This window comes from Streptosporangium sp. NPDC002544 (genome assembly GCF_040295965.1).
GTDB lineage: Bacteria > Actinomycetota > Actinomycetes > Streptosporangiales > Streptosporangiaceae > Streptosporangium.
On sequence record NZ_JBEOWJ010000001.1, the window covers coordinates 21,069 to 248,511 of the forward strand.

A 227,443-nucleotide genomic window follows, 5' to 3' on the forward strand; every position below is an offset into this window, starting at 1 on the left:
CTCACGCCCCCGCCAGGGCATCGTGACGCTGGAGCACCGGGGCCTCAACCAGGACGGCACCGTCGTCTGCCGCCCCCGCCGTTTCCGCTCAGGCCCGTGCGGCCTCGTCCTCGGGAGCGAAATTGACCAGCGCGGTCCGCCGGGCGCGGCAGACGACGGTGCCGTCCTGGTTGAGGCCCCGGTGCTCCAGCGTCACGATGCCCTGGCGGGGGCGTGAGGCGGAGGCCCGCTTGTCGATGATCTCGCTCTCGCAGTAGAGGGTGTCACCGATGAACACCGGCGCGGGGAAGGAGATCTCGCCGAAGCCGAGGTTGGCCACCGTCGTCTTCTGGGTGAGGTCGCCGACGCCGATCCCGCACACGATGCCCAGCGTGAGCAGGCTGTTCACCAGCCGCTGGCCGAACTCGCTCTCGGCCGAGCGGACCGCGTCCAGGTGCAGGGACTGGGCGTTCAGGGTGATGCTGCAGAACAGCACGTTGTCGGCCTCGGTGATGGTGCGGCCGGGCTCGTGCTTGAAGACGTCACCGACGTGCATCTCCTCGAAGTAGAGCCCGCGCCGGGTGTGTACGGTCACCGTTGATCCCTCATTTCGCTGTGGTCACTGCTCCGGACGCGGACATCAGTCCGGCCCGGTGGTCGGGGTGGGCGACGGAGGCGAGTGACTCCGCGCGCTCGGCCCGGGTCCTGCCGCGCAGCCAGGCGACGCCGTATTCGGTCACGACCACGTCGGGTGTGTGCCGGGGGACGGTCACCACCGCGTCGGACGCCAGCGCGGGGACGATCCTGCTGTGCCGGCCGTCGGCGGTCCTGGAGCCGATCGCGATGACGGACAGGCCGCCGGGTGACCCGTAGGCGCCCTCGACGAAGTCGATGCTGCCGCCGATCCCCGAGACCTGGATTCCGCGTACGGTCTCGGAGTTGACCTGGCCGAACAGGTCGACCTCGACGGCCGAGTTGACCGACACCACGCCGGGCAGGCCGCCCAGGTGCCAGGGTGTGTGGCCGGTGCGGCTGTCGAAGACGCCGATCGCGGGGTTGCGGTCGGCGAAGTCCATCAGGATCCGGGTGCCCATGAGCTCCACCGCCGAGATCGCGGGGGAGGGCATCACGCTCAGCGGGCTGAGCACGCCGCGCTCGAAGAGCGCCACCATGGCGTCGGTCGCCATCCCGATGACCTGGGCGCCGCGCAGGTCACTGTGTGCCAGGCCGTGGATGAGGGACTCCGGGATCGAGCCGAGGCCGAACTGCAGCACGGGCCGCTCCGGCAGCAGGTCCAGGACGTGCGCCGCGATGCGGTCGCTGACCTCGTCGCGGGCCGCCTCGTGGAACTCGCACATCGGGGTGTCGGCCTCGACCAGCGCGGTGATCTCCGAGACGTGCAGGGTGGTGTCGCCGTACGTGCGGGGGACCAGCGGGTCGACCTCCGCGAGCACGACCCGCGCCCGCGTGACGGCGGCCCTGACATAGCTGGCGGACGGGCCCAGGCTGCAGTATCCGTTCCGGTCCGGCGGCGACACCCGCACCAGCGCGGCGTCGGTGTTCCAGTGGTCGAACAGGCCGGGGACGGCGGAGGCGCGGGTCGGCACGTACTCGCCGAACCCGGCGGCGACCGAGCGCCTGGCCGGGCCGTAGGGGTGCCAGGTGAGGTAGCGCAGGTGGCCCTGCCGTACGGCGTCGAGGAACGGGTAGCCGCCCAGTTGGAGCCCTGAGTAGAGGGTGGGGGCGTGGAGCAGGTCCGCGGTCTCGCCCAGGGCGCGGAGCAGGGTCTCCGGTGTGCCGCAGCCTGGGGCGCCCACGATGTGGGCGTTCTCCGGGAGCAGGCGGACGGCCTTTTCTGGTGGGAGCGTGCTGGGAGGTGGCATGGAAGCGCAGCCAATCGTCGTGCGGGGAGGCCGGCACAGAACGCGCGCCGAACCCGCGAGGGCACTCGCGCAACGCTTAACCGTAATGCCGCCGAGACTGTGAAGCAAGTGCTTGATTAACGTTGACATGGCAGGCAGGAGGCCGATAGCGTCAAGTAAAGCGAGCGCTTGATTTACGTTTCTCCTGGAGGAAGCGGTCGTGACACTCGTCATCCAACAACTCGTGAACGGCCTCGCCCTCGGAGCTGTCTATGCGCTGTTCGGCGTGGGGTTCGCACTGATCCTCACAAAGATGGGCGTGCTGAACGTCGCCCACGGCACCTTCGCCACCTGGGGTGCCCTGGTGGCCTACCTCGCCGTGGTGGACCTGGGTCTGCCCTTCCCCCTGGCCCTGCTGGCGGGGGCGATGGCCGCCGGGCTCATCGGAGTTCTGGCGGACATCGTGGCCTTTGAACCGCTGCGTCGTCGCAATGCGGGCCATTTCGCGCCGATCATCGCCAGCATCGGTGTGTGGATCATATTGCTCACCGCCGCTCAGGCGGTGAGCAAGGACTCCGCGACCAGCTTCCCCGACCGCGCGGTCCAGGCGAGCCCGATCCGGCTGGGGGACCTGGTGATCCTCCCGGCGCAGTTGCTCAACATCGTCGCCGCGCTGCTCGTGGCCATCGGGCTGCACCAGGTGCTCACCCGCACCCGGTTCGGCGCCGCGGTCCGCGCGGTCTCCGTCGACCCGAGGTCAGCCACCGTCGTGGGGGTCAACTCGGCCCGCACGCTCCGGCTCGTCGCCTTCACCGCGGCCGCCATCGCCGGGCTCGCGGGTGTCCTGGCCGGTCTGTCCTCGAACAACGTCTCGTTCGACCTGGGCGAGGCGCTGCTGCTCAAGGGCTTCGCCGCGGTGGTCGTCGGGGGCTACGGGGACATCCGGGGGGCAACCCTGGCCGGTTTCATGATCGGCATCCTTGAGGTGGTCAGCGCCCAGTACATCTCCTCGGGCTTCCGCGACGCGATCACATTCGGCGTGCTGCTCGTCATCCTCGTGGTTCGCCCACAGGGGATGTTCGGCGAACGCCGACTGAGCCGCGCCTAGTCCACGCTTCATGGCTGAAGAGGTCGAGAGCACATGAACATCGCTGCCTGGAGCACGACTCTGCAGTTCGCGGGAGTCAGCGCGCTCTTCGCGCTCAGCATCTACGCCTCCCTGTGGACCGGCGTACTCAGCCTGGCGCCGGTCTTCTTCGGCGCGGTCAGCTCGTTCACCTTCGGATGGGCGGTGCTGACCTTCGGGCTGCCCCCGGTGGCGGGGATCGCCATCGGCGCCGTGGGCGGAGGGCTGCTGGGGATCCTCACCGCGTTCCTGGTCCTGCGGCTGGACAGCCACTACCTGGCGATGGCCACGATCGCGCTGGTCCTCATCGGCCGCGTCCTGGTGATCAACCTGGAGGGCTTCACCGGGGGCGCGGCCGGCATGCTGGTCCCCGGCGACCTGGGCACCTGGTTCTGGTGCCTCGGTTGCCTGGCGCTCGCCACCTTCGTGCTGGCCCGGCTGCGCGGCTCGCGCTTCGGGCTGGCGGCGTCCGCGGTACGGGAGGACCCGGCCGTGGCGCAGTCCCTGGGGATCGCTCCGCGTACCGTGCAACTGGTGGGCTTCGTGCTGTCCGGGGTGTTCGGCGGTGTCGCGGGCGTGCTCCAGTCGAGCTTCCTGCAGTACATCGGGCCGGACACGTTCTACACGCACATGGGCTTCGTCACCCTGGCCGCGGTGGTCCTCGGCGGGGCCTATCACTGGTTCGGCCCGGTCATCGGCGCCGTGGTCTTCACCGCTCTGCCCGAGCTGCTGCGCGGCCCGCTCGGCGAGTTCGACGACATCGTCACCGGCCTGCTGCTCATCCTCATCATCGTCTACCTGCCCCGCGGGCTGGTCGACCTACGGAGGTTCCGCATGCTGCGGAGGAGTCCGGGCGCCAGATCCGAGACCGCGCACGAGAAGGCAATCGGCAAGGAGGCGGTGGTCCCCGAATGAGCACCATGCCGGTCCAGGACAGCCCCGGTGACGTCCTCGCGGTCGAGATCGAGGGCCTCGTCAAGACGTTCGGCGGCCTGCGCGCGGTGTCCGACGTGAACATGCGGGTTCCGCAGCGGAGCATCTACGGCCTGCTCGGCCCGAACGGGGCAGGCAAGACGACCGTCCTGAACATGATCAGCGGTTTCCTGTCGCCCGACAGCGGCGCGATCCGGGTGCACGGCAAAGAGACGCACGGCCTGGTCCCCTACCGGATCGCCCGCGAGGGTGTGGCGCGCACCTACCAGAACATCCGGCTCTTCCCCGGCATGACCGTCCTGGAGACGGTCGCCACCGGCGCGTACACCCGGCGGCGCTCCACCATCCTGGGCGCGATCACGCTGAGCCGCGCCGAGCGCAGGGAGCGGGCCGAGGTCAAGGAGAAGGCGCTCGGCCTGCTCGAGCAGGTGGGTGTCGAGGCATCCCCCGACGCGCTGGCCGAGACCCTCTCGTACGGCGAGCAGCGGCGGGTGGAGATCGCCAGGGCGCTCGCCACCGAGCCGAGGGTGCTCCTGCTCGACGAGCCGACCGCCGGCATGAACGACGCGGAGTCGCAGCAGATCGGCGAGCTGCTGCTGCGGCTCAGGAGCGAGGGCCTGACCCTGGTCCTGATCGAACACAATATGCGGCTCGTCGAGGAGTTCTGCGACGAGGTGACCGTCATGAACTCCGGCGCCGTGCTCGCCGTGGGCACCCTCGCGTGGTGCCTGGAACAACCCGATGTCAGGGAGGCCTACTTTGGCAAGCGATCCGATGCTCGGCGTATCGAGACTCTGCGCCGCGCACGGCGTGGTTGAGGCCGTCCGGAACGTCGACATCCAGGTGCCGAAGGGTGCGCTCGTCGCGCTGGTCGGGGCCAACGGGGCCGGCAAGACGACGACCTTGAACTCCATCGCCGGGCTGCACCGGCCGGCGTCGGGCACGGTCCTGGTCGGTGGCAAGGACGTCACCGGCTGGCCCTGCCACCGGCTCGTCCGGGCGGGCGTCGCCCTGGTGGCCGAGGGGCGCAGGATCGCACCCTCGCTCACCGTGCTGGAGAACCTGGAGCTCGCGACGTACGCCAAGCGTAGGGACAAGGCCGACTTCCAGCAGCAGATCGATCGGGTCTACGACCTGTTCCCCGTCCTCGCCGCCCGGCGGACCCAGTACGCCGGGCTGATGAGCGGTGGGGAGCAGCAGATGCTGGCGGTGGGCAGGGCCCTGATGACCCGGCCCGATGTGCTGCTCCTGGATGAGCCGTCGATGGGGCTCGCCCCTTCGATCGTCGACGTCCTGTTCACCACCATCTCCACGCTGCACGAGACGGGCTCGACCATCCTGCTGGTCGAGCAGAACGCGGAGTTGGCGCTCGCCGTCAGCGACTACCTCTACGTCATGCACCGCGGCGCGATCGTCGCCGAGGGGGACCCGGACTCGCTCAGGTCGCGCCCCGAGGTCATGACCGCCCTGTTCGGTTAGGACATGACCCGGCCGGATCAGCGCCCCCATTCCACCTGGAGCCAAGGAGCCAAGGAGCCAACTCAGTGAGCGAAATCAGATTGGACGGGCAGGTCGCCGTCGTCACCGGTGCGGGCCGCGGGCTCGGCCGCGCGCACGCGCTCCTCCTCGCGGAGCGCGGAGCGGCCGTCGTGGTGAACGACGTCGGCGCGGCACTGGACGGCGCCGGCGCGGAGCTGACCCCCGCCGAGCAGGTGATCAAGGAGATCACCGAGGCGGGCGGGCGCGCGGTGGCCGACGCCACCGACATCAGCACCCCCGAGGGCGCCGCGCAGGTGGTCGCCCGCGCGGTCGAGACCTTCGGCCGGCTGGACATCCTGGTCAACAACGCCGGGATCCTGCGCGACAGGACGATGGCCAAGCTGAGTCCGGCCGAGGTGGACCCGGTGCTCGCGGTCCACCTGGGCGGGACCGTGTGGATGACGAAGGCCGCCTGGCCGCTCTTCACCGAGCAGCGGTACGGGCGGATCATCAACACCACCTCCGCCGCCGGCCTGTTCGGCAACTTCGGCCAGACGGCCTACGCGGCGGCCAAGGCGGGCATCATCGGCGTCACCAAGACGCTGGCCCTGGAGGGTGCCCGCCACGGCATCCAGGTCAACGCCATCGAGCCGGGCGCGCGCACCCGGATGACCGAGGACCTGCTCGGCGATCTGGCCGACAGCCTCGACCCCGCGCTGGTCTCGCCCCTGGTGGTCTGGCTCGCCGACCGGGAGTGCACGGTGAGCGGTGAGGTGTACAACGTCGGCGGCGGGCGCGTGGCGCGGGTGGTCGTCGCCCAGGCGCCGGGCTACTTCTCCCGCTCGGTGTCGCCCGAGGAGATCCGCGACAACTGGGACCAGGTCAACGATCTGGCGGATCTGTCCGTCATCGAGGACTTCAAACAGGAGCTCGACCTGCTGGTACGGCGGCTTTCCTGACCCACCCGACCCCGCCGGGGCAGGCGGCCGCGTCCAAATAGTAAAGCAAGCGTTTGATTTATCAAGCAAGCGTTTGATAAGCTCCGGGCGGGCTGAACTCTCCGGCCAACTCACTGCAGAAGGACAAGCGTGAAGTTCACTTACTTTCACCTGATGCCCTTTGACGGGCTTCCTGAGGACTTCGCTCAGAAACACCGGAGCGTCTGGGTGGACATCGACCCGCGCCTCATGGATGTGCAGCGGATCCACCATCTCTACAACGACTACCTGGACGAGCTTGAGCACGCGGCGCGAATGGGCTTCGACGCGATCGGCGTCAACGAGCACCACAGCAACGCCTACGGCCTGATGTCGAGCCCGAACATGATGGCCGCCTCACTGGCCCGCCGCACCGCCGACACCGACGCGAAGATCCTGGTCATGGGTGACGCGGTGCCGCTGTACAACCCGCCCATCCGGATCGCCGAAGAGCTCGCCATGCTCGACGTGATCAGCGGCGGCCGGCTCATCACCGGGTTCCCGCTCGGCAGCAGTCAGGACACCAACTACGCCTACGGCATCAAGCCCGCCACCGTGCGTGAGCGGTACTACGAGGGCTTCGAGCTGATCCTCAAGGCATGGCAGTCCCAGGAGGTGTTCAGCCACAACGGCCGGTTCACCAAGCTGCGCTACGTCAACCCCTGGCCCAAGCCGCTCCAGCAGCCGCACCCGCCCATCTGGGTGCCCGGCAGCGGCTCCCTGGAGACCATGGACTTCGCCATCAGGCGCGAGTTCCCGTTCTTCTTCCTCTCCTACTTCGGCACCGAGTTCTCCAGCTCGATGCTGCGCCGTTTCTGGGACCGCGCCGAGGCCGCCGGCGTCGACGACAACCCGTACCGGGTGGGCATGTTCCAGCCGATCCTGGTCGCCGACACCGACGAGGAGGCCAAGCGCCTCTACGCCGACCACGTGAAGTACTTCTACCGCCGGTGCACCCACACCTACCCGGGCTTCGCCGAGGCTCCCGGCTACAAGAGCGTCGAGTCCCTCGCCGCGGTGCTCCCGCCCCCGGGTGCGAAGTCGACCGCCAGGCCGGACAGCTTCCGGGCGGCGAAGGAGTACGAGTGGGAGGACTTCGTCGACCTCGGCATCATCATCGCGGGCAGCCCCAGCACGGTCAGGGAAAAGCTGGAGCACCTGTCGACCACGATGCGCATCGGCAACTGGATCGCCCTGATGCACATCGGCGACATGCCGCGTGACAAGGCGATGAACAACATCGAGCTGTTCGCCACCAAGGTGGCGCCCGGCCTGTCCGGGGTCTTTTCCGATTACGAGCACAGATGGTGGCCCAAGCCGATCCCCGGCTTCGAGCCGGCGCAGGTGGCTCCCGTGAAGGCGGTGGCGAAGTGAGCATCCGGCACGACTTCGAGGGCCCGCACCAGGGCGACCTCACGATCGTCGACGAGTACGGCACGGCCGACGGCCCCGTTCTGGTCTACCTGCACAGCGAGTGGGGGGCGTTCGAGGAGCCCCCGCTCTCCGGCGAGCTGCTGGAGACCGGCCGGGTCCTCGTCGTCCACCTGCCAGGCTGGGGTGCCTCCACCTCGGTCCGCCCCGCCTCCAGCCTCGCCGACATGGCCCTGGCCGTCTGGTGGGCGCTGGACCGGCTGGAGACCGGTACCGTTCGCCTGGTCGGGCACGGCATCGGGGCCACGCTGGCCGCCGAGATGGCCGCGGCCCAGCCCGGCCGCGTCGAGTCCCTCGCGCTGATGGCGCCGTGGGGCATGTTCGACGAGGCCGACCCCGGAGCCGACATGTTCGCGCTGTTGCCCCGGGACCTCGCCCCGCTGGTCTACACCGACCCGAACGGCCCGGTCGCCGCCGCGCACCTGCCGAAGCCCGCCGACGCCCACGAGGCCGGGCTGGCCGTCATCCGCCGGGTCCAGGTGCTGGGCGCCGCGAGCAACTACCTGTTCCCCATCCCGGACACCGGGATCGCCGAACGGCTCTACCGGCTCGCCGACGTACCGGTGCTGCTGCTCTGGGGCGCGCAGGACGGCGTGGTGCCGGCCTCCCTCGCCGGCCAGTGGACCGAGCACCTGCCGCACGCGCGCAGCGTGGTCGTCCAGGACGCCGCGCACATGCTCCCCTACGAGTCCGCCGACGCGCGCAAGCTCATCCTGGAGTTCACCGGCGCCGCGAACCCGTCGGCCAGGTCGGCATGAGGCGTGAGTACGCCGACCCCGACCACGAGCTGATCGCCTCCGCGATCCGCGACCGGTGCGCCGAGTTCCCCGATGAGTACTGGGCCTCCTGCGACCAGGAACACCGGTTCCCGTGGGAGTTCTTCAACGCCATGGCGGAGGGCGGCTGGCTCGGGATCGCGCTGCCGGAGGAGTACGGCGGCGCGGGCCGGGGCGTCACCGAGGCGGCGATCCTGCTGCGCGAGGTCGCCGCGTCCGGGGCGGCCATGAACGGCTGCACGGCGCTGCACATGAACCTCTTCGGGCTGCAGCCGGTGCTCAAGTTCGGCAACGAGCGGCTCAAGAAGACGTTCCTGCCCCCGTCGGCCGAGGGCAGGCTGCACGTCGCCTTCGCGGTCACCGAGCCGGACGCCGGCACCGACACCTCCCGGATCAAGACGATGGCCGAGCGCGACGGCGACGGCTGGGTGATCTCCGGCCAGAAGATCTGGACGAGCAAGGCGCTGGAGTCCGACGTCGCGCTGATCCTGGCCCGCACCTCCCCCGCGCCCGACGAAGGGCGGCGCCGGTTCGAGGGCCTCAGCCTGTTCCTGATCGACCTGGACCGCGACCACGTCGACATCCGGCCCATTCCCAAGGTGGGCAGGAATGCCGTCGCCAGCTGCGAGACCTTCTACGACCGGCTACCGGTGGAGGGCTGGCGCCTGGTCGGCGAGGAGGGCAAGGGCTTCAAACACATCCTGTCCGGCATGAACCCCGAGCGGATCCTGATCGCCGCCGAGGCCATCGGGATCGGCTACGCGGCACTGCGCCGCGCCACCGAATACGCCAAGGTGCGCGAGGTCTTCGACCGGCCGATCGGCAGCAACCAGGCCATCAGCCACCCGCTCGCCGACGCCTACGCGCGCCTTGAGGCCGCCTGGCAGATGACCATGGTGGCGGCGGGCCGCTATGACGCGGACCTTTCCTGCGGCGCCGAGGCGAACATCGCCAAATATCTGGCCGCGCAGGCCGGGTACGACGCCGCCGACCGGGCCGTACAGACCCACGGCGGGCTGGGGTACGCGCACGAGTTCCACGTCGAGCGCTACTGGCGCGAGGCACGGATCATGCGGCTGGCTCCGGTCAGCCAGGAGATGTCCCTCAACTTCATCGCGCAGCAGGTCCTCGGTCTGCCGCGCAGCTACTGAGCCGTGATGGCTGGAACAGGGGGGAAGGTGTCGATCCAGGGCCGGCTGGCCGGCCGGGTCGCGTACGTGCTCGGCGGCGGCAGCCACGGGCCGGCGCGTCCCGGGGAGTCGTTCCCGATGGGCAACGGCAGGGCGATCGCCCTGCGCCTGGCCGCCGAGGGCGCCACCGTCGTGGTCGGTGACATCGACCTCGGCCGGGCCCAGGCGACCGTGGACGCGCTGGCCGTCCCCGGCCTCGCGGTCGAGGTGGACGCCGCCGACGCGGAGTCCTGCACGGCGGCCGTGGCGGCGGCGCTCGACACCTATCACCGGCTCGACGTCGTCGTGTGCAACGTCGGCGTCTCGGGCCGGGAACCGATCAAGGCACAGAGCGTTCCGGAGTGGGAACGCTCCGAGACGGTCAACGTCCGGTCGCACTGGCTCACCGCCCAGGCGGCGCTGCAGCCGATGCTCGATCGATCGCAGGGCTCGTTCGTCTTCGTCGGCTCCACCGCCGGCCTGCTGAGCAGCCGCCGCTCCCTGTCCTACGAGGCCACCAAGGCGGCACAGCTCGCCGTCATGCGGCACATCGCCGTCCGGTACGCCGCGCGCGGCATCCGCTCCAACGCGGTCGTGCTCGGCAACATCGACTCGGCGCTGGTTCGGCGCGAGTTCGGCGAGGACCCCACCTCCGCACGCGCCGCCGTGGTCCCCATGGGCCGCGAGGGCCGTCCCGAGGAGGCCGCCGCCGCCGTCGCCTTCCTCGCCTCCGACGACGCCGGCTATGTCACCGGCCAGAGCCTGATCGTCGACGGCGGCGTCAGCGCGGCCTGGCCCACCCCACCGTCCGCCCTACAGAGGGGATAGACGACTCTCATGCAGAGCGACGCAGTAATCCGCGGGGTCGGCATGACCCCGTTCGGCAAGTTCCTCGGCTCCTCGATGAAGGACCTGGGCAGGGCGGCGGTCAACGCCGCGCTGGACGACGCCGGTGTCCGGGTCGGCGACATCCAGGCCGTGTTCTTCGCCAACGCGCTCGCCGGCCTCATCACCGGTCAGGAGTGCATCAGAGGCGAGACCGTCACCTACCCCCTGGGGTTCGGCACGATCCCGGTGCACAACGTGGAGAACGCGTGCGCCTCCGGGGGCAACGCCCTGCACCTCGCGTGGCTGGCGGTCGCCTCGGGGATGTACGACACCGTGCTCGCGCTGGGTGTGGAGAAGGCCAACCACGAGGACCGCGTCCGCACCTTCAGCGCGTTCGGCTCGGGCATGGACGTCGAGGACGGCTTCGCGGTGGGCGACGACGCCGGGCAGGATCGCAGCCCGTTCGTCGACCGCCAGGCGCGCCTCGCGCGGACACTCTTCGAAGACCGCGGCGTGACCATGGAGGGCCTCGCCCGGGTGGCTTCGCGGTCGCTGGAGAACGCCCGGCTCAACCCGATGGCCCACCGCAGGTTCGGTGGATCGCCCCAGGACGTGCTGCAGGCCCGTGTCGTGGTCGACCCGATCACCGTGCTGATGAGCTCCCCGATCAGCGACGGTGCCGCGGCCGTCGTGGTCACCCGGCGCCCGGACCCCGAGCGCTCGGGCCGCGACGTCAGGATCCTCGCCTCCCGGATCGCCACCCGCCCGCCCAAGGGCCTGGCAGGCGCCCCCGGCGCGGCGAAGGCCGCGGGCCTGGCGGCGTACGAGCAGGCGGGGCTCGGTCCCGGTGACATCGACTTCGTCGAGGTGCACGACGCGTCCGTCGCGTACGAACTGCTCACCTGGAGCGAGCTGGGGCTCTGCGAGCCCGGCCAGGAGCAGGAATGGGCGATGAAGGGTGGTACCGAGCGCTCCGGGGCCATGCCGGTGAACGCCTCCGGCGGCCTCGTCGGCCGGGGACACGCCCTGGGCGCCAGCGGGCTCGCCCAGGTCTTCGAGCTCACCCAGCAGATCCGCGGCGAGGCGGGCGACCGTCAGCTGCCCCGGGCCCGGGTGGGCCTGGCCCAGATCGGCGGCGGTGTCATCGACTGGGAGACCGCCGTCTCCTCCGTGCACATCCTCGCCGGGGCGTGACCCGTTGCCCGGCACCCCCCTCGTGGTCGACGGCCACATGCACATCCTGGACGCGTCCTGGCTGCCCGAAGGGCTCCGCAGGGCGTGGGCGCGGCAGGCCGCGGGGCGCACCCACCCCGAGCGGGACCCCGCGGACATCCTCTGCCGCGTCGGGAAGGGGCAGAGCGACCCGGACGGCTCGCTGACCATCGCCGCCTTCGACACCGCCGGGGTGGCCGCCGGGGTCATGCCGGTCGTGGACTGGACGATCGTGGGCCGCCCCGTGGGGGAGCACCTGCCCATCCGCGACCTGCACGCCCGCTGCCAGTCTCTGGCCGACGCGGCGCCCGGCAGGCTCTTCTTCTGCGCGGGCATCGACCCGCGACACCCCGACGCCGCGCAGATCCTGGAGCACGCGGCCGGGATGGGGAACTGCCGCGGCGTGAAGCTCTACCCGGCGGCGGGCTGGGCGCTGGCCGACCCGGCCCATTCCTGGCTGTTCGAGCGGCTCGTCGAGATGGGCCTGCCCGCCGTCGTCCACACCTCGCCATTGGGCGGTGACCCGCTGCAGACCGTACGCTCGCGGCCCGCCGAGGTGGCCGCGCTGCTGGCCAGGTACCCCACGCTGACCGTCGTCTTCGCGCACGCGGGCATCGAGGCATGGTGGGCGGAGGCGCTCGACTCGGCCACCGGGTGGCAGCGGGCCTATCTGGAGCTGTCGCTGTGGCAGCGGTGCGCGTTCGCCGACTACGCCGAGTTCCGCAGGCGGGTCGCCAGGATGCGGTCCCAGCTGGGGGCGCACCGGCTTGTCTTCGGCTCCGACATCATCCGCGGTACCAAGGAGGACCCCCGGGGCGAGGAGCTCGTGACCTGGATCGATAGGGTCATCAGCCTCGCGGAGCCGTTCGGGGGAGAGCCACCGGTGCTGTCCGCGGAGGAGCTGGCTCTGTTTTTGGCCGCTAACGCGGTCCGTGTTTTCGATCTCAGGGAGCTTTCATGAGCGACACGATGGGAGAGGTCTTCGAGAAGGCCGGCAGGCGCTTCGCCGCACGCGTCGCGGTCGAGTCGCAGGGCGTCAGCCGGACCTTCGCCGAGGTTCTGGAGGCGGGCAGACGGCTGGCCAACGCGCTGCGCGACCGCGGGCTGGAACCGGGTACCCACGTGGCCGCGCTCCTGGAGAACCGGATCGAGTCCCTTGAGATCTACGTCGGGCTGGCCCTCGGTGGCTACCCCGTGGTGCACGTCAACGACCGGCTGACCGCCGACGAGATCGACTACGTGCTCACCGACTCCGGGGCGCAGGCCCTCGTGCACACCGACGGGGTCGCCGCCACGGTGCGGCGGACCCGGTCGGCATCGAGGCTCAAGGCGTGGTTCGCCGTCGGCTCCCCCCTCCCCGACGGCGCCGAGTCCTACTCCGAGGCGTTGCGGCGGGCGAGTGACGCGCCGCTGCCGCACACCGCCGCCCCGGAGGACATCGCCATCATCGGCTACACCAGCGGTACCACGGGTTTCCCCAAAGGGGCGCTCGCCTCGCACCGCGCCGTGGTGGGCTGCACCAAGCTGGTGCCCTACGCCTATCGGCTCCCGCTGCACGGGCACTGCGCGTTTCCCGGCGCCTGGTCCTTCGTGTCGGGCATCTGGGGCGTCATCTTCCCGCACTTCTACACGGGTGGCACGGTCTCCTTCATCCCGGGTGCCACCCCCGAGGAGTGGGGCAGGCACATGGTGGAGCGCGGCTCGACCTTCACCCTGGGCCTCACGCCACTGATCCCCGGCCTGCTCGAAGCGCTGCGCCTGTACCCCGAGGTGCTCGACACCCTGCAGACCGTGCTCCACTCCGGTGGCCCGCTCCCGCCGGAGCTGGCCGGTGAACTGGTGGACGTGATCGGCGACCGGCTGGTGGAGACGTGGGGCATGACCGAGGTCGTCGGCCCGATCACCATCACCAACCGCCAGGACTGGACCGGCCGAACCCAGGCCAAGGACATCTTCGCCTCGGTGGGCCGTCCGCTGCCGACGGCCACGGTCCGGGTGGTGGACGGCGATCGTAAACCCGTCCCCGTGGGCCAGGTCGGCGAGCTCGCCATCGAGTGCGACACCATGTTCTCCGGGTATCACGGGCGGCCGGAGAAGACCGCGGAGGTGCTCGTGAACGGCGAGTACTTCACCGGCGACCTGGGCTACCAGGACGAGGCCGGATATTTCTACGTCACCGGGCGTTCCCAGGAGCTGATCATCAGTGGCGGCGCGAACGTGTACCCGGCGGAGGTCGAGCGGGTTCTGCTGTCCATGGACGAGGTCGCGGACTCGGCGGTGTTCGGCCTGCCCGACGAGCGGTGGGGCGAGGCCGTCTCGGTCGCCATCGTGGTCCGGAAGGGGCACACCCTCACCGAGTCGCAGGTCGTCGAGTACGTCCGGGAGCGACTCGCCGGATACAAGAAGCCGCAGAAGATCTTCTTCGTGGACGAGCTGCCCCGCAACTCCAGCATGAAGATCATGAAGCATGTGCTGCGCGACTCGTTCTTGAACAGCGAAGGGACCGCATCGTGAAGATCGGCATCAGTGAGTGGTACCCGGGAGCCGGCCACCGCGCCGGACGCTGGTCCATCGAGTCGGCCCAGCTCATCGAGGAGCTCGGTTTCAACTCGGTCTGGCTTCCCGAGCACGTCGTCTTCATGCCGCGCTACGACTCCAGGTACCCGTACGAGGAGTCGGGCGCGACCGAGGTCAACGCCACCCGGGGGGTGCACGACCCGCTCGTCCTGGCCGGCGCGATCGCCGCCGCCACCGAGCGCGTCCGCATCGGCACGTACGTGATGGTGATCCCGCAGCGCAACCCGATCGTCACCGCCCGGCAGATCGCCAGCGTCGACCAGCTCTCCAACGGCCGGTTCAGCGTCGGCGTCGGTGTCGGCTGGTCGGCCGAGGAGTACGCGGTGCTGGACGTGCCGTTCGAGCGCCGCGGCGCGCGCATGGACGAGTACCTGCGCGTGATGAAGGCGACCTGGGCCGAGGACGAGCTGACCGAGTTCCACGGCGAGTTCGTTGACTTCCCGCCGCTCTACGCCTTCCCCAAGCCGGTGCAGCGCCCGCACCCCCCGATCATCGTCGGCGGCAACAGCCCGGCCACGCTGCGCCGCATCGTGGAGCTGGGCGACGGATGGGCCGGCTACAGCCAGAGCTACGACGACATCGCCCGCTTCACCGAGGAACTGGAGAAGCGCCTGACGGCCGCGGGGCGCAGCCGTGCCGAGGTCTCCCTGCGCGTCGGCCGGCGGGCCAAGGGGAAGACGGAGAAGGACTGGGAGGACGACGCCGTCTACATCCGCCGCTGCGCCGAGCTGGGGCTCGACGAGGTAGTGGTCTCCCCGCGCATCGGCGACGAGAACTACGAGCGCGACATGACCCGCTACGCCGAGATCGTCGGCCTCCGCTAGGGCGGGGAGTGTCGACTTGACGGCTCTGGCACGCCTGCGGCCCCTACCACCTGGGACCGGCTTCGGTGATCACAGGAGGCCGGGGCGGGGCCGCGGGGGTCCGGCCGCCTCCGTCCGCGCATGCCGTGGTGGTCAGCGGTACCCCCGCGAGGCCACGACGACCGCCCTCATGGCGCCGCCACCGGCAGCAGCCGCCGCTCGGCGAAGACGCGTTTGGCGACGGACACGGCGTTGAGAGCCTTGGGGAAGCCGCAGTACACCGCGCTGTGGATCAGCGCTTCGACGATCTCGGTGGCGGACAGGCCCACGTTCAACGCCGCGTTGATGTGCACCTCCAGTTGTGCCTCGCATCCGCCCAGCGCCGTGAGCATGCCGAGGGTGACCAACTGGCGCTGGTCGGGGCGCAGGCCGGGACGGGAGTAGACCTCGCCGAAGCCGTAGGCCACGATGTGCCGGGCCAGATCGGGGGCGATGTCGCGCAGCGAGTCGATGACCCTGGCGCCCGCTTCCCCGTCGACCGCGTTGAGGACCTCCAGGCCGTGCCGGTAGCGGGCCTCTGCTCCGTTCACTGCTCCTCCAACAGGTTTCGGTAGTGGGAGATCTTCCTGTCCAGCGCGCGCAGGTTCGCCCGAAGGTCACGGATGCGCCGGTCGACGATCTGGCGGTGCTCGCTCAGCAGGTCCAGCCGAGCGGGCACACTCTCGTTCCCCAGTCGGCGCAGGTCGGCGAAGAGCCGCATGTCGGCGATCGACATGCCGGTGTCGCGCAGCCGGAGCAGGAAGGCGAGCCAGTCCAGATCGGCGGCCGCATAGCGGCGGACCCCCGCGGGAGTGCGCCGTACGGCGTCGATCAGTCCGGCCTTCTCGTAGTAGCGCAGGGTGTCGGCCGACAGGCCCGTCCTGCGGGCCACCTCCGCGATCGGCAGGGCCTCCACCTGAGCGTCTCCGGCGACAGGCGGTTCCGATGTCGCTTTCATGCGAACGAGGCTAGGACTTGGAGCGCGCTCCACCGCAAGCATGGCTGTGAACTGCGAGAACCTGCTTTTCTGTCGAGGTCATAGCGTACCGAATGCCGTTGAAATCGCCTTCGCAGGCCAGAAGCAGTACATCTTCTTGGTTGACGACCACGTGGCGGATCCTCATGCGGCGAGTTCCTTCGCGGCGGCACGGATCTCGTCCAGCAGGACCACGAGATCGTCCTCGGTGGCGGCCGGGGGGAGGACGCAGGCGCGCAGTGCCGCCGTTACCCCCCGGGCCGCCGCGAACAGGGGTACGCCCCTGTGATTCGGCCTTTCGAAACGCGCCATTACAGGATGTTGTAATTCTTGTAAAGAGCGATCGTTTACGAACACCCATGCCGATCTTGACGAAGATCCGTTCCGGCATATCAGGTTATTTCGTTTCATTGTTAGGCGATGGCAGAAACCTGCCATGAGAGGCATCCCCCAGACAAAGGCAGAGCCCATGGTCAAACGAGCCCTCGCAGCCATCGCCCTCTCCCTCGTCACATTACTCGGATTAACACTGCCCGCCTACGCGGTGACACTGGAGCAAAAGCTCGCCGCACTTTCCGGTTTCAGCCAGCCCACGGCGTCCAGCGCCGCCAGTTGGCGCTCTGCCTGGCAGAACCAGGCGGGCTGGGCGGACTACGCCTTCGACTGGTCGACCGACCTCTGTTCGAGCAGCCCTGACCAGCCACTCGGCTTCGACTTCAGAATGCCGTGCCGACGTCACGACTTCGGCTACCGCAACTACAAGGCGGTGAGCCAGTTCCCGGCGAACAAGGCGCGCATCGACGACGCGTTCTACTTCGATATGAAGCAGGTTTGCGCGGGATATTCCACTATCCCCAGGAACACCTGCAACGGCCTCGCCTGGACCTATTACCAGGCGGTCAGGGAATTCGGCACCCTCAACGTCACCGAGGCGCAGATCGAACGCATCCGCCAGACCGCCGAGCAGGCCGCCCAGACCACCGAGATGTGACCCGTCCCCGCGGGATCACTCCCACCCGCTGACCGCCGCCGGGCCGGTTACGTGCTGGCCCGGCACGCCCCGGGGGCAGCCGTGGCGACGGCCGGCTCGAACTCCCCGCGTACGGCCGGACTCCCGGTGAATGTTCGCATCGGCCGGGCTTAATCCATGTCGACGTTGTCGAGGAGTCGAAGGAGGCGCGAGAGCACTTGGACGCAGGCGGTGACCTCGGCGTCGGTCAGGTCGCCGCCGACCTGGCGCAGCACCGTGCGCTCGCGGTCGATCACGGCGGTGATGGCGGCCTGGCCCTCCTCGGTCAATCGGATGAGGGAGGACCTCTTGTGCGCCGGGTTGGGGACGAACTCGACCAGGTGTCGCGCGGCAGCATCGTTGATCATGCGCTGCACGAACTGACGGCTCAGCGCCTGGGCCCGACCCATCTGGGGGACGGTCATGAGCCCGTGCTCGCGGAGCATGTTAAGCACGGCTCGCACCCCGACTGACAGCCCCTCGATGGGCGCGTCCTGTTCCACCTTGCGCTGGGCGCGCCGGTACAGCGGCCCCACCAGGTCGAACACCTCGATGAGCCGGTCGGCCAACTCTTCGGACGCCAGGCCGCGGTCTGTTTCGCTCACCTCACCATGATGACACCTAGGTTGTCATCTTTGGCCAATAATGACACCCTGGTTGTCATGAATGATCTGTTCTGGCTCGACACCGGCACTGGCCGACCCCTCGTCCTGCTACACGGCGGCTTCGTGGACCACGGCATGTGGGGTGACCAGATTCCGGTCTTCGCCTCGCGGTACCGCGTCATCGCGCCCGACGCCCGCGGCCACGGCCGGTCCGCCAACGCCACCGAGTCGTTCCGGCTCACCGACGACCTCGCCGAGTTGCTGCGCCACCTGGGCACCGGCCCCGCGATCCTGGTAGGAGTCTCCATGGGGGCGAGCGTCGCGGTCGACACCGCGCTGGAGCACCCGGAGCTGGTCAGCGCCGTGGTCGTCAGCGGCGCCGGGACCAGCGAACCGTATTTCACCGACCCCTGGACCACCCAGGCCATGGCCGTGTGGCACTCGGCGATGGCTGCTGGTGATCTTGATGCCTCGGTCGAGGGGTTCATGCTCTTCGCCGCGGGCCCGCACCGCACCCTCGACGATCTCGACCCCGAGGTTGTGAGCCGCCTGCGCCGGATGGCCCGGGGCACCATGTCCAAGCACACCGGCGACGAACCCAACCTGCTCGTCCCGGTGCGCGACACCTGGGACCGCGTCGCCAGGATCGACGTTCCCGTGCTGGCCGTCAACGGCGCCATCGACTCGCCCGACCACATCGGCATGGCCGAACGCCTCGTCCGCACCGTTGCCGACGGCCGCGCGATCTCGGTCGACGGGAGCGCCCACTACCCCAACATGGAGCGCCCGGACATCTTCAACGAGATCCTCGAAGACTTCCTGCGCACCGTGTGACCACACCGCCGGCAGTTCCGATCAGCCCGTTCCGGAACGCATCCGGCGCGGAAACGAATCACCGTGCGGTCGCGTCGATGACGGTGACTCCAGCGGCGAGCAGGCGGCTGGGCCGGAGTCCGAACATTTCGCCACCCTGGTGTCCGGTGGGCCATCGGTCGCCCCCGGCCAGTAATACCGGCTCCGGTTGGTGTCGCCGGTACGAGAAGATGCCGAGCGCGATTTTGTGACAGGCTTTCGCGCCAAATCTTCGGCGTCCCCTCGCCCGTCGAGACCTGGGCCGTAAGGCTTTCATTCTCCCCAAAAGCTTTCCCCCTTATTAGGAGACGTATAGCGTTATTTATCGGACCAAAGGTGGCTGGGTTCGTCCGCCTGTGAGGCCAGGGGAAGGGAATGCCGTGTCCGGTCCGCACCCGCTGGCCGAAGACGACCCCCGGCAGGTCGGTGACTATCGGCTGACCGGAGTGCTGGGCGAGGGCGGCCAGGGGGTGGTCTATCTCGGCCAGGCGCCCTCCGGACAGCCGGTGGCGGTCAAGACGCTGCACGCCCGGATGGTCGCCGATCCCGCGGCCAGGGAACGTTTTCTGTGCGAGGCCGAGATCACCCGCCGTGTTGCGGCCTTCTGTACCGCACGGGTCATCGACGCGGGGATCGCCCGGGACCGGCCCTACCTGGTCAGCGAGTACGTCCGAGGCCCTTCTCTGGATGAGCTCATCGCCCAGGACGGGCCGCGCACCGGCGGCGGGCTGGACCGGCTGGCGATCACCACCTTGACGGCACTGGCCGCGATCCATCGGGCCGGCATCGTCCATCGGGACTTCAAACCGAGCAACGTGATCATGGGGCAGGAAGGGCCGGTGGTCATCGACTTCGGCATCGCCCGCCTGCTGGAACACTCCACCACGGGATCCGCCCTGATAGGGACCCCCGCCTACCTGTCGCCCGAACAGCTCAGCGGACATCCGGCCGGTGCGGCCTCGGACGTGTTCGCCTGGGCCGCCACCATGGTCTACGCCGCCACCGGGCATCCGGCCTTCTCCGGCGCGATCCCGGTAGTGGTGATCAACGCGATCGTGACCCGCGAACCCGACCTGGCGGGCGCGCCCGACCGGCTGCGCCCGCTGCTGGCCGCCTGCCTGGCCAAGGATCCCGCTGCCCGGCCTGGCATCACCGACCTGTTCACCGCTCTCACCCACGAGACGCCCATAAAGGACCACTCCGGCCCGTCTTTCGAGCCTCCACATGCCCATGATCCGGTACCGCAGGCCGGTGCGTCGCCCGCAGGCTCCCGCGAAGTCAGGGCCGGGCCGGGCGCACCGCTGCTGATCTCCGCGTCATCTGATCGCCGGTCCTCCGCGGCCATCGGACACGGCGGGGCCGGCCGGATACCCGCCGCGGGGCCGAAACCGGACCCGCCTTTGACCGATGAGCCCCGTACCGCCGATCCCGGCCTCCCCATGGCGGTGCTCACGGCCGGGAGGCGCCACACCAGGCGCCGCCTGGGGACGGTCCTCGCGGCGGCCGTCGTTGTCATCCTGATCTCCACCGCCTTCTGGCTGAAGCCCGTCTTGACGGACATTCCTTTCGGCACCCTTATCCGCGAAACCTCCACCGGTCATCAGAAGTGGGTCCTGTCGGTGGCGGTGGGGCAGTTGGACGGTCGCCCGGTGGTGGTCTCCGGCGGCGGCGACGGCACGGTGCGGGTGTCGGATCTGGCCACCGGCACTCCCATCGGCGAAACCCTCACCGGTCACGAAGGGCCGGTCGAGTCGGTGGCGGTGGGGTGGTTGGACGGTCGCCCGGTGGTGGTCTCCGGCGGCGGCGAAGGCGATCACACGGTGCGGGTGTGGGATCTGGCCACCGGTGCACCGATCGGCAAACCCTTCACCGGGCACCAGAGCTGGGCCCTGGGCCTTGCGGTGGGGCAACTCGACGACGGCCGCCCGGTGGTGGTCTCCGGCGGCTACAAAGATCACACGGTGCGGGTGTGGGACCTGGCCACCGGTGCACCGATCGGCAAACCTTTCACCGGCCACCGGGGCTTGATCGAGTCGGTGGCGGTGGGGCGGCTGGACGGCCGCCCGGTGGTGGTCTCCGGCGGTGACGACGGCATGATGCGGGTGTGGAGTCTGGGGCCACCGTACCCACTGCCCGCTCCGTGACCAGGGTTCGGCTGGGCGGAGCCGAAGGCGTTCATTCCCGCCAAGCCGGGCCCGCTTAACGCCTGCGGAAAAGGGCCTTGAGCCGACCGAGCCGTGTGGGAGTTCCGGCAGGCATCGCGGACTTCCCGCTCACTCACACGTCCAGGGTCACCGCGCAGGTCCAGCCGCGGGGTTCACGAAGGAAGCGCAGGTCGTGCAGGGCGACTGCTTTGGGGAGAGCGCCGATCTGGGAGATGGTGGCGACATCGGCCATGTCCAGCCGCAGCCACAGCCCGCTCTGATCCTCACCCGCTTCGACGCCGCAGGGGATCCTCGCGGTGGTGTCCATGCGGTAGATCACCTCGTCGAGCGCTGTCACGAGCTGGTCCTCGGGGAAGCCGGGGCCGATGCGTACCGTCTGGACGGCGTCGCTTTCGGCGTGGCCGAGATCGGCGAAGCCTTCGATCATGGCGCGGATCGCTTCGGCGATGCACTCGGCGGCGGTGGGCGCCCACGCCTCGATGCGGGCGTCGGCGGTGTGGGGCAGGGCACGGTGGCCTTTCACCGGGATCAGCCCTTCACCACGCCGAGCGGGACCAGCCGGGCGACCCTGCGGCACAGGCCGGCTCCGACGCCGGCGGCCACCACGGCGTCGACGTCCTTGTAGGCGCTCGGAGCCTCCTCCGCCAAGCCGCGCCAGGACGAGCCGCGCACGGCGATGCCCTGCGCCTCCAGCAGGTCGCGAAGCCGGCGTCCGTCGATGGAGCGGGCGGCTTGGTGGCGGCTACGGGTGCGGCCGGCACCGTGGCAGGTGGAGTGGAAGGCATCTGCGCCGGTCACGCCGGTGAGTACGTGGGAGGCGGTGCCCATGGTGCCGGGAATGAGCACCGGTTGGCCGTAGGGTGCCAGATCGGCCGGTAGGTCGGGGTGGTGCGGCGGGAGTGCCCGGGTGGCGCCCTTACGGTGTACGCACAACCGCATCCCCTCGTGTACCTCGATCTTGGCGAGGTTGTGCGACACGTCGTAGACCAGGTCCACGGTGGCGCCGGTCACGTGGCGGAACGCTGTGCGGGTGGCCTCGGTGAGCAGTTGCCGGTTGGCCCTGCCGTAGTTGGCCGCGGCGGCCATCGCGCCCAGGTAGGCACGGCCCTCGCGGGATTCGACCGGGGCGCAGGCGAGCTGCCGGTCCGGGACGCTGATGCCGTAACCCGGCATGGCCTTTTCCATGACGCGGACATGATCGGTGCAGATCTGGTGCCCCAGGCCACGCGACCCGCAGTGGATCATCACGCATACCTGGCCGAGCCGGAGACCGAACGCGGCCGCCACCGCCGGGTCGTAGATCTTCTCGACCGCCTGGACCTCCAGGAAGTGATTTCCGGAGCCGAGGCTGCCGACCTGGACCAGGCCTCGTTCGATCGCGCGGGGGCTGACCTGTGCCGGGTCGGCGTCGGCGACCGCCCCGAAGTCCTCGCAGCGGTCCAGATCGCGGGGCAGGCCATGGCCGTGCTGTACGGCGTAGCCCGCACCGCCGTACAGCACCCCTTCGAGTTGCCCCTCGGAAAGCCGCCACAGCCCGCCTTGGCCGATCCCGCGGGGTGTGGTCCTGTCCAACTCGTCCATGAGCCGATTCAGCGTGGTGGCGAGTTGGTCGCGCTGGAGAGCGGCGGTGAGCAGCCGTACTCCACAGGAGATGTCGAACCCGACTCCGCCGGGTGAGACCACTCCGCCCGCGGCGATGTCGGTGGCGGCCACGCCGCCTATCGGGAAGCCGTACCCCCAGTGGATGTCGGGCATGGCGTAGGAGGCGCGCACGATGCCGGGCAGCATGGCCACGTTGACGACCTGCCGCAAGGCCTGCTCTTCGGGAAGCAGGTCACCGGAGGCGAACACGATCCCGGGGACCAGCATGTGCTCGTGCCGGTCGATCCGGAACCGGAAGGGCGTCTCCTGGATGAGTCTCGTGGAGGTGTCGTATCGCGTCATGTCTCGACCCGGCGCATCGGGGTGGCCGCCGCGAGTCCGTCGCCGATCCGCGTCACCGGCCGGTGCCTGCGACGGAACCGCGGCCGATCACCTGCTGGGGGGATGTGGAGGCGTGCCGACGGCTCATGCCGTGTCAACCCCCGCCCTTGACGAGGCCGGCGGCGAGCAACAGTTCGTGAGCGAGCCGCGCGGCCTGCTCGGGGTGCATCTGCCCGGGCTCCTGCATGGGGCCGGCCTCCATGCCCCGCGCGAGGACCAGATTGGCCTCGGCCAGCACCTGGATCTGCTTCTCGATCCTGCTGACCCGGGCCTTGAGAAGGTTCAGTTCGACCTCGAGCGAATGCGTTTCCCCGGACGCCGGAACCGTACTGGGTTTGGCCTGAGACATCAGATCCACCTCCCAGGAAGTGTTCTCCTTCTCACCCTTGCCGGGGCCGATACTCGCGGCACAGGGACTTACGTCCTTCGTTGGCCGGTCCTTAGGTCCCATCGACGAGGACCGTTCCGGTGCCGCCGGAGCCGGCGTGAGGGACGACGACCACTTGTCGATCATCTTCATAGATGATCCTGGTGCAGATTTCACCGGGAGCCGGCGATGTGCCCTCCTGATCGTCACGCTCCCCGGAGGTCATTGTGCACATGTCGCGCGACCCCGTGATCGCATCGCCTCCATGGATCTTCCGGCTCGGGCGTCCGCACCACCGCCGGATTGCCGCAACGCCGGCCTCAGCGGGGAGCCTGTGAGAGCGCGAGCTGCCGGAGGAAGACGGCGTTGGACGGTGACGTGCGCAGACCGTCGAGTATCCCGGTGAGCGCCTGCTCGTGGTTCAGGCCCGCGAGCACCTGCCGGAGCTTCCAGATGATCTCTCGCTCGTCGTCGGCGAGGAGCAGTTCCTCCCGCCGTGTGCTGGAGGAGGTCACGTCCACGGCGGGGAACAGGCGCTGCTCGGCGAGAGTCCGGTCAAGCCGCAGTTCCATGTTGCCGGTGCTCTTGAACTCCTCGAAGAGGTAGTCGTCCATCCGCGAGCCCGTCTCGACGAGCGCGGTCGCGAGGATGGAGAGCGAGCCGCCCTCCTCGGTCGCGCGGGCCGCGCCGAACAGCCGTTTCGGCTGGTGGACGGCGTACGCGTCGACCCCGCCCGTCAGCGTCCTGCCGCCTTTCGGGGCGATGACGTTGTACGCCCGGCCGAGCCGGGTCAGGGAGTCCATGAGGACGACGACGTCCCGGCCACGCTCGACGAGCCGTTTGGCCCGCTCGATCGCGAGTTCGGCGAGCGCCGTATGGTCACGTTCGGGCTGGTCGAAGGTCGAGGCGATCACCTCGCCGCGCACCTGCCGGCGGAAGTCGGTGACCTCCTCGGGGCGCTCACCCACAAGTACCACCATGAGGTGGACAGTGGGATGGTTCGCCGCGATGGCGTCGGCGATCGCCTTGAGCGCCATGGTCTTCCCGGTCTTCGGCGGCGCGGCGATCAGGCCGCGCTGCCCCAGGCCGACCGGGGTGATGAGGTCGATCAGGCGGGTGATCGGTGATCCCGTCTCCAGAAGCAGGCGGCGGCGGGGGTGGACGGGCGTCATGTCGGCGAAGTGCGGCCGTGCGCCGCCCGGCTCCGCGCCGTCGATCGACACCACCTCGGCCGGCTTGCCGTACGGCTTGCGCAGGAGTGCCGTGATCAGGTCGCCCGGGCGCAGGCCGAGTGCCTTCACCCGTGCGGCGGGCAGGCAGGCGTCGTCCTCGCCCGGGAGGTAGCCGCTCGCCCTGAGGTAGGCCCTCCCGTCGCGGACGTCGAGCAACCCGGTCACCTCCCGTTCTTCGGCGGGTGGGCGTGTGCCGTTCCGGGCTACCGGGGCGGTGGTCGTGGTGTTTCTTTTCGAGGGCTTGTCGGTGGTGATGGTCATGGGCGTGTCCTTAAGACCGGAAATGGGTGATGGAAAGGGGGATGCGCGCCTATTCGGCCCGATGGCGGGCATGGCGCGATGAAGTCCTGGCAGGCGGCGGGCGGTTCACGCGTACAAAGAGAGGTGCGTGATGACGCCGTCCGGTTGCCGAACGGGAAGTGACGCCCTCAGCAGTGGGCGAAAGCGGAATACCGACGCTCAGCGGCGGCTGGAGAAGGGCTCTGAATCGGAAAAGGGATCAGATCGATCACATCGACGAGCCATTTACACGGTAACACCATCCCCGGGGTCGAACGCAACCCAGGATCCTGGCGTACCACCTGCCGAGGACGAGAGACCCTCAGGCGGATGTGACGCTGGAGCGGCCCAAGCCGCGCGGCGCCACCGCCGCGGTCGAACTGATCGACCACCGGCTGAGAGTTCGCCGAACGGTACGCCGCCACCTATGAAGCCGGAACCCGCGCATCACCGATTTGCGCCGGCCTCCGGAGGCCACCGGGTGGCGTCGAGGAGGCGGGTGCCGAGTGTGCGCAGGTGTTCGATGAGTTCGGGTGGTTCGTGCACCTCGAAGGCGACGCCGATCTGCGCGACCCATATTGCGAGTTCGTCGAGGGAGTTCGAGCCGGCGTTGAGCACGCACGCATCGTCGCCGTCGGGTTCGACGGTCGCGACCGTCGGCGGCATCCGCGCGGCGATGACGTCGGCGGGGGCGTGCATCGTGAACCGGGCGCGGTAGCGGTATGGGCTGACCGAGATCCGCTCGGCGACGTAGCGGGCCAGGTCGCCGCCGGGTGGCTGCCGGGGAGTGAAGCGTGGCCCGTTCGGCGAGCACAGGCGCATCCGGTCGACGCGGAAGGTGCGCCAGTCGGACCGGGTGGTGTCCCAGGCGACCAGGTACCAGCGGCGGCCCGAGCTCACCAGCCGGTGCGGCTCGGCGGTGCGGCGGGCCTCGGTCCCATCGTGGGCGCGGTAGTCGAACCGCAGGCTGTCTCGGTCACGGATGGCCGCGGCGATCGCGGTGAGCACCGTCGGGTCCACGGCATCGGCCGTGTTCGCCAGCGGGAGGGTGGCCGTGCGCAGGGCGCCGACGCGGTGCCGGAGCCGGGGCGGGAGCACCTGCTCTAGTTTGACGAGTGCACGGACCGAGGTGTCCTCGATCCCGGCCACGCCGGAGACGGCGGCGGTGCCGAGTCCGAGGGCGACCGCGACCGCCTCGTCATCGTCGAGCAGCAGCGGTGGAACACCCGTGCCGGCGCCGAGACGGTATCCGGCCGTTCCCGCGGTGGCGTGCACGACGTACCCCAGCGCGCGCAGCCGGTCCACGTCGCGGCGGATGGTGCGGGCCGAGACGCCGAGGCGCTCCGCGAGCTCCGTGCCCGGCCAGTCCTTCGGCGTCTGCAACAGCGACAGCAGCCGCAGTAGCCGGGCCGATGTCTCCAACATGACGACCATCCTAGGACAGGACCTGACCTAACCGGCTCCTATCGTGGCAGACATGAACGGCGACACACAGATACACCGGTTCCGGATCGACATCCCGCAGGAGCGGCTGGAGGACCTGCGCGCCCGGCTGGCGGCGACACGCTGGCCGGACGAACTGCCCGGAGCGGGCTGGTCCTACGGGGTCCCGGTGGGCTACGCGCAGCAACTGGCCGAGTACTGGCGGACCGGTTTCGACTGGCGCGCCGCTGAGACGCGGCTGAACACTTTTCCGCAGTTCACGACGCGGATCGACGGGCAGGACATCCACTTCCTGCACGTCCGCTCGCCCGAGCCGGACGCGTTGCCGCTGATCATCACACACGGCTGGCCCGGCTCGATCGCCGAGTTCATGAAGGTGATCGAGCCGCTGAGTGACCCGGTCGCGCACGGTGGCGAGCCGGCCGATGCCTTCCATGTCGTCGCACCGTCGATTCCCGGATTCGGCTTCAGCGGGCCGACCACCGAGCCCGGCTGGGACCTGAACCGCGTTGCGCGAGCGTGGGCGCAGCTGATGAGCCGCCTCGGCTACCGGCGCTACGGCGCCCACGGCGGCGACAGCGGCGCGGTCATCTCACCGATGCTGGGCCGCGCCGACTCCGCGCACGTCGCGGGCGTGCACGTCAACGGCGCCCTCGGGTTCCCGACCGGCGACCCGGCCGAGTTCGAGGGACTCACCCCGGCCGAAATCGCCCGGCTCGGCCAATACCAGGACTCCGACCGCAGCGGCTATGCGATCATCCAGGCGACCCGGCCGCAGACCCTGGCGTTCGGCCTGCACGACTCACCCGCGGCCCAACTCACGTGGATCACCGAGAAGTTCAAGGAGTGGACCGACCCGGCCCACGAGCTCCCCGAAGACGCCGTGGACGTCGACCAGATGCTCACCGACATCAGCATCTACTGGTTCACCGGGACCGCCGCCTCATCAGCCCGCCTCTACAAGGAGACACAGGAATCATGGGGCGCCGCGTCCGGATACTCGGCAGTGCCCCACGGCGTCGCCGTGTTCCCCGGCGACGCCGGAGTCCGGAGCATCGCCGAACGCGACCACAACGTCGTGCACTGGTCGGAATACGACCGGGGCGGCCACTTCGCCGCCATGGAAACCCCCGACCTGCTCATCCAGGACATCCGGACCTTCTTCCGCCCCCTGCGATGACACGCGAAAACGTTCGCCGTTCGACCTGATCACGTCCGGGCCGGCCCACACCGAGCCGGCCCGGACGCGATGAAACGCAGGTCAGAGGGTCTCGTCGGTGGGGGCCACCGTGAGTTGCCGGCCGGAAGTGGCTGGCCTGGGAGCCCGGATCACTATCCAGGCCGCCGTCGGCGGTGGTAGGTCAGAAGGGGAAGGTCCGGTCCTGGTCGCGTACGGTGACCCACTGGAGCTCGCAGAACTCCTCGGCGGCGAAACCTAGCCCGAAACGTCCCCAGCCGCTGTCCTTGACGCCGCCGAACGGCATGTGCGGCTCGTCGTTGACCGGCTGGTCGTTCACGTGGACGATGCCGACGTCCAGTTTCGCCGCCAGTCGCAGGCCGCGGCGGCTGTCACCCGTGATGATCGAGGCGGCCAGGCCCAGATCCGACCGGTTGGCCCGGACGACCGCCTCCTCGGCCGAGGCGACGGCCTCCAGGATCACGACCGGCCCGAAGGTCTCGCCGTGGGCGATCTCGGCCTCGTCGGGGACGTCGGTGAGCACGGTGGCCGGATAGCAGGGCGGCCGGGGGACTCCGCCGGCCAGGATGCGGGCGCCGAGTTCGACGGCCTCGTTGACGCGGCGGTCGAGGAGGGCCAGGGCCCACTCGTTGATGACCGGCCCGACGACCGTCGCCGGATCGCGCGGGTCGCCCGTCGGCAGCGCCGCCACCTTGGCCGCGAACCGCTCGGCGAACTCCTCGGCCAGCGGGTGTTCGACGTAGATCCGCCGTGCGCACATGCACACCTGTCCTTGGTGGACGAAGGCGCCGTAGGCCGCGGCGTCCACTGCGTAACCGACCTCGGCGTCGCCCGCGACGATGAGCGGGTTCTGGCCGCTGAGCTGGAGCACGACGCGCTTGAGGTGCCTGCCCGCCTTCTCGGCGAGGCGCCGTCCCGTCGGCGTCGACCCGGTGAAGTTGATCCGCTTGACCAGGGGGTTGGTGAGCATCGCGTCGCCGATGTCGCCGGCCTCGCCCGGGGCGTGGGTGACGACGTTGAACGCGCCGGGGGGCAGGCCGGCCTCCTGGAGGAGCTCCGCCCAGAGCGCGCCGCCGGTGTAGGGGGACTCCTCCGAGGGTTTCAGCACCACGGTGTTGCCGAGCGCGAGCGGCCCGATGGCCGCCCGTCCCGCCAGGGCGAGTGAGGCGTTCCAGGGGGCGATCGCGCCGACCACTCCCACCGGGCGGCGTACGGCCATGGCCTGGGTGCCCTCGATGTCCGACGGGAGCAGTTCCCCGGTCGGCCGGTACGCCAGCTGCGCGGCCTGGCGGAGGAGCTTGAGGGCGAAGTCGACCTGGACGCCGCCGAAGTGGCACCCGCACCCGGTCTCCACCGCGAGGGCGTCGAGGATCTCGGCGCGGCGCCCCTCCAGGAGGTCGGCCGCGCGCAGGAAGATCTGCTGGCGTCGCCAGGGCGACTCCCCGGCCCAGCCGCCGAACGCCGCGGAGGCGGCCTCGATCGCCCGGTGCGCGTCCTCGCCGTCACCGGCGGCGATCTCGCCGAGTACCTCGCCGGACCAGGGGGAACGGTTCGGATACCAGCGTCCGGATCCGGCCGGCGCCCAGTCGCCACCGACGAAGTGCTCGACGCGCGCCTTCCGGCAGCCGCTCGCAGCACGGATCGCCCCGCTTCCGGTGCCCCCCGCTCCGGCCATATGGCTCGATCCTCTCTTTCGCCTCGTCTCGTACGGCCACGCCGCCGGACGCGGGGAGGCCACCTGTGCCACCCGGTCGAACAGCGTTCACCCGATCGAGCCTGTAGTCAAAATGGTTCGAACAGGTGGAACGAAGTCACCATATGCTGACCCCCGTGACCGATGACGAGTCCCCCCGCCCGCGCGGCCGCGCAACATCCGACCCCTCCGGTTCCTTCTCCGTGTCCCTGGAGCGGGGGCTGAGCATCCTGTCCGCCTTCACCGGGAACCGCTCGGTGCTGGGGATCGCCGACCTGGCACGGGCCGTCGGCCTCAACAAGAGCACGACGCACCGGTACGTCGCCACCCTGACCAAGCTGGAGTACATCCAGCAGGACCCGGAGACCAAAAAGTACTTCCTCGGCCCGCGGGCGATCGACCTCGGGTTCGCGGCGATCGACTCCATGGAGCTCACCCGCGTCGCCGGACCCCTGCTCCAGACCCTGGCCGACGAGACGGGGTTCACGGCCAGCATGGGGCTGTGCGACGGACCCGACGTCGTCTACGTGGACCGCAGGCGAAGCGGCCGGCGCAGTTCCCTGGCCATGGACCTCAACCTGCATGTGGGCTCCCGGCTGCCCGCCTACTGCACCGCGATGGGCAAGGTGCTGCTGGCGTACCGGGACCCGGCGGCGCTCAGGCAGATCCTCGACCGCACGGACATGGCACGCCGGGGGCCGAAGACGATCACCAACCGGGAGCAGCTGACCGCCGCCCTCGCCAAGGTGCGGCAGAGCGGCGTCGCGGTGAACGACGAGGAACTGGCCCCGGGGCTGCGCTCGTTCGCGGCCCCGGTGCGGGATCGTTCGGGCGAGGTCGTCGCGGCGGTCAACGTCGCCGTTCACCTCACCGTCGCGCCGACCACCGTCGAGGCCCTGGCGGGACGGGTCGAACCGCCGCTCCGGCGCGCCGCCGCCGAGATCTCCAAGCGCCTCGGATACCGCCCGCAGTCTTGAGGCGTTCCAAACACGCAAATCGCGTTCGAACTTCCGGAACACAGTGTTGCTCTGGTGTTAACGGGACCGTACGGTCGGCTCAACTTTCCGCCACCCGGATGTCCGTGCCGTCTCCCAGTCGCGAGGTGGCCGAACGAGTTCCCCCCAAGGCAACACAGAGCAACGCGGTGTCCCACAAAGAGCGCCTCCGCTCGGACACCGTCAAAGAAGGAGTTTGGCGTGAGCGACATCTCCATGGACGGCCTGGGCCGCCGTTCCTTCCTCAGGGCGGTCGGTCTCGGTGCCGCGGCCCTCGGCGGCGGCTCGCTGGTGAGCGCCTGCGGCGGGCTGAAGGGCACGGGCGGTTCCTCGTCCGACGTGCTCAAGATCGGATATGTCAGCCCTCAGACGGGCCCGCTGGCCGGCTTCGCCACCGCCGACAACTTCGTGGTCAAGCAGATCCAGGAGGCGTTGCGGAACGGGTTCACCTCCGGCGGCAGGAAGCGCACACTCGAGATCGTCGTCAAGGACACGCAGTCGAACCCCAATCGCGCCACCGAGGTCACCCGGCAGCTGATCAACAGCGACAAGGTCGACCTCATCGTCGGCTCCTCCACGCCCGACACCACCAACCCCGTGGCCGATCAGTGCGAGGCCAACGGCATCCCGAACGTCACCACGATCGCTCCGTGGGAGGCGTGGTTCCACGGCAGGGGCGGCAAGCCGGGCGAGGGTTTCAAATACACGACGCTGTTCTTCTTCGGCATGCAGGAGTTCGCCGACTGCTTCTTCCCGATGTGGGAGCGCATGGACGTCTCGAACAAGAACGTGGCGTCCCTGTGGCCCAACGACACCGACGCCAACGCGTTCCGCCGGGGGCTCGGCCCGATGATGGAGAAGGCCGGCTACACCGTGGTCGACGGCGGCGCCTACCAGGGCGGCGCGACCGACTTCACCGCGCAGATCGCGAAGTTCAAGGAGTCGGACGCCGAGCTGTTCACCTGCACCCCGATTCCCCCGGACTTTCAGACCTTCTGGAAGCAGGCCCGGCAGCAGGGCTTCCGGCCGAAGCTGGCCACCGTCGCGAAGGTCATGCTGTTCCCTTCGGAGGCCGAGGCCCTCGGTGAACTCGCGAACAACATCGCCACCGACTTCTGGTGGAGCCCCGCCCACCCGTACACCTCCACCATCGACGGCAAGAGCGCCAGGCAGCTCGCCGACGGCTTCGCCGCGGCCACCGGCAAGCAGTGGACCCAGGCCCTCGGCTCGGTCTACTCCCTGTTCGAGATCGCGGTCCAGGCGTTCAAGGAGGCGAGCGACCCCAAGGACCGCGACGAGGTGGCCGCCAAGCTGCGTGGTATGAAGATCAACTGCATGAGCGGGAACCTCGACTTCACCGCGGGCCCGCAGCCGGGCATCGCCATCCAACACCCGGTCGGCGGTCAGTGGCGCAAGGGCGAGCGCTTCCCCTGGGACGTCGTCATCGTCGACAACTCGGCGAACAAGGACGTCCCCGTCGGCGGCGACCTGATGCCCACCAACGCCTGATGGCCTCGCCACTGCTGCACCTCGACGGCGTCACCAAGAGCTTCGGCAAGGTGACCGTCGCCAGGGAGCTGACGCTTTCCGTCCAGCCGGGTGAGGCGCTCGGGATCGTGGGGCCGAACGGAGCCGGAAAGTCCAGCCTGTTCGCCATGATCTCCGGTGACCTGCGCCCCGACAGCGGCGCGGTGTGGTTCGAGGGGCGGGAGGTCACCGCCGTACCGCCGCACGCCCGCACCCGGGCCGGCATCGGCCGCACCTACCAGGTGCCCCGGCCCTTCGAGCACCTGACCGTGTTCGAGAACGTGCTGGTCGGCGCCCACCAGGGCGCCGGGCTCAAAGGCAGGCAGGCCTGGACGCACAGCATGGACGTGCTCGACGGCACCGGCCTGGCCGACCTCGCCAACACCCCCGCGGGACGGCTCACCCTGCTTCAGCGCAAGCGCCTGGAGGTGGCCCGCGCCATCGGTACCGCGCCCCGGCTGCTGCTGCTGGACGAGGTCGCCGGCGGGCTGACCGAGCCGGAGGTGGTCGAACTGGTCGAGGTGGTGAAACGGCTGCACACCGAGGGCCTCGGCATCGTCTGGATCGAGCACGTCGTGCACGCGCTGGTGAAGACGGTCGGCCGGATGGTGTGCCTGGCCGGCGGCGACGTGGTCGCGGACGGCGAGCCGATGGCGGTGCTCGCCGATCCGAAGGTACGCGAGCTCTACCTGGGCGGCGGCCCGGAGACCGGCCTGACCGACGAGGAGGGCTCATGACACTGCTGTCGATCCGCGACCTCACCGTGCACCACGGCCGGCTCCGCGCCGTGGACGGCCTCAGCCTGGACATGGAGAAGGGCGAGGTGCTCGCGGTCATCGGCGCCAACGGCGCGGGCAAGTCCACGCTGCTGCGCGCCCTGGCCGGGCTCAATCCCCCGACGTCGGGGAGCATCCACTTCAAGGGGCGTGACATCACCCGCTTCCCCGCGTACAGGCGCGTGCCGGAGGGGATCGCCCTGGTGCCGGAGGGGCGGCGGCTGTTCCGCTCCCTCACGGTAGAGGAGAACCTGCTGACCGGGGCGTACCGCAGGCGTCCCGGCCCCTGGACCGTGGCCCGGGTCTACGAGCTGTTCCCCTGGATGGCCGACCGGCGCAGGCAGAACGCCGCACAGCTGTCGGGCGGCGAGCAGCAGTCGGTGGCCATCGGCAGGGCGCTGCTGTCCAACCCCGACCTCCTGCTCATCGACGAGCTGTCGCTGGGCCTGGCGCCGGTGATCGTACGCCGCATCTACCAGGTGCTCCCGGACATCGTCGCCGGCGGCACCACCACGCTGATCGTCGAGCAGGACGTCTCCCAGGCCCTGCGGGTGGCGGACAGGGTGCACTGCCTGCTCGAAGGCCGCTCCGTCCTGCACGGACGTCCCCAGGACCTGACCTCGGAACAGGTCGAGCACGCGTATTTCGGGATCGGAGCGGCGCCGGCCGAGACCGTAGGAAAGGGACGAAACTGACATGGGTTGGCTCAACGCCGTTATCCAAGGGCTGCTGCTCGGCGGGCTCTACGCGCTGTTCGCGACCGGGTTGTCGGTGATGTTCGGCGTCATGCGGATCGTGAACCTCGCACACGGCGACCTCGCGGTGGTCGCCTCGTTCCTGGCGCTGGCCCTGATCGGCGGAACCGGGCTCCCCCTGTGGTTCGTGCTGGTCGTGACCGTGCCGCTGTTCGCCGTGCTCGGCTACCTCACCCAGCGGGTGCTGCTGCAACGCAGCCTGTCCGCGGGGCCGCTGGCGACTCTGCTGGTCACCTTCGGCCTGTCCATCGTGCTGCAGAACGTCCTGCTGGAGATCTTCTCCGCGGACACCCGCACCCTCGACGGAGGCTCCTTCGCCACGGGCTCGTTCGAGCTCAGCGGCTCGATCTCCGTCGGCTACCTCTCGCTGACGACCTTCCTGCTGGCCTGCCTCGCCCTGGCCGGTATCCAGCTGTTCCTGTCGCGCACCGGCCTTGGCCGGATGCTGCGCGCCTCGTCCGACGACCGGGAGACCGCGAACCTGGTGGGCGCCGACAGCCGGCACGTCTACGGCATCGCGACCGCCATCGCGTTCGCCACCGTCGCACTGGCCGGCCTGATGTTCGCGATCCGCTCCTCGTTCGACCCCGCGATCGGCCCCTCGCGGCTGATCTTCGCCTTCGAGGCGGTCGTCATCGGCGGTCTCGGGTCGCTGTGGGGGACACTGCTCGGCGGCATCGTCCTCGGCGTCACCCAGTCCCTGGGGGCACAGATCGACCCCGCGCTGACCCTGCTCGCCGGCCACCTCGTCTTCCTCGCCGTGCTGGCTTTCCGGCCGCAGGGCCTGCTCGCAGGACGGACCGCATGACCATCTCCCAGATGCTGACCGCACGCGCGGCGGTGGCGGTGGACGTGAGCCGCGCCGCCCGTTCCTCCCACCTGTCGGCCGTCGTGATGCTGATCGCCGTCGCGGCGCTCGCGGCGCTCCCGTTCCTGGTGTTCAGCACGGTCACCGACACCCTCGTCAACCTGTTCGTGCTGGTCGCGCTGGCCGGCATGTGGAACCTGCTCGCCGGGTTCGGCGGGCTGGTCTCGGTGGGGCAGCAGGCCTACATCGGCATCGGCGCCTACAGCGTCATCGCGCTCGCCGACCTGGGCGTGCAGCCCTACCTCGCGGTGCCGCTGGCCGCGCTCACCTGCGCCGTCTTCGCGCTGCCGACCTCGTGGCTGGCCTTCCGGCTGCGCGGCGACTACTTCGCCGTCGGGACCTGGGTGATCGCCGAGGTCTACCGGCTCCTGGTCGTACGGGTGGACAGCCTCGGCGGCGGTAGCGGCAAGGGCCTGACCGGGCTCTCCGGCATCGACCAGGTCCTGCGCGGGGCGCTGACCTACTGGACCGCGCTCGTCCTGGCACTGGCCACGATCGCCGGATGTTATCTGTTGCTGCGGGGCAGGCTCGGCCTGTCGCTCATGGCCGTACGCGACGAGGAGACCGCCGCGAGCTCCGTCGGGATCGACGTACGGCGGGCCAAGCAGGTGGTCTACCTCGTCTCGGCGATCGGTTGCGGCGCGGCCGGCGGGGTCATCACGGTGAGCTCGCTCAGCGTCAACCCCGACGCCATCTTCAGCGTGCAGTGGTCGGCGTACATGATCTTCATTGTCGTCATCGGCGGCATCGGCTCCATCGAAGGTCCCCTGATCGGGGCGGTCGTCTTCTTCGGGCTGCAGCAGCTGCTGTCCGACCACGGCTCCTGGTACCTGGTGCTCCTGGGCGCCATCGGCATCGCGGCGGCGCTCCGGCTCCCGCGGGGGTTGTGGGGGCTGGTGCGTGACAGGACCGGTCTGAGCCTGTTCCCCGTCGGCTACTTCGTCCGGAAGCGGGACACCGATGTCGTCTCCGGTTGAGACGGTCGCCCGTACGGCGACCGCCGCCTCGGCCGCCATCGCCCGCGGTGAGCTGTCGCCCGCCGAGTCGTGGCTCAACGCGTACGCGACGGTGACGGCCGGCGAGGCCCGGGCGTGGGTGTCGGCGCTCGCCGCCGACGGTCCGCACGGTAGAGCGGCTGATCCCGCCGCTGTCTTCTCCCAACGTCCCCCCGAGTCTTGAGGAAAGAACGCCATGAAGGTGACCGCCGCCGTCGTCGACGAGCTCCACGGACCGTTCCGCATCGAAGAACTCGATCTCGACGAGCCCGGGCCGGGCGAGGCGCTGGTGAAGATCGTCGCCTCGGGAATCTGCCACACCGACGAGATCACCCGGCACGGGGACCTGCCGATGCCGTTCCCCGGCGTGCTCGGCCATGAGGGAGCCGGGGAGGTCGTGGCCGTGGGCGACGGCGTCACCCGGGTGCGGCCGGGCGACCACGTGGTAATCGGCTGGCCGTCGTGCGGCGCCTGCCGTAACTGCCGCGACGGCGAGCCGCGCTACTGCGCCCGCCTCGGGGAGGCCCTGTGCGGAGGCGGGCGGCTGCTCGGCCCGCGCGCCGGGCAGACCGCCCTGCGCCGCCCCGACGGCTCACCGGTGCACAGCCACTTCTTCGGCCAATCGTCGTTCTCGACCTACTCGCTCACCTGGGCCGACGCCCTGGTCGTGGTCCCTCGGGACGCGCCGCTGGACCTGCTCGGCCCGCTCGCCTGCGGCATCTCGACGGGCGCGGGGGCGGTGTTCAACACGCTGAAGCCCGGCCCGGGGTCGAGCCTCGTGGTGTACGGCGTGGGCGCGGTCGGGCTGGCCGCGGTGATGGCCGCCCGGCTCTCCCCGGCCACGACGATCATCGCGGTGGACCGGCACCCGGCCCGCCTCACCCTGGCCGAGGAGTTCGGCGCCACCCACACCGTCCACGTCTCCGAGGCCGACCCGGTGGCGGAGGTGCACCGGATCTGCGGCGGGCCGGCCGACTACGCCATGGAGTGCACCGGCGTCATCCCCGTTGTACGCCAGGCGGCCGACAGCGTGGGAATGCTCGGGACCTGCGTCCTCATCGGCGGCGCGCCGGCGGGCGCGGAGTTCGGCCTCGACCACCTGTCGACGCTGTGGGGCAAGCGGGTCGTCGGCACCCTGGGCGGCAGCGGCCGCAGCGAGACGCTCATCGGCACCCTCGTCGAACTGCATCGCCAGGGACGCTTCCCGTTCGACCGGCTGGTGCGGTTCTACGACCTGGCCGACATCGACACAGCACTGCAAGACAGCCGCCAGGGCGACGTGCTCAAGCCCGTCCTGCGCATGAGCCACTGAGGACAACAGGAAAGGACACCCGCTGTGGGACTTCTCGACGACGTCGACTGGCAGGGGAACATCTTCAAGAACGGCGTGTGGACCACCGGGCGGGGAGGCGACTACGCGGTCGTCGAACCGGCCACCGGTGAGGAACTCAGCCGGATGGGGCTGGCGACCCCCGAGGACGTCGCCGAGGCGGGGGAGACGGCCACCAGGGCCCAGCGGGAGTGGGCGGCGATGCCGCACACCGCGCGCGCGGCCGTCCTGCGCAGAGCCGGAGACCTGTGGCAGCGCCACGCCGAGGAGATCAGCGACTGGAACATCCGTGAGGTCGGCGCGGTCCCGGGGATGGCCGGGTTCGCGCTACACGTGGCGGCGGAGGAGTGCTACGAGGCGGCCTCGCTGCCGAGCCGGGCGATCGGCGAGGTCCTGCCGTCGGAGCAGCCGCGGCTGTCCATGGCGCGGCGGATGCCGGCGGGCGTGGTCGCGGTGATCTCACCGTTCAACGTGCCGATCATTCTCGGCATCCGGTCGGTCGCCCCGGCGCTCGCCCTCGGCAACGCCGTCATCCTCAAGCCGGACCCACGCACCGCAGTCACCGGCGGCACGCTCATGGCGCGCGTCTTCGAGGAGGCCGGCCTGCCGCCCGGTGTCCTGCAGATGCTGCCCGGCCGCGCCGATGTCGGCGAGGCCCTGGTCACCGACCCGAACGTCCGGGTCATCTCGTTCACCGGCTCGACCCCCGTGGGCCGCCGTATCGGCGAGCTGGCGGGGCGGCATCTGAAACGGGCACATCTGGAGCTCGGCGGGAACTCCGCGCTGCTGGTGCTCGACGACGCCGACGTGGACGCGGCGGTGAACCTGGCCGCCTGGGGGTCGTTCTTCCACCAGGGGCAGATCTGCATGACGACCGGGCGTCACCTGGTCTCCGCGCGGCTGTACGACGACTTCGTGGAACGGCTCGCGGAGAAGGCCGGCAGGCTTCTGGTGGGTGACCCGAAGTCCGGCGCGGTCGCGCTGGGGCCGGTCATCGACGCGGGACAGCGAGACAAGATCCACCGCATGGTCACGGCGAGCGTGGAGCAGGGCGCGAAACCGGCGTCCGGCGGAACGTACGACGACCTCTTCTACCGGCCGACCGTGCTGGCCGACGTCCCCCTCACCGCGCCCGCCTTCGCCGAGGAGGTGTTCGGTCCCGTCGCGCCGGTCACCCGTGTGTCCTCGGCCGAGGAGGCCGCCGAGCTTGCCGCGGCGGGCGAGTACGGGCTCTCGCTGGGCATCGTGACACGTGACGTGATGCACGGGCTTGCCGTCGCGGAACGCATCCCCACCGGCATCGTGCACATCAACGACCAGACCGTGAACGACGAGGCCAACGCGCCATTCGGCGGCGTGCGGGCGTCCGGCACCGGGGCCCGCTTCGGGGGCGCCGCGGCGAACATCGAGGCGTTCACCGAGACCCGCTGGATCACCATGCGCGGCGAGCCCGCGCGCTATCCCTTCTGACGGCCTCCCCACCACGCGGCCGGCTGGACCCGGGCCGGCCGCGTGCCGCGCCACTGCCTGGCCTCCGGCGGAGGAGTATCTGCCCGTTTGGAGGCGATGTGGGAGGCTCGCGAGTAGGTCATTTGTGGTGATTTGACTACTTTTCGTGGGGAGCGCCGGCGCAGGCATCGCTGACGAGTCAGCGCTCGGGCGCCGGGCGGCGTATGGCGGTGCGGAAGGCGACCGGGGTCGTGCCGGTGCGGTGGTGGAAGTACTTGCTGAAGTTGGTGGGGCTGGAAAAGCCGAGTTGGGCAGCGATGTGGGCGGCCGGTTGGTCGCCGTGGGCCAGCAGACGTTTCGCCTCCAGGATGATGCGGCGGTCGATGAACTCCTTGGCGCCGATGCCGGCGGTGGCCAAGGTGGCGCGGGAGAGGGTCCGCGGTGAGTAGCCCAGTGCCCGGGCGTAGTCCTCCACCTTGTGGCTGTGCGGGAAACCGCGCTCCACCGCGTCGCGGAAGCGCAGGTAGGTCTCCTCCGTCTCCGGGGCGAGGGCGCCGGCGGGTGAGGTCAGGTGAGTCAGACGCAGCAGCAGTACGGCCAGCAGGTGACGGAGCACGGCGATGTGCGCCTCCAGGGGCAGCCGTCCCAGGGCGTTGAACTCGTGCCGCAGGTGATCCGTGGCGGCGGTCAGTGCCCGCAGGTCCTCGCCGGTCGCGGTCCACACCGGCGAGGTGTGGACGTCGTCCAGGCGAGCGATGTCGGCGGTGGCCGGATCGGGGAAGTCCGGCTCGAACAAGATCAAGGTGCCCTCGGCCTGGGTCAGGTCACCCCACTGGTGGACCTGCCCGGGCCGGAGCCAGAGCCACATCCCGGGTGTGAGGGCGTAGTCGGTGAAGTCGACGATGTGCCGCAAGGAGCCGTCGGTGAGCGCCAGCAGGTGGTGGAAGGCGGGCCGCTGCGGCTGACCCGGATGTCGCCCGTCGATACGGGTCCGTAGATCGGCCAGCGACATCACCTCGATGGTGGCAGGGGTGCCGACCGGTGCGGCGAAGGCGACCTCGGGGATCCTCCGCCTGGCGACGTGTCGATTTTTCACCATCATCAGTCACCAGCGTACTCACCATCACCTCAGATCAATCCCTAGTTTTGAAGGTGTCGCCGCGTATCGGAAACGAACCGGTGACGGTTATAGGCAAGACCGTAGGACAAGCGGGTGGGGCACGCGCGGTTGGCGTCCGCCTCGGCACCCGCCGCGACCTTCATCCGGTACGGGAGTCGCATCCCGTCCCCGGCTGTTCAGGCATCCGGCAGCCCCGATAAGAGCCTCCACCGACGACCGTCAATCCCCCAACGACAGGGAGCACATGTCATGACCACCTTGAACGACGCCAAGGCCATCGTGCTGGCGGCCGCCGGCCGGCTGTTCGGTGACAAGGACCCGTCGGCCGTAGACCGCTGGGTCGCCCCCGGCTATGTCCAGCACAGCGCTCTGATCGCCGACGGCCCCGAGGCGCTGCGACAGCTGGTGGCGGACCTGCCTCGGGAGTTCCGCTACGAGGGCGCTCGCGTCATCGCAGACGGTGACCTGGTCGCCCTGCACGGTATCTACCATGGGTTCGGACCTCAGCCGCTGGTCGCCTTCGACATCTTCCGGGTGGAGAACGGCAGGCTCGCCGAGCACTGGGACGGCCTGGCCCCGGTCGCGCCCGCCACGGTCTCCGGCCGGTCCCAGACCGACGGCCCGGCAGAGGTCACCGCGCCGGGCACGACCGAGGCCAGCCGCGCTCTGGTCGGCGAGTTCGCCGAAAAGGTTCTCGTCGGTGCCGACTACACGGTGCTGACCGACTACATCTCCACCGACACCTACAACCAGCACAACCCCGAGGCGGGGGACGGTCTGGACGGGTTCGGCGCGGCCGCGGCCGGTTGGGCCGAGCAGGGCAAGAACCTGGTCTACAAGAAGATCCACAAGGTCATCGCCGAGGGCGAGTTCGTGCTGGTGCTCTCCGAGGGCGAGTTCGGGGTGCCGGTCGCCTACTACGACCTGTTCCGGGTCGAGAACGGGAAGATCGTCGAGCACTGGGACGTCATCGCCCCCATTCCGGCCGAGCTGCCACACGGCAACGGCCTGTTCTGACCCGAGCCTGACGTCCCTTCCCCGCGGTGTGCGTGGGCGGACGGCAGCGTACGTCCGCCTCGTCATCTTCCACAGGAGTCGCCCATGGCCACCAGTCGCCTGCTCGACCTGGCCGGCTACCGGCAGCCGATCGATCTCGACCGGCCGTTCCACCCGGCCGCCGTCCCCGCGCCGGCCGCAGGGCTCGGCGCGCTCGCCCGCACCGTGCTGGGGCTGCTGGAAACCGATCCGGCAGCCGGGCGGCTCGGGCTGCCACCCGGCCGGGTCGAGCACCTGGATGATGGCACCAGCCGCCGGTTGCTGCGGGCGGTGCTGACCGTCCGCGCCCCCGGCCCGCTGCCGGAAGCGGCCGTGGCGCCACTCGACGCGCTGCTGGGCGGTGAGCGCACGATGCGGGGATCGGTCGACGCCTCGACGCTGCCGGTCATCGCCGAGCAGGTACCGCGGACGGCCTATCCGGCGGCCAGGTGTACCGAACTATGGCGAGGCGACATCACCACCCTGGCCGCCGACGCCATCGCCAACGCCGCCAACAGCGCCCTGCTGGGCTGCTACCGCCCCATGCACCCGTGCGTCGACAATGCCATCCACAACGCCGCCGGGCCTCGGATGCGCGACGACTGCGCGGTCATCATGACCCTGCAAGGCAGTCCCGAGCCGACCGGCACCGCGAAGATCACTCGGGGCTACCACTTGCCCGCCCGCTACGTGCTGCACACCGTCGGCCCCGTCGTTGACGGCCCGCTGGGCGCCGGGCACGCGGCCGATCTGGCCGGTTCCTATCGTTCCTGCCTGGAGGTGGCCGCCGCCGTCGACGGTGTCCGCACGGTGGCGTTCTGCGGGATCAGCACCGGTGTGTTCGGCTATCCCAAGCCGGCGGCCGCACGGGTGGCCCTGAACGCCGTCGCCGATTGGATGGAAGCGCATCCAGGCCGCCTGGACCGAGTGGTCTTCAACGTCTACGGCGCCGACGACCACACCGCCTACCTGCGGGCACTCACCGACTGGACCCGGCGATCATGACGCACGGTGGTCCCACCCTGACGGACCTGCGCGCCGCCGCGGACACGCTGCGTTCCTGGATCGGAGAGGCCGACCGGGTCCTCATCGGCGCCGGCGCCGGGCTGTCCGTCGCCGCAGGCTACGACTACGCCGACACCCGGCGGTTCGCCGAACTGTTCCCCGCCCTGCACCGCCTCGGGTTGCGGGCCCGTTACCAGCTCATCGGCCTGCGGCTGCCCCCCGACCTGCTGTGGGGATACTGGTCGGTGCACGTGACCGACATCCGCTTCGGCCCCGGCCCGCACCCCGTCTACCGGGGGCTGCGCGACCTGGTCGGCGACCGGCACCACTTCGTGATGACCTCCAACGTCGACGCGCTGTTCTCCCGTAACGGCTTCGACGCCGGTCGGATCTTCACCCCGCAGGGCGACTACGGCCGCTATCAGTGCGAACGGCCCTGCGCCCGCGACACCTGGCCCAGCAAACCGATCATCGATGCCGCACTGGCCGCCTACGATCCGGCCACCGGCCGCGTCACCGACCCCGCCGCCATCCCGGCCTGCCCCAACTGCGGCGGGGAGGTGTTCCTCAACGTGCACAAAGGGCCGGAGTACATCCCCGATCCCTACCTGCCCGCCGGTCGGCGGCTGCAGGCATGGCTGGACGACGGCCCGGCCGACGAACGCCTGCTCGTCCTGGACATCGGCAGCGGTTACAACACCCCCACCGTCGTCCGCCTGCCCATGGAGCGCATCGCCCGCAGCCGCGCGCACGGCCGCCTGCTGCGCGTCAACCCCGTCCAACCAGAGGTGCCGGCACTACCCGGCGGCCGGGCCCTGGGCATTGCCGCCGGTGCCGGCGACCTGCTGGCCGCCGTGGCCGGTCACTGAGGCCCGGCTGCGATGACCGTGCCGGACGCCTGTCCCAACATCCGGCCCTGATCCAGCCGACGGTGTACTACTCCGCTTGTACTACGTCGTGCTTGTTGTGGCGGGACCCCGAGAAGTGATCCAGACGCGGTGAGAGCCTGCTTCGCCCCGAAGCCCGGCGGCCGGGGTGTGCTTTGGCCAGGTGCCGCGCTGGTCAGCCGGAACCGGTCGGTCTGGGAGTGTCGATCCAGCGGGCGGCTGCGTCGAAGGTATCCGTCGGGGTGCTGTTGAACGCGATCGCCGCGTTGGGAGCGTGTCGTCGTACCAGGTTGACGACCTGCTCGAACAACTCAAGCTGATCTTCGGGTTTCCGTACGCCGCCGCCGATGACGACGCATTCCCAGGGCCGCGCGCGCAGGGTACGGCTGACGATCGTTTCCACGTCGTCGCTGCCGTCGAGGCCGAACAGGCAGGTCTCGACGCCGACGCCGTGCTCGGCGAATCGAGCCATGCCGGCCTCGATTGCGTCGGCTACCGGCTTCGGGTTCCAGGGCCCGGGAACCCGATACGGGTCAAGGCCGATCACGAGGACGCGGGGTACCGGGGCTGTTGTGTCCACACCTGGGACCTTACGTCACAGGGGTTGCCGCGCGTGGCCATGTGGGCTGAGGTCGACAACGGACGACTCATCGGTGGGTGCACGACGCGGCGTAGGCCGCTGGTGCGTAGTTCCACCGATGCTGATGGCCGCTATGACTCACACTGGTAACCGTCCAATGTTTTCTGACATCCGTCATTGATCGGCAGCCGCTTACGGCTGGGTCCGCTTCACCCGGTCCGACGACTCCGTAGAGGCGTGAGTCCACGTACGAACGCGCCGAAGCCCTCGGCCAGGACGTGCAGGGCTCGTTGGGCCAGTTGTCGAAGGGCGCCGATAAGTCGATCACGGATGCGATCGCCCGGCACATCAGCGGCAGCGACGAGGGCTCAGCCGGGATCTTGGTCCCCTCGTGAGCCTCGGCGGAACTTCTCCGGGCAGATCGGATCAGGCCTGCGTCCCGGCGACGCGCTCGACGGCACGCTCGATGAGTGATCGGAGGGCGCGGGGGTCCTCCCCCTCGGCCCAGGTCTGCATCGCGACGCGCATCGCTGCGAACAGGACGGCCGCCGCGAGCCTGGCCTCGTCGACGCGCTCGCTCTTCAACGACCCCTGACGCCGCGCGAACACATCGGTGGGCACGAGGTCGACGAGCGCACGCTCGAAGTGGAGTGCCTCGTCGAGCCACACGGGTGAGAGCTCCGTTGTCGTGAGCAGGAGCCGGTACGCGCGGTGACCTCCCAGTAGTCCACCGCGGAAGACGTCGACACCCGTGATCACGGCCTCGCCGCACCGCCGCGGCAGCGGCAGCCCTTCCGCCGCCTCGAACTGGGCGCACGACGCGATGCGCGCCGCCTCGAGCAGCGGGCGGAAGACGTCGCGCTTGCTCGGAAAGTAGCGGTGGAAGGTACGGGTGGACAACCCGGCAGCCGCCGCGAGCTCGGCGACGCCGATCGCCTCCCACCCGTCCCGCTCGAGCAGGACCAGAGCGCTCTGGGCTGCCTCGAGCCGGGACGCGCGGATCCGTCGCTGGTTCAGCGACAGCCCACGGTCCGGCTCACGATCATCACCTGTAACCACACCGTGTATCGTACACAGTACGCCAAACTGACAGTTCCTGCCACTGTGGCGTACTGTGTCATCACGTGGATCGCCGCCGATGTTGATCCACCCAGGAACAGGAGCGCAGATGTCACCCAACCTCTCCGGCAAGGTCGCCATCGTCACCGGAGCCGCCTCCGGAATCGGCCGGACCACCGCGGCAACCCTCGCCCGGGCCGGCGCCGCCGTCGCCATCGCCGACCTCAACCTGACCGGCGCCCAGCAGGTCGCCGACTCGATCATGGCCGACGGCGGCCGCGCCATCGCCGTCGGCGTCGACATCGCCGTGGAGGACCAGATCAAGGCCATGGTCGACACCACCGTCCGGGAACTCGGCCGTCTCGACATCGTCCATGCCAACGCGGCACTCACCTCCCCCGCCGTGATCTCCCGAGACGGCGGGATCGCCGACATCGATGCCGCCCTGTTCGCGAAGGTGCTGGGCGTCAACGTCATCGGCAGCGCCCTGACGGCCAAGTACGCCGCGGCACACATGGCCGGCCACGGCGGAGGCGTCATCATCTTCACCACGTCCCAGGAGTCCGTCCTCGGCGAGATCGTCCGATCGATGTACTCGGCCTCCAAGGCCGCCATCGAGTCGATCATGCGCGACACGGCGACCCAGTACGGCGCAGCCGGCATCCGTGCCGTGAGCGTCTCCCCCGGCCTCATCCTCACCGAAGGCATGCACTCAGTGCCCCAAGACTTCATCGACCGCCTGACCCGACACAACCTGCTGCCGCGGCTCGGCGCGCCGGAGAACATCGCCGACACCGTCGCCTTCCTCGCCTCCGACGCCGCCGGCTACATCACCGGCATCTCGATCCCCATCGACGGCGGCATGCTCCAGCACTTCCCCAACTTCGCCGACGAACGTGACGCCGCGACCAACACTCGGCACTGACCAGAACCAGCGGACGGCGACCACGCGACAGGCCCCTGCCCCCTCCCCAGATCCGGGGCCTTCGTCGCGCCCGACCGGACCGGGAGGGCGCTTCATAGACGGTGAGCATGGAGCGGTGTCGATGGCACGTGAAAGCTGACCTTAGGCCGACGGCCGGGCGAAGTCATCGATGGACGCAGTCTGCAAGATCAGACATGCTGGTTCCCCCATACGGAGGATCAGATGACGATCGGTTTCACCGAGATTCTGCTCTTGCTGGTGATATGGGCCGTTCCGGCCGTGCTGGTGTTCTTCTTTCTTTACTGGACGATCCGCCTGGCGATCAGACATGAGAAGCGGCGGGTGCCGAGCCCCCAAGAGATCCTGACTCAGGAGCGACGGGAACGTATGGCGGCAGAGCGTGCCGATCACTATCGCACCAGGCGGCGCCAGCCCGAATGAGCAAGCGCCCGAAGGCCTCTTGGCCCAGAGGATTACTTTAGAAGCTGACGAAGACCCATGGTCGGGAATCTCTTCCTGACCTGGGCCTTGGTGATTGGAGCGGGTGACGGGAATCGAACCCGCGCTGTCAGCTTGGGAATTGTAGGGATCATGACGCCGGACGTTGGCGACTTGCCTACTTCGCATCCGAGTCCCGAGGATGTTGTTGAGGTGGCAGAGCAGATGGTTGCCGCCATCGTCAGACATGGCCGCGCGGTGGCCAAGCGATCGACGCCATGAGATTGCCGCATGCATAGGCAGATCGCGGCGCCCGATCAGGCGGCGCGGGCGCCCGAGACCGCCGACAGCAGGCGCGTGCCGGCGTTCCGGGCGGCGATGCCGTACCTGGTGGCCGGGATGAGCAGCCGAGACGCCGGGGAGACGAAGCGCTGCTTGGGGTTGGTCAGCAGGCGGTGCCGGGACTCGTAGGCACGGAACGCCGCCGCATGATCGTCCCGGTGTACGGCCAGCGCGTCAGCCAGGGTCGCGGCGCCGGCGATGGCCAGGGTGGATCCGTCACCGAACAGTGAGACACAGGAGGCCGCGTCGCCGAGCAACGCGATCCGCCCGGTCGACCAGCTGTCAAGGCGCACCCGGCTGACGGAGTCGAAGAAGAGGTCGTCCGCCTGCGGTACCTGATCAAGCAGCTCGGGGATGCGCCAGGAACCCCCGGCGAAGGCATCGGCGAGCAGCCGCTTGTGCTGGGCGGTGTCACGGTGGTCGAAACCGGGCACGGCGGGACTGCGGAAGAAGAACGCGGCCCCGCCCTGACCGGTGCCGGGGTGCAGGGCGACGGCCCGGCCGGGGGTGTTGTGCAGGAGCACCTCGTGCGGGTCGAGGGCGAGGCCAGGCAGGGGCAGGGTGGCCACGTAGATGCCCAGATGGTCGATGAACCGCTGCTCCGGGCCGAAGGCCAGGCGGCGGACCGCCGAGTGCAGCCCGTCGGTGCCGATGACCAGGTCGAAGCGGCGGGGTGCGGCGTTCTCGAAGGTGACGTCCACGCCGCCGGGGTCCTGGTGCAGGGCGGTGATGGTGTCGTCGTAGAGGTAGTCGGCGGCCACCGTCGAGGAGAGGACGCGGGCCAGGTCGGCACGGGGCAGTTCGAGGTCGTCGGAGGGCATGGGTATGCCGCCGACCCGCTTGCCGTGGTCGTCGACGAAGCTCAGCCGGGTCACGCGGGTCGCCGCAGCGCGCAGCTGGGGCAGAACACCCATGCGCTCGACGACCTCACGGGCGGGACCGCGCACGTCGACGGGGTTGCCGCTGGAACGCTGGCCGCGGGCGCGCTCCACGACGGTGGGCTCGAACCCGTGGCGGGTGAGCCAGTAGGCGAGGGTGCTTCCGGCTATGCCGGCTCCTGAGATCAGCACGGTCTTCATGTCCTGGACGATAGCTGCACTCAATGCGGATTTGCAATAAGTGCCGATCGGCATTCCGTGCGATACCATCTGCGGCATGGCTGAGCTCACCCTGCGCGAACGGAAGCGGCGGCGCACCCGCCAGGCGATCGTCGAGGCCGCCGTGGAACTGTTCGAGGAGCATGGCTACGAGGGCACGACCGTCGCCGACATCGCCGAGGCGGCCGAGATCGGCACGCGTACCTTCTTCAGCTACTTCGCCAGCAAGGAGGAACTGCTCTTCCCGGAGAGCGACTCGCGGATCACGGCCGCCGTCGAGGCCATCGCCACGCGCGGGCCCGACGACCGGCCGGCCGACGTGCTGCTGCGTGCGCTGCGCAACGTGAACCGTGACAGCGATGAGATGGTGAGCAGGGTGGCCGCGCTCCGGCTGCGGCTCACCCGGAGCGTGCCCGCGGTGCGGGGGCGCGGCTTGCAGCTCCAGCTCGACGCGCAGCGGGAGATCGCGCGTCACCTGTGTGCGGCCTATCCCGATGAGCTGGATGAAGTCGGGGCGGCGGCTCTCGTGGGGGCGTTCGTCGGGGCAGTCACCGGGGCTTTGCAGGTGTTGCTGGAGACAGCGGGCGACGATCCCGCCGCCATGAGCCGCCGCTTGCAGGAGGCGACGGACACCGCACTGCGGCCCTGGCTACGCGAACAGGACAAGCTGCACGCACAGGACAGGTCGCGGGAACAAACACCGTCGTGACCCGAGGGCACGACAGATCATCCGGTACGGCACAGTGGCCCGTCACCGGCTCAGCCCAACCCGCTCAGCCCCGCTGCGAAAGTATCCACAGCCGCCGTGACCCGCGCCAAATACTCCACCGACCCCACCGGATCGCCCGGCAACTCCATCCGGCCATGAGCGGTCGCCGGTGCCGCCGATCAGCAGGGTGGGCGCGATCGCCCCGGCGAGCGTGGTCGCCAGGCTAGTCGGAGCTCCAACTTTCTACTGCAAGCCCGCTTGGTGCACTGTGACTATTCAAGCGGCCTGGCCAAGGGCATACCGGCTGCTGCGCGGCATCCTCAACACCACCGTTGAGGACGAGCTGATCAAGAAGAACCTGCAAGATTAAGAACGCCGGGGTCGAGCGTCCCGAGGAACGGCTCGTCCTGACCGTGCCCAGGTGTTCGAGCTGGCGTCAGCCGTACCGCCTCGCTTCTGCGCGCTGGTTCTTCTCACAACTTTCGGCAGTCTGAGGTGGGGTGAGCTGGCGGCCCTGCGGCGGCACAACCTCGACCTTGACGCGCGGACGGTCCGGGTCGAGGAATCCGTCTCCGAGATGAGAACGGGCGAGCTCGTGACGGGACAGCCCAAGACCGATGCGGGCGTGCGCGTCGTCACCCTGCCCGAGGTCATCATGGGTGACCTGGCCTGGCACCTTCAGCGTTTCAGCGAGCCCGACCCTGGCGGCCTGGTCTTCGTCGGCGAGCAAGGCGCTCAGTTTCGCCGTAGTGCCTTCACCAAGATCTGGGCCAAGGCGATCAAGAAGGCGAATCTTCCGGCAATTCACGTCCATGACCTTCGCCACACCGGCAACACCCCTGCCGCGATGACTGGGGCCTACCTCAAGGAGCTGATGGCGCGGACGGGCCACACAAGCACCAAGGCAGCGACGATCTATCTGCACACCGCCAAAGACAGAGACCGTGCGATCGCCGACGTCCTGGGGGAGATCGTCAAGGAGGGGCTCAAATCCAAGGATGACAACGGCGATGATCCGCCCCTTGTCGGGGGCAAGATCAACTGATCTGGCACGAATCTGGCACGCGAGTGAGAATCAGCTCCGAAAACAACGAAGGCCCAGGTCCGGATTCACATCCTGACCTGAGCCTTTGAGCGTGGAGCGGGTGACGGGAATCGAATCCGCGCTGTCAGCTTGGGAATCGTATGGATCACGCCTTGTTGGGCGGCTGACCTGGGCTTCGGGCCGGTCGTGAGTGACCGCGGTTGACCCCTCGTTACCCCCTAATGGCACGACGATCAACAGATGAGGTGTTGCGGATGGCGTTTACCTACGCCGATGTTGCCTGGCTGGCCGAAGACGACGAGCTGGGCGACCTGTGGTGCCTGACCTTCGTGCGTGGAGTCAGCGAGGTGCAGGCGCTTCGCCGACTGGGTGCCGACCAGGAGAGCATCCGGCCACTCACCTATGACGAGTTGATAGACGATGGCCTCTTTCCTGAGACGGTGCTCGTGGGGCGAGTGGGCGACTGGACGGTGCTTATCGAGGAGAGCGGGTGGACGTGCACGGAAGCCGACAAGGCACAGGCCCTCTCGGCCGGGACCGTGGCCGTGGCGGTGCTGCGGCACGACTACGCATCCGACGACTTCGTCTACGCGGTGGACGGGGAGTTGGTCACGCACTTCAATCCCAAGATTCCCAAATGGCGGCACGGGAGTGATCCCGATCGGCTCAACGACCTGATGAGGCAGGCGGGCCTTGATCCCGACGACGTACCCGGAACCGGTGCTGAGGCACCGTCGTCCGCGTCCGGAGCACTTCTCCTCGCAGCCCGGTTGACCGGCGTGGTGCTGACCCCGGAGATCGTCAAAGGGCCACTCATGAGTGGCGTCGTTGGCTGATCCGTCCACGATGCCACGTCCGACGGCCAGCCTGGAGAGGCTCGCACCACATTCCGCTGCCCGGAATCTGCCCGCGCTGCAGCACGGCTCGAACTCAAAACCTGCGGATTAAAAGATCGATCTTCGGCCGTTCTGGACAGTTCAATGCAGACCGGAGGGCGTGTGCAGTCCATCCTGAACGGTGTGGAACGGTCTCGAACTGCAACGGAAACTGCAACGGGTCAGGGAGCCTGGCGGATCTGGTCTGCCAAGTTGGACAGTGATCCAAGTGGAAGCTCGGCCTCGGTCCAGGGAGGTGTGAGGTCAGTGACGGTGTAACGCGGTACCACGTGAATATGGAAGTGGAAGACGCTCTGCCATGCGCTCTCACCGCTGGCGTGCCAGAGATTGATTCCCGGGGCCTGGAGTGCATAGGTGAGTTGCTTGGACACCTGGACAGCGGCACGCATGACCGCTGCCGCCTCATCGGCCTCGATGTCCGTGAGGTCATTTCGGTGCTTTCGTGGCACGACGAGGGTGTGCCCCTTGGTTGCCTGGGCGATGTTGAGAAAGGCGATCGAGTGGTCGTCTTCGTAAATGGTCTCTGCAGGTTCGCTTCCGTCAACGATCCTGCAGAATACGCAGGGGGCGGAGCTGTTCACGTTTGGTCCTTGACTGTAGGGCTTTGCCAATTTAGCCGCTTGTAGATCACCGGCAGTCTGGTATGTGCCAATGCGGCTGGTCAAGCGCATGAGCCAGGGCTTGCATCTCTGGGACGTTGGCGGACCGGATCTTGTTCTCGTCGATGTGCCACAAGTTCCAGTGAACAGCAAAAGGCCAGGTCACCGAATATCGGTTGACCTGGCCCTTTGTATTCGAGCCGGCGAGGGGAATCGAACCCCTGACCTACAGTTTACAAGATCTCGGTACGCGGCTCCCTGAACTGCTACGGTGCAGGTCGGAGACGGTCTTGCCCTGTCCGTGAGTCCCCGTGATTCCCCCTCTTTCCCTGGCCCCGGTCTGCTCGGCTTGTCCTGGGACGACGGCGACGGGAAGATCCGGCCCCAGCCACCCACGAACCCGGCTCTTGCTCCTGGCGACCATCCCGGAGCCGGAGTGCCCCCGCCGGAGGCACAGTGCTGTAACGGATCTCAATTACTCAATACGTCCCCTATTTAGGGTGCTATCCCTCGAAGGGGATGGGCGGTGTCGAGTTTTCGGAGGTCCTGTGTCCGAAGCGTTGTGGGGCAAGCTGATCGACATGGTTCCAGCTGCGCTCTGGGTGGTTTTTGCATTCGTGGTGTATTTGGGCTTACGGAAACCACTCAGGGAAGCCCTACCGCGAATGACGAGGATCGGGGCGTTAGGTGTTGTCGAGGTCGAGTTCACGGAGGTTGAGCGACTGCTGACCAAGGCTGTCGAAAGCAGCGATCAGGAGGAGACGGGGTCGCTGGTCAGTCGTGCAGATAGTCAGGCGGTTATCCGAAGGCTGGACCATGCGGCCGTGTACCTCAAGGGTGGCCGGATACTTTGGGTGGATGATCTCCCAGAGGGTAATTCATATCTGACCGCACTGTTCAGGCAGCTGGGCATGGTGGTAGACGAGGTCACTTCAACGGATGAGGCTTTGGCACACCTCGATCGAAATGCGTACGACCTCGTGATCAGCGACATCCATAGAGAGATAGATGGTCAGGCTGGGATCAAGATGCTCCAGACCTTCCGCGCGAGAGGTATCAACCTGCCGGTCGTAATTCACGCGGCGCGGTTTGATCCCACGTTGGGCGTCGACCCCATGATCTTCGGCGGCACGAATCGTGTCGATGATGTCGTGCACTACGTGATTGATGTTATGGAACGAGTACGGTAGGGCTTGATTAGGTGGGGACGGGCTGGGCGTGTCTGGGTAACCCACGGCGACAGGCGGGGCAGACCCCGGCCCAGCAGGCCAAAAGAAGCTGCAACTCGGCGATGACCTGGTAGGTGCTCAAGCCCTGCCAGGAGATGGCTGATGCGGTGGGCGGCCCAAGTGGCGGGCCGCGCGCGAGAACGGCCCCCAGGCCGCACGCGCAGCGTGCGGCCTGGGGGCGCGGGCCGCACGGCGGCGCGGAGCGCCGCCGCCTTGATACCTCATGAGAACAATTCGGCAGTGACTCAGATCGTGATCGGCTGGTGTGCCGTCGCTCAGGACTTCGTGAAGAGATCCAGCACGTCACCGAAGCTGCTGGCAAGGCTGTCGAGCACGGCTTTGCCTTTTTCGGCAGTGGCCAGGGAGGGGCGGCCGATGACTCCGCTGGCGGTGTATGCCTGCATGCCCTTGGTCAGGAGATGACGGCGGTCATCTGCGACCCAGTCGGCGAAGTGGTAGCCGGGGCGGATCACTTCGGGGCAGGCGTGGAGTAGGAGGGAGGTTTCCAGTTCTCCGGCGTGCATGTCCTCGTGCATGGTGCTGGTGAGCTGGGCGGCGGTTCGGGCTTCGGTCCAGTCTTCGCGGGAGGGGAACAGCGCCATGTTGCGGCCTTCGGCGTTGCCTTCTTGGACGACGTTGCTCAGGACGTAGTTGCCGCCGTGGCCGTTGATGACGACCAGGGCCGTGGGGCCGGAGCGGGTGACGGAGTCGTAGATGTCGGTGACGATCGCGTGCAGGGTCCGTGCGGAGATGCTGACGGTTCCCGGTCAGGCGCTGTGCTCATGGGAGCAGGAGATCGTCACGGGTGGGAGCAGCAGGACGGGGTAGGCGTCGGCGATCTGGCGGGCTATCAGGGTCGCGACGATGGTGTCGGTGCTGAGAGGCAGGTGGTCGCCGTGCTGTTCGAAGCTGCCGACGGGCAGGATCGCGACCTGGGCGTTGCGCTGTCGCTCCTCGGTGGTGGTCGCGGTGGGCAGCAAGGGGGTCACCGGTCTCCTTGTGGCTGGGATGCTGGCAGGGAGAAGGACTCAGAGAGGATGTCGAGCCTGGTGAGCAAGTCTGCCACGTAGGGGTCTGTTGACCATCGGGCCAGGTGAGCGCGTAGCGCTGTGAGCTGGCCGGCGACTCGGCTGGATCGAAGGGCCTGCATGCGAGACAGGGCGTCTTCGGTCACTGTGCAGGCTTGTTCGCGTTCGCCCGCTATGGCGTAGGCGGTGGCCATGCGGGTCAGGAACAGCACATGGTCGCGCGTCTGGCTGGATTCGGGCCATTGGGATCTGCCGGCTTCGAATATCGGGATGGCCGCGGTGGCCTCGCCCAGCAGTACTCGGGTCGCGCCGGTCTCCATGTGTACGTCAGCTGGTAGACGTTCCTCGGCCATGGGATGCCAACGGTCACAGATGGCCTTGATCCAGAGGAGTCGAGATGTTGGGCTTGCCTGGGGCGTGGCAGGCGGGAAGATCTGGCTTCCACCTCAACTACTTATGGCCTTCGTGCTGGAACGTCGATCATCCCGGAGCCGAGTACCCCCGCCGGATGCGCTCTTTTAGCAATGGCTCTTTGATGGGAGAGTTCGCAACATGCAATGGCAGCGATCTATCTGGTTCAGGCTTGGGGCTGCTTTCTGGTTCGTCTTCCATGGGTGGACTGGTGCTGGCGTGGTTTTTGGGCTCTCCGGATTTCGCGGTCCGATGCCTGCCGGGTGGTTGTTCGGCATGTTCGTGTTCGGGTCGCTCGGGATACTGCTCCAGATCGTGGCCGTGGTCGTGCACGTCTGGCGGGAGCGGAGTGGCCAGCGGGATCCGAAGGATGTCAAAGGCGCCGCGTAGTAGCCAGGCCAGCTGTCGGAGCGACCTGGCGGCGGCGTGCCGGTGGTCGGCGCGTTGGCCTGGTACGGCGCGGTGTGCCTACGGCGATGCCCCGCGCGGTGCTCGCGCCGTGATCGGGCCCCAGGCCGCATGCGCGGCGCGGGGGCGCCGGCGCGGGGCATACGGCGGCGCGGCGCGCCGCCGTATGACCACGCGGGCCGCGCTGATCTATCTGCACACCGAGAACGGGCGGGATCAGATGATCGCCGACGGTATGGGGAAGCTCGCCGAAGCGGCCCTCAAGAAAGAAGATCCACGGGGATCGGGCACGTAACGGGCACGGAAGATCGAAGAGGCTCGGAAAACAACGAAGGCCCGGGTTCGGAAACTATCCGTGACCTGGGCCTTCATAAGTGGAGCGGGTGATGGGAATCGAACCCGCGCTGTCAGCTTGGGAATCGGCTGCTGGTGTTGGTGGGCTGAGCCGGGAAAACAGATGTGCAGGTAGGCGGGATACGGTTCCCCGTGAGTGACCGTGGTTCCCCGCCTGTTCTGGCACGTGATCAACGTTGCGTGGGAAGCCGGACGACTGCCCTCGGGGCAGAGCGTGCTCATGGGCCTCCCGCTGCAGACCTTTCTCGGCAGGAAGAGCAGGAGCGTTTCCAGGGCGTGATACTTGCCGTCGCTATAACGTCCGTGTTATGAACTGGGGAGAGGTGGAACTGGAGCCAGAGGTCGATGAGTGGTTCGACACGCTTGATCAGGAGGGGCAGGAGACGGCGGCGTTCTACGTCGACCTGCTGGCCGAGCGTGGTGTCCTGCTGGATGAGCCCTACACTCGTCAGCTCCGCGGCAAGTTACGTGAGCTGCGTTTCCACCTCGACCGGGAGGCGGTACGGATCACCTACTGGATCGCACCGGGTCGGCGGATCATCATGCTGACGGTGTTCCGCAAGCAGCGGATGCGCGAGTCCGCTGAGATCGAGCGGGCGTGGCGGGCCATGCAGCGGTGTATCGCCGAGGCTCACGCGGCAGACGAGGAGTGAGCGGTATGGGTGAGCGCAAGAGCTGGGGTGCCAAGCGGGCTGAGATCATGAGCCGTCCGGGGGCCGGAGCGGCGTATGAGGCCGCCAGGATCCGGTTTGAGCTGGGGGAGGCGGTACGGCTGCGCCGTGAGCAGCTCGGTCTGACCCAGAGCGAGTTGGCTGAACGGACAGGCTTGAAGCAGCCGGCGGTGGCACGGTTCGAGGCGGGCGGGACGATGCCGACCATCCCGATGCTGGAGCGGCTCGCGGAGGCTCTGGAGATGCGGCTGAGCGTTCAGTTCCAACCCCTGCGCGAGGCGAGCTGATCTTCCGATGTGTTTCCGGAGCCGCAGATCACCGAAGTGGGAGCAGCCGAGCCGAACGACCCTGAAAACAGGGCCCAGATCGGGAATCCATCCCTGAGCTGGGCCTTCGCTCTTGGAGCGGGTGACGGGAATCGAAATCGCTAACGGTTCCGGGAACGACGTCGATCCGGTGCAGAACTTCACGAGGGGGTAAGCCTTGCACGAAGCTGACACAAAGCCAGGTATCGCCGGCATCATCAGTGAACTCTTGATAGAGCCATTCGTACTCTCCTGCCGCTGCACCGCTCATCAACATGCCTTTCCTGAAGGATTAAACCTGCGATGATCTTCGCAGAGGAGACCGACAACTACCCGGTCTGGGGGTGTTCCGCCCTTGAGCTGCCAGCTTGGGAAGTCTCTAACGCTCTTGGCCGATGAGCTGGCGAAACGCTGACCTGCGGGGGAGCGGGGCGAGTGACCGTGATTCCCCGTGAGTCCCCCTTGATCCCTCTGCCGGCGGGCACGCAACGGGCACGACATCCGGACTCGGAGTGCTCCGTGGTAGATCCGCCCCTGCCTCTCCTATGACTTACGACTGCCGGTCAGCTCCCCTCCCGATGATGATCGTCTGTGAAGTGAGTGCCGGTTCGTGCCCGCCCCTGTGCCCGTCCGATCACCGTGACCCGAGATGAACGCCGGTGGCTGGAGACCGTGGCCTACTCTCGCACCAGCCCCTACCAGCAGGTGATCCGCGCGGATCGTGCTGGACGCCGCCCGCCGCCTGTCCAACGCCGAGATCGCCCGCCGCCACCGGATCACGGTGGACACGGTGTGGACGCGGCCTGCGCGCATGACCAATCATGGGGCAATGTCGCTCCGCACGCACGAGGCCGATCTGTTCGAGAGCTCTAGGGGCCGCTTGGAGGCGATCGCCTACCGGCTGCTGGGATCGGCCGGTGATGCGGAGGACGCGGTGCAGGATACGTACCTGCGCTGGCATGCGGCGGACCGGGAACGGATCGAGACGCCCGAAGCGTGGCTGACGAAGGTGCTCACCAATCTCTGCCTCAACCAGCTCACCTCGGCGCGGGCCAGGCGGGAGACCTACGTGGGGCAGTGGCTTCCTGAGCCGGTGCTGGACGGAGATCGGATGCTCGGTCCCGCCGACACCTTCGAGCAGCGTGAGTCGGTCTCCATGGCGATGCTCACCCTGATGGAGCGGCTGTCCCCCAATGAGCGCGTGGTGTATGTGCTGCGCGAGGCGTTCGGGTACGCGCACCGCGAGATCGCGGAGATTCTGGACATCACCGAGTCGAACTGCCAGCAGATCTACCGGCGTGCCAGGCAGCATCTGGCTGTCGAACGATCCCGCACGGAGATCGATGCGGTCGCCGTGCGGAAGATCGTCGAGGAGTTTCTCGCCGCGGCCCTCAGCGGCGACACCGAGCCACTGATCCGGCTGCTCGCCGACGACGCGGTCAGCATGGCCGACGGCGGCGGCAAGGTTCATGCCCGCAGGACCCCGGTCATCGGAGCGATGGGCATCGCTAAGTACCTGCGTGCTCTGTTCCAGCCGAGCGATGCCAAGCGAGCCCTCGTCGGTGGCAGTCCCGCCTTCTACGCCGCCGTCGTCAACGGCGGTCCTGCCGTGCTGGCCGAGGTCGACGAGCAGGTCATCGGCGTGTTCTGCCTCGATGCGACCCCCGACGGTCTGGCGTCGATCCACATCCAGGTCAACCCGGACAAACTTCAGCGCATCGCGCGCCAGTGGGCGGCCGCTGGACCCCATCGCCCGCTAGCGGTGAATTGGTGACCCGGATCACACTCGTTCGCTGTCAGGGATCGCGCGCCTGTCCGGTTCAGGAGGTGAAAGCAACCAGATAGGAGCGAGCCATGAAGCACCGCATCGTCGTCCTGGGAGCCGGGTACGCCGGAGCCAACACCGCCGGTCGCCTCGCCAGGCGGCTGCACCGCGACGACATCGAGATCACCCTGGTCAACGGCGACCCGGAGTTCGTCGAACGGATACGCATGCACCAGCTCGCGAGCGGGCAAGATCTGCAGCCTCGCCCACTGCGCGACCTCTACGCGGGCACCGGCGTACAGGTCCGGACCGCGCGGGTCACCGCTGTCGATGTGGAAGGCAAGACCGTCGATCTCGGCGGTGAGACCCTCGTCTATGACACCCTCGTGTACGCCCTGGGCAGCGCCATCGCCGATCACGGCGCCCCTGGTATCGCAGAGCACACCTACAACGTGGCCGGCAAGCAGGCCGCTCTCCGACTGCGGGCGCGCCTGAGCGAGGTGAAGCCCGGTGGGACCGTGCTGATCGTGGGCGGCGGCCTGACCGGCATCGAGGCAGCCACCGAGATCGCCGAAGCCCACCCGGATCTCGAGGTCGCGATCGCCGCCCGCGGCCGCGTCGGCGGCTGGCTCAGTGACAAGGCCCAGCGCCACTTGCGCGGCGCCTTGGACCGGCTCGGCATCACGGTCCACGACCATGCCGACATCACGCGTGTCGAAGCGAACGGCGTGGTCACCGGTGCAGGCAGAAAGATCCGGGCCCAGGTGACCGTGTGGACCGCGGGTTTCACCGTGCACCCGATCGCGGCCGCCACCACCCTTGAGGTGTCCGACACGGGCCGGATCGTCGTCGACGCCAGCATGCGATCGGTCTCGCACCCCGATGTGTACGCCGTCGGCGACGCCGCGCTCGCCGAAGGAGCGGGTGGCAAGCCGCTGCGGATGTCCTGCGCCTCGGGAAACCCGATGGCGTGGCTGGCAGCCGACGTCATCGCCGCGCGCTTGACCGGTCGCAAGGTTCCCGAGACCACGATCGGCTACTCCTTGCAGTGCATCAGCCTCGGACGCCGCGATGGAATCATCCAGCGCGTGACCCCCGACGATCAGGTCACGTCCACCGTCTTCACGGGCCGGACCGCCGCCCGCATCAAGGAGATGATCTGCGCTAGCGCAGCCTGGAGCATCTCCCACCCGACCCTGATGATGCCGAGCCGCCGCCGCCACCTCGCGGTCACCGGCGCAGTGGAGACCCGACCCCTCACCCGGTCATGACGAAGAGCGTTGCCGGGCGAGCGTGGTTGCCCGTTCGCCCGGCCGCTGCATACGAGCGAACTGCTCGGGCGTCCCCTGTCGCTGATGCGGCTGCGCTACGGCGGATCCGCCCCCGCTGGGGCACAGCCGTCTACGTGGCCAGCACCGGTGAGTACGAAGATCAGGTCTGGTTCGACGGCACCACCGAGGACATCTGCCACCTTCACCTCACCAATGCCTGATCGCATACCGGTGGGATATCGGCAGTCGAACCGTCAATCCCTGAAGAACTTACGATTGCGACCACTGAATCGATCGTGGCATGGTGCGATGAGCACGCTGATGTTCCTATCCGCCTCGCGGAGATCGACACGGCCGAGATTATTCAGCGGAATCTGGCGTGGAACCCCGGGCGTTCACGCCCAGTAATGGCACGACGGTCAGCTTGCGGCCCAGTGGTCTACCACCCCTTGCCCTCGGCCAGGCGTTGTTCCTTCATCGCCTCGATGGAGCCGCTGATTGCGCGCAACACTGCGCGGGCCTGCTCTCGATCGACACCCAGGTGGGTATGGAAGTGCCTGTCGTCGATGTGCCCGCCGTTGCAGATCTCGTTGAGGGCGTTGTTGATCGCGAGAGCATCGTCTGGCCCGAGATTTATGGTGATCACGTCAGCTGTTACCCGAATGATTTCCACGGTGAGAATTCTGCGGGTAGGGGCGCACCTGCGCACACCCCGCCCGCCTGATCGTCCCGTTTGCTTCGTCCCACCCCGGAGGGGCAACAGCCCAGGGACGGAGGAGCAAGGCCGTCTTCGCGTGTACGCCAGCCGGTAGGCGTTCCTCGGGCATTGGACGCCAACGGTCACCGACGGCCTTGATACGGAGGAGTCGGGCTGTTGGGCTCGCCTGGGACGTGGCAGACGGGAAGATCAGGTTTCCACCTCAGCCATCTATGGGCCTAGTGTTTGAACGTCGATCATCCCGGAGCCGAAGTGCCCCCGCCGGAGGCTGGTGTTTACGCTCACAAAGTTGAGCGAGGGTGAGTTGTGTGAGGTGGATATGTCTGCTCGTGATCGGCGATTGGCTCGGGGGGCTTCTTGGCCTTTGACTCGGTCGGATCTGAGTGAGGTGCTCGGGGAGCACTTCCAGCATGTTCCTGAGCTGGATTTCTTAGGCGATGTGCCGCAGCACTTGGTGCTGGAGGTTAGATGGCGTCCGGGCCGTGCGGGCGGTATCCATCCGGACGTCTATGGGATTGCGCTGTCGGTTTATCCTGTCCGGTCTGCGGATCGTGCTGAGATCAGGGAAGAGCTACGCAGGGCTGCTCTGCCAGAGTTGCGGGACTGGGTAGCTCGTGCGGTGGCGGCTACTGAGACGTGGAAGGCGGCGTCTCACCGGCGTTCGTGGCATTGGACTGAGCACGGGGTGTTGGAGTCGCAAGAGACGTCATGAGGTGCTCAACGGCGATGCGTCGCTGAGGTCGGCGGGTTCGTTGGGTGCGGCGGGTGCGCGGTACGGCTACGGCCCGGGTCGCCGCCGTTCGGGACCGGCGCCCACGCCGCACGCCCGGCCGGCGGGCGGCAGAGGGCCGGGTACGGCGGCGCGGCGCGCCGCCGCTTGGCAAGCTCTCCACCGCGATGATTCGGCAGTGGCGGGCCGACCTGCTCGGCAACGGGGTCTCGGTCAGCATGGCGGCCAAGGCGTATCGCCTGTTGCGGGCCGTGCTGATGACGGCGGCCGAAGAGGATCACCATCATCTCGCGCAACCCGTGCCGGATCCGCGGGGCCGGCGACGAGCACGCTCAGGAGCGCCCGGTGCTCACCGTGGCCCAGGTCTTCGAGCTGGCCGACCTCGTGGGTCGTCGTCCGGTCGGCAACGTCCGCAAGCTCAAAGACAACGCCTATCGGCTGCGCTTCCAGCGGCACGGCGAGATGCGCACCCATCCGGAGGTCTTCACCACACGGGCGGACGCCGAACGGGCACTGTGGAAGATGGGCACGGACGGTCGGGCCGACTGCACCCATGACCGGCGTTTCCACGCCCTGGTGCTCCTGGCTACTTTCGCCAGTCTGCGATGGGGCGAGGTGAGCGCGCTCCGCCGCAGTGACATCGACCTCAATGCGGGGACGGTGCGCATCCGGGCAGCCTTCGTCGAGCGCTCCACGGGTGAGCTGGTCCTTGGCCGGCCCAAATCCAAGGCCGGGCGTCGCGTGGTCGGTATCCCCCAGGGCGTCATTTCGGTGCTGCGGGAGCACCTGGCCACCTATGTCCAGGAGCATCCCGGCGCGCTCGTCTTCCCCGGTGCCAAGGGCGGCCCGCTCCGGCGCAGCGGGTTCGACACCCGCACGCGCTGGGTGGATGTGGTCAGGGAGATGGGTCTTCCCGGTCTCCACCTCCATGATCTCCGTCACACGGGCAACATGCTCGCCGCAGAGTCCGGCGCGGGGCTCAAGGATCTGATGGCCCGGATGGGTCACGACAACGTGCGCGCCGCGATGATCTATCAGCACGCCGTGCGGGGTGCCGACAGAACGATCACGGACGCGATCGATCGGCAGATCATTGGGCGCGACGACGAGGAGGACGGCTCGGCGGGGATGCTGATCCCGGTGTACTGATCGAGAGCTAATGGCACGCGAAGATCAAACAGTTTTAGAAACAAACAAGGCCCAGGTCGGGAATCCATCCCTGACCTGGGCCTTGAAGCGTGGAGCGGGTGACGGGAATCGAACCCGCGCTGTCAGCTTGGGAAGTCTCTATCACGACTGGTCGCTGAGCTGGGAAGACGCTGACCTGCGGGGGAGTGCTTCGGTTGCCCGTGGTTCCCCGTGAGTTCCCCTTGCTCCCTCTGCTGACGGGCACGCAACGGGCACGGCCTGAGAACCCCGTGCGGACGCACCCACTTGATCCGGAGGAGTCGAGATGTTGGGCTTGCCTGGGACGTGGCAGGCGGGAAGATCCGGCTTCCACCTCAACCATCTACGGCCTTCATGGTGCGACGTCGATCATCCCGGAGCCGAAGTGCCCCCGCCGGAGGCTTAGCGGTTTTCAAGACCGCCAGGAGCTATCAGAACAGCAGCCCATGACCTGGACTTATTGCCCTGCGATCAGCCTCGAAGCGGAGATCATCGCGTAGATATCGCGCAACCCGCGCATGACCCCTCGACTGCCGCGCCTTCCCACATCGATGCGCGCGCAAAGACACCGGGTTTAGGAAGCGCACCCTCACACGTCCGGAGAAAAGTCTCTGACCAGCGGATACGTCATTCGTAATCGGCCCTGGGCTGTCGGTTGGGCGAGCATTGGGCAGAGACACACTTGGGGCGAGATCTTCCTCCAAGGTGACAAGCCTGTGACCTGTCGGCTGTGATGGTTACAGGCGCCTTCTGATGGCTGCAGTCGGCCCCGTGCGCTCCTACTGTCGGTGCCTCGATGAGCAGGTCACGGGGGCGGAAATGCGAGCGTGTGCAGCACAGGTCGCTATGGATAAGTTGATCGCGCTCCCGGAGCGGCACGTTTCTGTCGGCGGCGACTGCCACCATGACGACATGATCATGCAGCCCATCGATGTCTCCTGGCTCTGCGGCGAATACGGCGAGGAGTGCTACGGCTTCATCTACCTCCGCATCACACCCGAACAGGCCATTGCCCGCCTCGGCGGCCACTACGCAGACTTCGAACCCGCCCGCCTGCCCGACGAACCCGACGACTGGCCACGCCCGGGGGAACCCCTCGGAGTCGCCTCCCTAGGTGACTGGAGCATCATCTTCTACCCCGATTGGATCGGCATCGAGGAAAAACTGATCACCCGGCTCTCCGAAGGCACCCGCCTCGTCTTCCACACCGCCCTCGGCGTCGAGGACACCGACGACTTCTACTGGTGCGAAGACGGCGAGATCAAATACCTCTACGGAGGCGACGACGCCTTCGTCATGGATCCCCCGGACGAACTCGCCGACGCCATGGAGGAGATCGACAAGCTCTATCCGTCGATTCCCCGTCTCTACAGAGGGCCGGCATTCCTCCTCATCGAATACCTGACCGGAATCAGGCCGACCGAGGAACTCCTGAAAAGCCTCACCTTCAGGTGGGGCACCGTGAAGCGGTCCGGGTCTGATGGAGGCTTGATCCCCTGAGAGGATCGAGTCATACGAAAATCAGCTCATGATCGACCTCCTACAATTTCTCCACGCCCGTAACCAGGCGGACAACCACGCCTATGCCGAGGTGGCCTACCGCTTCGGCGGTGACGCTCTCCTCGACAGCCACCTCCCGATGCTCGACCTGATCGACATGCTGGCACGGGAGTACGCGGCAATGGATCCCGCAGACGCGCGCTTCGCCGGTCTCACATACACCCTTCGAGTGCTCGCCCAGTCGTACTTTGAGCACCCTGAATACCGTGAGGAGTGGCGACCCTAGAACCTGTTCATTGCCACGGCTGTCTTGGTGATGCGATCCCTGTGCCGATAGGTAAGCCGTGCTTATCGGTGAGCCGGGGTGAGGAACGAATCCCGGATCTTCGATCGCCCCCGACCACGGCAGACTCGGCCACCCCGTGGCGATCGTCGTGCTGCATGAGGGCGGCGGCGCGACCAGTGGCCGGCGGATGACGTGGGTGCGGCGCAGCGGGCGTGCGGCGACGGCCCGGAGTCCTGCGCGCGTGCCGGGACCGGCCCCCAGGCCGCATGCCCGGCATGCGCTGGTAGGCGCAGGGCCGGGCGACGGCGCGCAGCGCCGCCGCCTCTTGATCCCTACAAGGCTAATTCGGCAGTGCTCTTATCCCGCAGTCTGTCTTATCCCGCAGTCGACGTGAGGTCGATCAGATGGTGGCCGTACGCTGGCAGACGAGTGTGGGGGATTCCCTCCAGCAAATTTTCTAGCATGGCGGGATCCTCGCTAGTCGCGTAGATGATTTGCCCTAGACCGATATCTCGTTTCAGCCTTTGAAGGTAAGCGGCAAGGCTCTTTCGATCGGTTTCCTGTTGGCGTGGCTCATCTAGGGCGAGGACGCCCAAATGATGCCCGCTAGCATAAGAGGTGGCTGTTTCCATTAACGCGGTGTGATACGCCCATTTCGTGCGGATAGTATCTGAAGCGCTTATCCCCATTGCCACATCGAAACTAAGCTCGAACCCATCGTTGACTGGCAGGAGCGTACGTTCATCGATGGTGACCTCTTCGGGTGCGATGCTCCTCAGGCCATAAGCCGATAATTGTTGTTGGAAATTACTTCTGAAGGAGCTGAGCAAAGCTCTGTCGGCGGGATTGCTGCCATCGGAGTCCAATGCTGCACGTCTAGTCCGTACATCATCCAAGCGAATTGCTAGATCGTCTAATTCATCTTCAACCGCTAGCAGTACGGCCTGAACTCGTTCCGCTCCTCTGAGCCGATTGTCAAGGCTGAGTCGTTCTTGTACTTCAGCCAGACTGGGAGCATCCGATGGGCCTGCAAGTTCATCGCGAAGCATCCGCACTTGATCTCGGGCGCCACCTAATGCGGTCTCAGCAGCGGACAGTGATGCACTGAAGTTTTGAATGCGGTCTTCGCTTGCTATACGCATTGACAACAACGCAGCTCGCTCCGCGTCAAGTAAAGCCACGTTGTCTTCTATGCTGGCTACAGCATGTGTCTCTATCTGCCGGTTATCCACTTCTTGCTGGCACGTAGGACAGCGCCCTTCGGAGATTAAAGGTAGTGAGAGCTCTCCTCCAAGGACTCGGATTCTCTGGACGTCCCTTAGGTGCTTTTTGTCCGCCTCGATGCTTGCCAGCCGAGAGACAAGTACATCTAAGTCGGACTGAGCAAGTGACATCTGCTCATAAATATTTCGAACAATGGCTCCAAGCCTACGAACTTCTCTTTCCGCAGCTACTAGATCGGCTCGGCTGCGATCGGTTCTGTCTCCTGCAATTGTAACCTCTCCCATTAGTGCATTTAAACGATCGCGCCAGACGGGCTGGGCTTGCGAGAGAGGAATCCATGTCTGCCCGTCGCCTGCTTCCAACACTGCGGATCTTCTCTGGCTTGATCCCACTGGATTAGTCGACAGAAGGGTCACTCGCAAGTTCTCGGAAAGTGCTGCTTCGTTGATACGCGCGACAGCTCCGGCCCATGTCTGGCCTATCGCTACTTCCTCTTCTCGTAGCGCTTCTCGAATTTTTAGAGCTTGAAGTGTTGAGAGACCTAAGACATACTCTACTGCCCGCCGTAATGGATCGCGGATGCCATAATGTGTTGGGACCCGTGGAGCAACGCCCGACCAGCCGAACTTTTGCTCGATATAAAATAAGGGAAAAAGTGTTTCTAAATATAATTTCGTTTCCCCGCCTGAAAAGCTAGGGACCTGAGGGAGTGACCACCCAAGGAACTCTTCAAGTACCCGATGGAAACCGACGTCGCTAAATGTTGCGCCCGGTTCCCGAACAAACATATCTTGGCGCGGTGCAGTATTGAGCGCTCGCTCATTGTCTGCTAGCCAGACGTGAACTAGAGTTCTGGCAATATCCTGATTTACCGCCCAGCGTTTTACGCGCAAATACTTGCCGTGGTTGTTCGATAGCGTGACGGTAACGGAGGAATCGATCACCCCACCTCTACCACGCAATGTATCAATCGCCTGCGTCATTGCTGGTCCCAGTGGCGACCGTCTAGAGGCAGATAAAGCTCCCTCTAGTCCTAGGGCGTATACGATGCTCTGCAATAAAGTGGATTTTCCCCAGCTATTGGGAGCATTGAGCACGTTGAGGCCAGCAGATAGTCTGGCTTCATAAGACGCAGGGCCGAGGGTACTAAGTACATCAAGCCTCACTGAGGCTATCCGTATAGTCATCGGGAACTCCTCTGCGATCTATTTTTAGGTACTGATGGGCGCTTCCCCAGTCGGTTCCACATGCCCGCTTCAGTAATCGGAGAGATACGCGTTAGTCCTTGACGTTCCGAGAGCATTAGTTCACTGTCAGCGGCGCGTATCGCATTTACCAAATCCAGTCCTCGGGCTGCCAAAAACTGGCGACCATTGTTGCGTTGCCCGATGAGCTCCGCTGCCCTAGCGAGTTGTAGGGTATCGTCTAAACTCGAATCCCATACTCTAACAATCCCTGGCGAGGATGAAGGGCGATTCCAAGCAGATAGCAGTTGTCGCAGGTTCTGCTCATCACGCAACGCCCATGAGAGAATATGAAGCTGCTCAACCGTTGCGGACTGGCCTCTACAGTAAGAAAGGCAGAGCAGTATGGACGCTACTCGCCAAGCTATGCGATCTCTTCCTGGTAATGGAAGGGGCGTTTCTTCAAATGTCAGGCCTCCTGCCGGTAATGGCAGTCGGTGTCGCCTCGATTTTGGTGCCATTTCCAGGATTCCGGAACGTGCCTGAGGGCCAGGCTCGCCGGCAATCACGATTCCTCCGTAAACCGCAATGGACACGCAATAAGCCAGGTGGCGGTGTAGTGACGTGCGAAGTCTTCACACGCTATCGCTGTTAGACTTGGAATATCTGCAGAAAATCCGCTTGCAAGTTGTTCCACTAGTTTTTCAAGGTGTGAAGTATTGCCGGTGCTGGGTTCTCGACGACGATGGAGGCTGCGAGAAACTAATCTGGCTCTTCGTGTTACGGCATCGTATGCAAGGCTATACCTATTCTGCAATGCCTCTAGTTGATTCATCCCATAAACGTAATCGAGCAAAACTTCTGAGCGATAACCCGAAAGATACTCGTCATCAGCTGCAAGCTGCTTATTCGTGCGTAGTTTATGCGTGAGTCGTCGTATGATGTCTTCGCTGACTGCTGTATTGATCTCTTCTTCTGTGGGTTCGTCTATGGTTAAACGTATGGCGCTTGCTGCAATGCCATGTAGCGATGCAAGTTGAGGGCCAAACAATTCTCTGTCGGTGCTAATCACAATTTGAAAGTCGCTATGACACCAAACAGGAGGTTCTTGTGTGCGTATCTTAGCGCTTTTCTTGCGAGCATATTTCACAAGCTCTTTGTCGTCATACTCAGGAGTTAAAAGAACCCAGCGCCTTATGAGGTAACCTTCACCGAGTAGTGCGACGGTCTCGTCTATTTTTGCGACGAGCTTGTTGAGGTCGTCATTAATTTTGCTCTTTTGTCCATCGGTCTGAGCTTGGACGGTGAATGCGTCTTTAGGGGCGTAGCATTGGTAAACGATCCCGTCGTCTAGCCGATAGGCTTCTAAGCCCCCATCACCACGAACGCGATCGGGGATAAATTGAATGTCTTCACCATGTTTCATGCTGAGAAGTTGGCAGCAATGTGACTGCCATTCCCCGCCGTCCCACTGCTCGCGGACACTCATCGTAACCCTTTTAGGATGCGCATAATTTATGATCCCGCCTAGTCCGAATAGGGGAGACCTTCCGGACGGATCAACACTGTAAGCGTCCAGTTGTCGCACCACAATGCCTTGTGCTTCCCGGAGAGGTGATGGGCAATTGGGACGCAGGGGACGTATGGTGACGATTTTTCGCCCGCGTGCTGCGGCTAACGTGGCTACCTGACGCCTTGAAATGGCTCGATGAGGTGCCGCCAGGGGGCTGGCAGTGTCTTCGAGCTGGTCAGACGCTCAATCAAGAAGGTTTGGCTGATGAGTTACTAGGGCGCGCCGTGCCGCCACATAACGGTCACAAAACTCTTCGGTAAGTCTTTCGCGGGGATGACGTTGACGTAGTACGCGTGCGAGGTCTCCGGCACGATTGACTAGGTCGGTAAGCGACTTGCGTTCGATGTCAAAGGCGCTCATGCCTTGTTTGACGGCCGCATCCAGGTCTCCGCGCCGCGCATGGACGATTCCGAGATCTATGTGCGCGTCTGCCACTCGCATGGGGGCATTGGACGTGCCGTCTGGGCGGGTGTGTATCCGGATGGTGTCCAAGGCATGCTCTTCGGCGCGGTCGTTGTCTTCGAGCCAGGTGTACGCAGTGGCGGCGTAGAAGATCCATTTGGCATGGTCGAACACGAAGTGATGGTCTGAATTTTCCGGGATGGGAAGCTTGGCGAGGATGTCGGCCCCGCGAGTGAGGGCCTTGTCTGCTTCGCGGCGGTCGCCAATTCGGGCCAGTCCGCGGGCCTCTTGCAGGGTGAGCTGAACCTGAGCGCTGGATTGGCCGGCGACGGCCTGGCCCATGCGAGCGGAGGTGACGACGTCTTCATAGCGACCTTCGACCAGGGCGAACCACGCAGACATCTCATGTGCCCAGCCCATGAGTTCGCCGTGCCCGACCTGGCGGCCCATCTCGTAGGCGGCGCGGCGGGCGGTCTCAGCCTCCTCACGCTCTCCCAGGTCGTAGTGAACGCACCCGAGCAAGGCCGTCAGCCATCCGGTGATGACAAGCAATTCGCGGTGCTGGGCGAGGGTGATCCGTCCGCCGAGTAGGCCATTGACCTGGGAGAGACGCTTTTGGGTCCGGTCGCGCAAGGTGGCGGCCGAAACGACAGGGTAGGCGCGGCAGAGTAGATCGACGGCCTCGGCGAGGGCTTCGAGCGTGCCGGTTCCGACGTCGGACGCCTGGAGTTGCTGGGCGAGTTCCATGGTGCCGTACAGGTCGGCCTCGGCTCGCAGCGCGTCCATGGGGATGATGCTGGTGGCCTCGATGAGTTGGCCGGCCCCGCGTCTGTTCGGCCGGAATCCCAAGTCTTCGGGTTGAAGTCCGGTCAACTGGGTGATGGCGAGCCGGTACGGAGAGTGGGGCCATCTGACCTCTCCGGCCTCCCAGCGCCGAATGCGCTCCTCATCGCACGCCAGCGATTCCTTGATGCCGACCGGCGTCGCATTGATCCGGTGGGCCAGTTCGGCGCGCGTCAGACGGTGCTCGTTACGCCACGCCCGGAGCTGGACGTTGGGGATGTTGTCGGGCATCTGGGACCTTCCTCCCGGCTGGGGGCTCAAGAGGGGGGATTCAGGGGGGCCGTTTGGGGGTCCTGTCGTTCTCGAATTGCCGGTGGACTTGCCATCAAGCAACACGGTACGTCAGCCCGCTTTCCGCCGCAGGGAACGCGGATCAAATTCGAGGAGATGGCGACGGTGACCCGGCCAGAGGAGACCAGCGAGACACGCCCCTGCCCCGCGTGCCGGGGACGTGGAACCAAGCTGCGCAGCTCGCGCCGTGCCCTTCTCGTCGGCGAGAGCGGTGGTGATCCCGAGACGCAGGGAGAACAGGAATGTCTCGACTGCCTCGCAACCGGCCGGGTCGAAAGGAACGTGAGATGAACCCGATCATGCAGACCGCTGCGGCCTGCCTACAGCAGGAACGCCAGGAGAACGAGGCGCATGCCCTCACCCGACTGCGGAACGCGTTGCTGCGGCTCGGCGTACGGGCCGAACTGCGCGACAACGACAGTGCGCTGATGATTCCCCGCCCACAGGTCGGCCTGCCGGTGTGGGTGTTCGTCGGCTACGGCGGAGCCTTCTACTCCTGGCAGTCGGCCGAGAAGCGCCACCCGATCGGCGACGTGGCGGGCGCTGCCCAGGTTCTGGCCGACTACGTCGGTCGATAGGCGGACGCGGCGGGGTGGTGTCCTTTGGTGCGGAGGGCACCGAAGAGCGTTACCGCTGCCCCGTCGCGTCTGATCACGTCCCGGCAGGTAGCAGAGACGGCGTATGCGGCCCCACCCGTGTAACCGCGGCGCCCTTCTTCCCTCTCTCTGCCTGCCGGGACCTTCTCTGTTCTCGTTCCCCTTGCCTTCCGGTGACGTGACAGGCGGGGGAAGCCAGGTTACGCTCTGACTTGGTCAAACAACCTGTCGGGTGATGGACGGTCGTAATGTCACTAGAGTCCGTGCCTCCGAAGTACGCCCAGCTTGTTCAGGCACTTCAACGGCGCATCGAGTCGGGGGACTACCCTCCGGGCTCACTCCTGCCCAGTGAGAACCAGCTCATCAACGAGTTCGGTGTCTCCCGGCCCACCGTCGTCGCCGCACTGCGCGTGCTGCGCGAACAGGGCTGGATCGACTCCCAGCAGGGTAAGGGCCGCTTCGTGCGCGGTCGTCCGGCGATGACCTCGATGGAACAACCCCGTCCCGGACAGGCGTACCTGATCGCTCCGGAGAGCGCATCGCAGGGCGAGGTCATCGAGGCGGCGGCGATCACCGCCCCCAACCGCGTCGCCTCGTTGCTTGGTCTGACTCCGAAGAGCAAGGCGTTCCTGCGCCGACGACTCGTCAGCCGGGACGGAGAGCCGACCGAGATGGTCTCACTGTGGGTGCCGATCGAACTGTCCCAGGGCACCGACCTGACCAGCGCCGATCCCCTCCCGCAGGGCCTTCGCGAACACCTCCAGTCCCGCAAGGGCGTACGGTTCGACCACGTGGTGGAGCAGATCACCGCACGCATGCCCACAACCGATGAGATCAAGCGACTCGGCATGCCGAAGAACGCGCCGCTGCTGGCCGTTTACGGTGCAGTCAAGGATGCTTCAGGCGCGGCTCTGGCTGTGGTGGAGGTTCTCCTCCCCGCCGATCGGCACGAGCTGGAGGATGCCTACCCGATCGGGTGAATCGTGAGAGTCCAAGGTTCGTGCTAGTTGCTTGGCGTGTAGACGAGCGCGACACCTCGGCCTAGTCTCGTGCGGTCGTGTGCAAGGACGCGAGTGATCTTTCCCTTGAGGTCAATCACGACGATCTGTCGAGCGCCATCCCTATCGACCTTGCTGACCAGGTGGCGGTCATCCCACCACCCATACGTGCTATTAAATTTGATCTTTACTCGTGTGGCCAGCTTGCCGGACTTCACGTTCCAGAGGCAGTAGCTGGATTCGTTGTAGGTGGCCGGGCAGACCGTGAGCAGTTGCTTGCCCGAGGGGGAGAAGGAGTCGTCGCCGATGATCCAGCCGACCTTACGCAGCGTGCGATGCATGCGTCCGTCTGTCCGATACAGCCGTACCCCTTGGTAGGGGTCTGCGTACCCGGCGGCGAGGTGCTTGCCGTCTGGTGTCCATTGAAAAGTTGCGAGCCCATCGACTCCGCGAACCGTGGCGACCTTCGCAGCGCCTGTGGCGATGTTGACCGTCGCAAAACCAACCGTGGTGAAGTGCTCCTTCTCAACGGTTAACACCAGCTTGCGACCATCGCGCGACCACTGGATGCCTCTGGTCTGCAGTGGTTTGCGCACTGTGCGAATACGTGTGGCCTTGCCCTTGGCGTCGAAAATCACAACCGAGTCGAACTCGCCTGGAGAGGACTGAGGCACGCCGGCCACCCTGCCGCCCTTCGGCGCGGGGACCAGTTCTGTGTAGTCCTTCTTCTCCGCGAATCTGCCCTTGTCCGAGACGCGAAGGTAAGCGTTTATTCGTGAGTCGCTCACGGCCCGGGAGAAGGCGGTGACCTTCACGGGATCGTGGACGCGCTCATGCAAGGTCACATCAGCGTCGGGCAGCTTGATGTCGACCTCGTCGGGCTGCTGTGCAGACACAGGAGAAGCCGCGAGCGTGGCTAACACAACACCTATAGCTAGAGCGTTGCATAAGGCGCGAGACCTGATCATTCCGGCAGCATAGGTGGTTTCAGTCGATTCGGTGTAGACGTTCTGGATGGGCGGATCTACCGGCTTCCTTGTGTCGCCTCACCCTGAGCCTACTTAGGCACTTGACCTACCAAGTAAGCCGTCGTACTCTCAAGCAAGTTGATAGGTTAAGTGCCTGCCACTCAACAGAAGGAGCTTGTCATGGCTCTGCAAGGCCCGATCCCCGTCAGCTTCGCCCAGGTCTTCCCGCACGGCTGCTACGTCGTCGGGGAGGTCGAGGCGGTCAAGGACTTCGACGCCTCCACCAACGGTCGCTTCGTCCAGTCCCGCGACAAGACGACCGGAGAACTCGTCTGGCAGGTCGCGGTCATGGACGCCGACCCGACCGTCAAGCCCGGACAGAAGACCGTGGCCGTCAAGATCCTCTCCCCGGTCCAGCCCGTTCCGCCGGCCCCGATGCCGAACCTGCCCTTCACCCCGGTCGAGTTCGATCACGTCACTGCCACCCCGTACGTCAACGGCGCTGGACGTCTCGCTTACTCCATCAAGGTCCGCGAGATGCGTGCCCCGCGCACCGGTCCCGTCGCCTCCGCACCCGCCAAGCACACCTCCACCGCTGGAAAGGACGTCGCCTGATGACGCGTCGCAGGACTCACCGCATCAGCACCATCACCCTCAACACCGGCCGTGGCGCCCGCGCCACCAACCACCCCTACCCGGCTCGGACCCCGGTCCTGGCGCTCGACTTCGGCGCCGTCTCGCTCCTGGTCACCACCTCGGCTGGCGACCTCGTGACGGCCTCCGACGTCGAGTTCGCCCGCCAGCTCGCCCACGAGGCCGACCAATTCGCCCGCTCGGTCGAGAGCAAGTTCACCACCCCGGCCAACGAGTCCGACCAGGGCAAAGCGGCCTGACACGTAAGCGGGGCCGCTGGAACTGGCATTCCGGCGGCCCCTCGTCTCCCCAGACAGCAAATCAAGAGAGGGCTCAAGCCTATGTTCAAAAAACTGCCCGGTGACGAGGCGCAACACCTCGTCACGACGACCCCCGACACGGCTGTGGTGTTCCGCCCGGCCGTTCTCAAGACCCCCGCCATCGTCACCATTGTCATCTTCACCTGGCGGCTGCTGGCCGGTGCCGTGCGGCTGCTGTGGCGCTACCCGATCGCCTCACCCGTCGCCGTCGCTCCCGGCGTGCTGAGCTGGCTGTACGGCTGGCAGTGGGGCATCGCGCTTCTCGTCCTGGTGCCCGTCGCTCTCACCACGTGGCGGCTGGTCGATCGGGCCTCGTTCCTGCGCCTGGTGGGCTGGCGGCTGCTGGCCTGGTGGCGACGGGTGTGGATCTACCGGCGGCACTGGCAACCGGTGATGATCGTCTCCGGTCTCGGCCGTCACCTGCGGGGCCGTGACTACCTGCCTCGCCTCGTCCGCGTCACCTGCACCTCGTGGGCGGACCTGGTCACGGTGAAGATGCTCGCCGGACAGTCGGTCAAGGACTGGTCCGACCGCATCGAGAACCTGGCCCATGGATTCGGCGCCACCTCGTGCCGGGTGACCGTCGCCCGGTCGGGCCGTCTGCTGCTGGCCTTTCCTCGACGCGATCCGCTGGCCGTCCCCTTACCCGCGCTACCGATTCCCGCCGTGGCGTCGGTGGGGCCGGTCGAGATCGGCAAGCAGGAGGACGGCACCCCGTGGCGGCTCAAGGTCCACGGCACTCACGTCCTGGTCGCCGGTGCCACCGGGGCGGGCAAGGGCTCGATCATCTGGTCCACCATCCGGGGTCTGCTGCCTGCGGTACGGGCGGGCCTGGTCGAGATCTGGGCGTTGGATCCCAAGCTCATGGAACTGTCCTTCGGCCGTGACCTGTTCGACCGCTACGCCGCCGACCCGGCCACGTGCGCCGATCTGCTGGAAGCCGCCGTGAAGATCATGCAGGAGCGGGCGGGCCGGTTCGCCGGAGTTCAGCGCAACCACGTCCCCACCGTGGATGACCCGTTCGTCCTGGTCGTGGTCGACGAGGTGGCGTTCCTGACGGCCTACCAGTCCGACAAGGGGCTCAAGCTCCGCATCTCGGCAGCGCTGGCGACCTTGACCACGCAGGGCCGTGCGGTGGGGGTCGGCGTCCTGGCGGCGTTGCAGGACCCGCGCAAGGACGTGCTGAGCATCCGCAACCTGTTCCCCGACAAGATCGCGCTGCGGCTGGACGAGTCCGAACAGGTGGACATGGTCCTCGGTGACGGCGCTCGGGATCGGGGCGCGCTGGCTGACCTGATCTCACCTCAGCCGGACCTCGGCGCGGGCATCGCCTACACCCGTCTGGAGACCTCACCCGAGCCGATGCGTGCCCGTGCCGCCTACGTCTCCGATGCCGATATCCGCGACATGGTCGCCGTGTTCACCGCTGACACGCTGCCGCTGATGGTCGAGGGGGCCTGATGAGAGTCATCCTGCACGGCACCCCGGCCGAGATCGAGAGCCTGCCCTTCCGGCGGCTGCGGACGTCCAACGGCTCCGACCTCGCCGAAGTGACGGTGATCGTCGATCTCGACACCGCCCGGCTCCGCAAACACCCCTACAGCGACGCCTGCCGGATCGCCGCTGACGTGGTCAACCGAGAGGAGGCCATGTGACCGACACCCCTCCTGCTCCACCGTCCGCCACCCCGCCCGATGGCTCCGACCGCACCTTGCCCCGCCTCGTCCGTGACACCCTGCCGTTCGCCCTGGACGTCGCGATCGAGGTCGCCAAGAACAACGGCGTTCTGCATCCGCCCGATCGAACTGCGGCGCCTCGACACCCACACCGGCACTTCCGAGTCGTTCAACATCCCCTGCGGTGCTACGCAGGAGGCCAAGTGTCCGCCGTGTGCCAACCGCAACCGCCAGCTCCGCCGGGCACAGTGCCGGGAGGGCTGGCACCTCGACCACGAACCGATCGCCGAACCCAACCCCTCCACGGAAGACCAGCGGTGGCTGATCGAGTTCCGGGCCGACGTGCAGGCCAAGCGAGACGAGGCCGAGAGGGACGGGGAGGACACCCTTGACTGGGACGAGGCCATCGCGGGCATTGACGCCGAGATCAACGCCGCTGGGATGCGGGGCAACGTCCTGGGCGGGCGGACTGCTCCCAAGCGCTCTCGCTCGACGAGGCGGCGCCAGGACGCCCCGGACCTGCCCAAGCGGGCCAAGCAGGACACGACCCTCGGACGGACCTTCATCGCCTCCGACGGCAAGGTCTACCGGCCGTCCCTGTTCGTCACGCTGACCCTTCCGTCCTACGGACGCGTTCGGAACGGTGTCCCGGTCAACCCGAGCACGTACGACTACGCGGCGGCTGCTCGTGACGCCCTGCACTTCTCCAAGCTCGTCGATCGGTTCGTGCAGAACCTGCGGCGGGTGGCGGGCTATGACGTGCAGTACTTCGCCTCCGTCGAACCACAGAAGCGGCTCGCCCCGCATCTGCACATGGCGATCCGCGGGACCATGCCGCGTGCGGAGGTCAAGGCAATTGCCGCCGCGACCTACCACCAAGTGTGGTGGCCGTCCATCGACGAAGTCCGCTTCGACGGTGGCCATCTACCGGTCTGGAGTGAGCGGGCCGAACGGGCTGAGCCCTACCCGGACGGGCAGGCCGGCGACTACCTCGACCCGGCGACTGGGGAACTGCTGCCGACGTGGGACGAGGCGCTCGACCAGCTCGGCACCGACGAGGCGGCCGAACCTCTGCACGTGGTGCGCTTCGGTGCTCAGGTCGCTGTTCAGGGCGTGCTCGCCGGATCGCCGGACGCTGACCAGTGCATCGGCTACCTGTCGAAGTACCTGACCAAGAGCCTCGGTGACCCCCTCGACCCGGAGGACCCGGACAACCACGCCCGCCGCGACCACGCGACCCGGATGGTCGAGGCTCTCCGCTACGAACCGTGTTCGCCCACCTGCCCGAACTGGCTGCGGTACGGCGTACAGCCCAAGGGCGCCAAGGCGGGCATGCTGCCGGGCCGGTGCAAGGGCAAGGCGCACAAGGCCGAACACCTCGGCTACGCGGGCCGTCGCGTCCTGGTCTCGCGTAAGTGGTCGAACAAGACCCTGCGCGAACACAAGCAGGATCGCCGGGCCTGGGTGCTCGACATGCTCGGCCTCCCCGACGACACCGTGACCGACCCGCACCGCTACGTCTGGCGGCCGGTCTCCTCCAAAGACCCCAACCGCACCCCACTGGCCAAACGACTGCTGCGCGAGGTCGCCAACCGTCAGCGCACCCGCGCACGCCTGATCGAACTCCAGGCACGAGCGGACGGCCTCCCTGTTCCAGATCTTTCGGCAACTCCGGGACTGGAGGTGGCGGCATGACCAGGAAGACCAGGCAAGAGCCCACCTCGCCTCTCCCGGAACTCGCGCAAGGCCGGTTGCTCACCGTCGAAGAAGCGGCCGAACGGCTGAACACCTCGGTCCGCTTCCTCCGGCGCCTGATCGAGGAACGACGGATCGCCTTCATCCACGTCGGACGCAACGTCCGCATCCCTGAAGCGGCCCTTGAGGCGTTCATCGCCGCCGGGCTGGTCGAACCGATCACCACCACACGACGCAGGAGGGCCGCGTAATGGCCAGGACCACACTCGCCACCCCTGAGGAAGAGCCCCGGAACTCCGCCAAGGGCAAGTCGGCCAAGAGGCGCTTCGGGCGCGTTCGGCAACTGCCCTCCGGCCGGTTCCAAGCTCGCTACCGGGGACCGGATGACATCGATCGGGCGGCCCCGGAGACCTTCGCGACCAAGCGCGACGCGGAGGTCTGGCTGACCAAGAAGGAGGCCGAGATCCTCGTGGAGGACTGGAGCAATCCGGACCTCGGCAAGGTGGCCTTCAAGGAGTACGGCTCCGACTGGGTGAACGAGCGTCCCGGCCTGCGGCCCAAGACGGTACAGCTCTATGAGGGTCTGCTCCGCCTGCACCTGGTCCCGACTTTCGGCAATCTGGCCGTGAGTGAGATCAAGGCGGCTCACGTGCGCAAGTGGCGCAAGACGCTCTTGGACGGGGGAGTCGGGCCGGTCACTGTCGCCAAGGCGTACCGGCTGCTCAAGGCGATCATGAACACGGCGGTGGAGGACAAGATGATCAAGTCCAACCCGTGCCAGATCAAGAGCGGCGGTAAGGAGGAGTCGCCCGAGCGTCCGACGTTGACCATGGAACAGGTCTTCACGCTGGCCGGTGCGATCGAACCGCGTTTCCGGGTGCTGGTGTTCCTGGCGACGTTCGGCAGTCTGCGGTGGGGTGAGCTGGCGGCGCTTCGGCGCAAGAACCTCGACCTGGATGCCCGGACGGTCCGGGTCGTGGCCTCCACCACCGAACTCAAGGACGGATCGGTGACCGTCGGCCTGCCCAAGTCAGTGGCCGGTACGCGGACGGTGGCTCTTCCCGAGGTGGTCGTCTCGGAGCTTCGCGCGCACCTCGACAGGTACACCGAAGAGCATGACGAGGCGTTCGTCTTCCTCGGCGCGAAGGGTGCGATGCTGCGTCGGTCGGCCTTCAGCCGGATCTGGGCCAGGGCTCTGAAGGAAGCGAACCTCTCGGGTGTCCACTTTCACGATCTTCGCCATACGGGCAACATGTTCGCCTCGCAGTCGGGTGCGACGCTGCGGGAGCTGATGAACCGGATGGGGCACTCGACCACGCGGGCGGCGCTGATCTATCTGCACACCGAGAACGGGCGGGATCAGATGATCGCCGATGGCATGGGAAAGCTCGCCGAAGCCGCCCTCAAGAAAGAAGATCCATCGAGATCGGGCACGTAACGGGCACGGAAGATCGAAAAGGCTTCGAAAACAACTAAGGCCCCGGTCCGGATTAACATCCTGACCTGGGCCTTTATAAGTGGAGCGGGTGACGGGAATCGAACCCGCGCTGTCAGCTTGGGAAGCTGATGTTCTGCCATTGAACTACACCCGCAGCGGTGTGCCGCCCCACCACTGTAGCGGAAGTTGGGTGGGTCTCGTCCACTGTGGGAAGCGGGATCGGGGTCTGTGCCGACGCTCCCGGGAAGGCGTGGCGTTGGTAGGTTGCCTCACGTGCTGCTTTCCGATCGTGACATCGTTGCCGAGATCGAGGCGGGGAGGGTGAGGATCGATCCCTTTCAGCCGGAGATGATCCAGCCGTCCAGTGTCGACGTATGCCTGGACCGCTACTTCAGGGTCTTCGAGAACCACCGGTACCCGCACATCGATCCGGCTGTCGAGCAGCCGGACCTGACGCGGATGGTCGAGCCCGACAAGGACGAGCCGTTCATCCTGCACCCGGGGGAGTTCGTGCTGGCGAGCACGTACGAGGTCGTCACACTGCCGGACGACATCGCCTCGCGGCTGGAGGGGAAGAGCTCGCTGGGCAGGCTCGGTCTGCTGACCCACTCCACGGCCGGGTTCATCGACCCGGGCTTCAGCGGGCACGTCACGCTTGAGCTCTCCAACGTCGCGACGTTGCCGATCAAGCTCTGGCCCGGAATGAAGATCGGCCAGCTCTGCATGTTCAGGCTCAGCTCGCCGGCCGAGTATCCCTACGGTTCGGAGAAGTACGGATCCCGCTACCAGGGGCAGCGGGGACCGACGCCGAGCCGTTCGTACCTCAACTTCCACCGGACGCCGATCTGAGGTCCGGGATCAGGTCCCGGAGGAGGATTCTCCACCAAAGATGAACTGACGGTGAATTCAAAGTGAACTTTCACGCCGGGGCGGGTTCTCGTGGCGGGGTGACCCCTCCGAAGAAGGGGAGCGCCCGGGGGCTCCGAGGGGCGAGAGGCCGCGGGAACGGGTCCGCGAGCAGGGCTGCCGTGAGCAGGCAAAATCCGGGTTAACAGGCGATCGTGATGGAAATCACCCTGACTTTTCGCGGGAGGCCGACGAGCCCTGGCGACCTTGGTGAACCGTGCGGGAAGGGCACCGGACGCGGGGGTTTCCGAGGGAAGTACGGGGAAGGTGCCGGATGGCGTTCAGGGGTAGAGAAGTCCCATACTTGGCCTGTCTTCGTCATACTGTGGCCGAAAACCAGCAAAACGGTCAGCGGAAAGATGCCCTCAAGGCTGCCTCAAGCTGTGTGTCGCCGGGTATGCGCCGGGTAGCGACATCGGGAAGAGTGCATGTCTAGCGGGTGAAGTTCGCATTTCCGCTGGTAACCCGTACCCTTCTCTGCGGACCATCCCCGCACATCTGGAGAACGACGTGCGCCTCCGTCTCACACCAAGTGAGGACAGCTACTACGACTTGTTCGCAGACTCGGCGAACAACCTCGTCACAGCGTCCCGTCTGCTGGTAGAGATCATCAGTGACGGATCGGACAGGGAAGCTCTGGCCGAGAAGATGCGCGCATGTGAGCACGCCGGTGACGAGCGTACTCACGCGATCATGAACCGGCTCAACGAGAGCTTCATCACCCCCTTCGACCGCGAGGACATCTACCGTCTCGCCTCGAACCTCGACGACGTGATGGACTACATGGAGGCGGCCGCCGACCTCATCGTCCTCTACCAGATCGACCACCTTCCCAAAGAGGTGGTCCGGCAGGTCGAGGTTCTGGAACGTGCCGCCGAGCTCACCGCCGAGGCCATGCCGCGGCTGCGCTCGATGAAGAACCTCAACGAGTACTGGATCGAGATCAACCGGCTTGAGAACCAGGCCGACCAGGTCTACCGCCGCCTTCTCGCCAAGCTCTTCGGCGGGGAGTACGACGCGTTGACCGTCCTCAAGATGAAGGAGGTCATCGATCAGCTCGAGATGGCCGCCGACGCCTTCGAGCACGTGGCCAACACGATCGAGTCGATCGCGGTCAAGGAAAGTTAAGTGGATCTCACGCTCGCACTCGTCATCGGCGTGGTGGTCGTAGCGTTGGTGTTCGACTACACCAACGGCTTCCACGACGCCGCGAACGCGATCGCGACCTCCGTCTCAACGCGCGCGCTGACGCCGAGGGCCGCGCTCTTCATGGCCGCGGCCATGAACTTCCTGGGTGCGCACCTCGGCACGCAGGTGGCCGCGACCGTCGGCAAAGGCATCATCGACGCTCCACAGGGAACCCACGGTCTCGTCATCGTCGGCTCGGGCCTGATCGGCGCGATCACCTGGAACCTCATCACCTGGTACTTCGGCCTGCCCTCCTCCAGCAGTCACGCGCTGATCGGCGGTCTGGTCGGCGCCGCGCTCGCCTCGGCGAGCAACGTCCACTGGGACGGGGTGCTGGAGAAGGTCGTCATCCCGATGATCCTGTCTCCGGTGATCGGCTTCACCCTCGCCGGGCTCATCATGATCGGCATTCTGTGGGGCTTCCGGCGCTCCCAGCCGTCGAAGACCAACCGGGGCTTCCGGCACGCGCAGACCGTCTCCGCGGCGGCGATGGCGCTGGGGCACGGTCTCCAGGACGCGCAGAAGACCATGGGCGTCATCTTCCTGGCCCTCGTGGTCGGCGGCTACCAGCATGACGGCGACCCGATCCCGCAGTGGGTCATCCTCGCCGCCGCCACGGCCATCTCGCTCGGCACGTACGCGGGAGGCTGGCGGATCATGCGGACGCTCGGCCGCCGGATCATCGCGCTCGACCCCCCGCAGGGATTCGCCGCGGAGACGGCCGCGGCGACGGTGCTCTACACCGCGGCCATCGGCTTCGGTGCCCCCATCTCGACCACCCACACGATCACCAGCGCGATCATGGGCGTCGGCGCCACCAAGCGCCTTTCCGCCGTGCGCTGGGGCGTCGCGGGCAACATCGTGACCGCCTGGGTTCTCACGATCCCGGCCGCCGCGTTGGTCGCCGCGCTGTCCTACTTCGCGCTCCACTGGATGATCGAGTAGTACTCCAGGTGGACCAGATCCCTCGGGGGGGACCTGGTCCACTTCAAGTCCGTCAGGCACTGCCCTTCCGGTACATCACGTCGACGTCCCACCGGGTGAAACCCAACCCCTGGTACAGGCGGATCGCCGCAGAGTTGCTCTCGTCGACGTACAGCATCACGTTGGTCAGGCCTCGCGAGCGCAGGTGGGCCAGGCCCGCCAGGGTCAGTGACCTGCCCAGGCCGCCGCCCTGCTCGGCGGGGTCGACGCCGACGACGTAGACCTCGCCGATCGGCTCGTGCGCGTGGTCGCCGTCGCCGTGCACCTTGGTCCAGTGGAAGCCCACCAGCCGGTCGCGGCCCTCGGGACCGGGCCGTACGGCGAGGAAGAACCCGGCCGGGTCGAACCAGGGCTCCCGCTCGCGCAGCTTGAGGTCGTCAAGCGTCCACGCGCCCTGCTCGGGGTGGTCGGCGAAGGCCTTGGCGTTGAGGGCGAGCCAGGCCTCCCGGTCTGAGGTGCCGGGCTCGAAGGTGCGGAGCCGTACGCCCTCGGGGAGGTCGAAGCCGCCGATGTCGGCGGTGAGGGGGCGGCGCATCTGCCACAGCGACCTCGCCCTTTCGAACCCCTCCGACAGGGCGAGGGCATCGGCCGCCGGGTGTCCGCCGTGCGCCCACAGCCGCAGGTGCCCGCCGGCGCGGTCGAGCACGGCCCGCAGCAGCCGCCGTCCGTATCCCCGTCCGCGGAACGCCGGGTGGACGACCAGCTCCCCGCTGGGCCCCTCGACGGGGTCCGTCGGGTCCAGGTGGGCGTAGCCCGCGAGGTCGTCCCCGGCGTACAGGAGCACGGCTCCGGCCCGCTCGTCGCCGCCGTAGCGCAGGTGCAGCATGACATGTTCGTTGAGTGGCCGGACCCCGTCGGCCTTCGTGGCCGCATCCACCACCGCAAGGACCTCGGACACCTCTTGTTCGCCGAGTAGTCCCCGGTGTTCAACACGCACATTCATGTTCTGGACTCTAGGCGGGTACACGTCCTGGGAGAGCACCGGGGACTGGCAAAAGCCGCCAGCTACCGGTCGGGTGAATCGTTATCTCTCGGACATTCCTTGCACAGATAGTCCCCTTAGTGTCGTGGACCATGATGTCTCGTTCCTTCCTGCGGCTGACCATGGCGTGCGTGCTCGCCGGGGCCGGTGTCACGCTTGCGATGGGGCCGGCCGAGGCGGGCAACAAGCCCGCAAAGACGGTGCCGGTCCGCCTGCTCTCCCTCAACGATTTCCACGGCAACCTTGAGCCGCCGACCGGTTCCTCCGGCCGCATGGTCGACGAGACCGGCGCCACAGTCGACGCGGGTGGCGCCGCTTACGTCGCCACCCACCTCAAGCAGCTGTCCGACAAGAACACGCTGAAGGTCGCCCAGGGCGACCTGATCGGCGCGACCCCGCTGATCTCCGCGGCCTACCACGACGAGCCGTCGGTGGAGTTCCTCGGCAAGATCGGCGTCACCGCCTCCGCCGTGGGCAACCACGAGTTCGACGAGGGGTACGCCGAGCTCAGGCGGATCATGAACGGCGGCTGCCACCCGGTGGACGGCTGCTCGCCCGCGGGCAAGTGGAAGGGCGCGGCCTACAGCTACCTCGGCGCGAACGTCGTCTTCAAGCGGCCGGCGCAGGGCGCGGAGAAGCAGGCGCTGGACGCCCTGGGCGGGACGAACACCCCCTCGCTGCGCGCTCTGCTCAAGGACTACGGCATCCCGGCCCTGCCCCCGGTCGCGATCCGCTGGATGAACGGCGTGCCGATCGGGTTCATCGGCCTGGTCACCGGGAGTACCCCGAGCATCGTCACCTCGGAGGGCATCAAGGACCTCGACTTCATCGACGAGGTGAAGGCCGCGAACGTCGCGTCCAAGCTTCTCAAGATCGTTGGAGTCAAGGCCCAGGTCGTGCTCGTCCACGAGGGTGACCAGGTCACCGCGGGCCAGTCGCCCGACAGCTGCAGCGCCCAGCCGGGCGCGGGCAACCGGATCGCCACGCAGGTCGACGCCGAGATCGACATGATCCTCAGCGGCCACTCCCACCAGGCCTACCTGTGCACGGTGGCCGACCCCAAGGGCGCCAGCCGCCTCTACAGCCAGGGTGGTTCCTTCGGCCGGGTCATCACCAAGGTCGACTTCCAGGTGGACGTCAAGACCCGCGACGTCGTGCGCTCCTCTGTCGTGGCCGACAACCAGGTCGTGACCAGGACCGTCACCCCCGACCCGGAGATCAGCGCGTTCGTCCAGACCTGGAAGGACCGCGTCGCGCCGGTGGCCAACCGGCCGATCGGCAAGATCACCGCGGACATCACCAACGCCGCGTCCGCGTCCGGCGAGTCCTCGCTGGGCAACCTGATCGCCGACGGCCAGCTCGCCGCGACCAGGACCGGCGGCAACGCCCAGATCGCCCTGATGAACCCGGGCGGCGTGCGGGCCAGTCTCACCTACGCGGGCTCGCCCGCCGGTGAGGGCGACGGGGTGGTGACGTACGGCGAGGCGTTCACGGTCCAGCCGTTCAACAACCTCATGCAGGTGGTCACGCTCACCGGTGCGCAGCTCAAGACCGTTCTGGAGCAGCAGTTCACCGGCGGCCCCAACGCCCAGGCGTTCACCAAGATCCTGCAGCCCTCGTCGAACTTCACCTACACCTACAGCGCGAGCGCGCCGTGGGGTTCGAAGATCTCCGCCATGAAGATCGACGGTGTCGACGTGACGGACACCCAGACGATCAGGGTCGCGGCCAACAACTTCCTCGTCGGTGGCGGTGACGCGTTCGCCGCCTTCACCGGTGGCACCGACCTGTGGAGCGGCCCGCTCGACATCGACGCCTTCGCCGCCCACTTCGCGGCGAACCCGTTGATCACGCCCCCGGTTCCCAACCACATCACGGTCGCTCCGTAACAGGGGCGAAAGGCACGACGCGCGCGTCAGACCTGCCGGACACCTCCGGTGGGTCTGGCGTGATGCCGGGAACCCGTGCCCACGGGGCGCGCAGGCACCGGTACGACCGCGGACGCGCGAACTCACCGGTCGGCGGCTGACCTGGCACCTTGGAGAGAGGCCAGTGCCGATCGCCGCGGGGTGGGAACCGCTCGCCCTACTGGTGGGCGGGCTCGCGCTCCTCGACGGCTTCGTTGCCGCGCTCGGGGACGAACCGGTAACCGACGTTGCGGACCGTTCCGATCAGTGCCTCGTACTCGGCGCCGAGCTTGGCGCGGAGCCGCCGGACGTGGACGTCCACGGTACGGGTGCCGCCGAAGTAGTCGTATCCCCAGACCTCCTGGAGGAGCTGGGCGCGGGTGAAGACCCTGCCCGGGTGCTGCGCCAGGTATTTCAGGAGCTCGAACTCCTTGAAGGTCAGATCCAGCGCGCGGCCGCGGAGCCGGGCGGTGTAGGTGGCCTCGTCGATCGACAGGTCACCGTTGCGGATCTCGTCCGGCACCTCCTCGGCGGCGGCCAGGTTGAGCCTGCCCACGGCCATCCTGAGCCGCGCCTCGACCTCGGCGGGACCGGCGCTGTCGAGAATGACGTCGTCGGCACCCCATTCCGCGGTCAGCCCGGCGAGACCGCCCTCGGTGACGATCACCACCAGAGGGCAGGAAACGCCCGTGGTGCGGAGCAGCCTGCACAGGCTCTTGGCCTGGACGAGCTCGCGGCGTGCGTCCACCAGGATCGCGTCGGCGGGCGGGGCGTCGAGCAGGGCAGACGCCTCCGCGGGCACGACACGTACCGAGTGCAACAACAGCCCCAGCGCCGGGAGCACCTCAGTCGAGGGCTCAAGGGCGTTGGTAAGCAGTAGGAGATTGCTCACAATGCCTCCTTCCCGCGTCATGTCGGCGATAGCCGTACAAACACGTAAGGACCCGGGGGCTACGTTGCCCAGGTCCCGTAGTACGTGAGGATAACCCACGAGGAGTAAGCGTCCAGTGAAGGTCCACCTGGTGAACACCGGTTCTCCGAGTGGATTCGCCGTAATGATGTGGTAACCCTGTGTGTGTTCGAGGAGTTGATTCACAGGTGGCGACGGGCACTGTCAGATATTGGGCCGCGGCCAAGGACGCGGCGGGCATCGCGGAGGAGCCTTTCGAGGCCGAGACCCTTGCCGAGCTGATGACGAAAATCACACCGGGCCGTGAAGAGCTGGCCCGCGTGCTGAAGCGGTCGTCGTTCCTGGTCAACGGGGATCCGGTGGGCAGACGGGCACACGAGACGATAGTCCTGGTCGAGGGGGCGACGGTGGAGGTGCTCCCGCCCTTCGCGGGGGGTTGATCGGGTGCTATCGCCGGCACGGCGTTTCGTACAGGATTGCAGGGGGAGGGCACGCGAACGGGCCTCCCTCGGGCCGGAGAATGAACAGGGAGTCGGATGCGCAAGCTGATCGCTTTTCTGGTCCTGCTGCTCGCTCTCGTCGCGATCCTGGACAGGGTCGCCGTCGCCGGAGTCCAGCGTGAGATCGCCACGCAGGCGACGGCCAAGTACGACCTGGAGTCCCCGCCAGAGGTCACCATCGAGGGCATCCCCTTCCTGACCCAGGCGATCGCCGGGCGCTACGAGGAGGTCAAGGTCGCCGCGGGCGCGATGACCGTCTCGGGTGTCGCGCTGTCGAGCGTGGACTTCACCCTTTACGGTGTCACCGCGCCGCTTGCGGATCTGGTGCTCCGCCCCCAGCAGGTCGACATGCGCGCCGAGCGCGTGGTGGGGTCGGTGGTCGTCCCGGTGAAGACGCTCAGCCAGCGGGCGCCCCGCGGGATCAAGGTCGACGTCGTGGGCGACGCGCTCAACGTCAGCGGGGAGATCACCGTGCTGGGGCAGAAGGTGCCGGTGAAGGCGGCGCTGAAGGTCGAGATCGTCGAGGGCGGCCTGAAACTCGTCCCCGGGAAGGTGACCCTGGGCGGCGGCATCCCGGTGCCCGATCCCGAGCGGTTCATCAACTTCCGGATCCCGATCGGGAAGCTGCCGTACGACGTCAAGCTGACCGACATCAAGGTCGAGCCCGAGGGCCTGCGCATCTCGGGTGAGGCCTCCGATGTGCCGCTGAGAGGCTGAACGTGCCCCGTGTCTGAACCGGATCGTCCCGCCGTACGTCGTGGGGATGTGAGTCAAGCCGGAACCGCCGACGAGCAGCTTGTCAGAGCGCTCTTCGACGAGCACGGCGGGCCACTCTACGGTTACGCGCTGCGGCTGACGGGCGACTCGGGGAGAGCGGAGGATGTCGTGCAGGAGACGCTGTTGCGGGCCTGGCGCCATCCGAACGCGTTCGCCGGCCGCTCCATCCGCGCGTGGCTGTTCACGGTGGCCCGCAATCTCGTCGTCGACCAGCACCGGGCACGTAAGGCGCGCCCGCCGGAGACGGGCGACGAGGCGCTCGCCGTGGTGCCCGCCGATGACGAGCTGGAGCGGGCGGTGGAGTCGTGGGCGGTCGCCGAGGCGCTGGCCGCGCTGCGGCCCGAGCACCGTGAGGTGCTGGCCGAGGTCTACTACCAGGGGAAATCCGTCGCGGAGGCGGCCGCGTCGCTCGGTATCCCCGCCGGAACGGTTAAGTCGCGCACGTATTACGCGCTTCGGGCGCTCAAGCTGGCGCTGGAGGAGCGGGGGCTCGCGCCATGATGACCTGTGACGAAGTACGGATGTCGCTCGGGGTCTACGTGCTCGGAGCCCTGGAGCCGGACGAGCGCGTGCTCGTCGAGGCCCATCTCGCCGAGTGCGCGGAGTGCGCGGCGGAGCTCGCCGAGCTGAGCGGGGTGGCGACGTTCCTCGGCAGGGTGTCCGAGGACGATGTGGCGCAGGTGGCGAGCCCGCCCACGGCGGTGCTGGAGCGGCTGCTCAGCGCCAAGGTCAAGCGGCGTCGCATCACCCGGCTGATGCTCCTCCTGGCGGCCTCGGTCCTGGTGGTCGGGCTCGGTGGCGGGACCTTCTGGGCCGTCATCCAGTCTCCGAGGGATGTCATGACGGTCGCCGGGTCCGCCGCGCCCGAGTCGTCGGCGGCGGACCGGAGCGCCCAGGAGTATGCCGAGCCTCTCTCGGCCTCGGCCTCCGAGCCCGATGCCAGGGCCAAGGCCTCTTCCGCCCCCGCGCCCAGCGCCGACTCGCAGCTCCTGCTCGCCCCAGGCGACCTGCGGGTCACCGGGGGGGACGACACGATCCGCGCGGTGGTGACCGCGTCCGCCGGGCAGGGGGCGACCACGGTCAAGGTCGTGCTCACCGGCGTGGCCAAGGGCACGCGCTGCCGGCTGGACGTGATCGGGGACGGTGGCGTCAGGGAGACGGCGGGCAACTGGACCGTCAACCGGGCCGCCTATGACAAGTCGGGCGCCTTCACAGCCACCACGACGATCCCACCGGAGCGCATCACGTCGTTCGAGATCGCCACCGCCGAAGGACGGGTGCTGCTCACGGTCGACGTCCCCTGAGCCTGTCCGGCGTCGCCGGGGCCGCGCGGCAGGCGAGAGCGTTCGGTGCGGGGTGTTCGGTGCGGGGCGTTCCGGGTGTGGAAACGGCGCCGGATAGCCGAGCGGCGCGGGAATGGCTCGGAGCGCCCGCCTGTTGTCGTGTTCCGTGACCGGATTGACGGTGGTGGTCGTCACTCTCGCCCTCGCCACGCTCGTGGGCGTGGTGGCGCGGCGGCGGAACGGCGTGGCGCGAGAGGTGAGGGGCGAGGTGGAGCGGCTCACGTCCGGCGACATCCACGCGGAGCTGGGGGAGCGGGCCACGCTGGTGCAGTTCTCCAGTTCCTTCTGCCAGCCGTGCCGGGCGACTCGGCGGATCCTCGACGAGGTGGCGGGGATGGTGCCCGGCGTCGCGCACGTGGAGATCGACGCGGAGTCCCACCTCGATCTGGTCCGGTCGCTGAACATTCTGCGCACCCCCACCGTCCTCGTCCTCGACGCGTCGGGGCGGGTGGTGCGGCGCGCATCCGGCCAGCCCAGGAAGGCCGACGTGATCGGCGCTCTAGGTCTGGTGATCGACGGATGAACGGGTCACCCTATCGTTCCTCAAATGATCACGTCTCAGAAATTGGACAGGGATGTGACAGATGGCGGGACGCCGGGGTACTGTCGTGGACATGAACCCCACGACAGAGCTGCTCACAAAGCGGCGCGCGGTTGATTTCTGCCGCGTGACCACCGCGCTCTGTCGTATTTCCTAAAGGGCGATCTCAAGCGGCCGTCGAGCCGCACCGATCTGCACAACCCTTCAGGAGCATCAAGCGATGCAAGCTGATCCCCGAGCTCTCCGCTTCACCGCGGCCGTCACAACAGTCGTGCTCGCGCTCGTCCTCGTGACGGGCAGTGCGTGGCTGCTGGCCGCACAGGCCGTGGCGTTCGCACTGGGCACTCTCGGCCTCTCGCCGTACGGGATGGTTTTCAAAGGGATAGTGAAAAGCCCTCCGAAGGAGTTGGAGGACGCCGGCCCGCCGCGCTTCGCGCAGGGAGTCGGCCTCACCTTCGCCCTGGTGGGCTTGGTCGGATACGTCGCACAGATCACGCCGCTGGCCCTCGGGGCCACCGCGGCGGCACTTTTCGCCGGATTTCTCAACGCCGCTTTCGGCTTCTGTCTCGGCTGCGAGATGTTTTTGATCATTCGCCGCCTACTACCCGCCGCACGATGATCCTGGAGGATCAAAATGAGCCGCTCCGCCGTCCTGGTCGATGCTGACTGGGTCGAGGCCAACCTCGATACCCCCGGTGTCGTTCTCGTTGAAGTGGACGAGGACGCCAGCGCATATGACAAGGGCCACATCCGTGGCGCCGTGAAGGTCGACTGGAAGAAGGACCTGCAGGACCCGGTCCGCCGCGACTTCGTCGACCGCGAGGGCTTCGAGGCGCTGCTGTCCGCTCGTGGCATCGCGGGCGACGACACCGTGGTTCTCTACGGTGGCAACAACAACTGGTTCGCCGCCTACGCGTACTGGTACTTCAAGCTGTACGGCCACGAGAACATCAGGCTTCTCGACGGTGGCCGCAAGAAGTGGGAGCTTGAGTCCCGCGAGCTGGTCAAGGACGTTCCCAGCCGCCCCGCCACGGACTACAAGGCCAAGGAGCAGGACCGGTCCCTGCGCGCCTCCCGCGACGAGGTCGTCGCCGCGATCGGCAAGCTCAGCCTGGTCGACGTGCGCTCGCCCGACGAGTTCACCGGCAAGCTGCTCGCCCCCGCGCACCTTCCGCAGGAGCAGGCGCAGCGTGTCGGCCACGTGCCCACCGCCCGCAACATCCCGTGGTCCAAGGCTGCCAACGACGACGGCACCTTCAAGTCCGACGAGGAGCTCAAGGCCCTCTACGAGGGCGCGGGTGTCGACTTCAGCAAGGACATCATCGCCTACTGCCGCATCGGGGAGCGCTCGGCTCACACGTGGTTCGTGCTGCACGAGCTCCTCGACCAGGCGGGTGTCAAGAACTACGACGGTTCATGGGTTGAGTACGGCTCGCTGGTCGGCGTGCCGATCGAACTGGGAGAGGCTCGATAATGACTCAGGGATGCGCTGCTCCGGAACAGACGATTGCCCTTCCGGCCGGGATCGATCTTACGAACCAGGCCGTCATCCAGGGCGTGGTCACGGGCGCGGGCACGGCCTACGCCCGTCTGCTCGACCACTCCGGTGAGTTCACCGGTGAGGTCGTGGTGTCCGAGGAGGGAATCTTCCGCTTCTTCGCCGCCCCCGGTGACTGGACCGTCCGCATCATCGCGGGCGGCGGCGTCACCAAGGACATCCCGGCCCAGGCCCGCCTGGGTGAGGTCACCCAGCTCGCGGTGTCCGTCTGACCCTTCGGTCCGACGCCCGCCGGGCCGGCTCGGTAAAAAGGACCGGCACTCCCACGAGGGAGTGCCGGTCCTTTTGGTCAGGCCAGGTCAGCCGGCCAGCCGGTGCTCGACGCGCCGGAGGGCGTCGAGGTAGTCGGGCTCTGGGGACATGGCCGCGGCCAGGCGCAGGTGTGGCAGGGCCTCGGGATGGCGGTTGGCGCGTTCGAGGGTCCTGCCCAGCAGGAATCGGGCGTAGTGGTCACCGGGGGTGCGCTCCAGCAGCGACTCCAGCGTCTCGCTCGCCCGGCCGAGCTGGGCCGAACCAAAGTAGGCACGGGCCGCCAGCAGACGGACGGCGGGGTCCTCGCCGTGCTCGGCCATCAACGGCTCCAGGGTCCGCAGGGCGCCGAGGGGATCTCTGACACCCAGCAGGGCCTCGGCCTGGCGTAGCCACCTGACCTCGTCGGGGAGTTCCCGCCGGGGAGCGGCGTGCCGCACCAGGTCGGCGAGGACCTCGGGCGGCTGCGCGCCCGCGACCGCCGTGTCACCCACCACGAAGGTCGGCGAGGTGGCGATGCCGACGGCCTTGCCGCGCAGCAGCTCGGAGCGGACCTCCGCCGCCCCCTCGCCGCGCTCCAGCGCCTCGGTCATGCCCCCGAGTCCGGCCTCGGCGGCGAGCGCTGCCAGCGTGCCGCGGTCTCCGATGTCGGAGCCCTCGACGAAGTGGGCACGCAGGATCCGCTCCACGACCGCGTCCTGGAGCGCCGCGCCGCCGCGGCCGTAGGCGAGGGCGATGACCCGGTGGGCGTCGAACGTGTTCGCCCGCCAGACCGCTCCCCAGCGCCGCCCGCCGTCGTCGGCGTGCTCGCCGATCCGCTCCGCGGCGGCGACGCGCGAGACCCGGGCCCGGTTCTCGGCCGGGGTCAGGGCGGGGTGGCAGGCCCGCAGGGCGCCCTCGGCGACCGGGTCGCGAAGGGCGTCCTGCAGCGGCTCGGACCGTGCCGGAGCCATCGGGTCGATGAGGTACGGGCGCCAGACGATCTCCACGTCCTCGCCGAGGTCGGCCTGCTCCAGCCGTCGCTTGCCGATGTAGGCCCACGCGCAGACCATGTCGGCCCAGACTTCGATGCGCTTCATGGCCGCTACAACAAACGACAGGTGTCGTTTATTCGACAGGTGTCGTTTAAAGTTGACGGCGTGCCCGGAGACGATCCCAGAATCCGCAGAACCCGCGCCCGGCTGCGGTCCGCCGCCCTGGAGTTGACCGCCGCGCGCGATCCCGACTCGATCACCGTCGCCGAGATCGCCCAGCTGGCCGGGGTGAACCGGGCCACGGTCTACGTTCACTACCGTGACCGCGACGACCTCGTGCTCGATGCCATGGAGGCCGCGGTCAAGGAACTGGCCGCCGAGGCCGCGCGGTGTCCCTACCGGGAGCCGGGGCCGGTGCCGGCGTCGCTGGTCGCGCTGTTCGAACACGTCGGTGAGCGAGCCCCGCTCTACCGGCGGATGCTCGGGCCCTCCGGCAGCGCCCGCTTCTGCGCGCGGCTGCGCGAGGCGTTGGTCGCGGAGCTGCGCGGCCCCTTCGCGGCGGGCTCCCGGCCCCCCGGGCACGACGAGGTGCCACCGGAGATCCACGCCCATCATGTGGCGGGCGCGCTGGTCGGGCTCTTCACGTACTGGCTGGAAGAGCATCCGCCGCGTCCGGCCGAGGAGATCGCGGCGGTGACGTGGAACCTGATCCGCTGATGTGGACCCCGGCGGCCGGGAGTGGACGACGCCGGTCCGGCGATCCCCGGCGTCGTCGGGAAGGTCGTCACTTCCGGGGAGGCCCCTCGGGGAGGGAGGGGGCGACGACGGCGATCGGTGACGTCCATCCCATCCGACCCATCGATCCCTTAAGTGGTGGTAAAACTGGGGAAAATGCAGCGGATTGACGGGAACGCTGCCCGAATATGATGTCGAACTCTTACGCTGTCTCAGAGGCTTCCGATGAGCCCGATGGCGGAGGGGTTCCGTGGCGGACGTGCATCCCGAGCATGCGCAACTCCAGGCGGACCGGATCTACCTGGGCTGGCAGTATGCGCTGTTGCACCCGGATCCAGGTCCGGCTCCCAAGCGACCCTCGCCGGTGGAGAATCCCGCGGAGCCCGTCGACCCGGAGTGGGTGCGCAGGGAACGCCTCAACGAAGACCTCCTGAACCGGCCGGTCAAGATCGTCCGTGCGTTCATGGCCGCGCTCGCCACGCTGATCCTCGTCCTCGGCCTCACCGAGATGCTGAGCTGGTCGTTCGCCGTCGTCGGGGTGATCGCCGCCGGTGGCATCGCGGTGTTCTGCAGCTACGCCGTCCACCAGGGCGACCGGGCGGTCCGCCACCGCATCAGGGAGCGGGAGGTGGCCGGTGACCGGCTACGGGAGGAACGGGATCGGGAGCTCTTCGCCGCCCAGGAGGAGCACGCCGCCCGCTACCGGGAGTGGGCCGAGAAGAAGGAGCGCCACGACCGCCAGCTGACCTGGTACGCGGTGGCCGTGCCCGACGAGATCGACCGGATCGACGTGGCCGGCGGCACGCTGCCCGGCTGGTCGGCGCTGATCACACTGCTCGGCGCGACCCGCCTCTACAGCGGTGGCCACCTGACCGTGCTCGACCTGTCCGAGGGCGCGATCGCCAAGGACCTGATCGAGCTGGCGCGCAGGGGCGGTGACGACCCGCTGGTCTGGGTGCTGCCGGTCGACCTCCCCAAGCTCGACCTGGGCGCCACGCTGGCCCCCGAGGCGTTCGCCGACGTCCTCGCCCACGTCGTGAGCGTCAGCGAGGAGCACCGCACGACCAGGGACCTGTCGTTCGACAACGCGATCCTGGAGCGGGTGCTGGAAGTCCTCGGCGAGAGTGCCACGATCAACCAGGTCACCGCCGCGCTGCGCGCCCTGGCCCAGGTCGGCGACCCCCGGGAGGACCTGCGGTGCGGCCTGATCACCGCCACCCAGCTGGAGCGGATCGGTACGCTCTTCGGCCGTGGCGTCAGCGACCGCGTGGTGATCGAGCGGGCCTGGGCGCTGGAGTCGCAGCTGCGCAAGCTGGAGACCCTCGGCTCGGAGGCGGTGCGCCTGCCGCCCGCGCGCCTGCGGGTCGTGTCGATGGACCGCCAGGCGGGCGTGTTCGGCAACCGCGTCCTGGGCACGTACGTGGCCACCGCGCTGACCCACATCCTGCGCCAGTCGCCCGCCTCCGAGCGGCCCTGGTACCACACGATCATCGTCGCGGGCGCGGACAAGCTCCGCGGTGACGTGCTGGACCGGCTCATGGACGCCTGCGAGACCTCCAGGACCGGGCTGGTGCTCACCTATCGCTCGCTGACCCCGACCGTGCGGGAACGGCTCGGGCGCGGGCACGCGGCGGTCACGTTCATGCGGCTCGGCAACGCCGAGGACGCCCGGATCGCCAGCGAGCACGTCGGCACCGAGCACCGCCTGGAGCTCGCCCAGCTCACCGAGACGATCAGTGCCGCCGGGGCCGGTATGGACGGCGGCTACATCTCCACGGTCGGTCAGGCGGAGGAGGGTGACGACGAGCGCGACGTGAGCCGCGCGGACCTCAAGGAGGACATCACCTTCTCCACCGAGTGGGGCCGCCGCGCGACCAAGGCGATGGGGGAGACGGAGCGGGTGTTGCACCGTTCCCGGGAGTTCCTCGTCGAGCCTCACCAGCTCCAGCAGCTTCCCACCACCTCGGTGATCGTCACCGATGCCACCGCCGAGGGGCGCAGGGTCCGTCTCGCCGATGCCAATCCGGCCATACTGACCTTCCCCAAGACGACGCTGGGCGAGTTCGACGAGATCAAGGAAGCCGTGCTGGAGCGCGTACAGGAGAGCAAGGCGGAGCCACGCGAGCCGAGTCCGTTCGAGGACGCGCCGCCCAACCTCGGCCCGCCCCCGGCCAGGCTCGACTGGCGCCGCCGCCAATGAGGTCCGGGCCCGTGCCGCCGACGAGCCGGTGGGCGGGGATTCGGCCGGTGGGGATCCGGGTAGCGATGATCCCGTCGGGGACGGTATCGCCGGGCATGCCAACGGGGCGTCCGTATGTCGTAATGGGATGGTCAATGTGGAGGTGCGAGCCCCGAGTCAGGTTCGACCGTGGTTACGGGGGTGACCTACCCCCGATTACGCGTCGGCCGGTATGGCGGAGTGATCCGTGAAGCGTCAACCCTCCGGCCTGGAGCCGGGTCCCTCGGGTGGAGACCAAATGCAGCCAAGTGTGTCCCGTCCGCCCAACGCCCTGACCGGTCCCTGGTACAGAATCCAGGCGATCACAGCGCCCTCGCGCAGTTCCTCCGCCGAGTGGGACTTCGTCACGGTCCTGCCCGCCGTGCTCTCCACGGCCCAGCGCAACCGGCCCTTCGTGGTCGGCTGGCTCTCCCGGGGGTCCGGCGCCCCGCTGGAGCTGATCACCAATGCGGGGCCGCTGACTCCGCCGCGCCCGCCCCGCAGGGCCGCCACCGAGGTCGAGCACGCCCCCGGCGGCCCCGAGCCGTTGCTCTTTCCCAGCGGCGCCCGCGGCGTCCGGATCGGTGACGAGTGGCTCCGCGACCTGTCCGACCTGGTGTGGACCGTCTGCCCCGGCCGGCAGGCCCCGCCGCTCGGCGGCCGTCGCGAGCCGGACGCCGACGAGATCAGGCGGCCGACGCTTTTCGAGTCGACGCTGGTCACGCTCATGTCCCGGCCGTTCGCCTGGCTGGTGGTGGCTGAGCAGACCGACCTGCTGGACGCCGAGGTCGCGCACCTGCGCACCCAGCTCAACGTGTTGCGGCAGTACGGCGACGCCTCCGAGCGCTCCCGCTACGACGCGGAGCGGGCCGAGCGGCGCATGCAGGAGCTGGACGCCTTCCGCGAGGCGGGGCTGTGGAACGTCCGGTTGCTGGCCGGGGCCGCCGGTCCCGAGGAACTGCGCCAGATCGCCCCGGTGCTCGTCGGCTCCGCCGAGATGAGCCATCACCCCTACCGCCTGCGCAGCGCGCTGTCCGGCCCCGTACACGGTTTCGCCGAGGCACTGGCGGTGACCCTGCAGGATCCGGCGGACGGTGCCGCCGCCCCGTTCGCGGCCACCGCCGGGGCGCTCGCCGCCCTCGCCGGGCTGCCGCACCGGGAGGTGCCGGGGGTACGGGTGCTCGACGCGGGCTTCTTCGACGTGACCAGCGAGGCCGACACCGCGCCCGGCACGCCGGCCGTCGAGCTCGGGGCCATCCTCGACGGCCAGGACAGGCCGGTCGGCTCGTTCAGGGTCCCGCTGTCCACCCTCAACCGGCACGCGTTCGTCACCGGCGCCACCGGCTCCGGCAAGTCCCAGACCGTCAGGCACCTGCTGGAACAGCTCACCGGCGCGGGCGTCCCGTGGCTGGCCATCGAGCCGGCGAAGTCCGAGTACGCCTCGATGGGCGGCCGGATCGAGCACCTCGCCCCGGTGACCGTGATCAACCCGTCCGCCCCGGAGAGCGTGCCGTTCAGCGTGAACCCGCTCGCTCCCGAACCCGGCTATCCGGTCCAGGCCCACATCGACATGGTCCGGGCGCTGTTCATGGCGGCCTTCGACGCCGAGGAGCCGTTCCCGCAGATCATGTCGCTCGCCCTGCAGCGGGTGTACGAGGCCAACGGGTGGGACGTGGTCACCGGCTGGGCCGCTCCCGGCGCCGCCGTGCGGCCCGCCGTGCCGACCCTCGAACAGCTGCAGCGGCACGCGATGGAGGTGATCAAGGAGATCGGCTACGGGCGGGAGGTCCAGGCCGATGTGGAGGGCTTCATCTCGCTGCGGCTGCGGTCGCTCCGGGTCGGTTCCGCCGGCCGGTTCTTCGAGGGCGGCCATCCCGCCGACATCGGCGACCTGCTCCAGCGCAACGTGGTGCTCGCGATTGAGGACGTCGCCAACGACGAGGACAAGGCGTTCCTGATGGGCACGCTGATCATCCGGATCGTGGAGCACCTGCGGATGCGGGCCAGGAAGGAGCGGAGCAGCGGGCTGAAGCACGTCATCGTGATCGAGGAGGCGCACCGGCTGCTCCGCGACCGGGGCGCGGGGCGGGCCAGCACGCACGCCGTCGAGCTCCTGGCGGGCATGCTCGCCGAGATCCGCGCGTACGGCGAGGGCATCGTGGTCGCCGAGCAGATTCCCACGAAACTGGTCTCCGACGTCGTGAAGAACACCGCGCTGAAGGTCATCCACAGGCTCCCCGCCGAGGACGACCGCCGGCTGGTCGGGGCGGCGACGAATCTGAGCGAGGAGCAGTCCCGGCAGGTCGTCTCGCTCCCGCCTGGCGTCGCCGCGGTCTTCGCCGACGGCATGGACCGGCCGCTCCGCATCCAGGTGCCGCTGGGCGAGGATCGCGAGCGCCCGGTCCCCGGCCACACGCCGCCCATCTGCGGTCGCCGCTCGGCGGCGTGCGGGCAGGAGTGCCGCAACGGCCGGGCGTGCACGCTGGTCGAGCTGCGCGAGGCGGACCTGCTCGCCGAGGCGCCCGAGTGGGCCTGGCTGCGGATCTGGACGGACACGCTGGTGCTGGCGTTCTGTACCAACAGGCCGGCGCCCGGGGTGCCCCGGGCGCTGGCCGACCTCTGGGCGGAGCTCCCGGCACGGCGGCGCGAATGCCTGCTGGCCACGACCGCCGAACGGTGCGTGGGCCGCCGCGCGTGGTCGTTGCGGACCGTTCACGACCCGGCCAAGCTGACCGAGCAGGTCGCCGCGATCGCGACCAGGCTGCTCGGTCCCGACCGCGACCCCGGCGAGCGGCCCGGACCCGCCTGGGTCATCCCGCAGGTGCGGTGGCTGCATGAGGTGGACCGGCTCTTCCCGCACGGCCAGCCCGCGCCCAACCCGCGCGGCTCCGCGCCGGTCATGGAGTACGCCCTGTTCAACCGTCCCGCGGGCGGCTCCGAGCTGCTCGGCCACCGGGCCAAGGCGCTCCGCCACCACCCGCTCTCCATGGAGGTGGACCGCAACCGGGAACTGGCCTGGCGGGTGATCCTCGGCGACGACGAGCGCGAGAGTGTGGAGCGCGACATCCTCACGGTCACCATCGGCATCGACCCGGCCGAGCGGCTCCGGCACGTGGCCCAGACGATGGGGGCAGGCTGGCTGGAGAGCGTGCTGTCGTGGCCGCACCGGTTCGTGCTGCCGTTCGACGCCGATTCGCAGGAACCCGTCGAACTCGCCTTCGCCGAGCAGTGAGGCGTGGCCGGGAGGGATATCCGGCCACATCTCCCGCTGTGAAGCCTGTGGAGTTCGTTCCCGCCGTATGGTGAGAGCGGTCTGGTCTGCGGCCTTTACGCTTGACCATCACCGGCCGGGGTGTGTGACGTGCCGTCCGGGGGTGGGGGTGCCGAAGCCCGGCTAAGATCTGCGGCATGAACGATTCGGCGATTCCGGCCCCGCGGCCGGGCCGGCCGGCCGCCGGGTCGTCCCGCGAACGGTCGCCAAGCGAGGAGACGGCATGACTCAGCTTCCGCTGCGGGCGCAGCTCGCCACCGCTCTCGGCCGGACGGCCGCGACCCTGTCCCGGGTCACCGGACGCGGAGACGGGTCGGTGATCGGAGGCCGGGTCAGCATGCTCCTGGAGCCCGACCTGCTGCGCCAGCTGGCACGCGACCGCAAGCTCGCGCTGGTGAGCGCGACCAACGGCAAGACCACGACGACCCGCCTGATCACCTCCGCACTGTCGGATCTCGGCGACGTCGCCACCAACGCCTTCGGCGCCAACATGCCCGCCGGGCACGTCTCGGCACTGTCGTCGGCCAAGCACGCCCCGTACGGGGTGCTTGAGGTCGACGAGAAGTACCTGCCCGAGGTGATCGACACCACCGGCGCCGGGGTCATCTGCCTGATGAACCTCAGCCGGGACCAGATGGACCGGGCGGGCGAGATCTGGCTGCTCGCCCAGAAGTGGCGGCGGGCGCTGGCCGGCAAGAACACCCATGTGATCGCCAATGCCGACGACCCGCTGGTGACCTGGGGCGCCTCCACCGCGGCCTCGGTCACCTGGGTGTCGGCCGGGCAGCCGTGGAAGGAGGACTCCTGGTGCTGCCCCGAGTGCGGCGGCCCCCTCGACCGCAAGGGCATGGAGTACGTTCCGCCGGGCAGCCTCGGCTCCGGCGCCTCCTCGCAGGCCGGGGAGAACGACTGGGCCTGCCGCGAGTGCACCTTCCGGCGGCCTGAGCCGTCCTGGGTGCTCGACGACGACGCGGTGATCGACCCGCGCGGGCAGCGCTGGGTGCTGGACATCCAGCTCCCCGGGCGGGCCAACCGGGCCAACGCGGCGATAGCGCTGGCCACCGCCGAGGCGTTCGGGCTGCCCGTCGAGCGGGCGCTGCCCCGGCTGCGCGAGGTCAGGTCGGTCGCCGGCCGCTACACCACCGTGGAGCGCGGCGGACGGCACGCCCGGCTGCTGCTGGCCAAGAACCCGGCCGGCTGGCTGGAGGCCTTCGACGTGCTCGACTCCTCGCTGCCGGTGATCCTCTCGGTCAACGCCCAGGGCCCCGACGGCCGCGACACCTCATGGCTGTGGGACGTCGACTACCGCGTGCTGCGCGGCAGGCCGGTCTTCGTGACCGGTGAGCGGCGGCTCGACCTCGCGCTCCGGCTGGATGTGGCGGACGTGCCGTTCCAGCTGGCCGGATCGTTCGAGCAGGCGCTCGGCGCGCAACCGCCGGGCAAGGTCGACGTGATCGCCAATTACACCGCCTTCCAGCAGATTCGATCGGAGTTCGGTCGTGCAGTCTGACAGCGCTCTACGCCTTGTCTGGATTTATCCGGACCTGTTGAGCACGTACGGCGACCAGGGCAATGTCCTGGTCCTGGAGCAGCGCGCCCGGCGCCGCGGCATCCCGGTCGAGACCGTGCACGTGCGCTCGGCCGACCCGGTCCCGGAGAGCGGTGACATCTACCTGATCGGCGGCGGCGAGGACCGGCCGCAGATCCTGGCTTCCGAGCGGCTCCGGCGTGACGGCGGCCTGCACCGGGCCATCCAGCGGGGCGCGGCCCTGCTGGCCGTGTGCGCGGGCTACCAGATCATGGGCACCACCTTCGGCGGCGAGGAGGGGCAGCCGGTCGACGGCATCGGCCTGATCGACATCTCCAGCGGCCGTGGTGCGGGCCGGGCCGTCGGCGAGCTGGCCGGGGAGGCGGACCCGGCGCTCGGCATCTCGACGCTGACCGGCTTCGAGAACCACATGGGCGTCACCCGGCTCGGGCCCGGTGTCCGGCCACTGGCGCGTACGGCGGTCGGCACGGGCAACGGCGACGGCACCGAGGGCTGCTACACCGGCAAGATCGTCGGCACCTACCTGCACGGTCCGGCGCTCGCCCGTAACCCCGGCCTCGCCGACCTGCTGCTCACCTGGGCGGTGGATGCCCAGTTGCCGCCGATCGACGACTCCTGGTTCGAGCGCCTCCGCGAGGAGCGCCTGGCCGCGGTGCTGCCCGGCTGACGCCGGAAACCGGCCGTCCGGCCTTGCCGGGCGGCCGGAGGGCGTGCCTCACCAGGCGGCGTTCAGTAGACGAGAGCCTGGACGCCTTCGCCCAGGACCTCCTCGACGAACGTGGGGGCGCCCGCGATGCGAATGCCCTCGATCACGTCGTTGACCGTTATGTCGCGCCGGGCCGCGCACTGGGTGCACAGCGTCACCCTGCCGCCGGCGAGCACCGCGTCGAGCAGGTCGCCGAGCTGGGCGGCGTGCGGGAGGGTGAACTCCTTCGCCCGTCCGGGGAGGGCGAACCACGCGGACTCGCCGGTCAGCCAGAGCGAGACGGGGACTCCGCTCGCCAACGCCGCCGCGGCCACCGTGAACGCCTGGTTGCAGCGCTCGGGTGAGTCTTCGCCGGCGGTAACCTTGATCACCAGTGATCGTGCCATGCCCGAAGCCTATGCGGGTCCGCCTCGCGGGCGCGAACCATATCAGGGCGGTTCCAGGTCCTGTTTCCTGGATCTTTTGCCCACCGCGGTAGGTCGGGCGGCGCCGCTTCCTCCTCCGTCCTGCCGGTGCTGTGGCCGGAAACGATCAACGGGTTCACGGGTGGCCGTTCGCACCGGCTGGATGTGCGGTGGTGGAACCGGTCGGGAAGGGCAGAGGTCGCGGCGGATCGTGCGCCGTTGGGGCGGCCGGTCACTCTCACCCACAGCCTGACGGCGCCCGGTCCGGGAACCGTTTCGGTGACGGCACCGGCGACGCGCGGCCGCCGCGTTCCGCGCGAAACGCGTTGAACAGGTGGTACGCGCACAATCATGATGAACTTCATGGACCTCATCTCCTCCCTGCCCGCCTTCATCCTGGCCGTGGTGCTGATCTCCGCCTCGCCGGGGCCGGCGATGGCGCTGATCCTGCGCCGTGCGGCCCTGCGCGGCTTCTCCGGCGCGGTGCCCACCGTGCTGGGCCTGGAAGTCGGTCTGTACCTGTGGGCGTTGCTCGCCGCCGCCGGGCTCGCCGCCCTGGTGGCCGCCTCCGAGGTGGCCTTCCTCGTCCTGCGCGTGGTGGGCGCGGGTTTCCTGCTCTACCTCGGGATCAAGGCCTGGCGCTCGGCGTGGCGCGGGCGGGAAACCGGCGGGGTGGCCGAGGAGGTCGCGGTCGGGGAGCCGGTGCCCGGCTCGGCGCTGACCTGGTGGAAGGCGTTCGGCGAGGGATTGGTGGTGATGCTGGCCAACCCGAAGGCCGCCGCCTTCATGATCGCGTTCTATCCGCAGTTCGTACCGGCCGACCAGCCGCTGTTCGCCACGACCGCGCTGCTCGCCGTGCTCCAGGTGGTCATCGAGATCGTCCTGTATCTGGCGCTGGCGGCCGTGGTCGGGCGGGCCGGCGCGTGGTTCCGCCGCCCGGTGATCCGGCGTCGGCTGGACGCGGTCAGCGGTACGGTCCTCGTCGCGCTGGGGCTGCGGGTGGCCGTCGAGGGCCGTTGACGCGCCGGAGCCGAGCGAGCGTCTGCCAGGCCCTCACCACGGCGAGCGTCGCGTGACAGGGCCTAGGCTCGGACCCATGGACGTTCCCGAACTGCATCCCGACCTTGAGCCGATCGCCTTCCTCGTGGGCGTGTGGGAAGGCGCCGGCGTCGGGGGATATCCGACGATCGAGAGTTTCAACTTCGGCCAGGAAATCGTCTTCGGCCACAACGGCAAGCCGTTCCTGACCTACAACAGCCGCACCTGGCTGCTTGACGAGGCGGGCAACAAGGTCCGCCCGCTGGGCGTCGAGACCGGTTTCTGGCGCCAGCTCCCCGGGCGTCAGCTGGAGGTGTGCCTGTCACATCCCACGGGCATCGTGGAGGTCTACGTCGGTGAGGTGGTCTTTCACAAGATCGAGCTGCATACCGACGTGGTGGCCCGTACCGCCACCGCCAAGGAGTACACCGGAGGCCACCGCCTCTACGGCCTGGTCAACGGCAACCTGATGTGGGCGTACGACATGGCGGCCATGGGCCAGCCGCTTCAGTCCCACATCTCGGCCGAGCTCAAGCGGGTCGGTGACTTCGTCCCCGACGCCGGGTGAATTCCCGAAGGGGCGCGAGCCGGGTACCGGATGAGCGCTCCTGCTCGCACCCGGGGGCGACAGAGGCAGGGCGCTGACTACGCTCTGTGGGATGAGCACTCCCTTCACCCCCGAAGCGGTCGAGGCCATCAAGCGCCACATGAACGACGATCACGCTGACGACGCGCTACTGATCTGCAAGGGCCTCGGCGGACAGCCCGAGGCCACCGGCGCGACGACGACCGGTGTCGACGCCGAGGCGATCGAGTTCGCCGCCGTGGTCGGCGGGCTTGAGATTCCGGTCCGGGTCCCGTGGAGCACCACGCTGACCGAACGCGCGCAGGTCCGTACGGAGGTCGTCCGCCTCTATCGGGACGCCTGCGCGGCCCTCGGCGTCCCCGCCCGCGGCGAGCACTGACCGGGAGCCTCCCCGATCCGGGCCCCCGCCGACCGGCGTCGAGCGCGACGGCCGTGAGGATCGGCGACGGACCGGTCACCGGAGCCGAGCCCGGTCGCGGACCTTCGCCTTCCACTGCCCCGGGGCACTGTACGGAGCCTGCCCCGGGGCACCGCTCTGGAGGCGCCGGCCGGAAGCCGGGGCCGGTGATTACGGCGCTGGCCGGAGGTTTTATTCGGATGACCTTATTCGTTGGCTTTTTCCGGCTTTTCATACCTTGAATGCATTTTCGCGCGGAACTTCCCGCTAGAGGAGGCCACGAAGGGACAAGTCCGAAAACAGGAGAGGCTGATGGGGCCGTTGGTGACAGTCAGGTCAATGTCGGGACTGATCACGGCATTCGTGGAAAGCTCCCAGATGCTGAAATTTCCTGAAATAAGGAGGCGCGGTGAAACCGCGAGCCCTTGTGCTGGCGCCAATGCGAGGTCCGGAGTGGGACCGTCTGAGAGAGCTGATCGACGTCCACTACGACCCGGCTGAGCACGGTCCGTACCAGGCTGCCGACCTCGCCCGGCGGCTCGCGGACGTCGGGGCGCGCATCCTCATCACCGAGTCCGACGAGGTCGCGGGCCCGGTGCTGGATCTTCCCCTGCTGGTGGTGGGCTGCGCCCGCGGCGACGCGGGGAATGTGGACCTCGGCGCGGCCACCGACAGGGGCATTCCCGTCGTCTGCGCCCCGGGGCGCGACGCCGACGCGGTGGCCGAGCTCACCCTCGCCCTGATCCTCGCGGTGACCCGCCGGGTGGCGGTCGGCGACCGGGAGATCCGCTACGGCATGGTCTCCTACCGGCGGCACCGCGCGTGGGAGCTCGCGGGCCGGACCGTCGGCCTGATCGGCTACGGGGCGGTCGGCCACGCGGTGGCCTGGCGGATGAGGGGGCTGGGCATGCGCGTCATGGTCTACGACCCCGAGGCGGCGGAGAACCGGTACGGTCTCGACGTCCTGCTGGCTCAGGCCGACGTCGTCTCCGTACACGCCCCCGCGTCCGCGAGGCCGCTGATCGGCGCTGTGGAGTTCGCCGCGATGAGGACCGGAGCGATCTTCGTCAACACCTCCGACGCGGCCCTGCACGACATGGACGCCCTCGTCGGAGCGTTGAAGGCGGGCCATCTGGGCGGCGCGGCCCTCGACAGGTTCGCCGGGGACTGGCTCGACCCGTCCCACCCGCTCGCCGACATGGACAACGTGGTGCTCACCCCGCACCTGGGCTCGGGGACCTACGACACCGAGATCAACCACACCCGGATGATCTGCGAGGACATCGTCAGGATCCTCGGCGGGGAAAGCCCGCTGCACTGCGCCAATCCTGGTTTCCAGGGGTGACCCCCAGACCCTCGGCCCCGAGGGTGTCACGGTCCCGGATCCGTGCGCCGCGGCTTGACGGGAGGCGGCCGCGACACGATCCGGAGTCGTACGGGAAAGGCGCGTCCCGGCCCGGGGCGGAGGGCCTGGAAAGAGGAGTGCCGGAAAGGGAAGAACCCCGGGCCGCTTCCTCCTGGCTGAGCAGGAGGGCCGGTGGACCAAAGGCGGGAGTGCCCGCCCCCGGCGGCCCGGGGTTCCGGTGATTGTCGTGGATTCGCCGAACGTCGCCAGACGCCCGGACAGAGTCCGGTCGCGGCGTCCTAGCGGACAGCCACCTCGCTAGCCCAACTATGATCAACCATTGTTCGGACCACCTCCTTTCGGCGTGCCTGTACGTTACGAAATTCCGCGCCGTCAAGGCAAGCGAATATTCGCAGCCCCACGCAACCGATGGCTCCAGCCCTGAGGTCGCCCCCTGACCAGGCCCGATATGGCCTGATGGAACGGGGGGCGCGAGTAACAGACAAATGATCACGCTCTTATCGCGGGGGCCGCGGACGACGATGAGCTCTACGACGCGGCGCGCACGGCTGAGCGAATCCTTGGCCGTGAGGTGAACATCAGCCGGATCTCCTCGGCGTCGTGGACCGATGACACGGACAATCCCTTCGTGCTGTCCCTGCGGAGCAGACCTCTCCACCCGCTGATTCAGAAGCGGACCACTCCTCCAGCCTCCAGCGAGGCTGGAGGAGATCTTCGGCGGGAAGGGTTGGGCGTGTGGAGCCCCGATGCTCATAGACTCTTGGCATGACCGAGACGTCGTGGCATGAGGAACTGCGGGCGCGCGGTTACCGGGTCACTCCGCAACGCCAGCTGGTGCTTGAGGCGGTCAAAGCCTGCGAGCACGCCACCCCGGAGGAGATCTGCAACCGGGTGCGGGAGACCGCTCGCGGGGTGAACATCTCGACCGTCTACCGGACCCTTGAGCTCCTTGAGGAGCTCGGCATGGTCACCCACTCCCATCTCGGGCACGGTGCCCCCACCTACCACCTGACCTCCGAGGCCGATCACGTGCATCTGGTCTGCCGCGGCTGCGGGGAGATCAGCGAGGTCAGTCCGGATCTGGTGGAGAGCTTCGTCGACAACCTCGACCAGAAGCTCGGGTTCGTCACCGACGTGCACCACCTGACGGTCTTCGGCCGCTGCCGGAACTGCCGCTAGCGGCGGGAACCCGGCCGCCACCTTCGCGGACACGGCCTGCCGGGGACCGCGCCGGCGCCGCGGCGGAGGCGCACCCGGCCGCGGGGAACCCGGATCGAGGCGTGATCAGTGGAGCGTCGGCACCTCGCCGCCCTCTGCCCACTCGACGCCGACTCCGCGCAGGCCCGCCGCCCACGGACCGGCCGTCTCGGCCAGCGCGGCCGCGTCCGGCGGCGTGCGGCCGAGCCCTATCGCGAACCGGGCCATTCCCGGCCCGGTCTCGAACGGCCGGGGCCAGGCGTGCGCGTCCCGTGCCCCCGCGCGTTCCAGGGAGGTGAGCAGCGCACGCACCCGGCCCCGGACGCGGCCCAGCGTCACGGCGAACCTCTCGGCCCGCTCGTCCCGCACGGTCACCACCGCCCACGCGGCGTGCCGCCGGTGCGACGGCGGCGCCGAGAACAACTCCTCCCGGGGGCTCCGGCCGGTCCGCGCCGCCTCCTCCACGATCTCCCAGGCGGTGTAGAGCTCCTGTGCCAGCAGATCCCGCCCGCCGGCGCCGACCTGTTCACTGCACAGGCGGACGGGGGCCGTGGGGGTCGTGACCGACACGGCCGCGCCGGACCCTCCGTCCGGCGGCCCGTCCGGCGGCCCGTCCGGTGCCTCCGGCCACAGGCCGACCGGCCGGCGCCAGTCCCATGCGGCCCAGGTACCGAAGAAGCGCCGGAGCAGGTCGCCGGGAGGAAGATCCCCGGATTCGCACACCGTCCGCGCCGCGAGGATGGTCCAGGCCAGGCCCGGCAACCCGCCGAACGGGGCCGAGTCCAGCCCGCGCGCCCTCGCCCATGCCTTCACCTCCCGGGCCAGCCCGGCGAAGGCGGCGCGGTGCGCGCCGACCGCGGCGAGCACGGCGTCGGCGTCGCTGACCGCGCTCAATGCGATCGCCGAGGCCTCGTCCAGCTCCGTACGGCGCGGCACCGCCTCGGCGGGGGTGACGCCCGTGACCGCCACGACGGCCAGATCGACGTCCAGACCGTCGATCCGCAACCGGAGGCCGGGCACCCTGGCGCCGATCACACTCCGCAGCCCGATCGCCTCCGGCAGTGCCGCCCGCACCCGCGCCTCGACGTCCGCGGGGGCGACCGCCGCGGGCAGCGCCACCACCAGGTCCAGGTCCGCGTCGGCCAGGGCGCAGCCCAGGCGTCGCGACCCGGCGACGTGCACGACCCCCTCGGCCAGCGAGACCCGCAGCCGCGCCACGACCTCCCGTGCCACGGCGGCGCCGTTCTTTCCCGATCCCGGGGCGTCCCCGGGGGTGCGCGCCGGCGCCGGTGGGCAGTCGGGCGCGCGTGTTCCGTGGTCGAGCCAGCGCACCTCGCCCGTTCCGAGGGCGACGGTCGCCCGGGGCCGCATGGGCTCCTCGCCTCGGCGGGACAGCAGGACCAGCTCGCCGACCCGCACCGACCCGCCGCCCAGCCGCGCCGCGCAGTCGGCGACGAGCCGTTCGGGATCCCGGACCCTTCCCAGGGTCAGGTGCGGGGTGTAGCCCGCGGCGCGGCCCCGGCAGCGGGGGAACCCGCGCTCCAGCGCGCCGCGCAGCGCGGCCCACGGTTCGGCTCCGCCCGCGGCCGGGTCGAGCCAGACCGTGGAGCCGTCCCGATGGGAGAAGGCGTGCACGCCCTCCAACCGGGCGGTGAACGGGGGGATCGTGGCCGCGGCGGCGGCCAGCAGGGGGGCCGCCTCCTCGAAGTCGGACTCCGGTACGAAACCGAACAGCACCGTGACGTGCGGTGGCCACCTGCGGATCTGCGGGTCGTGCTCCCGGCGGATCTCCTGGATCGCCGGCCAGAGCTCCCGCGGTGGGATCCAGACCAGCGCGGTCCGTGCCGTCGGGCGCGCGTCGAGGACGCCGGAGACGCCGGAGACCTCGTGCCCGCTCCCGCCGATGGCGACGTCGGCGGCGACGGCGTAGTGGTCCGACACGAACAGGCCGTCCGGCGCCGGAACGTCACCCCGTACGGCCGCGGTCGTGACGCGCAGGTCGTGGCCGCGCAGCAGGACCCGGTCGAGCCGGGAGGCACGGCCGGAGAGCGAGGAGAGGGCCGCCAGCGGATTGACCCGCGGATCGAAGGTGGCGGTCGCGTCATCGGGGCCGTGGGCCTCGGTCCAGGCGTCTCGCAGGCCCAGCACCTCGGCGGGCCGGCTCCCGCCGTCGTTGAGATCGCCTAGAAGGATCACATCCCCGTCCACGCCGAGCAGCACCTCGGCGAGCCGGGCGAGCTCGGCCTCGCGCCGGGCGGGGCCGTTGTCGGTGTGGTCGCTGGTCAGATGCGTGGCGGCCACCACGACCGGCCCGGCGGCGGACTCCACCGTGACGGCCGCGACGGCCTTGTGCGGGCCGAGGACGTGCAGGCCCGCCTCTCGAACGGGCAGGCGGGTCAGCAGGAGGAGCCCGGCGTCGTCGACGTCCTGGCCGGCCGGGTCGGTGCTCAGCGTGTAACCGGAGCGGATCCACGGGGTCCGCAGCAGCATGCCGAGCAGCTCGGCCTCGACCTCCTGCAGCGCGATGACGTCCGCGTCGGCCCGCTCCAGCTCCTCCAGCAGCAGCGGCCGGCGCCGCGCGGTGTCCAGCCGGTCGCTGTCGTAGCGGTCCCACAGGGTGTTCCAGGTCAGTACGCGCAGGTGTGCCGTCGTGGACGCGGCTCCGGCCGGTACGGGGGGCGCGGGACGCCAGCCCGCGACCGGATCCCACGCGAACGGCGTCCTGGCCGCGAAGAACGGTGCCCGGAGCCTGCGCGGATCCCGTACCCGGCCGGCCTGCGACGAGTCGATGCGGTCCAGGCCCGCCGACCGGTCCCAGACCGTCTCGCCGTCGGCCTCGACGAACAGGATCCGGTGCCAGGGGATGTCGCCTCCCGGTACGAACGCGGGCAGTGGCATGCGCTTGGGCGAGGCCCCGCGCACGTTGATGCCCAGGACGAACCGCGCCGGGTCGAACCGCGGATCCCAGCGGATCCGGTGGAAGATCTCCTCACTCGTCCGCATGATCATTCCTCATCGCTGTCAAGGGCTCCGGCGACGTCGAGGACGTTCCCCTCCGGCCCGATGTACCACGTGCGGTGCGCCTCTCCCGGATAGGGCGGGGAGAAGCGGCGAAGCTGGGCGGAGAGCACCTCCGGCGGCACCGGGTGCGCACGGCCCACGTTACGCCGGGCCAGCACGTCGCCGGGGACCAGCATGACCGCCTGTGTCGTCAGCGCGTCGCGCCCGCGGGCCACGGTGTGCACCAGGGAGCGCTGGTGCCGGTTCAGGGCCGTGGCGTCCCACACCACGGTTCCGCCGCCGGCCAGGAGCGCGTCGAGCCGGTGCAGGCCTTCGCGGAGGATCGCCGGGTTGGCCCGCTGGTCGGACCGGGACCCCCGGGCCTGGCGCAGGTCGTCGAGCGCGACGACGGCCCCGGCGTCCGGGAGGCCGCGGGCGAACGTGCTCTTCCCGCTGCCCGACGGGCCGACCATGACGACGAGCCGGGGAAACCGGCCGGACCGCCAGCGCCCGCTCACCGCCAGGCCCTCCTCGGCCGTGGCGATCCGGCCCAGCGCGTAGGATTCCCGCGTCTCGGCCCAGCACCGGTCCGCCACGTCGGGATCACATCCGTCGAGCGCCTGGCGCAGGCCCAGGCGCAGCGGCTCCAGCGGCGCCTCGCCGAGCAGCCCGGCCTCGTCGGCGTGCAGCTCGGACCAGCCGACCTGCTCGCGCGCGTCGGCGGCGTCACCGTCGGCGCGCCCGGTCAGGGCCGCGGCGGCGACCGCGTGCAGGACTCCCAGGTCGGCCGCGGCCGTCAGCCGTACCAGGCCGGTCCTGCGCTCCTCGTCGGGGAAGGGGCGGTGCAGGCGGGTGCTCAGCTCGGCCAGGTCGGCGACCCGCCGGGCCAGAGGCATGCCGAGGGGAGCCGCCAGGGCGGACGCCAGCCAGGCCCGGCGGGTGCCGTGGAACAGGGTGGCCAGGACGCCCGCCAGCCGGGCGTCCCCAGTGCGGCCGAGCAGGTCGAGCCTGGCGGAGACGTCGGCCACGGCCGCCTCGACGCGCTCGGCGGCGGCCGCCGGGATCACCGGCCCCGCCGGGTCACCGGTCGCCGTGGTCGGCCGTCGCGCCGCTTCCGGGGAGCCTGCCCCCGGCCCCGCCGGGTCACCGGCCGTCATCCCCGTCGCCGCGATGAGCGCCGGCACGTCCGGATCGGCTCCCGAACGCACCTCCCACAGCGCGGCGGCCGGTCCCAGGCCGTTCTCGACGACAGGCGCGAGCATCCAGTGCTCGGTCGTCCGGACATGCCGTGGGCGCACCCATTTGGCGATGTGGTGGGCGAACTCCTCCCGGTGGAATCCGGCGGCCGTTCGTACGACGTACCCTTCCCGCCGCGCCGTGTCCAGGCGCAGGGCCCGCAGCGCCCGCTCGTCGAAGGTGCCGCGCCACAGCACCGGCGGAACCGGAATCCCCAGCCGCCGGGTCAGGCGCACCGTCCTGTCCCAGTCGAGGCAGTGGTCACCGTCCCAGATGGAGAAGGCATAGAACCAGCTCTCCAGGTCCCGGTACTCGATCGAGTGCCGGGCGTAGAGGTTCTCGCCGCATATCCGCCGGCCCGGTGGGAGGAACCGGGCGATCCTGCCGTGCAGGGCCTTGACCCACGCACGGGACGGATGGTGCGCCGAATCCAGCGACCGGGCGTGCACCCCGTCGGGGTACACGGTGGTGTTCTCCCCGTCGAGCTTCTCGGTGACGACGACCTCCCGGCCGGCCAGCCCCGACAGGCCGTCGGCGCGTACGTCGTCCGAGGTGGCCCCGGGAGACCAGGGCAGGTGAGGGGTGCGGGGGTAGTGCACTCGCATGATCCGCTCCCGATGACGACGTCGCGCTCCGGCGACTGTAGGGGGAGAGGGAGGGGCGGATCCACAGGATAAAGGCGTGGCCCGCGCCCGGATCGTGACGAGCGGCGCGGGTCGGCCTCACCGCCGGGGGAGGCGCGCACCCGTTGATCCTCCGGAGGCGCTCCGCCCCTGAGCCGCCGCGATCCGCGGGCGCCTCCGGAACCCGTCCCGGGAGCGTGGCGGAGTCGCCGCCGCTCTGCCTGGCGCGGCCTCGTAGGCTGTGTACATGCGAAGCCCTCTGCTGGACACTCCCGGCGCGGTCGCGGCCGACACCCCCGACGCCGATGTCGCCGGACACTACGGTGACCCGTTCGCCGAGCAGCGCGCGCTGCTCGCCGGAGAGGCGATGGTCGACCGGAGCAACCGCGAGGTCATCCGGATCTCCGGACCCGACCGTCTGAGCTGGCTCAACAGCCTCAGCTCGCAGAAACTCGACGACCTTGAACCTGGTCGGCCCACCGAGACGCTGCTGCTGGACGCCCAGGGCAGGGTGGAACACCACCTCGTCCTCGTCGACGACGGTGCGGCCGTCTGGGCGCATGTCGAGCCGGGCACCGGCGCGGAGCTGGCCGCGTTCCTCGACAAGATGCGGTTCATGCTGAGGGTCGAGGTCACCGACGTGACGGATCGCTACGCCGTGGTCTCCGTGGCCGGACCGGCGCGGCCCGACCTACCGGCGGGGGCCGTCGCCGTGGGGCGCGACATCCTGCTCCCCCGCGAGGAGCTGGCGGCGGGGCTCGGGCTGAGGCTCGCCGGGCTCTGGGCGTACGAGGCGCTGCGGATCGAGGAGCACCGCCCCCGGCTGGGTTTCGAGACCGACCACAAGACAATCCCGCACGAGGTGGGCTGGATCGGCACGGCCCTGCACCTCAGCAAGGGCTGTTACAAGGGCCAGGAGACCGTGGCCCGTGTCCACAACCTGGGTCACCCCCCGCGCCGCCTGGTCTTCCTGCACCTGGACGGCAGCGTCGACACCCTGCCGAAGCACGGTGCCCCGGTGACGTACGACGGCGCGGAGGTCGGCTCCGTCGGCAGTGCCGCGCGCCACCACGAGCTGGGCCCGATCGCGCTGGCCGTGGTCAAGCGGACGGTGCCGGTGGACGCCACGCTGGAGGCCGGCGGGGTGGCCGCGTCCCAGGAGGTCATCGTGCCGCCGGACGCCGGGCGCAACGTCCAGATCGACCCCGCCCTGCGCCGCCGCATCCGCTGACGGCACCGCTTCCGGTCCGGGGTCGGCGTGGTCGGGCCACCTCTCCGGGCCACCTCTCGGGTGATCTCTTCGGGGCACCGAGCCCCGGAGAGATCGGCTTACCGGGCAAGTCCCGATCCCGGGGCTCAGACGTCCAGGATCAGGGTGATCGGGCCGTCGTTGGTCAGCCCGACCTTCATGTCGGCGCCGAAGACCCCCGTCTCCACGTGGGCGCCCAGCCCGCGCAGTTCGGCGCAGACCGTCTCGACCAGCGGCTCGGCGACCGGACCCGGCGCGGCGGCCTGCCAGGTGGGGCGGCGCCCCTTGCGGGTGTCGCCGTACAGGGTGAACTGGCTGACCACCAGCAGGGGCGCGCCGATGTCGGAGCAGGACTTCTCGCCGGAGAGGATCCGCAGGCCCCAGAGCTTGGCGGCGAGCCTGGCCGCCTGCTCGGGGGTGTCGGTATGGGTCACGCCGACCAGGACCAGCAGTCCCGGCTCGTCGATCGCCCCGACCGTCACGCCGTCCACCACCACTGACGCGGAACTCACCCGCTGCACGACCGCACGCATGCCTCCCATCATCCCGTGCCTCCCGACCTCCCTAGACTCTGGGCGAAAGGAGACAAAGGTGTCTGCTGAGTCATTGTTCGTCGAGGTCGTCCGCTCGGGGTTCGTGGAGTCCACCCATCGGGCGCGGATGCTCGCCGTCGCCGCCGACGGCTCCCTGGTGAGGGTGCATGGGGCGGTGGACGCGCCGGCCTCGCCGCGCTCGTCGATGAAGCCCCTACAGGCGCTCGCCATGGTCCGCGCCGGGCTCCTCCTGGAGGGGGAGTTGCTCGCGCTGGCGTGCGCGAGCCACGCGGGTGAGCCGTTCCACGTGGACGGGGTACGCGAGATCCTGGCCGGGGCCGGGCTGGCCGAGAGCGCGCTGGGCTGCCCGGAGGACCTGCCCGAGCACGCCGCCTCCCGGGAGGAGGTGCTGCGCTCCGGAGGGGGCCGGGCCAGGGTCTACATGAACTGCTCGGGCAAGCACGCGGCGATGCTCGCCACCTGCGTGGTCAATGACTGGCCGGTGGAGACCTACCTCGACCAGGCCCATCCGCTGCAGCGGGCGATCCGCGCCGCGGTCGAGGAGCTGACCGGCGAGCGTGTCGCGGCCGGCGGGGTGGACGGCTGCGGCGCCCCGCTGTTCTTCGTCTCGATGCTGGGCGTGACCCGGGCGTTCCGCGCACTGGTCCTGGCCGAGCCGGGCACTCCGGAGCGCCGGATCGCGGATGCCTTCCGGGCCCACCCCGAATGGACGTCGGGCACCATTCGCCCCGAGGCCCGGCTGATGCGGGCGATTCCCGGGCTGATGGTCAAGGTCGGTGCGGAGGCGTTCGACGCCTTCGCCTTCGGCGACGGGCGTTCGGGGACCGTCAAGATCGAGGATGGCGGCCAGCGCGCCCGGGTTCCGGTCACCGTCGCGGCCCTGCGGGCGCTCGGCTTCGAGGGCCCCGAGCTCGATGAGCTGGCCACCGGGGTGCTGCTCGGCGGCGGGCGTCCGGTGGGGGAGATCCGCGTGCGGTAGTGATCAGCACAGGTCTCCCGGTGCTCCGCCGACGAGGTCAAAGGGAGCGGAACTGGCGGGTGCTGGAGATCGCGCCGGAGGTGGTCATGGTGAAGGTCCGCATCGAGTCGGCGAACCTGGACAGGTCCCACTCGGCCGGGCCGTGGTACCAGTACAGGTTGTCGGCCTGCTGACCGTTGCCGGTGACCGAGGAGACCACGCGGGCCCAGCGGTCGACGCTGTCGAAGATCACGGCGTAGGGCAGGTAGCGGGAGAACAGCTCCACCCGCTGGGCCGTCGGCACGTCGTCGGTGATGTCACCGCCGGACAGGTACTCCTTGAACCCCAGGGTGTGGGCGAGCGCTCCCGCACCCTTGGCGGTCTTGGCCGGCATGTACTGGCCGCCCACCGCCAGGGCGGCACCGGCGATGATCAGGGCCAGGCCGAGCAGCCCGTACGTGGTGAGCCAGGCCAGCGCGAAGGTGGTGAGGACGCCGAGCACGGTGAGGAGCACGCCGAGGGTCGTCCAGCGGGTGCGGACGGTGTCGGGGCGGCGGGCGAACCAGCCCTGCTTGACCACGTCGCGGTAGAGCGCCTCGCGGACCTTGCCGAGCTTGGCGCCGAACGATCCCCGGAGTTCCGAGAGCAGCACCGTGTCGCGGCCGTCGAAGATGGCGTCGTAGAGCTCCAGCTCGTAGGCCATCAACGAGGAGACCTGGGCGGCGGGCAGCCGTACGAGCCTCCAGTCGGGTGTCTCGTACGTCTGCCGGGGCTGCTCGTCGATCCTGAGGTAGCCCCGGACGGCCAGGTCGACGATCGTGGCGGTCACGTCGATCACGTCGGCCTGCTCGTCCATGAGGGTGCCGATCTGACCGGGGCGGACGCCGTCCGGCGGGGCGAAGTGGCCGTTCTCGACGCCGCTGAGCGAGCCCGACTCGTGGCCGACCACGCGGGCGTCCCGGCCTCGTGTCCAGTAGAGGAGGGCGAGGCCGCCGAGCATCAGGAGGAGCAGGGCGGCCAGCGCGCCGCCGGTCACGGTGTTGAGGGTGAAGGCGTTGGACAGCTCGAAGCGGCGCGCCAGGATCGGCGCGCCCTTGGTGGCGGCGGCGGGGTAGCCGATGACCACGGTGAGCACCTCGCCGGCGCCCAGGCCCTGCTGCCCGAACTCGGCGGCGACGCCCGTGTGGCCCATGGACGCCTCGGTACAGGCGATCGCCGAGGTCAGGGGGCCGGCGAAGCACGACAGGTGCTGCAGCGCGGCCGGGCCGCTCACGGTGACCCTGGCCTGCTCGACCGGGACGGACCAGCCGCCCACGGCGTACCAGCGCAGTTCCTGGGCGTCGGTGAGCGGAGTGATGGTGCCCCTGACGTCGTACTCCAGGACGGCGCTGCCCGTGCCCTTCAGGGTGATGGTGCCGCCGGTCAGAGTGGCGTCGCCCTTCAGGTCGGTGACCTGGTAGAGCCGGTCGCTGCGACTGTCGTAGCGGGTCCGGTCGACGAGGTCGCGCGACGGTGCGTCGCCCTCGAAGGTGACCTCTTCCTTGACATGAAGCACCCCGTCCTGCCGGAGCTCCATCTGGACCGTCGTGCTCGTCACCTTGTCGTCCTGGGGGGGCTGGGGGGACGCGGAAACGGTCGCGAGGGCAGGGGAGGCGCTGACCAGCAACGCGAGGATGGCCGTCGCGGCCAGGCTTCCGGCTGCTCGGTGCGAGAAAGATGCCGCCATGGGTCGGGAGCCTATCGAGAAGCACCGAGCCGCGATGATCGGCCCCATATCCATTTCTTCACGCCCATAAACCCATATGTGTGTGTATCCGCTAGATTGCCGCCCGAAGATCCACTCTTTGGAGAGGCGGTCGCATGCGCCCACGAAGGTCGAACCCGCTGGCCTTTGGCGTTCTGGGTATTCTCGCCCTGGCGTTCGCCGGGGTCGTGGTGATCGCCGGCCTGGCCGGTGGCGAGGAGGCCGAGAGTCCGGCCGGCCCCGGGACGGCCCCGGTGGCGACCGGGAAGGCCGTCCCCACGCAGGCCGGCGAGGTCGAGATCACTCCGCCGGCCTTCACCCCGCCGCGGAAGCTGAACCTCGGCTCGCTGGGGGACACCGAGATAGCGCCGGCCGCCGCGGAGCGGAGCATGGCCGTCGACCTCCGCTACATGCGCCGTTCCGACACCGCGGCCCGGCTCAAGCGCAACCCGCTGTACGGCACCGGCCTGATGCGCCCCACCTCCTGCCGCGCTCCTCGGCCCTCGACCGACCCCGGCGACATGCTCGCCTACCTCAACGCCGTCACCGGCTGTCTGGACCGGGCGTGGAGCGCGAAGTTCTCCCAGGCCGGAGCGGTCTTCCTGCGGCCGAGCAAGGTCTACTGGTCCCGTGCGGGACGCGGGCCCTGCGGGGTCTATCCCAACCCCGACGCCTCCGCCTACTACTGCCCGGCCAACCGGGGCATGTACATCGGCCTGAGTCATGTGATCCAGCAGAGCGGTCAGGTCGACCCCGCCCGAAACCATGTGCCCTACCTGACCGTGCTCGCCCATGAGTACGCCCACCACGTGCAGTCCATGGCGGGCATCGGCGGGGCCTGGTGGTGGGAGGTCTCCACCAGGTCCCGCGAGGCGCAGGACGCGCACTCCCGTCGCCACGAGCTTCAGGCGCAGTGTCTCGCCGGGGCCTTCGCCCGAACCGTGCGGGTCCCGCTGGGCATCACCGGCGCCCGCTGGCAGCAGGTGCTGCGGACGGACTACGGGCGTGGCGACGACCGGAACGGCAACCCCCGGCGCGACCACGGCAACGGCGAGCACTACGCCGCCTGGCTCCACCAGGGCTGGAAGTACGCCCGGATCGCCTACTGCAACACCTGGGTCGTCCCTCCCTCCCAGGTCAGCTGACCCGCTCCCGCCGAACGGGCAGGCCGCTCGGAAAGGCTTCCGGACCCCGTGACGCCACCGGGTCCGGCTTTTCCGCTTTCCGAGTCCGGCTACCGGTGGACATCTACAATCAGTCGGCAGTCCGACGTCCCCCGAGGTGGCATGCGCACGCCCGCACGTAGACGACCGTGGGCGTTCGCGGTCGCGCTTGTTGTAGCGATTTCCTGTCTTATTTCGGGATGTGTCCCTGAGGGGGGCACGGTCGTACCGGTGACGCTGGGTGCCGAACTCCCCGCCTCGGCCACCCCGTCCCCCCCGAGCCAGACGCCACTCGTCATGATCATCGGTGACAGTTTCACGGTCGGGTCGGGGCCGGTACAGGGATGGGACGGCTACGCGGCACATGTCGCCCGGCAGCTGGGCTGGCAGCTGATCACCGCGGGCGCCGCGGGAACGGGCTTCGTCAACCCGGGCAAGGTGGGCCGGACCTTCCAGCAGTCCTTCGTCAAGGAGCTCTCCTGGCGTCCGGAGCCCGACCTGCTGATCATCTCCGGCGGGCGTAACGACCGCCGGATCGGGGCCGCCAGGATCGAGGGAGCGGTGGTCCGCCTGCTGGAGCTGGTCAGGCGGCAGTGGCCGCACACCAGGATCGTGCTGGTCGGCCCGATCTGGATGACGAGGGCTCCCCGATGGGCCTACCGGGTGAGGGAGGCCGTCTCGACCGCGGCCGACCGGCTGGAGGTGCCCTTCCTCGACCCGTTCGAACCGCTCGGCCCGCACGGCCGGGGCTGGGGCAGAGGGGCGGTGCTGCCCGACGGTGTCCATCCCACCCTCGTGGGCCATCTGCGCCTCGCCCGCTGGATGGTCACCAGGCTGCACGAGTACGGCATCGATGCCCGTCCCCTCTGACCCGTACCACCCGCTGCCCTGGCCGGCGGTGCGAAGAGCGGTCCGTCCGTTCCCGGTGGCGGGACCGGGGGCCGCGGGTTCGGTGGCTCGCCCGGTCCTCGTGGATTGCGGCTCCTCAGGGTGCATAAAGGACATTCCATCACAAAGCGACTCATAATAGTTTAATGTCCGCCATAACTAGACAAGAATAGTGTAAAAGCCTTGAATCGTTGTTTGTGGGCAGACATGGCAGGAAACTATGACAATCAGGGATGGCTCATATCTGGTCATCTCAGGCGATTTTCGGCCGATCTAGGAAAAGCCGGAAATTGGGGTAACTGAACCTTTCGAGGGGAAACACAATGCCCAAGTCCAAGAGTGTTATCGCAGGGCTCGCGATCAGTGCAGCGCTGACCGGTGGGGCTGTCGGTATGGGTGCGGCGACCACCGCCACGAGCGCCGGCGCGACCACCACCACGGTCACCGCCGCGGCCTTCCCGACCTGGGGCGGTGGCTGCGGGCGCGGCTGCGGCTGCCGCGGCGGCGGCTGTGGCGGCTGGGGACGCGGCAACCGCGGCCACAGCCGGGTCAGGGTGATCATCAACAACCACAACAACAACGTCAACCGGCTGAGCAACAGGAGCGGTGGTTCCGGCTTCCGTGGCTTCGACGATGAGGACTAGGCCTTCCGGCCGTCCAGCCGTGGCCGCGCTCTGATCGGGGTGCGATGCGGGGCCGGGGCATCCGGGATGTCGAAGACATTCGAGATGTGAGGCCACTCGCGGCCGGATCCGCGATTTCGTGTGGCTCCGGACGCGTCGCCAAGAGATAGGGATCCGGTATTCACCGGGACCGTGTTTTTCCACAGAGAAACGCCGCCCCGAACCGAGGGCACGGAAACCCGGAAAGAATCTCTTCGGGATCCTGACTCTCAACACAGTGCGAGTTGTTGTTTCTCACAGGATTACCGGCGGCGGCGCCGCGGTTTTCGAACCGCGGTGTCGCCGCCTCGCGCTGTCCGGCTTCCTTCGCGTCATCATCGATCTTGAGATGGGAAGCCCCGTGACGCGGTGTGAACCGGCCACGGGGCCCGTGAGACCGACGCTGGACCGCCGGTCCGCGTACGGCTAGGAGATGGTGGGGGTGGGTGGGGTGCCGCTTCCGCTCCAGCTGCCGATGAAGCCGAAGGTGGTGGATCCGCCGGCGGGGATGGAGCCGTTCCAGGCGGCGTTGGTGAAGGTGAAGGCCGGGGGAGCGGCGGACAGGGTGGAGCTCCAGGACTGGGTGATGTTCACGCCCGAGGGGTAGGTCAGGACCGTCTTCCAGCTGGTGACGGCGGAGGGGCAGCTCACGGTGACCTCACCCTGGAAACCGCCCTGCCAGGAGTTGACCGTCTTGTAGGTGGCGGTGCAGGGGCCGCCGGGCTGCCCGGCGAGGGTGGTGAAGGTCACCGCCGCGGAGGCGGTCGAGGTGTTACCCGCCGCGTCACGGGCGACGACGGTGACGCTGTAGGCGGTCTGCGGGCTGAGGCCGGTCAGCGTGATGGAGTTGGTGGCCGACGAGCCGAGCCTGGTGCTTCCCTGGTAGACGTCGTAGCCGGTCACCGCGCGGTTGTCGGTGGAAGCGGTCCAGTTGAGGGTCGCTCCCGAGGAGGTGATGGCCGAGGCGACCGGAGTGCCCGGCCTGGTCGGGGCCTCGGTGTCCGGGGTGGTGGTGCCACCGGCCAGCGCGTCGTGCACCGCCGTGTAGGAGGGCTTCTTGGCGTAGTTCGCGTCGTAGATCAGGGCCGCGCCCTCGCTGGGGAAGGTGTCGGGGACCCAGGAGTACTTGTCGGTGAAGCCCCAGAGCGTGATGCCCGCGCACTGGGTCACCGCCAGGCAGGCGTTGACGACGTCGCGGTAGTAGGTGGCCTGCTGGGCGTCCTTGGCCGCGTCGCGGGGCATCTGGATCCGGACGTCGATCTCGGTGAACCTGACCTGGACGCCGAGGTCGGCGAAGCGCTGGAGGTTCTGCTGGACCTGGCCGGGGAAGCCGTACTGGGTGGCCAGGTGCCCCTGGAACCCGACGCAGTCGACCGGCACGTTCTGCGCCCGCAGCGTCCGCACCAGGTTGTACATCGCGGTGCTCTTGGCGTTGACGCCCTCGACGTTGTAGTCGTTGATGCAGAGCCTGGCGTCAGGGTCGGCGGCCCGGGCGGCCCGGAAGGCATCGGCGATGTAGGTGTCGCCGAGCTTCTGGTACCAGAACGAGTTGCGCATGTTGCCGTTGTCGTCGAAGACCTCGTTCACGACGTCCCAGGAGACGACCGTGGGGTTGGCGGCGTAGCGGCCGGCGACCTTGGCGATGTGGTTCTGCATCGCGGAGCGCATGTCGGTGGCGCTGAGATTCTGCACCCAGCTCGGCGTCTGGCTGTGCCAGACCAGCGTGTGCCCGTGCACCTGCTGGTTGTTCTGCGTGGCGAAGTTGACGACGGCGTCCGCTCCGGTCCAGTTGAACTGGTTCTGGCTGGGTTCGGTGGTGTCCCACTTCATGACGTTCTCGGCGGTGATCTGGTTGAACTCGGTCGCCGCGATGTTGCGGTAGGAGGTCTCGTTCGCCAGCGGGGAGGTGGCGACCGCGGCGCCGATGAACTTGCCGCGCGCGGCGGCGTGTTCGCGCAGGGAGGCGGAGGCGTGGGCCGGGGTGGCGGGCAGGACGGCGACGGCCGCCGTGACGAGCGGGAGCAGGGCGATCGCCCCTGCCGAGATCGCTTTGCGGAGGCTGGACATGGGGGGTCCTCTCTGAGGGCCGGGAAGATCCGGCCCAGTGATTAGAAAATTTGCGAGAAGGTACCGAAACTTTCGGAAGCGGTCCGGGGAGAGGGGGCACGGCAGGTGAGCCGTACCCCCTTGCCCCGGCCGCACCGGGTTCTCGTACGGGAGGGTCGCTCGCGCGGGAGAACTCCGTGCGGGTGGGGACTGTGGGTGGGCTAGGAGATGGTGGGGGTGGGTGGGGTGCCGCTTCCGCTCCAGCTGCCGATGAAGCCGAAGGTGGTGGATCCGCCGGCGGGGATGGAGCCGTTCCAGGCGGCGTTGGTGAAGGTGAAGGCCGGGGGAGCGGCGGACAGGGTGGAGCTCCAGGACTGGGTGATGTTCACGCCCGAGGGGTAGGTGAGAACGGTCTTCCAGCCGGTGACTGCGGCGGTGCACTTGACGGTGACCTCACCCTGGAAACCGCCCTGCCAGGAGTTGACCGTCTTGTAGGTGGCGGTGCAGCCGCTCGGCGGGGCCGAGGTGGTGGTGAAGGTGGTGGTGTTGGAAGCGGGGGAGGTGTTCCCGGCCGCGTCCCTGGCCACCACGTGGACGGTGTAGGAGGTCTGCGCGCTGAGCCCGGTCAGGGTGATCGAGTTCGTCGCCGAGGAGCCGAGCCTGGTGGTGCCCTGGTAGACGTCGTAGCCGGTGACGGCGCGGTTGTCCGTCGAGGCGGTCCAGGTCAGCGTGGCGCCGCTCCCGGTGATCGCGGAGGCGGTGGGCGTGCCCGGCTTGGTCGGCGCCTCGGTGTCGGGGGTGGTGCTCCCACCGTAGATCTTGGCCTCGACGGAGGTCTGCGCGATGCCGTTCGCGCCGTTGAAGAGCCGCTGGCCCCAGCTGGTGAGGCTGGCGGCGTTGAAGTTGGTCACCTGGTCGAGGTACTCGACGCCGCCGCCGTTGCCGCTCCACGACCAGCCGAGGTAGCCGATGCCCCTGGCCTGGGCCTGGGCCATGATCGTGTCCTCGTCGGGGTTGCCGTCCGAGTGGTCGAAGCCGAACTCGCCGACGACCAGGGGCAGCCCGGCGGTCTGGAAGCTCTGCATGTAGCCGGTGACCTCGGCGGCCGTGTCGAACACGCCGTACATGTGGATGGAGAAGACGGTGTTGCGCTGCGAGTCGGCGGCGAAGACGGTGGCCGCGTTGTCGCGCATGGTGAAGCTCCAGTCCTGGCCCCAGTTGGGCGCGTCGACCATGATCAGGTGCTGGAAGCCGTTGCTCCGCAGCCGGGAGATCGCGGACGAGGTGGCCTGGGTCCAGCCGGGGGTGGTCGCGTTGTTGCCGAAGGGCTCGTTGCCGATGTTGAGGACCACGTAGTCCTCCTGGCCGACGATCGCGCTCTTGACGCTGATCCAGTAGTCCACGGCCTGGTCGAGGGTGTAGGCGCCGCTCTGCTCGCCGTACCCGGTGGTGTCGTGGTTCTCCAGCACGCAGATGAGCTTGTTCTGCTTGCAGAGCGAGACCACGTTCGCCACGTCGGAGACGCCGTTGGCGGTCCACCGGCCGCCGCTGAGCACCACCCGGACCGTGTTCGCGCCGAGCGACTTGATACCCGCGAACGAGGCGGTCTGGGACGGGTACCAGGTGTGCGCGTGGCTGGTACCCCGCATGACGAACGTGTTGCCGTTCGACTCAACGATCTTCGTGCCGCTCACGCGGAGACCGACGGCGGCGTGGGCGGGTGGGATCGAGACGAAGAACGAGAGCAGGAGCGCCGCGAGCAGCGCCAGGCTTCTGAAACGCATGACCTACCTCGGTTGGGGAGTGCCCGGCCGGGCGGAGGGGTCGTCACGCCCGGCCGGGGCAGGGGGCGCCGGCTGAGTGGACTCGGGCGCCTGGACATTGGAGGGACGAAGGTGTCAGCTCGCGGTGCAGGTCACCGGAGTGGGGATGCCGCCCGCGCCGCTCTGGCTCGCGGTGAAGCCGAAGGACGCCGACGCGTTCGGGGCGAGGTTGCCGTTCCAGGCCACGTTCCTGACCGACACGTCCGCCCCGGTCTGGGTGAGCGTGCCGTTCCAGAGCTGGCTGATCGTCTGGCCGTTGGGGAACTTCCAGGTCACGGTCCAGCCGGAGATCGCCGAGGCGCCCTCGTTCTTGACGGTGACCTCGCCCTGGAAGGCGCCCTGCCAGCTGTTGCCCACCGTGTAGGTGGCGGTGCAGCCGCCCGCCGGGGCCTGGGTCGTGGTGAACGCGGTGCTCTCGGACGCCTCGGAGGAGTTGCCCGCCGCGTCCCTGGCCACCACGGACACGGTGTACGCCGTCGCCGGGGTCAGGCCGGTGAGGGTGTACGAGGCGGCCGCGGAGGTGGCGACCTTCGTCGTGCCCCGGTAGACGTCGTAGCCGCTGACGCCCACGTTGTCCGTCGACGCGGTCCAGGTCAGCGTGGCGCTGCTCCCGGTGATCGCGGAGACGACGGGCTTGCCGGGCCGGGACGGGGCGACGAGGTCCTCCTGCGGCGGCGGCTCGTCACCGGGGGGAGTGCCCCAGATCTTCGTCGTGCCGGAGTAGAGCGTCATGTTCTGCACCCGGACCGGGGTCGCGCCGGGGGTGGTGGCGACGCCCACGTACGACCAGTCGTTGGACGGGTCCCACGTGCCGGTGCTCGCGAGACGGAACTGCACCTCGCGCCGGTGCTGCGACTGGCCTGCGGGGGAGATGGAGGTGCCGGAGCAGTCGATGGTGACGTAGTAGGTCTTACCGGACAGCAGGGTCGGCCCGGTCGGGGCCTTGCACTGGTTGTAGGCCGACGACACGGTGATCTGGTTCGCTGTCGTGGTGCCGTCGAGGGTGAAGTAGTAGCGGAACGAGCCGTTGGTCAGCGGGCGCGCGGGCCAGGCCGACTGGTTCCTGACGATGGCCTTGATCTCGGTGAACGTCGAGCCCGAGGCGTTCACCCCGGCCTCCAGAAAGATCTCCGGCCCGTCGGGGGCCTCGGCGACCGGGAAGTTCGCGGCGGGGGCTCCGCCGTACTCCCGGTAGAGCCGGGCCAGGGCACTGGTGAAGCCGGCGTTGTAGTCGGTGGCGACCTCGTTCATCACGTAGTCGTCGCGCTTGTCGGTGTACTTGTCGTCGGGGTCGGGCGGGCCGCCGACGAGGGCGCCGTACAGGGTGTGGCGGGTCTCGACCGGGTTGGTCATCTGGTCGGTCCACGAGCCGTGCGCGGTGCGGTGGTGCGGGTTCTTCGGCGGGTTCGCGCCGAACCCGATCACGTACGAGGAGTTGCGCGGGTTGTCGCCGAGTGCGTAGTTGATCTGCCTGACCGCGAAGTCGTGATATCTCGCCTTACGCGTCGCGTCGGTGATCGAGTCCGAGTGGACCAGGGCCGCGAACGAGGTGTTGGCCGCGTAGCGCAGCGATCCCCACCGGTCGAGCACCGCCTGGCCGCCCGGTGAGTACTTCACCCGCTGGCCGTTGACCCCGACGGTCCAGTAGTCGAGCCAGCGGTTGGCGTCGTCGAGGTACCTCTGCTTGCCGGTCAGCTTGCTCAGCAGCACGTAGGTGCCGTACGACTTGTCGTCCCAGGCGATCGTCCACTTGTAGGACTTCGTGGTGGACTGCGGCTCGGTGCCGAGGTTGTCGTAGTACGACTCCGCCTTGGCCAGGTAGGAGGCGTCCTGGGTGGCCCGGTGCAGCCAGATCGCGCCCCAGACCAGCTCGTCGTTGTAGCCGCTCCACGACTGGTAGTAGCCCGACGCGTCGGTGATGCAGTCGCTGTACTTCTTCCGCACGGTGTCGGCGAAGGTGTAGAGCTGCTTGGCGTGCGTCACCAGCGTGTCGGCATAAGTCGGATTTGTCGGACGGAAGACGATGGATGACGCCGCCATCGCCGCCGCCGTCTCCCCGGCCAGGTCCGCTCCGCCGCAGGAGGCGTCGATCTTGTAAGCGGGCCGCTCCATCTGCATCGCCTCGGCGGGACCCCACCAGGCGTGGTCCTTGCCGCCGTTGCCGACCTGCCCGTACAGCACGTTCGCCGACGGGTGGGCCTTGATGAAGTAGTCGTTGACGAACTTGAGGTTGTTCAGCAGGTGGGTGAGCTGCCCTGAGGAGACGTACGCGTCGCGGTACTCCACCGCGCCCCAGGCCAGCATCGTCGCGCTGGCCGCCATCGGCAGGCCGAACTTGACGTGGTCGCCCGCGTCGTACCAGCCGCCTGTCAGGTCGAGCCCGACGTCCTGGCCGTCGGTGAGCCCGGAGTCGCCGCGCCAGCCGACGCGGTTCCAGCTCGGCAGCTTCCCCGACTGCTGGGCCTCGTAGAACCAGATGGACTTCTGCAGCGCCTCGCCGTAGCTGAACTGCGGCGCCGCGGCGGCAGACGCCGCGGGCACCGGCACGGCCGTCAGGCCGGACAACGTGAGAACCGCCATGGCGAGAACCGCCAAGGTTTTCCTCGTGACTCCTCCGCTCCTCGAAGGAAGCGGCTTCTCGCCTTCCCCGGTCGGGGTAGGCGACGGACAAGCCCTGCCCGGCTCGAACGGAGAAAGACCAACGCGGGAGCGATTTCCCCGCCGGACGAATCCGGTAGTCCCCTCACTGGATTTCATAAGGTGCCTCTCGGAGGTGGTGCTCGGGGCGTGACAGCAGGTCAGGGGTGCCGTCACGCCCCGAGGTCTCGGGGGAGGTGGATCCCGGTTCCCGGTCCGGCTCAGACGGGAGCCGGACCGGGAACCGGGGTCAAGGTCGGAATCGGGATCGGGGAAGGTGCCGGATCAGGGGAAGAGCCGGCCGTACTCGGCCAGGGCGACGGCGACGTCCACCTGTGCCCAGAACCGGTGGTAGTTGAAGGACGGGGCGGGCCCGGTGCCCTTCAGGAAGGCGTCCACCTTCGGCCAGTCCGGGTCGTTCTTGTAGAAGGACCGGATGGACAGGAAGGTCGAGCTGGAGTTGATCACGTCGCCGTTGGGCATCTTGCCGCTCCAGCCCGCGGGGACGTAGACCGGGTCGTTGAGGCGCCGGTAGTCGGCCTTGGTCTCGGGGACCGAGACACCCTTGGCGTCCTGGTTGTTCTTCCACATGCCGTCGAGCAGGCCCTTGGCGACGTTCTTGGCGGTGGCGTTGCCGGACTTGGCCGCGTAGTACATCAGCACCTTGGCGTAGGAACCCGCCACGCCCACGTCCGTCGTGTAGTCCCTGATGCTCACGTGCAGCCCGCTGTTGCTGCCGGGGTTGTTCGCGTTCCAGGTGTCGGGCTGGCCGGTCCACACCAGGGTCGAGGGGATCTGGTAGGTCCCGTCGGCGTTGACGGTGGTGTTGTCGGTGGCCCACTTGACCCACTTGTCGAGGATCAGCTTGGCGTCGGCGTTGCCGGTCGCGTAGTAGAGCTCCGCGACCCGCTCCATCGTCCAGGCCTGGAAGCCGAACCACTGGTTGGACGGCGGGTCGTGGTAGACCGGCTGCCAGTCATAGGCCATGCCGTAGAAGGTGGGCAGTGTCGACGGCGGGGCCGCGTAGTGACCCTGCCAGCTGTTGGTGGCGCCACCGGCGATCGCGCCCTCGCTCGACTGGAGCCAGCGGTAGAACTCAAGCTGTCGCTTGGCACTGATGGTCCAGTCCGCGACGGCGGTCGTGCCCTTGGGCTTGAGCACGTCCACGCTGGACAGCGCCCAGGCGGCCATCGGGTTCTGGTAGCCGGAGTGGTTGTGGCTGGAGCCGATCCGCCAGGCCCAGCCGGCGGAGCTGTCGTTGGCGCCGCCCCAGGCGTAGTACCAGCTCAGCAGGTAGGAGGCACTGTCCTTGCCGGTGCCCGCCGCACACGAGGTGCTGGTGCAGCCCTGCTTCTTGAAGTACTTGTCGTACATCGCGTAGCGCAGGTAGTCGCCCATCTTCGCGGCCTTGGCGACCGTGGCCGAGACCTGCGACGCCTTGTTCTGCTCGGTGGCCCAGGTGTGCGCCCAGTAGGCCACCTGGACGGCGCGGGCGTCCGCGTCGGGGGCGTTGGTGTACTTCCACTGCTTGGCGTAGCTGCTGTCCCCGGTGAACAGGTCCAGGAAGCCGTTCGGGCCGCCGTGCTTGAAGGTGTCGCAGGACGGCTGCGGAATGGTCTCGAAGACCGACTCCTCGGGGCCGCGCTGGTAGGTGTTGATGTAGGCGGGCCTGGTGGTGCCGTCCCCGCAGCGGCCGAAGCCGTAGGTGTTGTCCACGTCCAGCAGCCAGTGCATGCCGTAGACGTCGCTGGTGCCGTAGGCGGTCTTCAGCTCGTTCGCGATCGGGTCGACGCCGACGCTCACGCCGTTGTCCAGCTTGGAGGGGTACTGCTTGATGTCGTCCCACTCGCCGGCGTACGTGGCGGGCTTGGACGGGTTGTAGAAGGAGTTGGTCGGCTGGTCGGCGGTGGCCGGGATGATGTACTTCTCCATCGAGGCCCAGGCGGCGTTGAACCTGCTCCAGTCGCCGGTCACCTTGCCGTAGGCCGCCTCCAGCCACAGGTAGTAGCTGTAGGCCTCGGAGGTGGTCTCGTGCCCGTGGTCCGGTGCCTCGACCATGAAGGTCTCGACGGAGTGGTAGGGCACGCCCTCCGGCGAGAAGTAGCCGTTCGCCGGGTCCTTGAGCTTGTTGTACATCGCGACGAAGCGCTTGATGTACTCGTTGTCGCCACCGCTGACGTCGTTGTCCACCTCGGTGGCGGTCACCTTGGCCGAGGTGTGACCGGGGGCGGTCGAGGTGAACTCCGCACTGCCGGAGGTCTGGTCGGCGTCCTCGGCGGCGGCGATCCGCACCGTCTGGGCCGTGTTCCAGTTGGCGGTGGTGAAGGTCAGCGACGCGCCGGAGGAGACGGTCAGGTCGGTGTCACCGCTCGTCCTGGCGGTCGTCACGGTGACGTTCGAGGTCGGGGCCTTGGAGAGCTTGACCGAGAAGTCGGCGGTGCCGCCCTCGGGGACGGCGATGGTGGACGGGGTGGCGAGCACCGCGGCGGCGGAGTCGGCGGTGACGGTGATCCCCACCGGGGTGGAGGTGGTGACCGCCCCCGCGTTGTCGGTCGCCCGCGCGGTGAGCGAGTAGCTTCCGGCGGCGACGTTCGTCCAGTTGAAGGCGTACGGCGCGGTGGTGTCGGTGCTCAGCACCGTGCTGCCGTTGAGGAACTCGACCTTGGAGACGGTGCCGTCGCTGTCGGCCGCGTCGGCGGTGATCGGGACCGTCGCGGGCGCGGCGAAGGTGGCCCCGGCCGCCGGAGCGGTGATCTTCACCGTGGGCGGCTGGTTGACGGGGGTGGTCCCGCCACAGGCCACGCCGTTGACCGTGAAGGAGGTCGGCTTGGGGTTGGTACCGGACCAGCTGCCGTTGAAGCCGATGCTGGTCGAGGCACCGGTGGCCAGGTTGCCGTTCCAGTCCAGGTTCTTGGCGGTGACGGCCTGGCCGCTCTGCGCCCAGGTGGCGCTCCAGCCCTGGGTGACCTTCTGGGTGGTCGTCGGGAAGCTGAACCCGAGGGTCCAGCCGGTCAGCGGGTCACCGAGGTTCTTGACGGTCAGGTTGGCGGTGAAGCCGCCCTGCCAGTCGTTGGTCGTGTAGGTCACGTCACAGGCGACGGCGGCGAGCGCGGGCGAGGCTGCCAGCGCGGTGGTCGTCCCGGCCGCCAGGCTGAGCAGCGCCAGCGCGGCGACTCGTCTCCGGAAGCGTGGGAGCGCTCCCGCTTTGATGGGATATCGATGCATGAAGTGGGCCTCCGGGGGTGAGATCAGCACGAATTTGCTGGTAGTGGCCTCGCGCAGGATCAAGCAAGGGAGAGAGGGGGTGGGAGCGCTCCCATAAGGGATTCTGGGGACAGTCCCAGGGATGTCAATGGCATGTGTCCTCGGTTACGTCGATGTTTCACGGCCCATGCCGCCAGGCTGCTACGATCCGCGCCACTTTTTTCGCAGGCCGTGAAAGTTTCAGGCTTCCCGATCTTTGGGGTCGAGCGCTTGCTTGCGAGGCCGAGTCCGGCCCCGGGGCCGCCGAACACCGGAGCTCGTGCCGGGATCCGTTTCAGGATCCGGAAAGATGCCACGCGAGGGCGTGCCGCTCGGCGGCACGCCCTCGACGATGCCGGCGGGCGGGCACCCGCCGGGGAGATGTCGATCAGGAACAGGTGATGTTGGACGGGCCTGGGGTGGCGGGCCCGGTGGCGGTGAAGCCGACGACGACGGACTGGCCCGCCCCGAGGTTGGCCGCGTAGCTCGGGGCCTTCGCGGTGAAGGTGGTCCCGCTCTGGGTGACTGTGGCGTTCCAGCCGCTGCCGAGCGTCACCCCGGACGGCATGGTCCAGCTCGCCGACCAGTTGTTCCAGGTCGACGTCCCGGTGTTCTTCACGGTCAGCTCCGCCTGGAAGCCGCCGGACCAGGAGTTCGTGATCGCGTAGGTGGTCTGGCAGGTGGTGGCCGTCGGTGTGGGGGTGGGCGTGGGGGTGCCTCCGCCACCGCCGCCGACCGGTGGGATCAGGTACGGCTGGAGAATGTCCTGCTTGTCCTGATTAATGGAGATCCAGTCGTCCTTGGCGATGCCACCGGTGTCACCCGAGTTGGGATTCCACGACCAGTAGGTGAAGGACATGCCGTTCACCCCGGTGCCGGTGTACTTCATCAGTTCCTGGAGCCAGACCTTGTCCACGGCCGCCTGGAGCGTGGTGCCGAACTCGCCCATCATGATCGGGGCGATGTTCTGCTTGTAGAGATAGCCCCAGTACCTGTCCCAGATCGCGGGCATGTTCGCCGGATAGTTCGGCGCGTCGAACCAGGCCTGGTGGTAAACCGAGGTGGCGTATTCGTGGGGCGAGTAGACCAGCCGGTTCGCCACGTTCAGCCGCACGGGGAACTCTCCGGCCTTGGAGAGGTTGCCGCCCCACCAGCCGCAGTCCTCGTCGTTGCTCGGGTCGTTGTCCCAGACGTTGGACAGGCCACCGCTCGGGCAGCTCACCCCCTCGACGAAGATCAGCCAGTTGGGATTGACCGACAGCACGGCGTTGCCCGCGCGCTCGGCGGCCAGTCGCCAGTCGCGCGCGGTGTCGCCGCACCCCCAGCACGCCCCGGTGGCCGCCGGGTTGGTGCCCTCGGCGTGCGGCTCGTTGTGCAGGTCGGCGCCGATGACCGTGGTGTTGCCCGCGTACCGCTGGGCAAGGGCCTTCCAGTCGTTGATCCAGGTGCTCTCCGGCGTCGAGGCGACGTACCACAGGGCCGACTGCCCGGCGGCGGTCGGCCGGTGCCGGTCGAGGATGATTCGCATCCCCTTGCTTCCCGCGTAGGCGATGACCTTGTCGAGGATCTGCAGCGGGGTGTTGCCGACCAGATCGGGATTGACGTAGTCGTTGATGCCGCTGGCGACCGCGCCCGGCTTGAGCGCGTCGTTGGAGAACGGCACGCGCAGGGTGTTGTAGCCGAGCGAGGCCATCTTGTCGATCTGGCCCTTCCACGGGTTGCTCGACCACAGCCCGTGGAAGGTCTTGTTGTCGGTCTCCATGCCGAACCAGTTGATGCCGGTCAGCCGGACCGTCGCGCCCGTGCTGTCGACGATCTTGTTACCGGAGGTGCGCAGGTAGCCGGTACCGGTTCCGCCCGCGGCACCCGCGGGGGAGGAGCCGAGCGCGACCGCCAGCGCCGAGGTGACCACGAGCGCCGCGAGCGCCGCCGGCCACCTGCGAACACGCAGGACTTTCATCAAGAACCCTTCGGGGACGGGATCTGTACGCGGGGAGAGGCCCCCGCGATCGAAGGTGCGGCCGGTCGCGCTCGCCATGGTTCGGCGCTCACCCCGCTCCCGTCAACCGTGTGCGGGACCGTTCCCGCCCCCTCAGGGGCGCCCGCGACCCCTCCTAGCTCGCTCGGTACGCTTCCCGTCCCGCCGATCACCAGGTGAAAGTTTCACCCGTCGCGCCACCCGCCGGTCTGTTCACCGGTGGTGGGGTACCACCGCGGCAGGCCGGCGCGACGGGCTCAACCGGTCAGGGCCACCGACACGAGCAGGAGCTGTGCCTCCAGCGCGCGGCGGAAATCGTCGGGCAGGGAGCCCTCCCGGTTCCGGTCGGCGATCTTTCCCCGGATCGAGGTGAGGTCGCCGGAGTCCCGGACGCTGTTGGCCAGCACCTGCCGCAGGTCCAGGGCCACGTCCGGGCGGATCCTGCCCTCGTCCTCCCCCTTCGCCAGCACGGCGTTGAAACTCCGCAGGCTCTGGTTGAGGTTCGGGACGGAGGAGCGGACAGCCTCTGTCCAGGGCGTCTGCTCCACCTCCCGCCCGCCCCCCTTGCGGACGGCGGGAGCGGAAGGGGAGGGGCTGGGGCTCGGCGTCGTGCCCGGTTCGGGGAACGCGGTGGCGGGGTCGAGGGCGGCGGCCGGGAGCGTTCCGCGCCCCTGAGGGCCGGCCCCCCGGCCGTCGGGGTAACCGGTGAGCTGGCTCCACACCAGGCCTCCCACCAGCAGCGTCGTCGCCGTCGCGGTGACCATGCTCCAGCGCGTCAGGGTGCTCCTGCCGGTCGAACGGGGCGGCATCAGGGCTTCTGCCAGGCCGTCGGCCACCTCCTGTGCCTTCGGCCGGACCTCGGGCCGAGGTGACAGGCATGTCTGGCAGAGAGTGCTGATCTGTGCGGGCATCCCCGGCACGTCCGCCATCGGCGGGGGGCCCTCCCGCCGGACGTTCTCGATCTCCTCCCAGGTGCGTTCCGGATACGGGGGGTTGCCGGTGAGCATCTCGAACAGCAGCACGCCCAGCGCGTAGACGTCGCTCGCCGGGTCCGCGACGGTGCCGGTCAGCCGCTCGGGCGCCACGTAGGGAGGTGTGCCGTAGTCGGAGGCCCGGTCGTCGCCGTCCTCCCCGATGAACGCCGCGATGCCGAAGTCGAGCAACTTGGCGCCGGTAGCGGTGAGCAGCACGTTGTCGGCGGTGACGTCCCGGTGGACGATCCCCCGCTCGTGGGCGGCGGCCAGCACGGTGGCCAGCCTGGCGGCGATCAGCGCCGCCTCCGCCCACGGCAGCGGGCCCTCGATGATCCGGTCGGCGAGCGGTCGCCCCTCCAGCAGGCGCATCACCACGTAGGCGGCCAGGCGACCGTGCGAGGTCACGGTCTCCCCGTAGTCGTAGACCTCGATCGCGTCGGGGTGGATGAGGCGCGCGGTGGCGCGCGCCTCCCTGCGGATGAGCTCGCGCTCCCCGTGGTCGACGCCGAGTTCGCCGTCCAGCAGCTTGACCGCGACCATCCGCTGCAACGACTGGTCGAAGGCGCGCCAGATGACGCTCATGCCGCCCCAGGCGATCCGCTCCAGCAGCAGGTACCTGCGGGTGAGCACGTCTCCCGCACGGAGTCCGACAAGGTCAGGCGGACTCACGGACCACCAGCTCAGTGGGGAGTACGGGGTTGTCACGGGATGCGCCTGCCGAGCCCATCGAGAGCAGCAGCAGCCTGGTGGCCAGCGCCGCGAACTCCTCCACCGGCTGACGGACCGTGGTGAGCGTGGGGGAGGTCCGCCGGGCGGCGGGGGCGTCGTCGAAGCCGATGACCGCCACGTCCTCAGGTACCCGGCGGCCGGCCCGGCGCAGGGTCTGCAACGCGGCCGCGGCCATCACGTCGGAGGCCGCGAAGACCGCGTCGAGGTGCGGCATCCGGCGTAACAGCCACTGCATGCCGTGCACCCCCGACGCGTGGCTGAAGTCGCCGTACGCGACCGGCACGCCGGTCATCCCGGCCAGGGTGAGAGTCCGCAGGAATCCGTCGAGCCGGTCACGGGCGGCCGGCAGGGCGGGCGGCCCCGCGATGACGCCGATGGACCGCCGGCCGCCGAGCAGCAGGTGCTCCGCCGCCTGCCTGCCGCCGTCGCGGTTGTCCATGTCGACATGGGGGAGGTCGATGCCGTCCGGGGGACGGCCCGCGCTGCGTACCGGGATGCCCGAGGCGGCCAGGGTCACCACGAGCGGGTGCCTGTCGCGCGCGCCGATCAACAGCACGCCGTCGATGCCTCCGGCGACGAGCGGGGGCGTGGCGATGGTGGAGGTGGCCGCCGTGGCGGTCATCACGGCCAGGGGAACGCCGTGCCCGGTGAGAACCTCCTCGGCAGCGGTGATCATTCTCGCGTAGAACGGCTCGGTGAACAGCCGGTGCGCGGGCTCGCAGACCACTACGGCCACGACTTGGTCGGATCGGCGGCCGGAGCCGCCACGGGGAGCGCGATGCCTTACGTAACCGAGACGCGAGATTGCGTCATGCACCTGCCTACGAGTCGATGTGCTGACTCTGACTGAACCGGTGAGTACCCGGGACGCTGTGGCGGGGGAGACCCCTGCCTCTGCTGCGACCTGGGCAAGTGTGGGTAGATCCGTCATAACTTCCTCCACACCAAGATTCCGCACAGGTGGGAGCGCTCCCAGTGAACCTAGCATTGTTTCGGAAGTGTCAAAAGATGTTTCCGAAAAATCACCATGTGTATGTCAAATTTCCCTGACAACCCAGTCAGAGGCAAGTATCGCCATGATTACGGAGTCGTACCATTCGCCGTTCATGCGCAGTGCGTCACGGCATACCCCCTCCGGAGTGAAGCCGATCTTGCGGTAGACGTGAGCGGCCCGCTCGTTGAACGCGTAGACCTCCAGGCTCACCCGGTGCAGCGGTGTGGAGGTGAAGGCGTGGTCGAGGGTCAGCCGGATCGCCTCGGTGCCGTACCCCTTGCCGTAGACGCGCGGGCCGATCAGCGCGATGCGCAGGTTGCAGGAGAGGTTCTCGGCGTCGAGCTGGTTGAGCACGATCTCGCCCACGTAGGCGTCGTCCTCGGCGGTGCAGATCGCCAGATCCAGCCGGTCGCCGTGGTCACCCCGCGAGCCGTACCAGCTCTTGATCGACTCGAACTCCGGTTTGCCGTGCGAGCCGGTCAGCCGGACGGTCTCGGGGTCGTTGACCAGCTCCCAGAGGCCGTCCACATGCTCGGGGCCGACAGGCCGGAGCGTCACGTGCTCTCCGGAGAGCGTGGGTTTGTGCGCGAACATCATTCGGTGTGTCTACCGGCCGAAACCTCGCAGGGCAACCGGATCGCCGGAGGCGCCGGTCCTCAGCCGGAGGGAGAGCGCCTCACCAGGGGCCGTACGGCCCCTGGTTGCCGCCCTTGCCGATCTCCCGCACGGCGGGGCGCACGTCGGCGAGGTAGATGCCCGAGGCGATGACGGACGCGATCGTGAAGATGCTCAGCGTGCTGAGATAACCCACCGCGGCGGCGAAGCCGAACAGGGCCGCCAGCCCCAGGATGACCAGCCACAGGTTCTTGCTCTGCTTGCCGGTGACCGCGAACGCCCGTGCGGGGGTCCTCACCGCGTGGACGAGTGCCCAGCCCGACAGCGCGAACACCCCGACGGCCAGGATCCAGAAGACCAGGTCCAGGGCACCGTGGATTTGGATCATCGTCTCTCCAGAACGCTCGCCTCACCGGTTTCCCTCAGCCTAATGCCGAAAGTCCCCTTCGCGGCGTCATCGGCCTCCACATGCCCGCTCCGGTCGAACACGCTCGGCCGGGGAACGGCCCCCGAACGCCGCAGGACCCGCCCCGGCGGCGCCGGAACGGGTCCTGGAGCCGGTTGCCCGGCCGCGACCTCGCTTGACGAGCCCGCGACGGGCTCAGGACTTGGAGGTGCCGGACCTCGAGGTGCGGGTGCCCTTCTTCTGGGTCGTGGGCCGGGCGGCCTCGGAGAGCTCCTCCAGCTCCAGAGCGGCCTCGCTGCTCGTCTTGGAGACGACCTTGCGGCCGCGGTTGGCGAACTCCTCGTAGAGCTCGGTGGCCCTGCCCGCGAAGTGGTCGGCGTAGTCGCGCGCCTTCACGGGAAAGTCCTTGGCGTAGCCCTCGGCCTTGCCGGCGAGTTCCCTGGCCTTCTCCGGGAGGTCCTTCGCGGCCTCGCGGATCTCCTCGCGGCGGCCCTGCAGCCTATGGATCCGCTCCGGAAGCTTCATGAGCTTCTCGACGGCGAAGTCGCCGGCCCCGGCGACGGCGTAGAACGGCTTGGACTCGGCGATCTTCTTGACTTCGGTGGTGATGGGCATGGGTTAACCTTCCTTGGTTTCCTTTGTGATGTGGCCGTTGCTCGGGGGCGCCGCGTAGGGTTTCAACGCGGTGAGATATTCCCCGGGCAGCGGTACCTCGTCGTCAGGCGAGGAGCCCGCGTCACCCTGCCGGGGCTCCGGTGCGGGATGCGCTTTCTGGGAGGTCTGCGCATCCTCGTCCGGAGCCTCGGCCCGGTTCTCCTTGCGAAACGACTCATAGATGTCGATCAGCACCTGGCGCTGGCGCTCGGTGATGAGGTGGTCGGCTCTGATCGCGGTCAGCACGTCGCTGTCCGGCTCGCGCTCCTCGATGAGGCCGGCCTGGACATAGAGCGCCTGCGACGAGATGTGCAGGCCCTTGGCGATCTGGTTCAGTATCTCGGCGCTGGGCTTGCGCAGCCCGCGCTCGATCTGGCTCAGGTAGGGGTTGGAGACCCCCGCCGCCGCGGCGAGCTGACGCAGGGAGATTTTCGCGTGCGTGCGCTGCTCGCGGATGTACTCACCGATCGAGCCGACCTTGGGTAGTGCCATACCTTGAGTCTGCCCCACCATGCTTGCAATTGCAAACGCCATGGCTAACACTTGCAAGCGTTTTGGGGTGAAGTTGTATCAGGATGGCCGATACGCCGAGGTGAGGTCAGTGCGGGATCAGCCAGAGCAGCGGGGCCGAGGCCGTCAGGGTGACGGAGAAGGCGACGATGGCGTAGCGGACCCCGAGCGGCAGGATCGGGCCCGGTGTCACCAGGCGCTCGACTCTGGCCATCACGGCGGCGGACGACGAGGTCGCGGCGCCCAGCGCGCCGTGCGGCGCGGGGACGGCGCCCGCCGTGCCGAAGCGCAGCAGGGCGGTCGCCAGGCGGCGTGGTGAGCAGTAGCGGCGGGCGACGTCGTCGGCGGCCATTTCCACCAGCAGGCTGACCTCGCTCTGCGCGTCCTTGACCACGCGTGACCAGGGCAGGGCCCTGCGCAGCGCGGCGAAGGGCAGCAGCACCAGGTCGTGCCGCTCGCGCACATGGGCGGTCTCGTGGGCGAGCACCGCGGTCAGCTCGTCGGCGGAGAGCAACTTCAGCGCACCCTCGCTGACCACCACCTGGGAGCGGAGGCCGGGCACGCAGTAGGCGGTGGCGCCCGGGTGGTCGAGCACCCGTACGCCGGGGACCACCGGGTCCTCCCTGGCGATCAGGGCGAGCAGGGTGCGGTGGCGGTGCCGGGCGCGGAACGTCTGCACGCCCGCGGCGAGGAGCACCATGATCAGCACGGCGAGCGCCGTCAGCCCGGCGATGAGCGCGACGATCCTCGGCAGGTCGTACGGCTGGGGTAATCCCCGGCCGCCACCGAACGCGGAGGCGGCGAAGCCGGCCAGGCCGTGCAGCACACCCTGGCCATAGGGCTCCAGCGCGTAGCCGAGCAGAGCGCCCGTACCGGCCAGCCCCCAGGTGACCCCCAGCGCCTGCCACAGCACGATGGCCACGTGCGGAGCGCGGTAGGTCCACCGTGCCCTGGTGAACCGCCAGGCGCCGACCGCGCAGGCCAGGGCGAGCGTCGCCAGGGCTGCCGCGGTCATTTACTCGTCCTCCAGCTCCTCCTCAAGGCCGGTCAGGGCCCTGCGCAGGATGTCGGCTTCGGTGCCGGTGACGGCCTGGGCGAACCGGGTGAGGGCCGCCGACCGGTCACCGGTCAGATCCAGCGCCTCCAGCATAAGCTCCGCGACGTAGGCGTCGCGGCTCTCCGCGGACGCGTACCGCCACGCGCGCCCGTCACGGGTGCGGACCAGGAAGCCTTTGCGGGTGAGCCGGTCGAGCACGGTCATCACGGTGGTCGGCGCCAGGTCGCGGTCGGATATCAGGCGTCCGACCTCCCGTGCCGTCACGGGGGATGATTGTGCCCAGATGATGTCCATGATGCTGCGTTCAAGCTCGCCGAGACCCTTCACACCGTCAAGACTAACCCCCGCACCACGAGGGGTAGTACTACGGGTTGTCGAGTGATGCGTTTCACGGCGTACCCGCTCGTCTCACGCGCTTCGCTCAGGACGCGGCGGAGTCCAGCCGGTCATCTCGGGGCGACCGCGGCCCAGGGGAGGGTGATCTCACCGAGCCGCCAGCGCGACCGGCCGCCGAGCGGGGGGCGCGCGGCCAGCGGCCAGGTCGCGGCGAGCGTCTCCGCGGAGGCGATCCAGCGCTGGCGGGAACCGTAGGAGCCGAAGGGCGCGTTGACCGCCCAGGCGTGGTCGAAGTCACGCAGGAAGGCGTGGACGGGCTCACCGGGGACGTTGCGGTGGATGAGCGTCTTGGGCAGCCGGTCGGCCAGATCCGAGGGGCGCTCGAAGGAGTCGAAGCGGGCCGAGAGGGTCAGTGTCCGGGGACCCGAGCGGTCGAGCCCGACCCAGACCGCGCGGTGGCCCACCTCCGAGCAGGTGCCCTCGACGATCACCCCGCCCGGCGCGAGCCGCTCGCGGAGCATCGCCCAGTATTCCCACGCCTGCGCCTCGCCGTACTGCCGCAGCACGTTGAAGGCCCTGACCAGCACGGGCGGCCGGTCCACCGGCAACTCGAAGCCGCCAAGCGCGAAGGACAGCCCCGGGCGCTCGTGGGGTCTGGCCGCCGCGACCCTGGCCGGGTCGATCTCGACGCCGACGACCTCGACCGAGGGGCAGATCCGGCGCAGCCGCAGGAACATCTCCAGGGTCGTGGTGTGCGAGGCCCCGTAGCCGAGGTCGACCACCAGCGGGCGGTCGGCGGCGCGCAGCAGGCGGCCGTGCGCGGCGACGACCCACCGGTCGGCCCGCCGCAGGCGGTTGTGACCGGTGGTCCCCCTGGTGATCTCCCCTATCGGCTTGGACATGGTTCAGACGCGGTGGAGCTTGTGCTGGGCGGCCTGGGCCCGGGGGCGCATGACGAGGCGGTCGATGTTCACGTGGGCCGGCCGGGTCACGCACCAGGCGATGGCGTCGGCCACGTCGTCGGCGGTGAGCGGGCCGGGCACGCCCCGGTAGACCTCGTCGGCGGCGGCGGAGTCGCCGCGGAAGCGGTTCAGCGAGAACTCCTCGGTACGGACCAGCCCGGGGGCGATCTCGACGACCCTGACCGGCTGGCCGACCAGCTCCAGCCTGAGCACCTCGGTCATCGAGGTCTGCGCGTGCTTGGCCGCGTTGTAGCCGCCGCCGCCCTCGTACGAGACGAGCCCGGCCACCGAGGTCAGCATCAGCAGCACGCCGTCGCCGGACTCGATCAGCCGGGGCAGCAGTGCCTGGGTGACGCGGAGCGTGCCGAGCACGTTGACGTCGTACATCCGCTGCCAGTCCGCGATGTCCCCGCTCGCCACGGGCTCCAGGCCGATCGCGCCACCGGCGTTGTTGATCAGCACGTCACAGCGGTCGAGCGAGGAGGCCAGCTCGTCCACCGACTCCTGCGACGTCACGTCCAGGGTGACAGCGCGGATGCCGGGCACCTCGGCGGCCAGCGCCTCCAGCCGCTCCCGGCGCCGTGCCGCGGCCACCACGTCGAAGCCCTCCGCGGCCAGCCGGCGGGCCGTCGCCTCGCCGATCCCACTGCTGGCCCCTGTCACCACAGCTGTCCTCTTCATAACCCTCCATCCTGCCAGGACCACCCCACACGGACCCTTCTGCGGTGATGTGTCGGGAATGTTGCGGATTCTCAGGTGGTTGAGCCCACTCGGAGGTGGTGTCGGTGAGGCGACGGCGGGTCAACCGAGTCGCGACGATCAGCATGCACACGTCCCCCCTGGACCAGCCGGGAACCGGGGACGCGGGCGGTATGAACGTCTATATCGTCGAGGTGGCCAAACGCCTGGCCGAACTCGGGGTGGAGGTGGAGATCTTCACCCGGCAGACATCCCGGGACCTGCCACCGGTCGCGGAGATCGTCCCGGGCGTCTCGGTCCGCCACGTCACCGCCGGACCGTATGAGGAGCTCGACAAGGGCGACCTGCCAGGCCAGCTCTGCGCCTTCCTGTCGGGCGTGCTGCGGGCCGAGGCCATGTACGAGCCGGGCCGCTACGACGTCATCCACTCCCACTACTGGCTCTCCGGCCAGGTGGGCTGGCTGGCCAAGGAGCGCTGGGGCCTGCCGCTGGTGCACACCATGCACACCATGGCCAAGGTGAAGAACCTCCTGCTGGCCGAGGACGACAAGCCCGAGCCGACGGCCCGGGTACTGGGCGAACAGCAGGTCGTGGACGTTGCCGACCGCCTGGTGGCCAACACCCCCGCCGAGGCCAGTGATCTCGTTGAGCTGTACGGGGCGGCCCCCGCCAGGGTCGAGGTGGTCAACCCCGGCGTGAGCCTCAGGGTCTTCCAGCCCGCCTCCAAAGGCGCGGCCCGGCACAGGCTCGGGCTGCCGCAGGATGCCCACGTGCTGCTCTTCGTGGGCCGCGTGCAGCCGCTGAAGGCCCCGGACGTGCTGCTGCGCGCCGCGGCCAGGATGCTCCTCGAAGATCCCTCGCTCAGGTCGAGACTGGTCGTCGTCTGCGTCGGCGGCCCCAGCGGCAACGGCCTGGCCAGGCCCTCGTACCTCACCGACGTGGCCGCCTCGCTGGGGATCTCCGACGTGGTCAGGATCGTTCCACCGGCGCCCCAGCACGAGCTGGCCGACTGGTACCGCGCGGCCGATGTGACGGTCGTCCCCTCGCACAACGAGTCGTTCGGCCTGGTGGCCCTGGAGTCCCAGGCATGCGGCACCCCCGTGGCCGCCGCGTCCGTGGGCGGGCTGCGCACCGCGGTGCGCGACGGCGCCTCCGGGGTGCTCGTCGAGGGGCACGACCCCCACGACTGGGCGCGGGTGCTCGGCCGCTTCGTGTACGCCCCCGCCTGGCGGGAGGCGCTGTCCGCGGCCGCGGTGGCCCACGCGGCGGCCTTCGGCTGGTCGGCCACCGCGGCCAGGCTGGCGGATGTCTACGCCGGGGCGATGGCGAACCTGCACCGGGTCCCCATCGCGGTCAGTTCATGAGACCCGCTCGTAGGCTGGGCCCATGCGCGAAGTGATCGAGGCGGCGCTGAAGAGCGCGGACGTCTCCTACGAGCAGCCCAGGCCGGGGGCCTTCCTGGCGAAGCTCCCCGGCCAGCACAAGCTGGCCACCATGACCTGGCTGATCGTCGGCGACCAGGCCCTGCACGTGGAGGCGTTCTTCTGCCGCCGGCCGGACGAGAACCACGCCGAGTTCTACCGCTGGCTGCTCACCAAGAACGGCTCCATGTACGGGGTGCACTTCGCCCTCGACCCGATCGGTGACGTCTACCTCGTGGGCCGGGCCCCGTTGGGGGCGATCACCGAAGAGGAGATCGACCGCCTTCTCGGGTGCGTGCTCACCTACTCCGACGAGGGGTTCGACCGCGCCCTGGAGCTGGGTTTCGCCACCTCGATCCGGCGCGAGTGGGAGTGGCGTGCCAAGCGCGGTGAGTCGCTCGCCAACCTCCAGGCATTCGCCCGCTTCGCCGATCCCGAGCGCTGAGGGGCACCGGGGGACGCCCACTAAGCTTGTCGGTATGTCGACTTTGGTGCTGCTCCGGCACGGTGAGAGTGAATGGAACGCCAAGGGTCTGTTCACCGGATGGGTGGACGCGGGACTCTCGGCCAAGGGCGAGGAGGAGGCACGGCGCGGAGGAAGGCTGCTGCTCGACGCCGGGGTGCGACCCGACGTGGTGCACACCTCGCTGCTGACCAGGGCGATCCAGACGGCCAACCTCGCGCTGGGCGCCGCCGACCTGCTCTGGCTGCCGGTCTCCCGGTCCTGGCGGCTCAACGAGCGCCACTACGGCGCCCTGCAGGGCAAGGACAAGGCGCAGACGCGGGCCGAGTTCGGAGACGAGCAGTTCATGCTCTGGCGTCGCTCCTACGATGTCCCGCCGCCCGCGATCGCCGACGACGACGAGTTCTCCCAGTCCGGCGACCCCCGCTACGCGCTGCTGCCGAGCGAGCTGCTGCCCAGGACCGAGTGCCTCAAGGACGTCGTCGAGCGCATGCTGCCCTACTGGTACGACCAGATCGTGCCCGACCTCGCGGCCGGTAGGAGCGTGCTGGTCGTCGCGCACGGCAACTCGCTCCGGGCGCTGGTCAAGCACCTGGACGGGATCGGCGACGACGAGATCGCCGGGCTCAACATCCCCACCGGCATCCCGCTCCAGTACGAGCTGGACGCGGACTTCCACCCCGTCACCAGGGGCGGCCGGTACCTCGACCCCGCCGCCGCCGAGGCCGCCATCGAGGCGGTGGCCAACCAGGGCAAGTAGCCCCGGTCTCATCCGCAGGAACACCAGGAGGGCCCGCCGGATCCGGCGGGCCCTCCTGACGTTCCGAGGGGCTGAGGAGATCGACGGGGGGAGTCAGAGGGCGCTGGTGTCCTGCGGCCGGGAACCCGTCACCAGATAGACCACGTCGTGCGCGACACGGACCGCGTGGTCGGCATAGCGCTCGTAGTAGCGGCCGATCAGCGTCACGTCGATGGCCGGCTCGACGCCGTACTTCCAGTCGGGGGCCATCAGGACCTTGAACAGCCTGCGGTGCAGCCTGTCCATCGCGTCGTCGTCGGCCTCCAGCTCCAGGGCGGACTCCACGTCGCGCGAGGCGATGCAGCTGCCGGTCTTGGTGATGAGGCGCTCGGCGATCTGGCCCATCTCCAGGATGGTGGCACGGATCTCCGGCGGGATCGCGGAGTCGGGATGGCGCAGCCTGGCGACCTTGGCCACATGCTCGGCGAGGTCGCCCATCCGCTCCAGGTCGGTGCCCATCCGCAGCGCCGCGATGATCATTCTGAGATCCACGGCCACCGGCTGCTGCCTGGCCATCAGGTCGAAGATCGTGGCCTCGATCTCCGCGAAGATCCGGTCGACCTCCTCGTCCTGGGAGATGACGCTCTCGGCGAGATGAAGGTCCGCGTCCAGGAGGGCTGTGGTGGCCCGCGATATCGCCGACCTCACGAGCCGGGTCATCTCGACCAGCCGTTCGGTGAGGGCGTCGAGTTCTTCGTGATAGGCGTCGCGCATGGAACTCACCGTATGAGGGGACCGGTGAACGAACCTCGACCGCAAAGTGAACTTTGCGGGAAAGGCCGCTGTCACCACCCCCGGGCCGTCCCCAACATGGAAACCCCCACCTACCATCGAAAACGTGAAGCCTACGGGAGGACCACGTGAGTGAGCTGATGGCGAGCCTGGCCGCGCTGGCCGGCTTCGTCGTGGGAGCGCTGGCCGTGATGGTCGTCCGCCAGCAGAGCCACGGACGGCGTGGCGGGATGACACCGGTGGACGACGTCGAGCCCGGCGCGCTCCCGCACGGGGTCGCCTCGGTGCTGGCCGTGCTGCCGTCCTCGGCGGTCGTGCTCGACAAGGAGGACCGGGTGCTGCGCGCCAGTTCGGCGGCGCGCGCGTTCGGCCTGGTCAAGGGCGAGCACCTGATGGCGGCCGAGCTGCTCGCGCTGGCCAGGAAGGTACGCAGGGACGGCGAGATCCGCGAGAGCGAGATCGAGGTGGCCGGCCACAAGTTCGGCCAGGAGTCGACCAACTTCGCGGTGCGGGTCGCCCCGCTCGGCTCCTACGGTCAGGTGCTGGTCCTCGCCGAGGACCAGACCGAGCACCGCCGCGTCGAAGCGGTCCGCCGCGACTTCGTGGCCAACGTGAGCCACGAGCTCAAGACGCCGGTGGGCGCGATGTCGTTGCTGGCCGAGACCATCCAGGACGCCGCCGACGACCCCGAGGCGGTCACCCGCTTCGCCGGGCGTATGCAGCATGAGGCGGCCCGGCTCACCTACCTCGTCCAGGACCTGATCACCCTCTCCCGCATCCAGGGCGCCGAGCCCATTCCCACTCCGGGCCCGGTGCTGATCGACGAGGCGGTGCACGAGGCCATCGACCGCTGTAACACCACTGCGGCGGCCAAGGACATCACCCTCGTCTCCGGCGGCGTCGAGGGCCTGCGGATATGGGGCGACGACGAACTTCTCGTCACCGCCCTGCGCAACCTCATCGACAACGCGGTCGCCTACAGCCCCGAGCACACCCGGGTCGTGGTCAGTGCCCGCGGGGCGGGCCCCAACACCGAATACGTCGAGATCAGCGTGAGCGACCAGGGCATCGGCATCCCGGAGAGCGCCCAGGAGCGAATTTTCGAGCGGTTCTTCCGCGTCGACGCGGCACGCTCGCGCGCGACCGGTGGCACGGGCCTCGGCCTGGCCATCGTCAAGCACGTGGCCGCCGCCCACAACGGGGCGGTCACGGTGTGGAGCAAGGAAGGCTCAGGCTCCACCTTCACCCTCCGCCTGCCCGCCTTCGGCGGCATGGCGGTGGCAGTACCAGCTACCACCACGATCCCCCTGGAGGCCGCGCAGTGACTCGCGTGCTTGTCGTCGAGGACGAAGAGTCGTTCTCCGACGCTCTGTCATACATGCTGCGCAAGGAGGGCTTCGAGGTGGCCGTGGCCACCACCGGGCCGGAGGCGCTGGAGACCTTCGACCGGAACGGCGCCGACCTGGTGCTACTCGATCTGATGCTCCCCGGCCTGCCGGGGACGGAGGTCTGCCGCTCGCTCCGCCAGCGCTCCAACGTGCCCGTCATCATGCTCACCGCCAAGGACAGCGAGATCGACAAGGTGGTCGGGCTGGAGCTCGGCGCCGACGACTACGTCACCAAGCCCTTCTCCTCCAGAGAGCTGGTGGCCCGCATCCGCGCGGTGCTGCGCCGCCAGGGCGATGTGGAGGAACTGGAGTCGGCGGTGCTGGCCGCCGGCCCGGTCCGGATGGACGTGGACCGCCACATCGTCGCCGTGCGGGGCGAGCCGGTGCAGCTGCCCCTGAAGGAGTTCGAGCTGCTGGAGGTGCTGCTGCGCAACGCCGGGCGGGTGCTCACCCGGGGCCAGCTCATCGACCGGGTCTGGGGTGCCGACTACGTGGGCGACACCAAGACCCTGGACGTGCACGTCAAGCGGCTACGGGCCAAGGTCGAGTCCGACCCGTCCAACCCGCGCTGCATCCTCACGGTCCGGGGCCTGGGCTACAAGTTCGACCCCGCGGAGGCCTGAGCCTTCGCACGCGCCTCCGGACGGTCCGAGGGGCCGTACGGCGTGCCCGCGCCGTACGGCCCCTCGGCGTGTCCGGAGGCGGTCACCGGGGGCCGGGCCTCACCCGATGACCGGCTCCCGGGGATTCGGATCTCCCGGGAGTCGTGGTCGCCCGGAGGCCTTCCGCATGGTGAGGCCGCCGGGAGTGGTCAGTGGCCGTGCCCCTGCCCGTCCTCGGTGGAGGCGGAGGGGGTGGGGGTCGGCGTGGGAGCCGCGGAGGCGCCGGGAACCTGCGGGTAGGCGGTGAACTCGCGGCTGCGGGTGATGACCGGGATCGTGAGCTGCACGACCCCCGCGTTGGCGAACTGCAGCTGCACCGGGATGGACTCGCCGCCCCTGAGGGGCTTCTTCAGCCCTTCGATCAGGATCGTGGGTGTCGGCTTGCCGACGTTCACCCGCTGGTTCTGGGGGAGCGGTACAGGCGCGCTCACCTTCGCCGTGCCGAGGGCCGGGTCGACGCCGAGGCCGACGAGCTGGTCAGGGCCGTTGGTGTTGACCAGGGACAGGTAGAGCGGCGTGGCCGTCCCAGCCGGTAGCGTCCCGCCGGAGTCGGGGCCGAGGAAGAAGGCCTGGGAGATGTCGATGCCCTTTGTCTTGACCGACAGGGCCTCGGTCGGCGAGTAGGGCTTGTTGGTGATCGCGTCGGATCCGGCGCCACAGCCGGCCAGAGTCAGGGCGGCTGCGAGGAACGCGGCGGCGGCGATCGCCCGGTGACGGCTGTTGCGGGTCACGGTGCGAGTTCTCCTTGTCACACATGAGGTAGGGCAAGGCCAACCCTATCGGCGACGTTTACCGGCTTCCGCCTCGCCCTGCCTGATCATTCGGAGGTGGGGAACGCAGGTCATAAGTGCTTTTTGCCCCCTTGATTCACACACTTGAGCACTTGTCAAGTCATAAGACGCGGCTTTGACCTGCAGTTATGGTGATTTCACTGTTCCGGGAGGCTGTGGATACGTGGTACTCTTGAGTACAGCGGAAGGGGTACTTGTCACATGACTTTCCAGGTCGGCGACACTGTCGTCTACCCCCACCATGGGGCTGCTCGGATCGAGGCGATCACGACCCGGACCATCAAAGGTGAGGAAAGGACCTACCTGGTTCTTAAGGTCGACAAGGGCGACCTTACCGTCCAGGTGCCGGCTGACAACGCCGAACTCGTGGGTGTTCGCGACGTAGTCGGACAAGAGGGCCTTGAGCGCGTTTTCGACGTGCTTCGAATGCCTCACACCGAAGAGCCCACGAACTGGTCCCGCCGCTACAAGGCGAACCTTGAGAAGTTGGCGTCCGGTGATGTCAACAAGGTCGCCGAGGTCGTTCGCGACCTGTGGCGACGAGACAGGGAACGCGGACTTTCCGCGGGAGAGAAGCGAATGCTGGCCAAGGCCAGGCAGATCCTCGTCAGCGAGCTCGCGCTCGCGGAAAAGACCAATGAGGACAAGGCCGAGGCCCTGCTGGACGAGGTTCTCAACTCCTGAACAAGACATTTCCACGGGTGGGCGTCGGCGTCGACGTCCACCCGTTCGCTTCCGGCCGCGAGCTCCATCTCGCCGGCCTGCACTGGCCTGGGGAGACCGGCCTGGCCGGGCACTCCGACGGTGATGCCGCGGCTCACGCGGCCTGTGACGCTCTGCTGTCCGCGGCCGGTCTCGGCGACCTCGGGGGCCTGTTCGGCACGTCCGATCCCCGCTGGGCCGGTGCCTCGGGTGCCGCCCTGCTGGAGGAGACCGCTCGCCAGGTGCGGGCCGCGGGCTTCGAGATCGGCAACGTGGCCGTCCAGGTGATCGGTAACCGGCCCAAGATGGCCCCCCGCCGCGTCGAGGCCGAGAAGGCCCTCAGCGCGGCCGTGGGCGCCCCCGTGAGCGTCAGCGCCACCACGACCGACGGGCTGGGCCTCACCGGCCGAGGCGAGGGCGTCGCGGCCATCGCGACCGCGATCGTGGTGAACCTTTAGCGGTTGCCGGACGTCTTCTCATGCGGAACGTGGAAACGTTCCGGCGGGCGGCGCGGAATGCCCGTCAGTCCACATCGAGGCGGTGGCCCGTTTCCTGGCGCGGTACGGGCCACCCCTTTTTGGGATGATCTATGAATGCGCTGGGTAACTCCCTGATGACTGTGTCTCGTGACAGGGGGAGCCGGACATGATCGGATCGATTGTCTCCGCAATCATCATCGGCGCCATCATCGGCGCGCTGGCACGCCTCATTCTTCCCGGGCGCCAGAACCTGAGCATCGGCCTGACGCTCATCGTCGGCATCATCGCGGCGCTTATCGGCACCGCCATCGCCGCATCGGTCGGCCTGACCAACACGCGGGGGATCAATTGGTGGGAGCACATCATCCAACTCGCGCTCGCCGTGATCGGAGTGCTCCTCGTCGTTCAGATGCAGGCGAGAAAGTCGCACTGACCGAATTTTTGCCGTTTACAGGAATATCCATGGCGTAGGGGGTAGCCGCCTCCCTGTGAGAGTGAAGATCTCACCCTCACTGGGAGGTTGAAATGACTATTGAGTCCATTCTTGGAGCAATCGTCATCGGCGCTGTCATCGGTGCCATCGGTCGTCTGCTGCTTCCCGGTAGGCAGGCGATCGGATGGATTCTGACCATCGTCGTCGGCATTGTCGCGGCGCTCGTCGGCACCGCCATCGCCCAGGTTCTCGGCGTCGCCACCACGGACGGGATCGACTGGATCGAACTCGTCATGCAGGTGGGTCTGGCCATCGTCGGTGTCGGCCTGGTCGCCGGTCTCAAGCGCTCCAGGGTCTGACGAACGGCCTCTGGTGGACAGCGTCTAGCGGACGGCGGGGCGGACCACTCCGGTGACCTCGCCGAGGTTCAGCTGACCCCCCTCCGGGCCGGAGGTGCTCGCGGTGACGCGCACGATGTCGCCGTCCTCCAGGAAGACCCGTTCGGTTCCGTCCGGCATGCCGAGCGGGTCTCGGCCGTTCCAGGTCAGTTCGAGCAACGTGCCGAACTGGCTTCTGGCCGATCCTGACACCGGCCCGGAGGTGAGCAGATCGCCGGTCCGCAGCGGGGCGCCGCTCACACCCGTGTGAGCGAATAGCTGCGGGCCGGTCCAATACTGGGTGGCGAACGGCGGTTCCGACAGGAGCCGGCCGTTCAACTCGACCCGCAGGGTGAGGTTCAGGCCCCACTGCCGCCTGGCCAGCAGGTAGGGCGGCGGAGGTGGGTCCTGGGCGGGGGGCACCACCCGGGCCGGCTCCAGCGCCGCGAGCGGGACCACCCACGGAGAGATCGAGGTGGCGAACCGTCCGAGAAACGGCCCGAGCGGCGTGCTCTCCCAGGCGATGATGTCCTGGGCCCGCCAGCTGTTGACCACCACCACCCCGAAGACGTGGTTCTCGAACGCCTGGGTTCCCAGCGCGTGCGGCGGGGTTGAGGGGACGCCGACCACGTAGCCGATCTCGGCGGAGAAATCCAGCTGAGTGGACGGCCCGAATACCGGGTCGGCTCCTCCCAGGCCCCGGAGCTGACCCGACGGGCGCACGACCGGAGTGCCGGAGACCACCACGCTCGACGCCCTGCCGTACTGTCCGATGGGCATCCGCGGCCAGTTGTGCGGCAGCGGATCGCCGGGCGGCCGGAACATCCGGCCCAGGTTCGTCTCGTGCTCGATGGACGACTGGAAGCGGATCAGGTCCGCCACATGGAACGGCAGGTGCATCAGCACCTCGACCATCGGGATGAGCGCGGGCATCACCGCCGGGCGGCATGACGGCTCGGTGAGCAGATGGATCAACCGCTCCCTGACCTCCTGCCAGATCCGCGGTCCCGCGGACAGAAACGCGTTGAGGGTGCCGGAGGCGAACCAGGGGGAGCCCTTCAGCACCCCGATCCCCGCCAGCAGGCCCAGATCCAGTACCTGGTCGCTGATCGCCACGCCGACACGGGGGAACTCGCCGCGGCGCGAGAAAACCCCGAAGGGCAGGTTCCGCACCGGAAAGCCGCTGTCATCTGAGGCCTTCACCCAGCACTTCGTCACGCCGGCTTCGTTCCCCGGATCCGGTCAGGGGGTCATGCGGGCGTGGTCAAGCTTTCGTCCCTCACTCGCCGGGCGGGACGGGCGTGCTGCGCATCCGCCCGGAGGGAGGAGCCGCGGTGCCGTCCCCCTGGTTTGCCTGGGCCTCCTCCCCGGTCTCGGCGGCCTCGGCGCCGTGCGCGGGGTCGGGCGAGCCGCCCGCTCTCCTGCCCGCGGCATCCGCCTTCGCTGCCGCCTCGGTGACCTCCGTCGCCGTCCCGCCGGGCGTGACGTTCGCCGCCCGATCCTTCACTGCGAGGATCGGCTGGGTGTCGGCGTCGCGCTCGCTCACCTCGTCCGTGTCGGCCTCGCTCGTCCGGGCCTCCCGCTCCCGGGGGAGGCCGGCGTCGGTGTCCCAGGTCTCCACCCGCTCGCTGACCCTGCTCTCGCCTCCCGGCTCCTCCTCGGTCGCTCGCAGGCCGGGACGGGGCGGGTGGACGAGCAGATCGCCCTGGCGGGGCCGGACCAGGTCACCCCAGCGCATCGGCTTTCCCTGCCGGGGAGCCGCGGCCCTCCGCGGGGGCGGGGGGCCCTGCGGAAGGTCGGCGACCTCGGGGGTCTCCGGCGCCGCGGTGGGGCCGACCACAGGCTCTCCCGCCGGGAGATCGTGGTGCGGGACCGTCTCCAGCGGAGGGGCGGCGTGCGGATCGAGCATGATCTCGGCCGCGGGGTGGTGCACCAACTGCCCGGGGTGGCCAGGCCACTGCCGGCGCTCCTCGCGGTCCGGCGCGCCCGGATGCTCCGAGGACGGCCGGCCCGCCTCGGGGAACGGCACGATGTCGTGCTCAGAGGCGAGCCGACCGGCCAGGCTCGCGTCGGTCGCGGCACGCCTGGCGGCGGCGTGCTTGATCAGCAGGAGCCAGAGCCAGAGGGCCAGGATCAGCATCACCCAGGGGGCGACGGCGACCGCGACGGCCGCCCGTTGCTCGTCCACCGCCATCCGCATGGCGGTGGCCACCTCGGCGGCGGCCGCGCCGGCGAACAGCAGCGTCAGGACCACCCCCGCCTGCAGCCGTACCGGCCACCATCCGCCCCTCAGCAGCAGCACGCCGATCATCGCGACGACGAGCAGTGCGTCGAAGGCGGCGGGGTAGAGATACGCGAGGTCGGCGGGCGCCCTGCCCGCCAGGGCGAGGGCACGCAGGTCCTCGAAGGAGAGCACGCAGGCCGCGGCGGTGAGGGCGGCCACGCCGACTCCGGCGACGGCGATCCCGGCACGGCGCAGGGCGAGAACCGTCCTGCTCGGTTCGGCGGCGGCGGTCAGGGGCGGGGACGGGCGGGAGAGCGGGTCTGCCGCCGCGGGGGATTTGGCGTCCATGGCTCTTCGAGCCTACAGAATCGACACCCGGCATGATCGTCCGTATCGCTTCCGGGTATGTCTTCTACCCGGTGCTCTTTCACGGGCTGGCTGGGGGACATTCGCCGCTAATGGTCAGAAAATCCTCTAGTGGGTGTCTTCAACGTCCCGCAACCTGGCTTGTGAGGGGAGGTGAGGTATTAGCCTTGCCCTCGTGAGCCTGCAGCTATACGACACCAGCGTACGCACCGTCCGCGAATTCGTCCCGGTCGAACCCGGCCGGGCCTCGATCTACCTGTGTGGTGCCACCGTGCAGGCTCCCCCGCACATCGGGCACATTCGCTCGGGCGTCAACTTCGACGTGCTCCGCCGCTGGATGATCAGGTCGGGCTACGAGGTGACCTTCTGCCGCAACGTCACCGACATCGATGACAAGATCATCAGGGTCGCGGCGGTGGAGAACGTGCCGTGGTTCGCCGTCGCCGAGCGTAACCAGAGGGCCTTCACCTGGGCCTACGAGGTGCTGGGTTGCCTGCCCCCGACCGTCGAGCCACGGGCCACCGGCCATGTGCCCGAGATGATCGAGCTGATGGACCGGCTGATCGCCGCCGGTCACGCCTATGCCTCCGGTGGCGACGTCTACTTCGACGTCATGTCCTACGCCGACCGGTACGGATCGCTCTCCAACCAGAAGCTTCAGAACATGCGGGCCGCGGGTGACACCGAGACCGACTCCTGCAAGCGCGACCCGCGTGACTTCGCGCTCTGGAAGGGCGAGAAGCCCGGCGAGCCGACCTGGCCGACCCCGTGGGGCCGAGGCCGCCCCGGCTGGCACCTGGAGTGCTCGGCCATGGCGACGAAGTATCTCGGTTCGACCTTCGACATCCACGGTGGTGGCGTCGACCTGATCTTCCCGCACCACGAGAACGAGCTGACCCAGTCCCAGGCGGCCGGCGACGGCTTCGCCCGCTACTGGATGCACAACGGCATGCTCAAGATCGGCGCGGAGAAGATGAGCAAGTCGCTCGGCAACTCCCTGCTGATCCCCGAGGTCACCAAGAAGGTCCGCCCGGTCGAGCTCCGCTACTACCTGGCGGCCCCGCACTACCGTTCCTCGATCGAATACTCCGAGGAGGCGCTCTTCGAGGCCGCCACGGCCTACCAGCGCATCGAGGGCTTCGTCACCCGCGCGGCCGAGGTCATCCACGACGTCGACGCGCACGCGCCGCTCCCGGTGGCCTTCTCCGAGGCTCTCGACGACGACCTGGGCACTCCCCAGGCGCTCGCCGTGGTGCACGAGGTGGTCCGCGAGGGCAACGTCGCGCTGGCCCAGGGCAACAAGGAGCAGGTCGCCAGGCTGCTCGCCGAGACGCAGAACATGCTCGATGTCCTCGGCCTCGACCCGCGCTCGGAGCAGTGGCGCTCCACGGGCGGCGAGACCGGCATGCGGGCGACCGTCGACGCGCTGGTCGCCGTCGCCCTGGAGCAGCGGCAGGCGGCGCGGGCACGCAGGGACTTCTCGGCGGCCGACGGCATCCGTGACCAGCTTTCCCGGGCCGGGATCCACGTCGAGGACACCCCCCAGGGCACTCGCTGGGAACTCTCGCGGTAAAACCAGGCCGTACGCTATAGACCATGGCTGGTGGGGGTAAAGGGTCCGGGCGACCCGCGAAGAAGAAGAGTCCGACCAAGGGCACCGGCGGCAACGTCCGCCGAGGCCTGGAGGGCAGGGGGGCCACCCCGCCGGCGCACATGCGGCACTGGCACAAGGACAAGGCGCGCGCCGAGCGGATCGAGCGCGAGGAGAAGACCGGCAGGTCCGCCTCCCCGCGTACCTCGGCTCGTCCGAGGCGGAGCGACGACGCGCCCGAGCACATCGGCGGGCGTAACCCCGTGGTCGAGGCGCTGCGGGCCGGAGTCCCGGCCAGCACGCTCTACGTGGCCCTGCGCATCGACAACGACGACCGCGTCAAGGAGGCGGTCCGCATCGCCGCCGACCGCGGCATCGCGATGCTGGAGGTCGGGCGGGAGAAGCTGGACCGACTCACCGAGGGGGGGATCCACCAGGGCATCGCCCTGCAGATCCCGGCGTACGACTACGCCCACCCCGACGATCTGGTCCGGATCGCCCAGGACGCCGCGGAGGTGCCGCTGATCGTCGCCCTCGACGGGGTCACCGACCCTCGCAACCTGGGTGCCATCGCCCGCTCGGCCACCGCCTTCGGCGCCCACGGCCTGGTCATCCCCTCCCGCCGCTCGGCCGGTGTCACCGGTGGTGCCTGGAAGACCTCGGCGGGCACGCTGGCCACCCTGACGGTCGCCCGCGCCGCCAACCTCACCGCCACCCTGCGGGAGTACCGGGAGGCGGGCCTGTTCGTGATCGGCCTGGACGGCGAGGGCAAGGTCGACATCGGCGAGGCCAACCTCCTCGACGGCCCGCTGGTCGTCGTCGTGGGCTCCGAGGGCAAGGGCCTGTCCCGCCTGGTCCGCGAGTCCTGCGACCTGGTCGTCCGCATTCCGATGCACGCCGCGGCCGAGTCCCTCAACGCGGGCGTCGCCGCCGGCATCGCCCTTTACGAGGTCGCCCGCAAGCGTCGTTCCTAACGGTTCGCAATCGTCGCGGCATACCTCGGTGACGTGTGAGGCTCGAGCCGACTACAATCGTCTGGCGACCATGCCGACGTAGCTCAATCGGCAGAGCAACAGTCTTGTAAACTGTAGGTCAGGGGTTCGATTCCCCTCGTCGGCTCGTATGTGAAAGGCCAGGTCAACCGGTCTCCGGTGACCTGGCCTTTCGCCGTTCAGGGGAACTTTATGATCTTCCGTGCCCGTTGCGTGCCCGCTTGAACGCCTGCCCGAGCGCCTTGGCGATGACCTTGTCCCGGTCCTGACCGGCGTGCTGGTAGATCAACGCCGCCCGCGTCAAGGCGGCGGCGCGGCGCGCCGCCGCACGGCCCTTCCACCGCCCGCCGTCCGGGCGTGCGGCGTGGGCGCCGGTCCCGAGCGGCGGCGGGAATCGGCCCGGCCGCCGCACTCGCCCATCGACCGCCGCAGGGGGCCGTACCGCTGAGGCCGAACGCGAAGGCCGGCTCGGCGAGGTCGAAGGGCTACGGGTCAGCCTCGCTGGGGCAGCAGTGAAGATCGCCCAGCTAGATGCCCGCCAGGAGCGCAGGTCATCGAGGGTGTTTCGCGGAGTCCCCGCGTTCGACCAAATCGGAGCTCGAACGGGCGGTGAGTCCTGATCATGAGTTGATGCCTGAAGCCTGACGGCTCCCCGTGCGGCAGGTTGGATGCGGTCATGTGTTCGGTCAGACAGCCCCTGCCTGGGTTTTGCGGGCGAGCAGTTGAATCTCCTGGAACTGCCGTCGGTCGGTGGGCTGAGGCTCGCGAACCATCCGGGCCACCTCGGGCAACCCGGACTTGCGCAGCATCGTGGCGAGGTGATCAGGCCACCACCGATAGGCCGGCGCGACTGCGTGATCGAAGACCTGCGTCGGGTGAGACGGATCATCGCTGGCCGAAAAGCCGATCAGAAGGTGGCCGCCAGGTGCCAGCACACGATGGAACTCCGCCAGGATGACGGGGAGTTCCTGCGGCGGAGTGTGGATGATTGACCAACGTGAGAGTACGCCGCCCAGCACGCCGTCAGCGATGTTCAACGCGGCCATCGAGCCCACGTCGAACCGCAGGTCCGGATAGGCCTGTCGAGCCAACTCGATCATCGCAGGAGAGGTGTCAACACCGACCACCGCCAGCCCCAGCTCGTCTAGATAAGCGGTGATATGGCCAGGCCCGCACCCCAGGTCCGCGACCTGACCGTCCCCACTCGCACTTACGACCTCGGCGAAGGCACCCAAGATCGCGCGGTCCAGGGGCCTGTCACGCAGCTCGCCGCGGAACAGCTGCGCATAGGTGGAGGCGGCAGCGTCGTAAGCCTCGCGGGTGGCACTGAGGGCATCGTGTTCGACCATGCTCGCGACAGTAGTTCCTGGCCCCGAGGCGAGCCGAGAGAATCACGATCTTCCCTCCCGCCCGTTCGCCCGGCTTCAACCGGATGCCTCCGGCGGGGGTACTCGGCTCCGGGATGGTCGACGTTGCACCACGAAGGCCGTAAGTGGTTGGGGTGGAAGCCGGATCTTCCCGCCTGCCACGTCCCAGGTGGGCCCAACATCCCGACTCCTCCGGATCAAGGCCGTCTGTGACCGTTGGCATCCCAAAGCCGAGGAATGTCTACCGGCTGAGGTACACAGTGAGAATGGCAGTGGCGCCACCGAGTGAGACCTGGCCCTCATGTACACAGACCCGCATCCACGGTGTCCTGCTCGCGATTTGTCGGTCTTGACCCTCCGTCACTGAGCTGTTGCCCCTCCGGGGTGGGGCGAGGCAGATGGGAAGATCCGGCGGGAGAGGTGTGTGCGTCCGCACGGGGTTCTCAGGCCGTGTTCGATGGCTGCTCGCGCCCGCCTGCCCGCGCCCTCTTGCCCGACCAAGGTTCAGGTCTTCGGCCGGCGCAGCCCATGATCGACGATCAGTCGGGACGGCGAGTGGTCACGCCTTCAGGTGCGTGTGCTGGAGCGCGCCCTGCCGTACGCCCCCCGCTACGGGGGCGCCGGTGACGGCGCACCGCGCCCTACCTCAGTGCCGTGCCAACCAGCGGCCTGCCGCCGCCCAAGCGTTACGCGGCGCTTCGGGCATATCCCCTTGCGCCGACTCGTGTTGGTCGCGCTTCGCATTCGCGATATGCAGTGCCCGAACACCCAGGCCGACGCTCACGAACAGGGCGAGCATAAAGACGGTGAACCCCAGCCGGCCCAGAACGCTCCATGGTTCGTACGGACTCACCTGGTAGTGCGCCCGAACCATCGATTCCAGGCCCAGGAGTACCGCTGCGATCCCAAACATGACCGTAGGAAGAAACAAGAGAACCCGTTTGCGCACGGGATCAATTGTGGACCCTGGTCGTTTTTGCTCAAAGAGCTGCCATGGGTGTGGAGCGCTCTGACCGCAGGCTCCAGCCGCTACCCCCGGATCGGCAGCACCCGCTCTCACCACTGGACACCTCTCCGCACGCCCCAGGCGATCACCCCGAAAATCAACACGAAGAGCAGCTCCTGGCTCGTCCATAAGGCCCAGTCGAGCGGCCCCGTCGTGTGGAGGTCCCCGCCGTCCGTGGCCGCGAGCAGTGAGGGAATCAACGACAGCTCCGTCGCCATCACCAGGAGCATGGTCGCCGAGAACATGAGCAGACGGTTACGCGGCTCATCAGGCGCTTCCTCCGGCTCGCGCTCGTCATACTCATGCCTGTGGGCCCTGCGAAAACTTTTCACGGCCACCGCCAGTGCAAGAGCCATGCTCGGAACCGCGGCGGCCAAGGCCGCCCAGAAGAACGGTCCACGCACATGGGGGTCTGCCCCGCTCATTCACTTGAGGCCATGGATCGCCACCGACAACAGCAGTACGCCCGCAAGTGGTTTGAACGGGCCGGGTGGTAATTCCCGGAACACGCCGTGACTATGTCGATTACCCGCTCCCTCGCCCAAGAGCAGCCTTCGGCGGAGGCGTTTCCGCCCCGAGGTGATCGCGATCGAAAAGACCGGGAAACCTGGGTGACCGGGGTGGCGCCTGATCTGCCTGTCCGCTCCGCCGCATCCCAGGTGAGCACCCCTTTCAGCGCCAAAGGCCGGTTCCCGGGTGGAGGGGGCGTGCGGGATATGCCGGGCTCTTTCGAGGTCGGCGCGCTTCTGGCCTGATGCGTGATCGGAAGAGCCGGGCGCCGGAGACACGGCCTCCCGAAGGCTTGCGCTCTACGTCATCAAATGACTACTCTGCGTAAAAGGGATCTTGAGAGCCTTCGTGCCGGCCGCCGGCACCCTGCGGGCCCACCCGTCGGGCACTCGGCGAGATGTTCGGTTCGCCCGTGAAGGGGGCTGAGCGGTGACCGGAAGGCTTCGACGTGTGATCGTCGCGTTCCTGATGGTGGCGGGCGTGACGCTGACGGTGGGGCCGGGGGCTTCCGGGGCGCCGGGTGTGGCTCCGGACTTCTCGCTGACGGTGAGCCCGCCACGGCTGGTCGTCGCCCCGGAGGAGATCGACGAGCCTCAGTCGTTCCAGGTGGCGAACCGGGGGCGGTTGCCCGTCGACGTGGTCGTCGACAGGGTGGGCTTCGCCGTGGACGGGTCCGGGAAGATGCTCTTCGAGCATGACGCACCCCGCTCGGCCGCCGGCTGGCTCAAGGTCAGGCCGGCGAGCTTCCGTCTCGCCCCCGGTGCGGAGCGGGGTGTCACCGTACTGATCGACCCTCCGCCGGAGCCCGAGCACGGCGAGCACCAGGTGGCCCTGCTCTTCGTGGCCCCGGCGGGGGCCGGTGGGGGCAACATCAAGCTGAACCGGGCGATCGGAACGCCGATCTACATCACGGTTCCGGGGTCGATCGACACGTCCGTGCGCATCGGCGATCTGCGCACCTCCGGTGCCTTCTTGACGGGCGGCCCCGTCGACTTCACCACCACCGTCGACAATCTCGGGACCGTTCACCGCGACTTCCTCGGCCCCCGTGCGCTGAAGGTGGAGGTGAACGGGTACGAGGTGCCGTTTCCCGACTTCACCCTGCTCAGGGGAGACAGCAGGGACGTCACCGTCAGATGGGCGGATCCGCCGTTCATGTGCCTCTGTCATGCGACGGTGTCGGTCTCCGGGACCAACGGGACATCCCAGCGGAGCGCGACTTTCGTCATCCTTCCCCTGCGCCTCCTCGGGGCGCTGATCGTGGTGGCGCTCGTGCTGTACGTCATCGCCTGGCTGCCGCGCCGTCGTCGGGTTCGGGCGCTCGGGGCGGATCGGGCCCCGAGCGGGCGCGCCGACCGCGATCGAGACGACCTCGACCGGGCCGACAGCGGGGTTTGAGAGTGCGGCGTGTCTTTGGGGTCATGGGCCGACCGGGCGGCAGAGGGTGGTGGCGTCCGGGGAGGCGGGTTTCCTGCCCATGATGGGCGAACCAGCTGTTTCTCTCCGAATTCGGCCTTCCTGGGGAGCGGGTTGGGGAGGCAACCCTGTGGATTTGCCCCGCACGGGTGGCCCTTAGTCACATACTGAGACGCTAGATAAGCGGAAAGTAACCGACGAGGGGCGCGGCGGTGGCGGTAACGACTCTTCAGCGAGTCCGCACGGGGCGGGGCGGCTGCGACATCACCAGGGAGGAGGCGATCCGGTCCGACGTCGACGTCACCGTGATCGTCCCCCTGCACAACTGCCGGCCCTATCTCGACAGGTGCCTGACCTCGCTGCTGATCCAGCGGGTCGCCCTGGAGGTGGTGGTCGTCGACGACGGTTCCACCGACGGCGGTGCCGCACTGCTCGATCTGTACGCCTCCTGCCACCGCGGGGTGATCCGCGTCGTCCGGCAGGAGGCCTCCGGCGGCGCGGGGCGCCCGCGCAACGTCGGCCTCTCCCACGCGCGCGGCAGGTACGTCTTCTTCTGCGACGCGGACGACTACCTCGGCCCCCAGGCGCTGGAGCGGATGCTCGCGATGGCCGACCGCAACGGCTCGGACATCGTGCTCGGGAAGATCGTCGGTCATGACCGCAAGGTGCCGATCTCGATGTTCAGGGAGAACGCCGAGCGGGTGCCGCTCGGTGACAGCGCGGTCTACAACAGCCTGAGCTGCTTCAAGCTGTTCCGCAGGGAGATGCTGGAGCGGCACGCCATCCGTTTCGACGAGACGCTTCTGGTCGGCGAGGACGTCGTCTTCACCACCCACGCCTACTGCCACGCGAACGTGATCTCGGTGGTCGCCGACTACGACTGCTACCACCTGGTCGCCCGGCCCGACGGCACCAGCATCATGCAGCGGCAGGGGAGCCGCGACCCGGTCTCCTGGCTGCGGATGATCAGGCGGCCGATCGAGTTGATGCTCGCCCACGTACGGCCGGGAGACCTCCGCGACCACCTCCTGCGGCGGCACTTCCGGATGGACGCCTTCGGCAACCTCGGCAGGCCCTTCCTGGACGCCGGGGAGGTCGAGCGCAAGGAGATCGCCGCCGAGGTGGCCGACATGTGCGAGCGGTGGCTGACCGACGGGGTCCGTGACCGGCTCCCCGCGATCGACCGGAGCAGGATCGCCGCACTGGAGGACATCGACCGCCTGGTGCGGCTGGCGCACATCGAGTCGGCCTCGGTCCGCAGGGAGCTCACCGCGCTCCGCTGGGAGCGGGAGGGAAGGCTGGCGATCTCCGGCAAGGTGGCACTGAGCACGCTGGAGCGGTACGACCGGCCGGAGATCGTCGGCGGTGACCTCGCCCTGGTGCTGCGGCGCCGGCACGCGGGCGCCGGCCCCTTTGACGAGGTCGTGGTCCCGGTGACGGGCGACTGTGCGGAGTTCACCGGGGTCGTCGACGTCACCGGCCTGTCCTCCGGCGTCTGGGACGTTCACGTGGGTGTCGCCTTCGAGGGCGTTCCCCGGCTCGCACGCCTGGGCTTCGACAGGGACGGACTGACCGCACTTCCGGTGCCGCCCGCGCCGCGAGTGGTCGGCGACGTCGTCGCCCTGCCGTACTTCACCCGCCCCTACGGCAACCTCAGCCTTGACATCGGCGGTCATGTGGTCGCGGTGCCGGGCAGCGCGAGGCTGGTGCGCGCCCGCTGGGCGGCGGGGCACCGGCTGGTGCTCCACGGTGAGGTCACCGTGGGCACCGCCGCTCCGGCGGCGGACGCGGTGCGTTACCTGGTCTGGCGGGAGCGCGAGTCGAGCCGGGAGCGGCGTGAGCCGGTCACGGTCGGCGAGGACGGCAGGTTCACGGCCTGGCAGGCGATGGGCCGGCTGGGGCCCGGTACCTGGGACGCCTACCTGGAGATGGACCTGGGCGGGCCGCCCGCGCGCTTCAGGATCGAGGCGGTGCCCGAGATGACCGAGCAGCCGCGCACCTGGTGGCGCGGCGCGACCCGGTGGAGCGTCAGGCCCTACGCCACGGCGGGCAAGGGGCGGCTCAGTACCGTGGTCCGTACCCTCGGCCCCCGGACCTTCGTCAGGCGCATCGTGCGTTGACGGCGTCTGGGACCGCCGTGAGCCCGGTGCCATGCGGAAGTCACCAGACCTTCGTCGGGCGTTAATGCCAGTACCTTGCAACTACAAGCCCATGGCCTAAAGTGGAGCCAAATCCGCGCTTCGGAGGCTTGTCGTGCACGTACCCGATGGCTTTTTCAACGCGGCTGTGTCGCTGTCTGCGGGGGTGGTCGCGGCTGCGGGCGTGGCCGTCTGCCTGCGCGGCGCTCGCCGTGAACTCGACGACCGCACCGCCCCCATGGCGGGCCTGGTCGCCGCCTTCGTGTTCGCCGTCCAGATGCTCAACTTCCCGGTCGCCGCGGGCACAAGCGGCCATCTCCTTGGCGGTGCGCTCGCCGCGATACTCGTCGGCCCGTATACGGCGGTGCTGTGCGTGGCGGTGGTCCTCCTCGTACAGGGGTTCTTCTTCGCCGACGGCGGCCTGACCGCGCTCGGCGTCAATATCACGCTGATGGGCGTCGTCGCGGTACTGGTCGGGTGGGGCGCCTTCCGGCTGATCACCCGGAGCGTGCGGGGCAGGGGAGCCGTGGTGGCGGCCTCGTTCGTCGCGGCGCTGGTCTCGGTGCCCGCCACGGCGCTGGCTTTCACCCTGTTGTTCTGGGTCGGCGGCACCGCGCCCATCGAGATCGGCACGGTCGCCGCGGCCATGGGCGGCGTGCACCTGCTCATCGGCATCGGGGAGGGCCTGATCACCGCGGTCACCGTCAGCACCGTCCTGGCGATCCGGCCCGACCTGGTGTACGGCGCCAGGGAGCTCGTCGCGCCGCTGGTCCTGCGCGGCGCGGGCGGCGAGGTGACCGTCACCTCGGAGTCTCCGACGTCCTCGGCGCCGGTCGCCGCGCGCCGTCGTGGCTGGTTCCTGCCCGCCGGCATCGCGGTGGCGGCGCTGCTGGCGGGCGTGGTCAGCTTCTACGCCTCCTCCTCGCCCGACGGCCTGGAGCGGGTGGCCGAGGACAAGGGTTTCAGCGGACAGGCGGCCGACCACTCGCTGGGCGAGCAGCCGCTCGCCGACTACGGGGATGTGGGCGGCATCCCGGTGGGTGTGGCCGGTCTGATCGGCGTCGGGGTGACCCTCGCCGTCGGCGGTGGGCTGTTCTTCACGGTGCGTCGCCGTGGCGAGGGCAGTGACAGGAAGGTCTCCGTCTAGTGGGGGCGGGGCACCACCATCGGCTCCACCGGCCGGGCGACACGCTCGTGCACCGGCTGCCACCCCAGTGCAAGCTGGTGGCGGTGGCCGGGTTCGCCCTGGTGGTGGTCGCCACCCCGCGCGAGTGGTTCTGGGCTTTCGGTCTGTACGCCGTGCTGCTGGCCGCCGTCGCGGTGGCCGCGCGCGTCCCGGCGGGATTCCTGCTGCGGCGGATGGTGGTCGAGGTGCCGTTCGTGGTGTTCGCGCTGGCCATCCCGTTCATCGGGTTCGGTGAGCGGGTGACGTTCATGGGACTCTCGCTCAGCGTCGCCGGTCTGTGGGCCGCCTGGAACATCCTGGCCAAGGCGACCCTGGGCGTGGCCGCGAGCGTGCTGCTCGCGGCCACCACCGAGCCACGGCTGATACTGCTGGGCGCCCAGCGCCTGAAACTGCCGCCGATGCTGGTGCAGATCGCCATGTTCATGCTCCGCTACCTGGACGTGATCCTGGAGGAGATGCGCCGGATGCGGGTGGCGCGGGAGTCACGCGGGTTCGCGGCCAGGGACGTGCGGCACATCCCGGTGATCGCCAGATCGGCGGGGGCACTGTTCATCCGCTCGTACGAGCGGGGCGAGCGGGTGCACCTGGCCATGCTCAGCCGGGGCTACACCGGCTCGATGCCGATCATCCAGGATCTGTCCGTCGCGTCGCGGCAGTGGCTCGTCGCCGGTATGTTGCCAGGTGCGGCGCTTGCCGTGCTGCTTGGGAGCTGGGGGGTCGCATGACCGCGCCGCCTTCGTTGGAGGTGAGCCGCCTGGCGTACGCGTACCCGGACGGTACGCAGGCGCTGTTCGGCGTGGACTTCCGCGTGGAGCGCGGTGAGCGGGTCGCGCTGCTCGGGCCGAACGGCGCGGGCAAGACCACACTGGTGATGCACCTCAACGGCATCCTGACCGCCGGCCACGGCACGGTGGCCGTAGCGGGGCTGCCGGTCGGGAAGGGATCGCTCAAGGAGATCCGCAGGCGGGTCGGGCTGGTCTTCCAGGACCCCGACGACCAGCTCTTCATGCCGAGCGTCCGCGAGGACGTGGCCTTCGGCCCGGCCAACCTGGGGATCACGGGCGAGGAGCTGGAGCGCCGGGTCAAGGACGCGCTGGAGCGCGTGGGCATGCTGGAGACGATCGACCGGCCGCCGCACCACCTGTCCTTCGGCCAGCGCCGCCGGGTCGCGGTGGCGACGGTGCTGGCCATGGAGCCGGAGATCCTGGTGCTCGACGAGCCGTCGTCCAACCTGGACCCGGCCTCCAGGCGAGAACTCGCCGAGATCCTCAGGGGGCTCGACGTGACGGTCCTGATGGTCACCCACGACCTGCCCTACGCGCTGGAGCTGTGCGAGCGCTCGCTCATCCTCTCCGGAGGGGTCATCGCCGCGGACGGGCCGACCCGTAAGATCCTCGCCGATGCCGACCTGCTCGCCGCCCACCGGCTCGAACTGCCCTACGGTTTCGCGGCCTCCTGACCCCGGGACGTCTTGGCTGCAGATTCCTGTGAAGAGTCGTGCACGACCGCGTGTGCCGTGGTGGCGAAGTAAAGTGGGTCTGCCCTGGGCGCGAGGAGGACTGATGAAGCTACGGCTGGCTCGCCGCGCGATCGGCGACGCCGTGGTGGTGGCTGTCGAGGGCGAACTCGACCTGTTCACCGCTCCCTTCCTGCGGGACGAGGTCCGTGACGCGATCAAGCTGGACGGTGCGCGACTGGTTCTCGACCTCACCGACCTGTCCTTCATGGACTCCAGCGGGTTGTCGGTGCTGATCGAGGCGTGGCGGCTGGCCACGAGCGGCGGCGGTGGGGTCTGCCTGGCCGCTCCCCAGGCGCCGGTGGCCCGGATCCTCCGCACGACGGGGCTCGACCGGCGGATCAAGGTCTATCCCGACGTGAGCACTGCCGTCGGAGAGATCTAGGCTCCCCTCCGCGGATCTCGCCATGACCGGCCGGAGGCGCCGAAGGGGGCCATGGCCTGGCATCGGAGAGATTTAACCCACCCCGAGTAGAACTTCATTCGGTCCGCGGGTTAAAGTCCGCTCATGGACTTGAACGGAGCAGCAGCAATCATCTCGGGCGGTGCCAGCGGTCTCGGCGAGGCCACGGCCCGCGACCTCGCCGCGCACGGCGTCACCGTCGTCATCGCCGACCTCAACGAGGAGCGTGGCAAGCCCCTTGCCGACGAGCTCGGCGGCGTCTTCGTCAAGACCGACGTGTCGGACGAGGCGCAGGTGCAGGCGGCCGTGGACGCGGCCGTGGCGACCGGCAAGCCGCTGCGCGTCGTGGTGAACAGCGCGGGCATCGGCTGGGCCAGCCGGACCGTGGGGCGCGACGGCTCACCCCACGACCTGGCCCCCTACCGCAAGGTCATCGAGGTCAACCTGATCGGCACCTTCAACCTCATGCGCATCGGCGCCGCGGCGATCGCGAAGACGGAGCCGGTCGACGCGGACGGCCAGCGCGGAGTAGTGATCAACACCGCCTCGGTGGCGGCGCTGGAGGGGCAGACCGGCCAGGTCGCCTACTCGGCGTCCAAGGGCGGCATCGTCGGCATGACCGTCCCGGCCGCGCGTGACCTCGCCGCCGTCGGCGTGCGCGTCAACACCATCTGCCCGGGCATCATCGACACCCCGATCTACGGCTTCTCGCCCAACGCCGAGGAGTTCAAGGCCAAGCTCGTAGCCCCGGTGGTCTTCCCCAAGCGGATGGGGCTGGCCTCGGAGTTCGCGCACCTGGTCCGCTCGCTGATCGAGAACGACTACATGAACGCCGAGACGATCCGTTTCGACGGCGGTATCCGCTTCCAGCCCAAGTAGGAGTCACCCGGTGTCTGACGAGGTTCTGGTCGAGGTGAACGACGGCGTGGCCGTCATCACGATCAACCGTCCCAAGGCCAGGAACGCCATCAACGGCAAGGTCGCCAGGGGCGTCGCCGCCGCGCTTGACGAGTTGGAGGAGCGCAAGGACGTGGCCGCCTACGTCCTTACCGGCGCCGGCGGCACGTTCTGCTCGGGCATGGACCTGAAGAGTTTCGTGACCGGGGACTTCCCGGTCGTGGAGGGCAGGGGATTCGGCGGGGTGGTCGAGACGCCGCCGAAGAAGCCGCTCATCGCCGCCGTCGAGGGTTACGCCCTGGCCGGAGGCTGCGAGCTGGCGCTGGCCTGCGACATCATCATCGCCTCCGAGGAGGCCAAGTTCGGGCTGCCCGAGCCCAAGCGCGGGCTGGTCGCGGGGGCGGGTGGCGTGATGCGGCTGCCGCGCCGCATTCCGTACCACATCGCCATGGAGATCGCTCTGACCGGCGACCACTTCCCGGCCTCCCGGCTGTACGAGGTCGGCCTGGTCAACCACATCACGCCGGTGGGTGAGACGCTGGCCAAGGCCGTCGAGCTCGCGAAGCGGATCGCGGCCAACGCCCCGATGGCGCTCGCCGCGACCAAGCGCGTGATCGTCGAGTCCGCGGACTGGAGCCTCGACGAGATGTTCAAGAAGCAGGGCGAGATCATCAATCCGGTGTTCGGTTCCAAGGACGCCATGGAGGGTGCGGTGGCCTTCGCCGAGAAGCGCGCCCCCCAGTGGAAGGGTGAGTAGACCCCTTTCGGATTCCGGAGGGAAATCGCGAGCCGGGTGTGATCGATGGATCACACCCGGCGCGTTCATGGCCGGGAATGCGTACGGTAAAGGTGTGGGTAGGTGCGGCGGGGGCACTTGACATCCACGACACCGCTCCAAGGCCAGGAGAGTGAATGAACGACTACGCGACCGGAATGACCCCCACCGGCCGATCCTCCGGCGACCTCCTGAAGCGCAGGGCGGGAAACCTGGCGGCGGGCGCGCTGGGCGCCGCGATCATCAACGTCCTCCTGGTCGGCGTCATGTGGGTGGTCGAGATCGTCGACTACGTGCTGCCGGGGGAGGGAACGCTCGACGTCTACGGCATCCGGTCCTGGGACCCGGAGAGTCTGGGCGGCATCCTCCTCGCCCCCTTCCTGCACGGCGGCTTCGGCCACCTGATGGCCAACTCGCTGCCCCTGCTGATCCTCGGCTTCCTCGCCGCGCTGCGGGGGATCGGCCGCTACCTGGCCGCGAGCCTGATCATCGTCCTGGTCAGCGGCCTGGGCATCTGGTTCGTCAACGAGCCGAGGGTCCTCACGGTCGGTGCCAGCGGCCTGGTCTTCGGCTACTTCGGCTTCGTCGTCGCCCGGGGCCTGTTCGACCGCCGCGCCCTCGACATCGTGATCGGCGTCGGCGTGGCGATCACCTACTACTCGATCATCTGGGGGGTGCTCCCCGGGGAGGCGGGTATCTCCTGGCAGGGGCACCTGTTCGGCCTGATCGGCGGCGTCATCGCGGCCTGGGTGCTGCGCCGCAGGCGCCCGCGGGACGTCTCTCCCGCCTACTGAGCCTCCGAACTCCTTCGCCCTGGCCGCCGCACGTCGTCGCCCTCCTTTCTGCCCGCCGAGTCCCGCCGTACGCCGTCCTCCGCGCCGCGCGGGCTGGCAGCCACCCGGCCGGCTCTTGGGTTTCGCCCAGGGATAGGTGCTGTGCGGGGCTGTAAGGGCTCTGTAGGGCTTTGTAATGCTGCGGGAATGTTCGGGGTCAGATGAGGTGGTGTGCGCGCCCCAGGGACGAATAGCGGCGATCTGGTAAGAGGGTCGACATTCACCAGCTATGGCCGCATCGATGGATTTAAGTAACAATATGACCAAATTTCATGTGTGACCCTGCCTGGCTGCGTGCCCGTACATGTTCTCCAGGGCCATCCGCTGCCGGGCGCGACCCTCGAAAGGTGGCCGCGGGTGAACCTGGGATCCCTGGAACGCGCGATCATGGACGTGCTGTGGGGCTGCAAGCAACCACTGCTGGTCCGCCAGGTGCAGGACATGCTGAACCAGGACGCGGGACGGAGCCTGGCCTACACCACGGTGCAGACCGTCGCCGAGCGTCTCGTCAGGAAGGGCCTGTTGGAGAGGGCACCCGTGCGCAACGCCTTCCGCTACACCGCCAGCCGCTCCAGGGACGAGCACGTGGCGGGGCTGATGCTCGCGGCCCTGGCGGGCAGCCCGGACCGGGCCCCCGTGCTCTCGCGGTTCGCGGAGGGAGTGGATCCGGACGACGCCCTGCGCCTGCTGCACGAACTGGCCCGGCGCGCGGGGGAGCAGGCGTTCACTCCGGGGGCGGGCGGGCCGCCGGGCGCCTAGGTTCCCGCGCGGGACCGGAGGTCTCACCGGACGAATCCTGGCGGTGCCTGCTACCAGGCCCGGCACCGCCAGGGAGCGGGACTACAGGCGCTCGACCACGTAGTCGACGCAGGTGGTCAGGGCCTCGATGTCGTCGGGGTCGATGGCCGGGAACATCGCGACGCGCAACTGGTTGCGGCCGAGCTTGCGGTAGGGCTCGGTGTCGACGATGCCGTTGGCGCGCAGGACCTTGGCGATCGCGGAGGCGTCGACGTCATCGGAGAAGTCGATCGTGCCGACCACGTTGGAGCGGAACTCCGGACCCGCGAACGGGGTGGTGTAGGAGGTCTTCTCCGCCCAGGTGTAGAGGCGCCGGGCCGACTCGGCGCTGCGAGCGGTCGTCCAGGCCAGGCCGCCGTTGCCGTTCATCCACTCGATCTGCTCGGCGAGCAGGAAGAGCGTGGCGACCGCCGGGGTGTTGTACGTCTGGTCCTTGGAGGAGTTGTCGATGGCCACCGGCAGGCTGAAGAAGTCGGGGACGTAGCGCCCGCTTGAGGCGATCTCGTCGACCCTGGCCAGCGCGGCCGGGGACATCAGGGCGATCCAGAGGCCGCCGTCGGAGGCGAAGCTCTTCTGCGGGGCGAAGTAGTAGACGTCGAACTCGCTCGCCTCGACCGGCAGGCCGCCGGCGCCGGAGGTGGCGTCGACGAGCACGAGCGAGCCCTCCTCGCCCACCCGCCTGATCGGCATCGCGACGCCGGTCGAGGTCTCGTTGTGGGTGAGCGCGTAGACGTCGACGCCCTCCTCCAGCCTGGCCTCGGGGTGGCTGCCGACCTCCGACTTGATCACGGTCGGGTCGCCCAGCCACGGGGCCTTGGCCGCCACGGAGGCGAACTTGGAGGAGAACTCGCCGAAGTTCAGGTGCTGCGACCTGTCGCGGATCAGCCCGAAGGCGGCGATGTCCCAGAACGCGGTGGTGCCGCCGTTGCCCAGGACGACCTCGTACCCCTCGGGGAGGGAGAACAGCTCGGACAGCCCCGCGCGGACACGCCCGACGAGCGACTTCACCGGCTTCTGGCGGTGAGAGGTGCCCAGGAGGCTGGAGCCGGAGGCGGCGAGAGCCGAGAGCTGCTCGGGGCGCACCTTCGAGGGCCCGCAGCCGAAACGGCCGTCGGCGGGCTTGATGTCAGAGGGAATCACGATGTCAGCCACGTGACCAGCCTACTGAGCCCGCGGATCGATCCAGGACGAGGTCCGGATTTTGAGACGAGACGTGGGATGGTTTTGAGCCGGGCGAGGTGATCGCGGGGGCGGGAAACCGGATGACGGCCGGTGGGAGAGCGGGGCACGAGGGTTTCGAAGAGCTGGGAACGGCAACGGCTGTCGCGCGAGACGTCCACGCGACAGCCGTACGAGACGGGAATTCAGAAGGAGCTGACGGCCTCGGCGGCGCCGGGGACGTCGTGGACCGAGCGCTGAGGGGGACCCACGTAGTCGGCGCTGGGGCGGACAAGCCTGCCCGTGCGCTTCTGCTCCAGGATGTGCGCGGCCCAGCCCGCGGTGCGGGCGCAGGTGAACATGGAGGTGAACATGGATGAGGGAACCTGGGCGAAGTCCAGGATGACCGCCGCCCAGTACTCGACGTTGGTGGCGAGCACCCGGTCGGGCTTGCGGGCGTGCAACTCCTCCAGCGCGGCCTTCTCCAGCGCCGCGGCGACCTCGTAACGCGGTGCGTCGAGCTCCTTGGCGGTGCGGCGGAGCACTCGTGCCCGGGGGTCCTCGGCACGGTAGACGCGATGACCGAAGCCCATGAGACGCTGGCCCTTGTCGAGCTCCGACTGCACGTACTTCTTGGCGTCGCCGACCTGCTCGACACCCTCGATCATGTGCAGCACGCGCGCGGGCGCACCGCCGTGGAGCGGGCCGGACATGGCGCCGACCGCACCGCTCAGCGCCGCGGCGACATCGGCTCCGGTGGAGGCGATGACCCGGGCGGTGAAGGTGGAGGCGTTCATGCCGTGCTCGGCGGCGGACGTCCAGTAGGCGTCGATGGCCTTGACGTGCCTGGGGTCGGGGTCGCCCTGCCAGCGGATCATGAACCGCTCGACGATGCTCCTGCCCTTGTCGACCTCGCTCTGGGGGACCATCGGCTTCCCGAGACCACGCGAGGACTGGGCGACGAAGCTCAGGGCCGTGACGCTGGCCTGCGCCAGGTTGGCACGGGCCTCCTTGTCGTCGATGTCGAGCAGCGGCTTGAAACCGTACGCGGGGGCCAGCATGGCCAGCGCGCTCTGCACGTCGACGCGGATGTCACCGGAGTGGACAGGAATGGGGTAGGGCTCGGCCGGGGACAGACCCGGCTGGAACTCGTTGTCGACAAGCAGGCCCCACACGTTCCCGAAGGAGACGCGACCGACCAGCTCTTCGATGTCAACGCCCCGATAGCGGAGGGCGCCCCCTTCTTTGTCCGGTTCCGCGATCTCAGTCTCGAAAGCTACTACGCCTTCGAGCCCGGGTTTGAAGTCGGACATTTTCGGCCGCCTCCCTTTCTTGAAGTCAAAGCCTTGATGTCGAGATACCGGCGGGTCATATTCAACCCCCTGAGCCGGGGCAGCCTGCCGCCGGACCCACCAAAGCGGGATCGCCGCAGGTGGGGGGCGCTGAGCGGGCTTCCGGCTCGGCACGGGAGAATACCTTCCCGTGGATGCCGCATCGCGACCGCCCTCGATGGCGGGACTTCGTCGCACGTACCAGGGACTGCCTCTCCTCGAGGAGGACCTCGCACCCGACCCCGTGTCGCAGTTCGCCGCCTGGTTCGGCGACGCCGTGGACGCCGGGCTTCCCGAGCCGAACGCGACGGTGCTGGCGACCGCCTCGGCGGGGGGCCGGCCGACGGCCAGGACCGTACTGCTCAAGGGTTATGACGAGAACGGGTTCGTCTTCTACACCAACTACGAGTCGCGCAAGGGGCGTGACATGGCGGAGAACCCGAGGGCCGCCCTGCTGTTCCCCTGGCACTCCATCCGCCGCCAGGTACGGGTGGAGGGGGCGGTGGTACGGCTGCCGCGCGAGGAGTCGGCCGCCTACTTCAGGTCCAGGCCCTACGGGTCGCGGATCGGCGCCTGGGCCTCGCGGCAGTCCGCGGTCGTGCACTCCAGGGACGAGTTGGACGCCCGCTACGAGGAGTTGTCGGAGCGTTGGCCGGAGGATCCGCCGATCCCGGACTTCTGGGGTGGACTGCGCGTGGTGCCGGCCGAGGTGGAGTTCTGGCAGGGCCGCACAGACCGTATGCATGACCGCCTCCGTTACCGGCGCTCCGGCGCCGGTTGGATCATCGAACGCCTGGCCCCATGACACCCTGCCCCCTCTTTGCTGATATATCCAGGTATGTCCGGTAGAGAGGGAGCGGTGTGGGGTTCGGAAATTTCGTCCGCAGGCACGCGGCCGACACACGCCCGCTCGGCATCCCCGCATACCGGCGACTCTGGGCCGGTCAGGGTGTGTCGTTCATCGGCTTCCAGCTCACCTCGGTGGCCGTCAGCGCCCAGATCTACGACATCACGGAGTCGTCCTTCTGGGTCGGCATGCTCGGCCCCGCCAACCTGATCCCCCTGGTCGTCTTCGGGCTCTGGGGCGGCGCGATCGCCGACGCCGTCGACCGGCGCCGGCTCCTCATCATCGGTGCGCTGATCGCCTGGTCGGGGACGCTCGCGCTCCTGGTCCAGGCGGCCCTCGGGTCGACGAGCGTCGGCCTGTTGCTGGCCACCGTGGCCCTGCACGCCACAGGTTTCGCCATCACGGGCCCGACCAGGGGGGCCATCATCCCCAGGCTGGTCCCGGCCGACCTGATCCCGGCGGCCAACACCCTCAACTTCCTGGTGAGCGGCCTCGGCACCGTCGTCGGGCCGTTGATCGGCGGGGTCGTGCTCGCCCAGAGCGGTTTCGCCGCCGCCTACCTGATCGACGCGCTGCTGTTCGGCGCGGGCTTCTACGCCGCGGTGAGACTGCCGAGACTCGAACCGGTCGGCGAGGTGACGCGCCCAGGCCTGCAGTCGGTCCTGGACGGCCTGCGTTACGTCTGCGGGCACCCGGTGGTGCTGATGTCGTTTGTCGTCGATCTCATCGCCATGGCGTTCGCACTGCCCAGGGCGCTGTTTCCGGAGGTCGTGGCCGAGAGGTTCGGTGGTTCGCTGGTCGCGTTCGGCTGGCTGTCGGCCAGCATCGCCATCGGCTCGGTGCTCGGCGGGGTGCTGTCGGGCTGGGTGGGGCGGGTCCGGCGTCAGGGAATGGCGCTCACGTACGTGATCGCCGCCTGGGGGCTCACCGTCGCCGCGGCCGGACTCGCGGACCAGTTGTGGCTGATGGTCGCGCTGCTCGCGTTCGGCGGGGCCGCCGACCTGGTCTCCGCGGTGTGGCGGCAGACGATCCTGCAGACCCACGCGCCCGACGACATGCGCGGGAGGATGCAGGGCGTCTTCATGGTGGTGGTCGCGGGAGGCCCCAGACTGGGGGATCTCCGGGCCGGGGCCACCGCCTCGTGGTTCGGGGCCACGGGGGCCTGGGTGGGCGGTGGGATCGCCTGCGCGGTGGCCGTGGTCGCGGTGGGGCTGGCCGTCCCGGCCTTCAGAAAATATCAACCGGTCGCGAGTAGTGTTTGAGCAGCTAGGGAAGGATTCGGCGGCCCCCGGTGTTGCTGTCCTTTGCCATCACGAGCCGTTCTCCCAATAGGGTCGTGTCTTCGAACTTCCAAGGTCCCGCGCCGCCCTCCCGGGAACACCGCGCGATGGACGTAGCATCGAGAGAGGACGGGAGGAACCTTGACCGCACACGGCTTGATCGACACAACGGAGATGTACCTTCGTACGATCTTCGAGCTGGAGGAGGAGGGCATCGTCCCCCTGCGCGCGCGTATCGCGGAGCGGCTCCAGCAGAGTGGTCCCACAGTCAGCCAGACGGTCGCCAGGATGGAGCGCGACGGTCTGGTTCGCGTCGAGGGCGACCGGCACCTGACCATGACCGATCTGGGACGTACTCTCGCGACCCGCGTCATGCGCAAGCACCGTCTCGCCGAGTGTCTGCTCACCCAGGTCATCGGCCTGCCCTGGGAGGATGTGCACATCGAGGCGTGCCGCTGGGAGCATGTCATGTCCGAATCGGTGGAGGCGAGGCTGGTCAGCCTGCTCAACAACCCCACGGAGGACCCGCACGGCAACCCGATCCCCGGCCTGGAGGAACTCGGCGTCCCTGGCCTTCCCGATGGGCGGTCGGAGTCGCTGCCGTCGATGGCCGCGATGGCCGGACCCAGAGATATACCCGTTGTCGTGCGGCGAATTAGCGAACAAGTGCAAAGCGATCCGGCTGTGATGCTTAAACTCAAGCAAGTTGGGATACAACCCGGACGCGAGGTAACGCTCGCGGTGAGCGACGACGGTGTGCGGGTGACAGGTGACGACGAGGCGGACAATTTTCTTGCGGATCTCCCGCGAGAGATTGCCGCGCACGTTTTCGTCTCCACACGCTGACCGAGGCCCCTTAGCTCGGTTGGATCCCGTTCGGGAGTCCCTCCGCTCCCAGGCCGAGACTGCAGGAGCAACCGTGGTTCGCTTTGCACACACCCGCCCACGAGGGGTGGTCACCGGATGAAGCGGTGGGGGGATGTTTCCCAAGATGCCGCTGATCACCTTACGGCCGGCTCCGTCCTAGATCATGCTGAGATGGCGGTGGTGGTCACCGACAGGTTCAGCAACCTGCTCTACTGGAACCCTTTCGCGGAAAGGCTTTTCGGGCGGCCGGGCACATCGGGACCACGTGACCGGTCCCTCTCCCTGGGCATCATGGAGAAGGACCATCCGCTGGCCGTCGAGCTCTCCAAGCACGTCCTCAAGGGCGGTGTCTGGGAGGGCACGTTCGACGTCAGGCGCGGCGACGGGACGATCATCTACGTACGGGCCCAGGCCGTGCCGCTGCGTCACCCCTCGGGAGCGGTGACGGGCATCGTCATCACCGCTCGTGAGGCGATGCGCAGCAACGAGCGGGAGAAGGACCGGTTCGGCCTGCTGGAGCGGATCGGCGAGCGTCTCGCCGGATCGCTCTACGTCGAGGAGACGCTCAAGCGCGTCGCCGAGATGCTCGTCCCGCAGTTCGCCGACCACTGCTTCATCGAGCTGATGGAGGAGGGGCGGCTGACCCGCAGGGTCTCCACACACGTCCAGGGGTGGAGCCCGCCGCCCAACACCTGGGCGCCGATCGGGGCGGAGATCCGCTACCCGGCGGGACACTACGCCGACATCGCGCTGCGCCGCCAGGAGACGATCCTGGTCGAGGACTTCTCCCAGACCAACTACCCCAGCCCCGGCGAGGCCAACACCCGCCTGGCCGCCGAGATCGGCATGACCTCGGCCATCGTGGCGCCGCTCTGCGTGCGAGGTGAGACCCTCGGGCTGATGTACCTGGGGCTGTCCAACCTGACCGACCGGCGTAGCCCGCACTACGACGCCTTCGACCGTGACTTCGTGGGGGCGATCGCCACCAGGGTCGCCCTCGCCGTCGACAACGCGCTGCTGTTCGAGGAGGAACGGCACACGGCGGAGTCCTTCCAGAAGCACCTTCTTCCTCGCGCGCTACCGCAGCTCGACGGGCTGGAGATCGCGGTCCGCTACTTTCCCGCCGCACCCCTGGCCAGCCACGGGCAGGGCATCCAGACCCAGGTCGGCGGCGACTGGTACGACGTCATCCCGCTCTCGGCGGGCCGGGTCGGCATCGTCATCGGCGACGTCGAGGGCCGGGGCGCCAAGGCCGCGGCGGTCATGGGGCAGCTGCGGGCGGCGCTGCGGGCCTTCGCCCAGGACGACAAACCGCCCGCGGAGATCCTCGCCAGGCTCGACGAGTGGACGCGCATCATCGCCACCCCCGAGCAGGACGAGAGCGGCGCCGACATCAGCATCCCCCCCATCGTCACCTGCCAGTATCTGGTGTACGACGCCTGGTCGCGGCAGCTGTCGTTCGCCAATGCCGGTCACGCCCCCCCGCTGCTGCTCATCGGCGACACCTGCACCGAACTCGACATCCACGAGGTCGGCCAGCCGCTGGGAGTCCGGGCCAAGGGCATGCACGCGGACCTGGTCTACAAGGAGGAGACGCGGACACTGCCCCCCGGGGCCGCGCTGCTCCTCTACACCGACGGGCTCGTCGACCGCCGCCCCATCCGCGACGCGGACGGCAGGCCGCCCAGCGTCGAGGAGACGCTGGGGCAGCTCTGCGAGAGGCTCATCGAGATCAGCGACACCTCCGTCGAGCGCATCGCCGACGCCGCCACCGTCGCGGTGCCCGGCGAGATCGACGATGACATGGCCATTCTCGTGCTCAGGTCCGCCCCCGAGGACCTGGCCGTCGAGGAGCGCACCTTCCCGGCCCAGCCGATCATGGTGGGTGAGGCGCGCCGGATGGCCTCGGAGGCGTTCATCGGCTGGAACGTCCCCGAGGAGCGCGCCGAGCTCGCCTGTCTGCTGGTCTCCGAGGTCGTCACCAACGTCGTGCTGCACGCCGCCAGCGCCAGTGTCCCGCGCAGGGAGCTGACGATGGACGGCCCTCCGCTGTCGTTCGACGAGTCCTGGGACATCCCCGGCTTCGAAGACGAGATCGTCAATGAGAAGGAGTTCACCCTACGGCTGCGCCGGGGCGGAGAGTCCGTCTGGGTCGAGGTCTTCGACCAGGACCTCCGGCTGCCGCGCATCCGCAGCGCGGGGGAGAACGACGAGGGCGGCCGGGGCCTCTATCTCGTCGACCAGCTCGCCAAGCGCTGGGGCTCCCGCCCCACCAAGGAAGGCAAGGCCGTCTGGTTCGAGATCCCCACCAGGTCGCGCTGAACGGCACGTGGCAGAGCTGGAACAACCGTCCGATCGGTGGTTGACTCGGAACATGGAGCTGGCGTTCGAACGGCGTGGGACGGGTTCGCCCCTGGTCCTGTTGCACGGCATCGGGCATCACTGGCAGGCATGGCTGCCGGTGCTCGACCGGCTCGCCGCCGAGCGAGACGTGATCGCCGTCGACTTTCCCGGCTTCGGAGTCTCACCGCCGCTGCCGTCCGGCACGCCGTACACGGCCGAAAGCCTGGCGGACGCGATCGAGTCCTTCTGCGGGATGCTCGGCCTGCGCGACCCGCATGTGGCGGGAAACTCCCTGGGCGGTTACGTCGCCCTCGAACTGGCCGCGCGCGCCGCGGTCCGCTCGGCCACCGCGCTCTCTCCCGCCGGGTTCTGGAACCGTAGCGAGCTCGCGTACGCGCGAGCCGTCCTGCGGATCGCCAGGGCCGCCGCCCGTGACCTTTCCCCCGAACGGGCGCTGGCCCACGCGGAAGACCCGCTGATCCGCAGCCTCTCCCTGAGTCTTCTGGTCGCCCACCCCGCCAGGCTCACCCCTGAGGCGCAACTCGCCGCTCTCCAGGCGCTCAAGGACGCCTCGGGGTTCGACGAGACCCTCGCCTCGTTCGCGGGACTGATGCCTCCCGCGCCGCCGAAGGTGCCGGTCACGATCGCCTGGGGCGAGCACGACAGGCTGCTTCTGCGCCGGCAGGCGGTAAGGGCCGCCAAATGGTCGGGGCAGCGGGTGAAACTGCTCAAGGGGTGCGGGCATGTGCCGATGACCGACGATCCCGAGCTGGTCGCGAGGGTGCTGCTGGAGGCGTCCGCCTAGGGCGGGATGCCGGCCTGTGCCTAGCGGAACGACTGTCCCCAGATGGCCAGCATCGCGATGACGAACACCACCATGACACCGGCGTACGCGACAGGGCCGAGCCGGAAGGCGCGCCGTACCCGATTCAGGCCCCAGGCGAACAGGAACGCCAGGAAGATCAGCAGAATCAGCCCGCTGTCCATCGTCACCCCCTCGGGAAGTCTCCGTTGACCAGTATGCGTCGACGGAGCCGTTTCCGGGGCGGGTAAACGCGATCCGGAACCCGTGAGATCGTTACGTTTCGTGAACAGGACATCGAAGGTAACGCGTGCCCTGCTGATGGCAGCCCTGGCCATAGCTCTCTCCGCATGTTCGGACGCGGGCGGTACGTCCGGCGCTTCGGTGACCGCGACCGTCACCGTGACCGCCTCCGTCACTCCAACCCCCGAGGTCTCCGAGGTTCCGTCGCCTCCCGCCTCCGCCTCACCGACGGAGCTTCCCGCGCCGCCTCCCACGCCGTCGCCGTCGGTGAGCGTGCCGGGAGGCCGGGGCATCGATGACACGGTACGGGGGCGGATAGCCCTGCGGGGAGCGGACTCGATCACGGTGACCCCCGCCAGTGACCAGGGGATGAAAGCCCTCCTGGTGCCCTACACGGTCGTGCTCGACGCACAGGGGCTGATCTGCACGGAAGGGAAGGCCCCGCACAGCTGCTCCGTGGAGCAACTGCGGAAGGCTCTCGGCAAGGGTGACGTCCTCCTCGCCGAAGTGACGATCAAGGACGGGGTGGCCGTCCAGATCCAGGAGATCACCCAGGGGTGACGGCACCGGCCGGCCGATCACGGGAGACCGCTGTCCCGCCGTCGCGAGGGTGGCGGTTCTCCCGTGTGGTGGCCGGGGCGGGTCAGAAGCCGAAGGAGCGGCCGATGATCTCTTTCATGATCTCGGTGGTGCCGCCGTAGATGGTCTGGACACGGCTGTCGATCCAGGCCTTGGCCACGGGGTACTCCATCATGTAGCCGTAGCCGCCGTGCAGCTGCAGGCAGCGGTCGATGACCTTGGTCTGCAGCTCCGTGGTCCACCACTTCGCCTTGGCCGCGTCCACCGCGGTGAGTTCCCCGGCGTTGAGTGCCCGGATGCATTTGTCCACGTAGTGGCGGGCGATCTCCACCTCGGTGTCCAGCTCCGCCAGGACGAATCTGGTGTTCTGGAAGCTGCCGATGTTGCGGCCGAAGGCCGTGCGGCTCTTGCAGTACTCGATGGTCGCCCGCAGGACCGTCTCCGCCGCCGCCACCGCCATCACCGCGATCGACAGGCGCTCCTGCGGCAGGTTGGCCATGAGCTGGAAGAAGCCCTGTCCCTCCTGCGGGCCCAGCAGGTTGGCCGCGGGGACCCGGACGTTGTCGAAGAACAGCTCCGCCGTGTCCTGGGCGTGCATGCCGATCTTCTCCAGGTTGCGGCCCCGGGTGAAGCCCTCCATGCCCCGTTCGACGACCAGCAGCGAGATCCCCCGGGCGCCCGCCTCCGGGTCGGTCTTCGCGACCACGACGACCAGGTCGGAGTTGATGCCGTTGGTGATGAAGGTCTTCTGGCCGTTGACCACGTAGTGGTCGCCCTCGCGCACGGCGGTCGTCCTGATGCCCTGCAGGTCGCTACCCGCGCCGGGCTCGCTCATCGCGACCGCCGTGATGAGCTCGCCGCTGGCGAACCCGGGCAGCCAGCGCGCCTTCTGCTCGTCGTTGGTGAGGTCCACGAAGTACGGCGCCATGACGTCGTTGTGCAGTGAGAACCCCAGGCCGGACGCGCCTGTCGAGATGACCTCCTCGGAGATCACGGCGTTGTAGCGAAAGTCGGTGATCCCCGCCCCGCCGAACTCCTCGGGTACCCCGAAGCCGAACATGCCGATCTCTCCGGCCTTCTTCCACACCTCGCGGGGGACGATGCCGTCCTTCTCCCATTGGGCATGATGGGGCGCCACCTCGCGGGCCAGGAACTCGCGTACTGTCTCTCGGAAGAGCTGGTGCTCCTCTTCGAAGAGGTCTCGCTGCATTGTGTGCCTCCTAGGGGTCCGTGACACAGAATACGATTCTGTTACTCCGGGGTACACCCGGCCGGGGGGCGCTAGTGCGGCTTGCGGTGGTTTGTGGACTTACATCCAGATCACAAGTGCGCCACGGTCTCCGTACGTACCCGATTTCTCGCTGCGCCGAAGATGGTTCAAACCGTACGATCTACCCTCGGTGTGCTATGGCTACGCCCGTTGACGGCAGCCTTTGTGATCGGAGTATGTAGTGGTTCGGTGGCGATCTGGGCTCCGTAGATCTCTCGCGGTTTCGGCCCTGTGCCTTGTCGGTGGCGCACTGGTGGCGCTGCCCTCCAAAGCGGCCAGCGCCGGCAACGCCGAACTCGTGGTCGACTACAGCTGTACCGGTGGGGTCGCCCTGAACGGTGGTGCGGTGAAGCTGCGGACCAAGGTGTCGATTCCCACGACGCTCACGGTCGGCGAGCCACTCAACATCGGCTGGGCTCTCGACTACGAGGGGGCGTCCAGGTTCGGCTCGCCGGCCTACTTCGCGCCCGGCGGCAAGGTCACGGTCACCGGGGACGTACAGCTCACCGGCAGCTGGACCGGCGTCCTCCAGCCGAGGGGGAGTGTGGACCAGCCGGGGCAGCTCCAGCCCGGCACCCCCCTGGAACTGCCCAAGGGCATCTCCGACTCCGCTCACACCAGCAAGGAGGGGACGGTCAGGGTCACCCCCCAGAAGCTGTACGTGGACTTCACGCCTCCGGCCGGCGAGGTCATGGTCAACGACGACGACCCCCGGGTGAAGTACCACGCCCAGGCCGACTGGGATGACGTGAACGACCAGCCGATGAACAACAACGACTACCACCACGACCTGCACCGCACGAACAAGGTGAACTCCTGGGCCTCCTTCACGTTCACCGGCACCGGGATCGAGTACGTCACCCAGCGCGACCAGGGCTCGGGCAAGGTCGGATTCAAGATCAACGGCCAGCCGGCCAGCCCGGCGGACATCGACGCCTCGAAGAACGAGGACGGCACGCCGACGAACGACGCCCACCGAGGCGGGTTGACGCTGTGGAGTTTCCGTGGCCTTGAGTACGGCACCCACACCATCGATGTCACGAACCTGGAGGACGGCACCTGGACGCAGCTGGACGCCTTCCGGGTGATCACGAAGCAGCTGGTGGATCCGCCCCAGGACTACCGGGCCACCTGCTGGCTCATCAGCGCTCCCGTGGCGGTGGACGTCACCATCTCCAAGGCGGGTGGTACGTCCTCACCCAGCCCGACGGTCAGCCCCACCAACAGCCCGACGATCAGCCCCACCAACAGCCCCACGTCCACGACCACCAACAGCCCCACGACCACCCCGACCACGCACCGTAGCCACACCGGTTATCCATCGGCCGGGGCGAACAGCACCACCACGACCACCTCGACGCCCAAGCCGACCCTGACCGTGACCGCCACCGTCACCCCCACCCGGGCCACGCCGACCGCGCCGCAGGTGATCATCACGCCCAGCGGCGGGGCCCAGACCGGTGAGGCGCCACAGGGGAGCTCCGGCCTGGGGCTTCTCGGCGCGGGAACGGTGATGGTGACCGGTAGCGCGCTGGGCGGCGTGGCCTTGATGAGGCGGCGGGCGGCACACGCGCGCGGCCAGAGGGACAGCTGAAGGAGGCGCCGGATGTACCAAGGACCTGTGCAGGGCGGTCCCGGCCCCTATCCCGGCGGCGGCGGCCCGGGGGCCAAGCCCAAGGGGAACATGCTGATGGCCGGGCTCCTGGTGGCCGGGTCGCTCGGTGGGGTGGCCGCGATCATGGCGGGGCTGCTCGCGTACCTCTCACCGGCGCCGGAGGATCCGGGCTATGGGCTGTCCGAGCCGCAGGCGGCGGTCAGCACCCTGCAGGAACAGCCGGGCGCGCAGCCGGGCACCGGGGAGCAGGTCGCCGGGCAGCAGCCCGCGGGGGTGTTGCCGTCAGCGGTGGGACCGGGCGGGCTGGACGTCCCGCTGACGGCCGCCGCGCCCACGGCGCCGCCGCCGCTGCCGGTGGTCCAGCCTCCGGCGCCGTTGAAGAGTGACGGGGTGAAGCCCCGGCGGCTGGCCATCCCGAAGATCGGCGTGCTGGCCCCGCTGATGGCGCTCGGCGTCGACTCCAAGCGGGAGATCCAGACTCCTCCGCTGAGCAAGCCCAACCAGGCGGGTTGGTACAAGTACGGCCCCATCCCCGGGCAGCAGGGACCTTCGGTGGTTCTCGGGCACGTGAACACCCGGAGCGGGGCCGCCGTCTTCAGCCGGCTGAAGGAGATCAAGCGCGGGGACAAGATCAAGGTCTCCCGGACGGACGGGACCGTCGTGGAGTTCACGGTCGACGGTGTGGAGCAGGTCAGCAAGGCGGCCTTCCCGTCGAAGCGGGTCTACGGCAACACCGGTGAGGCGACCCTGCGCCTGATCACCTGTGGCGGTGTCTACAACAGGAAGACCGGTCACTACACCGACAACATCATCGTCTATGCGACCCTGTCGAAGACCCGTCGTACCTGAGCGCCGGGTCCGGCCGCCGTACTCGCTGAATCGGCGGGTCGCGGCCGCTTCGACGACCGCCTCCGATCGTTAGCCTCCCCGGCAATCCGGGTAGGGAGTTGTTTGTACGAAGTGGCCCCCCGAATGATCAGAAGGCGGGGGTGTGCCCAGGTGAGCATCGTGCGGGCCGGTGTCGTGGCCGTACTCATAGGGGTGGCCGCTCTCGGCGCCGCCCAGCATTCGAAGCCGTCGCACGAGCGCTCCACGAGTTGGGGCGCGCACAAGTCCGCGAGCTCGGGGGGCAAGCACGCCGGAGGATGGACGATCAAACGGCTGCGTTCGGGGAACGGGCACACGGCCACGCGCTCCGAGTCGAGCATCGAACGCGGAGGGAACTGGGGGTTCGGGCGACCGAGGCGTTCGGATACCGGACGGCACAAGGCGCGGGGGTTCGGGCGGCGGGGTCATGAGGCGAGGCGTCACGGGGGTCGCTGGTTCGGGTGGCGGGGCAGGGGCGGCGAGCGCGGCGGGGGGCGGGGGTTAGGGCGGTCAGACGATTCGGACTCCGGGCGATATGGGGTTGGCCGGCCGGATTCAGATGCCGAGCGCGGTGAGGGTTGGGGGTTCGGGCGGCCGGGGGATTCGAGGCCTGGGCGGTACGAGGACCGGGGGTTCGGGCGGTGGGGTCCGGAGGCCGGTGGGTATGGCGATCGCGGGTTCGGGCGGTCGGGGGATCTGGGGTCCGGGCGGTTTGAGGACCGGGGGTTCGGGCGGCGAGGTTTCGAGGCGGGACGGTACGGCGACCGGGGGTTCGGGCGGCGAGGTTTCGAGGCGGGACGGTACGGCGACCGCGGGTTCGGACGGCGCGGTTCGGATGCGCGGCGACACAGGGATCGCTGGTACGGACGGCATGGGCGGGCGAGGCACGGCGGGCACCACCGGCACGGGCAGCACCGGCACGGGCAGCGGCCGGGCCGGGCGGGTTGATAGCGGCCTGGCCTGCAGTTTGAAACCGGGGCGGCAACGGTCTGTGGTGCGCGGCCGGTGCGACGCCGGTCCGCCGCCTGGGATCGGCAAGGGGACCGGAGGCCGGCGAGGGGCCTGAGGCCGGTATGGGGTCCGAGGCCGACGCGGTGGGCGGTCGCGCGCTGAATCGACAGGCCGGCGGTGACGTCCCAGGAGACGTCGAGACGCGAACCGGGCAGTCGGCCACTTCTTCTTTCTCCGTCGGGCAACCGACCTGCGGGGTCACGTCACGGCGGGCACCGCACTCGCGCATGTCCTATGGAGGCCGTCGTCAGCCCGGTCCTGGCGATGATGTCGGCTGCTTCGAGGGAACGCGATGTCGGCGTGGCCGCCGGGGGACATTTCAGATTATTTCCGGAGACAGTCGCGCAATGTGCTCCCGAGGGGGATCGCTTCTGATCGTTAATCACCTGTCCGGTCCGGGTATAGGCGTTTATGCGAATGTATCCCCCCTCTGACCCAGAGTGAGGGGTGTACGCAGGTGAGCAAGGCGCGGGCCGGTGCGCTGGCCATATTCATAGGAATGGCCGTGATCGGCGCCCTCCATCACGGGGGGGCGACGGGTACGCGATCCGCGAGCCCCGCGGCCGGGCAGTCCGGCGACTCGGTGTCCAAAGGGCTCACGGGTTCCACCGCCGAACGGTCCGCGCACTCCACGGCCGAGCGTCAGGTGAGTCCGGCGGCCAAGCGGCTCGGACGCCGCGGGGCCGAGCCGATCATCATCGCGCACCGCGGGGCCAGCGCCTTCCGGCCCGAACACACGCTGCTCGCCTACACGGTCGCCATCTCGATGGGCGCCGACTACATCGAGCCCGATCTCGTCTCGACCAAGGACCACGTGCTGGTCGCCCGGCACGAGAACGAGCTCTCGGCGACCACCGACGTCGCGAGGCATCCGGAGTTCGCCGACCGCAGGACTTCCAAGACCATAAACGGCATCCGGCACACGGGCTGGTTCACCGAGGACTTCACCCTCGCGGAGCTGCGCACCCTCCGTGCCAGGGAACGCTTCCCCACGCAGCGTCGAGGCAACACCGCCTACGACGGGATGGAGAGAATCCCGACGCTCGACGAGATAGTCCAGCTCGCGCAGAAGCACGGCGTGGGCGTCTACGCCGAGACCAAGTTCCCCACCTATTTCGCCTCGATCGGGCTGCCGCTGGAGGAACCGCTGCTGGAGACCTTCCGGAAGTACGGCTGGGACGACGAGCGGGACCCGGTCTTCATCCAGTCCTTCGAGACCGGGAACCTCAAGCGGTTGCATCCCCTCACCCGGCTCCGGCTCATCCAGTTCATCGGAGCGAACGGCGCCCCGTACGACCATGTGCGGGCCGGCGATCCGGCTACCTACGACGACATGGTCACTCCGGAGGGCCTGCGGGAGATCGCCGGGTACGCCGACGGCATCGGCGTGGTCACGAAGCGGATCGGCCCCCGTGATCCCGGCGGTTTCGAGAGCAGGCCGGTGTCACCCGCCGCGCTCGTCAGGAACGCCCAGCGAGAAGGGCTGCTGGTACACGCCACGACGGTTCGCAAACTCGCCGTGCGGCTCCGGGCGGACCTCAGGGGCGACAGCTCGGGCGGGCGCGCCGACGAGGAGGTGCGGAAGTGGCTGAGGCGTCTGTACCGGCTCAACCTGGACGGGGTGATCGCCGACGACCCCGGCATGGCGCGCGCCGTACGGGACCGGCTCCAGACCGAGGGCTGACCGTGTCCGCCGGCGCCGCCCGGCGCCGCGTCGGCCGCGGCCGAGGGGCACGTCACTCCGTCTCGGGCCTGGCCGGATAGCGCAGGATCCGGTCGTCGCCCTCGCGCACCTCACCGCGCCCGTCGGTGTTGGACGTGGTCAGCCAGAGCGCCCCGTCCGGTGCCACGGCGACCGTGCGCAGGCGGCCGTACCGGCCGACCAGTTCGGCCCGGGGTTCGCCGGTTTTCCCGTCGCGCAGGGGCACCGTCCACAACCGCTCCCCGCGTAGCGCCGCCACATACAGCGTGTTCCCGGCGATGGCGGCACCGGAGGGGGAGGCCTCGCTCGTGGGCCACGTCACCAGCGGGTTGGTGAACTTACCGCCGCGCGTGTCACCCTTGCCCTCCACCTCCGGCCAGCCGTAGTTGTGGCCGGGCTCGATCAGGTTGACCTCGTCCAGCGCGTTCTGCCCGAACTCGGTGGCGAAAAGGCGTCCCCGCTCGTCCCAGGCCAGCCCCTGGACGTTGCGATGGCCGAGGCTGTAGACCGGCGAGCCCGGCGTCGGGTTGCCGGGGGCGGGCTTGCCCTCCGGTGTCAGCCGGAGGATCTTCCCGTTCGGCAGGCGCGGATCCTGCGACGAGTCCCGCTGCCCCGCGTCTCCGGTGCCGGCGTACAGCATGCCGTCCGGTCCGAACGCGATGCGGCCGCCGTTGTGGAAGGAGGCCTTGGCGATGCCGTCGAACAGTACCTCGGGTGTGGTGTCGCCGAGGCGGAAGCGCACGATCCGGTTGTCGGATTCGGCGGTGAGGTAGGCGTACACGTAACGGTCCCTGGCATAGCCGGGTGACACGGCCAGCCCGAGCAGGCCGCCCTCGCCGCTCGCGACCACGCCGGGCACCCGGTAGACCTCGCGTGGCCGCCCGCCGCGCCCCGGGACCTGGAGCACCCGGCCGCTGTCGCGCTCGGAGACGAGCGCGTCGCCATCAGGCAGGAACGCCAGCCCCCAGGGCACCTCGATGTCGCGGGCCATCTCCTTTCCCGCCTGGAGGTCCGGCACCCCGTCCGGCACCCTGCTCGGAGCCGGGCTGGAAGTCCCGCTCTCCCCGGGAGTGCCGCTCGCGCTCCCCGAGGTCGCCGGCGCCGCATTCGGGGGAGCCACCTCCTCGGCGGCCGGGTCGCCGGCGCAGGCGGCCAGCGTCGCCACCAGCGTCGCCACCAGGCCGGCGGTCGGCACGATCCGGCTCACGGTCTTCCTCATGGTCACCCCTTCTGCGGCCGAGCGCGCCGGCGTCGGGCAGTCCTGGGCCGGTCAGTCCCGGTCTACTCGACCACTCTGCCCCATGCTCACGGTAGATCCCGCCCGACCGCACCTGTCGCGGCGATCTCCCCGGGATCGGCGGGGAAGGTCCCGTCAGCCGGTGTGCATGGCGGCCCGCACCCGATCGAGGGTGATCGGCAGGTCGCGCTGCCGGGAGCCGGTCGCGTGGAAGACGGCATTGGCGATCGCGGCGGCGGTGCCGACGATCCCCACCTCGCCGATGCCCTTGACGCCGACGGGGTTGAGCTCGTCGTCGTGCTCGTCGATCCAGTGGGCCTCGATCCCGCGGACGTCGGCGTTCGACGCGATGTGGTAGGTGGCCAGGTCGTGGTTGGTGAAGTCACCGAAGCGGGGGTCCATCTGCAGGGCCTCGTGCAGGGCCATGGAGATCCCCATCGTCATACCGCCGAGGAACTGCGAGCGCGCCGTCCTGACGTTGACGATCCGGCCGGCCGCGAAGACCCCGAGCAGCCGCTCGATGCGGACCTGCCCGCTGTCGACGTCGACCTTGACCTCGGCGAACTGCGCTCCGAACGAGTGGCGGGAGAACCGCCCCTGGGCGGCGAGGTCCTCGGTGGTGTCCGCCCGCGCCTGCAGCCCTTCGGCGGGGACCATCCCGGACCGCTCGTCGAGCTCCCTGACCAGGGTCCGGCACACCTTGCTCACCGCCCAGCTCCACGAGGCGGTGCCCATGGACCCGCCGGCGAACGGCGCGGGTCCGAAGACGCTGCGGCCCACCAGGATGGTGATCCGGTCCATCGGCACGCCGAGCTCGTCGGCCGCCACCTGGGCCAGCGCGGTGCGAGCCCCGGTACCGATGTCGGCCGCGGCGATCTCGACCACGAACCTGCCCGTGGGCTCGGCGCGGGCGGTCGCGGTGGACGCCATGGTGAAAACCGGGTAGGTCGAGGACGCGACGCCGGTGCCGACGAGCCACCGGCCCTGTCTGCGGACGCCCGGCGCCGGGTCGCGTCCGGCCCAGCCGAAGCGCGCCGCCCCCTCCCGCAGGCAGGCGATCAGGTTGCGGCTGCTGAACGGGAGGCCCGATTCGGGGTCCAGCGCGGGCTCGTTGACGATTCGCAGCTCGACGGGGTCCATCCCGAGGGCGTACGCCAGCTCGTCCATCGCCGATTCGAGGGCGAACATCCCCGGAGCCTCGCCGGGGGCACGCATCCACGATGGGGTCGGCACGTCCAGCTGTAGCAACCGGTGGGCGGTGTGGCTGTTGGGCGTCGCGTACATCGTGCGGCTGGCCGCGACCGTCGGCTCGGTGTATTCGACGCGCTTCGAGCTCTGCTGGAGCGCGTCGTGCCACACCGCGGTCAGCCGGCCGTCCAGCTCGGCCCCCAGACGCACGCGTTGCACGGTGGGCGTCCGATAGCTGACGAGCGGGAACATCTGCTGCCTGGTCATCGCCACCTTGACCGGCCGCCCGACGGCGCGGGCGGCCAGCGCCGCCAGCACGGTCGGCGGGCGCGGTAGCGCCTTCGACCCGAAACCGCCGCCGATGTGGTCGGCGACGATGCTCACCGCACCGTCGGCGAGGCCGAACAGCGCGGCGATCGCGGTCGCCGACATCCAGGGCGCCTGGTCGGCGTTGTAGAGGGTCAGGGTCTCGCCCTCCCAGAACGCGATCGTGGCGTGCGGTTCCATCGGGCTGGCATGCTCCGCCGGGGTCGTGTAGGTGGCGTCGATGCCGGCCGGTGCCGCGGCCAGGGCGCTCTCTGCGTCGCCCCAGTGGACGGTCCCGGGGAAACCCGCGCTGGCCTTCTGCGGTGAGAAGATCCGCGGGTTGCCTGGACTCAGCACGACGTCGTGTTCCTGCTCGTCGTAGTCCACCCGCACCGCCGACGCCGCCTCGCGGGCGTCTTCCAGGGTGCTCGCGACCACGGCCGCGACGATCTGCCCGCGGTAGGCGACGTCGGCCGACTGCAGGACGGCCAGCTCGGCGTCGTCGGCGGGGTGCAGCCGGGAGACGTTGCCGCTGTCCAGGACGGCGATCACCCCCGGCAGGGCCAGCGCGGCGCCGCCGTGGACGGCGCGCACCCGGCCGCGGGCGATGGTGGCCTGCACGGGCCAGACATAGACGGCGTTCGGCACCGGGTACTCGTAGGCGTAACGGGCCGCGCCGGTGACCTTCTCGCGTCCGTCGACCCTGGCCGGTGCCCCGCCCACCACCTTGTCGAGCGTGGTCATCGCCGTTCCCCTCCCACGGGATTCCCCGTGAGATCGCGTACGCTCGCCGCGATCAGGTCGGCGGCGAGCCCGATCTTGAACTCGTTTCCCGGCAGGGGGCGCGCCGACGCGAACTCCGCCTCCGCCGCCGCCAGCAGCAGTTCCCTGTTCGGCCGGTGACCGGCCAGCATCCGCTCGGCCTGGTGCGCCCGCCACGGCCGCGGGGCCACCCCGCCCAGCGCCAGCCGGATCTCCCGCAGCGACCCGCCGCCCTCCGTCGTGACCAGGGCCGCGACCGAGACCACCGCGAACGCGTAGGACCAGCGGTCGCGGACCTTGTGGTACTGCATGGCCGCGCCGTCCGGGGGCGGCGGCAGCTCGACACCGGTGATCAGGTCGCCGGGCTCCAGTACCGTCTCGCGATCGGGGGTGTCGCCGGGCAGCAGGTAGAGGTCGTGGAGCGGCACCGCCCGCTCCTTCCCGCCCGCGAGCCTGATGTGCACCACGGCGTCGAGAGCGGCCATCGCCACCGCCATGTCGGACGGGTGGGTGGCCACGCAGCTGTCGGAGGTGCCGATCACACCCAGGTCGCGGTGACCGCCGCCGATCGCGGAACAGCCCGTACCCGGGTCGCGCTTGTTGCACGGCTTGGTGACGTCCTGGAAGTACGGGCAGCGCGTGCGCTGCAGCAGGTTGCCGCCGGTGGTGGCCATCGACCTGAGCTGTCCGGAGGCTCCGGACAGCACGGCCCTGGCGAGCATCGGGAAGCGCTCCCTGATGCCCCGGTCGCCGGCCAGGTCGCTGTTGCGCACCGTCGCGCCGATGAGCACGCTTCCGTCGGCCCGGTGCTCGATCCGGTCGTACGGCAGCCGGGTGACGTCCACCAGTGTCGCCGGCCGGGCCACGCCGAGTTTCATCAGGTCCACCAGATTGGTTCCGCCGGCCAGGAACATCGCGTCGGTGCCGTCCACGACGGCGGTGGCGGCGGCGCCGGGGTCGGCGGCGCGCTCGTAGGCGAAGGGTCTCATCGGTCGCCTCCGGGACTCGATCCGGCGACGTCGAGGACCGCCTCGACAACCCCGGCGTACGCCCCGCAGCGGCAGAGGTTGCCGCTCATCCGTTCGCGGACCTCTTCGGCGTCCAGGGCGGCGCAGGAGGCGACACCGGCCGCGACGTCCTCGGTGACATGGCTGGGCCAGCCCGCATCCGCCTCGGCGAGCGCGCCGATCGCCGAGCAGATCTGGCCCGGCGTGCAGTAGCCGCACTGGAAGCCCTCGTGGTCGAGGAACGCCCGCTGAACGGGGTGCAGGTCGTTCGCGCGAGCCAGACCGGCGACCCCCTCGATGGTGACGATCTCCTGTCCGGTGGCGGTGACCGCGAGCGTCAGGCAGCTGTTCACCCGCCGGCCGTCCAGCAGGACCGTGCACGTCCCGCACTGCCCGTGGTCACATCCTTTCTTCGCCCCGGTCAGGCCGAGATGCTCGCGCAGCGCGTCCAGCAGGGTCACCCGGTTGTCCAGGGAGACGGAGTGGTCGGCACCGTTGATGCGCAGCGTGATATCGCTGCTGAACGCTTCGACTGCCATGCCGTTTATCCTGCCAATTACCCAATGAGAGTTGGATCACCTATTAATCTGAAAATCCAAAAGAAGCGGCAACCGTACTGCCGTGAAAATCACCGGCGGCTCGGGGAGACACCGGGATGGGCAGATGTGCCGCGGACGGGTGCCGAGAGGCGGCCGCCGGAGCCCGTCAGGCCGGTCGCCCGTCGGTGACCAGCGCAGAGACGGCGGCCCTGTGCCGCTGGAGCCGCTGTTGCCCCTGGTCCAGCATCACCACGAAGATGATCAAGAGTCCCTTGATCAGGATCTGCCAGAACAGCGACACATCCAGGATCATCAGCCCGTTGACGAGGAGACCGATGACGACGGCTCCGACGAGGGTGCCCCATACGGTGCCGCGTCCCCCGTTCAGCGTGGCGCCGCCGAGGACGACCGCGGCGATCGCGTTGAGCTCGAACGTCTCACCGGCCTGAGGTACCGCCACGGTCAGCTCCGAGGCGATGAGGAGACCCGCGAGCGCGGCGCAGCCGCCGGAGATCACGTAGACGACCGTCTTGACGCGGTTGATCGGGACCCCCGAGAGCTCCGCGGCCCGCTCGTTGCCGCCCGCGGCGTACAACCATCGGCCGAACGGTGTCCTGGTGAGCACCAGCATGACGGCGACGGCCAGGACGATCATGATCCAGATCGGGGCCGGGATGCCGAGCGGGCGTGCGTTGCCGAGGAGGCCGAAGCCGGTGTTGCCGAGTTGGGGGCGGCCGTCCAGGTTGGTGTAGGTCAAGCCGCCGGAGATCAGCAGTGCGAGTCCCCGCGCCACGTACAGCATGCCGAACGTCGCGATGAACGGCGCCACCTCGAACCGGGTGATGAGGACACCGTTCACCAGGCCGACGAGCATGCCGACCGCGACGCAGAGCACGATCACGCCCCACACGGGTGGGAAGGCGATCACGTCGACGAACCTGAGATCGAGACCTTCGAGCAACTCGCCGGCGACGACCCCGGAGAGCCCGATGACCGAGCCGACGGACAGGTCGATGCCGCCCTTGAGGATGACCAGCAGCATGCCGAGCGCGACCACCCCGTTGACCGCGATCTGCTCGGCCATCGTGATGAGGTTCGGCACCGTGAGGAACGAATCCGTCAGCATGCCGAAGAGCACGATCAGGGCCGCCAGCGCGATGAGCGCCCGGAACTCGAACAGGCCGTTCAGCAGGGACAGGCGGCGCGCCCGGGCCGCGATCCGCTCCGGCGGGGGGCGGCCCGGAGGCGCCGGTGCGGGGGGTGTTTCCTGAGGTGTCAATTCGCACCGCCCTCGGCCCTGTCGACGGTGACGCCGTCCAGCGCGCTCATCAGCTCCTCCCGGGTTATCGCGCCACGCCGGAAGTCGCCGGTGACGACCCCGCGGGCGAGCACCAGCAGCCGGTCGGGGATGTGCAGGGCCTCCTCGGCGTCGGACGTGGTGAAGAGGACGGCCAGGCCGTGCCGTGCTCGTGCCGCCAGAAGCGCGAAGATGTCGGCCTTGGCGCCGGCGTCGACGCCGCGCGAGGGTTCGTCCAGCAGCAGTACCAGGGGATCGGTCAGCAGTGCCCTGCCGATGACCACCTTCTGCTGGTCGCCGCCGCTCAACGATTCGACGGGCGCTCCGGCGTCGCCCGTCCTGAGGGTGACATTGGAGATCATCCGATCGACGGCCTCCAGTTCGCGCTCCCGGGAGACGAACAGCCGTCGGACGAACCTGTCCAGTCCGGCCAGGGAGAGGTTCTCCCCGACCGACATCGTCTGGATGAGGCCGTCGCGCCGCCGGTCCCGAGGGACAAGGACCAGGCCCCGGTCGATGCGGTCGCGGATGCTCGCGCTCTCCAACGGGACGCCCGAGAGCAGGACGTCACCCGACTGCGAGGGGATCCGGCCGGCGAGCGCCTCCAGCAGTTCGGTCAGGCCCGAGTCCACCAGGCCGTAGATCCCCACGATCTCGCCCTCCCCGACGGTCAGGGAGAGGTCGTCGATCGCGAGATGACCGGGATTGGCCGGAGCGGCCACCGAGAGCCCGCGCAGGGTCAGCAGTTCCTCCTTTCGTGACTCCTCTCGTGACGGCGCCGGCTCCGCCTCGATGACCTGGGTGAGGCGTGCGAACAGGGCCTCCCGGTCGGGGCCGACCATCTGCTCCACGACCCACCGGATATCGACGGTCTTGGCGTTCGCGGTGGCGGCCAGCCGCCCGTCGCGCAGTATGACGACGTCATCGGCGATCTTCAGCACCCGGTCCGGTTGATGGGAGACGTAGACGACCGCGCCTCCGCTCGCGGTCAGCTCCCCGATGGCCCGGAACAGCGCCTCGACCTCCGCAGGAGTGAGCGCCGAGGTGGGCTCGTCCATGATCAGCACCCGGGCCTCCTGGAGGAGCGCCCGCGCGATCTCGATGATCTGCTGCCGGGCCGGGCTCAGGTCACCGACCAGCCGATCGGGATCCAGGTCCTCTCCCAGACTGTGCAGGACCGCCGCGCTGGTGGCCCGCTGGGAGGAGCGGTCGATCATCCAGGGGCCCCCGCAGATCTCGCGGGCCAGGAACAGATTGTCCTGGATGCTCAGATTGGGGAAGAGATTGAGTTCCTGAGGGATGATCGAGATGCCCCGGTAGGCGGCGTCGCGGGGAGACAGGAGCCTGACGGGCTCCCCGTCGAGTTCGACGTGGCCGGTGGTGGGCTGCTCGATCCCGGAGAGGATCTTCAGCAGGGTCGACGTGCCGGCCCCGTTCTTGCCGAACAGCGCGGTCACCCGACCGGCGGCGATGTCGAAGTCGACACCCCTGAGCACGTGCGTGTTCCCGTACACCTTGGTGACGTCGCGGGCGCTCAGGATTGTGGTCGCCGCGGTCTTCACGGCACCTCCTCGATCGAGACCGGGGTGATGGTCACGACGGAGGGGGTGAGGAAGTTGAAGGCACCGACGAAGGAGATCTCCTTGCCGTTCAGGTGCTCCGGGTCCAGGTTCTTGAGCAGCTTCCTCCACAACTGGTTGTTCAGCGCGGTGGCGGCGGCGGCGTACTCCGCCTGGTTGCGGAACCGCCTGAATCCGATGCCGGCCGCGTCCCGCAGCGCCGTGCCGTTGATGGCAGGACCTACCTGCAACGAGACCCGGGTGCCCGGTGGCAGGCCCGGCACGGTCACGGGCATCAGCCCGGACTCCGCCACTCCGGCCCTGCCGGTGCCCTTGACCGCGAAGTTGTAGGGGCCGTTGCCCTGCCGGACGCCGTAGCGTCTGTCGGCCGCTCTCTTGTCGGTGGTCACGGCCTTCACCAGCACGGGCAGCTCGACCGCCCTCCTCCTGATCGCGGGCACGACCTCGCTCTGGTACGTCCGCGCCCCGAAGGCGGCCGGGTCGAACCGGGCGCCCGACGCCGCGACCGACTCCGCGGAGCGGTAATGGGTGCTGAGCCCGATGGCGGTCAGGAGGGCCGCCGTCAGGGCGGCGGCCACCCATCTCGCCGGGATCCGCCGGCGGGGCACCTGCCCGCCGCGCGCGTGTGCCGCAACCGGGGTGCTCATCACAAACCTCCAGCTCGGGAGGATGTCAAGACCCGTATACCCGTTCGCGCGGCTTCCAGTGAATCCTCCCTGCAAGGGAGCCGATCGAACCCGGGAACCCTCGCGTGTTCTGTCCCGCGGCGGCCACGACACCGTGCGGATCCCGGCGGCGGTCGGCTACTCACCGTGACTCCCATGCGCCAAACCCTGTCTGTTGTTCGAAACTTCACCGATGTACGGTGTCGTTTGCTGTGGGATAGATGGGAATTTGTGTCCGTTTCGCCGACTCGCTCGCGCACCATGGTCTCTGTTCGTAGGATCTATGCCGAACCTTGACCAAGGCGTGTAAGCCTTAAGGGCCGGTGCGAGCCGGTCGATGGATCTGGAATGGGGAGAGACTGTGCTGAAGTCCAAGACGCGGCGGCGCGTCGCGGTCAAGACAGCCGCGATCGCCGCGGCGGGCGCGGGCGTTCTTTTCGGCGCGGTCCCTGCGGTCGCCTCCATGTACGCCGACCCCAACCCGGTCAGCTACGCCTGCACGCTCGCCGGTGTGTCGTCACCGTCGGCGACGTACATCTTCCAGATGGACCTCAGCGGCCCGACGGCGGCGGCGACCAACTCGCCCCTGGTGGCGACCTGGAAGATCGCTCAGCCCGCCACGGGGCTCACCGTCACCCCGACCGCGCCGGCCCCGGCGGGCGCGCGTGTCGTCATCGACGCGGAGGTGCAGATCGAAGCCTCTCCCTCGCCGGTCCTGGCGCTTCCCTCCGAACTCCGCTCGCTCGCGGCCACCGCCGCTCCCCCGGCCGCCGGGCAGCCGATCACCGCACCTCCCCTGCTCGTCACGGTGACCCCCAGCGCGACCGGCGTGGTGGCCTTCCAGCCGGGTCCGTTCACCCTGTACCTGGACCCCGGTACGGGGGCCAATAATGAGGCCGAGCTGCTCGACTGCGGCACTCCGCTCAACCCGGCCGAGGCCAGCGCCGCCGCGCTGCGGGTGACCGTGGGGACGGGTTCCCCGAGTACGAGCCCGAGCCCGAGCCCGACTACGAGTACGAGTACGAGTCCCAGCCCGAGTGCGACCGCGAGTCCGAGCGCCACTCCCAAGCCGACGGTCACCGTCACCCAGACCAAGACCTCCGAGCCGGAAAAGCCCGCCTCCGACGGGCAGATCGACGAGACCCCCAACGGAGGGGCTGCCACGGGCGGTGGCGGGGACGCCGGCCCCGACGCCCGAATGATCATGCTCAGCGGTGTGCTGATGGTGGCGTTCGCCGGGATCGGCGGCATGGTGCTGCGGCGTCGCACCGCGGGCCGAGGCTGATCGGGGTGGCCGGATGAGCACCCCCCCGCCGGGCGGTCAACACCCCGGGCACGTGCCCCACTACCGGCCGGTCCCGGTCCAGCCGCAGTACCCGCACCCGTTCCAGCAGCAGCACGGCCCGCCCTACGGGGAGCCGTACGAGGAGTGGCCGCGAGAGGGACACCTCGACGGGCATCTCGACGGTGGGCGGGTGATGCGGTCGGTGCTCATCCTGGCCGGGATCGCCGGGGTGGTCACGGTGCTGGTGGGCATGCTCTACGTGCTGGCCGCGCCGGAGGAGTACGGCATGGGCGAGCGCACCACGCTGCCCCCCAGAAATCAGGCCGCGGCGGCGCCGGTGAACCCGTACTTCCAGGCGCCCCCGACCGCGCCGCCGCCCCAGCCGAGCCTGCCGGCGGCCCCGGCCATGCAGCCCTCCAGTCCGGTCCGCCTGGTCATCCCGCGGCTCGGCGTCAACGCGCCGGTCAGATCCGTCGGGCTCGACAGCAAGGGCGCGATCGAGGTGCCGCCGGTCAGCAACCCGAACCTGGTCGGCTGGTACCGCTCGGGACCCACGCCCGGCGAGGCCGGTCCCGCGATCATGCTCGGGCACAAGGACACGCGCCTGGGAAGCGCGGTCTTCAGCCGCCTCGACGAGATCCGCAACGGCGACGTCATCGAGGTGCACAGAAAGGACGGCGTCATCGCCGTCTACACCGTCGGCGGGCTGGAGCAGGCGGACAAGTCGGTGTTCCCGACACAGCGGGTGTACGGCGAGTCGCCGAACCCGCAGCTGCACCTGATCACCTGTGGTGGCACCTATGACCGCACCACCGGTCATTACACGGACAACGTCATCGCCTACGCGACCATGACGAGCACCAGGATGGCCTGAGCGATACCGCCCAGGTCAGCGCAGAGCTCCTGATATTTCGTAAAAGGGTAGAGGTGTCCTCTCCGTGGAGAGGACACCCCCGGATAGGGCGTGGATAAAAGTTCTGTTGTAACCTCCTACTGACCGAATGATGCTCGGTTTCGCAGGCAGCTCGGTTCACACGCAGGAGGCACTGTGGCAGAGGCATACATCGTCGGGGCGGTCCGCACCCCGGTCGGCAAGAAGAAGGGCGGTCTGTCCACCGTCCACCCCACCGATCTGGCCGCGCACACCCTCGGAGCGCTCATCGAGCGTACGGGTGTCGACCCGTCGGCGGTCGAAGACGTGATCATGGGCTGTGTCATGCAGTTCGGCCCGCAGAGCATGGACATCGCGCGCAACGCGTGGCTGTCCGCAGGTCTCCCGGAGAGCGTCGCCGGTGTGACCATCGACCGCCAGTGCGGCTCCTCCCAGCAGTCGATCCACTTCGCGGCCCAGGGCGTGCTCTCCGGCACCCAGGACCTCGTCGTGGCCGCCGGGGTGGAGTCCATGAGCATCGTGCCCATGGGGTCGAGCATCAGCGCGGCGCTGGAGAAGGGCATGCCCTTCCCCTTCGGCGAAAAATGGGTCGAGCGGTACGGCAAGCAGGAGATCTCCCAGTTCCGCGGCGCGGAGCTGATGTGCGAGAAGTGGAACCTCAAGCGCGAGCAACTGGAGCAGTTCGCGTACGAGAGCCACCAGCGGGCGGCCAAGGCCGTCGCGAACGGCTACTTCAAGGACCAGATCGCCCCGCTCAACGGTGTCGAGGACGACGAGGGCCCGCGCCCGGACACCACGCTGGAGAAGATGGCGTCGCTGAAGACGCTGCGGGACGGCGGGCAGATCACGGCAGCCACCTCCTCGCAGATCTCTGACGGCTCCGGAGCGATCCTGATCGCCTCCGAGCAGGCGGTCCGCGACCACAACCTGACCCCCAGGGCGCGCATCGTCACCCTGGCGCTCACCGGCGACGACCCGGTCTACATGCTGACCGCGCCGATCCCGGCGACGCAGAAGGCGCTGAAGAAGGCGGGCCTGTCCATCGAGGACATCGACGTCACCGAGATCAACGAGGCGTTCGCCCCGGTCCCGCTGGCCTGGATCAACGACCTCGGCGCCGACCCGGCCAAGGTCAACCCGAACGGCGGCGCGATCGCCCTGGGCCACCCGCTGGGCGGCACCGGCGCGATCCTGATGACCAAGCTCCTGCACGAGCTTGAGCGGACCGGTGGCCGGTACGGGCTGCAGACGATGTGCGAGGGCGGCGGCCAGGCCAACGTCACGATCATCGAGCGTCTGTGACGCCGGTGCCCGCGGCCTCGAACCGCGAGGCACCGTGCGAGACGGGAAAGCCCCGGTCGGTGGACCGGGGCTTTTCGGTAGGTCAGCGACCGCCCTTACCGGGGATCCGGCGCGGCTGCCGGGTGGGCCTCATCGGCGTGGGCGGCATCGGCATCCGCCGGGGCGCCGCGGGCACGACGTGCTCGGGCAGCGGGGTGTGGGTCTCGGTGGTCTTGGCGGACTTGGGCTTGCCACTGTGCTTGCGGGCGGCATGAATTCGCATATGGACTCCTTGAGGAAAGTGACGACGCGGCGAGATCCCGGGTCGGACAACTCAGCTGCCGCGTCAGACGAACGGGGCTGAAACGCTGAGTGCGGGCGGATCAGCGAAGGCTGATCGACGCCGGCTCTTAGGAGTTGATCCACATGTGAATGACCTTACGGCGCTCCTGCCGAGGCGGGCAACCTATTTGTTTGCGCCCCCGGCCTCCCCCCCGGCCGCCCCCGGCCGCCCCGGCCGTCACGCCGCGCCGGGCACCGCGATGGCCGCGGGGGAGGGGACGGCGCGGGCGGAGATCACTTCGGCACGCGGGCGACGCAGAAGACGGTCTGCCCGAACGGCGGGCGGACGAAGCGCTCGATGAGGCGGGTGAGGGGCACCACGGTACGGTCGTAGATCTTGACCAGGCGGGGGTCGGGGTAGCCGACACCGCCGCGGCGGACCGCGGCCCACCAGGCGATGCCGCCCAGGAAGTTGATCGGCTTGAGCACGTCGATGTCCAGGCCCGCACGAGAGACCGTGCTGCGCAGGGTGGCCGGGGTGTAGCGGGTGACGTGGCCGACCTTGCGGTCGAAGTCCCCGTAAAGCTGCATGTAGCCCGGAACCCAGATGATGATCCGGCCGCCGGGGAGGGTGACCTTGGCGAGCGACCGCAGGGCCTCGACGTCCTCCTCGATGTGCTCCAGGACGTTCATCATCACGACGGTGTCGACCTTCTCGCCGATGGGGATCTCGGTCGGCAGGCCGAACTGGAGCACGTCGATGTCGTCGCGGCCCTCGAAGCGCTTCTGGAGCTGCTCCACGCAGTAGGGGTCGAAGTCGCTGACCACCAGCCGGTCGAGGCGGGGCAGGAACTGCTCGGCGAAGTGGCCAAGCCCGGAACCGATCTCCAGCATGGACCGGCCCACGTGTGGGGCGACCATGTCGAGCTCGTACTGCCGGTAATTCCTGGCCTCGTCCCCACCAAGGTGGTTCTCCAGGGCCTCGTCACCGGCCGCGGGTTGCACTACGCGGTCATACCCAGACATGCGGTTCCGTCCAGCTCGGTTAAGGAAAGGCCGCGGCGACAGGCCGCGGCCAGGGACAGCCAGAGTCTAATGGCGCTTCCCTCAAGGCGGCCCCGCAAACGATCCACGGGCAGTGCCGCCGGGAGCCGCGCCCGGGGGATCGGCCTCCGGGTGGGCTCGCCCCCCGATTACCGGCTCCGCCGAATCAGTTATAAAGCACCTGCATTTCCGCGTTTCACGCCGTACGGGGGAAGTTCGACCTCGATACGGCGGTGAGATTTGCACCGGGGGACAAGGAAATCCCCCTGGGGAATCACCGGCCGCCCGGTCCGTGATTTGAGAGGAGTGCTATTCCCGGTAAGTGGAGAAGGAGCGCGAACCGATGGAACAGGTCCAATGGTGGCGGGGGAACCTGCCCGCGGAGACGGATGGCCTCATCGGCCGGGAAGGCGAGGTGCGGCGGCTGCTGAAGCTGCTGGCCGACACACCGCTGACCACGGTCACCGGTGTCGGCGGCATCGGCAAGTCACGGATCGCGATCAGGGCCGCACGCCGGTGGCACGAGCACCACCCGGACGGCGCGTGGCTGGTGGAGCTGTCCGGCGAGCGCGACGGTGACCTGCTCGCCCACATGGTCGCGGCGGTCCTCGGTATCCCCGAGCGGTCCGCGCGGACGCAGGACGAGACGCTCGTCGAGTTTCTCGCGGGCAGGAGGCTCCTGCTGCTTCTCGACAACTGCGAGCACCTCCTGCCCGCCTGCCGCGACCTCGTCGCCCAGATCCTGGCGGCGGCGCCGGGGGTGCGGATCATCGCGACCTCCCGCCGGCCGCTCGGACTGCCGCAGGAGGCGCTGCTGCCCGTCGGACCCTTCGACGCGCCGTGGCCGGAGGAGGAGGGGATGGCGGGGAACGACGCGCTCCGCCTCCTCCTCGACCGGGCCGCCGCCGCGGCGCCCGGCCTGGAGACGACCGAGACCGGCCTGGCGGCCGCGGCCAGGATCTGCCGGCGGCTGGACGGTGTCCCGCTCGCCGTCGAGCTGGCCGCCGGATGGCTGGGGGACATGCCGGTGGAGCGGCTCGCCGACCACCTGGAGAGCCGGTTCGAGACCCCGCCCGACAGCCGGGCGCCGGTGCCCCGCCACCAGACCGTACGCGCCGCGATCAGGTGGAGCCACGAGCTCTGCGGCCCCGGGGAACGCCTGCTCTGGGCCAGGCTCTCGGTCTTCGCGGGAAACTTCGGCGCGGCCGACGCCGAGCGGGTGTGCGGCGACGAGCGCCTGAGGGACGTACCGGACCTGCTGGAAAGCCTGGCGCGAAGGTTCCTCCTGGTCCGGGTTCCCGGCGGCTACCGTCAGCCGGTCACGGTCAGGGAGTACGGCAGGGAGCGGCTCGCCCTGCTCGGGGACGAGGCCAGGCTGGCGCGGCGGCACCGCCACCACTACCTCGACCTGGCGCGCAGGGCCGAGACCGGCTGGTACGGCCCCGGGCAGGAGGAGTGGGCCGCCCGCCTCGCCTTCGCCATGACCGACCTGCGTCTCGCCCTCGACCCCGCCTCCCCGGTGTCCGTCGAGCTCGCCGGCACGCTCTGGATCCTCTGGTTCTGCCTGGGCCGGTTGAACGAGGGCCGCCACCACATGGCACGCGCGCTCGAATCGGCTTCCGTCACCGACCCTCACCTGCCCAGACTCCTGTGGGCCGACGGCTGCGCGGCCATCGCCAGGGGTGAGCTGGAGCCGGGTCGCCGCAGGGCGGAGGCGGCGCTGTCCGCGGCCCTCGACTGGGGCGACTACGCGGCGGCCGGGCACGCCCAGCTCCGGCTGGCCAGCCGTGCCCTGTGCGCCGGCGCCCTCGACGAGGTCGAGCCGTGCGTCGAGCGCGTGCGCGAGTACTTCCGCAGGGCGGAGGCCGACACGGTCGGCGAACCCCTCGCCCTGGTGACCATGGCCATGGCGGTCACCTGGCGCGGCGAGTTCGACAGGGCCGTCTCGGTGCTCAAGGAGGTGCAGCGGCTCTGTGACGCGCACGGCGAGCGCTGGGCCCGCGCCTGCGGCGACTACGTCCTGTCCATCGCCCAGCTGGGGCTCGGCAGGGTGAGCGAGGCGGCGGAGGCCGCCCGGCAGTCGCTCGACGTCAAGTGGCGCCTGCGCGACGCCGCCGGCGTGGCGCTGGCCGTCGACCAGCTCGCGGTGATCGCCGCGGTCGAGGGCGACGGCCGCCGCACGGCCAGGCTCCAGGGGGCGGTGGTACGGCTGCGGGCCGTCTTCGGGCTGCGGGGCCTCGGCTCGGCGGGCATGTCCGAGCCGAGAACCGTCGCCGAGCGGACGGCCAGGCAACTGCTCGGTGACGAGACCTACGACGCGATCTTCGCCGAGGGCTACGAGACCGACCCGGACGCGGCGGTCGCTTACGCCCTCCACTGAGCGCATTCGCCCGAGGGCTTTCGCGGGAGGGCTTTCGCGGGAGGGCCCGCATGCGGTGAAATCTCTCAGACATCCGCAAAGGAGCCCCCCGACGGACGACGACGAGGCGATCGCCCGATCACTGGCAGGTGACCTGGACGCCTATGAGGTCCTGGTCGCCCGCTACAGCGTGCTCGCGCACCGCACCGCGGCCATGCTCGGAGCCGCCGACGAGGCCGAGGACGTGGTCCAGGAGGCGTTCGTCAAGGCGTACCGCAACCTGACGTCCTTCCGCCGCGGCGCGCCGTTCCGGCCCTGGTTGCTGCGGATCGTGGCGAACGAGACGCACAACCTGACCCGCTCCCGGGGGCGCAGGGACAAGCTGGTCGCGCGGCTCACCGAGGCCGTTCCGCCGGTGGGTGAGGGCCCCGAGGAGGCGGCCGTCACCACCGACCGGCGGGCGCGGCTCCTCGACGCGGTGCGTACGCTGCCCGAGCGGGAACGCGAGACCGTCGTCTGTCGGTATCTCCTTCAGCTGTCGGAGGCCGAGACCGCCCAGGTGCTCGATCTTCCCGTCGGCACCGTCAAGTCGCGGACCTCCCGTGGCCTGGCCCGTCTGCGCGAGGAGGTGGCACATGACCTCATCTGACGACCTCGAGGCCAGGCTCCTCGACCTCGGTGAGTCCCTCGACGTCCCCTCCCCGCACCCCGCCGAGGTCGCGCGGGCCGTACGGGCCCGCCTGGAAGTGCCCGCCCCCGAGGCGCCCGCGGTCACGGGTGGCCGGGGAGTGCTCCGGCGGGGATGGGGGGCGCTGCGGGCCGGCGGGCGGGCGCGGAGGCGGGCGGCGGTCGCCGCCGTCGCGATCCTCGTCGCGCTGCTGCTGGGGGCGACGCCCGCGGGAAGGGCGGCGGTCGCGGAGATCCTGCGCTTCGCGGGCGTCGAGCTCAGGATCGGCGACCCCGGGCCCCTGCCGTCCTGGGCGCCCCAGCCACTGCCGGACGAGCGGCGGGTCACCCTGGAGCAGGCCAGGGAGCAGGTGGCGTTCCCGATCGCCGTCCCCGCCGCGCTCGGCGAGCCCGCCGAGGTCAGGGTGGGCGACGGCGGCCGGGTGGTCTCGCTGCTCTGGCCCGGCCTCAGGCTGGACGAGTACGACGGTAGCCTCCTGCTCGTCTTCCGCAAGGAGCTGGGACCCCCCTGGCCGCTGGAGACCTGGGTGGGCGACGCTAAGGCGCAGTGGATCCCGGCCCCACACGGCCTGACCTACCTGCCCCGGCGCGGCGGCGAGGCCGAGGCCCGCCCCCGCGCGGCCGGCCCCACCCTCATCTGGCAGCGCGGGCAGGTCGGCCTGCGTCTGGAGGGGGCCGGGGACATCGGCCGCGCCGAGGAGATCGCCCGCTCAGTCCGCTGAGGCCAGCCAGTCGTCGACCCCCTGGAGGAGCTTCTTGCGCACCGTCTCCGGTGCCGCCGACGCCCGTATCGACTGGCGGGCCAGCTCGGCCAGCTCCGGGTCGGAGAAGCCGTACACCTGCCTGGCGAGCTCGTACTGGGGCAGCAGCCTGGCGCCGAACAGCAGCGGGTCGTCGGCGCCCAGTGCGATCGGCACCCCCGCCTCGAACAGGCGCCGCAGCGGCACGTCCTCGGCCCGCTCGGCCACCCCGAGACCGACGTTGGAGGTCGGGCAGACCTCACACGTGATCCCCCGGGCGGCGAGGCGCTCCATGAGCTGTGGCGACTCGGCCGCCCGCACCCCGTGCCCGACCCGGTCGGCGTCCAGCACGTCGACGCACTCGGCCACGCTGGCGGCGCCCAGCAGCTCCCCGCCGTGCGGCACGGCCAGCAGCCCCGCCCGCTTGGCCAGCCGGAAGGCCCCGTCGAAGTCACGGGCCCGGCCGCGCCGCTCGTCGTTGGAGAGCCCGAACCCGATCACGCCCTGGTCCATGTAGTGCATGGCGAGGCGGGCGAGGGTCTTGGCGTCGAGGGGGTGGCGGGTGCGGTTGGCGGCCACCACGACCGCGATCCCTATTCCCGCGTGGTCGGCGGCCCTGCGCGTCGCGTCGAGCATCAGCTCCATGGCCGAGGTGAGCCCGCCGAACTTCGACGCGTACCCGGACGGGTCGATCTGGATCTCCAGCCAGGCCGACCCCTCGGCCGCCTCGTCCTCGGCCGCCTCGCGCAGCAGCCGGTAGACGTCGCTCTCCCGCTGCAGGACGGAGCGCGCGATGTCGTACAGCCGCTGGAAACGGAACCAGCCCCGCTCGTCGGTGGCGCGCAGCCGAGGTGGCCAGTCCTCCTCAAGCGCGTCGGGAAGGTGTAAGCCGTGTTCGCGGGCCAGCTCGACGAGGGTCGAGTGCCGCATGGAGCCGGTGAAGTGCAGGTGCAGGTGCGCCTTGGGCAGTTCGCTGAGGGGACGTGGCATTTCAATAGAGTGCCGTACCTTCGGTGACCCCCGGTGTTCTTTGGTCCCGGCCTGACGGTCCGCTCGCGCGCCGCGGAGGGAGAAAGGGGACCTGTATGGCGGAAGGCGACGAGGAGGTTATTTCGGGGCGGGTGTGGCCGCCTTCCGGAAGTGCCCGTCCTTGTCGCATCCCCCGCTATATCGAGGAAATCTAGGAAACGGGCTTTCAGTGGACCATGTCTCCGTGCGACGGTAGATGCACACGTTGTCAGGACGCTGGGGCTGCCATGAAAGCGGACGTCTTCGTCGGCAGGGAGACCGAACTCGCCGACGTCTCCGCACTGCTCGAAAGGGTGCGGCACGTCACGCTGACCGGTCCGGCCGGGGCCGGGAAGACCTGCGTCGCCCTGCGGCTGGCCCGCACCCTCGAACCCCGGTTCCCGGACGGCGTCCACATCGTGGAGCTGTCGGAGGCACCCGGCGACCTCGACTCCCTGGCCGAGACGTTCGCCGACGCGATCGGCGTCCGCCGCAGGCCGGGCGTTCCCGCGCTGCGGGCGCTGGTCGACGGGCTCGTCACGCGCCGGACCCTGCTCGTCCTCGACACCTGCGACCGCGTCGTCGGCGTCACGGGCATCCTGGTCGGCCTGCTGTTGCGCTCAATCGAGGGACTACGTGTCCTGGCCACCAGCAGGCAGCGGCTGGGCCTGCCCGGCGAGCACCTCTACCCGGTCGGCGGTCTGCCCGACGCCGACGCCGTCAGCCTGATCGACACCCTCACCGCCGGTCTGATCGGCGGCCCCGACGCGGCCGAGCTCTGCGGGCGCCTCGACAACCTGCCGCTGGCGATCAGGCTCGCCGTGGCCGGCGGCGGCCCCGGGATCCTCGACGGGCTGGTCACCCTCGACGGCCGCCCGCTCTCCACGGCCGGGCTTGCCGCCTTCGACGGCCGCATGGCCTCACCCGACGAACTCGCCGCGGCCTTCGAGAGCCGTACGGCCCCCTCCGCCGGTCGCGGGACCCACGGCGAAGGGCACGACGCGGAACCGCACCGGCTCCCCTCCGCTCCCCGGCGGCACAGCTCCATGCGCGTCGCCCTCGGCTGGAGCCACGAACTCTGCACCCCGCCGGAACGCCTGCTGTGGGCACGGGCCTCGGTCTTCGCCGGCACCTTCGACATCGAGGCCGCCGAGGAGGTCTGCGCCGGCGGCGTCCTCGCCGCCAAGGACATCCTCGACGGCCTGCTGGGGCTGCTCGACAAGTCCGTCCTGGTCCGCGAGGAGGGCGAGAACGGGGTCCGCTACCGCCTGCTCAACACGGTCCGCGAGTTCGGCCTGGTCTGGCTCGACCGGCTCGGCGAGACCGAGGAGATCCAGCGCCGCCACCGTGACCACTTCCTCGCCCTGTCCGCCCGCGCCGAGATGAGCTGGCAGGGCCGCCAGCTCGAGTGGTACCGCAGGCTGGTCCTCGAATGCGGCAACATGCGCGGTGCCATCGAATACTGCTACTCCCGGCCGCAGGAGTACCGCCGCGGTCTCGACCTGGTCGGCAACCTGTGGTTCCTGTGGGCGTGCTGCGGCATGCAGGCACCCGGCGACGACCTCCTCCAGCGCGGCCTCGACCTCGACCGCACGGCCAGTCCCGAGCGGGTCAAGGCGCTCTGGGTGCACGCCTGGGTCTCGATCCAGCGCGGCGACCTCGAACGCGCCGAGCGCATCCTCACCGAGTGCGCGACCGAGGACGCCAACGGCTACGCCACGGCCTACGTCAGCCAGTTCCAGGCCCACCTGGCCGTCGTCAGGGGCGACGTGGGCGAGGCCCTGCGGCTCATCAAGCACGCCCGGGTGCGCCACCGCTCCACCGGCAACGTCTTCCCCGGCTTCCTGCCCACCTACACGGTGGTCGCCACCGCCATGATGCTCGCCGGCCACCACGAGCAGGCCGTGTCCATCCTGCGGGAGGGACGTGAGCTCTGCGAGTCCTGCGGCGACTACTGGACCCTCATCCGCCTCGACCTCCTCCTGGGCCAGGCCGAGCACCTCCTCGGCAACTCCGCGTCCGCCGCGGAGTCCGCCCGCGGCTCCCTGCGCGGAGGCCGCCTGTTCGGCGACACCATCTCGCTGATGGAGGCGCTGGAGGTGTTCGTCGTGATCGCCGAGTCATCCGCCGACGACACCTTCGCCGCCATCATGTTCGGGGCCTCCCGCGCCGCCTGGAAGAACGCCGGGGTCCCGCCCAGCCGCTCACCCATGATCGCGAGCCTGATCCGTACGTCCGAGCTGAGGCTGCGCGGGCGCCTGGGCAGGGCGGAGTTCGACCGGCTGGAGGAACAGGGAGGTTCGATCAGCCTGCGCGACGCGGTGGAACACGCGATCCAGGGGAACCTTTCTTGACGCCGCGCGGCAACCTGCCGGTCGCGATGAACAGTTTCTTCGGACGCGCCGCCGAGCTTGACGAGATCACGAAACTCCTCACCGGAACGCGCCTGCTCACCCTGCACGGCGCCGGGGGCGTCGGCAAGACGCGCCTCGCCCTCCAGGTGGCGCGGAGCGTCCGCGACGACTACCCCGACGGCGTCTGGGTGGCCGAACTCTCCTCGGAGACGGACGGCGACCTGCTCGCCGGCCGCGTCGCCGGGATGTTCGGCCTGCGCGCGAGGGCCGGACGCCCGGCCCTCGCGTCCCTCGTCGAGTTCCTCGCCGACCGGCGGCTCCTGCTCGTCCTGGACACCTGCGAGCACCTCGTCGATCCCTGTGCCGCCATGGTCACGGCCATCCTGACCGGCGCGCCCGACGTCCAGATCATCGTGACCAGCCGCCAGGAGCTCTGCCTGCCGTACGAGGTCGTCATGGGCGTCGATCCCTTTCCCGTCCCTCCGCCCGAGGCCGCCGACCTCGCGGGGTACGACGTGATGAGCCTCTTTCTGGACCGCGCGACGGCCGTCGCCCCCGGGCTGCGCACGGACGAGCGGGCCATGATGGCCGTCGCCAGGCTCTGCCGGAGGCTCGACGGCGTCCCGCTCGCCATCGAGCTGGCGGCCGGTCACGCGCGTGGCCTGTCGGCGATCCAGCTCGCCGACCAGCCCGAAGACCGCTTCAAGCTGCCGGCCGACGGCGAGGGAGTCCTCGTACGCCACCACACGCTGCGCACCGCGGCCGGCTGGAGTCACGAGCTCTGCACGCCCGCGGAACGCCTGCTCTGGGCCCGCCTGTCGGTCTTCGCGGGCACCTTCGACGAGGAGTCGGCGCGCGGCGTCTGCGCGGACGAGTGCCTGCCCGACGTGGCCGGTGTGCTCGCCGTGCTCGTGACCAAGTCCGTCGTCACCCGCGTGGGTGATCGCTATCGCCTGCTCGACACCATCAGGGACTACGGGCGCGACTGGCTCGACGAGCTGGGCGAGGGCGCCCTGATGCGCCGCCGCCACCGTGATCACTACCTGGCCGCCGCCCACCGCATGGACGCCCAGTGGTGCGGCCCCCGCCAGCTCGAATGGGCACGCTGGGCGCGCGGGGAACTGTCCAACATCCGCGCGGCCCTCGACCGCTGCCTCGCGGGCGGCGACCACCGCACCGCCCTGGAACTGGCCGGAGCCCTGTGGGTTCTCTGGTGTCACCTGGGCCTCGTCCGGGAGGGCCGCCACTACCTCGACCGCGCGCTGGCCGCCGTCCCGGCCCCGGACCGAGCCAGGTCAAGACCGCTCTGGGTCGCCGCCCACCTCGCGCTCCTCGCGGGCGACATACCCCTGGCACGCAGGCGGGCCAGGGAGAGCGCCGAGAGCGCCCGGCGCCACGGCGACGGCGAGGCCGAGGCCCACGCCCACCTCCGCCTCGCCGGGGCCTGCCTGCTCGCCGGCGACCTGGAGGGCGCGCGGGGGTACGCGCTGCGCGGAGCCGCCGGGTTACGGCAGGTCGAGCCCGGCTCGTCAGGCCTGTTCTCCGTTCCCCTCCTCCTGGCCATGGCCGCCACGTTCGGTGGCGACTTCGACAGGGCGGTGGAGATCCTGCGCGAGACGCGCCGGCACTGCGAGGCGCGTGGAGAGCTCTCCCAGCGAGCCCTGAGCGACTACATCCGCTCTCTGGCCCTTCTGGGCCGGGGGGAGGTCGCCGAGGCCTCAGCCGCGGCCAGGGCGGCGCTGGAGGTCAACTGGCGGCTGCGAGACGTGGTCGGCGGCGTGCTCGCCATCGACCAGCTCGCCCGGATCGCCGCGGCCGCGGGTGACGGCTCCCGCGCCGCCTGGCTCCTCGGCGCCGCGCAGCGCATCTGGATCACCTTCGGGCTGCCCGGCCTGGGGGCCGACACCATGACCGGGCTCCGCGAGGCCGCCGCGGCCCGCGCCGAGGGTCTGATCGGAGAGACCGCCTACGCGCTGGCCTTCGCCGAGGGGGCGGCCTCCCACTTCGAGTCCGCGGTGACCTACGCCCTGCGCGACTGAGCCGGGCTCATCCGGCGGGCGCGGAGGCCGTCCACCCGTCACCCCGCCGGCCGGAGCCCGATCCGGCGGGGGTGCGGCGGCCACTCGTCTCCCGCCCCGGGAGGCGTTCAGCGGGCCTGGCTGAGGAACTTGACGATGCGGCCCACGCCCTCGACCAGGTCGTCGTCGCCGAGTGCGTAGGACAGGCGGAAGTAGCCCGGGGTGCCGAACGCCTCCCCGGGGACGACCGCCACCTCGGCCTCCTCCAGGATGAGCTCGGCCAGCTCGGCGGAGGTCGCCGGACGGCGGCCGTCGAAGTCCTTGCCCAGCAGTTCCTTGACCGACGGGTAGGCGTAGAAGGCGCCCTTCGGCTCGGGGCAGAACACGCCCGGGATCTCGTTGAGCATCCGGACCATGGTCTGGCGGCGGCGGTCGAAGGCCTCGCGCATCTGGGCCACGGCCGACAGGTCGCCGCTGACGGCGGCCAGCGCGGCGATCTGGGCGACGTTGGAGACGTTGGAGGTGGCGTGCGACTGCAGGTTGGTCGCGGCCTTGACGACGTCCTTGGGGCCGATCAGCCAGCCCACCCGCCAGCCGGTCATCGCGTAGGTCTTGGCGACGCCGTTGAGGATCACCACCTTGTCGCCCAGCTCGGGGGCCACCGTGGCGATGCTCGCGAACGTCGCGTCGCCGTAGGTCAGGTGCTCGTAGATCTCGTCCGTGACGACCCACAGGTCGTGCTCGGCGGCCCAGCGGCCGATCTGGGCGACCTGCTCGGGGGAGTACACCGCGCCGGTCGGGTTGGACGGGGAGACGAACAGCAGGACCTTGGTCCGGTCGGTGCGCGCCGCCTCCAGCTGCTCCACGCTCGCCAGGTAGCCGGTGGTCTCGTCGGTCACCACGTCGACCTGGACGCCGCCGGCCAGCTTGATCGCCTCGGGGTAGGTGGTCCAGTAGGGGGCGACGACCAGCACCTCGTCGCCCGGGTCGAGCAGCGTGGCGAACGCCTCGTAGACGGCCTGCTTGCCACCGTTGGTGACCAGGACCTGGGCCGCGTCGACCTGGTAGCCGGAGTCGCGGAGCGTCTTGTCGGCGATGGCCTGCTTCAGCTCGGGAAGGCCGCCGGCCGGCGTGTACTTGTGGAACCTGGGGTTACGGCACGCCTCGACGGCCGCCTCGACGATGTAGCCGGGAGTGGCGAAGTCCGGCTCGCCGGCGCCGAAGCCGATGACCGGGCGGCCTGCCGCCTTCATCGCCTTGGCCTTGGCGTCCACGGCCAGCGTGGCGGACTCTGAGATCGCGGAGATGCGTGTTGAGATGCGGGGACGGGTCATACCTCCATGGTTACAGACCTGTGCCGCTGTTCCCGCCGGGTATCCACCATCCGGACGGCTCGCCCCGGCAGGCCCGAGCACCCGGGGGAGATTCGCTGAGCTGGGCGATCGCCCTCCGGTTCGACGAAGTGAGCAATCGCACGTAGACTCCGGCATGTTCTTTCCGCCGCATGCGTGAACCGGCGGTCAAGACCGTGAGCCGCGGACAAACTTCGGTCCAACCGATGTATGGTGGTTCATGTCTTAGGGCACTAGCGCAATTGGTAGCGCACCGGTCTCCAAAACCGGCGGTTGGGGGTTCGAGTCCCTCGTGCCCTGCGAGGAGCGGTCCGCGCATCTGGCGTCTAGCGCGCCGCTGATATGCGTTGGACTCGATGGATTCAGGTGAGGACTGTGGCGATCGACACGCGCGGCGAAACCGCAGACAAGCCGAGCGGTGAGAAGAAGACGAAACGCACTTCTCCCGCCCTTTTCTATCGGCAGGTTGTCGCCGAGCTGCGTAAGGTCATCTGGCCCACGCGCAAAGACCTCATTTCGTACACCATCATCGTCCTGGTCTTCGTTCTGATCATGGTCGGGATCGTGTCGGCTTTGGATGCGCTGTTCACCGAGGGCGTGCTGAGAATCTTCGGCGGAGCCTGAGCCGCGGTCTCCGGCGGGCGGACCGCCCTGCGGACGAGTCCATCAGCCATCGACGAAAAGAGAAAGAGCACCGTGTCCGAGTCTGCACAGTCGGCCGGCGAGCCCCGCGAAGAGCGCGAGGATGAGCTGGAGAAGGCCGTAGACGTCACCGAGGAATCGCTTGGCGAGTCCGACGGGCAGGATGTCGACGCCGAAACCGACGCCGACGCCGAAAACGAGGCCGAGCAGGCCCCGGCCGGCGCCGTCGACGAGGACGGTGACGTCCTTCCCGACGTCGACCCGGTCGAGGAGTTCAAGCGGCACCTGCGGGGTCTGTTCGGCGAGTGGTACGTCATCCACTCCTACGCCGGCTACGAGAACCGCGTGAAGTCCAACATCGAGACCCGCACGCAGTCCCTCAACATGGAGGACTACATCTTCCAGGTCGAGGTGCCCACCCACCACGTGACCGAGATCAAGAGCGGCAAGCGCCAGCTGGTCAAGGAGCGGGTGCTGCCCGGCTACGTGCTGGTCCGGATGGAGCTCACCGACGAGTCCTGGTCCGCGGTGCGTAACACGCCCGGCGTGACCGGTTTTGTCGGTCTCTCCAACAAGCCGAGCCCGCTGAGCCTCGAAGAGGTCGCCAAGCTGCTCGCGCCCGAGCCGTCGGAAGAGGTCAAGAAGTCGACCGCGAAGGCCTCCGCCGCGACCGTCGACTTCGAGATCGGTGAGTCCGTCACCGTCATGGACGGCCCGTTCGCCACGCTGCCCGCCACGGTCAGCGAGATCAGCGCCGAGTCGCAGAAGCTCAAGGTGCTCGTGTCGATCTTCGGCCGCGAGACCCCGGTCGAGCTCTCGTTCAACCAGGTCTCGAAGATCTAGGCCGGTCGCGTAGACTTCGTCAGTCTGCCCCGCGGTCGCGGGGATGTTCCGTCCACCGCGCCGGTCAAGCTGCGGTTGCCGTGGTGGGCCCCGCGGTGGTGGTCCCCGCGGTCGCGGGGACTCAGGAACACCGTTCAGAGAAGAAGGACCCGGAGAGAAGCATGCCTCCTAAGAAGAAGCTCGCCGCGCTGGTCAAGGTTCAGCTCCCCGCCGGCCAGGCCACGCCCGCGCCGCCGGTCGGTACCGCCCTCGGTCCGCACGGCGTCAACATCATGGACTTCGTGAAGCAGTACAACGCTGCCACCGAGGCCCAGCGCGGCAACATCATCCCCGTTGAGATCACCATCTACGAGGACCGCACCTTCACCTTCGTCACGAAGACGCCTCCGGCGCCTGAGCTGATCAAGAAGGCCGCCGGTGTCGCGAAGGGTTCGGCCGTCCCGCAGAAGGACAAGGTCGGCAAGCTCACCAAGGAGCAGCTGCGCCAGATCGCCGAGACCAAGATGCAGGACCTCAACGCCAACGACATCGAGGCGGCCGAGAAGATCATCGCCGGCACCGCCCGGTCGATGGGCATCACGATCGCCGACTAGCGACACCCACCGTACGGACCCGGCGGCGACCTCGCGGCGATGAACGTCCACGAGATCGAACAGGGATCCAAGTAGGCGGATCAGAGCGACATCCGCCAATTTCGGAGTAAGTGGAGGGGCCGGCGCTGGCCCGTACCACGGACACTCGGATCAAAGGAGTGAGCAAGTGAAGCGCAGCAAGGGATTCCGCGCCGCAGCGGCGCAGGTCGACCGCGACACCCTGTACAGCCCGGCCCAGGCGGCCAAGCTGGCCAAGGAGACCAACGTCGCCAAGTTCGACGCCACCGTCGAGGTGGCCCTGCGGCTGGGTGTCGACCCCCGCAAGGCCGACCAGATGGTCCGCGGCACCGTCAACCTCCCGCACGGCACCGGCAAGACCGCCCGGGTCCTGGTCTTCGCGACCGGTGACCGTGCCGAGGAGGCCCGCGCCGCGGGTGCCGACATCGTCGGTGCCGACGAGCTGATCGACGAGGTCGCCAAGGGCCGCCTCGACTTCGACGCCGTCGTCGCCACCCCGGACCTCATGGGCAAGGTCGGCCGCCTGGGCCGCGTGCTCGGCCCCCGTGGCCTGATGCCGAACCCCAAGACCGGCACCGTGACCCCGGCCGTCGGCAAGGCCGTCACCGACATCAAGGGCGGCAAGATCGAGTTCCGTGTCGACCGGCACGCGAACCTGCACTTCATCATCGGCAAGGTGTCCTTCGGCGAGCGTCAGCTCATCGAGAACTACGCCGCCGCCCTCGAAGAGGTGATCCGTCTCAAGCCGTCCGCGGCCAAGGGACGCTACGTCAAGAAGGTCGTCTTCTCCACGTCCATGGGCCCTGGCATCCAGGTCGACCCCAACCAGACGCGGGCGCTGACCGCCGAGCTCGACGCCTGATACCAGACGTCTTTCGCAGCGGGCCTCAACCGAATGGCCATTCGGTTGAGGCCCTTCTTCGTTCTTCCGAAGGACGCGCCCGGCTTTCCCGGCGCGTACTGTCGTAGTCAGGATCATCGGGGGAACGAAAGGGTGAAGACGAAATGCGCCGATTGGCTCCGGCAGTGGCACTGGGAGCGGCCGCGCTCGTCGCGGTCGCGGGATGCGGTGCGCAGGGCACCGGCTCCCTCGGAAACGTCAAACTGGCCGCGGCCGACGCGGTGCAGCAGAGTGCGCAGAAGGCCGAGGGGGTCACCTCCTACTCCGCGGACCTGGTTCTCGACGCGAGCGGCGGCGGGAAGGGCGCGAGCAAGATCCAGGGCAGCATGCTCTACCAGAGCAAGCCCCAGCTGGCGACGGACATCAAGCTCGACACGGTCACCTTCGGCGGCCAGAACGTGCCCGGCGGGGCGCGGGCCATCCTGTCGGGTGAGACGGTCTACGTGAAGTCCGAGCTCCTCAACAGGTTCGCCGGCACCACCAAGCCGTGGGTCAAGGTGTCGCTCAGCGAGCTCGACGCCAAGGGGCAGGCCGGGGTCAGGCAGTTCATGGACCAGGCCCAGCAGTTCGACCTGGCCGGCACCGTCAAGCTGCTGACCGCCTCGAAGGACGTCAAGGCGGTCGGCACCGAAACGGTCGGCGGGGTCGACACCACCCACTACAGCGGCACCTTCCCGGTGGCCGAGGCCGCACAGCTGCTCGACCCGGCCAAGCGTGAGAAGCTCCAGGAGGAGTTCTCGCAGGTCAAGAATGTGAAGTTCGACCTCTGGGCCGATGCGCAGAGCCTGCCCCGCAAGGTCACTCTCGGTGGCTCGGAGCGGGATGTGACGTTCAACCTGACGGCGTTCTTCAAGGGCTTCAACGAGCCCGTCGAGATCACCGCGCCGCCCGCCGACCAGGTGGGCGACCTGCCCGAGCACCGCGGCGGAAACTGAGGTTCTCCCGAGATTCGCGCCCCCCGCCCGCACGGGCGGGGGGCGCGAGCCTTTTCCCGCCGACGGGGGCGGGACCGGTTTCCAGGACTGATTTGGCATTCGTGAACGGCAGGGCGTACGCTGTCAACGCCGAAGACCGCCGGTCGTCGTCGGGCCGCATGGCCTGATGACCTAAGGAGCCACGTCAGTGGACGGCCCGCGTAGGTGTGATGTGAGTTTTCATCTGGATTAATCTCCTTATGTGAGCCCCGTGCGCCTGCGCCGGGGCTTGTCTGCTTTTCATGGGCCCTTACCCCGGCGGCACATCTGGAAGGAGGCCCATGGCGAAGGCAGAAAAGGCAACGGCTGTCGCTGAGCTGAAGAGCAGCTTCGACGGCTCCAATGCTGCCGTTCTGACCGAATACCGCGGTCTCACCGTCGCCCAGCTCAAGCAGCTGCGCGTTTCTCTCGGTGAGAATGCGAAGTTCGCCGTGGTGAAGAACACGCTGACCAAGATCGCGGCCACTGAGGCCGGGTTCAACCAGCTCAACGACCTGCTCGCGGGTCCGTCGGCGATCGCGTTCGTCAACGGCGACGTGGTCGAGGCTGCCAAGAGTCTGCGTGACTTCGCCAAGGCCAATCCCCTCCTGGTCATCAAGGGCGGTGTCGTCGACGGCAAGTCGATGACGCCGGACGAGATCACCAAGCTTGCCGACCTCGAGTCGCGTGAGGTTCTCCTCGCGAAGCTGGCCGGTGCGCTGAAGGCGAAGCAGGGCCACGCGGCCGCCGTCTTCAACGCGCTGCCCACCAACATGGCTCAGCTGGCCGAGGCACTGCGCGCCAAGCGCGAAGGCGCCGGCGAGTAGGTCCGCGCAGGCGGTCACAGGGGATTAACGCAACCGCGGTCCCAACTTTCCCTAATAGTCAGATCCGTATGGAGGAACCATCATGGCGAAGCTCAGCACCGACGAGCTGCTCGACGCTTTCAAGGAGATGACTCTCCTTGAGCTGTCCGACTTCGTGAAGCTCTTCGAGGAGACCTTCGACGTCAAGGCCGCCGCTCCGGTCGCCGTCGCCGCCGCTGCCGCCCCCGGTGCGGCCGCTGCCGAAGAGGTCGAGGAGCAGGACGAGTTCGACGTCGTCCTCGAGGCCGCCGGCGACAAGAAGATCCAGGTCATCAAGGAGATCCGCGCCCTGACGAGCCTGGGCCTCAAGGAGGCCAAGGACCTCGTTGACGGCGCTCCCAAGTCCGTCTTCGACGGCAAGGTCAACAAGGAGCAGGCCGAGAAGGCCAAGGCCGCCCTTGAGGGTGCCGGCGCGACGGTCACCGTCAAGTAGTTCGTCTTACCGGAAAGAGCGGGTCCACCTGGTGCCGGTGGCCCGCTCTTTTTGTGTTCGCTCTGTTGGACACGATGTCTTATAACCACGGCATAACGATCGACGGAAGCTATTGGACCCTCTTCCAATTCGGACGATCGCGGCTACGGTTGATGCAGTCGCAGGTTCTGCCGGCGGAGTCTCCGGCACGCCGCGGGACGGGCACGTCCCGCGGGCTCCTGAAAGGCGGCACGTGGGCGTCGAAGTCGTGGTAGAGGGTCTGACCAAGTCGTTTGGGAAGCAGGTCATCTGGGAGGACGTCACGCTGACGCTTCCCGCCGGTGAGATCTCCGTGCTGCTCGGTCCGTCCGGCACGGGCAAATCCGTTTTCCTGAAGACCCTGGTGGGCCTGCTGAGGCCCGAACGCGGCCACATCTGGATCGACGGGCACGACCTCGCCAACTGCAGTGAGAACAAGCTCTACGAGCTCAGACGGCTGTTCGGCGTGCTGTTCCAGGACGGGGCGCTGTTCGGCTCGCTCAACCTCTACGACAACGTCGCCTTCCCGCTGCGCGAGCACACCAGGAAGAGCGAGACCGAGATCCGCCGCATCGTGATGGAGAAGATGGAGCTCGTCGGGCTGGCCGGCGCCGAAGGCAAGCTTCCCGGCGAGATCTCCGGCGGCATGCGCAAGCGTGCGGGCCTGGCCAGGGCACTGGTCCTCGATCCCGAGATCATCCTGTTCGACGAGCCCGATTCGGGCCTCGACCCGGTTCGCACGACCTATCTCAACCAGCTGATCGTGGATCTCAACGCGGAGATCGAGGCCACCTTCCTCATCGTCACCCACGACATCAACACCGCCCGTACGGTGCCCGACAGCATCGGTCTGTTGTTCCGGCGTGAGCTGATCATGTTCGGGCCGAGGGAGATGCTGCTCTCCAGCGACGAGCCGGTGGTCAGGCAGTTCCTCAACGCCCGCAGGCACGGCCCGATCGGCATGTCCGAGGAGAAGGACGTCTCCGAGCTGGAGGCCGAGGCCCAGATGGGACACGACCCCGGTGGGCTGCCGCCGATCCCGCCGCAACTGATGCCGAGCGAGAGCCGGATCCGCCGCACGCAGCGCCCGCCGGGTTCGTGGCTGGCCGCCAACGGGGTCATCCCGCCGCCCAACTCGTTCGTGGACGAGAGGGGCCGGAACTGGCTGGAGGAGTATCCCCGGCTGGTCACGGCGCACATCCACGGCGCTCGTTGACCGCGGGCGGGTAGCGGGCGTCCCGCCGTTCACCGCACGAAGCGAAACGCTGGGCGAAACGGCCCGAAGCAGGTGAGCAAAGGCTGGTATGCGGATCTGTGCGGCGGGTTATGATCCGGCGATCGGGGAGCATACCGTCCCGGTGGCGGGAAAGCCGCGCTCACCGGCTCGCGTTCCACGGACCGTGCGATGGGAGAGAACGCATGGCAGTGCACGCCGCTCGCCCCCGCCGCCCCCGTCGCACGCTCAGGATCGCAGCACCGGTGCTCGGAGTGCTGATCGCGATGCTGCTCGTCGCCGCGCTCTGGATCGGCTCCGACCTGCGCGACGCCCAGGCGGCGGCGGACGACAGACAGGCGGCGGCACGGGCGGCGGGAGCGCACGCGGTGCATCTGCTCTCCGTCGGATACCGGAGCGTCGACGCCGACATCCAGCGAATCCTCGACGGCTCCACGGGGGAGGCCAGGGCCGAGTACGTCAGAACCGCCGCGGAGCGCAGGGAGGTCACGATCAAGGACAAGATCCTCCGTGCGGGCGCGCTACGTGCCCTGGGGCTGGTCTCGTTGACAGGGGACACGGCCCAGGTGATGGTGGTGGGCGATGAGGTGATCCGGTGGGACGGGAGTAAGAACGCTCCACGGGAGCAGTTCCACCGGTGGAACATGGAAGTGACCAAGGTCGGGGGAGCCTGGCTCGTGTCCAAGGCGGAGCTGGTGCCGTGACGCGCGCCTACCGGTTGGCGGTCGGACTCATGGTCGTCGTGGCGCTCGCGCTCGCGGCGGTGGTCTGGATCATGTTCACGGATCTCAGCAGGCTGCGCGCGGACGAGAGGGCCGGACAGGAGGCGCTCGCCACGGCCCGGTCGGTCGCCTCCGACATGCTGTCCTACGACTATCGTACGATCGAACAGGATTTCGCAAGGGCGGGCGGTTACACGACCGGGGCGCTCAGCCTGCACTACCGGCAGCTGACCAGGGGCATGGCCACGCAGGCCAGGGAGCAGAGAACCGTGCAGCAGGCGACGGTGATCGGGGCGGGCGTGGAGTCGGTGGAGTCCGGCGACTCCGGCCGGGTCCAGGTGCTGCTGTTCATGAACATGAGCACCGTGAAGACTCCTCAGGGGGAGAAGGAGCCGCGCCGGCAGGTCAGCCAGAACCGGGCCAGGTTCATCATGATCAAGAAGGACTCCCGCTGGTTCGTCGCCGAGCTCTCCACACTGCTCGGAGATCCTCCGTCACCATGATCGGCGCGTCGCTTCATTCAATTGTTAGTAAAACCTTGGTTTGGGATGGGTCCGCGACTGGGTACACCTGCCATGGCAGCGTCGATCGTCAGTCGAACCATCGGCTGGCGTTCGAACCGCCGGGTGACTCAGCGTCAGCCGCACCAGGTCGGACATCGTGTTGGATCCTGTGGTGTGCGCAGGTCACCCGGTGGGAAAACTCCCAGGGTCTCGGCTATTTCCCGGCCGAAATGTGAGCTCCCGGGCTTGACGTTTCGGCTCTGACGGGCGATGCTGCGACCAACGTGGAGCTTGCAGTGAGACTGAGGTGGACAGGTGTGTGCCGTTCGGCTACACTGCCCCTTTGCGCTGCCCTTTGACGACCCGCTTCTTTTGGTGCTCTGATGCATGGTCGTCTGGCGTGCGTGTAGTCAGTCCGCCGCGAGCCCTCGGAAGGACATCTGTTGGCAGCCTCGCGCAACGCCTTCGCCGTACCCGCCGGTCCCCGTCGTGTGTCTTTCGCACGAATTCAGGAGCCGCTCGAAGTTCCTGATCTTCTCGCTCTTCAGACCGAGTCCTTCGACTGGTTGCTCGGCAACGAGAAGTGGAAGGGGCGGGTCGAGGCGGCTCGCCAGGCCGGGCGCAAGGACGTTCCGGCCCAGTCGGGCCTCGAAGAGATCTTTGAGGAGATCAGTCCCATCGAGGACTTCTCCGGAACCATGTCCCTGTCGTTCCGGGACCACCGGTTCGAGCCGCCCAAGTACTCAGTCGATGAGTGCAAAGACAAGGACATGACCTACTCCGCCCCGATGTTCGTCACGGCGGAGTTCATCAATAACACCACTGGTGAGATCAAGAGCCAGACCGTGTTCATGGGCGACTTCCCGCTCATGACCGGCAAGGGCACATTCATCATCAACGGCACCGAGCGTGTCGTCGTCTCCCAGCTGGTCCGGTCCCCGGGTGTCTACTTCGACCGCAGCGTCGACAAGACCTCGGACAAGGACCTCTACGGATGCAAGGTGATTCCCTCCCGGGGCGCCTGGCTAGAGTTCGAGATCGACAAGCGGGACAGCGTCGGTGTCCGCATCGACCGCAAGCGCAAGCAGGCCGTCACCGTCCTGCTCAAGGCGCTCGGCTGGACCAGCGAGCAGATCCTTGAGCGTTTCGGGCAGTACGAGTCCATGCGGGCGACCCTGGAGAAGGACCACACGGCCGGCCAGGACGACGCTCTGCTCGACATCTACCGCAAGCTGCGCCCGGGCGAGCCGCCGACCAAGGAGTCGGCGCAGACGCTGCTGGAGAACCTGTACTTCAACTCCAAGCGCTACGACCTCGCCAAGGTCGGCCGTTACAAGATCAACAAGAAGCTCGGGGTCGACAGCGAGATCACCCAGGGCACGCTCACCGAGGACGACATCGTCGCCACCATCGAGTACATCGTCCGGCTGCACGCCGGCGAGGTGTCGATGCCCGGCGCCAACGGTGAGATCGTCGTCGAGACCGACGACATCGACCACTTCGGCAACCGCCGGCTCCGTACGGTGGGCGAGCTCATCCAGAACCAGGTCCGCCTGGGGCTGGCCCGCATGGAGCGCGTCGTCCGCGAGCGGATGACGACCCAGGACGTCGAGGCGATCACGCCGCAGACCCTGATCAACATCCGCCCGGTCGTGGCGTCGATCAAGGAGTTCTTCGGCACCTCCCAGCTGTCGCAGTTCATGGACCAGACCAACCCCCTCGCCGGCCTGACGCACAAGCGTCGTCTGTCCGCGCTGGGCCCCGGTGGTCTCTCCCGTGAGCGGGCCGGCTTCGAGGTCCGGGACGTTCACCCCTCGCACTACGGCCGGATGTGCCCGATCGAGACGCCGGAAGGACCGAACATCGGTCTGATCGGCTCGCTGGCCTCCTTCGGCCGGGTCAACTCCTTCGGCTTCGTCGAGACCCCGTACCGCAAGGTCGTCGACGGCCGGGTCACCGACCAGGTCGAGTACCTGACCGCGGACGAGGAGGACCGGCACGTCATCGCCCAGGCGAACACGCCGATCGGCCCCGACGGAACGTTCCTCGAGTCGCGGGTGCTCGTCCGCAGGAAGGGCGGGGAGTTCGAGTCCCTGCGCGCCAACGAGGTCGACTACATGGACGTCTCGGCACGCCAGATGGTGTCCGTGGCGACCGCGATGATCCCGTTCCTGGAGCACGACGACGCCAACCGCGCGCTCATGGGCTCCAACATGCAGCGCCAGTCGGTGCCGCTGCTCAAGAGCGAGGCGCCGCTGGTCGGCACCGGCATGGAGTACCGTGCCGCGACCGACGCCGGCGACGTCATCACCGCCGATAAGGCGGGCGTGGTCGAGGAGGTCTCCGCCGACTACGTCACGGTGATGAACGACGACGGCACCCGCACGACCTACCGCGTCGCCAAGTTCAAGCGCTCCAACCAGGGCACCTGCTTCAACCAGAAGCCGATCGTCGCGGAAGGCGACCGGATCGAGGTGAACCAGGTCGTCGCGGACGGTCCCTGCACCGACAACGGCGAGATGGCCCTGGGCAAGAACCTCCTCGTGGCGTTCATGCCGTGGGAGGGTCACAACTACGAGGACGCGATCATCCTCTCCCAGCGCCTGGTGCAGGACGACGTCCTGTCCTCGATCCACATCGAGGAGCACGAGGTCGACGCCCGCGACACCAAGCTGGGCCCCGAGGAGATCACCCGGGACATCCCGAACGTCTCCGAGGAGGTCCTGGCCGACCTCGACGAGCGCGGCATCATCCGCATCGGCGCCGAGGTCGTCCCCGGCGACATCCTCGTCGGCAAGGTCACGCCCAAGGGTGAGACCGAGCTGACCCCCGAGGAGCGCCTGCTCCGCGCGATCTTCGGTGAGAAGGCCCGCGAGGTCCGTGACACCTCCCTGAAGGTGCCGCACGGCGAGCAGGGCAAGGTCATCGGCGTTCGCGTGTTCAGCCGCGAGGAGGGCGACGAGCTCCCCCCCGGCGTCAACGAGCTGGTCCGCGTCTACGTGGCCCAGAAGCGTAAGATCACCGACGGTGACAAGCTGGCCGGCCGTCATGGCAACAAGGGTGTCATCTCCAAGATCCTTCCGGTCGAGGACATGCCGTTCCTTGAGGACGGCACGGCGGTCGACATCATCCTCAACCCGCTGGGCGTGCCCGGCCGAATGAACGTCGGCCAGGTCCTGGAGACCCACCTGGGATGGATCGCGGCCAGAGGCTGGGATATCTCGGGCATCGAGGAGGCATGGGCCGAGCGGCTGCGTGACAAGGGCTTCGCAGAGGTCGACCCGCGCACCAACATGGCCACGCCGGTGTTCGACGGTGCCAACGAGGAAGAGATCATCGGCCTGCTCGACAACACCCTGGTCAACAGGGACGGCGGGCGCATGGTCGGCGCGAACGGAAAGGCCCAGCTGTTCGACGGCCGTTCCGGCGAGCCGTTCCCGCACCCGATCTCCGTCGGCTACATCTACATCCTGAAGCTGCTCCACCTGGTCGACGACAAGATCCACGCTCGTTCGACCGGCCCGTACTCCATGATCACCCAGCAGCCGCTCGGTGGTAAGGCCCAGTTCGGTGGCCAGCGCTTCGGTGAGATGGAGGTCTGGGCTCTGGAGGCGTACGGCGCCGCCTACGCGCTCCAGGAACTGCTCACCATCAAGTCCGACGACGTCCTCGGCCGGGTGAAGGTCTACGAGGCGATCGTCAAGGGCGAGAACATCCCCGAGCCGGGCATCCCGGAGTCGTTCAAGGTCCTCATCAAGGAAATGCAGTCGCTGTGCCTGAACGTCGAGGTGCTCTCCAGCGACGGCATGTCCATCGAGATGCGCGACACCGACGAAGACGTCTTCCGCGCCGCGGAAGAACTCGGCATCGACCTGTCCCGGCGTGAGCCGAGCAGCGTCGAAGAGGTCTGATCTAGAAGCTGAGGAGGGGATTACAAGTGCTCGACGTCAACTTCTTCGACGAGCTTCGGATCGGCCTCGCGACCGCCGACGACATCCGCCAGTGGTCGCACGGCGAGGTGAAGAAGCCCGAAACCATCAACTACCGGACGCTCAAGCCCGAGAAGGACGGACTCTTCTGCGAGAAGATCTTCGGTCCGACCCGCGACTGGGAGTGCTACTGCGGTAAGTACAAGCGCGTCCGCTTCAAGGGCATCATCTGTGAGCGCTGTGGCGTCGAGGTGACCCGCGCCAAGGTGCGTCGTGAGCGGATGGGCCACATCGAGCTGGCCGCGCCCGTCACGCACATCTGGTACTTCAAGGGTGTCCCATCCCGTCTGGGATACCTGCTCGACCTGGCCCCGAAGGACCTCGAGAAGGTCATCTACTTCGCGGCCTACATGATCACGCACGTCGACAAGGAAATGCGCGAGCGTGACCTGCCGTCGCTGGAGGCGAAGATCTCCGTCGAGCGGCAGCACGTCGAGCAGCGCCGTGACGCCGACATCGAGGCTCGCCAGCGCAAGCTGGAGACCGACCTGGCCGAGCTTGAGGCCGCCGGCGCCAAGGGCGACCAGCGCCGCAAGGTGCGTGAGGGCGCCGAGCGTGAGATGCGGCAGCTGCGTGACCGGGCCCAGCGCGAGCTGGACCGGCTGGACGAGGTCTGGAGCCGCTTCAAGAACCTCAAGGTCCAGGACCTTGAGGGCGACGAGCTGCTCTACCGCGAGATGCGCGACCGCTTCGGCCGTTACTTCCGCGGTGGCATGGGCGCCCAGGCCATCCAGGAGCGTCTGACCAACTTCGACCTCGCCCTTGAGGCCGAGAACCTGCGCGAGACGATCCGCAGCGGCAAGGGCCAGAAGAAGGCCCGCGCGCTCAAGCGTCTCAAGGTCGTGTCGGCGTTCCTGAACACCCGCAACTCGCCCAACGGGATGGTCCTCGACTGCATCCCGGTCATCCCGCCGGACCTGCGCCCCATGGTGCAGCTCGACGGTGGCCGGTTCGCCACCTCGGACCTGAACGACCTGTACCGCCGTGTGATCAACCGGAACAACCGCCTCAAGCGGCTTCTCGACCTCGGTGCCCCCGAGATCATCGTGAACAACGAGAAGCGGATGCTCCAGGAGGCCGTCGACGCGCTGTTCGACAACGGCCGCCGCGGCCGCCCGGTCACCGGTCCGGGCAACCGCCCCCTGAAGTCCCTCAGCGACATGCTGAAGGGCAAGCAGGGCCGGTTCCGCCAGAACCTGCTGGGCAAGCGAGTCGACTACTCCGGCCGTTCGGTCATCGTCGTCGGCCCGCAGCTGAAGCTGCACCAGTGCGGTCTGCCCAAGCAGATGGCGCTGGAGCTCTTCAAGCCGTTCGTGATGAAGCGCCTGGTCGACCTGAACCACGCGCAGAACATCAAGTCGGCCAAGCGGATGGTCGAGCGTGCTCGCCCGGTCGTGTGGGACGTCCTCGAAGAGGTCATCACCGAGCACCCCGTGCTGCTCAACCGCGCGCCGACCCTGCACCGCCTGGGCATCCAGGCCTTCGAGCCGCAGCTGGTCGAGGGCAAGGCCATCCAGATCCACCCGCTCGTCTGCACCGCGTTCAACGCGGACTTCGACGGCGACCAGATGGCCGTGCACCTGCCGCTGTCCGCCGAGGCGCAGGCCGAGGCCCGCATCCTGATGCTGTCGACGAACAACATCCTGAAGCCGGCCGACGGCAAGCCCGTGACCATGCCCACCCAGGACATGATCATCGGTCTCTACTCGTTGACCACGATCAAGGACGAGGACGAGAACGGCGTCGGCCAGGGACGGGTCTTCGGCTCGGTGTCGGAGGCGCTGATGGCCTTCGACCGCCGGGAGCTCGACATCCAGTCGCCGATCCAGATCCGGATGCGGGGAGACGTCCCGCCGCCCCGCGGCTGGGCGGGCCCCGAGGGCTGGGAGGCCGGTGACAGCTACCGCCTGGAGACCACTCTGGGCCGCTGCCTGTTCAACCAGACCCTGCCGGCGAACTACCCGTACGTGAACTCGCAGGTCGGCAAGAAGCAGCTGTCGGTCATCGTCAACGAGCTCGCCGAGAAGTACCCCAAGGTCGAGGTCGCGGCCGCGCTCGACGCCCTCAAGGACGCCGGCTTCTACTGGGCGACCAGGGCCGGTGTGACGATCTCCATCGAGGACGTCATCGCGCCGCCGAACAAGTCCGAGATCATGGAGACGTACGAGCGCCGGGCCGACAAGGTCCAGCGCGAGTACGAGCGTGGTCTGATCACGGACGAGGAGCGTCGTCAGGAGCTCATCGAGATCTGGACGCACGCGACCAGCGACGTGACCGACGACATGCAGAAGGCGTTCCCGAAGACCAACCCGGTCTGGATGATGGTCCAGTCGGGCGCCCGAGGAAACCTGATGCAGGTCCGGCAGATCTCCGGCATCCGTGGTCTGGTGTCCAATACCAAGGGTGAGACGATCCCGCGCCCGATCAAGGCCTCGTTCCGCGAGGGTCTGTCGGTGCTGGAGTACTTCATCTCCACCCACGGCCAGCGGAAGGGTCTGGCGGACACCGCGCTGCGGACCGCCGACTCGGGGTACCTGACCCGTCGTCTGGTGGACGTCGCGCAGGACGTCATCGTCCGTGAGATCGACTGCGGCACCGACCGCGCCGTCCCGCTGCACGTCGCCGACCGCGACGCCCAGGGCAACCTGGTCAAGGCGGAGAACGCCGAGAGCAACGTGCACGGCCGCATCCTCGCCGAGGACGTGGAGGTGGACGGCAAGATCATCGCGCCGGTGGGCGTCGACATCAACGACATCCACGTCACCGCCCTGGTCGAGGCCGGAGTGGAGACCGTCAGGACCCGCAGCGCCCTCGTCTGCGAGGCCAAGATCGGTGTCTGCGCCACCTGCTACGGCCGCTCGCTCGCGACCGGCAAGCTCGTGGACGTCGGCGAGGCGGTCGGCATCATCGCCGCCCAGTCGATCGGTGAGCCCGGCACCCAGCTGACGATGCGGACCTTCCACACCGGTGGTGTGGCGGGCGCCGACATCACCCACGGTCTGCCCCGTGTCCAGGAGCTTTTCGAGGCGCGCGTGCCCAAGGGCGTCGCCCCGATCAGCGAGGCCGAGGGCCGGGTCCGCGTCGACGAGACCGACAAGACCCGGAAGATCGTGATCATCCCGGACGACGGTTCCGAGGAGGTCGCCTACCCGGTCTCGATGCGGTCGCGCATGCTGGTCTCCGACGGGCAGCGGGTCAAGGTCGGCCAGCAGCTGATCGCCGGTGCCGTCAACCCCAACGAGGTGCTGCGCATCCTCGGCCCCCGGGCCGTGCAGCTGCACCTCGTGGCGGAGGTCCAGCAGGTCTACCGCTCGCAGGGTGTGTCGATCCACGACAAGCACATCGAGATCATCGTGCGGCAGATGCTCAAGCGCGTGAACGTGCTGGAGTCCGGCGACGCCGACATGCTGCCCGGTGAGCTCGTCGAGCGGCCGCGCTTCGAGCGGATCAACCGCGAGTGCGTGGCGGAGGGCGGCACGCCGGCCTCCGGGCGTCCGGTGCTGATGGGTATCACCAAGGCCTCGCTCGCCACCGAGTCCTGGCTGTCCGCGGCGTCCTTCCAGGAGACGACCCGAGTGCTCACCGACGCGGCGATCCACGCCAAGTCGGACTCGCTGCTCGGCCTCAAGGAGAACGTCATCATCGGAAAGCTCATCCCGGCCGGTACCGGCATGCCGCAGTACCGCAACATCCGGGTCGAGCCCACCGAGGAGGCCAAGGCCGCGATGTACACGGTCGGCGGCTACGACGGCTCCGCGGCGGACTACACCTTCGGTTCGGGCTCCGGTGAGGCCGTGCCGCTGGAGGAGTACGACTTCGGTCAGTACAACCGCTAAGTGATCGCAGGCGGCGCCCGGTCCCCGGCAGGGGGGCCGGGCGCCGCTGCCTTTCCACCGTGTTCACGTCCGTGACGGGTGGGTGTGGCCCTTTCTTGACCGGAATGTTGCGGCGAAAGCCGTACGTTAATGGGGAGAACGGCCGGAGAAGTGCTCTGCGACGGGTAAACTCGACGTGGACCCAGAAGCGGTCGGTCGGAAACCGGTCGTGGGAGTCATGACACGAATGCGGGCGCCCACAGCGGCGCCCTGCGGGTGCGGCCGTTTTGACGTGTTGCGCTCGGCTGGGTAGTCTTGCCCTTCGTGCTCATGTCTTCATGGGCCCTCATGCGTGTGCGTCGACAGGTTCCCGGTGGGGAGTCGGCAGGGGCGCCGCATGGCCTCCTCCACCGGACCGGCCTTGACCGGGTTGTGGCGTGACAAGTGCGCGACACGCCCGACCGCGTGGGTCGGAGGGGATGAAAGAACCGCAGGTCATGACACCGGCAGTACCTGCAAAATGCACGACATTCGATTAACCGGCTAGCACGAACGGAGACGCGGTGCCCACGATTCAGCAGCTGGTCCGCAAGGGCCGCCAGGACAAGGTCACCAAGACCAAGACCCCGGCGCTCAAGGCCAGCCCTCAGCGACGCGGCACCTGCATGCGCGTTTACACCACGACCCCCAAGAAGCCGAACTCCGCGCTCCGCAAGGTCGCGCGTGTCCGGCTCACCAACGGTATCGAGGTCACGGCCTACATCCCCGGTGTCGGTCACAACCTTCAGGAGCACTCCATCGTGCTCGTCCGCGGTGGTCGTGTGAAGGACCTGCCGGGTGTTCGCTACAAGATCATCCGCGGTTCGCTCGACACCCAGGGTGTCCGTAACCGCAAGCAGGCCCGTAGCCGTTACGGCGCGAAGAAGGAGAAGTAAGAATGCCTCGCAAGGGTTCTCCTGGCCGTCGTCAGCTCATGGCTGACCCGGTTCACAACTCGCCCCTGGTCACCGCGCTTATCAACAAGGTGCTCCTGGACGGCAAGCGGTCCATCGCTCAGTCCATCGTGTACGGCGCTCTCGAAGGCGCCAAGGAGAAGACCGGCAACGACCCGGTCGTCACCCTGAAGCGCGCGCTGGACAACGTCAAGCCCACCCTTGAGGTCCGCAGCCGCCGTGTCGGTGGCGCGACCTACCAGGTCCCGGTCGAGGTGCGCGCCGCGCGTAGCACCACCCTGGCCCTGCGCTGGCTGGTGCAGTACTCCCGGGCCCGCCGCGAGAAGACCATGACCGAGCGCCTCATGAACGAACTGCTCGATGCCAGCAACGGCCTCGGCGCAAGCGTCAAGAAGCGTGAGGACACCCACAAGATGGCCGAGTCCAACAAGGCCTTCGCCCACTACCGCTGGTAACAGCGGCTTCGACGAGACGACGAGGACGCGAGAGAAGTGGCCACCACGACCGCTCTTGACCTGGCCAAGGTCCGCAACATCGGGATCATGGCTCACATCGACGCGGGCAAGACCACGACGACTGAGCGCATCCTGTTCTACACCGGTATCAACTACAAGATCGGTGAGGTCCACGAGGGCGCAGCCACGATGGACTGGATGGAGCAGGAGCAGGAGCGTGGTATCACCATCACCTCCGCTGCTACGACCTGCGAGTGGCTCGGCCACACGATCAACATCATCGACACGCCGGGTCACGTGGACTTCACGATCGAGGTGGAGCGCTCGCTCCGCGTCCTCGACGGTGCCGTCGCCGTGTTTGACGGCGTTGCAGGCGTCGAGCCCCAGTCCGAAACGGTGTGGCGTCAGGCCGACCGTTACGAAGTTCCCAGGATCTGCTTCGTCAACAAGCTGGACCGGGTCGGCGCGGAGTTCCACCGCTGCGTCGACATGATGATCAGCCGCCTGAACGCGACCCCCGCGGTTCTTCAGCTTCCCTGGGGCGTCGAGGCCGACTTCAAGGGCGTCATCGACCTGGTCAGGATGAAGGGTCTGCTCTGGAGCGCCGAGGCGGCCAAGGGCGAGATGTACGAGACCGTCGACATCCCGGCCGAGCACGCCGAGGCCGCTCGCGAGTGGCGTGACAAGCTGGTCGAGACGGTCGCCGAGAACGACGACGAGCTGATGGAGCTCTTCCTGGAGGGCGTCGAGCCCACCGAGGAGCAGCTGGTCGCGGCCATCCGCCGCGCGACGCTGAGCAGCGCCATCAACCCGGTCCTGACCGGCACCGCGTTCAAGAACAAGGGCATTCAGCCCCTGCTCGACGCGATCGTCGCCTACCTTCCCGCTCCGACCGACATCCCGGCCTTCAAGGGCCACGCGGTCGGTAAGGAAGACGAGGTCATCGAGCGCCACGCGGATGTGAACGAGCCGTTCTCCGCGCTGGCATTCAAGATCATGAGCGACCAGCACCTGGGCCGTCTCACCTACATCCGCATCTACTCGGGCACGCTCGAGACCGGCACCGCCGTGGTCAACGCGGTGAAGGGCCGTAAGGAGCGGATCGGCAAGATCTACCAGATGCACGCCAACAAGCGCGAAGAGCGCGGGTCGGCCGTCGCCGGTCAGATCGTCGCCGTCATGGGCCTGAAGGACACCACCACCGGTGACACCCTGGCCGACCCGGCTCACCCCGTGGTCCTGGAGTCGATGAACTTCCCGGCGCCGGTCATCAGCGTCGCCATCGAGCCCAAGACCAAGGGCGACCAGGAGAAGCTGGGCACCGCGATCCAGCGTCTGGCCGAGGAGGACCCGTCCTTCCAGGTCCGTCGTGACGACGAGACCGGGCAGACGGTCATCTGGGGTATGGGCGAGCTCCACCTGGAGATCCTCGTCGACCGGATGCGCCGCGAGTTCAAGGTCGAGGCCAACATCGGCCGGCCTCAGGTGGCCTACCGGGAGACCATCCGCCGCAAGGTGGAGAAGGTCGACTACGTCCACAAGAAGCAGACCGGTGGTTCCGGCCAGTTCGCCAAGGTCATCATTGACATTGAGCCGCTGGGCGAGGGCAACGACGGTTACGAGTTCGCGAACAAGGTCTCCGGTGGCCGCATCCCGAGGGAGTACATCCCCTCGGTCGACGCGGGTGCCCAGGAGGCGGCCGAGTTCGGTGTTCTCGCCGGCTACCCCATGGTCGGGGTCAAGGTCACCCTGCAGGACGGCGCCTACCACGAGGTGGACTCGTCCGAAATGGCCTTCAAGATCGCCGGCTCGATGGCCTTCAAGGAGGCCGCGCGCAAGGCGGACGCCGTAATCCTGGAGCCGATGATGGCCGTCGAGGTCACCACGCCCGAGGACTACATGGGTGACGTCATCGGTGACCTCAACGGTCGCCGCGGGCAGATCCAGGCGATGGACGAGCGCTCCGGCGCCCGGATCGTCAAGGCGCTCGTGCCGCTCTCTGAGATGTTCGGCTACGTGGGAGACCTCCGTAGCAAGACGCAGGGACGCGCGAGCTACAGCATGCAGTTCGACTCCTACGCGGAAGTGCCCGCGCACATCGCCAAGGAGATCGTCGCGAAGGTGCGGGGCGAGTAAGTCCAGCACCCACTTCGGTTACGGGTAGCGAGGAGATCGCCGTCCCGCCACCGGAGGGGTGCAGGGCAAGCAAGTCCAGCACTCACTTTGGTTACGGGAGGCGAGGAGATCGCCGTCCCGCCACCGGAGGGGTGCAGGGCAAGCAAGTCCAGCACTCACTTTGGTTACGGGAGGCGAGGAGACTCGCCCCCGTTGCCGGGGGTGCGGGGCGAGAGCTTTCTCGCGGGCCGGTTCCGAGAGGGATCGGCCTCCCCAAACCCGAATATGAAGACGCAAGTCACGTCAGAATCTCTAAGGAGAGAGCAGTGGCCAAGGCCAAGTTCGAGCGGACCAAGCCGCACGTAAACATCGGCACCATTGGGCACATCGACCACGGCAAGACCACTCTGACCGCGGCGATCACCAAGGTGCTCCACGAGCGTTTCCCGAACCTCAACGAGGCGACCCCGTTCGACAAGATCGACAAGGCGCCCGAGGAGAAGGCTCGTGGTATCACGATCTCCATCGCGCACGTCGAGTACCAGACCGAGAAGCGCCACTACGCCCACGTGGACTGCCCCGGTCACGCGGACTACGTGAAGAACATGATCACCGGTGCGGCTCAGATGGACGGTGCGATCCTCGTGGTCGCCGCCACCGACGGCCCGATGCCGCAGACGAAGGAGCACGTCCTCCTGGCCCGCCAGGTCGGCGTCCCCTACATCGTCGTGGCCCTCAACAAGTCCGACATGGTGGACGACGAGGAGATCCTGGAGCTCGTCGAGCTCGAGGTCCGTGAGCTTCTCTCGGCCCAGGAGTTCCCCGGCGACGACCTGCCGGTCGTCCGCGTCTCGGCGCTGAAGGCGCTTGAGGGCGACGCCAAGTGGGGCGACTCGATCATCGAGCTCATGACCGCGGTGGACGAGAACGTCCCCGAGCCGGTCCGTGAGACCGACAAGCCGTTCCTGATGCCGGTCGAGGACGTCTTCTCGATCACCGGTCGCGGCACGGTCGTCACCGGCCGTATCGAGCGTGGCATCGTCAAGGTCAGCGAGACCGTCGACATCATCGGCATCAAGGAGACCAAGACCACCACCACGGTCACCGGTGTCGAGATGTTCCGCAAGCTCCTCGACGAGGGCCAGGCGGGTGACAACGTCGGTCTGCTCCTGCGCGGCATCAAGCGCGAGGACGTCGAGCGCGGCCAGTGCATCATCAAGCCGGGCACGACCACCCCGCACACCGAGTTCGAGGCCCAGGTCTACATCCTGAGCAAGGACGAGGGCGGCCGCCACACGCCGTTCTTCAACAACTACCGCCCGCAGTTCTACTTCCGTACGACTGACGTGACCGGTGTGGTGAACCTCCCCGAGGGCACCGAGATGGTCATGCCGGGCGACAACACCGAGATGAGCGTCGCGCTCATCCAGCCCATCGCGATGGAGGACGGTCTCAAGTTCGCCATCCGTGAGGGTGGCCGCACCGTCGGTGCGGGTCGAGTGACCAAGATCATCAAGTAGTACGATCGCGGAGTGGCGGTCGGCCCTCAACGCAGGGCCGGCCGCTTCCCCACGAGGGGCCCGCGCCGCAGGGCGCGAACCCTGGCAGGGACCCCACGAACCGTGATCTCGCAGTTGGTTCGGCCGAACGATGACCGAAGTAACTGCCAGATCACGGAAGAAAGCGCGGACTCACAGCGTCTGCTACGTGGGGCGTGTGCGGAGGGCGTCGCCTGAAGGGCGAAGCAGGCTCCGCGCAACATGGAGGGGACGTCCGAGACGGACCCGGCCATGACACAGCGGCAACAGGCCGCACGTAACTTTTTCAGACGACAGTGAAGGACACCGAGGCCATTATGGCGGGACAGAAGATCCGCATTCGGCTCAAGGCCTATGACCACGAGGTCATCGACGTCTCGGCCAAGAAGATCGTCGAGACGGTGACAAGGACTGGCGCCAAGGTCGCGGGCCCGGTGCCGCTGCCGACCGAGAAGAACGTGTACTGCGTCATCCGCTCGCCGCACAAGTACAAGGACAGTCGCGAGCACTTTGAGATGCGCACGCACAAGCGGCTGATTGACATCATCGACCCGACGCCGAAGACGGTCGACTCGCTCATGCGACTCGACCTTCCCGCCGGCGTTGACATCTCGATCAAGCTCTGAGGGAACGCACTGACATGGCTAAGCAGATCAAGGGCGTCCTGGGCAAGAAGCTCGGCATGACCCAGGTCTTCGACGCGGACAACCGGATGGTCCCGGTGACCGTCGTCGAGGCTGGTCCGTGCGTCGTGACCCGCGTCCGCACCGCTGAGAAGGACGGCTACACCGCCATCCAGCTGGGCTTCGGGCAGGTCGACCCGCGGAAGGTCAACAAGCCGCTCGGCGACTACCTGCGCAAGCACGACATCACCCCGCGCCGTTACTTCGCGGAGATCCGCACTGACGACGTGAGCGAGTACACCCTGGGCCAGGAGCTCTCGGCCGACACCTTCGAGGCCGGCCAGTACGTCGACGTGACGGGCAAGAGCAAGGGCAAGGGTTACGCGGGTGTCATGAAGCGGCACGGCTTCAAGGGCCTGGGCGCCTCGCACGGTACGCAGCGCAAGCACCGCTCGCCGGGTTCCATCGGTGGCTGCGCCACCCCGGGCCGCGTCTTCAAGGGCGTGCGCATGGCCGGCCGGATGGGCAACGCCCGCACGACCATCCAGAGCCTCAAGGTCCACGCCGTGGACGCCGAGAAGGGCCTCATCCTGATCAAGGGTGCGATCCCCGGCGCCAACGGCAGCCTGGTTCTGGTCCGCACCGCTGCCAAGAAGGGGGCTGCCAAGTGAGCACCATTGACGTCCTCGACGCGAGCGGCGACAAGGCCGGGACCGTCGATCTGCCGGAGGACATCTTCGGCACCAAGGTCAACATCCCGCTGATCCACCAGGTCGTCGTGGCCCAGCTCGCCGCTCGCCGGCAGGGCACCCACAAGGCCAAGACCCGCGGTGAGGTCAGTGGTGGCGGCAAGAAGCCGTACCGCCAGAAGGGTACGGGCCGCGCCCGCCAGGGTTCGACCCGCGCTCCGCAGTTCACCGGCGGCGGCACCGTCCACGGTCCGGTTCCGCGGGACTACTCGCAGAAGACTCCCAAGAAGATGAAGGCCGCCGCCCTGCGCGGGGCCCTGTCCGACAGGGCGACCGGGGGCCGCGTTCACGTGGTCAGCGGTCTGGTCGCGGGGGAGACCCCGAAGACCAAGGCGGCTCTCGAGTCGCTTCGCAAGATCACCGAGGCGCGTAGCGTCCTGGTCGTCGTCGACGAGGGTGACGAGCTCAGCTGGCTGAGCCTGCGCAACGCTCCCGAGGTCCACCTGCTGGACGCCGGGCAGCTCAACACCTACGACGTGCTCTGCCACGACGACGTCGTTTTCACTCAGGCGGCGTACGACCAGGTCGTCGCGCGTCTGAGCAAGAGCGGGAAGGAAGACGCCTGATGGAGAAGATCGCCGACCCGCGCGACATCATCATCAAGCCGGTTGTCTCCGAGAAGAGCTACGGCCTGATCGACGAGCACAACAAGTACACGTTCCTGGTGCGGAAGACGGCCAACAAGACGCAGGTCAAGATCGCTGTTGAGAAGATCTTCGGCGTCAAGGTGGCCAGCGTCAACACCATCAACCGCCAGGGCAAGCGTAAGCGGACCAGATTCGGCTACGGCCAGCGTCCGGCTACCAAGCGAGCGATCGTCAGCCTGGTCGAAGGCGACCGGATTGACATCTTCGGCCAGATCGGCTGACGCGCTCGCTCAGTAAGTACAGGGAGAAAGCCCCTCACCACCAGGTGAGGGGCGTTCGACCGGATTAACCGACGAAGGATGAACGAAAAAGATGGGCATCCGTAAACTCAAGCCGACGACCCCGGGTCGCCGCGGCGCCAGCGTCTCGGACTTTGCCGAGATCACGCGCAGCACGCCCGAGAAGTCGCTGCTTGCACCCCTGCACAGCAAGGGTGGCCGTAACGTCCACGGCCGTGTCACCACCCGTCACCAGGGCGGTGGCCACAAGCGCGCCTACCGGATCATCGATTTCCGGCGTCACGACAAGGACGGGATTCCGGCCAAGGTCGCTCACATCGAGTACGACCCGAACCGCACCTCCCGGATCGCGCTGCTGCACTACGCCGACGGGGAGAAGCGCTACATCCTCTGCCCGACCGGCCTCAAGCAGGGCGACAAGATCGAGAACGGCCCCACGGCCGACATCAAGCCGGGCAACTGCCTCCCGCTGCGCAACATCCCGACCGGTACCTTCATCCACGCGGTGGAGCTCCGTCCGGGTGGTGGCGCCAAGCTGGGCCGGTCCGCCGGCGCGCAGATTCAGCTCCTCGCCAAGGAGGGCCAGTACGCCACGCTGCGTATGCCCTCCGGTGAGATGCGCCAGGTCGACGTTCGCTGCCGGGCCTCCATCGGCCAGGTCGGCAACGCCGAGCAGGCCAACATCAACTGGGGTAAGGCCGGACGTATGCGGTGGAAGGGCAAGCGCCCCACCGTCCGCGGCGTCGCGATGAACCCGGTCGACCACCCGCACGGTGGTGGTGAGGGTAAGACCTCCGGCGGTCGTCACCCCGTCAACCCCAAGGGCAAGCCCGAGGGTCGTACTCGTGCGGCGAACAAGGCCAGCGACCGGCTGATCATCCGCCGTCGTACCAAGCGGAAGAAGCGGTAGGAGCAGCCAAAATGCCACGTAGCCTCAAGAAGGGTCCCTTCGTGGACGACCACCTTCAGAAGAAGGTGGATGCCCAGAACGAGAAGGGCACCAAGAACGTCATCAAGACGTGGTCGCGGCGCTCCATGATCGTGCCCGACATGCTCGGCCACACGATCGCCGTTCACGACGGCCGCAAGCACGTCCCGGTGTTCGTCACCGAGTCGATGATCGGCCACAAGCTGGGTGAGTTCGCGCCGACGCGGACCTTCCGCAGCCATGTCAAGGAAGACCGCCGCAGCCGGCGATAAGCGCCTCAGGAAGAGGACGTCGAGCCGGGAACGATCGGAAGCGATCGTCACAGAGTGAGACGGACTCGACCAAAACGAAGGGTAAGAGGAGTAAGCGATGGAAGCCAGGGCTCAGGCGCGGTTCGCGCGCCACACGCCCATGAAGGCCCGCCGTGTGGTGGACCTCATTCGCGGGCTGCCCGCTTCGGAGGCGCAGGCCGTGCTGCAGTTCGCTCCCCAGTCGGCGAGCGAGACCGTGTACAAGGTGCTGTCGAGCGCCATTGCCAACGCGGAGCACAACTTCAAGCTCGACCGTGACACGCTCTTCGTGAGCCGTGCCTGGGTCGACGAGGGCCCGACGCTGAAGCGGTTTCGTCCCCGTGCTCAGGGTCGTGCCTATCGGATCAACAAGCGGACCAGCCACATCACCGTGATCGTGGAGTCCCGCGAGCCGAAGGGGAGGACCCGCTAGTGGGTCAGAAGGTTAACCCGCACGGGTTCCGCCTCGGCGTCACGACCGACTTCAAGAGCCGGTGGTATGCCGACAAGCTCTACAAGTCGTACGTTGCCGAGGATGTGGCGATCCGCCGCATGCTCAAGAAGGGCATGGAGCGGGCCGGCATCTCCAAGGTGGAGATCGAGCGGACCACCGACCGGGTTCAGGTCGACATTCACACCGCCCGTCCGGGCATCGTCATCGGCCGCCGCGGCGCCGAGGCGGACCGGATTCGCGGTGACCTCGAGAAGCTGACCAAGAAGCAGGTCCAGCTGAACATCCTTGAGGTCAAGAACCCTGAGATCGACGCTCAGCTCGTCGCCCAGGGTGTGGCCGAGCAGCTGTCCAGCCGTGTCTCGTTCCGCCGTGCCATGCGCAAGGCGATGCAGTCGGCGATGAAGAGCGGCGCCAAGGGCATCCGGGTGCAGTGCTCCGGTCGTCTCGGCGGCGCTGAGATGTCCCGTTCGGAGTTCTACCGCGAGGGCCGCGTGCCCCTGCACACCCTCCGCGCGGACATCGACTACGGCCTGTACGAGGCCCGTACCACCTTCGGCCGTATCGGCGTGAAGGTGTGGATCTACAAGGGTGAGGCTCCGACCAGCCGCGCCGAGCGCGAGGCGGCTGCCGCCGGTGCTCGTGCGGGCCAGCGTCGTGACCGCGACGACCGTCGTGGCCCCGGTGCCGGTGGCGGCGACCGTCCCCGTCGTGGTGCCGGTGGCGCCCGTCGTGGTGCCGGTGCCGGCCGTGGCGACCGCGCCCCCAGGAACGAGGCGGCCTCCCAGGCTGCCCCCGAGACCGGCCCGGCTGCGCAGCCGGGTGCTGAAGGGAGCTGACCATGCTGATCCCGCGCAGGGTCAAGCACCGTAAGCAGCACCGGCCCGACCGTCACGGCGCTGCCAAGGGCGGCACCAGGGTCGTGTTCGGCGAGTTCGGCATTCAGGCGATTGAGCACTCCTACGTGACCAACCGTCAGATCGAGTCGGCTCGTATCGCGATGACCCGTCACATCAAGCGTGGTGGAAAGGTCTGGATCAACATCTATCCGGACCGTCCTCTCACCAAGAAGCCCGCCGAGACCCGCATGGGTTCCGGTAAGGGTTCGCCGGAGTGGTGGATCGCCAACGTCAAGCCCGGTCGCATCATGTTCGAGCTGTCGGGTGTCGCCGAGCCGGTGGCTCGCGAAGCCCTGCGTCGTGCGATGCACAAGCTGCCGATGAAGTGCCGGTTCGTCAAGCGTGAAGTGGGTGAGGCGTGATGGCTAAGGGCCTGACCGCCGGTGAGCTGCGGGTGGAAGACCAGGACACCCTGGTCACGAAGCTGAAGGAAGCCAAGGAGGAGCTGTTCAACCTCCGCTTCCAGGCTGCGACCGGCCAGTTGGAGAGCCACGGGCGGCTGCGTGCCGTTCGCCGCGAGATCGCCCGTATCTACACGGTGATGCGCGAGCGGGAGCTCGGAATCGTCACGGTAGAGAAGGAGTCGATTGATGGCTGAGGCCACGGAAACCACGACCGAGACGCGGAACTACCGCAAGACCCGTGAGGGTCTGGTCGTCAGCGACAAGATGGACAAGACTGTCGTGGTCGCTGTCGAGGACCGCGTCAAGCACCCCCTGTACGGCAAGGTCATCCGCAGGACGACCAAGTACAAGGCGCACGACGAGGCCAACAGCTGTGGTGTCGGCGACCGAGTCCTCCTGATGGAGACCCGGCCGCTCTCCGCCAGCAAGCGCTGGCGGGTCATCGAGATCCTCGAGAAGGCCAAGTAAGTCAACGCGCCTCGTGGGGGGTGACACCGTCACCCCCCATGACGGCGTCCAAGGGGGCGAAGCGATCTTCGTCCCGCCTGCGTCGGCGGTCCGCCAAGGACTGTCGCCGGGGGAAAAAGACCCAGCAGGTTCCGCAAGGCTCACCCACGGGTGAGAACCAGCGAGACAAACAGGAGTACAAGTGATCCAGCAGGAGTCGCGGCTCAAGGTCGCCGACAACACCGGTGCGAAGGAAGTCCTTTGCATCCGTGTGCTCGGTGGCTCGGGCCGGCGCTACGCGGGAATCGGCGACATCATCGTCGCCACTGTCAAGGACGCCATTCCCGGCGGCACCGTGAAGAAGGGCGATGTGGTCAAGGCCGTCATCGTCCGCACTGTCAAGGAGCGCCGCCGGCCCGACGGCTCCTACATCCGCTTCGACGAGAACGCCGCCGTCATCATCAAGGACAGCGGTGACCCCCGGGGCACCCGCATCTTCGGTCCCGTCGGACGTGAGCTGCGTGACAAGAAGTTCATGCGGATCATCTCGCTCGCGCCGGAGGTGTTGTAATGCCGAAGCTGCATGTGAAGAAGGGTGACCTCGTACTGGTCATCGCCGGCAAGGACAAGGGTGCCAAGGGCCGCGTGATCGCCGCCCACCCGCGCGACGAGCGCGTGGTGGTCGAGGGCGTCAACATGGTCAAGAAGCACTCCAAGGAGACCAACCAGGGTCCGCGTGGCGCCAAGACCGGCGGCGTGCAGACCATGGAGGCTCCCATCCACGTGAGCAACGTCAAGAAGCTCAAGGATGACGACAAGCCCGCCAAGAAGGAGTCGGCCAAGGCTGCTTCCGAGGAGACGGGTGAGGACAACTGATGACCGCGAACACTGAAGAGCGGACCCTCCCGCGCCTCAAGCAGCGCTACCGCGAAGAGATCATCGCGAAGCTGAACGAGCAGTTCGGGTTCGAGAACATCATGCTGGTGCCCACCATCACCAAGATCAAGGTGAACATGGGCGTCGGCGAGGCCGCGCGTGACTCGAAGCTCATCGAAGGCGCCGTCCGCGACCTCACCGTGATCACCGGCCAGAAGCCGGCGGTCGTCCGCGCCCGTAAGTCCATCGCCCAGTTCAAGCTGCGCGAGGGCATGCCGATCGGCGCGCACGTCACGCTCCGTGGCGACCGCATGTGGGAGTTCCTCGACCGGCTGCTCTCGCTGGCGCTGCCCCGCATCCGTGACTTCCGCGGCCTGTCGCCCAAGCAGTTCGACGGCAACGGGAACTACACCTTCGGTCTCACCGAGCAGGTCATGTTCCACGAGATCGACCAGGACAAGGTCGACCGCCAGCGTGGTATGGACATCACGGTCGTGACCACCGCTAAGACCGACGACCAGGGCCGGGCGCTGCTGAAGCACCTCGGCTTCCCCTTCAAGGAGGCCTGATCATGGCGAAGACGTCGCTCAAGGTCAAGGCTGCTCGCAAGGCCAAGTTCGAGGTCCGGGCGTACACTCGGTGCTCGCGCTGTGGTCGTCCCCGCGCCGTCTACCGGAAGTTCGGCCTGTGCCGCATCTGCTTCCGTGAGATGGCGCACCGGGGCGAGCTGCCCGGCATCACCAAGTCGAGCTGGTAGCCGTCCGCGCGGTCCCATGACCATCACGGGCCCGCGCGGGGCACCGGCCACACATAGAAGTTCGTATTCACCGGGCGCTGACTACAAGCGCCCATGACCGCACCGAAGGTCCCCTGTGGAAACCGCGGTGAGGAAGGCCACCGGCCATGACGATGACCGACCCGATCGCAGACATGCTGACGCGTCTGCGAAACGCGAACTCGGCTTACCACGACAGCGTGGCGATGCCGTACTCGAAGATCAAGGCGCACATCGCCGAGATCCTCCAGCAGGAGGGTTACATCCAGTCCTGGAGCGTCGAAGACGCCAAGGTCGGAAAGAACCTCGTGGTGGAGCTGAAGTTC

At 68.7% G+C, this 227,443-nt stretch carries 220 protein-coding genes, 3 tRNA genes and 1 pseudogene (1 of these 224 running past the window's edge); 153 read left to right on the forward strand and 71 right to left on the reverse strand.

Going from position 1 to position 227,443, the window contains the following annotated elements; translation table 11 throughout:
* Window positions 1–88 precede the first annotated feature (88 nt).
* Both ABT061_RS00110 and ABT061_RS00115 read right to left on the reverse strand, forming a co-directional pair.
* Window positions 89–574, reverse strand: a complete 486-nt coding sequence (locus ABT061_RS00110) for a MaoC family dehydratase (RefSeq protein WP_350910997.1) — start codon at window positions 572–574, stop codon at window positions 89–91.
* Window positions 575–584: 10 nt separating this feature from the next.
* A complete protein-coding gene (locus ABT061_RS00115; protein WP_350910999.1) occupies window positions 585–1,862 on the reverse strand; it encodes an acetyl-CoA hydrolase/transferase family protein in 1,278 nt (425 codons plus the stop codon).
* A 199-nt stretch (window positions 1,863–2,061) separates the two neighbouring features.
* On the opposite strand from ABT061_RS00115, the gene ABT061_RS00120 reads away from it, so the two are divergent.
* The 13 genes from ABT061_RS00120 (at window position 2,062) to ABT061_RS00180 (ending at window position 15,173) form a co-directional block, all read left to right on the forward strand.
* A complete protein-coding gene (locus tag ABT061_RS00120) occupies window positions 2,062–2,949 on the forward strand; it encodes a branched-chain amino acid ABC transporter permease (protein WP_350911001.1) in 888 nt (295 codons plus the stop codon).
* A gap of 33 nt (window positions 2,950–2,982) precedes the next feature.
* Window positions 2,983–3,882: a branched-chain amino acid ABC transporter permease gene (locus ABT061_RS00125; RefSeq protein WP_350911003.1), complete on the forward strand. Its 900-nt coding sequence runs from the start codon at window positions 2,983–2,985 to the stop codon at window positions 3,880–3,882.
* Window positions 3,879–4,718 (forward strand): ABC transporter ATP-binding protein, encoded by an 840-nt coding sequence (locus ABT061_RS00130; protein WP_350911005.1) that lies wholly within the window; start codon window positions 3,879–3,881, stop codon window positions 4,716–4,718. Before ABT061_RS00125 ends, ABT061_RS00130 begins: the two co-directional genes overlap by 4 nt.
* The gene (locus ABT061_RS00135) at window positions 4,660–5,379 is read left to right on the forward strand and encodes an ABC transporter ATP-binding protein (protein ID WP_350911007.1); all 720 of its coding nucleotides are present in this window, start codon (window positions 4,660–4,662) and stop codon (window positions 5,377–5,379) included. Before ABT061_RS00130 ends, ABT061_RS00135 begins: the two co-directional genes overlap by 59 nt.
* Window positions 5,380–5,444: 65 nt before the next feature.
* A complete protein-coding gene (locus tag ABT061_RS00140; RefSeq protein WP_350911009.1) occupies window positions 5,445–6,338 on the forward strand; it encodes an SDR family NAD(P)-dependent oxidoreductase in 894 nt (297 codons plus the stop codon).
* Between the two features lie 129 nt (window positions 6,339–6,467).
* The gene (locus ABT061_RS00145; RefSeq protein ID WP_350911011.1) at window positions 6,468–7,730 is read left to right on the forward strand and encodes an LLM class flavin-dependent oxidoreductase; all 1,263 of its coding nucleotides are present in this window, start codon (window positions 6,468–6,470) and stop codon (window positions 7,728–7,730) included.
* Entirely contained in the window at window positions 7,727–8,545 is an 819-nt protein-coding gene (locus ABT061_RS00150) for an alpha/beta fold hydrolase (protein ID WP_350911013.1), read from the forward strand. The genes ABT061_RS00145 and ABT061_RS00150 overlap by 4 nt, the downstream gene beginning before the upstream one ends.
* Window positions 8,542–9,714 carry an acyl-CoA dehydrogenase family protein gene (locus ABT061_RS00155; RefSeq protein ID WP_350911015.1) on the forward strand — a complete coding sequence of 391 codons (1,173 nt, stop codon included), beginning with the start codon at window positions 8,542–8,544 and terminating at the stop codon, window positions 9,712–9,714. The genes ABT061_RS00150 and ABT061_RS00155 overlap by 4 nt, the downstream gene beginning before the upstream one ends.
* 6 nt (window positions 9,715–9,720) lie before the next feature.
* On the forward strand, window positions 9,721–10,560 hold the full coding sequence (locus tag ABT061_RS00160) for an SDR family NAD(P)-dependent oxidoreductase (protein WP_350911017.1): 840 nt from the start codon (window positions 9,721–9,723) through the stop codon (window positions 10,558–10,560).
* Between the two features lie 9 nt (window positions 10,561–10,569).
* Complete coding sequence (locus tag ABT061_RS00165; RefSeq protein WP_350911019.1) at window positions 10,570–11,754, forward strand: thiolase family protein; 1,185 nt, start codon at window positions 10,570–10,572, stop codon at window positions 11,752–11,754.
* A gap of 4 nt (window positions 11,755–11,758) precedes the next feature.
* Window positions 11,759–12,733, forward strand: a complete 975-nt coding sequence (locus ABT061_RS00170; RefSeq protein ID WP_350911021.1) for an amidohydrolase family protein — start codon at window positions 11,759–11,761, stop codon at window positions 12,731–12,733.
* Window positions 12,730–14,286 carry a class I adenylate-forming enzyme family protein gene (locus ABT061_RS00175; RefSeq protein WP_350911023.1) on the forward strand — a complete coding sequence of 519 codons (1,557 nt, stop codon included), beginning with the start codon at window positions 12,730–12,732 and terminating at the stop codon, window positions 14,284–14,286. Before ABT061_RS00170 ends, ABT061_RS00175 begins: the two co-directional genes overlap by 4 nt.
* A complete protein-coding gene (locus ABT061_RS00180; RefSeq protein ID WP_350911025.1) occupies window positions 14,283–15,173 on the forward strand; it encodes an LLM class F420-dependent oxidoreductase in 891 nt (296 codons plus the stop codon). The genes ABT061_RS00175 and ABT061_RS00180 overlap by 4 nt, the downstream gene beginning before the upstream one ends.
* Window positions 15,174–15,340: 167 nt before the next feature.
* On the opposite strand, the gene ABT061_RS00185 is transcribed toward ABT061_RS00180, so the two are convergent.
* From ABT061_RS00185 to ABT061_RS00195, 3 genes are all read right to left on the reverse strand, one after another.
* A complete protein-coding gene (locus ABT061_RS00185) occupies window positions 15,341–15,742 on the reverse strand; it encodes a carboxymuconolactone decarboxylase family protein (RefSeq protein WP_350911027.1) in 402 nt (133 codons plus the stop codon).
* Window positions 15,739–16,149 (reverse strand): MerR family transcriptional regulator, encoded by a 411-nt coding sequence (locus tag ABT061_RS00190; protein ID WP_350911029.1) that lies wholly within the window; start codon window positions 16,147–16,149, stop codon window positions 15,739–15,741. The genes ABT061_RS00185 and ABT061_RS00190 overlap by 4 nt, the downstream gene beginning before the upstream one ends.
* 162 nt (window positions 16,150–16,311) lie before the next feature.
* A complete protein-coding gene (locus ABT061_RS00195; RefSeq protein WP_350911031.1) occupies window positions 16,312–16,479 on the reverse strand; it encodes a hypothetical protein in 168 nt (55 codons plus the stop codon).
* Between the two features lie 157 nt (window positions 16,480–16,636).
* Between ABT061_RS00195 and ABT061_RS00200 the strand changes: the two genes are divergently transcribed.
* Window positions 16,637–17,158, forward strand: coding sequence for a phospholipase (locus ABT061_RS00200; RefSeq protein ID WP_350911033.1), 522 nt, complete (start codon window positions 16,637–16,639; stop codon window positions 17,156–17,158).
* A 149-nt stretch (window positions 17,159–17,307) separates the two neighbouring features.
* Here the strand turns inward: ABT061_RS00200 and ABT061_RS00205 are convergent, their stop codons facing one another.
* Window positions 17,308–17,781, reverse strand: a complete 474-nt coding sequence (locus ABT061_RS00205; RefSeq protein WP_350911035.1) for a MarR family winged helix-turn-helix transcriptional regulator — start codon at window positions 17,779–17,781, stop codon at window positions 17,308–17,310.
* A gap of 57 nt (window positions 17,782–17,838) precedes the next feature.
* On the opposite strand from ABT061_RS00205, the gene ABT061_RS00210 reads away from it, so the two are divergent.
* Together ABT061_RS00210 and ABT061_RS00215 are read left to right on the forward strand one after the other, a co-directional pair.
* Entirely contained in the window at window positions 17,839–18,615 is a 777-nt protein-coding gene (locus ABT061_RS00210; RefSeq protein ID WP_350911037.1) for an alpha/beta fold hydrolase, read from the forward strand.
* A 398-nt stretch (window positions 18,616–19,013) separates the two neighbouring features.
* Window positions 19,014–20,777, forward strand: a complete 1,764-nt coding sequence (locus tag ABT061_RS00215; RefSeq protein ID WP_350911039.1) for a serine/threonine-protein kinase — start codon at window positions 19,014–19,016, stop codon at window positions 20,775–20,777.
* Window positions 20,778–20,910: 133 nt separating this feature from the next.
* Here the strand turns inward: ABT061_RS00215 and ABT061_RS00220 are convergent, their stop codons facing one another.
* The 5 genes from ABT061_RS00220 to ABT061_RS00240 form a co-directional block, all read right to left on the reverse strand.
* Window positions 20,911–21,321, reverse strand: coding sequence for an archease (locus tag ABT061_RS00220; protein WP_350911041.1), 411 nt, complete (start codon window positions 21,319–21,321; stop codon window positions 20,911–20,913).
* Window positions 21,322–21,326: 5 nt separating this feature from the next.
* Window positions 21,327–22,742 carry an RtcB family protein gene (locus tag ABT061_RS00225; RefSeq protein WP_350911043.1) on the reverse strand — a complete coding sequence of 472 codons (1,416 nt, stop codon included), beginning with the start codon at window positions 22,740–22,742 and terminating at the stop codon, window positions 21,327–21,329.
* A gap of 133 nt (window positions 22,743–22,875) precedes the next feature.
* Window positions 22,876–23,301, reverse strand: coding sequence for a hypothetical protein (locus ABT061_RS00230; protein WP_350911045.1), 426 nt, complete (start codon window positions 23,299–23,301; stop codon window positions 22,876–22,878).
* Between the two features lie 167 nt (window positions 23,302–23,468).
* Window positions 23,469–24,641, reverse strand: a complete 1,173-nt coding sequence (rho, locus tag ABT061_RS00235; protein WP_350911047.1) for a transcription termination factor Rho — start codon at window positions 24,639–24,641, stop codon at window positions 23,469–23,471.
* A gap of 465 nt (window positions 24,642–25,106) precedes the next feature.
* A complete protein-coding gene (locus ABT061_RS00240) occupies window positions 25,107–26,084 on the reverse strand; it encodes a helix-turn-helix transcriptional regulator (RefSeq protein WP_350911049.1) in 978 nt (325 codons plus the stop codon).
* Between the two features lie 52 nt (window positions 26,085–26,136).
* Between ABT061_RS00240 and ABT061_RS00245 the strand changes: the two genes are divergently transcribed.
* The gene (locus tag ABT061_RS00245; protein ID WP_350911051.1) at window positions 26,137–27,282 is read left to right on the forward strand and encodes an epoxide hydrolase family protein; all 1,146 of its coding nucleotides are present in this window, start codon (window positions 26,137–26,139) and stop codon (window positions 27,280–27,282) included.
* Window positions 27,283–27,463: 181 nt separating this feature from the next.
* Here ABT061_RS00245 and ABT061_RS00250 read toward each other — a convergent pair whose 3' ends face one another.
* Window positions 27,464–28,975: an aldehyde dehydrogenase family protein gene (locus ABT061_RS00250; RefSeq protein WP_350911053.1), complete on the reverse strand. Its 1,512-nt coding sequence runs from the start codon at window positions 28,973–28,975 to the stop codon at window positions 27,464–27,466.
* Window positions 28,976–29,130: 155 nt separating this feature from the next.
* Between ABT061_RS00250 and ABT061_RS00255 the strand changes: the two genes are divergently transcribed.
* From ABT061_RS00255 to ABT061_RS00295, 9 genes are all read left to right on the forward strand, one after another.
* A complete protein-coding gene (locus ABT061_RS00255) occupies window positions 29,131–29,970 on the forward strand; it encodes an IclR family transcriptional regulator (protein ID WP_350911055.1) in 840 nt (279 codons plus the stop codon).
* Between the two features lie 219 nt (window positions 29,971–30,189).
* Window positions 30,190–31,497: an ABC transporter substrate-binding protein gene (locus ABT061_RS00260; protein ID WP_350911057.1), complete on the forward strand. Its 1,308-nt coding sequence runs from the start codon at window positions 30,190–30,192 to the stop codon at window positions 31,495–31,497.
* Window positions 31,497–32,252, forward strand: coding sequence for an ABC transporter ATP-binding protein (locus ABT061_RS00265; protein WP_350911059.1), 756 nt, complete (start codon window positions 31,497–31,499; stop codon window positions 32,250–32,252). The genes ABT061_RS00260 and ABT061_RS00265 overlap by 1 nt, the downstream gene beginning before the upstream one ends.
* Window positions 32,249–32,986 (forward strand): ABC transporter ATP-binding protein, encoded by a 738-nt coding sequence (locus ABT061_RS00270; RefSeq protein ID WP_350911061.1) that lies wholly within the window; start codon window positions 32,249–32,251, stop codon window positions 32,984–32,986. The genes ABT061_RS00265 and ABT061_RS00270 overlap by 4 nt, the downstream gene beginning before the upstream one ends.
* A 1-nt stretch (window position 32,987) precedes the next feature.
* Window positions 32,988–33,854, forward strand: coding sequence for a branched-chain amino acid ABC transporter permease (locus ABT061_RS00275; protein ID WP_350911063.1), 867 nt, complete (start codon window positions 32,988–32,990; stop codon window positions 33,852–33,854).
* The gene (locus ABT061_RS00280) at window positions 33,851–34,891 is read left to right on the forward strand and encodes a branched-chain amino acid ABC transporter permease (RefSeq protein ID WP_350911065.1); all 1,041 of its coding nucleotides are present in this window, start codon (window positions 33,851–33,853) and stop codon (window positions 34,889–34,891) included. The genes ABT061_RS00275 and ABT061_RS00280 overlap by 4 nt, the downstream gene beginning before the upstream one ends.
* Window positions 34,875–35,093 carry a hypothetical protein gene (locus ABT061_RS00285; protein WP_350911066.1) on the forward strand — a complete coding sequence of 73 codons (219 nt, stop codon included), beginning with the start codon at window positions 34,875–34,877 and terminating at the stop codon, window positions 35,091–35,093. Before ABT061_RS00280 ends, ABT061_RS00285 begins: the two co-directional genes overlap by 17 nt.
* Window positions 35,094–35,105: 12 nt before the next feature.
* Complete coding sequence (locus ABT061_RS00290; protein WP_350911068.1) at window positions 35,106–36,221, forward strand: NAD(P)-dependent alcohol dehydrogenase; 1,116 nt, start codon at window positions 35,106–35,108, stop codon at window positions 36,219–36,221.
* A 24-nt stretch (window positions 36,222–36,245) separates the two neighbouring features.
* Window positions 36,246–37,709 (forward strand): benzaldehyde dehydrogenase, encoded by a 1,464-nt coding sequence (locus ABT061_RS00295; RefSeq protein WP_350911070.1) that lies wholly within the window; start codon window positions 36,246–36,248, stop codon window positions 37,707–37,709.
* A 178-nt stretch (window positions 37,710–37,887) separates the two neighbouring features.
* Here the strand turns inward: ABT061_RS00295 and ABT061_RS00300 are convergent, their stop codons facing one another.
* The gene (locus ABT061_RS00300; RefSeq protein WP_350911072.1) at window positions 37,888–38,790 is read right to left on the reverse strand and encodes a helix-turn-helix domain-containing protein; all 903 of its coding nucleotides are present in this window, start codon (window positions 38,788–38,790) and stop codon (window positions 37,888–37,890) included.
* A gap of 267 nt (window positions 38,791–39,057) precedes the next feature.
* On the opposite strand from ABT061_RS00300, the gene ABT061_RS00305 reads away from it, so the two are divergent.
* The 3 genes from ABT061_RS00305 (at window position 39,058) to ABT061_RS00315 (ending at window position 41,717) form a co-directional block, all read left to right on the forward strand.
* The gene (locus ABT061_RS00305; protein WP_350911074.1) at window positions 39,058–39,825 is read left to right on the forward strand and encodes a nuclear transport factor 2 family protein; all 768 of its coding nucleotides are present in this window, start codon (window positions 39,058–39,060) and stop codon (window positions 39,823–39,825) included.
* Window positions 39,826–39,909: 84 nt separating this feature from the next.
* Window positions 39,910–40,848, forward strand: coding sequence for a macro domain-containing protein (locus ABT061_RS00310; RefSeq protein WP_350911076.1), 939 nt, complete (start codon window positions 39,910–39,912; stop codon window positions 40,846–40,848).
* Window positions 40,845–41,717: an SIR2 family NAD-dependent protein deacylase gene (locus ABT061_RS00315; protein WP_350911078.1), complete on the forward strand. Its 873-nt coding sequence runs from the start codon at window positions 40,845–40,847 to the stop codon at window positions 41,715–41,717. The genes ABT061_RS00310 and ABT061_RS00315 overlap by 4 nt, the downstream gene beginning before the upstream one ends.
* Window positions 41,718–41,910: 193 nt before the next feature.
* Here the strand turns inward: ABT061_RS00315 and ABT061_RS00320 are convergent, their stop codons facing one another.
* Both ABT061_RS00320 and ABT061_RS00325 read right to left on the reverse strand, forming a co-directional pair.
* Window positions 41,911–42,282 carry a hypothetical protein gene (locus ABT061_RS00320; RefSeq protein WP_350911080.1) on the reverse strand — a complete coding sequence of 124 codons (372 nt, stop codon included), beginning with the start codon at window positions 42,280–42,282 and terminating at the stop codon, window positions 41,911–41,913.
* A 459-nt stretch (window positions 42,283–42,741) separates the two neighbouring features.
* The gene (locus ABT061_RS00325; protein WP_350911082.1) at window positions 42,742–43,374 is read right to left on the reverse strand and encodes a TetR/AcrR family transcriptional regulator; all 633 of its coding nucleotides are present in this window, start codon (window positions 43,372–43,374) and stop codon (window positions 42,742–42,744) included.
* Between the two features lie 109 nt (window positions 43,375–43,483).
* On the opposite strand from ABT061_RS00325, the gene ABT061_RS00330 reads away from it, so the two are divergent.
* Both ABT061_RS00330 and ABT061_RS00335 read left to right on the forward strand, forming a co-directional pair.
* Window positions 43,484–44,299: an SDR family NAD(P)-dependent oxidoreductase gene (locus ABT061_RS00330; protein WP_350911083.1), complete on the forward strand. Its 816-nt coding sequence runs from the start codon at window positions 43,484–43,486 to the stop codon at window positions 44,297–44,299.
* A 222-nt stretch (window positions 44,300–44,521) separates the two neighbouring features.
* Window positions 44,522–44,740, forward strand: coding sequence for a hypothetical protein (locus ABT061_RS00335; protein WP_350911085.1), 219 nt, complete (start codon window positions 44,522–44,524; stop codon window positions 44,738–44,740).
* A 314-nt stretch (window positions 44,741–45,054) separates the two neighbouring features.
* Here ABT061_RS00335 and ABT061_RS00340 read toward each other — a convergent pair whose 3' ends face one another.
* The gene (locus ABT061_RS00340; protein ID WP_350911087.1) at window positions 45,055–46,158 is read right to left on the reverse strand and encodes an FAD-dependent monooxygenase; all 1,104 of its coding nucleotides are present in this window, start codon (window positions 46,156–46,158) and stop codon (window positions 45,055–45,057) included.
* 76 nt (window positions 46,159–46,234) lie between these two features.
* Here ABT061_RS00340 and ABT061_RS00345 point away from each other — a divergent pair, with 76 nt between their 5' ends.
* The 3 genes from ABT061_RS00345 (at window position 46,235) to ABT061_RS00355 (ending at window position 48,766) form a co-directional block, all read left to right on the forward strand.
* Window positions 46,235–46,885, forward strand: a complete 651-nt coding sequence (locus ABT061_RS00345) for a TetR/AcrR family transcriptional regulator (protein WP_350911089.1) — start codon at window positions 46,235–46,237, stop codon at window positions 46,883–46,885.
* A 421-nt stretch (window positions 46,886–47,306) separates the two neighbouring features.
* Complete coding sequence (locus ABT061_RS00350) at window positions 47,307–47,930, forward strand: tyrosine-type recombinase/integrase (RefSeq protein WP_350911091.1); 624 nt, start codon at window positions 47,307–47,309, stop codon at window positions 47,928–47,930.
* A 254-nt stretch (window positions 47,931–48,184) separates the two neighbouring features.
* The gene (locus ABT061_RS00355; protein ID WP_350911093.1) at window positions 48,185–48,766 is read left to right on the forward strand and encodes a DUF6461 domain-containing protein; all 582 of its coding nucleotides are present in this window, start codon (window positions 48,185–48,187) and stop codon (window positions 48,764–48,766) included.
* A 221-nt stretch (window positions 48,767–48,987) separates the two neighbouring features.
* Here the strand turns inward: ABT061_RS00355 and ABT061_RS00360 are convergent, their stop codons facing one another.
* Window positions 48,988–49,407: an HIT family protein gene (locus tag ABT061_RS00360; protein WP_350911095.1), complete on the reverse strand. Its 420-nt coding sequence runs from the start codon at window positions 49,405–49,407 to the stop codon at window positions 48,988–48,990.
* A 566-nt stretch (window positions 49,408–49,973) separates the two neighbouring features.
* Between ABT061_RS00360 and ABT061_RS00365 the strand changes: the two genes are divergently transcribed.
* Window positions 49,974–50,615 (forward strand): response regulator, encoded by a 642-nt coding sequence (locus tag ABT061_RS00365; protein WP_350911097.1) that lies wholly within the window; start codon window positions 49,974–49,976, stop codon window positions 50,613–50,615.
* 314 nt (window positions 50,616–50,929) lie between these two features.
* On the opposite strand, the pseudogene ABT061_RS00370 reads toward ABT061_RS00365, so the two are convergent.
* Both ABT061_RS00370 and ABT061_RS00375 read right to left on the reverse strand, forming a co-directional pair.
* A pseudogene (locus ABT061_RS00370) lies at window positions 50,930–51,643 on the reverse strand (creatininase family protein).
* Window positions 51,640–52,035 (reverse strand): hypothetical protein, encoded by a 396-nt coding sequence (locus tag ABT061_RS00375; protein WP_350911099.1) that lies wholly within the window; start codon window positions 52,033–52,035, stop codon window positions 51,640–51,642. Before ABT061_RS00375 ends, ABT061_RS00370 begins: the two are co-directional and overlap by 4 nt.
* Before the next feature lie 632 nt (window positions 52,036–52,667).
* Between ABT061_RS00375 and ABT061_RS00380 the strand changes: the two genes are divergently transcribed.
* The 6 genes from ABT061_RS00380 to ABT061_RS00405 all read left to right on the forward strand — a co-directional run bounded on the left by ABT061_RS00380 (window position 52,668) and on the right by ABT061_RS00405 (window position 56,867).
* Entirely contained in the window at window positions 52,668–52,796 is a 129-nt protein-coding gene (locus tag ABT061_RS00380; protein WP_350911101.1) for a hypothetical protein, read from the forward strand.
* A 195-nt stretch (window positions 52,797–52,991) separates the two neighbouring features.
* A complete protein-coding gene (locus ABT061_RS00385; RefSeq protein ID WP_350911103.1) occupies window positions 52,992–53,135 on the forward strand; it encodes a hypothetical protein in 144 nt (47 codons plus the stop codon).
* Between the two features lie 28 nt (window positions 53,136–53,163).
* Window positions 53,164–53,508 carry a type II toxin-antitoxin system RelE/ParE family toxin gene (locus ABT061_RS00390; protein ID WP_350911105.1) on the forward strand — a complete coding sequence of 115 codons (345 nt, stop codon included), beginning with the start codon at window positions 53,164–53,166 and terminating at the stop codon, window positions 53,506–53,508.
* 5 nt (window positions 53,509–53,513) lie between these two features.
* Window positions 53,514–53,813, forward strand: a complete 300-nt coding sequence (locus tag ABT061_RS00395) for a helix-turn-helix domain-containing protein (RefSeq protein WP_350911107.1) — start codon at window positions 53,514–53,516, stop codon at window positions 53,811–53,813.
* 739 nt (window positions 53,814–54,552) lie between these two features.
* The gene (locus ABT061_RS00400) at window positions 54,553–55,605 is read left to right on the forward strand and encodes an RNA polymerase sigma-70 factor (RefSeq protein ID WP_350911109.1); all 1,053 of its coding nucleotides are present in this window, start codon (window positions 54,553–54,555) and stop codon (window positions 55,603–55,605) included.
* 80 nt (window positions 55,606–55,685) lie between these two features.
* Complete coding sequence (locus ABT061_RS00405; protein ID WP_350911111.1) at window positions 55,686–56,867, forward strand: NAD(P)/FAD-dependent oxidoreductase; 1,182 nt, start codon at window positions 55,686–55,688, stop codon at window positions 56,865–56,867.
* Window positions 56,868–57,306: 439 nt separating this feature from the next.
* Here the strand turns inward: ABT061_RS00405 and ABT061_RS00410 are convergent, their stop codons facing one another.
* Entirely contained in the window at window positions 57,307–57,540 is a 234-nt protein-coding gene (locus ABT061_RS00410) for a hypothetical protein (RefSeq protein ID WP_350911113.1), read from the reverse strand.
* A 1,120-nt stretch (window positions 57,541–58,660) separates the two neighbouring features.
* On the opposite strand from ABT061_RS00410, the gene ABT061_RS00415 reads away from it, so the two are divergent.
* From ABT061_RS00415 to ABT061_RS00425, 3 genes are all read left to right on the forward strand, one after another.
* Window positions 58,661–59,464 carry a site-specific integrase gene (locus ABT061_RS00415; RefSeq protein ID WP_350911115.1) on the forward strand — a complete coding sequence of 268 codons (804 nt, stop codon included), beginning with the start codon at window positions 58,661–58,663 and terminating at the stop codon, window positions 59,462–59,464.
* Between the two features lie 864 nt (window positions 59,465–60,328).
* Window positions 60,329–60,982 (forward strand): DUF6461 domain-containing protein, encoded by a 654-nt coding sequence (locus ABT061_RS00420; RefSeq protein WP_350911117.1) that lies wholly within the window; start codon window positions 60,329–60,331, stop codon window positions 60,980–60,982.
* 28 nt (window positions 60,983–61,010) lie between these two features.
* Window positions 61,011–61,268: a DUF6221 family protein gene (locus ABT061_RS00425; protein ID WP_350911119.1), complete on the forward strand. Its 258-nt coding sequence runs from the start codon at window positions 61,011–61,013 to the stop codon at window positions 61,266–61,268.
* 374 nt (window positions 61,269–61,642) lie between these two features.
* On the opposite strand, the gene ABT061_RS00430 is transcribed toward ABT061_RS00425, so the two are convergent.
* From ABT061_RS00430 to ABT061_RS00440, 3 genes are all read right to left on the reverse strand, one after another.
* Window positions 61,643–63,475, reverse strand: a complete 1,833-nt coding sequence (locus ABT061_RS00430; RefSeq protein ID WP_350911121.1) for a hypothetical protein — start codon at window positions 63,473–63,475, stop codon at window positions 61,643–61,645.
* A gap of 766 nt (window positions 63,476–64,241) precedes the next feature.
* The gene (locus ABT061_RS00435) at window positions 64,242–65,165 is read right to left on the reverse strand and encodes a hypothetical protein (RefSeq protein ID WP_350911123.1); all 924 of its coding nucleotides are present in this window, start codon (window positions 65,163–65,165) and stop codon (window positions 64,242–64,244) included.
* A 267-nt stretch (window positions 65,166–65,432) separates the two neighbouring features.
* Window positions 65,433–66,725: an NsdA family TPR-like regulatory protein gene (locus tag ABT061_RS00440; RefSeq protein ID WP_350911125.1), complete on the reverse strand. Its 1,293-nt coding sequence runs from the start codon at window positions 66,723–66,725 to the stop codon at window positions 65,433–65,435.
* Window positions 66,726–67,072: 347 nt separating this feature from the next.
* On the opposite strand from ABT061_RS00440, the gene ABT061_RS00445 reads away from it, so the two are divergent.
* Window positions 67,073–67,363: a hypothetical protein gene (locus ABT061_RS00445; RefSeq protein ID WP_350911127.1), complete on the forward strand. Its 291-nt coding sequence runs from the start codon at window positions 67,073–67,075 to the stop codon at window positions 67,361–67,363.
* 266 nt (window positions 67,364–67,629) lie between these two features.
* Window positions 67,630–68,361, forward strand: a complete 732-nt coding sequence (locus tag ABT061_RS00450; protein WP_350911129.1) for a GntR family transcriptional regulator — start codon at window positions 67,630–67,632, stop codon at window positions 68,359–68,361.
* 23 nt (window positions 68,362–68,384) lie between these two features.
* Here the strand turns inward: ABT061_RS00450 and ABT061_RS00455 are convergent, their stop codons facing one another.
* The gene (locus ABT061_RS00455; RefSeq protein ID WP_350911131.1) at window positions 68,385–69,275 is read right to left on the reverse strand and encodes a hypothetical protein; all 891 of its coding nucleotides are present in this window, start codon (window positions 69,273–69,275) and stop codon (window positions 68,385–68,387) included.
* Between the two features lie 252 nt (window positions 69,276–69,527).
* Between ABT061_RS00455 and ABT061_RS00460 the strand changes: the two genes are divergently transcribed.
* From ABT061_RS00460 to ABT061_RS00490, 7 genes are all read left to right on the forward strand, one after another.
* A complete protein-coding gene (locus ABT061_RS00460) occupies window positions 69,528–69,962 on the forward strand; it encodes a plasmid replication, integration and excision activator (RefSeq protein ID WP_350911133.1) in 435 nt (144 codons plus the stop codon).
* Complete coding sequence (locus ABT061_RS00465; protein ID WP_350911135.1) at window positions 69,962–70,240, forward strand: hypothetical protein; 279 nt, start codon at window positions 69,962–69,964, stop codon at window positions 70,238–70,240. Before ABT061_RS00460 ends, ABT061_RS00465 begins: the two co-directional genes overlap by 1 nt.
* A gap of 81 nt (window positions 70,241–70,321) precedes the next feature.
* Entirely contained in the window at window positions 70,322–71,761 is a 1,440-nt protein-coding gene (locus ABT061_RS00470) for an FtsK/SpoIIIE domain-containing protein (protein ID WP_350911137.1), read from the forward strand.
* Window positions 71,761–71,955 (forward strand): hypothetical protein, encoded by a 195-nt coding sequence (locus ABT061_RS00475; protein ID WP_350911139.1) that lies wholly within the window; start codon window positions 71,761–71,763, stop codon window positions 71,953–71,955. Before ABT061_RS00470 ends, ABT061_RS00475 begins: the two co-directional genes overlap by 1 nt.
* 72 nt (window positions 71,956–72,027) lie before the next feature.
* On the forward strand, window positions 72,028–73,671 hold the full coding sequence (locus ABT061_RS00480; RefSeq protein ID WP_350911141.1) for a replication initiator: 1,644 nt from the start codon (window positions 72,028–72,030) through the stop codon (window positions 73,669–73,671).
* Window positions 73,668–73,922, forward strand: a complete 255-nt coding sequence (locus ABT061_RS00485; RefSeq protein ID WP_350911143.1) for an excisionase family DNA-binding protein — start codon at window positions 73,668–73,670, stop codon at window positions 73,920–73,922. Before ABT061_RS00480 ends, ABT061_RS00485 begins: the two co-directional genes overlap by 4 nt.
* The gene (locus ABT061_RS00490; RefSeq protein ID WP_350911145.1) at window positions 73,922–75,109 is read left to right on the forward strand and encodes a tyrosine-type recombinase/integrase; all 1,188 of its coding nucleotides are present in this window, start codon (window positions 73,922–73,924) and stop codon (window positions 75,107–75,109) included. Before ABT061_RS00485 ends, ABT061_RS00490 begins: the two co-directional genes overlap by 1 nt.
* Window positions 75,110–75,189: 80 nt before the next feature.
* Here the strand turns inward: ABT061_RS00490 and ABT061_RS00495 are convergent.
* Window positions 75,190–75,263 (reverse strand) — tRNA-Gly (locus tag ABT061_RS00495).
* Between the two features lie 119 nt (window positions 75,264–75,382).
* Between ABT061_RS00495 and dcd the strand changes: the two genes are divergently transcribed.
* The 3 genes from dcd to ABT061_RS00510 all read left to right on the forward strand — a co-directional run bounded on the left by dcd (window position 75,383) and on the right by ABT061_RS00510 (window position 78,148).
* On the forward strand, window positions 75,383–75,958 hold the full coding sequence (gene dcd, locus ABT061_RS00500; protein ID WP_350911147.1) for a dCTP deaminase: 576 nt from the start codon (window positions 75,383–75,385) through the stop codon (window positions 75,956–75,958).
* Between the two features lie 567 nt (window positions 75,959–76,525).
* Window positions 76,526–77,143 (forward strand): DUF47 domain-containing protein, encoded by a 618-nt coding sequence (locus ABT061_RS00505; RefSeq protein ID WP_030924556.1) that lies wholly within the window; start codon window positions 76,526–76,528, stop codon window positions 77,141–77,143.
* A complete protein-coding gene (locus ABT061_RS00510) occupies window positions 77,144–78,148 on the forward strand; it encodes an inorganic phosphate transporter (RefSeq protein ID WP_350911150.1) in 1,005 nt (334 codons plus the stop codon).
* 52 nt (window positions 78,149–78,200) lie between these two features.
* Here the strand turns inward: ABT061_RS00510 and mshD are convergent, their stop codons facing one another.
* Window positions 78,201–79,130, reverse strand: a complete 930-nt coding sequence (gene mshD, locus ABT061_RS00515; RefSeq protein ID WP_350911152.1) for a mycothiol synthase — start codon at window positions 79,128–79,130, stop codon at window positions 78,201–78,203.
* Between the two features lie 131 nt (window positions 79,131–79,261).
* Here mshD and ABT061_RS00520 point away from each other — a divergent pair, with 131 nt between their 5' ends.
* Window positions 79,262–81,058, forward strand: coding sequence for a bifunctional metallophosphatase/5'-nucleotidase (locus ABT061_RS00520; RefSeq protein WP_350911154.1), 1,797 nt, complete (start codon window positions 79,262–79,264; stop codon window positions 81,056–81,058).
* 196 nt (window positions 81,059–81,254) lie between these two features.
* Here the strand turns inward: ABT061_RS00520 and ABT061_RS00525 are convergent, their stop codons facing one another.
* Window positions 81,255–81,968, reverse strand: coding sequence for a response regulator transcription factor (locus tag ABT061_RS00525; RefSeq protein WP_350911156.1), 714 nt, complete (start codon window positions 81,966–81,968; stop codon window positions 81,255–81,257).
* 206 nt (window positions 81,969–82,174) lie between these two features.
* Here ABT061_RS00525 and ABT061_RS00530 point away from each other — a divergent pair, with 206 nt between their 5' ends.
* The 9 genes from ABT061_RS00530 to ABT061_RS00570 all read left to right on the forward strand — a co-directional run bounded on the left by ABT061_RS00530 (window position 82,175) and on the right by ABT061_RS00570 (window position 86,917).
* Window positions 82,175–82,426 carry a MoaD/ThiS family protein gene (locus tag ABT061_RS00530; protein ID WP_350911158.1) on the forward strand — a complete coding sequence of 84 codons (252 nt, stop codon included), beginning with the start codon at window positions 82,175–82,177 and terminating at the stop codon, window positions 82,424–82,426.
* 96 nt (window positions 82,427–82,522) lie between these two features.
* Window positions 82,523–83,203, forward strand: a complete 681-nt coding sequence (locus ABT061_RS00535; RefSeq protein WP_350911160.1) for an LmeA family phospholipid-binding protein — start codon at window positions 82,523–82,525, stop codon at window positions 83,201–83,203.
* A 48-nt stretch (window positions 83,204–83,251) separates the two neighbouring features.
* Window positions 83,252–83,764, forward strand: coding sequence for a sigma-70 family RNA polymerase sigma factor (locus tag ABT061_RS00540; RefSeq protein WP_030924537.1), 513 nt, complete (start codon window positions 83,252–83,254; stop codon window positions 83,762–83,764).
* Window positions 83,761–84,567 (forward strand): anti-sigma factor family protein, encoded by an 807-nt coding sequence (locus ABT061_RS00545; protein ID WP_350911162.1) that lies wholly within the window; start codon window positions 83,761–83,763, stop codon window positions 84,565–84,567. The genes ABT061_RS00540 and ABT061_RS00545 overlap by 4 nt, the downstream gene beginning before the upstream one ends.
* Before the next feature lie 145 nt (window positions 84,568–84,712).
* On the forward strand, window positions 84,713–85,129 hold the full coding sequence (locus ABT061_RS00550; RefSeq protein WP_433372241.1) for a TlpA family protein disulfide reductase: 417 nt from the start codon (window positions 84,713–84,715) through the stop codon (window positions 85,127–85,129).
* 91 nt (window positions 85,130–85,220) lie between these two features.
* The gene (locus tag ABT061_RS00555; RefSeq protein WP_350911956.1) at window positions 85,221–85,304 is read left to right on the forward strand and encodes a putative leader peptide; all 84 of its coding nucleotides are present in this window, start codon (window positions 85,221–85,223) and stop codon (window positions 85,302–85,304) included.
* Window positions 85,305–85,367: 63 nt separating this feature from the next.
* Window positions 85,368–85,766 (forward strand): DUF4395 domain-containing protein, encoded by a 399-nt coding sequence (locus tag ABT061_RS00560; RefSeq protein ID WP_350911164.1) that lies wholly within the window; start codon window positions 85,368–85,370, stop codon window positions 85,764–85,766.
* 15 nt (window positions 85,767–85,781) lie between these two features.
* Entirely contained in the window at window positions 85,782–86,621 is an 840-nt protein-coding gene (locus ABT061_RS00565) for a sulfurtransferase (protein WP_350911166.1), read from the forward strand.
* Window positions 86,621–86,917: a DUF1416 domain-containing protein gene (locus ABT061_RS00570; protein WP_350911168.1), complete on the forward strand. Its 297-nt coding sequence runs from the start codon at window positions 86,621–86,623 to the stop codon at window positions 86,915–86,917. Before ABT061_RS00565 ends, ABT061_RS00570 begins: the two co-directional genes overlap by 1 nt.
* 87 nt (window positions 86,918–87,004) lie before the next feature.
* On the opposite strand, the gene ABT061_RS00575 is transcribed toward ABT061_RS00570, so the two are convergent.
* The gene (locus ABT061_RS00575; protein WP_350911170.1) at window positions 87,005–88,033 is read right to left on the reverse strand and encodes a DsbA family protein; all 1,029 of its coding nucleotides are present in this window, start codon (window positions 88,031–88,033) and stop codon (window positions 87,005–87,007) included.
* Window positions 88,034–88,093: 60 nt separating this feature from the next.
* On the opposite strand from ABT061_RS00575, the gene ABT061_RS00580 reads away from it, so the two are divergent.
* The 5 genes from ABT061_RS00580 (at window position 88,094) to ABT061_RS00600 (ending at window position 96,368) form a co-directional block, all read left to right on the forward strand.
* Window positions 88,094–88,645, forward strand: coding sequence for a TetR/AcrR family transcriptional regulator (locus ABT061_RS00580; protein ID WP_350911172.1), 552 nt, complete (start codon window positions 88,094–88,096; stop codon window positions 88,643–88,645).
* 268 nt (window positions 88,646–88,913) lie between these two features.
* Window positions 88,914–90,863, forward strand: coding sequence for a hypothetical protein (locus ABT061_RS00585; protein WP_350911174.1), 1,950 nt, complete (start codon window positions 88,914–88,916; stop codon window positions 90,861–90,863).
* A gap of 277 nt (window positions 90,864–91,140) precedes the next feature.
* Window positions 91,141–94,113, forward strand: a complete 2,973-nt coding sequence (locus ABT061_RS00590) for an ATP-binding protein (RefSeq protein WP_350911176.1) — start codon at window positions 91,141–91,143, stop codon at window positions 94,111–94,113.
* A 262-nt stretch (window positions 94,114–94,375) separates the two neighbouring features.
* Complete coding sequence (locus ABT061_RS00595; protein WP_350911178.1) at window positions 94,376–95,662, forward strand: MurT ligase domain-containing protein; 1,287 nt, start codon at window positions 94,376–94,378, stop codon at window positions 95,660–95,662.
* Entirely contained in the window at window positions 95,652–96,368 is a 717-nt protein-coding gene (locus ABT061_RS00600) for a type 1 glutamine amidotransferase (protein ID WP_350911180.1), read from the forward strand. The genes ABT061_RS00595 and ABT061_RS00600 overlap by 11 nt, the downstream gene beginning before the upstream one ends.
* Window positions 96,369–96,430: 62 nt before the next feature.
* Here ABT061_RS00600 and ABT061_RS00605 read toward each other — a convergent pair whose 3' ends face one another.
* Complete coding sequence (locus ABT061_RS00605) at window positions 96,431–96,793, reverse strand: DsrE family protein (protein ID WP_350911182.1); 363 nt, start codon at window positions 96,791–96,793, stop codon at window positions 96,431–96,433.
* A gap of 369 nt (window positions 96,794–97,162) precedes the next feature.
* Between ABT061_RS00605 and ABT061_RS00610 the strand changes: the two genes are divergently transcribed.
* From ABT061_RS00610 to ABT061_RS00630, 5 genes are all read left to right on the forward strand, one after another.
* Entirely contained in the window at window positions 97,163–97,831 is a 669-nt protein-coding gene (locus ABT061_RS00610) for a LysE family translocator (protein ID WP_350911184.1), read from the forward strand.
* Window positions 97,832–97,907: 76 nt separating this feature from the next.
* Window positions 97,908–98,417 carry a heme-binding beta-barrel domain-containing protein gene (locus ABT061_RS00615; protein WP_350911186.1) on the forward strand — a complete coding sequence of 170 codons (510 nt, stop codon included), beginning with the start codon at window positions 97,908–97,910 and terminating at the stop codon, window positions 98,415–98,417.
* Window positions 98,418–98,508: 91 nt separating this feature from the next.
* Window positions 98,509–98,814, forward strand: a complete 306-nt coding sequence (locus tag ABT061_RS00620) for a DUF2470 domain-containing protein (RefSeq protein WP_350911188.1) — start codon at window positions 98,509–98,511, stop codon at window positions 98,812–98,814.
* 427 nt (window positions 98,815–99,241) lie between these two features.
* A complete protein-coding gene (locus ABT061_RS00625; protein ID WP_350911190.1) occupies window positions 99,242–100,177 on the forward strand; it encodes an NAD(P)-dependent oxidoreductase in 936 nt (311 codons plus the stop codon).
* A gap of 786 nt (window positions 100,178–100,963) precedes the next feature.
* Window positions 100,964–101,377 carry a Fur family transcriptional regulator gene (locus ABT061_RS00630; protein ID WP_030924489.1) on the forward strand — a complete coding sequence of 138 codons (414 nt, stop codon included), beginning with the start codon at window positions 100,964–100,966 and terminating at the stop codon, window positions 101,375–101,377.
* A 105-nt stretch (window positions 101,378–101,482) separates the two neighbouring features.
* On the opposite strand, the gene ABT061_RS00635 is transcribed toward ABT061_RS00630, so the two are convergent.
* Together ABT061_RS00635 and ABT061_RS00640 are read right to left on the reverse strand one after the other, a co-directional pair.
* Entirely contained in the window at window positions 101,483–104,398 is a 2,916-nt protein-coding gene (locus ABT061_RS00635) for a poly(A) polymerase (RefSeq protein WP_350911192.1), read from the reverse strand.
* Between the two features lie 2 nt (window positions 104,399–104,400).
* On the reverse strand, window positions 104,401–106,236 hold the full coding sequence (locus ABT061_RS00640) for an RNA ligase family protein (protein ID WP_350911194.1): 1,836 nt from the start codon (window positions 106,234–106,236) through the stop codon (window positions 104,401–104,403).
* 265 nt (window positions 106,237–106,501) lie between these two features.
* On the opposite strand from ABT061_RS00640, the gene ygfZ reads away from it, so the two are divergent.
* Complete coding sequence (gene ygfZ / locus ABT061_RS00645) at window positions 106,502–107,485, forward strand: CAF17-like 4Fe-4S cluster assembly/insertion protein YgfZ (RefSeq protein ID WP_350911196.1); 984 nt, start codon at window positions 106,502–106,504, stop codon at window positions 107,483–107,485.
* Between the two features lie 125 nt (window positions 107,486–107,610).
* Here ygfZ and dtd read toward each other — a convergent pair whose 3' ends face one another.
* The gene (gene dtd, locus ABT061_RS00650; RefSeq protein WP_350911198.1) at window positions 107,611–108,036 is read right to left on the reverse strand and encodes a D-aminoacyl-tRNA deacylase; all 426 of its coding nucleotides are present in this window, start codon (window positions 108,034–108,036) and stop codon (window positions 107,611–107,613) included.
* 58 nt (window positions 108,037–108,094) lie between these two features.
* Between dtd and ABT061_RS00655 the strand changes: the two genes are divergently transcribed.
* The gene (locus ABT061_RS00655) at window positions 108,095–109,036 is read left to right on the forward strand and encodes an asparaginase (protein WP_350911200.1); all 942 of its coding nucleotides are present in this window, start codon (window positions 108,095–108,097) and stop codon (window positions 109,034–109,036) included.
* A gap of 37 nt (window positions 109,037–109,073) precedes the next feature.
* Here the strand turns inward: ABT061_RS00655 and ABT061_RS00660 are convergent, their stop codons facing one another.
* A complete protein-coding gene (locus ABT061_RS00660; RefSeq protein ID WP_350911202.1) occupies window positions 109,074–110,741 on the reverse strand; it encodes a DUF2207 domain-containing protein in 1,668 nt (555 codons plus the stop codon).
* A gap of 134 nt (window positions 110,742–110,875) precedes the next feature.
* Here ABT061_RS00660 and ABT061_RS00665 point away from each other — a divergent pair, with 134 nt between their 5' ends.
* The 3 genes from ABT061_RS00665 to ABT061_RS00675 all read left to right on the forward strand — a co-directional run bounded on the left by ABT061_RS00665 (window position 110,876) and on the right by ABT061_RS00675 (window position 113,454).
* Window positions 110,876–111,904: a neutral zinc metallopeptidase gene (locus ABT061_RS00665; RefSeq protein ID WP_350911204.1), complete on the forward strand. Its 1,029-nt coding sequence runs from the start codon at window positions 110,876–110,878 to the stop codon at window positions 111,902–111,904.
* Window positions 111,905–112,153: 249 nt separating this feature from the next.
* On the forward strand, window positions 112,154–112,792 hold the full coding sequence (locus ABT061_RS00670) for an SGNH/GDSL hydrolase family protein (RefSeq protein WP_350911206.1): 639 nt from the start codon (window positions 112,154–112,156) through the stop codon (window positions 112,790–112,792).
* Window positions 112,793–113,133: 341 nt separating this feature from the next.
* Window positions 113,134–113,454: a hypothetical protein gene (locus ABT061_RS00675; protein ID WP_350911208.1), complete on the forward strand. Its 321-nt coding sequence runs from the start codon at window positions 113,134–113,136 to the stop codon at window positions 113,452–113,454.
* Window positions 113,455–113,898: 444 nt separating this feature from the next.
* Here the strand turns inward: ABT061_RS00675 and ABT061_RS00680 are convergent, their stop codons facing one another.
* The 15 genes from ABT061_RS00680 to ABT061_RS00750 all read right to left on the reverse strand — a co-directional run bounded on the left by ABT061_RS00680 (window position 113,899) and on the right by ABT061_RS00750 (window position 133,117).
* Complete coding sequence (locus ABT061_RS00680; RefSeq protein WP_350911210.1) at window positions 113,899–115,539, reverse strand: endo-1,4-beta-xylanase; 1,641 nt, start codon at window positions 115,537–115,539, stop codon at window positions 113,899–113,901.
* A gap of 200 nt (window positions 115,540–115,739) precedes the next feature.
* Complete coding sequence (locus tag ABT061_RS00685) at window positions 115,740–117,302, reverse strand: cellulase family glycosylhydrolase (RefSeq protein WP_350911212.1); 1,563 nt, start codon at window positions 117,300–117,302, stop codon at window positions 115,740–115,742.
* A gap of 114 nt (window positions 117,303–117,416) precedes the next feature.
* On the reverse strand, window positions 117,417–119,921 hold the full coding sequence (locus ABT061_RS00690) for a glycoside hydrolase family 9 protein (RefSeq protein WP_350911958.1): 2,505 nt from the start codon (window positions 119,919–119,921) through the stop codon (window positions 117,417–117,419).
* A gap of 342 nt (window positions 119,922–120,263) precedes the next feature.
* A complete protein-coding gene (locus tag ABT061_RS00695; RefSeq protein WP_350911214.1) occupies window positions 120,264–123,203 on the reverse strand; it encodes a glycoside hydrolase family 48 protein in 2,940 nt (979 codons plus the stop codon).
* Between the two features lie 406 nt (window positions 123,204–123,609).
* Window positions 123,610–125,181, reverse strand: coding sequence for a cellulase family glycosylhydrolase (locus ABT061_RS00700; protein ID WP_350911216.1), 1,572 nt, complete (start codon window positions 125,179–125,181; stop codon window positions 123,610–123,612).
* Window positions 125,182–125,456: 275 nt separating this feature from the next.
* Window positions 125,457–126,842, reverse strand: coding sequence for a serine/threonine-protein kinase (locus ABT061_RS00705; protein ID WP_350911218.1), 1,386 nt, complete (start codon window positions 126,840–126,842; stop codon window positions 125,457–125,459).
* Window positions 126,829–127,890, reverse strand: coding sequence for a LacI family DNA-binding transcriptional regulator (locus ABT061_RS00710; protein ID WP_350911220.1), 1,062 nt, complete (start codon window positions 127,888–127,890; stop codon window positions 126,829–126,831). The genes ABT061_RS00705 and ABT061_RS00710 overlap by 14 nt, the downstream gene beginning before the upstream one ends.
* A 48-nt stretch (window positions 127,891–127,938) precedes the next feature.
* On the reverse strand, window positions 127,939–128,493 hold the full coding sequence (locus ABT061_RS00715; protein ID WP_350911222.1) for a GNAT family N-acetyltransferase: 555 nt from the start codon (window positions 128,491–128,493) through the stop codon (window positions 127,939–127,941).
* A 79-nt stretch (window positions 128,494–128,572) separates the two neighbouring features.
* A complete protein-coding gene (locus tag ABT061_RS00720) occupies window positions 128,573–128,899 on the reverse strand; it encodes a DUF2516 family protein (RefSeq protein ID WP_350911224.1) in 327 nt (108 codons plus the stop codon).
* 213 nt (window positions 128,900–129,112) lie between these two features.
* Window positions 129,113–129,532 (reverse strand): hypothetical protein, encoded by a 420-nt coding sequence (locus ABT061_RS00725; protein WP_350911226.1) that lies wholly within the window; start codon window positions 129,530–129,532, stop codon window positions 129,113–129,115.
* Window positions 129,533–129,535: 3 nt separating this feature from the next.
* A complete protein-coding gene (locus ABT061_RS00730; protein WP_350911228.1) occupies window positions 129,536–130,063 on the reverse strand; it encodes a helix-turn-helix domain-containing protein in 528 nt (175 codons plus the stop codon).
* Window positions 130,064–130,169: 106 nt separating this feature from the next.
* On the reverse strand, window positions 130,170–131,096 hold the full coding sequence (locus tag ABT061_RS00735; RefSeq protein ID WP_350911230.1) for a M56 family metallopeptidase: 927 nt from the start codon (window positions 131,094–131,096) through the stop codon (window positions 130,170–130,172).
* The gene (locus ABT061_RS00740) at window positions 131,097–131,465 is read right to left on the reverse strand and encodes a BlaI/MecI/CopY family transcriptional regulator (protein ID WP_350911232.1); all 369 of its coding nucleotides are present in this window, start codon (window positions 131,463–131,465) and stop codon (window positions 131,097–131,099) included.
* Between the two features lie 119 nt (window positions 131,466–131,584).
* On the reverse strand, window positions 131,585–132,376 hold the full coding sequence (locus ABT061_RS00745) for a class I SAM-dependent methyltransferase (RefSeq protein ID WP_350911234.1): 792 nt from the start codon (window positions 132,374–132,376) through the stop codon (window positions 131,585–131,587).
* 3 nt (window positions 132,377–132,379) lie between these two features.
* Entirely contained in the window at window positions 132,380–133,117 is a 738-nt protein-coding gene (locus ABT061_RS00750) for an SDR family oxidoreductase (RefSeq protein WP_350911236.1), read from the reverse strand.
* Between the two features lie 98 nt (window positions 133,118–133,215).
* On the opposite strand from ABT061_RS00750, the gene mshA reads away from it, so the two are divergent.
* The 3 genes from mshA to ABT061_RS00765 are packed head-to-tail and all read left to right on the forward strand — an operon-like array spanning window position 133,216 to window position 135,779.
* Window positions 133,216–134,499, forward strand: coding sequence for a D-inositol-3-phosphate glycosyltransferase (gene mshA / locus ABT061_RS00755; RefSeq protein ID WP_350911238.1), 1,284 nt, complete (start codon window positions 133,216–133,218; stop codon window positions 134,497–134,499).
* Between the two features lie 22 nt (window positions 134,500–134,521).
* Complete coding sequence (locus ABT061_RS00760) at window positions 134,522–135,001, forward strand: type III secretion system chaperone family protein (RefSeq protein WP_350911240.1); 480 nt, start codon at window positions 134,522–134,524, stop codon at window positions 134,999–135,001.
* 34 nt (window positions 135,002–135,035) lie between these two features.
* Window positions 135,036–135,779, forward strand: a complete 744-nt coding sequence (locus ABT061_RS00765) for a phosphoglyceromutase (RefSeq protein WP_350911242.1) — start codon at window positions 135,036–135,038, stop codon at window positions 135,777–135,779.
* A 93-nt stretch (window positions 135,780–135,872) separates the two neighbouring features.
* On the opposite strand, the gene phoU is transcribed toward ABT061_RS00765, so the two are convergent.
* Window positions 135,873–136,532: a phosphate signaling complex protein PhoU gene (gene phoU / locus ABT061_RS00770; RefSeq protein ID WP_350911244.1), complete on the reverse strand. Its 660-nt coding sequence runs from the start codon at window positions 136,530–136,532 to the stop codon at window positions 135,873–135,875.
* A gap of 158 nt (window positions 136,533–136,690) precedes the next feature.
* On the opposite strand from phoU, the gene ABT061_RS00775 reads away from it, so the two are divergent.
* Both ABT061_RS00775 and ABT061_RS00780 read left to right on the forward strand, forming a co-directional pair.
* Entirely contained in the window at window positions 136,691–137,875 is a 1,185-nt protein-coding gene (locus ABT061_RS00775; RefSeq protein WP_350911960.1) for a sensor histidine kinase, read from the forward strand.
* Window positions 137,872–138,561, forward strand: a complete 690-nt coding sequence (locus tag ABT061_RS00780; protein WP_343968494.1) for a response regulator — start codon at window positions 137,872–137,874, stop codon at window positions 138,559–138,561. The genes ABT061_RS00775 and ABT061_RS00780 overlap by 4 nt, the downstream gene beginning before the upstream one ends.
* 188 nt (window positions 138,562–138,749) lie before the next feature.
* On the opposite strand, the gene ABT061_RS00785 is transcribed toward ABT061_RS00780, so the two are convergent.
* A complete protein-coding gene (locus tag ABT061_RS00785) occupies window positions 138,750–139,331 on the reverse strand; it encodes a copper chaperone PCu(A)C domain-containing protein (protein ID WP_350911246.1) in 582 nt (193 codons plus the stop codon).
* Window positions 139,332–139,592: 261 nt separating this feature from the next.
* On the opposite strand from ABT061_RS00785, the gene ABT061_RS00790 reads away from it, so the two are divergent.
* The 4 genes from ABT061_RS00790 (at window position 139,593) to ABT061_RS00805 (ending at window position 141,364) form a co-directional block, all read left to right on the forward strand.
* Entirely contained in the window at window positions 139,593–140,075 is a 483-nt protein-coding gene (locus ABT061_RS00790) for a CarD family transcriptional regulator (protein WP_030924410.1), read from the forward strand.
* Between the two features lie 17 nt (window positions 140,076–140,092).
* Window positions 140,093–140,551 carry a 2-C-methyl-D-erythritol 2,4-cyclodiphosphate synthase gene (gene ispF, locus ABT061_RS00795; RefSeq protein ID WP_030924407.1) on the forward strand — a complete coding sequence of 153 codons (459 nt, stop codon included), beginning with the start codon at window positions 140,093–140,095 and terminating at the stop codon, window positions 140,549–140,551.
* A gap of 187 nt (window positions 140,552–140,738) precedes the next feature.
* A complete protein-coding gene (locus tag ABT061_RS00800) occupies window positions 140,739–141,005 on the forward strand; it encodes a GlsB/YeaQ/YmgE family stress response membrane protein (RefSeq protein WP_350911249.1) in 267 nt (88 codons plus the stop codon).
* 92 nt (window positions 141,006–141,097) lie between these two features.
* Window positions 141,098–141,364, forward strand: a complete 267-nt coding sequence (locus tag ABT061_RS00805) for a GlsB/YeaQ/YmgE family stress response membrane protein (protein WP_350911251.1) — start codon at window positions 141,098–141,100, stop codon at window positions 141,362–141,364.
* Window positions 141,365–141,388: 24 nt separating this feature from the next.
* On the opposite strand, the gene ABT061_RS00810 is transcribed toward ABT061_RS00805, so the two are convergent.
* Window positions 141,389–142,585: a fumarylacetoacetate hydrolase family protein gene (locus ABT061_RS00810; RefSeq protein ID WP_350911253.1), complete on the reverse strand. Its 1,197-nt coding sequence runs from the start codon at window positions 142,583–142,585 to the stop codon at window positions 141,389–141,391.
* A 76-nt stretch (window positions 142,586–142,661) separates the two neighbouring features.
* Window positions 142,662–143,954, reverse strand: coding sequence for a hypothetical protein (locus ABT061_RS00815; protein WP_350911255.1), 1,293 nt, complete (start codon window positions 143,952–143,954; stop codon window positions 142,662–142,664).
* Between the two features lie 193 nt (window positions 143,955–144,147).
* On the opposite strand from ABT061_RS00815, the gene cysS reads away from it, so the two are divergent.
* The 3 genes from cysS (at window position 144,148) to ABT061_RS00830 (ending at window position 146,682) form a co-directional block, all read left to right on the forward strand.
* The gene (gene cysS / locus ABT061_RS00820; RefSeq protein WP_350911257.1) at window positions 144,148–145,545 is read left to right on the forward strand and encodes a cysteine--tRNA ligase; all 1,398 of its coding nucleotides are present in this window, start codon (window positions 144,148–144,150) and stop codon (window positions 145,543–145,545) included.
* Between the two features lie 23 nt (window positions 145,546–145,568).
* Window positions 145,569–146,537: a 23S rRNA (guanosine(2251)-2'-O)-methyltransferase RlmB gene (gene rlmB / locus ABT061_RS00825; protein ID WP_350911259.1), complete on the forward strand. Its 969-nt coding sequence runs from the start codon at window positions 145,569–145,571 to the stop codon at window positions 146,535–146,537.
* 72 nt (window positions 146,538–146,609) lie between these two features.
* Window positions 146,610–146,682: transfer RNA gene (locus ABT061_RS00830), tRNA-Thr, on the forward strand.
* Window positions 146,683–146,745: 63 nt separating this feature from the next.
* Here ABT061_RS00830 and ABT061_RS00835 read toward each other — a convergent pair.
* The 4 genes from ABT061_RS00835 to ABT061_RS00850 form a co-directional block, all read right to left on the reverse strand.
* Window positions 146,746–146,967, reverse strand: coding sequence for a hypothetical protein (locus ABT061_RS00835; RefSeq protein WP_350911261.1), 222 nt, complete (start codon window positions 146,965–146,967; stop codon window positions 146,746–146,748).
* 274 nt (window positions 146,968–147,241) lie between these two features.
* Window positions 147,242–147,904 carry a class I SAM-dependent methyltransferase gene (locus tag ABT061_RS00840; protein ID WP_350911263.1) on the reverse strand — a complete coding sequence of 221 codons (663 nt, stop codon included), beginning with the start codon at window positions 147,902–147,904 and terminating at the stop codon, window positions 147,242–147,244.
* 664 nt (window positions 147,905–148,568) lie between these two features.
* A complete protein-coding gene (locus ABT061_RS00845) occupies window positions 148,569–148,871 on the reverse strand; it encodes a hypothetical protein (protein WP_350911265.1) in 303 nt (100 codons plus the stop codon).
* 107 nt (window positions 148,872–148,978) lie between these two features.
* Window positions 148,979–149,173 carry a hypothetical protein gene (locus ABT061_RS00850; protein WP_350911267.1) on the reverse strand — a complete coding sequence of 65 codons (195 nt, stop codon included), beginning with the start codon at window positions 149,171–149,173 and terminating at the stop codon, window positions 148,979–148,981.
* A 715-nt stretch (window positions 149,174–149,888) separates the two neighbouring features.
* Between ABT061_RS00850 and ABT061_RS00855 the strand changes: the two genes are divergently transcribed.
* From ABT061_RS00855 to ABT061_RS00900, 10 genes are all read left to right on the forward strand, one after another.
* Window positions 149,889–150,836 (forward strand): COG1361 family protein, encoded by a 948-nt coding sequence (locus tag ABT061_RS00855; RefSeq protein WP_350911269.1) that lies wholly within the window; start codon window positions 149,889–149,891, stop codon window positions 150,834–150,836.
* A gap of 230 nt (window positions 150,837–151,066) precedes the next feature.
* Window positions 151,067–152,974: a glycosyltransferase family 2 protein gene (locus ABT061_RS00860; protein WP_350911271.1), complete on the forward strand. Its 1,908-nt coding sequence runs from the start codon at window positions 151,067–151,069 to the stop codon at window positions 152,972–152,974.
* A 133-nt stretch (window positions 152,975–153,107) separates the two neighbouring features.
* Entirely contained in the window at window positions 153,108–154,139 is a 1,032-nt protein-coding gene (locus tag ABT061_RS00865) for an energy-coupling factor ABC transporter permease (RefSeq protein WP_350911273.1), read from the forward strand.
* Window positions 154,139–154,903 (forward strand): cobalt ECF transporter T component CbiQ, encoded by a 765-nt coding sequence (gene cbiQ / locus ABT061_RS00870; RefSeq protein ID WP_350911275.1) that lies wholly within the window; start codon window positions 154,139–154,141, stop codon window positions 154,901–154,903. The genes ABT061_RS00865 and cbiQ overlap by 1 nt, the downstream gene beginning before the upstream one ends.
* On the forward strand, window positions 154,900–155,637 hold the full coding sequence (locus ABT061_RS00875; RefSeq protein ID WP_350911277.1) for an energy-coupling factor ABC transporter ATP-binding protein: 738 nt from the start codon (window positions 154,900–154,902) through the stop codon (window positions 155,635–155,637). Before cbiQ ends, ABT061_RS00875 begins: the two co-directional genes overlap by 4 nt.
* A 103-nt stretch (window positions 155,638–155,740) precedes the next feature.
* A complete protein-coding gene (locus ABT061_RS00880) occupies window positions 155,741–156,079 on the forward strand; it encodes an STAS domain-containing protein (protein ID WP_350911279.1) in 339 nt (112 codons plus the stop codon).
* A gap of 123 nt (window positions 156,080–156,202) precedes the next feature.
* Window positions 156,203–156,976, forward strand: coding sequence for an SDR family NAD(P)-dependent oxidoreductase (locus tag ABT061_RS00885; RefSeq protein WP_350911281.1), 774 nt, complete (start codon window positions 156,203–156,205; stop codon window positions 156,974–156,976).
* A 10-nt stretch (window positions 156,977–156,986) separates the two neighbouring features.
* Window positions 156,987–157,751, forward strand: coding sequence for a crotonase/enoyl-CoA hydratase family protein (locus tag ABT061_RS00890; protein WP_350911283.1), 765 nt, complete (start codon window positions 156,987–156,989; stop codon window positions 157,749–157,751).
* Window positions 157,752–157,906: 155 nt separating this feature from the next.
* A complete protein-coding gene (locus tag ABT061_RS00895) occupies window positions 157,907–158,563 on the forward strand; it encodes a rhomboid family intramembrane serine protease (protein WP_350911285.1) in 657 nt (218 codons plus the stop codon).
* Between the two features lie 396 nt (window positions 158,564–158,959).
* Window positions 158,960–159,361 (forward strand): BlaI/MecI/CopY family transcriptional regulator, encoded by a 402-nt coding sequence (locus ABT061_RS00900; protein WP_350911287.1) that lies wholly within the window; start codon window positions 158,960–158,962, stop codon window positions 159,359–159,361.
* A gap of 81 nt (window positions 159,362–159,442) precedes the next feature.
* On the opposite strand, the gene serC is transcribed toward ABT061_RS00900, so the two are convergent.
* Window positions 159,443–160,552: a phosphoserine transaminase gene (gene serC, locus ABT061_RS00905; protein ID WP_350911289.1), complete on the reverse strand. Its 1,110-nt coding sequence runs from the start codon at window positions 160,550–160,552 to the stop codon at window positions 159,443–159,445.
* 212 nt (window positions 160,553–160,764) lie between these two features.
* Window positions 160,765–161,871: a citrate synthase 2 gene (locus tag ABT061_RS00910; protein ID WP_350911291.1), complete on the reverse strand. Its 1,107-nt coding sequence runs from the start codon at window positions 161,869–161,871 to the stop codon at window positions 160,765–160,767.
* 169 nt (window positions 161,872–162,040) lie between these two features.
* Here ABT061_RS00910 and pdxH point away from each other — a divergent pair, with 169 nt between their 5' ends.
* The 5 genes from pdxH to ABT061_RS00935 all read left to right on the forward strand — a co-directional run bounded on the left by pdxH (window position 162,041) and on the right by ABT061_RS00935 (window position 168,031).
* Window positions 162,041–162,694, forward strand: coding sequence for a pyridoxamine 5'-phosphate oxidase (pdxH, locus tag ABT061_RS00915; protein WP_350911293.1), 654 nt, complete (start codon window positions 162,041–162,043; stop codon window positions 162,692–162,694).
* A 56-nt stretch (window positions 162,695–162,750) separates the two neighbouring features.
* Window positions 162,751–163,998, forward strand: a complete 1,248-nt coding sequence (locus tag ABT061_RS00920; protein WP_350911295.1) for an MFS transporter — start codon at window positions 162,751–162,753, stop codon at window positions 163,996–163,998.
* 159 nt (window positions 163,999–164,157) lie between these two features.
* Window positions 164,158–164,862: an iron-dependent transcriptional repressor DtxR gene (locus ABT061_RS00925; RefSeq protein ID WP_350911297.1), complete on the forward strand. Its 705-nt coding sequence runs from the start codon at window positions 164,158–164,160 to the stop codon at window positions 164,860–164,862.
* A 117-nt stretch (window positions 164,863–164,979) separates the two neighbouring features.
* Window positions 164,980–167,205: an ATP-binding SpoIIE family protein phosphatase gene (locus tag ABT061_RS00930; RefSeq protein WP_350911299.1), complete on the forward strand. Its 2,226-nt coding sequence runs from the start codon at window positions 164,980–164,982 to the stop codon at window positions 167,203–167,205.
* A 52-nt stretch (window positions 167,206–167,257) separates the two neighbouring features.
* Window positions 167,258–168,031 carry an alpha/beta fold hydrolase gene (locus tag ABT061_RS00935; RefSeq protein ID WP_350911301.1) on the forward strand — a complete coding sequence of 258 codons (774 nt, stop codon included), beginning with the start codon at window positions 167,258–167,260 and terminating at the stop codon, window positions 168,029–168,031.
* 20 nt (window positions 168,032–168,051) lie between these two features.
* On the opposite strand, the gene ABT061_RS00940 is transcribed toward ABT061_RS00935, so the two are convergent.
* The gene (locus ABT061_RS00940) at window positions 168,052–168,213 is read right to left on the reverse strand and encodes a hypothetical protein (protein ID WP_169750261.1); all 162 of its coding nucleotides are present in this window, start codon (window positions 168,211–168,213) and stop codon (window positions 168,052–168,054) included.
* Between the two features lie 199 nt (window positions 168,214–168,412).
* Between ABT061_RS00940 and ABT061_RS00945 the strand changes: the two genes are divergently transcribed.
* On the forward strand, window positions 168,413–168,832 hold the full coding sequence (locus ABT061_RS00945; RefSeq protein WP_350911303.1) for a hypothetical protein: 420 nt from the start codon (window positions 168,413–168,415) through the stop codon (window positions 168,830–168,832).
* An 82-nt stretch (window positions 168,833–168,914) separates the two neighbouring features.
* Here ABT061_RS00945 and ABT061_RS00950 read toward each other — a convergent pair whose 3' ends face one another.
* A complete protein-coding gene (locus ABT061_RS00950) occupies window positions 168,915–170,060 on the reverse strand; it encodes an acyl-CoA dehydrogenase family protein (protein ID WP_350911305.1) in 1,146 nt (381 codons plus the stop codon).
* A 313-nt stretch (window positions 170,061–170,373) separates the two neighbouring features.
* Between ABT061_RS00950 and ABT061_RS00955 the strand changes: the two genes are divergently transcribed.
* The 3 genes from ABT061_RS00955 to ABT061_RS00965 all read left to right on the forward strand — a co-directional run bounded on the left by ABT061_RS00955 (window position 170,374) and on the right by ABT061_RS00965 (window position 175,297).
* Window positions 170,374–171,714, forward strand: a complete 1,341-nt coding sequence (locus ABT061_RS00955) for a hypothetical protein (protein WP_350911307.1) — start codon at window positions 170,374–170,376, stop codon at window positions 171,712–171,714.
* Window positions 171,715–171,726: 12 nt separating this feature from the next.
* Window positions 171,727–172,584: a class F sortase gene (locus tag ABT061_RS00960; RefSeq protein WP_350911309.1), complete on the forward strand. Its 858-nt coding sequence runs from the start codon at window positions 171,727–171,729 to the stop codon at window positions 172,582–172,584.
* Window positions 172,585–174,070: 1,486 nt separating this feature from the next.
* Complete coding sequence (locus ABT061_RS00965; RefSeq protein ID WP_350911311.1) at window positions 174,071–175,297, forward strand: glycerophosphodiester phosphodiesterase family protein; 1,227 nt, start codon at window positions 174,071–174,073, stop codon at window positions 175,295–175,297.
* 52 nt (window positions 175,298–175,349) lie between these two features.
* On the opposite strand, the gene ABT061_RS00970 is transcribed toward ABT061_RS00965, so the two are convergent.
* The 7 genes from ABT061_RS00970 to ABT061_RS01000 form a co-directional block, all read right to left on the reverse strand.
* Window positions 175,350–176,534 carry a PQQ-dependent sugar dehydrogenase gene (locus tag ABT061_RS00970; RefSeq protein ID WP_350911313.1) on the reverse strand — a complete coding sequence of 395 codons (1,185 nt, stop codon included), beginning with the start codon at window positions 176,532–176,534 and terminating at the stop codon, window positions 175,350–175,352.
* 153 nt (window positions 176,535–176,687) lie between these two features.
* Window positions 176,688–178,790, reverse strand: a complete 2,103-nt coding sequence (locus ABT061_RS00975) for a xanthine dehydrogenase family protein molybdopterin-binding subunit (RefSeq protein ID WP_350911315.1) — start codon at window positions 178,788–178,790, stop codon at window positions 176,688–176,690.
* A complete protein-coding gene (locus ABT061_RS00980) occupies window positions 178,787–179,797 on the reverse strand; it encodes an FAD binding domain-containing protein (protein ID WP_350911317.1) in 1,011 nt (336 codons plus the stop codon). Before ABT061_RS00980 ends, ABT061_RS00975 begins: the two co-directional genes overlap by 4 nt.
* Window positions 179,794–180,354: a 2Fe-2S iron-sulfur cluster-binding protein gene (locus ABT061_RS00985; RefSeq protein ID WP_350911319.1), complete on the reverse strand. Its 561-nt coding sequence runs from the start codon at window positions 180,352–180,354 to the stop codon at window positions 179,794–179,796. Before ABT061_RS00985 ends, ABT061_RS00980 begins: the two co-directional genes overlap by 4 nt.
* Before the next feature lie 166 nt (window positions 180,355–180,520).
* On the reverse strand, window positions 180,521–181,633 hold the full coding sequence (locus ABT061_RS00990) for an ABC transporter permease (protein WP_350911321.1): 1,113 nt from the start codon (window positions 181,631–181,633) through the stop codon (window positions 180,521–180,523).
* Complete coding sequence (locus ABT061_RS00995) at window positions 181,630–183,213, reverse strand: sugar ABC transporter ATP-binding protein (protein ID WP_350911323.1); 1,584 nt, start codon at window positions 183,211–183,213, stop codon at window positions 181,630–181,632. The genes ABT061_RS00990 and ABT061_RS00995 overlap by 4 nt, the downstream gene beginning before the upstream one ends.
* Complete coding sequence (locus ABT061_RS01000) at window positions 183,210–183,878, reverse strand: DUF2291 family protein (protein WP_350911325.1); 669 nt, start codon at window positions 183,876–183,878, stop codon at window positions 183,210–183,212. Before ABT061_RS01000 ends, ABT061_RS00995 begins: the two co-directional genes overlap by 4 nt.
* 379 nt (window positions 183,879–184,257) lie before the next feature.
* On the opposite strand from ABT061_RS01000, the gene ABT061_RS01005 reads away from it, so the two are divergent.
* The 3 genes from ABT061_RS01005 to ABT061_RS01015 all read left to right on the forward strand — a co-directional run bounded on the left by ABT061_RS01005 (window position 184,258) and on the right by ABT061_RS01015 (window position 187,375).
* The gene (locus ABT061_RS01005) at window positions 184,258–185,181 is read left to right on the forward strand and encodes a hypothetical protein (protein WP_350911327.1); all 924 of its coding nucleotides are present in this window, start codon (window positions 184,258–184,260) and stop codon (window positions 185,179–185,181) included.
* 13 nt (window positions 185,182–185,194) lie between these two features.
* Window positions 185,195–186,055 (forward strand): class F sortase, encoded by an 861-nt coding sequence (locus ABT061_RS01010; protein WP_350911329.1) that lies wholly within the window; start codon window positions 185,195–185,197, stop codon window positions 186,053–186,055.
* Window positions 186,056–186,229: 174 nt separating this feature from the next.
* Window positions 186,230–187,375, forward strand: a complete 1,146-nt coding sequence (locus tag ABT061_RS01015; protein WP_350911331.1) for an acetyl-CoA C-acetyltransferase — start codon at window positions 186,230–186,232, stop codon at window positions 187,373–187,375.
* 82 nt (window positions 187,376–187,457) lie between these two features.
* Here the strand turns inward: ABT061_RS01015 and ABT061_RS01020 are convergent, their stop codons facing one another.
* Window positions 187,458–187,637 carry a hypothetical protein gene (locus tag ABT061_RS01020; RefSeq protein ID WP_350911333.1) on the reverse strand — a complete coding sequence of 60 codons (180 nt, stop codon included), beginning with the start codon at window positions 187,635–187,637 and terminating at the stop codon, window positions 187,458–187,460.
* A gap of 293 nt (window positions 187,638–187,930) precedes the next feature.
* The gene (locus tag ABT061_RS01025; protein WP_350911335.1) at window positions 187,931–188,641 is read right to left on the reverse strand and encodes a class I SAM-dependent methyltransferase; all 711 of its coding nucleotides are present in this window, start codon (window positions 188,639–188,641) and stop codon (window positions 187,931–187,933) included.
* Between the two features lie 382 nt (window positions 188,642–189,023).
* Between ABT061_RS01025 and ABT061_RS01030 the strand changes: the two genes are divergently transcribed.
* From ABT061_RS01030 to ABT061_RS01040, 3 genes are read left to right on the forward strand one after another with little or no spacing between them, the layout of a single operon-like run.
* On the forward strand, window positions 189,024–191,060 hold the full coding sequence (locus ABT061_RS01030) for an ATP-binding protein (protein WP_350911337.1): 2,037 nt from the start codon (window positions 189,024–189,026) through the stop codon (window positions 191,058–191,060).
* A 55-nt stretch (window positions 191,061–191,115) separates the two neighbouring features.
* Window positions 191,116–191,688 carry an RNA polymerase sigma factor gene (locus ABT061_RS01035; protein WP_350911339.1) on the forward strand — a complete coding sequence of 191 codons (573 nt, stop codon included), beginning with the start codon at window positions 191,116–191,118 and terminating at the stop codon, window positions 191,686–191,688.
* Entirely contained in the window at window positions 191,675–192,448 is a 774-nt protein-coding gene (locus ABT061_RS01040; RefSeq protein ID WP_350911341.1) for a hypothetical protein, read from the forward strand. Before ABT061_RS01035 ends, ABT061_RS01040 begins: the two co-directional genes overlap by 14 nt.
* Here the strand turns inward: ABT061_RS01040 and ABT061_RS01045 are convergent.
* Window positions 192,437–193,456 (reverse strand): adenosine deaminase, encoded by a 1,020-nt coding sequence (locus ABT061_RS01045; RefSeq protein WP_350911343.1) that lies wholly within the window; start codon window positions 193,454–193,456, stop codon window positions 192,437–192,439. The genes ABT061_RS01040 and ABT061_RS01045 overlap by 12 nt on opposite strands.
* A gap of 266 nt (window positions 193,457–193,722) precedes the next feature.
* Between ABT061_RS01045 and ABT061_RS01050 the strand changes: the two genes are divergently transcribed.
* Together ABT061_RS01050 and ABT061_RS01055 are read left to right on the forward strand one after the other, a co-directional pair.
* Window positions 193,723–195,828, forward strand: a complete 2,106-nt coding sequence (locus tag ABT061_RS01050; protein ID WP_350911345.1) for an ATP-binding protein — start codon at window positions 193,723–193,725, stop codon at window positions 195,826–195,828.
* A 26-nt stretch (window positions 195,829–195,854) separates the two neighbouring features.
* Window positions 195,855–197,867 (forward strand): ATP-binding protein, encoded by a 2,013-nt coding sequence (locus ABT061_RS01055; protein WP_350911347.1) that lies wholly within the window; start codon window positions 195,855–195,857, stop codon window positions 197,865–197,867.
* Window positions 197,868–197,974: 107 nt separating this feature from the next.
* Here the strand turns inward: ABT061_RS01055 and ABT061_RS01060 are convergent, their stop codons facing one another.
* Complete coding sequence (locus ABT061_RS01060) at window positions 197,975–199,180, reverse strand: pyridoxal phosphate-dependent aminotransferase (RefSeq protein WP_350911349.1); 1,206 nt, start codon at window positions 199,178–199,180, stop codon at window positions 197,975–197,977.
* 245 nt (window positions 199,181–199,425) lie between these two features.
* Between ABT061_RS01060 and ABT061_RS01065 the strand changes: the two genes are divergently transcribed.
* The 33 genes from ABT061_RS01065 to rpsH form a co-directional block, all read left to right on the forward strand.
* A tRNA-Trp gene (locus ABT061_RS01065) sits at window positions 199,426–199,498 on the forward strand.
* Between the two features lie 75 nt (window positions 199,499–199,573).
* Window positions 199,574–199,822 (forward strand): preprotein translocase subunit SecE, encoded by a 249-nt coding sequence (secE, locus tag ABT061_RS01070; RefSeq protein WP_329089906.1) that lies wholly within the window; start codon window positions 199,574–199,576, stop codon window positions 199,820–199,822.
* Window positions 199,823–199,894: 72 nt separating this feature from the next.
* On the forward strand, window positions 199,895–200,683 hold the full coding sequence (gene nusG, locus ABT061_RS01075; RefSeq protein ID WP_350911351.1) for a transcription termination/antitermination protein NusG: 789 nt from the start codon (window positions 199,895–199,897) through the stop codon (window positions 200,681–200,683).
* Window positions 200,684–200,844: 161 nt separating this feature from the next.
* A complete protein-coding gene (gene rplK / locus ABT061_RS01080; protein ID WP_343968369.1) occupies window positions 200,845–201,276 on the forward strand; it encodes a 50S ribosomal protein L11 in 432 nt (143 codons plus the stop codon).
* Window positions 201,277–201,442: 166 nt separating this feature from the next.
* Window positions 201,443–202,156 (forward strand): 50S ribosomal protein L1, encoded by a 714-nt coding sequence (gene rplA / locus ABT061_RS01085; RefSeq protein ID WP_030923988.1) that lies wholly within the window; start codon window positions 201,443–201,445, stop codon window positions 202,154–202,156.
* A gap of 143 nt (window positions 202,157–202,299) precedes the next feature.
* A complete protein-coding gene (locus ABT061_RS01090; RefSeq protein ID WP_502991309.1) occupies window positions 202,300–203,130 on the forward strand; it encodes an SCO4651 family lipoprotein in 831 nt (276 codons plus the stop codon).
* Between the two features lie 320 nt (window positions 203,131–203,450).
* Window positions 203,451–203,975: a 50S ribosomal protein L10 gene (gene rplJ, locus ABT061_RS01095; protein WP_350911356.1), complete on the forward strand. Its 525-nt coding sequence runs from the start codon at window positions 203,451–203,453 to the stop codon at window positions 203,973–203,975.
* Window positions 203,976–204,057: 82 nt separating this feature from the next.
* Window positions 204,058–204,447: a 50S ribosomal protein L7/L12 gene (gene rplL, locus ABT061_RS01100; protein ID WP_030923997.1), complete on the forward strand. Its 390-nt coding sequence runs from the start codon at window positions 204,058–204,060 to the stop codon at window positions 204,445–204,447.
* A 232-nt stretch (window positions 204,448–204,679) separates the two neighbouring features.
* Window positions 204,680–205,681, forward strand: a complete 1,002-nt coding sequence (locus tag ABT061_RS01105) for an ABC transporter ATP-binding protein (protein ID WP_350911357.1) — start codon at window positions 204,680–204,682, stop codon at window positions 205,679–205,681.
* A 203-nt stretch (window positions 205,682–205,884) separates the two neighbouring features.
* Window positions 205,885–206,403 carry an Rv1363c family protein gene (locus ABT061_RS01110; RefSeq protein WP_350911358.1) on the forward strand — a complete coding sequence of 173 codons (519 nt, stop codon included), beginning with the start codon at window positions 205,885–205,887 and terminating at the stop codon, window positions 206,401–206,403.
* A complete protein-coding gene (locus tag ABT061_RS01115) occupies window positions 206,400–206,924 on the forward strand; it encodes a hypothetical protein (RefSeq protein WP_350911359.1) in 525 nt (174 codons plus the stop codon). Before ABT061_RS01110 ends, ABT061_RS01115 begins: the two co-directional genes overlap by 4 nt.
* A 443-nt stretch (window positions 206,925–207,367) precedes the next feature.
* Window positions 207,368–210,835 (forward strand): DNA-directed RNA polymerase subunit beta, encoded by a 3,468-nt coding sequence (gene rpoB / locus ABT061_RS01120; RefSeq protein WP_350911361.1) that lies wholly within the window; start codon window positions 207,368–207,370, stop codon window positions 210,833–210,835.
* A gap of 26 nt (window positions 210,836–210,861) precedes the next feature.
* The gene (locus ABT061_RS01125) at window positions 210,862–214,749 is read left to right on the forward strand and encodes a DNA-directed RNA polymerase subunit beta' (RefSeq protein ID WP_350911363.1); all 3,888 of its coding nucleotides are present in this window, start codon (window positions 210,862–210,864) and stop codon (window positions 214,747–214,749) included.
* A 542-nt stretch (window positions 214,750–215,291) separates the two neighbouring features.
* The gene (gene rpsL / locus ABT061_RS01130) at window positions 215,292–215,663 is read left to right on the forward strand and encodes a 30S ribosomal protein S12 (protein ID WP_012887826.1); all 372 of its coding nucleotides are present in this window, start codon (window positions 215,292–215,294) and stop codon (window positions 215,661–215,663) included.
* 2 nt (window positions 215,664–215,665) lie between these two features.
* Window positions 215,666–216,136: a 30S ribosomal protein S7 gene (gene rpsG / locus ABT061_RS01135; RefSeq protein WP_012887827.1), complete on the forward strand. Its 471-nt coding sequence runs from the start codon at window positions 215,666–215,668 to the stop codon at window positions 216,134–216,136.
* Between the two features lie 87 nt (window positions 216,137–216,223).
* On the forward strand, window positions 216,224–218,272 hold the full coding sequence (fusA, locus tag ABT061_RS01140; RefSeq protein ID WP_451936226.1) for an elongation factor G: 2,049 nt from the start codon (window positions 216,224–216,226) through the stop codon (window positions 218,270–218,272).
* 305 nt (window positions 218,273–218,577) lie between these two features.
* Entirely contained in the window at window positions 218,578–219,771 is a 1,194-nt protein-coding gene (gene tuf / locus ABT061_RS01145; RefSeq protein ID WP_343968342.1) for an elongation factor Tu, read from the forward strand.
* Window positions 219,772–220,106: 335 nt separating this feature from the next.
* On the forward strand, window positions 220,107–220,415 hold the full coding sequence (gene rpsJ, locus ABT061_RS01150; RefSeq protein ID WP_030912931.1) for a 30S ribosomal protein S10: 309 nt from the start codon (window positions 220,107–220,109) through the stop codon (window positions 220,413–220,415).
* Window positions 220,416–220,429: 14 nt separating this feature from the next.
* Complete coding sequence (rplC, locus tag ABT061_RS01155; RefSeq protein WP_343968340.1) at window positions 220,430–221,083, forward strand: 50S ribosomal protein L3; 654 nt, start codon at window positions 220,430–220,432, stop codon at window positions 221,081–221,083.
* Complete coding sequence (rplD, locus tag ABT061_RS01160; RefSeq protein WP_350911368.1) at window positions 221,080–221,727, forward strand: 50S ribosomal protein L4; 648 nt, start codon at window positions 221,080–221,082, stop codon at window positions 221,725–221,727. Before rplC ends, rplD begins: the two co-directional genes overlap by 4 nt.
* Window positions 221,727–222,029, forward strand: coding sequence for a 50S ribosomal protein L23 (rplW, locus tag ABT061_RS01165; protein WP_030912923.1), 303 nt, complete (start codon window positions 221,727–221,729; stop codon window positions 222,027–222,029). Before rplD ends, rplW begins: the two co-directional genes overlap by 1 nt.
* 91 nt (window positions 222,030–222,120) lie before the next feature.
* Window positions 222,121–222,957: a 50S ribosomal protein L2 gene (gene rplB, locus ABT061_RS01170; protein ID WP_271220144.1), complete on the forward strand. Its 837-nt coding sequence runs from the start codon at window positions 222,121–222,123 to the stop codon at window positions 222,955–222,957.
* A gap of 11 nt (window positions 222,958–222,968) precedes the next feature.
* A complete protein-coding gene (rpsS, locus tag ABT061_RS01175; protein WP_030451498.1) occupies window positions 222,969–223,247 on the forward strand; it encodes a 30S ribosomal protein S19 in 279 nt (92 codons plus the stop codon).
* 97 nt (window positions 223,248–223,344) lie between these two features.
* Window positions 223,345–223,698: a 50S ribosomal protein L22 gene (gene rplV, locus ABT061_RS01180; RefSeq protein ID WP_030912916.1), complete on the forward strand. Its 354-nt coding sequence runs from the start codon at window positions 223,345–223,347 to the stop codon at window positions 223,696–223,698.
* The gene (gene rpsC, locus ABT061_RS01185) at window positions 223,698–224,555 is read left to right on the forward strand and encodes a 30S ribosomal protein S3 (RefSeq protein WP_350911371.1); all 858 of its coding nucleotides are present in this window, start codon (window positions 223,698–223,700) and stop codon (window positions 224,553–224,555) included. The genes rplV and rpsC overlap by 1 nt, the downstream gene beginning before the upstream one ends.
* Window positions 224,556–224,557: 2 nt before the next feature.
* Window positions 224,558–224,977 carry a 50S ribosomal protein L16 gene (gene rplP / locus ABT061_RS01190; RefSeq protein ID WP_030912912.1) on the forward strand — a complete coding sequence of 140 codons (420 nt, stop codon included), beginning with the start codon at window positions 224,558–224,560 and terminating at the stop codon, window positions 224,975–224,977.
* Window positions 224,977–225,213, forward strand: a complete 237-nt coding sequence (gene rpmC, locus ABT061_RS01195) for a 50S ribosomal protein L29 (protein WP_030912909.1) — start codon at window positions 224,977–224,979, stop codon at window positions 225,211–225,213. The genes rplP and rpmC overlap by 1 nt, the downstream gene beginning before the upstream one ends.
* Complete coding sequence (gene rpsQ, locus ABT061_RS01200) at window positions 225,206–225,487, forward strand: 30S ribosomal protein S17 (RefSeq protein ID WP_030912907.1); 282 nt, start codon at window positions 225,206–225,208, stop codon at window positions 225,485–225,487. Before rpmC ends, rpsQ begins: the two co-directional genes overlap by 8 nt.
* A 181-nt stretch (window positions 225,488–225,668) precedes the next feature.
* On the forward strand, window positions 225,669–226,037 hold the full coding sequence (rplN, locus tag ABT061_RS01205; protein ID WP_012887841.1) for a 50S ribosomal protein L14: 369 nt from the start codon (window positions 225,669–225,671) through the stop codon (window positions 226,035–226,037).
* Window positions 226,038–226,045: 8 nt separating this feature from the next.
* Window positions 226,046–226,342 carry a 50S ribosomal protein L24 gene (rplX, locus tag ABT061_RS01210; RefSeq protein ID WP_063766231.1) on the forward strand — a complete coding sequence of 99 codons (297 nt, stop codon included), beginning with the start codon at window positions 226,046–226,048 and terminating at the stop codon, window positions 226,340–226,342.
* Window positions 226,342–226,911 (forward strand): 50S ribosomal protein L5, encoded by a 570-nt coding sequence (rplE, locus tag ABT061_RS01215; protein WP_030912902.1) that lies wholly within the window; start codon window positions 226,342–226,344, stop codon window positions 226,909–226,911. The genes rplX and rplE overlap by 1 nt, the downstream gene beginning before the upstream one ends.
* 2 nt (window positions 226,912–226,913) lie before the next feature.
* The gene (locus ABT061_RS01220; protein ID WP_012887844.1) at window positions 226,914–227,099 is read left to right on the forward strand and encodes a type Z 30S ribosomal protein S14; all 186 of its coding nucleotides are present in this window, start codon (window positions 226,914–226,916) and stop codon (window positions 227,097–227,099) included.
* 146 nt (window positions 227,100–227,245) lie between these two features.
* Window positions 227,246–227,443, forward strand: partial view of a 30S ribosomal protein S8 gene (gene rpsH, locus ABT061_RS01225; protein ID WP_343968325.1) — the start only. It continues 201 nt past the right edge of the window; 198 of the gene's 399 nt are visible here — the first part of the coding sequence; its start codon is at window positions 227,246–227,248; its stop codon lies beyond the right edge, outside the window.

Coding starts and splice junctions, on each gene's coding strand:
- ABT061_RS00330 (WP_350911083.1), top strand. CDS start 43,484: ATGTCACCCAACCTCTCCGGCAAGGTCGCCATCGTCACCGGAGCCGCC.
- ABT061_RS00230 (WP_350911045.1), bottom strand. CDS start 23,301: ATGAAGATGATCGACAAGTGGTCGTCGTCCCTCACGCCGGCTCCGGCG.
- ABT061_RS01040 (WP_350911341.1), top strand. CDS start 191,675: ATGACCTCATCTGACGACCTCGAGGCCAGGCTCCTCGACCTCGGTGAG.
- ABT061_RS00375 (WP_350911099.1), bottom strand. CDS start 52,035: ATGGCCGAGGAACGTCTACCAGCTGACGTACACATGGAGACCGGCGCG.
- ABT061_RS00980 (WP_350911317.1), bottom strand. CDS start 179,797: ATGAGACCCTTCGCCTACGAGCGCGCCGCCGACCCCGGCGCCGCCGCC.
- ABT061_RS00475 (WP_350911139.1), top strand. CDS start 71,761: ATGAGAGTCATCCTGCACGGCACCCCGGCCGAGATCGAGAGCCTGCCC.
- rpsJ (WP_030912931.1), top strand. CDS start 220,107: ATGGCGGGACAGAAGATCCGCATTCGGCTCAAGGCCTATGACCACGAG.
- ygfZ (WP_350911196.1), top strand. CDS start 106,502: ATGCGAAGCCCTCTGCTGGACACTCCCGGCGCGGTCGCGGCCGACACC.
- ABT061_RS00725 (WP_350911226.1), bottom strand. CDS start 129,532: ATGCCCATCACCACCGAAGTCAAGAAGATCGCCGAGTCCAAGCCGTTC.
- ABT061_RS00595 (WP_350911178.1), top strand. CDS start 94,376: ATGACTCAGCTTCCGCTGCGGGCGCAGCTCGCCACCGCTCTCGGCCGG.
- rho (WP_350911047.1), bottom strand. CDS start 24,641: ATGACCATCACCACCGACAAGCCCTCGAAAAGAAACACCACGACCACC.
- ABT061_RS00195 (WP_350911031.1), bottom strand. CDS start 16,479: ATGGCGCGTTTCGAAAGGCCGAATCACAGGGGCGTACCCCTGTTCGCG.
- ABT061_RS00445 (WP_350911127.1), top strand. CDS start 67,073: ATGAACCCGATCATGCAGACCGCTGCGGCCTGCCTACAGCAGGAACGC.
- ABT061_RS00420 (WP_350911117.1), top strand. CDS start 60,329: ATGGATAAGTTGATCGCGCTCCCGGAGCGGCACGTTTCTGTCGGCGGC.
- ABT061_RS01010 (WP_350911329.1), top strand. CDS start 185,195: ATGAGCACCCCCCCGCCGGGCGGTCAACACCCCGGGCACGTGCCCCAC.
- fusA (WP_451936226.1), top strand. CDS start 216,224: ATGGCTCACATCGACGCGGGCAAGACCACGACGACTGAGCGCATCCTG.
- ABT061_RS00840 (WP_350911263.1), bottom strand. CDS start 147,904: ATGGTCGAACACGATGCCCTCAGTGCCACCCGCGAGGCTTACGACGCT.
- ABT061_RS00630 (WP_030924489.1), top strand. CDS start 100,964: ATGACCGAGACGTCGTGGCATGAGGAACTGCGGGCGCGCGGTTACCGG.
- ABT061_RS00790 (WP_030924410.1), top strand. CDS start 139,593: ATGACTTTCCAGGTCGGCGACACTGTCGTCTACCCCCACCATGGGGCT.
- ABT061_RS00575 (WP_350911170.1), bottom strand. CDS start 88,033: ATGAAGCGCATCGAAGTCTGGGCCGACATGGTCTGCGCGTGGGCCTAC.
- ABT061_RS00975 (WP_350911315.1), bottom strand. CDS start 178,790: ATGACCACGCTCGACAAGGTGGTGGGCGGGGCACCGGCCAGGGTCGAC.
- ABT061_RS00760 (WP_350911240.1), top strand. CDS start 134,522: ATGCGCGAAGTGATCGAGGCGGCGCTGAAGAGCGCGGACGTCTCCTAC.
- ABT061_RS00775 (WP_350911960.1), top strand. CDS start 136,691: ATGGCGAGCCTGGCCGCGCTGGCCGGCTTCGTCGTGGGAGCGCTGGCC.
- ABT061_RS00640 (WP_350911194.1), bottom strand. CDS start 106,236: ATGCGAGTGCACTACCCCCGCACCCCTCACCTGCCCTGGTCTCCCGGG.
- ABT061_RS00270 (WP_350911061.1), top strand. CDS start 32,249: ATGACACTGCTGTCGATCCGCGACCTCACCGTGCACCACGGCCGGCTC.
- ABT061_RS00885 (WP_350911281.1), top strand. CDS start 156,203: ATGGACTTGAACGGAGCAGCAGCAATCATCTCGGGCGGTGCCAGCGGT.
- ABT061_RS00160 (WP_350911017.1), top strand. CDS start 9,721: ATGGCTGGAACAGGGGGGAAGGTGTCGATCCAGGGCCGGCTGGCCGGC.
- ABT061_RS00950 (WP_350911305.1), bottom strand. CDS start 170,060: ATGCAGCGAGACCTCTTCGAAGAGGAGCACCAGCTCTTCCGAGAGACA.
- ABT061_RS00275 (WP_350911063.1), top strand. CDS start 32,988: ATGGGTTGGCTCAACGCCGTTATCCAAGGGCTGCTGCTCGGCGGGCTC.
- ABT061_RS00300 (WP_350911072.1), bottom strand. CDS start 38,790: ATGATGGTGAAAAATCGACACGTCGCCAGGCGGAGGATCCCCGAGGTC.
- ABT061_RS00960 (WP_350911309.1), top strand. CDS start 171,727: ATGTACCAAGGACCTGTGCAGGGCGGTCCCGGCCCCTATCCCGGCGGC.
- ABT061_RS00570 (WP_350911168.1), top strand. CDS start 86,621: ATGACTCAGGGATGCGCTGCTCCGGAACAGACGATTGCCCTTCCGGCC.
- ABT061_RS00315 (WP_350911078.1), top strand. CDS start 40,845: ATGACGCACGGTGGTCCCACCCTGACGGACCTGCGCGCCGCCGCGGAC.
- ABT061_RS00280 (WP_350911065.1), top strand. CDS start 33,851: ATGACCATCTCCCAGATGCTGACCGCACGCGCGGCGGTGGCGGTGGAC.
- ABT061_RS00240 (WP_350911049.1), bottom strand. CDS start 26,084: ATGTTGGAGACATCGGCCCGGCTACTGCGGCTGCTGTCGCTGTTGCAG.
- ABT061_RS00290 (WP_350911068.1), top strand. CDS start 35,106: ATGAAGGTGACCGCCGCCGTCGTCGACGAGCTCCACGGACCGTTCCGC.
- ABT061_RS01050 (WP_350911345.1), top strand. CDS start 193,723: ATGAAAGCGGACGTCTTCGTCGGCAGGGAGACCGAACTCGCCGACGTC.
- rplV (WP_030912916.1), top strand. CDS start 223,345: ATGGAAGCCAGGGCTCAGGCGCGGTTCGCGCGCCACACGCCCATGAAG.
- ABT061_RS00610 (WP_350911184.1), top strand. CDS start 97,163: ATGATGAACTTCATGGACCTCATCTCCTCCCTGCCCGCCTTCATCCTG.
- ABT061_RS01220 (WP_012887844.1), top strand. CDS start 226,914: ATGGCGAAGACGTCGCTCAAGGTCAAGGCTGCTCGCAAGGCCAAGTTC.
- rplL (WP_030923997.1), top strand. CDS start 204,058: ATGGCGAAGCTCAGCACCGACGAGCTGCTCGACGCTTTCAAGGAGATG.
- ABT061_RS00485 (WP_350911143.1), top strand. CDS start 73,668: ATGACCAGGAAGACCAGGCAAGAGCCCACCTCGCCTCTCCCGGAACTC.
- ABT061_RS00940 (WP_169750261.1), bottom strand. CDS start 168,213: ATGGACAGCGGGCTGATTCTGCTGATCTTCCTGGCGTTCCTGTTCGCC.
- rpmC (WP_030912909.1), top strand. CDS start 224,977: ATGGCTAAGGGCCTGACCGCCGGTGAGCTGCGGGTGGAAGACCAGGAC.
- ABT061_RS00745 (WP_350911234.1), bottom strand. CDS start 132,376: ATGTCCAAGCCGATAGGGGAGATCACCAGGGGGACCACCGGTCACAAC.
- ABT061_RS00910 (WP_350911291.1), bottom strand. CDS start 161,871: ATGTCCGACTTCAAACCCGGGCTCGAAGGCGTAGTAGCTTTCGAGACT.
- ABT061_RS00985 (WP_350911319.1), bottom strand. CDS start 180,354: ATGGCAGTCGAAGCGTTCAGCAGCGATATCACGCTGCGCATCAACGGT.
- ABT061_RS00520 (WP_350911154.1), top strand. CDS start 79,262: ATGATGTCTCGTTCCTTCCTGCGGCTGACCATGGCGTGCGTGCTCGCC.
- ABT061_RS00210 (WP_350911037.1), top strand. CDS start 17,839: ATGAATGATCTGTTCTGGCTCGACACCGGCACTGGCCGACCCCTCGTC.
- ABT061_RS00380 (WP_350911101.1), top strand. CDS start 52,668: ATGACCACGCGGGCCGCGCTGATCTATCTGCACACCGAGAACGGGCGG.
- ABT061_RS00450 (WP_350911129.1), top strand. CDS start 67,630: ATGTCACTAGAGTCCGTGCCTCCGAAGTACGCCCAGCTTGTTCAGGCA.
- ABT061_RS00935 (WP_350911301.1), top strand. CDS start 167,258: ATGGAGCTGGCGTTCGAACGGCGTGGGACGGGTTCGCCCCTGGTCCTG.
- ABT061_RS00165 (WP_350911019.1), top strand. CDS start 10,570: ATGCAGAGCGACGCAGTAATCCGCGGGGTCGGCATGACCCCGTTCGGC.
- rplE (WP_030912902.1), top strand. CDS start 226,342: ATGACCGCGAACACTGAAGAGCGGACCCTCCCGCGCCTCAAGCAGCGC.
- rpsS (WP_030451498.1), top strand. CDS start 222,969: ATGCCACGTAGCCTCAAGAAGGGTCCCTTCGTGGACGACCACCTTCAG.
- ABT061_RS00265 (WP_350911059.1), top strand. CDS start 31,497: ATGGCCTCGCCACTGCTGCACCTCGACGGCGTCACCAAGAGCTTCGGC.
- ABT061_RS00305 (WP_350911074.1), top strand. CDS start 39,058: ATGACCACCTTGAACGACGCCAAGGCCATCGTGCTGGCGGCCGCCGGC.
- ABT061_RS00605 (WP_350911182.1), bottom strand. CDS start 96,793: ATGGCACGATCACTGGTGATCAAGGTTACCGCCGGCGAAGACTCACCC.
- mshD (WP_350911152.1), bottom strand. CDS start 79,130: ATGAATGTGCGTGTTGAACACCGGGGACTACTCGGCGAACAAGAGGTG.
- ABT061_RS00735 (WP_350911230.1), bottom strand. CDS start 131,096: ATGACCGCGGCAGCCCTGGCGACGCTCGCCCTGGCCTGCGCGGTCGGC.
- ABT061_RS00490 (WP_350911145.1), top strand. CDS start 73,922: ATGGCCAGGACCACACTCGCCACCCCTGAGGAAGAGCCCCGGAACTCC.
- ABT061_RS00535 (WP_350911160.1), top strand. CDS start 82,523: ATGCGCAAGCTGATCGCTTTTCTGGTCCTGCTGCTCGCTCTCGTCGCG.
- ABT061_RS00805 (WP_350911251.1), top strand. CDS start 141,098: ATGACTATTGAGTCCATTCTTGGAGCAATCGTCATCGGCGCTGTCATC.
- ABT061_RS00190 (WP_350911029.1), bottom strand. CDS start 16,149: ATGAAAGCGACATCGGAACCGCCTGTCGCCGGAGACGCTCAGGTGGAG.
- ABT061_RS00970 (WP_350911313.1), bottom strand. CDS start 176,534: ATGAGGAAGACCGTGAGCCGGATCGTGCCGACCGCCGGCCTGGTGGCG.
- ABT061_RS01030 (WP_350911337.1), top strand. CDS start 189,024: ATGGAACAGGTCCAATGGTGGCGGGGGAACCTGCCCGCGGAGACGGAT.
- ABT061_RS00715 (WP_350911222.1), bottom strand. CDS start 128,493: ATGATGTTCGCGCACAAACCCACGCTCTCCGGAGAGCACGTGACGCTC.
- dtd (WP_350911198.1), bottom strand. CDS start 108,036: ATGCGTGCGGTCGTGCAGCGGGTGAGTTCCGCGTCAGTGGTGGTGGAC.
- ABT061_RS00720 (WP_350911224.1), bottom strand. CDS start 128,899: ATGATCCAAATCCACGGTGCCCTGGACCTGGTCTTCTGGATCCTGGCC.
- ABT061_RS00880 (WP_350911279.1), top strand. CDS start 155,741: ATGAAGCTACGGCTGGCTCGCCGCGCGATCGGCGACGCCGTGGTGGTG.
- ABT061_RS00850 (WP_350911267.1), bottom strand. CDS start 149,173: ATGTTCTCGGCGACCATGCTCCTGGTGATGGCGACGGAGCTGTCGTTG.
- ABT061_RS00405 (WP_350911111.1), top strand. CDS start 55,686: ATGAAGCACCGCATCGTCGTCCTGGGAGCCGGGTACGCCGGAGCCAAC.
- ABT061_RS00125 (WP_350911003.1), top strand. CDS start 2,983: ATGAACATCGCTGCCTGGAGCACGACTCTGCAGTTCGCGGGAGTCAGC.
- ABT061_RS00555 (WP_350911956.1), top strand. CDS start 85,221: ATGAACCCCACGACAGAGCTGCTCACAAAGCGGCGCGCGGTTGATTTC.
- ABT061_RS00470 (WP_350911137.1), top strand. CDS start 70,322: ATGTTCAAAAAACTGCCCGGTGACGAGGCGCAACACCTCGTCACGACG.
- ABT061_RS00430 (WP_350911121.1), bottom strand. CDS start 63,475: ATGACGCAGGCGATTGATACATTGCGTGGTAGAGGTGGGGTGATCGAT.
- ABT061_RS00545 (WP_350911162.1), top strand. CDS start 83,761: ATGATGACCTGTGACGAAGTACGGATGTCGCTCGGGGTCTACGTGCTC.
- rplJ (WP_350911356.1), top strand. CDS start 203,451: ATGGCGAAGGCAGAAAAGGCAACGGCTGTCGCTGAGCTGAAGAGCAGC.
- ABT061_RS00660 (WP_350911202.1), bottom strand. CDS start 110,741: ATGGCGGCATCTTTCTCGCACCGAGCAGCCGGAAGCCTGGCCGCGACG.
- ABT061_RS00250 (WP_350911053.1), bottom strand. CDS start 28,975: ATGGCCGGAGCGGGGGGCACCGGAAGCGGGGCGATCCGTGCTGCGAGC.
- ABT061_RS01060 (WP_350911349.1), bottom strand. CDS start 199,180: ATGACCCGTCCCCGCATCTCAACACGCATCTCCGCGATCTCAGAGTCC.
- ABT061_RS00815 (WP_350911255.1), bottom strand. CDS start 143,954: ATGGACGCCAAATCCCCCGCGGCGGCAGACCCGCTCTCCCGCCCGTCC.
- rplP (WP_030912912.1), top strand. CDS start 224,558: ATGCTGATCCCGCGCAGGGTCAAGCACCGTAAGCAGCACCGGCCCGAC.
- ABT061_RS01045 (WP_350911343.1), bottom strand. CDS start 193,456: ATGCCACGTCCCCTCAGCGAACTGCCCAAGGCGCACCTGCACCTGCAC.
- ABT061_RS00435 (WP_350911123.1), bottom strand. CDS start 65,165: ATGAGTGTCCGCGAGCAGTGGGACGGCGGGGAATGGCAGTCACATTGC.
- ABT061_RS00440 (WP_350911125.1), bottom strand. CDS start 66,725: ATGCCCGACAACATCCCCAACGTCCAGCTCCGGGCGTGGCGTAACGAG.
- ABT061_RS00700 (WP_350911216.1), bottom strand. CDS start 125,181: ATGAAAGTCCTGCGTGTTCGCAGGTGGCCGGCGGCGCTCGCGGCGCTC.
- ABT061_RS00200 (WP_350911033.1), top strand. CDS start 16,637: ATGGTCAAACGAGCCCTCGCAGCCATCGCCCTCTCCCTCGTCACATTA.
- ABT061_RS01000 (WP_350911325.1), bottom strand. CDS start 183,878: ATGAGCACCCCGGTTGCGGCACACGCGCGCGGCGGGCAGGTGCCCCGC.
- ABT061_RS00895 (WP_350911285.1), top strand. CDS start 157,907: ATGAACGACTACGCGACCGGAATGACCCCCACCGGCCGATCCTCCGGC.
- ABT061_RS00635 (WP_350911192.1), bottom strand. CDS start 104,398: ATGCGGACGAGTGAGGAGATCTTCCACCGGATCCGCTGGGATCCGCGG.
- rplC (WP_343968340.1), top strand. CDS start 220,430: ATGGCTAAGCAGATCAAGGGCGTCCTGGGCAAGAAGCTCGGCATGACC.
- rpsG (WP_012887827.1), top strand. CDS start 215,666: ATGCCTCGCAAGGGTTCTCCTGGCCGTCGTCAGCTCATGGCTGACCCG.
- ABT061_RS00225 (WP_350911043.1), bottom strand. CDS start 22,742: ATGACGCGATACGACACCTCCACGAGACTCATCCAGGAGACGCCCTTC.
- ABT061_RS01090 (WP_502991309.1), top strand. CDS start 202,300: ATGCGCCGATTGGCTCCGGCAGTGGCACTGGGAGCGGCCGCGCTCGTC.
- ABT061_RS00175 (WP_350911023.1), top strand. CDS start 12,730: ATGAGCGACACGATGGGAGAGGTCTTCGAGAAGGCCGGCAGGCGCTTC.
- phoU (WP_350911244.1), bottom strand. CDS start 136,532: ATGCGCGACGCCTATCACGAAGAACTCGACGCCCTCACCGAACGGCTG.
- ABT061_RS00730 (WP_350911228.1), bottom strand. CDS start 130,063: ATGGCACTACCCAAGGTCGGCTCGATCGGTGAGTACATCCGCGAGCAG.
- rlmB (WP_350911259.1), top strand. CDS start 145,569: ATGGCTGGTGGGGGTAAAGGGTCCGGGCGACCCGCGAAGAAGAAGAGT.
- ABT061_RS00565 (WP_350911166.1), top strand. CDS start 85,782: ATGAGCCGCTCCGCCGTCCTGGTCGATGCTGACTGGGTCGAGGCCAAC.
- ABT061_RS00355 (WP_350911093.1), top strand. CDS start 48,185: ATGGCGTTTACCTACGCCGATGTTGCCTGGCTGGCCGAAGACGACGAG.
- ABT061_RS01055 (WP_350911347.1), top strand. CDS start 195,855: ATGAACAGTTTCTTCGGACGCGCCGCCGAGCTTGACGAGATCACGAAA.
- rplK (WP_343968369.1), top strand. CDS start 200,845: ATGCCTCCTAAGAAGAAGCTCGCCGCGCTGGTCAAGGTTCAGCTCCCC.
- rpsQ (WP_030912907.1), top strand. CDS start 225,206: ATGGCTGAGGCCACGGAAACCACGACCGAGACGCGGAACTACCGCAAG.
- ABT061_RS00620 (WP_350911188.1), top strand. CDS start 98,509: ATGAGCACTCCCTTCACCCCCGAAGCGGTCGAGGCCATCAAGCGCCAC.
- ABT061_RS00425 (WP_350911119.1), top strand. CDS start 61,011: ATGATCGACCTCCTACAATTTCTCCACGCCCGTAACCAGGCGGACAAC.
- ABT061_RS00665 (WP_350911204.1), top strand. CDS start 110,876: ATGCGCCCACGAAGGTCGAACCCGCTGGCCTTTGGCGTTCTGGGTATT.
- ABT061_RS00560 (WP_350911164.1), top strand. CDS start 85,368: ATGCAAGCTGATCCCCGAGCTCTCCGCTTCACCGCGGCCGTCACAACA.
- ABT061_RS00395 (WP_350911107.1), top strand. CDS start 53,514: ATGGGTGAGCGCAAGAGCTGGGGTGCCAAGCGGGCTGAGATCATGAGC.
- ABT061_RS00335 (WP_350911085.1), top strand. CDS start 44,522: ATGACGATCGGTTTCACCGAGATTCTGCTCTTGCTGGTGATATGGGCC.
- ABT061_RS01020 (WP_350911333.1), bottom strand. CDS start 187,637: ATGCGAATTCATGCCGCCCGCAAGCACAGTGGCAAGCCCAAGTCCGCC.
- ABT061_RS00695 (WP_350911214.1), bottom strand. CDS start 123,203: ATGCATCGATATCCCATCAAAGCGGGAGCGCTCCCACGCTTCCGGAGA.
- ABT061_RS00345 (WP_350911089.1), top strand. CDS start 46,235: ATGGCTGAGCTCACCCTGCGCGAACGGAAGCGGCGGCGCACCCGCCAG.
- ABT061_RS00800 (WP_350911249.1), top strand. CDS start 140,739: ATGATCGGATCGATTGTCTCCGCAATCATCATCGGCGCCATCATCGGC.
- rplB (WP_271220144.1), top strand. CDS start 222,121: ATGGGCATCCGTAAACTCAAGCCGACGACCCCGGGTCGCCGCGGCGCC.
- rplW (WP_030912923.1), top strand. CDS start 221,727: ATGGAGAAGATCGCCGACCCGCGCGACATCATCATCAAGCCGGTTGTC.
- ABT061_RS00340 (WP_350911087.1), bottom strand. CDS start 46,158: ATGAAGACCGTGCTGATCTCAGGAGCCGGCATAGCCGGAAGCACCCTC.
- ABT061_RS00390 (WP_350911105.1), top strand. CDS start 53,164: ATGAACTGGGGAGAGGTGGAACTGGAGCCAGAGGTCGATGAGTGGTTC.
- ABT061_RS00685 (WP_350911212.1), bottom strand. CDS start 117,302: ATGCGTTTCAGAAGCCTGGCGCTGCTCGCGGCGCTCCTGCTCTCGTTC.
- ABT061_RS00930 (WP_350911299.1), top strand. CDS start 164,980: ATGAAGCGGTGGGGGGATGTTTCCCAAGATGCCGCTGATCACCTTACG.
- ABT061_RS01110 (WP_350911358.1), top strand. CDS start 205,885: ATGGCAGTGCACGCCGCTCGCCCCCGCCGCCCCCGTCGCACGCTCAGG.
- ABT061_RS00130 (WP_350911005.1), top strand. CDS start 3,879: ATGAGCACCATGCCGGTCCAGGACAGCCCCGGTGACGTCCTCGCGGTC.
- ABT061_RS00765 (WP_350911242.1), top strand. CDS start 135,036: ATGTCGACTTTGGTGCTGCTCCGGCACGGTGAGAGTGAATGGAACGCC.
- ABT061_RS00245 (WP_350911051.1), top strand. CDS start 26,137: ATGAACGGCGACACACAGATACACCGGTTCCGGATCGACATCCCGCAG.
- ABT061_RS00675 (WP_350911208.1), top strand. CDS start 113,134: ATGCCCAAGTCCAAGAGTGTTATCGCAGGGCTCGCGATCAGTGCAGCG.
- ABT061_RS00875 (WP_350911277.1), top strand. CDS start 154,900: ATGACCGCGCCGCCTTCGTTGGAGGTGAGCCGCCTGGCGTACGCGTAC.
- ABT061_RS00465 (WP_350911135.1), top strand. CDS start 69,962: ATGACGCGTCGCAGGACTCACCGCATCAGCACCATCACCCTCAACACC.
- ABT061_RS00460 (WP_350911133.1), top strand. CDS start 69,528: ATGGCTCTGCAAGGCCCGATCCCCGTCAGCTTCGCCCAGGTCTTCCCG.
- ABT061_RS00710 (WP_350911220.1), bottom strand. CDS start 127,890: ATGCTAGGTTCACTGGGAGCGCTCCCACCTGTGCGGAATCTTGGTGTG.
- ABT061_RS00115 (WP_350910999.1), bottom strand. CDS start 1,862: ATGCCACCTCCCAGCACGCTCCCACCAGAAAAGGCCGTCCGCCTGCTC.
- ABT061_RS00615 (WP_350911186.1), top strand. CDS start 97,908: ATGGACGTTCCCGAACTGCATCCCGACCTTGAGCCGATCGCCTTCCTC.
- ABT061_RS00680 (WP_350911210.1), bottom strand. CDS start 115,539: ATGTCCAGCCTCCGCAAAGCGATCTCGGCAGGGGCGATCGCCCTGCTC.
- ABT061_RS00750 (WP_350911236.1), bottom strand. CDS start 133,117: ATGAAGAGGACAGCTGTGGTGACAGGGGCCAGCAGTGGGATCGGCGAG.
- ABT061_RS00590 (WP_350911176.1), top strand. CDS start 91,141: ATGCAGCCAAGTGTGTCCCGTCCGCCCAACGCCCTGACCGGTCCCTGG.
- ABT061_RS00690 (WP_350911958.1), bottom strand. CDS start 119,921: ATGGCGGTTCTCACGTTGTCCGGCCTGACGGCCGTGCCGGTGCCCGCG.
- ABT061_RS00285 (WP_350911066.1), top strand. CDS start 34,875: ATGTCGTCTCCGGTTGAGACGGTCGCCCGTACGGCGACCGCCGCCTCG.
- ABT061_RS00310 (WP_350911076.1), top strand. CDS start 39,910: ATGGCCACCAGTCGCCTGCTCGACCTGGCCGGCTACCGGCAGCCGATC.
- ABT061_RS00155 (WP_350911015.1), top strand. CDS start 8,542: ATGAGGCGTGAGTACGCCGACCCCGACCACGAGCTGATCGCCTCCGCG.